The organism is Capnocytophaga sp. ARDL2, from assembly GCF_041530365.1.
GTDB lineage: Bacteria > Bacteroidota > Bacteroidia > Flavobacteriales > Flavobacteriaceae > Flavobacterium.
Genome location: NZ_CP168034.1, coordinates 57,672 through 288,357 on the forward strand (window position 1 = coordinate 57,672; position 230,686 = coordinate 288,357).

Below are 230,686 nucleotides of genomic sequence, written 5' to 3' on the forward strand. Positions count from 1 at the left end.
GACCATCCGATGGTTTTATTCAATCCCCAAGTACCAATACCTGTTGTAATAGTATATACCATACATCCTGCTCCCCAAAGGAAAGCTACCAATGCAATGGTAAAAACAGTCCACCATTGTTTATTAGCACGTCCTTCTACAGGTCTTGCAACATCTACAGTTACATCGTGATAACTTTTATCACCAAGAACTAAAGGTTTTCTAATGGGTGCTTCGTAATGTGACGACATAATCCTTTATATGTTTCTAATTAATATTAATTTCTTAAGAGTTTCTAACTTTTACTTGATAGATTACATTTGGTTGTGTACCAATGTGCTCTAATAAATGATATGCTCTTTCGTCTTCTTTCAATGCTACGATTGGATCTTCTTTCTCGTTTACATCTCCGAATACCATCGAACCACTCGAACAAGCTGCCGAACATGCACAAGCATCGTTAAATTCTCCTTTTGATACTTTTCTTCCTTCGCGTTTTGCTCTTAAAATTACCTCTTGTGTAGATTGGATACAGAACGAACATTTTTCCATAACCCCTCTTGAACGAACATTTACATCTGGATTCAACACCATTCTTCCTAAATCATCATTCATGTGGTAATCAAATGCCGAATTTTGAGAATATAAGAACCAGTTGAAACGACGGACTTTGTAAGGACAGTTGTTTGCACAGTAACGAGTACCCACACAACGGTTGTATGCCATATGGTTTTGTCCCTGACGCCCATGAGATGTAGCTGCTACCGGACATACCGTTTCACATGGTGCGTGGTTACAGTGCTGACACATTACAGGTTGGAATGCAACTTGTGGATTGTCTGCTGGATGCTCCAAGTTTTGGAACATATCGATGTTTTCCATCAATCCTTTTGCAGCGTTTTTCGTAGTTACATCTTCTGCAAACGTATCTTCTGACGAATAGTATCTATCGATACGCAACCAGTGCATATCTCTTGATCTTCTCACCTCTGATTTACCTACTACTGGCACATTGTTTTCAGCATGACAAGCAATTACACACGCTCCACATCCTGTACAAGAATTCAAGTCGATAGATAAATTAAAGTGATGCCCTACTGATCTATCAAATGATTCCCAAATATCTACTGTAGAAGCCTCTACCATTTGGTGGTCAATAGATACATGTGGTTTTGGATTCCACACTTTCGCATCTTGTGTATTGAAGATTTCTAATGTTGTATCTTTTACGATGTCTCCTCTACCCATCAAAGTATTGTGCAACTGTACACAAGCAAACTCGTGTTCACCACCTACAACTTCGATAGATACAGGTTGTACTCCTACTCCATCTTTGTACAATGAGTAAGCATTTACACCCACTTGCATTTCTTCTTTCAACGCAGATTTTCTACCGTATCCGAAAGAAATACCAAAAGTACCTTTAGCCTGTCCTGGTTGAATCAAAGCAGGAACATTTTCCAATACTTTATCTCCAACTTTTACATTTACCAAAGATCCGTTCAAACCACCGTTTGCAACATTCCAGTTTTTGATACCCAATTCTTCAGCATCTACACGAGAAACTGTGATGTAGTTGTCCCAAGACACACGAGTGATTGGATCTGGAAACTCTTGCAACCAAGGGTTGTTTGCTTGTTGCCCATCTCCCATACCTACTTTAGTATAGAATACCAACTCACTACCAGCAACTTTTGCAGTAGCCAATGATACAGCAGCAGATGAGAAATCAGGTGTACCTACTACAGAATTTTCAGCAACGAAAGTTCCGAAACCATTGTGAACCAATTTATTCCAAGAACCACCTACCAAAGATACTCCTGTAGCTTTGATATAATCATAGTATGATTCTGTTTTCCCTAACCATGCCAATACTCCTTCTTCAAATTGTTGAGTAGTAAACAATGGACGGATTGTAGGCTGAGTTACAGAGTAATGTCCTTTTTTGATTTGCACATCACCCCAAGCCTCTAAATAATGAGGAGCCGCCGCAGCAATTGTAGTCAATGAAGCTGTTTCGTCTTCTCTCAAAGTATAAGAAACCGAAGTTTTTACTTTTTTCAATCCCTCTGCAAAAGCAGCACCTTCATATAATGAATATACTGGATTTACTCCAGACATAATCAATACAGATACAGCACCGGCATTCATGTCTTTTACCAATTGTGTTACAGCTTTTCTGTCTCCACCTCTTACATATTTAGGTTTTGCAGGGTCGAAAGCATTTGAGTTCAATGCTCTGTTGATAGCAAACACCAACAATTGAGCATTTACATCATCGATACCAGAAACTAAAACTCCGGCACTTCCCGCAGATTTCAACTGTTGAGCAGCTTTTACGATTTCAGCATCCGCCTTTGTATTAGCTACAGCAACCGAAGCACCTGTGATGATGTTGTATATTTTTACCAAAGCCAATTTTTGTTCAGCTACAGTAAGAGGAATTCTCTTATCAGCATTTGCTCCAGACAAAGACATATTTGCCTCGATCTGAATGTGCTTTGACATTTTTCCGTTTTTAGGTACACGACCTTTAGCATATCCGCTGTCGTATCCACCACCTTGCCAGTCAGACAAGAAGTCTGCACCCACAGAAACGATAACATCCGCTTTTTGGAAATCATAATCCGCCAAAGCTCTTTCACCGTAAACTTGTTGGTAAGCATCCAATGCAGCATCAGAAGAAACTGCATCATAGATGATGTGTTTAACATTAGTATATACAGAAGACAATTCTCCAATCAACTTTTTAGTAGAGGGAGAAGCCGTAGTATTTGTCAATACCACGATTTGTCCAGTAGCTGCTTTCAAATCAGCAGCGATTTTATTATTTACTTCATCCCAAGACGCAGATTTCCCTTCAATCTTAGGTTGTTTTAGACGCAAACTATCATACAAAGACAATACAGATGCATGTACTCGAGCATTAGCCCCTGTAATAGTACCTTCCATATTGTTGTTTTCTACTTTAATAGGACGCCCTTCACGAGTTTTAATCAAGATATTAGTAAAGTCAAAACCATCTGCAATTGTAGTTGCATAATAGTCAGCCACCCCAGGAACAATTTCCTCTGGTTGTACTACATAAGGAATCGACTTAACTACAGGCCCTTCACAGGCAGCCAAAGTAGCAGCTGCAGTTGAAAAACCAACATATTTCAAAAAGTCTCTACGAGTTGTAGAAGACGAAGACATGGTTTTGTCGTCTCCAAGAAAATCTTCTGTAGGAATTTCTTCAACAAACTCATTGTTTCTTAGCCTCTCAACAATAGAACTGTTCTCGTTAAGCTCCTCAACACTTTTCCAGTATTTTTTGTTTGATGCCATTGTATATAAATATTAGCTTCTTAAATTATTATTAATAGTGACATTTACCACACTCTAATCCTCCTAATTGAGCAGCAGTCAATTTTTCAACTCCGTACTTTTTAGAAAGCTCTTCGTGAATTTTAGCGTAGTATTCGTTGTCGATTTTCACTTCAGTTTCACGGTGACATTCCACACACCATCCCATAGTAAGTGGTGAATGTTGTCTCATGATTTCCATAGTTTCCACTGATCCGTGACATGTTTGACAATCCAATCCTGCAACGTTTACGTGTTGAGAATGGTTGAAGTAAACAAAGTCAGGCAAGTTGTGAATACGCACCCATTTTACTGGTTTTTCTTCTCCAGTATAAGACTGAGTTGCTGGATCCCATCCGACTGCTTGATACAATTTTTGGATTTCTGCTGTATAGAACTCTTTTGAGTAATCTACATATAATGAGTCAGGGTGTCCTGTAAACTCACTGATGTTTTTATGACAGTTCATACAAACATTCAATGAAGGGATACCAGAAGTTTTTGACTCTCTTGCAGCAGAGTGACAGTACTTACAGTCGATTCCGTTTTCACCTGCGTGAATTTTGTGTGAGAAGTGGATAGGTTGGATTGGCTCATATCCTTGGTCGATACCGATTTGCATCATATAGCCAAATGCCATGTACGCTCCCATTAATAAGAACAACAATACAGATGAAATAACCAAGAATTGATTTTGTACGAATGCTTTCCACAATGGAAGAGATTTTTCTTGAGTAACTGTCAAGTTGTTTTTCTCTACCACTTTGTTCAAGATTGTTCTTACAAAGAACAACATTGCTACAAGCATTACCAATACGATAGCCAAAGCTCCTAACACAAGAACTTCTGACATACCACCTCCAGCATTGGCATTGTTTTGTCCAGCTACTGCAGCCGGTGCTTTTGCCTCTGCTTTTGGCTCTGAAGTGTAGGCGATGATATTGTCAATATCCTCTGCCGACAAGTTTGGAAACGCATTCATCGGTACTTTGTTCCACTCGTTGAAAACTTTTACCGCCTCAGCATCACCAGATTTGATCAAATCCGCACTGTTTTTGATCCATTTATGTAGCCAGTCTGTCGAGCGACGATCTGCTACACCACGCAATGCAGGTCCTGTTGAATTTGCATCCAACTTGTGACAAGCCGCACATTGCGAATTAAACAACTCCTTCCCTTTCGCAACATCTTGTGCAAAGGAAGCCGTAGTGAATGTTAGCAAAAATGCTAAACTCAAGAATACGATCCTTGAAAACCAGTTATGGTTACCCATTTTTTTCATAGTTAAAAAATCAATTATCAACTAATTTTGGCATACTCTTTATAGTACTATTAACATAGCGTTATAAATTTTAGCCGATTTATAAACTTCCGACAAAAATACAACATCTAAAGTTATCAATAAAACATTAAAATCGTTTGTTTTTTAATTTATAGATGTTCTAAATAGAATTACATCCCTATTTTAAAAAAAATATTACTATTTTTGATTAATATTTAATGTTTTACATATATTTAAAAATTTTTATGAAAGATTATTTAAAACTCGTACCCTTTGTATTTTTAACATTTTCGACGTTAACTTTTGCTCAAGAAACCTCAATTTCAAAACCTAATCAATTAGACCTATTGATCAGCAAAAAGTTTAAAACCAACAATTCGTTTTCGATTTACCCAAATTTTTCTATTCAAATTGCTAGTTCTGAAAAAGATGAAGCTGAAAAAAATTATAAAAACTTCTCTAAAGTCTATCCCAACGAAGAAGCGACGATTATCTACAATCAACCGCATTATAAGGTAGTAGTGGGTAATTTTCGTAACAAAATCGAGGCGGTGAGTTTTTTATACACTCTTAAAAAGGAGTATCCCAATGCTTTTGTAGTAAAGTTGAAGAAGTGATTGAAATAAAAAACTTTGCCAAAGTTTAAATCAACGATAAAACTTTAGCGAAGTTTTTTATAACTATTCGTTTTTAATTTTCTAATTTCTCAAATTGTTTGTCTAACAAATTTTGACTATAAATCACCAATCCTAAATTGTTTTTTGATTTATACTTTGACATCTCTTTTTGGGTTTTATCTGAAAGTTCAATAGAGGTATTTGCAAAATGTTTTTGGTTTTCGATTGTTCGAGTTTCTTTAACTTTTATTTTTTTTCAAAACATAGACATCGTTTACAATAGCAAATTCAGTTTCAACTTCTACAAAATCTAATAGTTCTTTTCTATATTTTGATGAAAATACCTTGTCTTTGTTGAGTACTACGAACAATAGTTTTTTCTGTTCATCCACTATAAAAACCAAATCATGTGTCAAGTGTTTTGAATTATACACTACATATTGATTGTCTATTTTTGCAACATTGGATTGGTTGATAAAGTCTATCAATTGTATAAATCCATTTTTGTCGTACAAATACAAATAACTCAAACCTTTTTGAAACGAAAGTCCTTTTTTAGGAGTTTTATATTTTTTCAACAACTCTTTATCCTCTGCAAAAGTAAATTGATAATTGTAATGAATATACAATGGTCTTTTTAATAAAAAGTAAGATGAAAACTGCTCATACATTTCGTTATTTTCAGTTTCCATAATGGTCTGATATGAATAGATCGATTTCTTTGCTGTTTTATCATAGAGCTTTTAAGAATTATGCAAAATATCTATCAATTCACGACGAGTAGCCGCCATATCGATTACGATTTCATCTAAAACTTCTTCTTGTGCAAAACCACAAACACTGGAAAACAATAGTGTAAAAAATAAAATAATTTTTGACATGTCACCATTTTTAAAGATAGTCTTTCTAATTGAGAATAACTTTTTAAATTTAGAACCTTAGTGTTACTATGTATCTATATGCTTAAAGAAATCCCCCCCTACTCCACAAACGACTGCAACGACACCAATTTGGCATAAGTACCGTTTTGTGCCAAAAGCGTATCGTGTGTGCCTTGTTCCACGATTTTTCCTTGTTGCATGACTACAATCCAATCGGCTTTTTGAATGGTTGATAAACGGTGGGCAATGACTATCGAAGTGCGTTTTTTCATCATGTGTTCTAATGCGTTTTGTACCAATCGTTCGCTTTCGGTATCTAAGGCAGATGTTGCCTCGTCCAAAATCATAATCGGTGGATTTTTCAAAATAGCTCGTGCAATAGAAATGCGTTGTTTCTGCCCGCCTGATAGCTTTCCTCCAGCATCTCCAATATTGGTGTGGATTCCTTCTGGTAAATCTTTTACAAATTCGAACGCATTGGCTACTTTCAAGGCTTCGATTACCTCATCATCTGTAGCGTTTTGTTTACCAATTTTTACATTGTCGGCTATCGAACCGTTGAACATAATACTGTCTTGCGTCACCAAACCCAACTGTTCTCGCACAGATTGGATAGTTAAATCTTTAATATTAACTCCATCAATCGAAATTACCCCTTTATTTACATCGTAAAAACGCATCAACAAATTGGCAATAGTACTTTTTCCAGAACCTGACTGACCTACCAAGGCAACGGTTTTTCCTTTTGGAATTTCCAAATTAAAATCCTTCAAAACTTCTCTTTCTCCATCATAAGAAAACGATACATTTTGTAAGGAAATTTTATCTGAAAATTCTTTCAAAACTTTCGATTGTGCCGTATCTCTGATTTCTACTTCTGTTTCGATAACTTCAAACACACGCTCTGCTGCTGCCAAACCATTTTTTACTTGATATGAAGCTTTTGAAATTTGTTTTGCTGGCGTCAATACATTATAAGCCATTGCAATATACCCAATAAACGCTCCTCCTGTCAGTGTTCCTTCTTGCAAAACCAACGAACCTCCGTAAATTAACAATACGGCTATGATGACAATTCCCAAAAATTCAGACATAGGAGAAGCTAAATTATTTTTCTTTCCAATTTTGTTGGAAAAATAATAAATTCTCTCTACCGATTGATTAAAAACTTGAGAAAAAAACGATTCTGCATTATATCCTTTTACGATTTTCAAACCTGACAATGATTCTTCTACAATCGAGATCAATCGTCCACTTTCTTGCTGAGCTTTTGTAGAATGTGCTTTGAGAGATTTTCCTATTTTGGAAATAATGGTTGCCGAAATAGGGATAAAAACGAACACAAACAAAGTCAGTTTCCAACTAATTAAAAACATAGCAATCAATGAAAAAACAATCGTCAAGGGTTCTTTTACAGCCAATTCCAATACGGCAAAAAATGAATTTTGTACTTCTCCCAAATCACCTAAAATTCTTGCCATTATATCCCCTTTTCTCTTTTCGGAATAATAAGAAACGGGCAATTCAATAATTTTTTTGTACATATTTTTTCGCAAATCCCTCAACACTCCATTTTTCAATTTCATCAAATGTTGTGTTCCCAAATAATTGAATAAATTTTTGAACAAAAACACAATCAAAATCAGTGAAATCGTCAAATATAAAGCGTATTGTTTTCCTCTCTCTTCGGCAAATGTATTGATGTAAAAATAAAGCAAATCGTTTAAATAATCCTTGATGCCCCAAATATTGGTATAAATGGGTTTTACTGGAACTTCTTTGCTTTCGCTAAACAATACATTCATCACAGGAATAATCATCACCATTCCCAATGTGCTAAACAGTGCATAGAGAATGTTAAATGAAACATTTCCAATGATATTCCCTTTGTAATTCAGAGCAAAAGGAAGTATTTTTCTTAGTAATTCTTTCATTTTTTGTTGTTCATTTTGTGACGCTACGCTCTTTTTTTTAGCCACGAATTTTCATGAATTATTTTTTTAAGGGTACACTAAAATCTTTGTAAAACAATTCGTGTATTTTGTCTCACAGTTTGGAACAACCCCTCGGGTTGTGGCTATCATACCACACTGTAGGTGTAAAAACTGTGTCTATCCGTGTAATCTGCGAGAGGATTATTCTATTGCAAATTCATCTCAGTGATGATGCGATTGATTTTTTCTTGTAAATACTCCTCCGTTCCTGCGATTTGATTTTTGGTATCTACAAAAGTATTGACACTGAAATAAAACTTGATTTTTGGTTCGGTACCGCTGGGTCTTGCACAGATTTTTGTTCCGTCTTCTAAATAGTAAATCAAAACATTGGATTTTGGCAAATGCAAAGTTTCCGTTTCGTTTGTAAACAAATTCGTAGCAATCGAACTCTGATAATCTTCTACAAAAACTACGCGTTCACCCGCAATTTCTTTCAAAGGATTTTCTCGCAAATCCGACATCATTTTAGCAATTTCTTCTGCTCCGTCTTTTCCTTTTTTAGTTATCGAAATCAGATGTTCTTTGTAATATCCGTAATCCAAATATAGATTGAGTAATTCGTCATACAAGGACGAACCTGCCGCTTTTGCCAAGGCAGCAATTTCGCAAATCAACAAAGTAGAAGCAACGGCATCTTTGTCGCGTACCGTATCACCTACCATGTATCCAAAACTTTCTTCTCCTCCACCAATAAACTGCTGATTTGGGAAGTCTTTGATGAATTTAGCAATCCATTTAAAGCCTGTCAATCCTACTTTGCATTCCACTTTGTACGCCTCTGCTAATACCAACATCATCGGTGTAGAAACGATGGTCGAACCAATGAAGTGTTTGCCCTCCTCGATTTTTCCTTGCTGATGCCATTGCTCCAACAAAAAGGCAGTCATTATCATCATTGATTGATTGCCGTTGAGCAATACCATTTTTCCGTTTAAATCACGCACGGCAACTCCTAAACGGTCGGCATCTGGATCGGTTCCAATCACAATATCTGCTTGGATTTCATCTGCCAATTCCAACGCCATTTTCAAGGCTTCGGGTTCTTCTGGATTGGGCGATTTTACCGTTGGGAAATCTCCATTGGGTTCCGCCTGTTCCTTCACAATATTTACATCGGTATAACCTGCCAATTCCAAAACCTGAGGAATGGCTTTTATCGAAGTACCATGCAGCGAAGTATAAACAATTTTCAAGTTTTGTTTTGCCGCAGACGGAATATTGAAACTCGCATTTTTCACCACCGATTTTGCAAATTTATTATCTATTTCCTCTCCGAGGATTTCTATCAAATCTTCGTTTGGCGTAAACAATATGTCTTTATAATCCAAACTGTCTATTACCTGAATCAATTCTTTATCTTGTGGTGGCACCAATTGACCTCCGTCTTGCCAATATACTTTGTATCCGTTGTATTCAGGCGGATTGTGAGAAGCTGTCAATACAATTCCTGCTTGACACCCCAAATGACGCACCGTAAACGACAACTGCGGCGTAGGACGCAAAGCTTCATACAAATATACCTTGATACCATTAGCCGAAAACACATCGGCTACTACCTTTGCCAGGGTATCGCTGTTGTGTCGACAGTCGTAAGCAATTGCAACTTTCAATTCCTCATTAGGGAAACATTGCTTCAAATATTGTGAAAGTCCTTGGGTGTTTTTTCCCAATGTATATTTATTGATGCGATTGGTACCTACGCCCATTACTCCACGCATTCCACCGGTACCAAATTCTAAGTTTTTATAAAAACAATCTTCCAATTCTTTTGGCGAATTGGTTAGTAATTCTTCTACTTGGTTTTGAGTGTTTTTGTCAAATGGTTCACTCATCCAAAGTTGTACTTTTTCTAAAATATTTTTGTCTATTTTCATATTATATTTTTTGTTTTTTTTTACCACTGAGAAACGGAGATTTTCTTTTTAGAAATCAGAGACGCTTCGCTTTTTAGAGAAAACATAGACACTTCGTTTTTTGAATTAACTCTCAGATTTATGTAAAAGACAACATCAGTCTTCTCAACGCAAACGAACTTCTCAGAAGTTCCAGACTTCTGAGAAGTTGGAAAACTGAGTATTAATTTTTTTATCACATAGATTTTCTTTTTTATAACCGAGAATCGGAGTTTTTTTCAGAAATCAGAGAACCCAAATTACTTGGGACAGTTTTTTAGAGGAAACATAGATTGTTATGTATAGAAAAACTATGTTTCTTTTGTGTTTTACCACCTGTCTCTAATTATTTCAGTTGGTTAGTAAAACTCACCAACTCGTTGTTTTCTTTGTTTAAGTTTTAATTTTAAACACTTCCAATTATTACGATTTTTTTACAAATGTAATATTTTCAACATTAATAAAATTATCGTGTACTGATTTTTTCTTAGTTTTATACAGAATTTAAAATTTCATCATTTTTTTTAAAAAAAACTTGCATTATATAAGTTTAATACCTAAGTTAGGGGCGTTAATTTTAAATTTTACTTATCATGAAAAAGGTATTCACATTTATCGTATTGGCTTTAAGTGTTGTTTCTTGTTCTAAAGAGTCAAATCCTGAAACTAACACTTATGTAGAAACCTCTGTAAAAAAGAACACGAATTCTTTTACAGATGGATATTATGGTCAAATGCATAATGATATTTTAGATATCTACTATGCAAATTACGACTATAGTAATGATGACATTGAATTAATGGAGAACGCAGTAGAAGAATATTTAACAACCTACTCTTCTTCTGTAAGTTTAACGGATTTAAAACAATCTAATCCCTCTTTATACAACTATAGTCAAAAGTTGTACAACACGAAAGGGAATGTTGAAAAAATCAAACTACTATTTCAAGAAATTCACAATGACGGTTTAAGTACAAAAGATGCTTTTGATTATTCAATACAATTAATACAAATTTTTGAAGATTATGAAGGAGATATAACAGCTTTTAATGTAAATCTTAACCTATTTAAAGAAAAAATAGTAAAAGATAAATCTCTTGAAATTAATCTTAAGGAAGATTTATTGAGAGCTGTTGAGATAGCAGAATATTCTCATATGTATTGGTACGAAATATTAAATATTAATTCATTAAATGAACAAAACGACTCTACTTATTCTACTATGAACAAAAGAAAAAGGATTGCTGTTATAGCAGGAGGAGATGTTGCTGGTGCCCTTACGGGAATTCAAAGTGGTTTGGTAAATTACGCATCTTTAGTATTTGGACCTTGGGGTGGTGCAGCAGCGTTGGCTGGAACTGCTGCAGTAGGGTCTTTAAATGCTGCAGGTATTTTAAGATAATTTTATGTTAGTAAATGTAGCCATAAAATTTCCTCATAATTGGTTTTCTTTACGAACAATAGATGTGTTGGTAGATGGTAAATTTCATTCCACCCTTTCTGCTATTGGCAACCACTCTTTTGAAATAAACCACGAGGCAAATGAAATCATTTTTCAATTAGGAAAGTTTTTTCCTTACCGAACAAAAGTATCTGTGATAGATAAGGATAAAAAAGAAAGTAATCTATTTGTTGTTTTACATCTCAATTATAGAGGATTGATTTTATCTCTATACGACAGTTTGAAACCCACTTTTTTACAAAGTAAGAAAACAACCCAAGATGAATACGAACATTTTATAGAAAACGGCTTTACTAAAGAAATTATCCATTTAAAAGATTCAAAGGCATCTGTACTAATGATACTTATTTCATTAGTAATTTTGATTTTCTCAATTGTGCAACAAGCCAATGATTTAGCTCCTTTTGCCTTTTTAATTGGTTTATCGTCTTTAATTACATCTTTGGTTTATTTTCGTGAAAAAGAAACAGAAAGAAATAGTTATAAAAGTAGAATGATTGCCAGTATATTATTATTTCTTTTAGCACTATTTTTCTTAGAAAACAGTTATCTGTTTTTGCATTGGATTGTTTTATCTTTTACAACTTTATTGACTTTACTGTTTATTCAAAACATCAATCATAGAAACTATTCAGTTTAATAAAAAAACACGACTTTCTTTTATCAGATAGTCGTGTTTTTGTTTCAGATATATTGTGATTTACAAGGGCGATTTCTTTAGCCCCTACGACATTAATTATTGATAATTAATTATTTACAATTTTATATCGCTCTTCATTATTTTTAGTTCGCAATATGATTTCTCCTAAAAATCCTGCTAAAAACAATTGGGTTCCTAAAATCATACTGGTCAATGCAATGTAAAACCACGGATTGTCAGTTACTAATATCGCTGGTTGATTGACCGATAATTTATACAATTTATACATTCCTATAAACAGGGCTGACAAAAATCCAACCATAAACATCAACACGCCCAAGGCTCCGAAAAAATGCATCGGTTGTTTGCCAAATTTCGACAAAAACCAGATCGTTATCAAATCTAAAAATCCGTTAATAAATCGGCTCATTCCAAATTTTGACACGCCGTATTTTCTGGCTTGATGTTGCACTACTTTTTCCCCTATTTTGTTGTATCCTGCGTTTTTTGCCAAAACGGGTATGTATCGGTGCATTTCTCCATTGACATCAATGTTTTTTACCACTTCTTTTCGGTAGGCTTTCAATCCGCAGTTGAAATCGTGCAGTTTTACTCCTGATGTCGCTCGAGCTGCCCAATTAAACAATTTCGACGGCAAATTTTTCATCACCACCGAATCGTAGCGTTTCTTTTTCCAACCCGATACCAAGTCGTATCCGCCGTTTACAACCATATCGTACAATTCTGGGATTTCGTCTGGACTATCTTGCAAATCGGCATCCATCGTAATCACGATTTCTCCCCGTACCTGTGCAAAACCTGCATGTAAGGCTTGAGATTTACCAAAATTTCTCTGAAAACGAATACTTTTTACACGCTCGTCTTGGGCTTGTAACTGTTTGATTATTTTCCACGAATCGTCGTTACTTCCGTCATCTACAAAGAGTATTTCGTACGAAAATCCATGCTCGTGCATCACTCGTGTAATCCACTGATACAATTCGGGTAGAGATTCCTGTTCGTTCAACAAAGGAATTAAAACACTGATATTCATTACTATTGTACAGTTTTTGGAGTTTCAAACTCGTTTTTATTCTTAAATATCAAAGCAATCAACAAACCAGCGATTGAACCTCTCAAAATACTTCCTGCAAAACTAAAAAGCAGACTTTTCAACGCGAAATTATCCGTTTCTTTTGCCAATTGCATTTGTCCTTCAATTTCTTCTTTTAGCATACCCAAAGCTGTGAGATTATTGTACAGTAAATCCAACATCAATTGATTATTAATTTCTTTATACTCAGGTCTTACAAAGTTAAACAGCACATAAATCATCGTTTGATTGGCTAAAAATCCAATGCAAATCATCAGTAAAAATGCAGAAAACCCCTCCTTGAAAGTTATGAGATTTTGCATGCGTTTTTTGGCAATCCACACACACAAAACACCCATTATCACAACTACCACCATGTTGAAAATACCAAACGAAGTTTTGGTAAACAAAGTAGGATCGTAGAAAAAAGCGACCACATCTACCAAAATGTAGTACAACGCTAGTACACATCCGAAAAATATTCCGGTGTTTTTGATATTTTGATTCATTGTATTTATCTAAAAAATTAACCACAAAAATAAGAAATTAAACCCTACCTTTTTACAGAAAAGAAAAAAAGCTGTTCGGATACTTTCGAACAGCTTTTTATTATCAACTAAAAACATATTAAAATTCTCTGTTAACGTCAAAGTTTTCAAGGTAGTACGCTACTCTTGCAACAAACTGACCTCCCAATGCTCCGTCCACTACTCTATGATCATAAGAGTGCGATAAGAACATTTTTTGGCGGATTCCGATAAAGTCTCCTTCTGGAGTTTCGATAACCGCAGGCACTTTACGTATAGCACCCAAAGCCAAGATTCCCACTTGAGGTTGGTTGATGATCGGCGTACCAAATACAGAACCAAAGGTACCTACGTTGGTTACTGTATAAGTTCCACCTTGTGTATCGTCTGGTTTCAATTTACCAGCTTTTGCTCTGTATGCCAAATCGTTTACCGCTTTTGCCATACCTAATAAGTTCAATTGATCAGCGTTTTTGATTACTGGTACAATCAAGTTACCATTTGGCAATGCAGCCGCCATACCCAAGTTGATATTTTTCTTTTTGATGATATAATCTCCATCAACAGAGATATTCATCATAGGAAAATCTTTCAATGCTTTTGCAACCGCCTCCATAAATATCGGAGTAAACGTCAATTTTTCACCATCGCGTTTTTCAAATGTTGCTTTTACTTTATTTCTCCATTTTACAATATTGGTTACATCTACTTCGATAAACGACTGAACGTGAGCCGAAGTCTGCACAGATTGTACCATGTGATGAGCAATCATCTTACGCATACGATCCATCTCGATGATTTCGTCTTGACCGTTTACCGAAACAGGAACTACTTTTGCAACAGGAGCCGCCGCTGGAACAGGAGTTGCCACTGGTTGAGCAGCAACAGTAGAAGGAGCCGCAGTAGGCTGAGCACCTCTATTTTTCACATAATCCAAAATATCGTTTTTCGTTACGCGACCCTCTTTACCAGTACCTTTGATAGACTCCAATTCAGCCAAAGAAACACCTTCTTCTTTAGCTATATTTTTCACCAATGGAGAGAAAAATTTATCAGAATCAGCAAAATTTGTTTCTGTAGTAACCTGTGCAACTTCTACTGTCTTTTGTACAGTTTCCGCAGCTTTTGCTACTTCAACAGTTGGAGCAGAAGTATCGTCTCCACCTTCCGTTTCGATGACAGCAATGGTTTGTCCCACTTGTACTACATCATCTTTTTGAAATAGGATTTCAACAATTTTACCAGCTACCTCAGACGGAACTTCACTATCCACTTTGTCCGTAGCTACCTCAACTACTGTTTCATCTTGTTCTACAGTATCTCCTACGTTTTTTACCCAATTGGTAATGGTCGCCTCTGCAACACTCTCCCCCATTTTAGGTAACTTTAATTCAAATTTTGCCATATTGTTTGTTCTATGAATTTTAAAAATAAAATACAAATTTACAACTTTTTTTACGCTTAAAAATTGTTTTATGAAAAAAGTTTAATTCTATGATAAAAATTTGCTCGTTTGTACGTTTTTCTTTGTTGAACTATTTTTTATTTTTGATGATATATGGGAAAATAAACGGCTATACTAACTAAAATTTTCCTTTTTTTAATTTAAAAGATTCATTGCTGCCAAACGTTTTTTATCTATTCTATTCAGCGAAACATTTTCCTTACAAATCAATCATTTATATAAGTTAAACGTTTTTTTGTTATTAATTAAACACATAGAAACAAAACCTGTGGAAATCTGGTTTTAACCATAGGCTTAATCGCTTTAAAATAATGTTTTTTATCATTCCAGAAAAATCTGTGTCAATCTGTGAAACCTGCGTGAGACTTAAACAAGTGTAGCGTCTCTCTTCCGATAGCTATCGGAACTTCGTTGTAAAAGAAAAAAGCAACACATTTTGAAACTCTATACTTTTTCCCTATCTTAGCAAAATGTTTATTTCATTATAAAAAACAATGGATATTAATTTCAATAAAAACGAAGACTATAACAAACTTTTAGTTGCTGATTTAAAACAAAAATTGGCAAAAGTAAAATTGGGCGGTGGTGAAAAACGCATCGCCAAACTTCACGCAGAAGGCAAAATGACTGCCAGAGAGCGTATCGATTACCTTTTAGACAAAGACGCAGAATCTATCGAAATCGGAGCTTTTGTAGGCGATGAAATGTACACAGAACACGGTGGTTGTCCATCAGGTGGTGTGGTAGTAAAAATCGGATACATCAAAGGAAAACAATGTATCGTAGTTGCTAACGACGCTACCGTAAAAGCAGGGGCTTGGTTTCCCATCACAGGAAAGAAAAACTTGAGAGCTCAAGAAATCGCTATGGAAAACCGATTGCCTATCATCTATTTAGTAGATTCGGCTGGAGTTTATTTGCCAATGCAAGACGAAATTTTCCCTGATAAAGAACACTTCGGTCGCATTTTCAGAAACAATGCCATCATGTCATCGATGGGAATTACGCAAATTGCTGCTGTAATGGGAAGTTGTGTGGCTGGCGGAGCATATTTGCCTATTATGAGCGATGAAGCCTTAATTGTGGACAAAACAGGCTCTATCTTCTTGGCAGGTTCGTATTTGGTAAAAGCGGCAATCGGTGAATCTATCGACAATGAAACTTTGGGTGGAGCGACGACACATACTGAAATTTCGGGTGTAACAGATTACAAAGCCAAAGACGACAAAGATTGCTTGGACAAAATCAAAAATATTGTAGATAAAATCGGAGCGTTTGACAAAGCTGGATTTAGCCGTGTAAAACCCGTAAAACCAGCACTTGACCCGAACGAGATCTACGGAATCTTACCAAAATCTCGTGCCGACCAATACGATATGATGGAAATCATCAAACGATTGGTGGACGATTCGGAATTTGAAGAATACAAAGCAGGATACGGACAAACAATCATCACAGGTTATGCTCGTATCGACGGTTGGGCAGTGGGAATCGTTGCCAACCAACGCAAAGTGGTAAAAACCGCTGGAGCAAAAACCAAACCAAGCGAAATGCAATTTGGTGGAGTGATTTACTCAGATTCAGCAGATAAAGCAACGAGATTTATTGCCAACTGTAACCAAAAGAAAATTCCATTAGTATTCTTGCAAGATGTAACTGGATTCATGGTAGGTTCGAAATCAGAACACGGAGGCATCATCAAAGACGGAGCAAAAATGGTAAATGCTGTTTCTAATTCGGTAGTACCTAAGTTTACAGTAGTGGTAGGAAATTCGTACGGAGCAGGAAACTATGCAATGTGTGGAAAGGCATATGACCCACGATTGATTTTTGCCTGGCCAAGTGCCGAATTGGCAGTAATGGGAGGAGCTCAAGCAGCAAAAGTATTGTTGCAAATCGAGGCATCGTCATTGAAAGCCAAAGGCGAAGAATTGACTCCAGAAAAAGACGCCGAATTGTTTGACAAAATCAAAGCGAGATACGACAAACAAATTTCACCTTACTATGCAGCCGCTCGTTTATGGACAGATGCCATCATCGACCCACTCGAAACACGCAAATGGATTTCTATGGGTATCGAAGCCGCAGACCACGCTCCTATCGAAAAACCATTCAATTTGGGAGTTATCCAAACCTAATATACCACAAAACCGCCTCAAAAGGGCGGTTTTGTTTTTTTTTGTAGTTTATAGCCAATGTTACCAACACAATCAAAATTACTTTGGCAAAGTTTATTGTACATTATATATTTTCTCACATATAGAAAGCTAATTAATTGAAGTTATATTTCATTTATTTGCTCCTATAAACTTCAATTTTTCACAATTAACATTTGACTTATATACCCAAAAAAAACACCCAAAAATTCCTATATTTTTTGTTTATTATCTCAACTTTTTTTCGTACATTCTGATAAGAAAATAACAACAAAAATGAGAAAAAAAAAACTACCACAAACAACGCAAATTCAATCGACAAAACTGTGATTAGCGAAACGACCGCAATCGAAAATGTAACTCCAAAAACTGTAGCCGAGGGCGATGTAATCGCTGGCAAAACCAAAGCCGAAACTCGTGCATTGAGCGACCAAATCCTCACAAGTAAAAGCAAAGCTCAAGCTGCGAAAGACTACCTAAACAATTTCCCTAAAAAAGAGAAAAAACTCATTTTAGAGCTTCTAAGACAGGAAATCATGGAAGAAAACTCTAAAATACTCCCTGACGAAGAATTGGTGGCAAAATGGCAAAATGGCGAGTATCCATACAAAAACTTAATGTCGCGTAAGAACTATGAAAAACAAAAGTACGATCTTCAAGTAGAATTGCTCAAATTGCAAGCGTGGGTAAAAGAAACTGGTGCTCGTGTGGTTATCCTTTTCGAAGGGCGTGATGCTGCGGGTAAAGGAGGAACTATCAAGCGTGTAATGGAACACCTAAACCCTCGTGGTGCGAGAGTGGTTGCCTTGGAAAAACCTACGCAAGAAGAATCGGGGCAATGGTATTTCCAACGCTATGTAAAGCATTTTACCTACCAAAGGCGAAATCGTACTCTTTGACCGCTCGTGGTACAACCGTGCAGGGGTAGAACGCGTAATGGGGTTCTGTACCGATGAGGAATACTTAGAATTTATGCGTCAAGCTCCTGAGTTTGAAAGAAATTTGGTTCGCAGTGGTATTATCTTGATTAAATTCTGGTTCTCTGTTAGCCAAGAAGAGCAAAAACGCCGCTTTAAAGACCGCGAAACACACCCATTAAAACAATGGAAACTATCGCCAATTGACAAGGCTTCGTTGGACAAATGGGACGACTATACACAGGCTAAGGAAAAAATGTTTTTCTACACCGATACATCAGACGCTCCGTGGACAGTGGTAAAATCAAACTGTAAAAAAGAGAGCTCGTCTAAATGCGATGCGTTATGTCTTGCACAAAGTACCTTATAAAAAGAAAAACCTCAACAAAATCGGAAAAGTAGATCCGCTGATTGTAGGTCGCTCAAATGTGATATACGAACAAGGAGAAACTTTTATGTATACCGATGCAAAATAAATGATAAAACCGCCTTTTGGGGCGGTTTTTTTTGTTTTTAATGCAAACGATTTATTCCATCAAAAAAATATGTATATTTGATTTACTAAAGTATGAAAAATTTACTATTTCTTTCATTGATAATATCGATGATATCTTGCAAAGAGCAAGAAAAAGTAGATTTATTTCAACTCGAGTTAAATGAAAAAGTTGAAAATATAATCAGCAAAGACGAGAATATCAAGAAATTCATCGGAACAGAGAGTATAGAACATCCTTTAGTTGTATTAGTAGAAGATACGGATGCTAACTGTTATTCCATTTCGGATATCTCGGTGGACAAAGTATTTCTATTGCTAAAATCGAGTAGTGTAAAGCACCAATTTGCCCAAAAATTGCTATTGGGATAATATGAATAGCTTGTTACAACTGGGCAATTCCGACTGCAACATGGAAGATTATCTGAAAGAATTAGGAGTTACCACGGAATAATTGCCTGAGCAAATATCCTATCCTGGGTCAATATCGTAAAAAGAAAGTTTTTCGATTTTGTTATCCTTGTTAAAATAGATGTAAATATATTCAGATGCACCACCACCGTGAATATAAAATTTATTACTCTCATCTGTAGCTTCTACCTCATACCGATCCCAATCACTGATTTGTTTGTTAAGCACAAATTTATAATTGTATTTCTTTGCGGGCTTTTTTTCAAACCACCCTTCGCCGTCGCAATGAACAATAAGGGCTATAGTTTTATTAATTTTCTCAACGGAAAGATTTTTGATAAAACCCGAGGTTTGCCCCATTCCTCGGAAGTACTGCTCGTAATAGAAAGTCCAATTTTCGGCAAAATATTTTTGCAAAGATTTCCCTTGTTGCAAGTCTTTGGTGAACTGTTTGGGAATTTGCAAACGATTATTAGGTTGTTGCTCTTCAATTGTAACCTTCGAACTTAGATTTCCTCTGAATGAATAAGAGGAAAATCCTACTATTGCTATTATAAAAAGTAATTTCATAAGCATTTAATTAAGAAAACCTTGCCAAAACTACAAAGTCTTGACAAGGTTATATTTTATCATAAAGGACTCACCAACTCCAAGAACCAAGCTTTAACCTCACCTTCAAGGTGCGGAGCAAGTTTATCTTGGCAAGTTTTGTGGTAGGCATTGAGCCAGTCTTTTTCTTCTTCGGTGAGTAGTTCTACAGCGATAACATCTTTGAAAAACGGACAAAGCGTTAAGGTTTCAAATCCGTAGAAAGTACCCGAAGTTGTGGTTTCCAATTCAGTTACAGCGACCAAATTTTCGTGACGGATTCCGTACTGATTTTCTACATAAAACCCAGGTTCGTTGGAGCAAACCATTCCTGCCAACAACTCCTGCGGATTCATGTCTTTGCGAATATTCTGAGGCCCTTCGTGTACATTCATAAAACTTCCCACACCGTGCCCTGTGCCGTGTGCGTAATCTTTACCATGCAACCACAACGGCATTCTCGCAATGGCATCCAATTGCACCCCACGAGTGCCTTTAGGGAATTTTACCAATGACAATTCAATCATTCCTTTCAACACCAAAGTACAATCTCTTTTAAATTCATCAGAAACTGTTCCCAAAGCCAAAGTTCTTGTAATATCGGTCGTTCCTTCCAAATACTGACCTCCAGAATCTATCAAAATACTACCGTCGTTGGTAACTTCTTTACTGCCGTTTTCAGGAGCTGAATAATGCACAATCGCACCGTTGCCTTTGTATCCGATGATACTTCCGAAACTTTCGCCTACGAAATTCTCTCCTGCCGCACGAAATCCTCTCAATTTCAATCCAATAGAATATTCCGTCATCGGTTCTTTGCCTACATTGTGTTTCAGCCAATATAAAAATTTCACCATCGCCACCCCATCGCGAACCATCACCTTGCGGAAACCTTCCAATTCGGTAGCGTTTTTCTGAGCTTTCATCAAATTGCCTGGAACGGCAGCTTTGATAAACGAATTATTTTTTTTCAAGGCAAAAAACACCGATTGGTTGCAATTTGGCGAAATCAACACTTTTTCTCCGTTGAATTTTCCTAAAAATGAGAAAAACTCTTCATAAGGCAAGGTTTTCACCTCAGCTTCGGCTAATTGCTTTTTAGCTTCCTCATTCAATTTTTCATCATCTACAAAAAGGATCGCTTCGTTTGGCGAAAGGGCGATATATCCTAAAAACACAGGGTTGCAATCCACATCGCTACCACGCAAATTCACCGTCCAAGCCACATCGTCTAAACTTGAAATGATATGCAACGACGCACCCATCTCTGACATTTTTTGTCGAATAGCCGACAATTTATCCGATACCGATTGCCCCGCCCATTTTAGTGGATGAGCAAATATTTCGTTTTTAGAAGGTGTTCCTCTATCTGTCCAAATGTTTTCCAACAAAGCAGCATCTACCAACTGAATATTTTTCGCTTTCAATTTACTTTCCAAAGCCTCCCAATTGGCATTAGAAGTTGCTAAGGCATTTACCGCAACTTTTCCGTTTTTAGGGGTTTGCGAAATAATCCAATCGATATAATTGGGAGTTTCCTCCACGTCATCTTTCATCAACTGAATTTCGCTTCCCTCCAACTCAATCGGAGCTTGTACAAAATAGCGACCATCTGTCCATAAAGCCGACTGCGTAGTTGTAACCACCGCAAAACCCGCCGAACCGGTAAAACCCGTCAACCACGAGCGTTCTTGCCATTCATCAGGAAGGTATTCGCTCATATGTGGGTCAGCCGAAAACACGACAAATGCGTGGATATTTTCTTGTTGCATCTTCTCGCGAAGTGCTTGTATTTTTTGATTTGTAGTCATTGTAAAACTATTTTATTTGAAATGTAAAGTTATCAAAAAAAATCCCATTCAACTAATAAGTTAAATGGGATTTCCATAAAATTAATTAAACTATTTCAATTCTTTCATCAATTCATCAGCTGGTCTTACTCCCATAATGTTTTTGATTACTTTACCATTTTGGTCGATAACCATCATAGTAGGATAAGCTCTTACACCAATTGCCAATGTAAATTCGTGAACTGAATTTCTTGAGTTTTTTCGAGCTTCTTGATAACCGGGGTTTTTGTAGGCTTTACCTTGAAAGCTAAACTCCTCATTTCCTTCAGCGTTAAATTTCACTGGATTGTAATTGTCGTTGATAAATTTTGCAAACGCCTCGTCAGAGAAAGTTTGTTTATCCAACATTTTACATGGTCCACACCATACAGTGTACGCATCTAAGAAAATAGGTTTTTTGTTTTTCTTTTGAGCGCTCAACGCTTCACTCATGCTCATCCATTTGATTTGAGCTTGTACATTGCTTACCATACCAAACAATGCAATCAATACTACTAATAAGATTCTTTTCATTTTATAAAAAATTAATTATACTATCAGCAATAACAAATAGTGTGCCTATTTTACACCGTGCATCAATTTTAAGATGAACTTGTTTAATAATATCAACAAAATTCCACAAATCATTACAAATCCTGCAATGTATGTAAACACTTGCCCTGCTCCTAATGTTTCAACACTTGAGGCTACAAATCCTCCGATAAAGTTTGCCGCTGAAGACGACAACATCCATACTGCCATCAAGATAGAAGCCAATTTTGGAGGCGAAAGTTTTGTAACTACAGACAATCCTACTGGTGACAAACACAATTCACCAATTGTATGCAACAAATAAGTCATGATCAACCACATCATCGCTGCTTTGTTTGCCTCGTCGTTGATATCCCCATTTGCCGCTCTTTCTGCTACAGCTCCCAACATAAACAAGAATCCAATTCCTAAGATGATCATACCAACTCCCATTTTTACTGGAGTACTCAATCTCTTACCTAATTTTGAATTCCAGAAAATAGCAAATAACGGTGCCAATGCCACAATAAACAATGGGTTTACTGATTGGAACCAAGATGCTGGTACTTCAAAGTTTCCAATTCTTCTATCGATATAAGAATCGGTATATAATGCTAATGAAGAACCTGCTTGCTCAAATCCAGCCCAAAAGAACACCGCAAACAAAAACAAGATAAAAATCACCGAAATTCTTTGTCCCTCTTGTTGTTTGTTCAATATTTCTCCAGTTTGTGGGTTTACTGAGTTCAAATTTTCTACCACTTCACCCACTTTAGAAGACCCCACTGGTTTTGCACCCAAATCTCCTAAGTATTTCTGTGCCATAGTGTTGAACATCAACTGTCCTAACAACATACCGATACCCGAAGCCAAGAATCCATATTTATATCCATACGACATGATTTGGTCACCCTCTTTTACAGCAAACAAATCGTCAGTCAAATATCCAATTACCAACGGAGCCAGAAACGCTCCCAAGTTGATTCCCATATAGAAAATAGAAAACGCCGAATCTCTACGGTCATCTCCATCCTCGTACAATCCTCCTACTAATGTAGAAATATTTGGTTTGAAAAATCCATTACCAATAATCAACAACAACAAACCGATATACAAACCAGTCATATTGTTCATTCCAAATAATACAAACTGACCCAACATCATAGTTATACCACCAATCGTAATCGCTTTACGCTTTCCGATGTATTGGTCAGCCAACCAACCTCCAATCAACGGAGTGAAATAAACCAAACCAGCAAATACACCAAACAGCATAGTTGCCTCTGATTTGTCCATTCCTAATCCCCCTTGAATATAGGTTTTTGTAAGATAATAAATTAAAATTGCACGCATTCCGTAGTACGAAAAACGCTCCCACATTTCTGTGAAGAATAAAAGGTATAACCCTTTAGGATGCCCTTTTTTAGTTGAATTTGCTACACTTTCCATTTTTATTATTTTATTCCATGCATTAATTTTTTAATCACTGGACTTACCAACATCACCAATACACCTGCCGCTGCTGGGATGAAAGTAAAGATTAAGAAAAACATTCCCAATCCGTGTTCCTCTTTGATTACTTCTACCTGACCTCCCAATGCGGCGGCAATTTTATTTGCAATTGCCAATGCCAAGTACCAAATACCAAACATAAAGGTAAGCATACGAGCTGGTACCAATTTAGATACATACGAAAGTCCCACTGGAGACATAAACAACTCTCCCAATGTGTGGAATAGATAAGTAATCACCAAGAAAATCATAGACATTTTCACAGCGTCGTTTTCTCTTGCACCTGAAAGTTCGTATCCTAAATACATTACAAAAAATCCTACAGAAACCAACAACAATCCAAATCCGTATTTGAATGCCGCTGGCGGATTGTATTTAGAATTCCAAATTTTTGATACTACCGAAGCCAATGAAATCACGAAGAATGAGTTCAAAATTGAGAACCAAGTAAATTTTATTTCAGAAGTTTCTTTTCCAAATTCTATATTGAGCATCCACAATGATACCGCCCAAATCAATAAGAAACATACAATCAAAACCACATTTGATAGTGCAATTTTTGACCAAGTTGTTTGTGCCAATTTTACCAATACATACGAAATAATCGCCAATGGCACTATGGTCAATCCTGCATTTACTACTTTAAAAATCAATGCTGCCGAACCGTCTAATGTACGCTCTGTATAATCTCTCGCAATCAACACCAACGAACTGGCTCCTTGCTCAAAACTCATAAAGAAAAACAACAAGAAAAAAGCCAACATTCCCACGGCAAACATACGATCTCTTACGATAGGTTCGTAACGCAAAATACGAGAAACCAACAAGTAAACAAACAATACCAACGCTACAATCACCGCAATATATTGTCCACGAAGTACCTCAGTATCCATAAATTGGAACATGTCCAACACGCCGTTTTTCGACAAAGGGTCGTTAAAGGCAAACGCCAAACCTATAACAGAAACAACTATTGTCAAAGCTATATCAAGCTGTGTAAAAGGATTTGGTTTCGTTTCCAACACCTCTTGCTCTTTCACCTGATTTGCATCCGATTTTTTGGTCAAAATCCCCAAGTTGCCCATCAAAGGCTTTGCAAACACAAACTGCAAAGTCCCCAACAACATAAAGATACCAGCCAATCCAAAGCCATAATGCCAGCCCACTTCTTCACCAATGTATCCACAAAGTAGCATCCCAAAAAACGCTCCCGAGTTTACCCCCATGTAGAAAATGGTATAGGCACCATCTTTTTTCTCAGGCAAATCCTTGTACATTTGCCCCAAAATCGAAGGCATATTCGGTTTAAAAAATCCTGTACCAATCACCAAACCAGCCAATCCCAGCATAAACATAATTTCGCTGTCGATAGCCATAGCCGCGTGTCCGAGCGTCATGATGATCGCACCGATGATAATCGCCATACGCGACCCAATGTATTTATCGGCGATAATACCACCAAAAATTGGCGTCAGATACAGCATCATCGCATAGGTACCGTACAAAGCACCCGCTTGCTGAGCATCCCATCCCCAACCACTACGAGCAGGGTCGTTTTCGAGTACTACAGCTGTCAAAAAAGGTATCAACAACACGCGCATACCGTAGAAAGAGAATCGTTCCCACATCTCTGTAAAAAACAAAACAAACAGTCCCGAACGCTGTCCCAATACCGTAGATTTGTAAAAATCAGATTGTTGTATATCCGTTTGCATTACTATAAAAGATTTTAATTTTTTAAAAAAATTCAGTTCGCAATATACAATTTTTTTAAATTGATTTAACTATTTTTTTCATAACACCTCATTTTTTCTTTTGAGCGTACCCCACTCCTCTTCATTTTCAACACATAATCACATAAATTTCAATGTATCAAGGAGTGGGTCGGGTGTTCGTCAGTCGCTTTTTACCTCTCCACTATCGTTTCGATGCAAAAGAGCTCCAACAATGCCTCTCCCCCTGACGCAAGTAGCTGCAAAATTGTTCATTCATAAGAATAGTAAAATATTTACCCAATCCGAAATACACACAGTTATTAATACCTCGTAAAAGTTATCACCACTACTTTAATAACTTTGACTATATTTTCTATACATAACAGCCAATGTTTTCTCTAAAAAGCGTAGCGTCTAATCATTTACATACAGTAATTTCTATGTTTCTATTGTGTCCTATGTGGTTTAAAGAAATCTCTGTTTCGCCTTTGAAAAAAACGATACGCTAAGTTTTCAACATCTCAGAAGTTAATAATCGATGCTCAAAAGCTTCTGAGAAGTTCGTTTGTGTATAAAAATAATTCGTGAAAATTTGTGTAATTCGCGGCTTATACCAACACCGTAGGTGTCAAATAAATCCGTATCTTTGCAGACCATTCAAACAAAAAACATGAAATTACACAAAAATTTAGTCTTTACCGTTATTGATTCGCTCGTAATGATATTTAACGACGGAGACTATGCAGATAAAGTAGTTGCAAAAGCTCTAAAAAAAGACAACCGCTGGGGTAGCAAAGACCGAAAATTTATCGCGGAAACGATTTATGAAATTGTGCGTTGGAAACGCCTTTATGCCGAAATTGCTGAGGTCAAAGAACCTTTTTCTAGAGAAGATTTGTGGCGTATCTTTGCGGTATGGGCTACTTTGAGAGGAATTTTGCTTCCCGACTGGAAACAATTTAAAAACACTCCTACGCGTCGTATAAAAGGGCGTTTTGACGAGCTAAGCAAAATCAGAAAATTCCGCGAATCTATCCCAGACTGGATCGACGAAGTGGGCGTGAAAGAACTCGGAGAAGAGATTTGGAACAAAGAAATTGCTGCTCAAAACCAACAAGCTCATGTGGTTTTGCGTGTAAATAATTTGAAAACCACAAAAAGTAAATTGAGAGCCGTTTTGATGGACGAAAACATCGAAACCTATTCTGACGAAAAATACCCAAATGCTTTGATTCTCAAAGAAAGAGCCAATGTATTTATAACAAAAGCCTTTAAGGAAGGGTGGTTTGAAGTACAAGACGCTTCTTCGCAAAAAGTAGCTCCATTGTTAGACATTCAACCTGGAATGCGAGTAGTTGACACCTGTGCAGGTGCGGGCGGAAAAACTTTACACATTGCAGACATCATGCAAAACAAAGGACAAATCATCGCAATGGATTTGTACGAAAGTAAACAAAAACAATTAAAAATCCGTGCCAAGAGAAACGGTGTTTTTAATATAGAATACCGCATCATCGACTCGACCAAAATCATCAAAAAACTACACGAAAAAGCCGACCGTGTATTGATCGACGCTCCTTGCTCTGGACTGGGTGTTTTGAAAAGAAACCCAGATAGCAAATGGAAATTACAACCCGAATTTTTGGATGAAATTCGCAAAACGCAAGAAGAAATATTAAATAGCTATTCCAAAATCGTAAAACCTGGAGGTAAATTGGTGTATGCCACTTGCTCGATTTTGCCATCGGAAAACGAAAAACAAATCGAAAAGTTTTTGAAAACCGATTTTGGAAAGAATTTCAAATTCATCAAAGACGAAAAAGTATTGGCTCACAAATCTGGATTTGATGGGTTTTATATGTGTTTGTTGGAGCGTCTTGAATAATTTTATAAATCAAACATATTGATTCTATCATTTTTGAAAAATCAATAATATTATTTACAGATAAAGACTCTATTTCAAACTTTAATGACATTGAGCTATTATTGATTTATGAAAAATATGATAAGCATGTATTAAATGTTAAAGTTTTTAATAAAATTAACAAGAAATTACAAGAAAATGAAATTAATAACAAAAAATCTTATTTTATAACAACAAATGACTTTAGTCCAATTTCAAATTATGTAATCAAAAAATATTTTAAGAATATTTATTCTTTTGTCAATAAACCTGTCTAAACTTTTTAAGAGTAAAAGTAAAAGTTTAGACAGGTTTAATAGGTGAAAGTTATCACATCAACAAATTTGAGAGTAATTCAAATCAGCATTACAAAAAATATTTTTCCAATCATCAATAGTTTGCCATTAGGATAGTTTTCACCTTTCTTAATGTCTAACTAATTACATATTATCAGATCACACATATGCAAACCACAAAAAAAGCCGCAGTAGGCTTTATATTTATCACATTACTCATAGACATCATTGGCATCGGAATCATCATTCCCGTTTTGCCCAAACTCTTGCAAGAATTGGGAAGTGTGGGTGTAAGCGAAGCTTCTAAAATAGGAGGCTGGTTGGCTTTTGCTTATGCCTTTACACAATTTGTTTTCGCTCCTTTAGTAGGTGGACTTTCCGATCGTTTTGGACGCAGACCCATTGTGCTGATTTCATTAGCTGCCTTTACCATAGACTATCTAATATTAGCATCAGCAAACTCTATTTTCTGGTTGTTTATCGGACGAATATTAGCTGGATTGACAGGTGCTAGTGTATCAACAGCGATGGCATATATCGCTGATGTGAGTACACCGAAAGACAGAGCAAAAAATTTCGGTTTGGTAGGTGCTGCATTTGGTTTGGGTTTTATCATCGGGCCACTCATCGGTGGAGTTTTAGGGGTATATGGTGCAAGAGTGCCATTTTATGCAGCAGCTTTTTTGTGCTTTGTCAATTTTATTTACGGATATTTCCTACTACCAGAATCTCTGCCCAAAGACAAACGCCGAACTTTGGAGTGGAAATCGATGAACCCAGTTGGGGCTCTACTTAGACTCAAGCGTTATCCAATTGTAATACCATTAGTTACCGCTATGTTTTTTATGTATTTTGCTTCGCATGCCATCAATGGTAACTGGAGTTTTTACACGATTTATCGCTACGATTGGGACGAACGCATGATTGGAATTTCCCTCGGATTTGTCGGCATACTCATCGGATTGGTTCAAGGAATATTGGTACGGTTTGTCAATCCAAAGTTGGGCAATTCCAAGAGTATTTTGATTGGATTTGCACTAAATGCAATAGGGCAATTTCTCATTGCCTTTGCATCGCAAGAATGGATGATATTTCTTTTCGTTATTCCTTATTGCTTAGGTGGAATCGCAGGACCTGCCGTACAATCTGAAATCACAGGACACATTCCTCCCAACGAACAAGGACAAATACAGAGTACTTTGGCAAGTGTAAACAGTGCCACAGCTACATTTGGACCTGTAGTAATGACTACACTCTTTTATTGGTTTACCAAAGAAGATACGAGATTTGATTTCCCTGGAGCACCATTTGTTTTAGCGACAATTTTGGTTTGTATCGCTTGGGGATATGCGTATAAAGGTTTGAAGCAAGTAAAGGAACTGTAGAACGACACATATTTTAACAAAAAAACGACACGAGTAAAAATACCGTATCGTTTTTCCCACATTAATTAATCACAAAATAAACATCACTTTTTAACAAACGAACTTCTGTTTATTACTTTATCATTTGAAAACAGCTCTATAAAGTACGTTCCGCTTTCAAGATGAATCACATCAATCGTACTTTGATAATTTCCTTCTAATATTTTTTTACCAGAAACATCAAATATTCTAAACTTTTCTACTTCCTCATCCATCCCATCTATTGAAATAAATTCAGACGTCGGATTTGGAAAGAGAACTAATCTATTTGAAACATTTTCTTTGTCTAAAGATAGAGATTGTATAGGTGTCCACGAAAGATTATCAATAGTTACTTGATAATTGTTACTAGTATTTACAGCTGTAATTTTTAGAGTTACACCATTAGTCATATCTATATTTTGAAATATTTCACTGGACATTTCATAATCATAGACCGTTGCCTCAACTCCAGAACCCAAGCCGAAAGGACCAATTTCATCAACGAGAGTATCATTTAAATAAACTTTGATTCTTCTCGCGCTTGCTCCTGAAAACGCTTTACGATACTGAAACGATAGTGCAGAAATTCCCGATGGATACGTTGCTTCCAAACTACTATTGGCATTTCTCAATATGACACTTCTACCTTCAATCGCATTGGACTCTAAATAGGCACATTGTACACAACTATAATTAATACCCTCCAATCCTACAAACTCAATATTCTTATAAGAACTATTCAATTCTGTGGAATTATCAAATGTTTCAACATAAACTTGTTGAGCTTTTCCATATAATCCAATAAAAAGAAAAGCTAAAATAACTGTATTTTTCATAGCTATTTTTATTAGAAAAAGCATTAACAAAAACTCTACAAATTAGCAATTAATGTATAATCTCCATATAACGCTTTCCGTTTTGACTTTTCAAATATAATTATATTTTTCAAAATAATAAAACATTATTTTTTACATTTATTTAATTTTTAAATATTATTTATTGTTTTAATACAATCATTAATCATTTCCTAATGATTTAAACAAATTCTTCAATATTCAAACAAACAATTAACACTCGAAAAATCGTTTAATTTTATGTTACAATAAAAATATAGAGGCTGTCCGAAACGACAACCTCTATTTCATTTTTATTACAAACAATAAATTACTTGTTTACAACTGCTTCTAATTCAGAACCTGCTTTAAATTTAACCACTTTTTTAGCAGCGATTTTGATGGTTTTTCCTGTTTGAGGATTTCTTCCTTCTCTTGCTGAACGCTCAGACAAAGACCAAGAACCAAATCCTACTAAAGACACTTTTCCTCCTTTTTCTAAAGTAGAAGTAACGCTTCCTAAAAATGATTCTAAAGCTAATTTCGCTTGTACTTTTGTAATTCCTGCTTCAGCAGCAATTGCATCAATAAGTTCAGTTTTATTCATAACTTTTTTATTTATTTAATATCTAAAAGACAAATTTATACAAAAAAAATTTATATGCAATTTTTTTCTAAAAAAACTTAGTATTTGCTTCAATTTTAAATCCATTTAGAAAAGATTTTATATCTGTAGCCTTTTTTCCTGGCATTTGCAACTGCAATATACTAATGTATCCATCTTTCACACACACTTTTAGAGATTGTTTATCATATACTAAATCTAACTGTTGATGTTTTGGTGTTGTGCCCTCAAATTTTGCTTCATAAATCTTTACTTGAAATTCCTTTCCTTCGTGCTGCATATTACTCCAAGCTGTTGGGTATGGCGACAATCCTCTAATATGATTATAGATTTCTTTTCCACTTTTACTCCAGTCGATTTGCGTATTTTCTTTAAACAATTTATACGCTGTCTTTTGAGGCACTATTTCTTGTTTTTGAACGCTGACACTGCCATGTGCAATTTGCTCTAAAGTTTCCACCACTGCCGTTTTCCCTAAATTCATCAAACGGTCATGGAGTGTCCCTACATTATCGTTTTCGTGTATTGCTTCTTTTTTGTGCAATATCATTGCTCCTGTATCTATCTGCTCATCTATAAAAAAAGTTGTTACTCCTGTTTCTGTTTCTCCATTAATTATTGCCCAATTAATAGGTGCTGCTCCTCTATATTCTGGCAACAACGATGCATGTAAGTTAAATGTTCCTTTTTCAGGCATTTGCCATACTTCTTTAGGCAACATCCTAAAGGCAACTACTACTTGTACATCTGCCTCAAGTGCTTTTAACTTTTCTAAAAATTCTGAAGACTTTAAATTGGTTGGTTGCAACACTTTTAAATTATGTTTTACAGCATATTTTTTTACAGCCGACTCAGAGAGCTTTTGACCTCTTCCTGCTGGTTTATCTGGTGCAGTTACTACACCTACTATTTTATGTTCAGTTTCCCTTATTGCATCCAATATTCCTACTGCAAAATCAGGTGTCCCCATAAACACGATACGCAACTTATCCATAAAATTATTTTACTATTATATAATTATTCTTTATTTCTATTTTATTATTCATCAATAATTGATCAAGAAAGGGCAAAAGATCTTCCCATTGAGCTTGATGTTTTTCCAATAATTGATTTATAGCTATTTTATCTCCAGAATCAAATTTCTTTAATTCTTTATCCCAATCTACTAAAATCGTTTTATTTTTTATACAAACCGAACATATTCCACAATCTATTGCTTCTTCTCCAAAATAATTTGCGATTTGCTTTGACTTACACTCGTCTTCGTCAAGTACCCATTTGAGCATTTGATCAAATTGAGTTTTTTTTAATTCATTGTGTTGTTTTATGTATTTCAATCTTGGATTGAGTGTATAATCATCTTGTCTTATTTCATTGAATATTATTTCTAAATCATTTCCCTGATTTGAAAATGTACACCAACCTTTTTCTTTCCATTTGTTCAAAACGCCCAAAATCATCTCTTCACTATACATCAATTGTTTAGAAATGTGTTTTACATTGATTTCTGTTTCCATTTGTGAAACTCCTCGATAATTTTGTATGATAAACAAAAACAATCTTTCTTCTATAGGATTATTTCTAAAAAACTGAATAGCATCGTCATTTTCTACTAAAAAATGTAAATATGAGCTGTACTGAAATTTTTTATCTAAGATAAAAATCCCTTGTCTGTCAAAAAACTGGAAAATCGATAATGTTTTTCCTTTATCTAAATTGTATTTTTCACAAAAAGCGGAAAAATTCATCAAAAATCTCAATCCATCTCCTTCGCCATAAGCAATTCTATAATATTGTACAAAGTGATGATATACTTTTTTGACATCTTCCTTTGAAATCAACGATCGCTCATACATCGTTTTAAAATGTTTCACAATTCGCTCATTACAAAAAACAATAGATTTCGATGGTTTTTGGTCTCTTCCAGCTCTACCCACTTCTTGATAATAACTCTCTATGTTTTCAGGCAATTGTATATGTATTACGGTACGTACATTAGGTTTGTCAATTCCCATTCCAAAAGCGTTTGTAGCTACCATAACTTGGACTTCCTCGTCTAACCAATTTTGCAAAGTATTTTTCTTTTCACGGTATGACATACCTCCATGAAAAAAACTTGCCTTTACTCCCAAATTATTCAAATGACTTGCCCACTCTACGGTTTGTTGACGATTTCTTACATAAACAATTGCAGGATTTTTCTGTAATGACAAAAGTTCTACCATTCGCTGCTCTATTGCTTCTGTATATTCGACTATATAAGACATTTCTGACCGTACAACTGATTTTTTAAAAACCACAGGATTTCTTAATTGCAATAACTTTTTAATGTCTTCTTGTACACGCAAATTAGCACTTGCTGTTAAAGCAATCATAGGAACTGAAGGGAAAATATCTCTAATTAAAAACAACTGTAGATATGAAGTTCTAAAATCATGTCCCCATTGAGAAACACAGTGTGCTTCGTCAACTGCTATACAATTTATAGGCAACTGTCTCAAACGTTCAAGAAACCAAGGTTGAATCAATTTTTCAGGTGAAACATAAATGATTTTATATTGTCCATACAAACAATTATCCAACAAACGATAATTTTCTTCTTTATTATAAATTCCTGCAAAACTAATAGCTGGAATATCTTTTTGAATCAATTGATTTACCTGATCTTCCATCAAAGCGATCAGTGGAGAAATAACCAAACCTATTCCTTCTTTCATCAACATTGGAATTTGGTAGCACAAACTCTTTCCTCCACCTGTCGGAAGCAAGACAAAGGTATCATTTTCTTGTACAACTGATTGGATTATTTCATCCTGCTGTTGTCTAAAAGATGAATAGCCAAATTTTTCTTTTAATATATCTAACGCTTTATTCAATGTGAATGATTTTGTTTTACAAATCTAAATGTTTTTTTTGGATGATTCAAAATAAAAAAGCTGTCTGACACGGGGCAAACAGCTTTTTGTTATTTTAGATATACAAACTAAATTAAACCAATTGGTTCAAAGCGTCAACATACGTTTGTTTCGGAGCAACACCAACTTGACGTCCTACTACCTCACCGTTTTGGAAGATCAATACCGTAGGAATATTTCTAACTCCGTATTGAGAAGCAAAATCTGAATTTGCATCTACATCTACTTTTCCTACTACTGCTTTCCCTTCAAATTCTTCTGACAATTCATTGATTGTTGGAGTAAGCATTTTACATGGACCACACCATTCTGCCCAAAAATCCACTAATACTGGTTTGTCTGATTTCAATACTACTTCTTCAAATGTAGCGTCTGTTATCTCTAATGCCATTTTTATTTATTTTTAATGATTTGTATCGCAAAGTTATCATTTTTTCTGAAGTATGCAAATCTATTATAATAACTTTTACTTATTAATGGATATTTTTTATTTATTGCTAAATATTTTAATAATTACAATATAAACAATGTTTTTTTTAAATCAATCATCTCGATAAAAAAAAACTGTCCGAAAATCTTCAGACAGTATTTAATATATTAGAAGTTAACTGAAGGACAGTTACACTTATAGTGAGAACCTTTACAAGCAAAATTAAATCCAAACGACAACTGGTGCATTCCTTTACCATAGTTTACTGCACCTAAAGAGTGTGTATAAACGTATCCCATTGTAAATTTACCTGTTTTAAATCCTACCAATGGAGACAATGAACTTTCATATTGTTGTCTTGTTTTATTGTTTTTGAAATGGTCTGCACCATCAAAACTGGTTCTATAAGACAAACCTGCGTACAACTGTCCATTATTGAACTTTTTGTACATTTTCATGTTTACATCGGCTAATTTCTCTTGCGTTACTTCTACATATTGCAACAACACTGAAGGTTCCCAACTGTATCCACTATCATTGTAATTGTTGAATCCTTTGAAATTTCCAAATACATATCCAGCTGATAACATATATCTTCTTTGATTTGTTGACTCTACATCTGAATATATTTCTTTATTTGTTGAAAACGCATTCTTTACTGTAAAATGTGTAAAGAAATCTAAAAAGTGATACGATGCACCTACATCAACCATAAAATTCATTGCATCTACTCTAGCACCTGGAGTAACTAAATCATCATGTGGCATTGCAACAAACTTTGTCTGATCTAATGTTGTTTGTGCAAATCCTGCATTCACACCAAAAGACAACATATTCAAATCATAATCACTACGAGAAAATGTGATGTGGTGAGCGTAAGTCAACTTTGCACCCAATTGAGAATGATATCCATTTTGGTCGTTAAACGTGGTCAAACCTACCCCCGATCTATCACCTAATCTTGTATCAACGGTTCCAGTAAATACTGTCGGAGCATTGCTATCTCCAATCCAGTTAAACCTAGATGCCGCTCTAATCTTTAGACAGTTTGAAGCTCCCGCCATAGACGGATGCAACAAATAGTAGTTGTCTGTCAAATAATCTGAATACACAGGTATTCCATCTTGAGCTTGAGTCGAGTGCATCATTAGTAATGATGCACCGATTATCATTAAAGGTTTTCTAAAAATATTCATATCTTATCTTATTAAACTAAAGTGTCCTGTTGCTTCTTTTTCTAATCCTGTTCGTTTATCTACGTAGATTACTTTGAACCAGTAATCAGTTGCTGGCATTGGTTGCCCATTGTATGTTCCGTCCCAACCTGGTCCTGATCCACTGATTTGTTTCAATAATTTTCCGTATCTGTCAAAGATATAGATTTTTGAATCTGGCTGATCTTTCAACGCCCTGATGTTCCATGTATCATTTTGCCCATCATTGTTTGGCGTAAAGAACAACGGATGACCCATCACTAATACCTCTTTCTCTAACGGACAGTAAACGCCGTTTTTCACTCTTATTCGCAGCATGTGTTCTCCTGGTATTACATTCATAAACACATTGCTCTCTTGCCATTCGCCTTCATCTAATTGATACTCTAATGTAACTCCATTTCCTGCATTGGCAATTACTTCCATGCTTATCAATTCGCTAAAGTCTTCCGTAAATCGGATTTCTTCTAAAGTAATTCTTGGACCTTCTGTTACAACTATCGTTCGTGTAGATGTACAGCCTGTTGGCAAGTATGTTACTATCAATGTGTAATCTCCTGGAGCTACCGCTATATAGCTACTTCCTGTTCCTACAACTACTCCATTCCCGTCCATCCATTGGAAAGTATAATCTCCTCCTTCTGGCAATCGTGTATCCATTGTGTATCCCTTGATCAACTCTGATGGGTTGTGGAAATCAAAACACACTACGCCATTTGGTATATTTGGCACCTCTGGACCTGGAATCGTTGTTACTGTAAATGTCACTGTTGCTCTACATTGCATTCCTGGAATTGTGTTGAATACTACTGCTGTGATTTCATCTCCATCTGTACCATTGTACGAGGTTGGGTCTGCAATCAAGTTGCCTTGTGCATCGAAATAACGTACTGACAATGGTGTTGATATCTGCGTTCCGATGATTTCAGCATTCAAACGTGTCAAATCCATAACGGTATTTCCATCGTTTTGTGCATCGTCTTCACAGAATGCAGTGCTTACCGGCATAAAGGCTTTCACCTCTTCTTCTACTCTCAATTCAAACGAACCTATTCCGAAACATCCTACCTCGTTGTGATATACTCGCACCCAAATCTCTTGTACTGTCTGTACGATATTGGTGTAGATATAAGGTACTGGGGCATTATCATTGATTGCGTTTTCTTCGCTCGTATAATATTTCACCATGTAATCTCCTGCTGGCAAGTTGCCCAATATCTCAGATTTTTTATCTTCTAAATTGAAAGTATGGTATCCGTTCGTGTTTTCGATACATACATACATTGGCGACAACTGTGGTACGTTTACCGTAGGTAGTACTACCAATTGCAACGGCACTACTACAAAACAAGAGTTACTTTCTATCGTTGGGTTGTTTGAAACTCGTACGTAAACAATTCCTGTTTGTGCAAGATACTGCGTTGGGTTCATAATCAACGAGTTTGGATCTGCCGTATAAGCTCCGTCTGAATTTGTATAGTATCTAAACGTCAAGTTGGCTATATCATTTGAAATCTCAAACTGTTTTGATGTCAAATCAAAGATACCTAACGGTGCATTGTCTGGCGATACACACGCTTTCAAAGGTGTTGGTGATTCATTTATCTCTGGCAATGGCAAGATGCGTACTTCCAATTCTGTATAGCTCACACATCCGTATTGGTTGGTTACTGCTATGTAAATCGTTTGATTCGCTGTACTTGTTACAAACGTTGTGGGGTCTGCGATTGCATTTACTTCGTTTGCTCTGTCTACTGCCGATGTATAGTAAGCAAATGTTACTCCGAATACTTGTACACCTCCTTGTATTTGAACTTCTCTAATGGTCAAATCCACTTGTTCTTGACCTACGTTTGGCAAGGTAGTTTCACACTTACTGATAGTCGTTGGTGTAGTCAATGCGAGTGGCATTCTTGTTTGGATGGTAAAACTACGCAAACGCAAACATTTTGACCCTACTCTATTTACTGTCACCCAAATCGTTTGTGGATTTTCTGTATTTTCATACTGTGTTGGATTTCCAATCCAGTTGATTCCCTGCTCAGCATTTGCCAATGAAGTATAATATTTAATCTCTAATTCTGATGGATCTACTGATGCGTTCGTTGCATAAATCAATGCGTTTTGAACTGTCAAATCAAAAATCGAAATTCCATCATTTGTTTCTCCAAAGGTATCACATACATTTACTTCTGGCAAGGTTACTGGCATTGCCGGTGCTGTTTCTAAATGGAATGTGATTGGATACACTGTAAAACATCCATATGCATTCGTTACTCTAATCCAAACCACTGGGGTGGTCGTTTGCAAGTTGTTGTATGCTTGCGGTACTGCAATTGGTTGGATGTTGTTGATGGCATTGTTTTGTGTTTCGAAATATGAAACTGCAAATCCTGTCCCTTGAACCAATGGCAAAATATGTTCTACCAAATCAATCGTTCCAAATCCGCCGGTTCCTCCGATGTTACAGATTGAGAATGGCTCTGTTGGCAATGTAATCTGTGGATTGGGCTCTACTCTGATATCCATAGTAGTTGTAGAGAAACATCCTGTAGATTGGTTTACTACTCTAATGTACAACGTTTGTACATTTGCTACTACGTTTTGATACGTCGTTGGCAATGGATTAACTCCTGTCAACGCATCGTTTGCTGTATAGTGGAAAGTAACTCCTAATCCTTGTTGCTCTCCGATAATCAACGGAATTCTCGACAATAAATCAAAGGTTTCAAATCCGTTTCCGTTTTCATCACACAATGTGTAAGATGGTACTACGGCTGGAACTACTGGCGTTCTGTTGATACGCAAATTCAAGATTCCTACTGAAGTACATCCTGTAGCATTATTTGCCACTCGTACATATATGGTACTTGCTGTAGCATTTGAAAAAGCAGTTGGATTTACAATAGAATTTGATCCTGTCAATGCCAACTCTTGTGTTGTGTGATAGGTTACTGTATATTGACCTGCATCTAATGATCCTAAGAATACAGAAGTCGCTTCTGTCAAATCAAACACCTCAATCAAATCATTATCTGTATCACATGCATATAATGAATGTGATAAAGCTCCTAATTCTGGTGTTGGTGTTACATTCAATTCCAATGGAACTACACTCGCACAGTTTGAGTTTTGATATCCAACTCTTACGTAAACCGTTTGATTGTTCAACACGATGTTTTCGTATGCTGTTGGTGTAGCAATCGCATTTTGGTTCAAATTCGCATCTGTCAATGTTTCGTGATACGTAACTTGAACTCCCTCTGGAATTGGATTACCTGCAATTTGAATTGCTGTCGCTTGCAAATTGAACACCGATCTACCGTCGTTTCCTTGATCACACAATGTCAATCCTGGAATTTCGATAGCCGTAGGCAATGCACGCAAGCTCAATTGCAACGGACGTACTACATAACATCCTGTTGTTGCATTTTGTACTCGAACGTAAATTGTTCCAGGTGTAGATGTATAACTCAAAGGCAATTGCAATTCTACATATCCCAATTCAGCATCCGCTTCATTTGCATAGTAAGAAACTGTCAACATTGGAGACAAAGTGATTTGATTGGTTGACAAATTCAAATCAAATGTTCCTGCTCCATTTCCATTATCACATGCAATCGCTACTGGCAATGTTGCTGGGATGTTTGGAAGTGGACTAATGTATAAATAGAATGATGTTACACCATATTCATTAAAATTGTCATTATTAGTAACTCTTACCCAAAGTCTTTCTCCATTTGTACCGTTGTAGTTTGACAATTGAGCATCTGGAATAGCATTGGTTTGGTTTATTGCATCATCTTCAGTAGAATGGAAGGTAACTGTAAAACCAGCATTGTTCCAATAAACATTTTGTTTATGAGGTTCTAAATCAAAAGGCAATGAGGTTACAGACCCCTGATTTGCCATACATTGATGTAAATCTGGCAAATAGTTCAATGCCAATTCACATGTATTTACAGAAACTGTAAACGACCTAACTTTATAACAAGGAGCATCTGTACGTTGAATTCTCACGTAAATTGTTTGCTCATTTGTCAAAGTATTATCATAAGCATACGTATATGGTATTTCATTTTCTGCATTTTCTGCATCTTGAGCAGACAAATAGAAAGAATACGCTACGTGTGGAATATCCATAGTTGCGTGAGCATCACGCAAATCAAAATAAGTAAAATCTCCTAACATCTTACATTGAGAAAGATTTTGAAGAGGCAAATCTATATTAATAGCATCAAATTGCTCAATTGTAATAGGGTCTGGATTGATAATACATCCACCAAATTGAGAAGTAATAATTACACCATAAACACCTGGTGCAGTTACTTCATACGAAGGTCCATTAGCACCAATGATATAATTTCCGTCTTTTGTCCATTGGAAGTGGAACAACGCAGGATCTAAAGCAGTATCTAACAAGTGAGTTTGCGCTTCACAGATAGCTGTACCATCAACTACCAATCTATCAGTACCCAATTGTACTTCTCCAAAGCTAAATGAACCTGCTTCTAAGAATACAGCAGAATCCAATAAAACATCTCCTCTATCCTGAATAACCAATTTGATTCGATAGGTCTGACCTGGAATTACTTCTGCACCCGCAGTCATCTTAACAGTTTCTCCATTAAAATTAATTGCAGATTGCTGACCTACATTAAAATTTCCGAAAAACTGTGGATTTACAGAAGGACACGTTTGACCTCCCATAATGTACTGACTATCTCTAATTGTAATTACCGAAATAGGGTCATTAGTACCTGGCACAATCGCCAAATTGGTAGTTTCTCCAGTTGCCACATTTGTCAAAAAGAAAGCAAAAGAATCAGAATAGGAACATTGATGATTTCCATATTCATTAGAAGCAAAGATAAAGTTGAATGAAAACTCATTTACTTGTGGCACGAAATCAAACTCTAAAATCGTAGCATTATAATAATTTGAAAAAGGTAAAATTCCATTTAAGTAGTTGGTCAACTGTACGTCATGAGGCCATGAATTTACCCCAAAACTTTGACCTAATGCCCCTTGAGGTCCTTGAGCTGCAGTTGCACGTCCCGTACTCAACACAACCCCTGATTCCATAGGAAAAGCAGGATTGGTATTGGTAAAATACCCTATACCATTATCAGAACCAAAGTTTGTTCCTGTAATAGCATTAATATTACTCACAGTAGCACACGGCCCACTGACTAACACATTTTCTACTAACTGTACGGGCGTATGCGAGGTAGAACTCACCGTAATAGGCTGAGAATAACCACACAAAGCCGACAAAGAAAATATTATTTTCAAAAATTTATTCATCAGTACTAACTTATTTTTATTATGATTTTACAAAAGTCGTTCGTGTTAATTTTTAATTAAAGCCCAAATATAACTATATGTTTTGATTTTCTTCACTATTTTTGAAAAAAAATATCAAAAATATGTTTCAATTAACAATTAAACCTACTCAAAATCCGACGATTTTAAAATTTGAATTCCCAGATTTTATTACCTACGGAGCCAATTATGAGTTCAAGAATATAGACGAAACCAAAAATTCGCCTTTGGCAAAAAAATTATTTTTCTTGCCTTTTGTAAAAACAGTTTATATATCTGGAAATTTCATTGCTATCGAACGATTCTCTATCGTTGAATGGGAAGAGGTTCAAGATGAAGTAAAAAAAGTAATCGAAGATTTTGTCGAAAATGGTGGTCAAATCATCATAGAAGAAGAAACGTCTGAACGCAAAAAAATCCCCATTTCGATTTATGGAGAAACCACTCCCAACCCAAGTGTTTTAAAATTTGTTGCCAATAAATTATTGACAAAAACAGCCATCGAATTTAAAAACATTGACGAAACTACTCCTTCACCATTAGCAAAAGAATTGTTTAAATTTCCTTCTGTAAAAGAAATATTTATCGATGAAAATTATGTTTCTATAACTAAATATGATTCGTATGATTGGAATGAAATTTCAACAGAAATCCGCTCGTTTATCAAACAATTTATTGAAAACGGCGGCACTGTAATTGACGAAAATCTCATTACAAAAACAGAAGAACACGAAAAAAATCAAGAGGAGTATTTCAATAACTTAGACGTAACTTCCCAACAGATTGTCAACATATTAGAAGAATACGTAAAACCTGCTGTACAATCTGACGGTGGAAATATCAGCTTTGAAAATTACAACGAAAAAACAAAAACTGTAACAGTTATTTTAAAAGGTGCTTGTAGCGGATGCCCTTCTTCTACTTTCACATTAAAAAACGGTATAGAAAATATGCTTCGCTCAATGCTAAAAAATGATGACATTATTGTTGAAGCACTAAATGGATAATGATTAATAATCTTACAATATGAAAAAAAGTATTTTAACAGTAGGTTTGATTGCTTTTTCACAATCAATTTCAGCTCAAATTTACACAGGTAGAGATTCTGACGTAATGCTTAACAGAGTAAACACTCAAGATAGAGAACCTATCGACGGCTCTGTATATTTTCACAACAACAACAATTTTGAAAGAGCACGTATAAACGGTGGTACAGAAACTTTCAACATACGCTATAACGCATTGAAAGACATTATGGAATATAGCGAAGTAAAGGACTCTTACATCGAGTTGTACAAAGACAAAAATACCAAAGTAGATTTTGTTTCAGGCGAAACTTTTGAACTAAAAACCTATCCTTTCAAAAAAAATGAAGAAACGGGGTATTTACAACTTTGGTCTAAAGGAACAACTCCTATTTACAAAAGAAGCAGAAAATATCTTCAAGCAGCTTCTGCTCAAACAGATAGTTATGGTGGAGTGAGAAAACAAGCGGAATACAAATCAGAAAAAGCAAATTACTTTATAGAAAAAGACGGAAAATTAATCCCTTTTGACAAGATAAAAGACATCATTGCATTGTTTCCTTCTAAAGAAAAAGAAGCAAAAACTTATTTAAAAAACAACAAAGTTTCGTTGGAAAGAAGAGACGAATTGGAAAAACTAATAAATTTCCTAAACAATTAAAAACAAAAAAAGAGGCTAAAGCCTCTTTTTTTTCTCAAAATCCTATTGATTATTTTACTACAAATGGTTGGTTGCTTACTTTTCCATCTTGTTTGATTTCGATACGGTAACATTCAAAGAAGAGATATCTAAAGTAGAAGAAACCTCTGTGTCGATAAGGGTTCTTCCTGTCATATCACAAACGCGAACTTGTTTATCAGATGCTGAGTTTGAAGTAATGTTTACGATAGAAGTCACTGGATTAGGGAAAATAGACAATCCTTCGATTTCGTTTACTTTTGACGACAATGTTCCTAGAGCCCAGTTGATGTTGTCGATAATAACGTTAGCATTATTAGATGTATTTGTTCTAAATTTTACTATAATCACTTGTCCTTCATAAGCTGAAAAAACTTCTGTCGGCACGTTGAAAGTGTAAACAGTCTCTTCTATTCCTTGATTAGATCCAAAAGCTGGAGTTTCTGCTACTTGCTCATCATTGAATAAAATTTGAACTACACGAGCAATCGCATTTGTACGAGCTTTTCTATATTGAAAAGAATATTGAGTCAATCCATTTGGATAAGTAGCTTGTAAAACTGTGTTTTTTTTCTGATAATTACACCTTTCCCATCAATTGCAAAATCTCCTTCTCTTGTACAATCATTGCAAGAATAATCAATTCCTGAAACACCTGTAAAAAAAAATAATCCCAGCCCTCCTAAATCTACAGTTGCTGGAAGGTTATCAAAAGTTTCAACTGTTTGAGCATTAGCTGTTGTAAAACCTGCAATAGCTAATAAAGCTACTAAGTATTTTTTTTCATCTTAATTATTTTCTTGTTAGTTATATCACTGACAAAACTATTCTTTATTTCTTTTGTATTTTCAACGGTTAATTTTTTAACATATCATGTAAAAGAAAATAACTATATTTCAATCAAAAACACTCAACAAAATAAGCACTTATTGATTTTATTGCTATTTTTATTAAAAAAATATTTAACAGAAAGACAACCATTAATTTTCAAACATAATTATCAATTACAAACAATTATCTCTGTAGTATTCGATTCACTTTATATCAGAAACTCCATTTCTCTACTGAAAAACAATTATTTATATGTAAAAAATCTTTTGTTTTTTTGTTCTTATTTTAATTTAGGAAATTGCTGTAATAATACGTACCTTTGCGAAAATTAATCTATTATGCTAAACAATAAACAACAGATCATAGACCGTTTTATCAGTTATGTAACGGTAGATACAGAATCAGATCCAACTTCAAACACGACACCTTCTACAGAAAAACAATGGATTTTGGCGAATCAATTAGTAGAAGAATTGAAAAAAATCGGATTGAGCAATGTTACGATTGACGAAAATTCGTATGTTATGGCTACTTTGCCAAGTAATGTAGATTACGAAGTTCCTACAATTGGGTTTATTTCTCACTTTGATACTTCTCCAGATTTTACAGGAGCTAATGTAAAACCTCAAATTGTAGAAAACTACGACGGTGGAGACATTGTATTAAACAAAGATTTAGACATCGTGTTATCGCCTTCTTATTTCAAAGATTTGTTGTTGTACAAAGGTCAAACATTGATTACTACAGACGGTACTACACTTTTGGGAGCAGATGACAAAGCAGGTATTTGCGAAATTGTTTCGGCAGTTGAATACCTAATCAATCATCCTGAAATCAAACACGGAGACATCAGAATAGGATTTACACCAGATGAAGAAATCGGTCGTGGAGCTCATAAATTTGATGTAAAAAAATTTAACGCTGACTGGGCTTATACGATGGACGGAAGTCAAGTAGGAGAATTGGAGTACGAAAACTTTAATGCGGCAGGAGTAAAATTGACTTTCAAAGGAAAAAGCGTTCACCCTGGATATGCTAAAAACAAAATGATTAACTCTATTTTGTTGGCAAATCAATTCATTGCTCAATTGCCTGCGAATGAAGTTCCAGAAAAAACAACAGGTTATGAAGGATTTTTTCATGTAAACAACATCGAGGGAAGCATTGAAAAAACGACGGTTCAATTGATTATCCGCGACCATGATATGGAAAAATACCAAGCAAGAAAAGCGTTTGTGCAATCATTGGCAGACAAACTAAATGCTGAATATGCTGAAAAATTTGGTGAAGACATCGTAATTTGCGAAATCAACGACCAATATTTTAACATGAAAGAAAAAGTAGAACCTGTGATGCACATCGTTGATATTGCGGAACAAGCCATAAAAGAATTGGGTATCACACCATTGATTAAGCCAATTCGCGGAGGAACTGATGGTTCGCAATTGTCGTACATGGGATTACCTTGTCCAAATATTTTTGCAGGTGGACACAACTTCCATGGAAAATACGAATATGTACCTGTAGAAAGCATCATGAAAGCAACTGAAGTAATCATAAAAATCGCTGAAATCACAGCTGATAAATACAAAAAATAATCAACAAAAAAAACGAGGTTTGAATGTAAACCTCGTTTTTTTATACGTTTTTATTTGCCAATTGCCCACAAGCGGCATCAATATCTCCTCCTCTACTTTTGCGAACGGTAATTAAAATACCTGCTTTTTCGAGTTCGCTTACATATTTTTGTTCTGCTTCTATATTTCTTTTGTCAAATTTACCTTCTCCTATAGAATTGTACTGTATCAAATTTACTTTTGATGGCACTTTTTTACAATATTTTATCAAAGCCTGAATATCCTCGTCTTTATCATTGATACCTTTCCAAACACAATATTCAAAAGTAATACGTGATTTGGTCTTTTTGTACCAATACAGTAAGGCATCCATGATATCTGTCAATGGAAATTTGGTCGAAAACGGCATTATATCATTACGAGTTTCTTCGATTGCAGAGTGCAATGAAAGAGCCAATTTTACTTTCAGGTTTTCGTCTGCCAACATTTTGATCATTTTCGGAATCCCCGAAGTCGAAATCGTGATGCGTTTCGACGACATCCCCAATCCTTCTGGTTGAGTAATCTTTCTCACGGCATCTACTACATTGTTGTAATTCATCATCGGTTCGCCCATCCCCATAAATACAATATTACTCAACGGTCTATCAAAATGCATCTTGCTTTGCTGGTCTATCAACACTACTTGATCAACAATTTCTGCCACTTCAAGATTACGCATACGCTTGAGTTTGGCTGTAGCACAAAATTCACAATTGAGTGAACAACCCACTTGCGACGAAATACAAGCTGTCGTACGAGTTTCCGTCGGAATCAATACAGACTCTACTACCAAGCCGTCATACAATTTCACTCCATTTTTTATCGTTCCATCGATACTCTTTTGCATCAAATCTACTTTTATAGGGTTGATGCTAAAATCTTGAAGTAATCGCTCACGCAATTTCAATGAAATATTAGTCATTTCATCTATTGATTTTTGCTGCTTTGACCACAACCATTCATACACTTGCTTGGCTCTAAAGGACTTTTCTCCTATAGAAACAAAATATTCGGTCAGTTGGCCCAAGGTCAATGTTCTGATATCTCTCATCGTTGTTGCGTAATTTTTTAGATTACAAAAATAGGATTTTTATAATAGATACTAATCAAAAAAGTGAAGTATCCCTACATCACTTTTAGTTCAAACGCTTTTTTGTCTTCGATATAACCCACCAGTACATCGTTGGGTGCTACTATTCCCACACCTGCGGGCGTACCTGTATAAATGATATCGCCTACTTTTAGGGTGTAAAATTGTGAAATATAACTAATGATTTCGTCTATGACAAAAATCATTTCGTTTGTATTGCCCTTTTGTACAATTTCGCCATTTTTTTCTAAGTGGAAATTCAAATTTTCTAAAGAAGTAAATTCACTTTTAGGAAAAAACGCTCCCACTACAGCCGAACCGTCAAATCCTTTAGAAATTTCCCAAGGCAATCCTTTAGATTTTAATTGACTTTGCAAATCCCTTGCGGTAAAGTCTATTCCCAAACCAATCTGCTCGTAATATTTATTAGCAAATTTGGGTGCAATGTACTTTCCTACTTTGTTTATTTTTACCAACAACTCTACCTCGTGTTCGATTTGATTGCTAAACTCTGGTATCACAAACGCCTGTTCTTTGTTGAGAATAGCGGTGTCTGGTTTCAGAAAAATCACGGGATTTTCTGGGCGTTCGTTGTTGAGTTCGTCTATATGTTGCGGATAATTTCTTCCGATGCAGATTATTTTCATGAATATAATTATTTTTGGTTTCACGCAGATTTTTAATATCCCCCTCTTTAGGCTTACTTTATTTTAGCAAATGACGCAGATATATTATTTGGATAGAACATTTTTTGATTTATCAAAAAAACATCTGTAGTAATTAGCTTTAAACCATAGATTTAACCGTTTTAAGAGCTGTTTTTTTATCATATTTTTAAAATCTGTGTAAATCAGCGTGAGAAAAAAGTCAAGATGATTTCGAAGAAAAGTGTAGCGTAAAAAATTAAAACTTATTTGCAAATTGTCTTAACTTGATTGCTGTTAAAACTTTTTTGGTATAAAGCGGAAAATCAGCATTTTGAATCCAAGCGTAATACCCCAAATCTTTTTCTAAAATTTCCTCTACCAACATTCCCTTGTATTTTCCGAAAGAGAAAATCTCTTTTCCTTCTTCATTCAATGCAATAAATCCAGCAAAATCCACCGATTTTTTTCTACTTGTATATTCCGAAAGCGAACGAATATCTGTTGGTAAATCATCGTAGCGTTCCAATTGCGACTTAAAAATTTCGTAAGTTGCTTCGGTATCTGCAGATGCAGAATGGGCGTTGTCTAATGTCTTCCCACAGTAAAATTTGTAGGCTGCACTCAATGTTCGTTCTTCTTTTTTGTGGAAAATCGTTTGAATATCTACCGCTACCCTATTTTTCATATCAAAATCGATTTCAGCTCTCAACAATTCTTCCACCAACAAAGGAATATCAAAGCGGTCTGAATTAAAACCTGCCAAATCTGAATCTTTAATCATATTGTAAATTTGCGGGGCCAATTCCTTAAACAATGGTTCGTTTGCTACTTTTTCATCAGTTATGCCGTGTACATCCGACGCTTGTTTTGGAATCGGGCGACCTGGATTTACCAGCCAAGTTTTGCTTTCTTTGTTTCCATTGGGATAGACTTTCAAAATCGAGATTTCTACAATTTTGTCTTTTGCTATGTCGATACCTGTTGTTTCCAAATCAAAAAAACAGATGGGCTTATGCAGTTGAATATTCATTAGTTTTCGTTTGTATTAGAGTTGTTTTTAGCTATTGATTCAAATTCGTTATCGGTTTCTACCGATTTGTATGCCTCGATGATTTGTTTTACCAATCGGTGTCTTACCACATCTTTATCGTCGAGGTACAAGATTTTTATTCCGTTAATATTTTTGAGTATTCTCAATGCCTCTTTCAGTCCCGAGCTAACTTTTCGTGGCAAATCCACCTGACCTGGATCGCCTGTGATGATAAATTTGGCATTTTTTCCCATACGCGTCAAAAACATTTTCATCTGAGCGTGTGTAGTATTTTGTGCTTCGTCCAATATCACAAAAGCGTTGTCCAAAGTACGCCCACGCATAAATGCCAACGGAGCGATTTGAATAATTCCCTTTTGGATATAATCGTCCAAAGTAGCCGGTGGAATCATATCACGCAAAGCATCGTACAAAGGTTGCATATACGGGTCGAGCTTTTCTTTCATATCTCCAGGCAAAAAACCGAGATTTTCACCTGCTTCTACAGCAGGACGCGTCAAAATAATGCGTTTTACCTGTTTTTCTTTCAAGGCTTTTACCGCCAATGCCACGCCCGTATAGGTTTTTCCTGTCCCCGCAGGCCCAATGACGAATAGCATATCGTTGTGAGCGATAGATTTTACAATCAAATGCTGATTGGGCGTCAAAGGCTTGATGAGTTTACCCCCCACACCATGCACCAACACATCGTTGAATGCCGCAGGTTGTTGAGGCATATCGTCCATAACCAAGCGTTCGATAATGTTTTCGTTGAGTGTATTGTATTTTAGGTAATATTTCATAATGCGTTCAAAACGAGATTCAAACACATCTAAAACCTCACTATCACCAAAGATTTTCATAAAATTGCCACGAGCGACAATTTTCACTTTTGGGAATAGTTTTTTCAATGCCATCAAATGCACTTCTCTACTGCCCCAAAAATCCTCTGGGGTAATATTTTCTAATTCGATTATTCTTTCGTTTTCAATCACGCAGTTTAAAAATATTTGTGTTAAATTTGTTCCCCAAAACTACTAAAAAAACTAATAGGAAAAGTAAAAAATGTCAATTATTACTCTCACAACAGATTTCGGACACAAGGATTATTTTGTTGCAGTACTAAAAGAAAAGATTTTCAATGCTTTTTCAGAGGCAAAAATTCTCGATATTACGCACAAAATAGACCTTTACAACCTTTCGGATACCGCCTACAATTTGTTGGGAGTATTGCAGCATTTTACCTTACCTGCTTTTCACTTTGTCTTTGTGGATTCGGAAATAGAATCGAGCAATGAATTTATTTTGGCTAAAAAAAACAATCAATGGATATTTGTAGCCAATAATGGATTGATTTCTCTACTTTCTGTTTATCATTCATTTGATGAAATTTATAAAATAGAAAAACCTACAGCTAAACAATCAACGGTAGATTGCTATTTGTCTTTTGTAGAACATATAAACAATGGTCAATTGCCTGAACAAACACCCATTGAAGAAATCAAACAATTGACCGAATTGAAAGTTTCATACAATAAAGAAAACAATCAACTCAGGGGAGTGGTCATTTATGAAGACAATTATGGAAATTTAGTAACCAATATCACGAAAGAATTGTTTGACAAGTACAGAGAAAATCGCAAGTTTACCTGCAAATTTTCCAACTATTCCTTTGATAGGATTCAGTCGCATTATGAAGATTTTAGGTTAAAAGAAAACGAAACCGTCAAGCAAAAAGAAGGAAGTGGGCTATTGCTTTTCAACGATCAAAACTTTTTGCAAATTTCCATTTACAAATCCAAAGAAAACGGTGGAGGTATCCCACGTAATTTGATGAATTTGTCGTATAGAGATACGGTTTTTATAGAGTTTGAAGAATAAAAAAAGGCTGCTCGATTGAGCAGCTTTTTTCAAATTATATTTTCACCGTCCATTCAAACGGATCATCAGCCAATTTATTTTGAATTTTTGTCAAAGCATCTTTCAACTGTAATGCATACGATTTTTCGTCATCCAAATGAGGCAATTCGTAGTACTTCCCACCGTATTCAAAACCTTCGATTTGGTTTACAACCGCTGCTGTACCCGCGCCGAAAATTTCTTTCAACTCACCTTTTTCAAAAGCTTCGATGATTTCTTGTACAAGTATATGGCGAACCTCAAATTTGTACCCTAAATGTTCACCCAATTTTATCAAAGATTTACGAGTAACACCATCTAAAATTCTTTCAGAAGTAGGGGCTGTAATCAAAGTATCATTGATTCTAAAAAACACATTCATTGTACCCGCTTCTTCCAATTTTGTATGCGTAGCCGAATCTGTCCAAATAACTTGGTTATATCCCGCTTGTTGAGCCAATTGCGTTGGATAAAACTGTGCTGAATAGTTTCCAGCTGCTTTTGCCGCTCCGATACCACCATTTGCAGCACGAGAAAAATGCTCGGCAATTTGTACTTTTACCTTTCCAGAATAATATGATTTTGCTGGAGATAGAATAATACAAAACAAAAATTCATTTGATGGACTAGCGACTACTCCACCCTCTGTAGCAATCATAAACGGACGTATGTACAACGAATTTCCCATACCTTTTCTCACCCATTCTCTTTCTACGTTGAGTAAAGTTTTTAGTCCGTCGATAAACAATTCTTTAGGTAGAGTAGGCATTGCCAATCGAGTAGCCGACTTATTGAAACGCTCATAATTTTCTTCAGGACGGAAAAGCCAAATATCATCATTTGAATCTTTATAAGCTTTCATCCCTTCGAAAATAGCTTGTCCATAATGAAAAACACGAGCAGAAGGCTCTAATTGAATCGGACTGTAAGGTAGTATTTCTGCTGTCTGCCATTGACCATCTTTGTAATTACAAATCAACATGTGGTCAGTAAATTTCGCCCCAAATTTAAGGTCTTCAAAGTCAAAAGTATCAATTTTAGACTTCTGACATTTATTTATTTTAATGTTACTAATGTCGTATTTCATTTTGATGTTTTGTGATTAATGGCAAAGTTACTAAAAATAACCCTCTTAATTTTTGATAGTGTAATAAGATTTTGTTAATCTCTAAAAAAAGAGTTGCATAATGAAATACAACTCTATCGTATATGAAACAATAAAATTAAAATCTCTTCTTTCAAACTTTCCCTCTTCTACAACGAATTTAAAAATCTCAACAGTGCTTCTCGTTCATTTTTAGAAAGTTTAGTAAAAGCCTCCTTACTTGATTGAGCTTCGCCGCCGTGCCACAAAATAGCTTCAGTGAGATTTCTGGCTCTTCCGTCGTGCAAAAATTGGGTATGTCCATTGACCAATTGTTGAAAACCTATTCCCCACAAAGGACGCGTTTTCCATTCGCGACCGTTTGCCAAAAAATCTGGTCTGTGATCTGCCAATCCTTCGCCCATATCGTGCAACAACATATCGGTATAAGGGTAAATCGTTTGATATGACAATGCTGCAACTGGACTATATCCTGTCATTTGCTTTGGAATATGGCATTTGGCACATTGCAATTGTTCAAATAATTTGGCTCCTCTTCTCACCTCTCTATCATCATAAAATCTCGAAGCAGGTACTGCCAAAGATTGAGCATAAAATGTTACAGCATTTAGCGTTTCATCATCTATTTCTGGGTCGTCACTTCGTCCGTCATTACCACTGCTCTGTCCTGCTCCTGTTTCTATTGGAAACAGCGGATTGGTAACTCCCATATCGTGTACAAACGCTCCTGCACACTGCTCTAAAAGTGTAGCGGTATTGGCTTTCCAGCCAAATCTTCCCAATTTTGTTTGTTGCGAAACGGCATCATACACCCAATTGGGTCTGCCTGAAATTCCATCTCCATCGGTATCGTGTTCGTCTGCATGCATTTGCTAAAATATGTTGTTCAGGTATGAGTTCCAACAATCCCAACCCAAACATTGGCGTACCTACCCTTGGCGAAATTAAAATATTTGAAGGCAGTGGTTTGTAAGGTTGCCTCAAATAGTAAGTAGGACGACGCATTTCTACGTTTGTACCATCTGCCAATGTTTCGTGAAAATATTCATACGACACATCAAAAACAGCCTCTGGTTGATAACCAAACAATGCGTGATTTTGTATTTGCAATCCAAAATCTGGCACAGGTACAGGTCCACCATTTGTAGCAACACCTGGTAAACTCACCCTAAGAAAAAATCCACTACGCACCGATAAATCGGTTGGTATTGCAGCTCTACCATCTCTAGGATGACACGAAATACAAGACGAATTGTTGAAAATAGGCCCTAATCCCTCATTTACATTATTAGGAGCAGATACAAAAACGGACTCAAAAATCAAATCTCCTTCGAGATGCAATGCCAATTCTTCCGGAGAAAGATTATTTGCAGGAAAGCTATACGCATTACTCGAATTGGTAATTACTGTGGTAGCTCCACCAGCCATCTTTCTTTCGTATAAATTAGGTAAATCATCAACTTGAGCATCGTCTTTACAGCTGTACAACGACAATGATAATAGAAGTAATGTGTAGATTTTTTTCATTTTATATCAAATTACCTACTTTAATTGATTAGTATTTTAATTGCCAAATAATTAATATCCGTCTAAAAAAGACTTTGACAAAGTTTTGGACTTTGTCAAAGCGATTTACTTCAAAAATATAATTACAATTAAGGCAATGAATTGATAAATGGTTTCAATTCGCTTTCCAAAATTTCTTGCAATTCGGTAACTTTTTCTTGTGCTTGTATCACCGCAGGACGATTGTTGCTTATAGCCTGAGTAAATGTACCTGGAATAGCCTCAATTGCTGCAATTGCTTCATTGATAGCTGTTTTGATTTTGGTATCCAATGTCGGATTGGTTACAATCAACAAATGTTCTAATCCCAATACATCTTTTTGTCCGTATTTTCCTAAATAAATGTTTTGGATACTACGCATATTATCGGCAAAATCTGCTTTTGAATTGTTGCTAAAACGAGACTCTTCCAACTCTGGCTTAGGCACTCCTCCTTCAGAATTTAATGGATCTTCGATTTTTCCTGCTCCTACTTCGTCTGCAATGGTAACCAATCCTTCAACGATTTCTTCCAAGGCTGCTTTTTGAGATGGGTACAAAACACTTCCTACACCTGCTGTGATAAAATGTTGAGCAAAATTTCCTCCTGATGCCTTCCATCCATCATACAATTTCTGAGTGTTTAATTGCAAATCTACCGCCGCTGCCAACAAATATTCTTTTTGTCTTGCAGTGATTTCATTGGCTTGTTTGTTGCCATTTTCACCCCAAATCAAAAACTCAATTAAGTGGAAACCTCTGGCTTCGTTGTTTGCTGCAATCAACGCTGCTGTAATGTTTTGATTGCTATTTATGATATCGTTCATCGCATTTACATCAACAGGCCAAGTATCCAATGCTGGGTCTAATCCTTCCGTATCAACAGGACCATACAAAAAACCTTCTGATTGCTCCCAAGGCTTTCTCGTATCTACCCACGCTTTACGCATCGCTTGTAAATTGGCATCCGAACTATTGGCGATAAATGCATCTACACTGTTTTTTAATGCAATTGCTTTTTGATTCAAGTCTTTGTAAGTTTCTGTAATCACATCAACCGACAAAGCTGTTAATACATCTTTATAACCTGGTGTAGTATTTTTTGAATCATCTACACTACTACATCCTACTGCAACTGCCGCTGCAATTACATACGCAAAAGTTTTCAACTGTTTCATAATGACATATATTTAATTAATTGAATTTGTTTTAAAACGAAAATCCGATTCCCATAGAAAAAGTATTTTCTCTTTGTTTATCACCGGTTTTCAAACTGGTAATTGGATCGATATGGTCTGACCCCAATTTTCTTGTTTGATAATGCACCTTATAAACGATATTTGGATGAATAAACCAATTCATACCAAAAGTATAAACTGTGCGTTCCCAACGAGATTTTTTCACAACATTTCCTTCGGTTTGATACATGGTGTCGTAATATTCATAACGAACAAAGGGATATAATTTTTGTTTGTGATTGGGCGAAAAAATCGATAGTACATCATATCCAATATCCGCCGAAATTCCCAAAGCATTTTTTCCTATGGGTGTTCGTTTTACTCCTAATTTGTTGGAAAGTAAAGCATTTTTACGACTGATGATATGTGAATTCTGCAAATCGCCATACAATCCCACAGCCGAAAATCTCAATGGACCTTCTTCATAAGTAATATGTGCTGTAAAAAGGGAAACATAGGCCGAATATTCCATATCATTTTTCGGACGATTGGCAGCGGCATCGTTTATATAAGCCGAAATACCCGCATACGAATATTTATTTTTTCCAAATTTGTAATCCAATCTTGCCGAGTAAGCAAAACTGTTTCCATTAACCATTTCAAATCGCTGTTGATGACCATTTTTTATCCAACCACGCGAACTAAAACCTGAGGAATCTAAACCATTGGTTACAGAAACCTCATATCGAAATGTATTTAAAAAAGTTCCATAAAATTGGATACCGTTTTCATACCAACCTAACGGCATGATTTCGTTTTCCATTTCCTGTCTGTGTGTAGTAAAATATTGTGTAGGTCGGTCGATGTCTTGAGCTAAATTGAGATGCAATTTCATTCTTCCAGCACGAATATTGAAATACGGTTGAATTGTAAAATCTATATGCACCTGTTCGAGTTTTACCTCTCCACCTGCTTCGACTTCTTGTTCGTATTCACCAAATTCTTCTTGGGTATCGAGTTCGATGGTACTTCCCGTTCCACCGTGTTCAAATTCAATTTCCGTTTTCAGTTTTATTTTATCCGTAAACGAATAACCTAAATACAAATTCAATCGCTCGGCATCAAACTTATCTTTGATATTCAAATCTGTATCAAATCTTCCGTAATTATAATAATTAACCCGTTGTGCATTTTAAATTATACTTGCTTTAATTTTATTTATTTCCTTTTTTAATACAAATTTGTTAATGTATTGAATTAAGGTTAAAGCAGTTATTTTACTGATAATTCGTGTTTTAAAACCGTTGAATGATTTAGCATAATTCCTTTTAATCATAAATTGATCACAAAGTTGAGAAAATAGAGTTTCGATTCTTTTTCTCTTCTTTTTGAATAAATAAAATTGAGGTTTGTAATCTTTTTGATTTATTCTTTTAGGTGTATCTAACTGAATAGTAGCAGTGTTAAACAAATCTAATTGATATTGTGACGATATATAACCTCTATCACCAATCAAAACGCAATTTTGAATTTGAGAACTAACATCTTTTAAATAATGAACATCGTGAACAGATGCTGGAGTCATATCTAAACTTTGTACAATACCTTCTATTGAACAGATTATGTGTAATTTATATCCAAAATAATGTAACTTCTGACTAGCACAAAAACCATAATCAGGATATGAAAAACTTTCGTCTCTACAAATTTTACTTCTCATTGCTCTAGCATTTTCACATATTTTCAAAGGCATACTATCAATTACAAAATAACTCTCCTCTCTATTAAAACACATTGCAAGTTTTTCCCTAATCTGATTTATATAATAAAAAAGATTTCGTTTTCTTTTGTTATAAACACTTCTTTCTATTTTGTTTTTCAAAGAATTAGGTATTTTTCTAAAGAGTTGTAATTCACTATCAATACTTAAATATTCTGCTGTTAAATTTAAACTCACCAATTCTAAATCACTCATTTTTGGCTTTCTCCTTTGATAAGGTAAAAGTTGATGAGGAAAAAAATCTTCTAAAACTTCTAAAATTCTTTCGTATATTTGCTCTAAGTTGTTCATTTTTTATTTGTTTTAGCGAACTAAATATACTGAATTTCAGTTAAATGAACAACTTTTTTTATTTTATTTCATAATGCACAACAGGTAATAATTAATCACTCCATATCCAGACAAAGAAAACCTTGACCATTGAATAGGATTTTTATCATTAGTTGATTGATTTTGCTCCGTTTGAGCATTTAAGTTGAAGCTAAATAATAAGACTGCTAAAATAATTTTGTTTCTCATAGAAATTCTTATTTATTCTTTTTCTATGTAAAATTACAATTTTATTTAGAATAACCATTTTTTATTCAGAAAAAATACAAACGAAATATCAGCTATCAAGTTTTTCTTTTATAGTATAAAATCTAAAAAACTCTTCGTCTATACAATAACTTTGATTTTTTACAATGAAATAAATGGTATTTTCATATCAAAAAAATAACCTTCCGCTTGAAATAAACTTTTGTTGTACCTTTGTTTTCTACCAATACATTTTCTACATGAAATCACCTATCGAAAATAAAATAGAAGTCTATTCGTCCAATACCGAAACCACTCTCGAATTGCCTTTTGTAGATGCGGGTATCAGTGCAGGCTTTCCCTCGCCTGCCTTGGATTTTATTGATTTAACGATTGACCTCAATAAGCATCTTATCAAAAATCCTTCGGCTACCTTTTACGGCAGAGTGAAAGGTGTATCGCTTATCAATGCGGGTATAGATGATGGCGATTTGCTTATCATTGACCGCAGTGTACAACCCTCGAACAACAAAATTGCCGTGTGCTTTATAGATGGTGAATTTACTGCCAAACGCATACAGATTTTCCAAAACGAGGTGTGGCTCATCCCCGAAAATGACAACTACCCTACCCTGAAAGTAACCGAAGACAACCAGTTTCTGGTATGGGGAATCGTAACCCATGTAATTAAATCTTTTTAAACTGATGTTTGCCCTTATAGATTGTAATAACTTTTATGCTTCATGCGAGCGTGTGTTCCGTCCGGAACTCAACGGCAGACCTGTTGTGGTGCTTTCTAACAACGACGGCTGCGTAATTGCCCGAAGCAACGAAGCTAAAGATTTGGGCATTCTCATGGGAGCTCCGGCTTTTGAATACCAAAAACTTTTTACGCAACACAGCGTGGAGGTTTTCTCGGCCAACTTTGCCCTGTATGGAGATATGAGCAATCGAGTAATGAGTATTTTGTCGGACTATTCGCCCGAAATGGAGATTTACAGCATTGACGAATGTTTTCTGAAACTCAAAGGCTTTGACCAATATTTCGATTTGCAAAAACACGGCGAAGACATGCGTAAAAAAGTACAGCAATGGACGGGAATCCCCATCAGCGTGGGCATAGCTCCTACCAAAGCACTGTCGAAATTAGCCAATCGAATTGCTAAAAAATTTCCCGATCGAACGGGCGGCGTGTATATCATCGACACGGAAGAAAAGCGTATTAAAGCGTTGAAATGGCTCAAGATAGAGGATGTATGGGGCATTGGTCGCAAACATTCCAAACGCCTCAAATCCATTGGCGTGTTTACCGCTTTCGACTTTACGCAACTCTCACAGGCTTGGGTACAAAAACATATGACCATTGTGGGCGTGCGACTTCAAAGGGATTTGCAAGGCAAAGCAACACTGAATTTAGAACAAACGCAACCCAAGAAAGACATAGCCGTAACGCGTAGTTTTGAAAAGAATTACACCACCTTTGAAGAGCTTAACGAACGTATAACAACCTTTGCCAACATGTGTGCCGAACGTTTGCGTAAACAAAAATCGTGTTGTAATACGCTGATGGTTTTTATACACACCAACGGAATTCGGAAAGAACTTCCTCAATATCACCGCAATATCGTAATCAAACTGCCTTTTCCTACCAACTCAAGTATCGAACTGGCTCAGTTCGCGAAAGCGGCATTGCAACGCATTTTCAAAGAAGGATATTTATATAAAAAAGCAGGTGTTATCGTGCAAGATTTCACCCCAGAGGAAATTACGCAAACCAATTTGTTTGACAGCCGTGACCCCCGTCACATTGCCATTATGAAGACTATGGACAATATCAATACTAAATTTGGACAACAAAAAATTCGTTTGGCATCGCAGGATTTGAAAAAAAATTGGAAAATGAAACAAGAAAAGCTATCGCCCAACTACACCACCAAACTCAGCGATGTCATTATAATAAAAGTGTAAGAACCATGTGTTTTCATTCTCAACAAAGCAAAACCGCCCAAGAGGTACAACACCGCTTTAAGGCAAAAACCACGCAACCTAGCTTGTTGCAACCCACTATTTACAACGGTTTTGAACATCCCAAAACACCCATCATTACGCATGTTTCGTCCGAGGAAATTCAGTTTTTCAATTGGGGATTGATTCTGTATTGGGCAAAGGACAGCAGTATTCAAAAATCAACGCTCAACGCCCGTGTAGAAACACTACACGAAAAACCAACCTTTATGGAAGCCATGTATAACCGTTGCTTGGTTATTTCTGATAGCTTTTTCAAATGGCAATGGTTAGACACTAAAGGCAAAGAAAAACAAAAATTCAAAATTACCCTACCTGAAGGCGAGCTTTTTGCCTTTGTTGGTATTTGGAGTAAATGGCAAAATCCACACTCAGGCGAAGCTACTTACAGTTACGCTATTTTGACCATGCAAGCCAATACCTTGATAAACAAAATCCACAATACCAAACAGCGTATGCCGATTATCATTGACGAAAATGCTAAAAAAAATGGCTCTACAATGGAAAACTATTTATTCAAAACGATCGTTTACAAACTTTTATGATATAAAAAAGAGTTGCACAATTAAATGCAACTCTTTCAAATCATAAAGAAAAATATTTATTAATATTAGTTTGATTCTGAATTATTTCCCCTCTTTCATATACTCCACAAACTGGTCAAATAAATATTTTGAATCGTTTGGTCCCGGTGATGATTCTGGGTGATATTGTACCGAAAATACTTGTTTGTCTTTCAAACGGATACCTGCTACGGTATTGTCGTTTAGGTGATAATGTGTAATTTCAACGGTTGGGTGATTTTCTACTTCCTCTCTTACTACAGCAAATCCGTGGTTTTGTGAAGTGATTTCTCCTTTTCCAGTAATGACATTCATAATTGGATGGTTGATACCTCTGTGTCCGTTAAACATTTTGTAGGTATTAATCCCTTGCGACAATGCTATGATTTGATGCCCTAAACAAATTCCAAAAACAGGTTTTCCTGCGTTAATAATTTGTTTTGCATTTTCGATTACATCTGTCAATGGTTGTGGGTCTCAGCCGATTAGACAAGAAATATCCGTCAGGATTGAATGAATTCAAGTCTTCTAAAGTGGCATTGTATGGAAATACTTTCACATAACAATCTCTGGCTGCCAAACAACGCAAAATATTGGTTTTAATTCCAAAATCTAATGCTGCTACACGGTAAGAAGCGTTTTCGTTTCCATAATAATAAGGTTCTTTAGTAGAAACGCTCGACGCCAACTCCAATCCTTTCATATCTGGCACTTTTGCCAAGATTTCTTTCAATTCTTCGATTGATTTTCCGTCTGTAGAAATTACAGCATTCATAGCACCGTTATCACGGATATAGCTTACCAAAGCACGAGTATCAACATCAGAAACAGCTATCAAATTTTTCTTTTCAAAATAGTCATAAAGTGATTCGTAAGCAGCAGGACGAGAAAATGTCTGACTAAAGTTTTTACAAACCAAACCTGCGATTTTAATTCCGTCTGAATCCACTTCGTCTTCATGTACCCCATAATTTCCAATATGGGCAGTAGTTGACAACATAATCTGACCAAAGTATGAAGGATCTGTAAAAATTTCTTGATAACCTGTAACGCCAGTATTGAAACAGATTTCACCTGTAGTAGTTCCTTTTATTCCGACAGATTTACCATAAAACACAGTACCGTCGCTTAGCAATACGATTGCTTTATCTTTAGAAATATATTTCATTTTCAAACACTCTTTTTCAAGATACAAAAATAACACAAATAAATGGAGTAACCATAAAAAAAGAGACAAACTTTTGTTTGCCTCTTTTTTATAATAGAATAGTGATTATTCGTTAGTCTCAGAAGATTCTTCAACAACTTCCTCTGCTTTTGGTTCAGCTTTTTTACGAGATCTACGAGTTGTAGATTTCTTAGCTTCTTTTTTCACATTGTACAATTCGTTGAAATCTACCAATTCAATCATTGCCATTTCAGCGTTATCTCCCAAACGGTTCCCCAATTTAATAATACGAGTATATCCACCTGGACGATCACCTACTTTTGGAGCAACTTCTCTGAACAACTCAGTTACAGCGTATTTGTTTTTCAAGTAAGAGAAAACAATACGACGGTTGTGAGTATCGTCAGTTTTAGATTTAGTTACCAAAGGCTCGATGTATTGTTTCAAAGCTTTAGCTTTAGCAACTGTAGTATTTATACGCTTGTGCTCGATAAGCGAACAAGCCATATTAGCCAACATAGCTTTTCTATGACCAGCTTTTCTACTTAAATGATTTACTTTTTTTCCGTGTCTCATTGCTAATACGAGTTTGGACTTTTACAAGTCTGTATTATTCTTTATCTAATTTATATTTTGACAAGTCCATTCCGAAAGTCAAACCTTTATTTTGAACTAGTTCTTCTAATTCTGTCAAAGATTTTTTACCGAAGTTTCTGAACTTCATCAAATCGTTTTTGTTAAAAGATACTAAGTCTCCTAATGTTTCAACTTCAGCAGCTTTCAAACAGTTCAATGCACGAACTGATAAGTCTAAATCCACCAAACGAGATTTCAACAATTGTCTCATATGAAGTGATTCTTCGTCATAAGAGTCTGTTTGAGCGATTTCGTCTGCTTCTAATGTAATTCTCTCATCTGAAAACAACATAAAGTGGTGAATTAAAGTTTTTGCTGCTTCTGTCAAAGCGTCTTTAGGATGAATAGATCCGTCTGTTACGATATCGAAAACTAATTTTTCGTAGTCTGTTTTTTGCTCTACACGATAGTTTTCTACCGCATACTTCACATTTTTTACAGGCGTGTAAATAGAATCTGTAAAAATTGTTCCGATTGGAGCATTTGGTTTTCTATTTTCTTCTGCTGGAACATATCCTCTACCCTTTTCGATAGTAAACTCAAGAGAAAGATTGATTTTATCTTCGCAATTTAAGATTACTAAGTCTGGATTTAATACTTGAAATCCTGAAATAAATTTTTGGAAATCACCCGCAGTTAATTGTTTTTTACCAGTAAATGAAACACTAACAGATTCGTTTTCCGCATCTTCGATTTGGCGTTTGAAACGCACTTGTTTTAGATTTAGGATGATTTCTGTTACATCTTCAACAACACCGGCAATAGTAGAAAACTCATGTTCAACGCCTTCGATACGAATAGAAGTGATTGCATACCCCTCTAAAGAAGAAAGTAATACTCTTCGTAATGCGTTACCGATTGTCAATCCATAACCTGGTTCTAACGGACGAAATTCGAATTTACCGTTAAAATCAGTAGAATCAATCATAATAACTTTATCGGGCTTTTGAAAATTAAATATTGCCATATTGATTTCGACTGAATGTCATTTATTATTTGTTGTACAACTCTACGATTAACTGTTCTTTGATATTTTCTGGAACTTGGATTCTCGCTGGAACAGATACGAAAGTACCTTCTAAAGTTTCAGTATTCCAAGTCAACCATTCGTAAACAGCACTAGAATTAGATAAAGATCTTTCGATAGCTTCTAGAGATTTAGATTTTTCACGAACTGCTACTTTATCTCCTGGTTTTAATTTGTATGAAGGGATGTTTACCACTTCACCATTTACAGTAATATGTCTGTGAGAAACGATTTGACGGGCTGCTCTACGAGAAGGAGCGATTCCTAAACGGTAAACAACATTGTCCAATCTTGATTCACACAATTGAATCAACACCTCACCAGTTACACCTTTAGCTGCAGATGCTTTTTCAAACAAGTTGCGGAATTGTCTTTCCAAAATACCATAAGTGTATTTTGCTTTTTGTTTTTCCATCAACTGAATAGCATACTCAGATTTTTTACCTCTTTTTTTAGCCAAACCGTGTTGACCTGGAGGATAGTTTCTTTTTTCGAAAGATCTATCGTCTCCGAAAATTGCTTCACCAAATTTACGAGCAATTTTAGTTTGTGGACCAGTATATCTTGCCATTATAAAAAATTAAAAAAGGTAGGGATTATGAATTCAGGTCTCATCCTACGATAATCTGTTCCTACCTTGGTTATACTTCAATTATTAAAATTAAACTCTTCTTCTTTTTGGAGGACGACATCCATTGTGAGGGATTGGAGTAACATCGATGATTTCAGTTACTTCGATTCCACCATTGTGGATAGAACGGATAGCAGATTCTCTTCCGTTTCCTGGTCCTTTAACGTAAACTTTTACTTTTTTAAGTCCAGCCTCCAAAGCCACTTTTGCACAATCCTCTGCTGCCATTTGAGCGGCGTATGGTGTGTTCTTTTTAGAACCACGGAATCCCATTTTACCAGCTGATGACCAAGAGATTACTTCACCTTTCTTGTTTGTCAAAGAAATGATGATATTGTTGAATGTTGCATTGATATGAGCTTCACCAGTAGACTCAACTATCACTTTACGTTTTTTGGTATTTGCTTTAGCCATACTACTTACTATTTACTTGCTTTTTTCTTATTAGCAACAGTTTTTCTTTTTCCTTTTCTTGTTCTAGAGTTATTTTTCGTTCTCTGACCTCTCAATGGAAGTCCCGCTCTGTGACGGATACCTCTCTGACATCCAATATCCATCAAACGCTTGATGTTTAATGAAATTTCAGAACGAAGCTCACCTTCGATTTTGTAGTTAGAGACAGCCTCACGTATAGCTCCGATTTCGTCATCGTTCCAATCAGAAACTTTTTTATCTTCGCTAACTTTTGCTGTTGCTAATACCTCTTTTGCTCTACTTTTTCCAACACCAAAGATGTAAGTCAAAGCAATAATTCCTCTTTTATTTTTAGGTATATCTACCCCTGCTATTCTTGCCATAATTATCCTTGTCTTTGTTTAAATCTAGGATTCTTTTTATTAATAACGTATAATCTACCTTTTCTACGCACGATAATGCACTCTGCACTTCGTTTTTTAATTGATGCTCTTACTTTCATTTTTACAGCTTTAATATCTATAAGTAATTCTTGCTTTAGACAAATCGTAAGGGCTCATTTCCAACTTCACTTTATCGCCTGGCAATAATTTGATGTAATGCATACGCATTTTTCCTGAAATGTGAGCGATTACTATATGTCCGTTTTCTAATTCTACTCGGAACATAGCATTTGACAATGCCTCAATAATAGTCCCATCTTGTTCTATTGCTGATTGTTTTGCCATAATTTATGATGCTAATGTTTTTCTTTTCTTTCCAGTGTTCATCATTCCATCATACTGTTTGCTCAACATGTATGAGTTGATCTGCTGAATCGTATCGATTGCAACGCTTACTAAGATTAGTAACGATGTTCCACCGTAAAACATTGCCCATCCTTGTTGTACTCCTAACAATGATACTGCCAATGCAGGTAAAATTGCGATGAAAGCTAAAAACAAAGATCCTGGGAATGTAATCAATGACATTACTCTATCCAAGAAGTTAGCTGTTTCCTCTCCAGGTTTGATACCTGGGATAAAACCACCACTTCTCTTTAAATCGTCTGCCATTCTATTGGTAGGAACTGTAATTGCGGTGTAAAAGTACGAAAAAATTATGATTAACAAAGCAAAAACTAAATTATACTGCCATCCAAATATATTTTGGAAGATTGTTGCAATACTTTTCGCTGTATCAGATGATGATAATCCTGCCAATGCTGGTGGAACGAACATAATTGCTTGTGCAAAGATGATTGGCATTACACCTGATGCATTTAACTTCAAAGGAATCCATTGTCTGTTTCCAGAAACCGCTGTTGCATCGTATTCTCCGCTTACGCTTCTTCTTGCATATTGTACTGGAATTTTTCTTACTGCCATAGTCAATAAGATACAAGCGATGATAATCAACAACCAAATCACTAATTCGATAGCAATCATCATTACTCCTCCGTTTCCAGTCTCCATACGAGAAAGAGATTCTTGAATAAATGCAACTGGCAATTGTGCGATAATTCCCACCATAATCAACAATGAGATACCATTACCAATTCCTTTGTCTGTGATTTTTTCACCTAACCACATTGCGAAAATAGTTCCTGTAGTTAGAATCAAAACAGATGAAAACAAGAATGCAAATGAACTTGATGGTAACAAAAACGCTTGTTCTGGTAATTGTCTGTACAAGTTATAGATATAACCTGGACCTTGAACAAGAGTAATTGCGATAGTCAACCATCTTGTAATTTGGTTCATTTTTTTTCGACCGCTTTCACCGTCATTTTGAAGTTTTTGCAAATATGGTACTGCAATCCCCATCAATTGAACTACGATAGACGCAGAGATGTATGGCATAATTCCTAATGCGAAAACAGATGCCTGTGAGAAAGCACCTCCGGTAAACACATTAATCAACCAACCAATACCCTGATCTGTTTGATCTGATAAAGCTTGCAATTCTTCAGCATTAATACCCGGTAAGGTTACTTGTGCACCAAAGCGATACACAAGTAACAATCCCAAAGTTATTAAGATTTTATTCTTAAGTTCTTTGATTTTCCAGATACTGTTCAATGTTTCAAAAAACTTCTTCATTCTTAAAAAATTTATAAAGTTACTACTTCACCACCTACAGCTTCGATTGCAGATTTTGCAGATCCTGTAAATTTGTGAGCAGATACTTTCAATTTAGCTTTCAATTCTCCTCTTCCAAGGATTTTTACCAAGCTATTTTTTGAAACTAATCCTTTATCTACTAAAACAGCTACATCAACTGAATCAGTCAAGATTCCTTTATCAACTAATCCTTGTAAAGTATCCAAGTTGATTCCTACATACTCTACTCTGTTGATATTTTTGAAACCAAATTTTGGAACTCTTCTTTGCAAAGGCATTTGTCCACCTTCGAAACCAATTTTCTTAGAGTAACCAGAACGAGATTTCGCTCCTTTGTGTCCACGAGTTGAAGTTCCACCTTTTCCTGAACCTTCTCCTCTACCTACTCTTTTATTTTGGTTATGTACAGATCCTACTGCTGGTTGTAAATTACTTAAATTCATATCCTAATAAATTAGTTAATTTCTTCTACAGAAACTAAATGTTGCACTTTTTTTACCATTCCTACAATTGCAGGTGTATTATCATGCTCAACTACTTGTCCTAATTTACGAAGACCCAAAGCAGCTAAAGTTCTTTTTTGGTCTTCTGGACAGTTGATTTTACTTCTTGTTTGTTTTACTCTAATTTTTGACATAACTCTAAAAATTAAGATTTGAATACTTTATCTAAAGAGATTCCTCTTTGTTTAGCTACTGTAACAGCGCTTCTCATATTCAACAATGCATCGAAAGTAGCTTTCACTACATTGTGAGGGTTTGAAGAACCTTGAGATTTAGATAATACATTGTGTACACCTACAGATTCAAGTACTGCACGAACATTTCCACCTGCGATAACTCCTGTACCGACAGCAGCAGGCATTAAAAATACTCTAGCACCACCGAATTTCCCTTTTTGTTCGTGAGGGATTGTAGATCCGTGTAAAGGAATACGAACTAAGTTTTTCTTAGCATCTTCAACAGCTTTTGCGATTGCTTCAGAAACATCTTTAGATTTACCTAAACCATGACCCACTACACCATTTTCGTCACCTACTACAACGATCGCAGAGAATCCGAATGCTCTACCACCTTTAGTAACTTTAGTAACTCTATTTACTGCAACCAAGCGGTCTTTCAAGTCAAGACCCGCTGGTTTTACAAATTCTACATTTTTATAATTTTGATACATAACTAATTACGAATTAAAATTTTAATCCAGCTTCTCTAGCTCCTTCGGCTAATGATTTTACTCTTCCGTGGTACAAATATCCACCTCTATCAAAAGAGATTGTATCGATACCTGCTTTTAAAGCCTTTTCTGCAATTAGTTTACCAACCGATGCAGCAGTTTCAATTTTGTTTCCTTTAGATATCCCAGCCTCTCTTGAAGAAGCAGCTACTAAAGTTGTTCCATTTACATCATCTATGATTTGAGCATAGATTTCTTTGTTACTTCTAAATACAGACAAACGAGGTCTTGCAGCAGTACCGCTTACTGTTTTTCTGATTCTGTATTTAATTCTTTGTCTTCTTTCAGATTTGTTTAATGACATGGCTTTAATTTTTAAGCTGATTTACCTGCTTTTCTTCTCAATTCTTCACCAACAAACTTGATTCCTTTTCCTTTGTAAGGTTCTGGTTTACGGAAAGAACGAATCTTAGCAGCTACCTGACCCAACAATTGTTTGTCGTATGAAGATAATTTAATGATTGGGTTTTTACCTTTTTCAGAAACTGTTTCAACTTTTACTTCTGGTACGATCTCCAATACGATATTGTGAGAGAAACCTAAAGCTAAGTCTAATTTTTGTCCTTGGTTTGAAGCACGGTATCCTACCCCTACCAATTCCAATTCCTTAGTGAAACCTTCTGAAACACCAACAACCATATTGTTGATTAAACTTCTGTATAAACCGTGTTTTGCTCTTTCGGTTTTTGAATTAGCAACTCTTTCTACGATTACATTTCCTTCTTCTACTTTGATAGATACTTCAGAATAATTTTGAGAAAGTTCTCCTAATTTTCCTTTTACTACAACTACATCAGGTTGTACATCTACTGTAACACCTGCTGGAATTGCGATTGGACTTTTTCCTATTCTTGACATTTCTGATCGTCTTTAATGATTAGTATACATAACAGATTACTTCACCACCAACATTTAGTTGTTTTGCTTTTTTTCCAGTCATCAATCCTTTTGATGTAGAAACGATAGCGATTCCTAATCCATTTAAAATTCTTGGAAGGTCTGCTGATGAAGCATATTTACGTAAACCTGGTTTACTAATTCTTTGGATATCTTTGATTACTGATTCTTTAGTCTCTTTGTCGTATTTAAGAGCGATTTTGATAGTACCTTGTACTGTTGAATCATCAAATTTGTAGCTCAAAATATATCCTTGATCGAATAAAATCTTTGTGATTTCTTTTTTGAAATTAGATGCAGGAATCTCAACAACTTTATGATTTGCACGAGATGCATTTCTAATTCTTGTTAAAAAATCTGCGATTGGATCTGTGTACATTTTTTATCCCTTTTAAGTTTATTACCAACTTGCTTTTTTAACTCCTGGTATCAATCCTTGATTTGCCATTTCACGGAATGTTACACGCGAAATTCCGAATTGACGCATATACCCTCTAGGTCTACCAGTTAATTTACAACGGTTATGTAAACGAACTGGAGAAGCGTTTTTAGGTAATTTTTGTAATGCTTCGTAGTCTCCTGCTTCTTTTAAAGCTTGACGCTTTGCTGCATATTTAGCTACCAATGCTTCTCTTTTCGCCTCACGGGCTTTCATTGATTCTTTAGCCATACTTTAGTTCTTTTTAAAAGGTATTCCTAATTCTGCCAACAATGATTTTGCTTCTTTATCTGTATTTGCAGATGTTACAAAAGTTATATCAAAACCAGCAATTTTGTTTACTTTATCGATATCAATTTCTGGGAAGATAATCTGCTCAACAACTCCAAGGTTATAGTTTCCTCTTCCGTCGAATCCTTCAGATTTTACTCCGTTGAAATCTCTTACTCGTGGTAAAGCTGAAGTAATCAAGCGGTCTAAGAATTCGTACATTCTTTCACCTCTCAAAGTTACTTTTGCTCCGATTGGCATTCCTTTTCTCAATTTGAAAGATGCCACATCCTTTTTAGAGATTGTAGCTACCGCTTTTTGACCTGTAATTTTTGTTAGTTCTTCTACAGCGTATTCTACTAACTTTTTATCAGAAACTGCAGCTCCTACTCCACGGCTTACAACAATTTTCTCAAGTTTTGGAACTTGCATTACATTTTTGTAACCGAATTCTTCTTTAAGAGCAGAGATTACTCTCTCTCTGTATTCTTGTTTAAGTCTTGGTATATAAGTCATGACTACAATACTTGATTTGATTTTTTAGAAACTCTAACTTTCTTGCCTCCTTCTACTTTGAAAGCTACTCTTGTAGTTTTGTTAGTTTTAGGATCGATCAAAGCGATGTTTGAAATATGAATTGGAGCTTCTTTTTTAACAATTCCTCCTTGAGGGTTTGCAGCACTTGGTTTCACATGTTTAGAAACCATGTTTACACCCTCTACAACTGCTTTATTTTTTTCTTTTAAAACGCGTAAAACTTTTCCTTCCTCACCTTTGTGGTCTCCGGCAATAACTCTTACACTGTCTCCTGATTTAATTTTTAACTTTATCATCATTTGAAAGAATTAAAGCACTTCTGGTGCTAATGATACAATTTTCATGAATTGTTTTTCACGAAGTTCTCTTGCAACAGGGCCAAAAACGCGAGTTCCTCTCATTTCGCCTGCAGCGTTTAACAATACACATGCATTATCATCGAAACGAATGTAAGAACCATCGGCTCTTCTCACTTCTTTTTTGGTACGCACAACTACAGCTGTAGATACAGCTCCTTTTTTTACGTTTCCATTTGGAGTTGCTTCTTTAATAGCAACTACAATTTTGTCTCCTACAGAGGCATAACGACGCTTCGTTCCTCCTAGTACACGGATAGTCAAAACTTCTTTTGCTCCCGTGTTGTCTGCTACTTTTAATCTAGATTCTTGTTGTACCATAATTATTTCGCTCTTTCAATGATTTCAACCAATCTCCAACATTTGTTTTTAGACAATGGACGAGTTTCCATTATTCTAACTGTATCACCAATGTTACAGTCGTTCAATTCGTCGTGTGCAACATATTTTTTTGTTTTCAACACGAACTTACCATACAATGGGTGTTTTACTCTTTTTGTTTCTGATACAACGATTGACTTTGTCATTTTGTTGCTAGTAACAACACCTATTCTTTCTTTTCTTAAATTTCTTTTTTCCATCTTTTCAACAGAATACGATTATTGTAGGTCTTTTTTGCTAATTTCTGTTTTTACTCTTGCGATATCTCTTCTAATTGTTCTCAACTGCAAAGGATTCGCAATAGGAGAAATAGCGTGTGCATTTTTCAACTCAGTGTACTGATTTGTCAACTCTCCAAGTTTCGCTTGTAACTCAGCTGAAGATAGATTATTTAGTTCTTGTTTTTTCATAATGATCTAAAATTAAGCTTCGAAATCTCTAGCTACGATAAACTTAGTTTTTACTGGGAGTTTTTGTGCTGCTAAACGCAACGCTTCTTTTGCTACTGACAAAGGCACTCCACCTACTTCAAACATAATTCTTCCTGGTTTTACAACTGCTGCCCAATATTCTACAGCACCTTTTCCTTTACCCATACGCACCTCTAGAGGCTTTTTAGTGATAGGTTTATCTGGGAAGATTTTAATCCATAATTGTCCCTCTCTTTTCATAAAACGAGTTGCTGCGATACGAGCAGCCTCGATTTGACGAGAAGTAATGAATGAGTAATCTAAAGATTTGATTCCAAACATTCCGTTTGAAAGTTCGTGTCCTCTTTGAGACACTCCTTTCATTTTACCTTTTTGCACCTTACGGTACTTCGTTCTTTTAGGCTGTAACATTTTTCTTCTTTAGTTATTAATTACTTTCTTTTGCGTTGGTTTGGTCTTCCATTTGGTTTTCCAGATCCTGCAGATTTAGATTTTTGTTTGTCCATACCTGCTAACGGAGAAAGATCTCTCTTACCATATACCTCACCTTTCATGATCCATACTTTAATTCCCATTCTACCGTAAGTAGTGTGAGCTTCTGCTAAAGCATAGTCGATATCAGCACGGAAAGTAGAAAGAGGAATACGACCTTCTTTGAAGTGTTCTGAACGAGCCATTTCTGCTCCGTTCAAACGACCTGAAATCATTACTTTCATACCTTCTGCATTCATTCTCATCGCTGATGCGATTGCCATTTTGATTGCTCTACGGTAAGAAATACGGTTTTCGATTTGACGAGCGATGCTTGTTGCAGCCAAATAAGCGTCTAACTCTGGTCGTTTGATTTCAAAGATGTTAATTTGTACCTCTTTGTTAGTAATTTTCTTAAGTTCCTCTTTCAACTTGTCTACCTCTTGACCTCCTTTACCAATAATGATACCTGGACGAGCCGTAGTGATAGTAACGGTTACAAGTTTCAAGGTTCTCTCGATAATGATTTTAGATACACTAGCTTTTGCTAAACGAGCATGGATATACTTTCTAATTTTTGCATCTTCAGCAAGTTTATCTCCATAATCATTTCCACCGTACCAGTTTGAGTCCCATCCTCTGATGATCCCAAGGCGATTTCCGATTGGATTAGTTTTTTGTCCCATACTGTTTATTAATTGCTTTGTGTGTTATTAAATGACCCTAATACAATTGTTACGTGATTAGAGCGTTTTCTGATTCTGTGTGCTCTACCTTGTGGGGCTGGACGCAATCTTTTTAGCATCATACCTCCATCTACACGAATTTCTTTTACGAATAACTCTGCTTCTTCTATATTTGAATCAGCGTTTTTTGCTTGCCAGTTAGCGATTGCAGACAACAACAATTTTTCTAATCTTATTGAAGCCTCTTTTGTGCTAAATTTTAATATATTAAGAGCGTTCTCAACTTTTTGACCTCTTACTAAATCCGCAACTAAACGCATTTTTCGAGGCGAAGTTGGGCAATTGTTTAGCTTAGCAAAAGCAACTTGCTTGTTTGCTTCTTTTCTTTGCTCGGCTCTTTCTCTTTTACGAACTCCCATAGCTTCTTATTATTTTTTACCTTTATTTTTTGCACCTGCGTGTCCACGGAATGAACGAGTTGGTGAAAATTCTCCTAATTTGTGTCCTACCATATTTTCAGTAACATACACTGGTACGAATTGACGACCGTTGTGTACTGCAATTGTTTGTCCTACGAAGTCTGGAGTAATCATTGATGCTCTAGACCATGTTTTCACAACTGCTTTGTTACCATTTTCTGCATTCTCTAAAACTTTTTTCTCAAGTTTGTAGTGAACATAAGGTCCTTTTTTTAATGAACGTGCCATACTGTCCTAATTATTTCTTTCTACGTTCTACAATATACTTATTACTTGCTTTCACACTAGAACGAGTTCTATAACCTTTAGCTGGAAGTCCTTTTCTTGATCTTGGGTGTCCTCCTGATGAACGACCTTCACCACCTCCCATTGGGTGATCTACTGGGTTCATTGCTACGGCTCTTGTTCTAGGTCTTCTTCCTAACCAACGAGATCTACCTGCTTTTCCAGATACGATCAATTGGTGGTCTGAGTTAGACACTGCTCCAATTGTTGCCATACATGTCAAAAGAATCAAACGAATCTCTCCTGAAGGCATTTTGATTGTTGCATATTTTCCATCTCTTGCTACTAATTGTGCGAATGTTCCTGCAGAACGAGCAATTACTGCTCCTTGTCCCGGTCTCAATTCGATACAAGAAATGATTGTACCTAATGGAATATTTGCCAACGGCATTGCATTTCCAACCTCTGGTGCTACATCCGGTCCTGAAACTACTTTTTGACCAACTTGTAATCCTGCTGGGGCTACGATGTAAGTTTTAGCTCCGTCTGCATAAGCTAATAATGAAATAAAAGCTGAACGGTTTGGATCGTACTCGATTGTTTTTACTGTCGCTGGAATTCCAGTTTTAGCTCTTTTGAAATCAATAATACGATACTGTCTTTTGTGACCACCACCGATGTAGCGCATGGTCATCTTACCTTGACTATTTCTACCTCCAGAGTTTTTTTTCGGTGCCAATAATGAACGCTCCGGCTTATCAGTTGTAATAGTGTCAAAGCTATTTACAACTCTAAAACGCTGACCTGGGGTAATAGGTTTTAATTTTCTAACTGACATTGTTATTAGATATTAGTATAAAAATCGATTGTATCTCCTTCTTTTAATGTAACAATTGCTTTTTTATAAGCAGATGTTTTTCCACTGATCACTCCACTTTTTGTGTATTTTGTAGTTCTATCAGCACGGTAGATCATAGTGTTTACATCTACCACAGAAACTCCATAAGCTTTTTCTACTGCTTTTTTAATTTCTACTTTGTTTGCTTTTTTATCAACTACAAATCCAAAGCGGTTGAATTGCTCACTTTCTTTAGTGATTTTTTCGGTAATGATTGGTTTGATAATCGTACTCATTTCCTACTATTTTGTTAAATTTTCTACTATTTTCTCTACAGACTTTTCTGCCAATACCAAAGCTCCTGCATTCAAAATACCGTAAGTATTTAAATCAGAACTTGTTACAACAGATGTTCTTTCCAAGTTGCGAGAAGACAAATATACATTATTATTTGATTCTGACAAAACAAATAACGACTTTTTATTCTCTAACCCTAAAGCATTCAATACTTTAATGAATCCTTTTGTACTTGGTGCTTCAAAATTGAAGTCTTCTACTACGATCAAATTGTTTTCTTGAGCTTTGAAAGACAAGGCTGATTTACGAGCCAATCTCTTCAAGTTTTTGTTCAATTTGAAAGAATAGTTGCGTGGTCTTGGTCCGAATACTGTACCTCCACCTTTAAACAATGGACTTTTTACAGACCCTGCACGAGCTGTACCTGTTCCTTTTTGTTTTTTGATTTTACGAGTAGAACCTGTTACTTCGTTACGCTCTTTAGATTTGTGCGTACCTTGGCGTTGGTTTGCTAAATATTGTTTTACATCCAAATAGATAGCGTGTTTGTTAGGCTCTATTGCGAAAACTGAATCAGAAAGTTGTACTGTTCTTCCAGTTTCTTTTCCGTTGATATCCAATACTTTTACTTCCATTACTTCTGTACGATTACATAAGAGTTTTTGTGTCCTGGTACAGCACCTTTAACCACTAACAAGTTTTTGTCTGCTACCACTTTCAATACTCTAAGATTTTGAACTGTTACTTTCTCTCCTCCGGTTCTTCCAGCCATACGCATTCCTTTGAATACTCTTGATGGATATGAAGATGCTCCGATAGATCCCGGTGCTCTCAAACGGTTGTGCTGACCATGAGTAACTTGGCCAACTCCACCAAACCCATGACGCTTTACAACCCCTTGGAAACCTTTCCCTTTTGAAGTACCTTGTACATCTACAAAGTCTCCTTCTGCAAATAAATCTACAGTGATTGTATCACCTAATTTGTACTCCTGCTCAAAACCTTGGAATTCAACAACTTTTCTTTTTACAGAAGTTCCTGCTTTTTTAAAGTGACCTATAGCCGCTTTTGTAGCATTCTTTTCTTTAGCGTCATCGAAACCAAGTTGATAAGCTTCATACCCGTCAACCTCATTGGTTCTGACTTGGGTAACGACACACGGACCTACTTCGATTACTGTACAAGGAATGTTTTTCCCGTTTTCATCGAAAATACTCGTCATGCCGATTTTTTTTCCAATTAACCCAGACATAATTTTAAATTAGTTATTATTATATATAAAAATTCAAGCATCGGCAAAGGTAATACCAATACTTGAATTACACAAGTTTTTCACATAATTTTTTTATTTTCAAAGTTTTTTGTGCTATATACAGGAGGCTTTTTCCTCACCTCATTGCCCAACAACATTCTCTTACAACACTTCTTTTTGTAAAGTTTCTTTAACGAAAGCATTTAGAGAAATTCCAATTTGAGCTGATTTATCAGCTACTTTTGTGTGTAGTTCTGGTGTAAGACGCACATTAAACAAACCACTGAATGATTTTCTCAACGGCAAATTGTGCTCTTTACAATGTTCTATATAATCTTCTTTCAACTCTGACACTATATTTCCTTCGTAAGTAATTAGAGTACCTTTGTCAAGACCCAATACTTTTCCATACAATGTATTGTCTTCGTGCACCACTTCTACAGTCCCTATAAAACCTTTATATTTTAGCATTTCCATTTTTAGTAATTAATTAAATTGTTTGCAATGAAATATGTTACAACATCTTTCAATGCTTTCTCTTTTATTATTGAACCTGAATGTGGTTTGTGTGCCATATATTGCATTCGTTTTTCTATATGATAAAACTTAACCCCTGAACCAGATGTTTTTCCTTTATTTGTTATTTGAAATCCAAAATGAGAAAATAAGGCTTCTAGTTCTTGAAAAGTAAAATCTTTAGACAAACTTTTTATCCTTTGAATTAATTTTTCTTTTCGACTCATAAGTATTGTAACTAAATTGTAGTCACATCTATACTGAAAAATTTCCTAACAATAAATCAATCTGCTCTATTCAATTCTTCTTGGTTTTTCGTTTCTCTATTCCTCAAATTAAACTGTTTTTCCAAAACTGTAAGCAACTCCTATTCTAAAAAACTTTTCGTCGTAATAGTATTTAAAAGTTTTCTAAGTATTTGGTAAAAACTTCTTCAACAATTCAATTTGTTCTTTTAAGGATTGGATTTGTTCATCTTTAGCCAAAATTGTTTGATGTAGTTGTTCGATGAGTACATCATTCTTTTTTACAATTTGAAAAGCATTTTCACACCAGTATTCTGATAATTATAAACAATTTGAGTGTTTTGCTCGTCTAAATTTTACACAGGTACGTTGAAGTATTCAGCATTTTTTTGAATAGTTGGCAGATCTAAAAATTTGAATGAATTTCATAATTTGAAATCGTTGATTGAGACAACCCTAAATCCAACGCCAAGTTTTCTTGAGACAATCCTCTTTTCTTTCTCAATTCAAAAACTTTTTCTCCAATCAACATAAGTAATAATTATTAATATTTTGGCAAAAATATTATTTTTTTTATTGACTACAAAAAACTTAGAAAGTAGTTTTGTGAAATTAATAACCAACAAAATATTTTATTATGATAGATTTAATATTCAAAATTCTTGGAGCGGCATAGGAGGCGATAGACCAGAACCTAATAGACCCTACACACAAGATAATGCATTCAATAAAGATTTCAACAATCGTAAAAAACAGATGCATAGTGATATAACTAAAAGAGAATATGGAACAGATGTTTATACAGGTAAAAAACACAAACCTGGAGACGCTTATGATTATGAACATATTGTTTCTAAAAAAGAAATTTTTGATTATTATAAGCATAAACACACTGATGCGGAACTAAATAGAATTACAAATACAAGAGGTAATGTTGAAATTACATCAAGTTCATTGAATCGTACAAAAGGGAAATATAGTGCTTATGATAAAAAGGATTTACTTATCAATAAATATGGTGCAAAAGAGCGTAATATTACGAAATACTCAAAATAATGCTTGGAAAAAGCATCTACGAAGAATCTAATAAAAATCCAGAGAGAGAAAAAAAGTTGTGGTCTTTATAAAAGCCATTATTCTACCTATAACAAAAAAAACAGTCTATTTCGGACTGTTTTTTATGCTTTTAAATTTGAATTGCTGGCAATAAATCATTATTTCCCTCAATTCTCTCATCTGTTGTACAAATTGAAATTATAAAAAAATTCCCTCTCTTTTTTTCAAAGAAAGGGAATTTTATTATGTATTGAATTACTTATTGTAATGCAGATTATCACACTTTGATTTCTACTTCTACTCCTGAAGGAAGCTCTAATTTCATTAAAGCATCAATCGTTTTTGAAGATGAAGAATATATGTCTAATAATCTTTTATATGAACTCAATTCGAATTGTTCTCTCGATTTTTTGTTTACATGCGGAGAACGCAATACTGTGAAAATTCTTTTGTGAGTAGGCAAAGGAATTGGCCCTGTTACCACTGCACCTGTACTTTTTACAGTTTTTACGATCTTGTCAGCTGATTTATCAACCAAGTTGTGATCGTAAGATTTCAATTTTATTCTAATTTTTTGACTCATGTTCTTACTGATTAAGCGTTACCTTTTGCTTTTTTGATTACCTCTTCTTGAATGTTCGAAGGTGTTTGTTCGTAGTGAGAAAACTCCATTGTAGATGTTGCTCTACCTGAAGACAATGTTCTCAAAGTTGTTACATATCCAAACATTTCTGAAAGTGGAACGATTGCTTTTACTACTTTAGATCCATTGCGGTCATCCATTGAGTTGATTTGTCCTCTACGACGGTTCAAATCTCCTACGATGTCCCCCATGTTTTCTTCTGGAGTAAGTACTTCCAATTTCATCATTGGCTCTAAAATTACAGCTCCTGCAGCTTTTGCTGATTCTTTGAATCCGAATTTTGCTGCCAACTCAAATGACAATGCATCTGAATCCACCGCGTGATAAGATCCGTCAACTAAAGTTACTTTCAACCCGTCAACTTCAAATCCTGCCAATGGCCCTTCTTTCATTGCTTCTTTGAATCCTTTTTCTACTGCTGGGATGTACTCTTTTGGTACATTTCCTCCTTTTACTTCGTTTACAAACTGTAATCCTACAAATGGTTTTCCATCTACATCGTCTGCTGGCCCAATTTCGAAAACGATGTCCCCAAATTTACCACGACCTCCTGATTGTTTCTTATAAACCTCACGGTGGTTTGCTTTACGAGTAAATGCCTCTTTGTACTCTACTTGTGGCTCTCCTTGGTTTACCTCCACCTTGAACTCGCGTTTCATACGGTCGATGATGATATCCAAGTGCAACTCTCCCATTCCTGAGATGATTGTTTGCCCTGAAGCTTGGTCTGTACGCACTGTAAATGTTGGATCTTCTTCTGCCAATTTTGCCAAAGCCATACCCATTTTATCTACATCTGCCTTTGTTTTTGGCTCGATTGCGATACCGATTACTGGATCTGGGAATATCATAGACTCCAATACGATTGGGTGTTTCTCATCACACAATGTATCACCTGTTTTGATATCTTTAAATCCTACTGCTGCTCCAATATCTCCTGCTTCGATTCTTTCGATTGGGTTTTGTTTGTTTGCGTGCATTTGGTAGATACGAGAGATACGCTCTTTGTTTCCTGAACGCGTGTTCAATACATAAGAACCTGCATCCAATCCTCCTGAGTATGCACGGAAGAATGCCAAACGACCTACATAAGGGTCTGTAGCAATCTTAAATGCCAATGCTGCAAACGGATCATTTACTGATGGTTTACGAGAGATTGGCTCCTCTGTGTTTGGATTAGTACCTTCGATCGCTTCTTTATCAGTCGGAGCTGGTAAGTAACGACATACAGCATCTAACATGAATTGTACTCCTTTGTTTTTGAACGAAGAACCACAAGTCATTGGGATAATGCTCATATCCAAAGTAGCTGCACGCAATGCAGCGTGGATTTCTTCTTCAGTAATAGAGTTTTCATCCTCCATGTATTTTTCTAACAAGTTTTCGTCGTAAGCAGCGATTTCCTCGATCAATTGTCCACGATATTGTTTTACATCGTCCATCATATCAGCAGGAATATCGATGATATCGAAAGTAGCTCCTGAGTTTTCCTCATGCCATACGATTGCTTGATTTTTTACCAAGTCCACTACTCCTTTGAAATCTGCCTCATCACCGATTGGCAATACGATAGGCACTGCGTTTGATTTCAACATGTCTCTTACTTGCTGACAAACATTCAAGAAGTTAGCCCCTTGACGATCCATCTTGTTTACAAATCCCATACGAGGAACTTTGTAGTTATCTGCCAATCTCCAGTTGGTTTCAGATTGTGGTTCTACCCCGTCAACTGCCGAGAACAAGAACACCAATCCGTCCAATACACGCAACGAACGGTTTACCTCTACGGTAAAGTCAACGTGTCCTGGAGTATCGATGATGTTGAAGTGATATTCTTTAGATTCAGGAAGTTTTTTTCCTTGGTCTGTTGGGAAGTTCCATGTACAAGTAGTAGCAGCTGAAGTAATAGTAATACCTCTTTCAGCCTCTTGCTCCATCCAGTCCATAGTAGAAGATCCCTCGTGAGTTTCTCCGATTTTGTGGTTTTTACCAGTATAGAAAAGGATACGCTCAGTTGTAGTCGTTTTTCCAGCATCGATGTGAGCTGCAATCCCGATATTTCTAGTGTATTTTAAATCTCTAGCCATTTGGTTTATTCTTTTAAAAATTAGAATCTAAAGTGAGAGAATGCTTTGTTTGCCTCTGCCATTTTGTGAGTATCCATTCTCTTTTTTACAGCTGCACCTTCTTCTTTAGCTGCTGCCAAGATTTCAGACGCCAATTTAGCTGCCATAGATTTCTCGTTTCTTTTTCTTGCATAAAGAATCATCCATTTGATAGCCATAGAAATTTTTCTATCTGGACGAATTTGCATAGGAATTTGGAATGTAGCACCACCTACACGACGCGAACGCACCTCTACATGTGGCATTACATTAGTTAAAGCATCTTTCCAAATTTCCAAAGATGTTTTTTCTTCATCTTGTTTTTTAGACTCTACGATATCCAATGCATCATAAAACACTTTGAATGCAATCGATTTTTTACCGTCCCACATCAAGTTGTTTACAAATCTTGTTACCAACTGATCGTTAAACTTTGGATCTGGTAAAAGAGGTCTTTTCTTTGCCTGTCTTTTTCTCATGTCTTTTTCTTAAAAAGTTTTTAAGTTATTACTTTTTCGCATCTTTAGGGCGTTTTGCACCGTATTTAGATCTTCTTTGCGTACGACCGTTTACTCCGGCAGTATCCAAAGCACCACGCACAATGTGGTATCTAACACCTGGCAAATCTTTTACCCTTCCACCTCTAACTAATACTATCGAGTGCTCTTGCAAATTGTGTCCTTCTCCTGGGATGTAAGCGTTTACTTCATTACCGTTTGTCAAACGCACACGAGCTACTTTACGCATCGCTGAGTTTGGCTTTTTAGGTGTAGTAGTATAAACACGCGTACAAACTCCTCTTCTTTGAGGACAAGAATCCAAAGCAACCGATTTACTCTTCTTAGTCAATTGGGTTCTTCCTTTTCTTACTAATTGTTGAATTGTTGGCATAATGTTTATTAAATTTATCTACATTCAATTATTTAACCCCTACCTATTTTTGGGGATGCAAATATATAAATTATTTACTTCAAAACAAATTTATTTTTATTTTTTCTTGAGCGTGAGGCTAAAAGGAGGTAGCAGGAGGCTGATTACACCTGCGGTGTTGAAAACCTCTCGCAGATATCGCAGATAAACACAGAGTTTTCACCTACTGTGTTTGAAATTACACGAATTATACTCTCTGCGTAACAAACCTATGTATCCTATGTTTCTATGTATTTAAAATAACTCCACAAAAAAATTCGCCAAAGTTCTACCGCTGTGGTTAGATCTTTGGCGAAGTTGATTTATTGTGCCTTAATGATTAAATCTACAAAAAACTACTCCCCATACTTTCCGCCCCAGCGTTGTTTCATAAATTCTTGTATTTGTTGTTCACGAGTGTTTTTTCCTGGTTCGTATAACGTAGTGCCTATCAGTTCGTCTGGTAAGTATTCTTGCTGAACAAAATTACCTGGAAAATCGTGGCTGTACAAATATTCTTGTCCGTATCCCATTTCTTTCATGAGTTTGGTTGGGGCGTTTCGCAAGTGCAATGGCACCGATAAATCTCCTGTTTGCTTTACTACCGATTGGGCTTTGCCTATCGCCATATAACTGGCGTTGCTCTTAGGCGAAGTTGCTAAATAAATCGCACACTGACTGAGCAATATTCTACTTTCGGGCATTCCAATTACCGACACTGCCTGAAACACATTGTTTGCCATAATCAATGCGGTGGGGTTTGCCAAACCGATGTCTTCCGATGCGGAAATTATCAATCGACGGGCGATGAATTTTACATCTTCTCCTCCTTCTATCATTCGTGCCAACCAATAAACGGCTCCGTTGGGATCACTTCCTCTAATGGATTTGATAAATGCCGAAATTATGTCATAATGTTGTTCGCCTGTTTTGTCGTAAAGCACCATGTTTTTCTGCACGATTCGCATTACTTTTTCATTGGTGATTTCTATGGTATCTTCGCCAACGGCATTGATCACCAATTCAAAGGTATTGAGTAATTTGCGTCCGTCGCCACCCGACAATCGAAATAGAGATTCATATTCTTTAATAGTGATTTTTCGTTTTTTCAAGTCTTCATCTACCTCCATCGCTCGGTGTAGCAAGGCTTTCAAATCATCAAGTCCAAAGGGGTCTAATGTATAAACCTGACAACGAGAAAGCAATGCAGGTATAACCTCAAAACTTGGATTTTCGGTTGTGGCACCGATGAGCGTAACCCATCCTCGTTCTACAGCACCCAATAGTGAATCTTGTTGCGACTTACTAAAACGATGAATCTCGTCGATAAACAAAATAGGTCGCTGTGCAAATAGATCTCCGTTGTTTTTTGCTTTGTCGATGACTTCACGCACTTCTTTTACCCCAGAATTGATGGCACTGAGGATATAAAATGGTCGTTTGCTTTCGTAGGCAATGATTTCAGCTAAAGTGGTTTTTCCTGTTCCGGGTGTTCCCCAAAATATCATTGAGGGTATCAAATCGTTTTTCAACATTTGAGTCAAAATACCTTTTTCTCCTACCAAATGTTGCTGACTGATGTAATCTTCTAATTTTTTCGGACGAACTCGTTCTGCTAATGGTGCTTTCATATCGCAAAGATACAAAGTTTGTAGAACTGAACAATGAACTTTGTAACTACTCGCATGAGCGGTGGGAACGGCATCCTTTTGTGGAGACAACTGCCGACACAAAAGATATAGCGGACGACGCGACGCTCTACCAAAGACTGACGAGGAACGAGGAAGTTGATGGTAGAGGGGCACGCCCAAAAAATAATAATTCACTCTTTTAAATATTTTTTCTATATTTGTGCAATGCTTTAGGGGTGTCTATTTTCTGATAGGCTGAGATTTTACCCTTTGAACCTGATCTAGTTCATACTAGCGTAGGGAAAAGTAGTCTGTTTTGAGTGGGATATTGTCTTCATTCCCAAATAAACATTCCTAAAGTGTAACTTAATTTTTTTAGGAATGGAACTCACAATCAATCACCAAAAAAAGTCTTTTGACCAACTGCCGCCGTCGTTGGAACAGTTGCTTATTGCCGAAAATTTGCTCAAAGATTTGGGTATCGCCGTGGCGGTAAATAATTCCGTTGTACCTCGTAATCTCTGGGCAACTACTCCCCTACAACCTAATGATAATATACTGATAATCACCGCTACGCAGGGAGGGTAATTAATTATTAATGGTTAATGAACAATTAATTCCGAATGTCTCGGGACTGGCAATGAACAATTGATAATTGATAGCATGTAAATTGATTTTACAGAACTTAAACTATTAGAAATTACACACATTTAGTCTATATTTTCTCTAAAAGCGAAGCGTCTATGTTATCTAAAAAGAAAATCTCTGATTCTCAATTGTAAAAATATCTATGTGGCTATGTGGTAAAAAATATTCCACAAATATTTTAGTATAATCTAATTAGTAATAAAAAAACAATAATAATGGAAAATAAACACGAGATTTCAACAACACCTTTTCCGTGTTCTAAGAAAGTGTATGTTGAGGGGAAAATTCATTCGATAAAAGTGGCGATGCGTGAAATTTCATTGCATCCAACAAAATTGACTAATGGCGGTGTTGAAGAAAATCCTCCAATTACGGTGTATGATACTTCGGGGCCTTATACCGATGAAAATTATGAAGTTGATGTGCGTAAAGGACTTCCTCGTTTGCGTGAACAGTGGATTCTCAATCGTGGAGATGTAGATGTTTTGGACGGAATTACTTCGGAATATGGTCAAAAAAGATTGAATGACGAAAAATTAGACCAGCTGCGTTTTCAGTACAATCACAAACCAAAATGTGCCAAAGAGGGAATGAATGTTACCCAATTGCATTATGCAAAAAAGGGTATCATTACGCCTGAAATGGAATACATTGCCATTCGTGAAAATCAACGCATTGAGCAGTTGGATCTAGCGACCAAAGGAATGGATTTTCAACATCAAGGGCATAGCTTTGGGGCAAATACGCCAAAATCGAAAATCACTCCTGAATTTGTGCGTAATGAGATTGCAGCTGGTCGTGCGATAATCCCCAACAATATCAACCACCCAGAGAGCGAACCGATGATTATTGGGCGAAATTTCTTGGTGAAAATCAATGCCAATATCGGAAATTCTGCCGTTACATCGAGCATCGAAGAAGAGGTAGAAAAGGCAGTTTGGGCTTGTCGCTGGGGTGCCGATACGATTATGGATTTGTCAACTGGAAAAAACATACACGAAACCCGCGAATGGATTATTCGCAATTCGCCTGTACCAATTGGAACTGTGCCGATTTATCAAGCATTGGAAAAGGTAAAAGGTGTGGTGGAAGACCTAACTTGGGAAATTTTCCGTGATACTTTGATTGAACAAGCCGAGCAAGGGGTGTCGTATTTTACCATTCACGCAGGGGTACTTTTGCGTTATATTCATTTGACAGCCAATCGTGTAACTGGAATTGTATCTCGTGGTGGATCGATTATGGCAAAATGGTGTTTGTTTCACCACAAAGAAAATTTCTTATACACGCATTTTGAGGAGATTTGCGAAATAATGAAAAAATACGATGTTGCCTTTTCGTTAGGCGACGGTTTGCGTCCAGGCTCGATTGCCGATGCAAATGATGCGGCTCAATTTGCGGAGTTGGAAACCTTGGGCGAATTGACAAAAATCGCTTGGAAACACGATGTGCAGGTGATGATTGAAGGACCAGGGCATGTTCCGATGCACATGATAAAAGAAAATATGGACAAGCAATTGAAGGAATGTCACGAAGCTCCTTTCTACACACTCGGACCTTTGACAACGGATATTGCACCCGGTTACGACCACATTACTTCGGCGATTGGAGCTGCGATGATTGGTTGGTTTGGCTGTGCGATGTTGTGCTATGTTACCCCAAAAGAACACCTCGGATTGCCTAACAAAAAAGATGTAAAAGACGGAGTAATCACCTACAAATTGGCTGCTCACGCTGCAGATTTAGCCAAAGGACACCCTGGAGCTCAATACCGTGACAATGTGTTGAGTAAAGCCCGTTTTGAATTCCGTTGGGAAGACCAGTTCAACCTGTCGATCGACCCAGACACCGCACGAGAATTTCACGACGAAACACTTCCTGCCGACGGAGCAAAAATGGCACATTTCTGCTCAATGTGTGGCGCAAAATTCTGTTCAATGAAAATCACCCAAGAAATCCGCGAAGCCAACGAAAAAGGTATGTTGGAAAAATCAAAGGAATTTGTAGAAAAAGGAAAGGAAATTTATATATAATCGGTTGAGTGCTTATTTTCTGCCATATCAATCTCAAAAAGACAAATTCAACGAAAGAGTTGATTTCAAGTAAATTATAGATACTTATTCGTTTGATAGAGAATTGAGATTTTTTGTTTTTGATTGTATTGAGCGTATAGAAGTTGCTATCCGTACACAATTTATTTATCAAATGGCAATGAAATATAATGATAGTCATTGGCACGACAATCAAAATTAATTTATAGCATCGTTTTACAACAAAAAAGGAATAAAAATAGATCCTTTTTCAGATTTTCAAGCTATAATTTCAAAAGCGAAGACAACACCAAAACCAGAAGTTTTATAAAGCATTGTATTGATAATTACGACAATCCGAGCAATCCTCCTGCGTGGATGTGTTTTGAGCTTTTGACAATTGGTGAATTATCAAATATTTACAAAGGATTGAAAAACAATGATGATAAAAAACTCATTACCCATTTTTTCGATGTTCATTATACTGTTCTTACCTCTTGACTTCACACGCTTACCTATGTTCGCAATATTTGTGTTCATCATAGCCGATTGTGGAACAAAGATTTGACAGTAGAATCCGAAAGATTGTTAAAACCAAAAGGTGCTTGGATGAACGACAGATTTAACAATAACAAAAGAACATTTTACTTCTTGTGTGTATTTAAGTATTTGTTGATTCATGTCAATCCAAATAACAGTTTTACAAAAAAGTTGATACGTTTGTTTAATAAATATCTCAATGTAGCTATAAAATATTTAGGTATTCCATCTGAAGGAAAAGGTAATCTAATCGATTGGACAAATGAACCGCTATGGCTATCTTAATAATTTGAAAAATGCTAATCATCATTTCTCCAGAAAATACAATCCCCTGCGAACCCCAAATAATCAATCAATTATTTGACGATGGTTTGGAGTTGTTGCATGTACGGAAATATCAATTTTCAGATGATGAAATGAGGTTTTATTTAGGGGAAATAAAGGCGAATTATTATTCAAAAATTGTTTTGCACTCACATTTTCATTTGGCTGAAAAATTTGGCATTCATCGTTTACACATCAGAGAAATAGACCGAAAAAACGAAAATTTTCCACAAGCTAAACATTGGCATTTGTCCACTTCTGTTCACAGTATAGACGATTTCAATCAATTGGAAGAACATTGGCAATACGCATTTTTGTCGCCTGTATTTCTGAGTATTTCCAAAAAAGGCTATGGAGAACATTCTGATGTGTTGGCTCAAATTTTCATGCGAACCAATTTTCACACAAAACTCCTCGCCTTGGGAGGAATAACCGCCGAAAATATCGAAAAAGTACTTCAACACGGAGCAGACGGTGCTGCATTGTTGGGAAGTATTTGGTTGAGTAAAGATCCGTTTGAGGAGTTTTTTAGGCTGAAATGTATCCTCAAAAGCATATAATAAATGGATTACATTTGTAAAAAAAGGAATACGAAATGAAAGAAATGACCACTTTATTGGAAAACATAGGTAAAATTTACAACAAGCACGAATGCAAGTCAATCGTGTGATAAATTCTGCTATGATACTAAGCTATTGATAAATAGGACGATTGATTGTTGAAGAAGAACAAAACGGAGAAAAACGAGCCGAATACGGTAAACAGCAATTACAACAGATTTCTGACTATCTCACAACACATTACGGAAAAGGTTTTGATATTACCAACATCCGTAGAATAAGATTATTTTATTTGCAGTTTCCAATTCGAGACACACTGTGTCTCGAATTGAGTTGGTCGTACTATAGATGCTTGTTACATATTGAAAATCAAGAAGCAATTAGTCAAAATTGGAGCGTAAGGACGTTGGATAGACAAATTAGCGTATTATACTATGAGCAACTTTTGGCTTTACAGGAGAAAAATTTAGTAATTGCCGAAGCTAAGGAAAAAACCGAAAAATTGGCAGATAACATTAAAAACTATCTAAGAGCCCCTTATATTTTGGATTTTTTAAATCTGTCTAACAAACCATACCATGAATCGAATGTAGAGGAAAGTCTTATCAATAATATTCAGCACCTTTTACTCGAATTGGGCAAAGGTTTTGCTTTTGTAGAACACCAACAACGCATTCGATTTGATGATGAAGATTTTTACATAAACTTGGTGTTTTACAACTTTAAATTGAAATATTTCTTGTTGATTGACATAAAGTTAGAGAAATTAAAACATCAAGATATTGGACAAATGGATACCAATGTTCGTTTGTACGACGAAATTCACAAAGGAACTGACGACAATCCTACAATTGGTTTGGTTTTATGTGCTGAAAAAAGCGATTCCGTTGCCAAATATTCTGTACTCGCCGATAGAAAACAATTGTTTGCAGCGAAGTATTTACCTTATCTCCCAACGAAGGAAGAACTTCAAAAGCTCATCAATATCAGTAAATTACATTTTAAGGATAATAAATAACTTTTGAGAGATAGTGTCTCTCGAATTATGAAAAAGAAAATTTTTCCAGATTCGAGACTCACTGAGTCTCGAATTCATTTTGATAAAAAATGCAGGAGTCTAATAAAATACTCAGCATAGCAGGATTTGATCCAAGCGGTGGTGCAGGAGTTTTAGCGGATGTAAAAACTGCTGAGCAACTCAAGGTGTATGCTATGGCAATCATCACGGCGAATACTTTGCAAACCGAAGATGCGTTTTTTGATTTACAGTGGCAACCTATTCAAACGGTTGAAAATAGCATTTCAACTTTAATGAACCGATACGATTTTTCGGTGGTAAAAATCGGTATTGTACCGAATGTCAATTATTTACACAAAATAGTTTCAAAAATCAAACAGTTGCAACCTCAATGTAAAATCGTTTGGGATACCGTGTTGAAAGCATCGGCTGGAGTGGATTTTTTCGCTACGGAAACTTTAGAATTATTACCCAAAACTTTAGAAATGATAGATTTAATCACCCCAAATTTTGAGGAATACCAAGTACTGAAAAACTATCTTTCGCCACGAAATACGGTGTTGATCAAAGGCGGACATCGCACCGAACAATTGGGAACGGACTCGTTGATTTTCAAGAATCAAATCATTGATTTTCCCCCCAATGTAGCGACTGTTTATCCCAAACACGGTTCGGGGTGTGTGCTGTCGTCGGCAATTACAGCTTATTTGGCACAAGAAAAATCGTTGGAAGAAAGTTGTCGTTTAGGCAAACAATATGTAGAAAAATTTTTGAATAGCAATGCTTCTTTATTAGGAAAACACAATGAAAATCAGTAAATTACAATATATTTCACAAGGTCTTACAGCCAAGGAACAAAAACGAAATATTCGCACAGCCTTAGACCAAGGCATAGATTGGGTGCAGCTACGATGGAAAAATGCTATGGATAAAGAAATCACAAATTTAGCTGAAACCATAAAAATCCACTGCGAAAACTATCAAGCGTCATTAATCATCAACGATTTTGTTTCTGTTGCCAAGGCTGTAGATGCTTGTGGGATTCACTTAGGATTGAACGACGAAAAAATCACTACTGCAAGAGCAATTTTGGGCAAAAATAAAATCATCGGCGGTACAGCCAACACTTTGGAAGATGTTATTCAACGCATCAACGAAGGCTGCGATTACATCGGCTTAGGTCCGTACCGTTTTACGACTACCAAAGAAAAACTCAGTCCTATTTTAGATTTGGAAGGTTACAAAAATATCTTTACTCAACTAAAAGAACAGCAGATTGAAATTCCGAAAATCATCGCCATTGGCGGAATAGAGTTTAATGATTTACAAGCGATTAAAGAAACAGAAATATACGGTGTAGCCCTTTCGGGATTGATTACAAAACAGCCAGAGTTGGTACAAACAATTAAAAACATATTACAATGACACACTTAAAAATAGCAGATAAAACATTCGCTTCCAGATTGTTTTTGGGAACAGGTAAATTTGGAAGTTTACAGGAAATGACCGAAGTGGTTCGAATATCGGATTCGGAATTGGTAACGGTGGCTCTCAAACGCGTGGATACCTCAAGGGAAAACGACGATTTGCTTTCGGCGTTGCAGTTGCCAAAAGTCAATTTACTACCCAACACTTCGGGGGCAAGAAACGCCAAAGAAGCGATTTTAGCGGCGGAATTGGCTCGTGAAGCCTTGCAAACCAATTGGGTAAAATTGGAAATTCACCCTGACCCTCGTTATTTGTTGCCCGACCCAATCGAAACGCTTAAAGCTACGGAAGAATTGGCAAAAAAAGGATTTGTGGTTATGCCCTACACCCACGCCGACCCTGTTTTGTGCAAACGCTTGGAAGACGCAGGTACAGCCGTTGTGATGCCGTTGGGAGCTCCGATTGGCAGTAACAAAGGCTTGAAAACCATTGATTTCTTGGAAATTATCATCGAGCAAAGTAAAGTTCCAGTAGTGGTAGATGCTGGTATTGGTGCTCCGTCTGATGCCACCAAAGCCATGGAATTAGGAGCTGATGCCGTATTGGTAAACACCGCTATTGCCGTGGCTCAGCAACCTATTTTGGTGGCTGAAGCCTTTAAAGAAGCCGTAATTTCTGGTAGAAAAGCCTACGAAGCTGGTTTGGGAGCGGTGCATTCTGGTGCCAATGCTTCAAGTCCGCTGACGGCGTTTTTGATGGAATAGCAGACCAAACACATAGAAACATAGAAAACATAGGATTTTACCATTAAATTCTATGTGAACTAATGAAAGCGAAGCGTCTAAATTTCACTCAAAGTAATCTATGTTACTATGCTATCTATGTGGTTTAATAAAAAAAAAATCAAAGTCTATAAGGTCGAATTCGACACCTTTATAGAAAAAAAACAACAAATCTTAAATCGGTTATGAGCAACGGATTTATAAACACTTTCAAACAATACAACTGGGAGCAGATAAAAGAACGCATTTACACGGCTACGACTCGTGAGGTGGAATATATTTTGGCGAAAAACAAACGCACGGTGGAGGATTTTATGTCGTTGCTTTCTCCTGCGGCGGCTCCGTATTTGGAGCAAATGGCTCAGATGTCTCAACGCATTACCCAAAAACGATTTGGAAAGACCATTCAGCTCTATGCTCCGATGTATTTGAGCAACGAATGTCACAATATTTGTAGCTATTGCGGATTTAGTTTAGACAACAAAATCCGACGTAAAACATTGTCCGACAGCGAAATCCTCATAGAAGCTATGGCACTAAAATCTATGGGCGTTCAGCATATTTTGCTGGTGAGTGGCGAAGCAAATCGTACGGTGGGTGTGGACTACTTCAAAAACGCTATCCAACTTTTACACCCGCATTTTACGCATATTTCTATCGAAGTACAACCGCTTTCCGAAGAAGAATATACCGAACTAAAAGCCTGTGGTGTGCATACTGTGTTGGTATATCAAGAGACTTACCATCAGGAGGCTTACAAAGTCTATCACCCCAAAGGTAAAAAATCCAATTTTAAGTTTAGATTAGACACGCCCGACCGGATTGGTAGAGCCCAAATTCACAAAATAGGCTTAGGCGTGTTACTTGGCTTGGAAGATTGGCGAGTGGACAGTTTTTTCAACGCCTTGCATATCGACTACCTTCAAAAAACCTATTGGCAAACCAAATATTCGGTTTCCTTTCCACGACTTCGCCCTGCGGAAGGCATCATAGAACCCAATTTCATTATGGAAGACCGCGATTTGTTGCAACTGATTTGTGCCTACCGAATTTGGAACGAAGATTTGGAAATCTCCATTTCAACCCGTGAAAATGAAAAATTCCGCAATCATATCATTTCTCTCGGAGCTACTACGATGAGTGCCGCATCCAAAACCAATCCTGGTGGCTATGCCGTAGACAAACAATCGCTCGAACAGTTTAAAACCAGTGACGAACGCTCTATGGAAGACATTAAAAAACTCATTCAACAAACAGGCTACGAACCCGTAATGAAAGATTGGGATGTTAGTTTTGGTTGATTATTTATGAAATGTATATCTTTGTTAAATATTATTATTTCTTAATAAGACATTCCTATAAAACAATAAAATGAAATATAAAAATATACGAGAAGAAGAGCTAAAAAATAAAATAGGACAAGATTGGTTCAAAAACTTTGATACTACCGAAATCATCGGAAACATAGACTTTACCGTTTTCCCTATCCAAAACGATCTTTTTGGACGCACTCCCCTACTTTGGGCAGAAGCTAAAACAGGCAATTACGACCTTACTACAATGTTCGTACAGTTGATTTTGACCATTGGTAAAGCCAGAACTTTTGACAAAACCTTGCCTCCTGCCTTTCTCGGAGCGTTTGATTTCAAGAAAATAGCCTTTGTACCCTACCTCAGTGTACAAGATATTTTCTATATGAATGATTTCAATTGGAATGTTATGCCAAGCAACCACGAAACCAAAGAGTTTCAACTCATCAAAGAGCGTATAGAAAGCACTTTAAAGGAAAAATCTCATATTTACGATTATGAAAAAGAAGAAAAAGAACTGCGTTTTTTCATCAAAAACAACATTGCCAAAGCACAAGACACCGCCAAAATAAAAATTGACAAAAACAATTTCATTCCCATATACTTACGTTGGTTAGAAATTGTAAAACCTATCATTGAGGTAAATTGGGACTTCCTCAAAAAAAATAACATTTTCGACAGCGATTTTTACCTCGCCGACCTTTTTGTAGACGACAACAACACCCAATGTATTTCTGACGACCAATCTATCAGAGACAATCTGTTTGTAATATACCAAAACCAAGGCTACAAAATAGCCAAGGAAAACCTCAAACAAATGTTTGATGCCACCATTGGCATACGCAACAAAGACACCTATCAGCAGTTTTGGAAACGCTACAAACGTCCACCTCTCAAAGAATACCAAGATTATATCATCGAACGCCGCGATTTGTTGGTACCGCAAGACATACGCGAACGCAAAGGAGCATTTTTTACCCCTCGAATATGGGTAGAACTCTCCCAAAAATACCTCACCGATTATTTGGGCGAAAACTGGCAAGACAACTATTACATTTGGGACTGTGCAGCAGGTACGGGCAACCTCTTGGCAGGATTGACCAACAAATACCACATCTACGCCTCTACCCTCGACCAAGCCGATGTAAATGTAATGCACGAACGCATAGAACACGGAGCCAACCTTTTGAAAAGCCATGTCTTTCAGTTTGATTTTCTGAATGACGAGTTTGTGCCTATTTCCCAAGGAGGAAAACTTCCCGACAGCCTTTTTGAAATCATCAACAACGAAGAAAAAAGAAAAAAGTTGGTAGTGTATATCAATCCACCGTATGCAGAGGTTGGTTCTAAGGGAGAAAGAGAAAATAAAACGGGAGTTTCAAAAACGAAAGTATTAGATAAATACAAGCCTTTAATGAAAAAAGGAAGTAATGAACTTTTTGCCCAATTTTTAATCCGAATTTACAAGGAAATCCCTAACAGCGTGATTGCAGAATTTTCAAAGTTGAAAATTCTGCAATCACCAAATTTCTCGGATTTCAGAAAAAACTTTCGAGCGAAGCTCGAAAAAATTTTTTTGGTTCCAGCAGATACTTTTGACAATGTAAAAGGTCAATTTCCGATTGGATTTAAAATTTGGGATACCAAAATTGATGAGGAATTTAATGCAATTGAGAGTGAAAGTTTCAGTACTAAAGGGTATTTAAAGCAAAAAAAGATTTATAACACAGAAACTCCTATTAGTAATTGGATCTTTGAAAAATTAGATGATAAAAACAAAATTGGACATTTAAGTTGTCGAGGTGGAAATGATTTTCAAGGTCAAAATTCTGTTAATATTAATTCTTACATTGTAAAAATATCTGATAGAAATAATAGAAGATATAGAAGTACGTTAAATATAGATTCGTCTAATTTAATAAAAACTTGTGTCTTCTTCGCTGTTCGTCATTGCATACCTGCGGATTGGCTCAATGATCGAGACCAGTTTTTATATCCAAATGACGGCTGGCAAACCGACACCGAATTTCAGAATGACTGTTTGGCATACACACTTTTTCACGGACAAAACCGCATTTCATCAAACGAAGGCGTCAATCATTGGATACCTTTTTCCGAAAGCGAAGTAAACGCCCCAGAAAAATTTGCGAGTAATTTTATGACCCATTTTATAAAAGGGAAAATCAGCCCCCTAACTTTCGAAGGGGAAAAAACTTCACTGTTTTCCGAAGAAAAAATAGCTCCCTCTCCTTGGGAGAGGGTTGGGGTGAGGCATTTCTCAGCAGAAGCCATCGCTGTTTTTGATGCTGGTCGTGAATTGTGGAGATATTATTTTCAAGTCATCGCTCCCCTCTCTTTGGGAGAGGGGTCGGGGGTGAGGCTCAATCCAAGTTTGTACGACATTCGTGAACATTTTCAAGGCAGAAACGAAAAAGGTAAAATGAACAACAAAAGCACCGATGAACGTTATACTACACTTATTGGAGAATTGAGAGAAAAACTAAAAATACTGGCTGACAAAATCAAACCAAAAATATATGAATATGGTTTTTTGAGAGAATAATCAATGTGAAAAATAAACTTGAAGAAAATTCAACAATCGAGGATTTCTCGGGAGTTCGTCAAGAAAGTGATTTTTAAACAAGAGGAAAAGTAAAAAAATTATTTTCTGTAAAATTTGCACCTACTGATTTTTTAATTGATAAAACATTTTATTGAAACCAAGAAAAAAAACTACTAACTACTAAAATCTAATCACTAACAACTAACATGCGTTACAGCCGACAAATATTTATAGAAGAAATTGGTGTTGAAGGGCAACGAAAAATTCAAAAAGCCAAAGTTTTGGTGGTGGGTGCTGGTGGATTGGGCAGTCCTGTAATACAATATTTAGCTGCGGCAGGTGTACAACATTTGGGCATTGCCGACTTTGATATTTTAGAAATCCACAACCTCAACCGACAGGTCATTCACACTGAAAAAAATGTAGGAAAACCTAAAGTGAATAGTGCTTTGGAGTTTGTAAATTCGTTGAATAGCGATATTCAATGTACTATTTTTCAAGAGAAAATCACAACAAAAAACGCTCAAGAATTACTTCAACCTTATGACATCATCGTTGATTGTTGTGATAATTTCAGCACACGATATTTACTCAACGATACTTGCATAGCTTTAGAAAAAACATTGGTATATGGCAGTATTTTGAGCTTTTGAAGGACAAGTAGCGGTTTTCAATTATAACGGAGGAAAAAACTTGCGTGATTTATTTCCCGAACCTCCCAAAAATCAACAACCCGACTGCGATAGATTGGGCGTTTTAGGTGCTTTGCCTGGTATTATTGGTAGTATGATGGCTATGCAAGTGCTTCAAATTATTTGCGAATTATCGCCCTTGCACAATCAATTGCTCATCGTCAATACCAGAGATTGGGAGTTTATGAAAATATCGTTTTAATTTAACCTTCTTTCAACACATTTTGTCATAGAAAATTTCTAATTTTACGATGAGATAGTTCACAAATAAATATAATCATGAAAGTAAAATCATACGCTGCTCATAGTGCAACCACTCCATTGGTTCCGCATACGATAGAAAGAAGAGAAGTACAACCTCAGGATGTATTAATTGAAATTTTGTATTGTGGTGTATGCCATAGCGACTTACACACGGCTCGTTCGGATTGGGGACGCACGGTTTATCCTGCTGTGCCTGGTCATGAGATTGTGGGAAAAGTTGTAAAAGTAGGCGATGAAGTAAGCAAACACAAAGTAGGCGATATTGTAGGAGTGGGTTGTTTGGTTGAGTCGTGCGAACATTGTGCTTCGTGCAATCAAGGTTTGGAGCAATACTGCGAAAAGGGATCTACAGGAACCTACAATTCTCGCAATTCGAAATACGGTGGTATCACTTACGGCGGTTATTCTCAGCATATCGTAGTAGAACAAAATTTTGTATTGAAAGTACCGACAAATTTGCCATTAGAAGCGGTTGCACCTTTGCTTTGTGCAGGTATTACGACTTGGTCGCCATTGAAACATTGGAACATTTCGGCTGGAATGAAAGTAGGAATCATCGGTATGGGTGGATTGGGACACATGGGAGTAAAATTTGCTAAAGCTATGGGGGCAAATGTGGTTGTTTTGACTACAAGCGAAAGCAAACGCCAAGATGCTTTAGATTTGGGTGCTGACGAAGTCTTGATTACTAAAGATGCCGAACAAATGGCGGCTCATCAATACAGTTTTGACTTTTTATTGAATACCATCCCTGTAGATCACGATGTAAACCCATATTTGATGTTGTTGAAATTGGACAAAACCATGTGTATGGTGGGTGCTATTGAACCTCTTACCAACGTACACGCGGGACTATTAATCAACAGACGAAGACATTTGGTAGGATCGCTGATCGGTGGCATCAAAGAAACCCAAGAAATGTTGTTTTTTTGTGGCGAACATCAAATTGTTTCAGATATAGAATTGATCAATATTCAGGACATCAACAAAGCATACGATCGCATGATAAAATCTGATGTAAAATATCGCTTTGTAATTGATATGAAGAGTTTGAATGTTTAATTCATATAAAAAAGGTAGCTCTGTGTGAACTACCTTGTGTTTTTTATACCAAACTTTCTTTGATTTGCGTAAATGCATTTACCAATAAGTCGTCGCTTGTGGCATACGACAAACGGATACAATTTGGATTTCCGAATGCGTCGCCCGTTACCGTGGCTACATTGGCGTGTTCTAACAAATACATAGAAAAATCTGTGGCATTGTTGATTTTCTTTCCTTTCAATTCTTTTCCGAAATATGAGGATACATCTGGAAAGGCGTAAAAGGCTCCTTCTGGTACATTTACTTTCCATCCTGGGATTTCTGAAATCAACTGCATTACCAAATCTCTACGCTTTTTAAACGCCTCTACCATATACTGAATTTTTTCTGGCGATGCTTCCAAGGCTGCAATTGTGGCTCTTTGTGCAATAGAGTTGGCTCCACTGGTTACTTGTCCTTGCAATTTTGTACAGGCTTTGGCGATGAATTCTGGTGCTCCGATGTAACCTATTCTCCATCCTGTCATGGCAAAGGCTTTGGCTACTCCGTTTACCGTAATTGTGCGGTCTTCCATTCCTGCCAACGAACCAATACTGCAATAATCTATGGTGTAGTTGATATGCTCGTAAATTTCGTCCGATACTACAAAAATCTGTGGAAAATCTTTCAACACGGCTACCAAATTTTCTAATTCGGCTTTGCTATACACTGACCCCGATGGATTACACGGCGAACTAAACCACATCATCTTGGTTTTTGGGGTAATCACTGCCCTCAACTGCTCGGCTGTGATTTTGAAATCTGTATCTACCGATGTTGGTACTTCTACGGGTACTCCGCCCGACAAGCGAATAATTTCTGCATAGCTAACCCAATAAGGTGCTGGTAAAATTACCTCATCGCCATCATTTAGCATTACTTGAGCTATGTTGTACAACGATTGTTTTGCTCCTGTAGATACCACAATATTTGACGGTTGATAGTTGAGATTGTTATCTCTTTTAAACTTATTGCAGATGGCTTTTTTCAAATCGTCGTATCCATCAACTGGCGGATAAGCACTGTAATTTTCATCGATTGCTTTTTTTGCGGCTTCTTTGATAAAATCTGGCGTGTTGAAGTCTGGCTCTCCCAAACTCAAACTGATAATATCGATTCCTTGAGCTTTTAATTCTCTGGCTTTGGCTGCCATTGCCAATGTTTGAGAAACTGATAAATTATTGATTCTTTCTGAAAGTGAATTTGTATTCATTGTTATATAAATTATACGGTGTCAAAGGTACAATTTTTTATATTTGTAAAAAAATGAAAAATGAATCCACAGATATCTTTTGACCAATTGCCCACTTACGAAAATATTTCGCATACAATGCTGAATCCCAAATACAAATACATCGCAAGGATGAATGCATTGATTGCTTTTATTCTCACCTTGGCAATTTCGATTGCTATTGTATTTTTGTTTGAAGAAACCTTGGCCTATATCATAGCGGTTTTATTGTTTTTATTGGGTAGTTATTTATCACTTTTGAATCTTTTTGGCTATCGATACAAATCGTATGCTTTTCGTAAACACGATGCTGTTTTTCAAAGTGGAATTTTTGTAACTCATATTGAAATCATTCCCTACATCAAACTTCAACACATTACCATTACACAAGGTTGGTATGCCAAAAAATTGGGATTGGCCACTATAAATTTATATTCTGCTTCGGCTGATAATGAAGTAACTATACCTGGACTTACTTTGGAAGAGGCAGAGCAATGGAAAGAATTTGTATTGAACCGTGTACAAACTATCGAAAACACCGATGATGAATTATAATTTTTCTATTCCTAATAAATTAGAAAACAAGGCTTTATTATTAGCTATTGGAAATTCGTTTTATAAAAATATTCGTATTTTGATAGCTGTAATTGTTATTTTTATCGGAAGAAAAACGACCAATAAAGAGGCAGATATTATTGGGCTAACAAGTGCCTTTTCTATTTTTGCTTTGATATTTATCGCTAATTTTTTATACCACTTTATCAAACACAAAACTTTTCGCTATCAAATAATTAACGACGAATTGGTGGTTACAAAAGGATGGTTGCAAAAGTCGAAAACTGTTGTAAAAAAATCAAAAATCATTGAGGTACATCTCAAACAAAATTTTATACACAAAATCGTAGGATTGTACCTTGTAATAATTGAGACAGCTGGAAGTGAACGCGTAGAAATTTCTATTGTTGGGGTGGATTATGAAAAGGCATTGGCTTTTAGAGAAGCGTTACTTGCAGAAGAAAATCTTTTCAATGAAGAAGTTGTTTTGGATAAAGAGATTCCCAAAATATCTAAACAAACCATTGTTTCTATTAGTTGGAATACACTATTGAAAATGGGATTGACAAGAAATCATTTGCAGTCAATAGGATTGATTGTTGCTTTTTCATATAATATTTTTGAGACTATAAAGGATTTATTTTTTACAGGTGAAAAATTGTCAGATTCGATTGATCAATTGCTAGAAGTTGATTATTCTGCTGTTATTTGGACAATAACTATTGTATTTCTGCTGTTGGGAATATTGATTTTTAACATTGTGCGTACATTTTTACAATATTATGGTTATAAAATCGAAAATATAAACAATAAAATGGTTGCTTCGTATGGATTGCTCAATTCTAATATTGTTTCTGTTCCAGCGGATAAGGTACAAATGTTTCGTATTCAACAAAATTACTTTCAAAAAATTATCCAACTATTTGAAATAGAAATTTTACAAATTGGCTCTACCAACAACAAAAAAAAGAAAAACTCAGGATTGATTGTTCCTGCAGTCAATACAACGGAAATGCAAAAGATTTTCGATTTTATTTACAATGATACATTAGATAAAGGCACCTATTTTTTCCGTCCTAATTATCGAAAGTTTATTGTAGAATCTACATTAACAGTAGGTGCTTTACTTTTAGTATTTACTCCTTTGTATTATTTTGATATATTGCCTTTTCTGTGGATATATGCATTGATTATCACGTTTCCTACTTTGTATTGCTATCTGTCTTTTAGGTTTGAAAAACTATACCTAAAAGATGACTTTGTAATATTGCAAAAAGGCGTTTGGGACAAAGATACTTTTTATCTGCATATATCTAAAATTCAAAGTATAAAGGTATCACAAAGTTTTTTTCAAAAGAGAACCAATTTTACAAGTACCACGCTTTATACAGCATCTAAAAGTCTCACTATTGGATATTATGATGCCGATTTGATAAAAAAATTAGCCAATGAAATTTTAGGAATAATTGAAGGTTTAGTACCACAAAAGGCGTAGCTTTTTTATTTTAAAAAATACAACTTTCAATTTGATTACATTTAGTAAAACAAATTGCAATTTGACCCTACATATTCACTATCTTTGCAAAAATTTTTTTTACAATGAATCGACCGAACAACAAAAATAAATTTTCAAAACCTGCATTTTCTAAAGATGCTAAGAGATTTTCAAAACCTGCTACTCCTAAAAAATCTGCACCAGCAAAGGCTAAAGACGATGGAGTGCGATTGAATAAATACATTTCAAATTCTGGAGTGTGTTCGCGTCGTGATGCAGATTTGTACATTTCTTCGGGAAATGTTACTGTAAATGGTAAAATTGTTACGGAATTGGGATTCAAGGTGCAACCCAACGACAAAGTATATTTTGACGGCGTGTTGCTAAACCCAGAAAAAAAAGTTTATGTATTGCTCAACAAACCCAAAGGTTTTTCTAGTACAGAAGACGATAGAGAAACCAACGCTTACCACTTGGTACGCAACGCTTCTACAGCCAAACTAAAACCTGTGGGGCGTATGGACAAAACCACTGTGGGATTGCTACTCTATACTAATGACAACGAAATCATTCAAAAGTTTACCAACGCAGCGCAACATTCACCTAAATTGTACCAAGTTTCATTGGACAAAAACCTGAAATTTGAAGATTTGGAAAAAATCGAAAAAGGCATGTATGTAAACGACCACCGTGTATGGGTAGATGAGATTTCGTACATCAACAATCAACCGAAAAGTGAAGTGGGTATTCAGTTGAAAACATCAAATATCAAAGTGGTTCGTGCCTTGTTTGAAAAATTGGGTTACGATGTCATCAAGCTCGACCGTGTAGCCTTTGCAGGATTGACCAAATGGGGATTGACTCGTGGACAATGGCGTTTCCTTACCGAACAAGAAATCATCAATTTGAAAAATTGTAGGTAAAAATTAAACGAAAAATAAATAATAAGCAATAAAATCAAGTATAAAAAACATATGCAACTTTCAGAACAAGAAATCATTAGAAGAGAAAAACTTACCAAATTGCAAGAGTTGGGCATCAACGCCTACCCTGCCGATTTATATCCAGTAGATCATACTTCAAGTCAAATAAAAGAAAACTTTGAAGAAGGTAAGAAAGTAATTGTTGCAGGAAGATTGATGAGCGTTCGCGACCAAGGTAAAGCGTGTTTTGCCGAATTGCAAGACTCTCAAGGTAGAATACAATTGTATCTCAATAGAGATGTAATCTGCCCAGAGGAAGATAAAACATTATACAATACCGTATTCAGAAAACTTATCGATTTGGGAGACATCATCGGTGTAGATGGAGAATTGTTTACTACCAATGTGGGTGCAAAATGTATCCGTGTACAAAAATTTTCGTTGCTTACCAAAACCCTACGTCCATTGCCATTGCCAAAAACAGACGACCAAGGCAATGTGTATGACGCATTTACCGATCCAGAACTTCGCTATCGTATGCGTTATGTAGATTTGATTGTAAATCCACAAAACAAAGATATTTTTATCAAGCGTACCAAGTTGTTCAATGCAATGCGTCAGTTTTTCAACGACGCAGGATATATGGAAGTAGAAACTCCTGTTTTACAAGCTATTCCAGGTGGAGCTGCGGCACGACCATTCATCACGCATCACAATGCGTTAGACATTCCGTTGTATATGCGTATTGCCAACGAATTGTACCTCAAAAGACTCATCGTTGGTGGATTTGACGGAGTGTATGAATTCTCGAAAAACTTCCGCAACGAAGGTATGGACAGAACCCACAATCCAGAATTTACGGCAATGGAAATCTATGTTGCCTACAAAGATTACAACTGGATGATGGACTTTACTGAGCGTTTGCTCGAGCATTGTGCCTTGGCAGTAAACGGCACTACCAAAGCAACTTTTGGTGAACACGAAATCGATTTCAAAGCACCGTATAAACGCGTTACGATGCGTCAGGCAATTATTGATTTCACAGGATTTGACATCGATGGAAAATCAGAAGACGAAATCCGCAAAGCAGCTCAAGATATGGGAATTGCTGTGGACAAAACAATGGGTAAAGGAAAATTAATTGACGAAATTTTCGGTGAAAAATGCGAAGGAAACTACATTCAGCCGACCTTTATCACAGATTATCCAAAAGCCATGTCGCCACTTACCAAAGCTCACCGCGACAACCCAGAACTTACCGAGCGTTTTGAACTCATGGTATGTGGAAAAGAAATTGCCAATGCCTACTCAGAGCTCAACGACCCTATCGACCAAAGAGAACGCTTTGAAGACCAATTGAAATTGTCTGAAAAAGGTGACGATGAGGCAATGTTTATCGACCAAGATTTCCTAAGAGCTTTGGAATTCGGAATGCCACCAACTTCGGGATTGGGAATCGGAATGGACAGATTGATTATGTTCCTTACCAACAATCCGTCGATTCAGGAAGTGTTGTTTTTCCCACAAATGAAACCAGAAAAACAAGCACCAGCAGTAGAATTGACCGATGAAGAAAAAATCATCTTGGCAATTATAGAAAAAAACAACCCAATTGCTCTTGCTTCGCTAAAAGAACGAGCAGCTCTAAGTGGTAAAAAATGGGACAAAGCCATGAAAGGATTGGCTGCCCACAAATTCACACAAGTATATTCTGAAGGTGAAGAGAAAATGGTAAAACTACTTGAAGAATAATTATCTAAAATACGCAAAAAACTCCCCTAAATCAGTTATTTAAGGGAGTTTTTATTTCTATCAATTTTTATTTCCCATTATAATTGGAATATGTTTTCTTCGATTAAAAATATTACCTTTGTATCTATGTTAAATTTCAACTAAACAATGAAAAAATTATTTATTATCACCTTTTTAAGCTGTATACAACTCATTACAGCTCAAACACTAAAAGGCATAGTCGTAAACGAACATAACGAATATATAGAATATGTAGATTTTGGAATTGTTGGAAAAGAAAAGAGTTTTACTTCCGACAGCAAAGGACTATTTTCGATAGATGTTTCTTCGTACAAACCTACAGATAGCTTGTATTTCACACATTTCAATTTTCATAGAAAGTCAATAGCAATAAAAGATTTTACAAAGACAATAACTTTGAAAGAAAACGCATTTGAATTGACTCCCATCGTAATTGATGTAAACAAATCAAAGTTGAAAACAATAAAGTCTAAAGGGATGAAAGTACCAGGTGCCACTGCAAGTTTTTCTTCGATTGGAGAAGCCTCTGATTTTTTTGGTATGGGAGATTTTGTTACTTTAAAACACGATTATGTAGCAAAAGAATTGCATACACAATACCTTTTCAACAATTTGAAACAAGTAGTTTTTCGGTTGAATTTTTACAAAGTAGAAAAAAACAACGCATTGACGCCACTAAACGAAAAACCAATCTACATAAATTTCGAACCAACCAAAAGAAAAAAAGATTTGGTAGAACAATTTTCTGTAAACTTACCTAAAGGTAAGATATGGATTGAGTTTGATATTGTAGAAGTAGCAGGTAATGAATCGGCTAAAATACATTTTCCTATCTCTCTTTCAGGTGGCTGGATACGCTATGACCGAAGGTTTGAAAAAATACCTATGGGAATGGGGCTTTCTTTTGAAATAAAGGGGTATAAGGCGGAGTAAGTATTTTCTTAATACTTTGTACTCAATTCTTAATTCGAAATTACTACTTTTGCAAAAATAATTTGAAATGCACTTTTTATCACAAGAATTGGAAGATTATGTAGCTTTTCACTCGGAAGACGAACCCAAATTGCTACAACAACTCAACAAAGAAACGCACCAAAAGATTTTGCAACCGCGTATGCTTAGCGGTCATTTTCAAGGGAGATTTCTGAGCCTGATTTCAAAGATGATTGCTCCTAAAACTATCTTAGAATTAGGTACTTTCACTGGCTATGCTACTTTGTGTTTGGCAGAAGGATTGACCAATCATGGCGAAATTCACACCATCGACATCAACGAGGAATTGGAGGATATTCAAACCAAATATTTTCAAAAATCTGATTACGCTGAGCAAATCAAACAGCATATCGGAAACGCTTTGGATATTGTGCCTCAACTCAACAAAAAGTTTGATTTGGTTTTTATCGATGCCGATAAAGAAAACTACATCAACTACTGGAATATGATTGTTCCTATGATGAACAAAGGTGGTGTAATCCTTTCAGACAATGTGCTTTGGAGTGGAAAAGTGCTGCAAGAAGTAAAGAAAAACGACAAATCTACTCAGGTGCTATTGGAATACAACCGCCTGTTAAAAGAAGATCCAAGAGTAGAAACTGTCTTGCTTCCAATCAGAGACGGATTGACGATGAGTAGAATTTTATAACCAACAACAATATTTTTACATAAATGATTACAAATCCAAAAAGATATACCATTACAGCGGCTTTGCCTTATACCAACGGACCTATCCACATTGGGCATTTGGCTGGAGTGTATGTTCCTGCCGATATTTATGCGAGATTTTTACGCCTAAAAGGAAAAGATGTTGCCTTTATTTGTGGTAGCGACGAGCATGGAGTGGCTATTTCTATGAAAGCCAAAAAAGAAGGAATTACTCCTCAACAAGTGATTGACAAATACAACAAAATCATCAATGATTCGTTTGCAGAATTTGGGATTTCGTTTGACAATTATTCGCGTACTTCGGCGGAGATTCACCACAAAACAGCTTCTGAATTTTTCAGAAAATTGTACGACGAAGGAAAGTTTATTGAACAAACCACCGAACAATTGTACGATGCAGAAGCCAATCAATTTTTGGCAGATCGCTTCGTAACAGGTACTTGTCCAAAATGTAGCAACGATGGTGCTTACGGAGACCAATGCGAAAAATGTGGTACTTCGCTCAATGCCACGGATTTAATCAATCCAAAATCGACAATTACAGGAAGTACACCTGTACTGAAATCAACTAAACACTGGTTTTTGCCTTTAGATCAATACGATGCGTTTTTGCGTGAATGGATTTTGGAAGGTCATAAAAACGACTGGAAACCCAATGTATATGGTCAGGTAAAATCTTGGCTCGACGACGGTTTAAAGCCTCGTGCTGTAACTCGCGATTTGGATTGGGGAATTGATGTGCCAGTAGAGGGGGGCGATGGAAAAAAATTATATGTGTGGTTCGACGCTCCAATTGGATACATTTCTTCAACCAAAGAATGGGCCACGAAAGTTGGTAAAGATTGGGAACCTTATTGGAAATCAGAGGACACGAAATTAGTGCATTTCATCGGCAAAGACAATATTGTATTCCACTGTGTGATTTTCCCTGCAATGTTGAAAGCAGAAGGAAGTTATATTTTGCCAGACAATGTACCATCAAATGAATTTTTAAATTTGGAAGGAAATAAACTTTCGACTTCAAAAAATTGGGCAGTTTGGTTGGATGAATATTTGGTAGATTTTCCAGAAAAACAAGATGTTTTGCGTTATGTTTTAACGGCAAATGCACCAGAAACCAAAGACAACGATTTTACTTGGAAAGATTATCAAGCCAGAAACAACAACGAATTGGTGGCTATTTTCGGAAATTTCATCAACCGAGTGGTGGTGCTTTCCAATAAATATTACGACGGAGTAATTCCAACGCCAAACGAATTTACCGAAGTTGATAAACAAGTGTTGGAGGAATTGAAAGGGTATCCAGCACAAATCGAAAATTCTATCGAAAGATACCGTTTTAGAGAAGCCTTGGGCGAAATGATGAATGTGGCTCGTTTGGGTAACAAATATTTGGCAGACGAAGAGCCTTGGAAAATCATCAAAACCGACCCAGAGCGTGTGAAAACTCAAATGTTTGTAGCCTTGCAAATTGCGGCAGCACTTTCTACTTTGGCAGAACCATTTTTGCCATTTACCGCTGCTAAATTGAAAAAAATGTTGGCAATCGATACGCCTATTTCTTGGGAAAGTATTGCAACAACCGAGCAATTGATTGCTCCTGCTCATAAAATAGGTACAGCGGAATTGTTGTTTGCAAAAATCGAAGATGAAGAAATCCAAAAACAAATCGACCGATTGGAAGCTAAAAAAATTGCCAATGCCGCCGAAGCAAAACAAGTAGAACCACAAAAAGAAATAGCTCAATTTGAAGATTTTGCAAAAATAGATTTACGTGTAGGTACAATTATCGAAGCCGAAAAAATGCCAAAAGCCAATAAATTATTGGTAATGAAAGTGGACACAGGTATCGATGTACGCACCATAGTTTCGGGTATTGCCGAGCATTTTACCCCAGAGGAAATCATCGGAAAACAAGTAACCGTATTGGTAAACTTAGCTCCAAGAAAATTGCGAGGAGTAGAAAGCGAAGGAATGCTTTTGCTCACCGAAACCAAAGAAGGAAAATTGGTTTTTGTAAACCCAGAAACAGAAGGCGTTTACAACGGGGCAATGATTGGATAAAGAAATTTTATTGAAGCTGCCAATGGCATTATTTACAAAATAATAGAAAATCGGTTGTCGTATTGATAACCGATTTTTTTATGATATTTTTGTTGTGAAATATTATGATTGCCTAATATTTTTCCTCTGTTAATCAGTTTTTCCGTATTTTTGACCCATGCGAAATGGGATTTTCATATTGTTTATGTTGCTAGTGAGCTGTATGTACGCTCAACATCATCCGCTGTTGCGTCAGGTTACGGTTTACAATGATTATCCTGAATTTGTGTTTGATTCGCTACCTATCAATCCCAAAGGGTGGGAATTGCGTCATCGTCAGTTGCCTTTTCCTCATGAAAAATTTACACTCGACCCTAAAAAATCTTCTATCTTTTTTACTGAAACAGGCGAAGATACCTTACAACTTTCGTATTATGCTCTGCCCGATTTTTTGACAACAAATTACAGTTTGTACGACAAAAATCGCGTAGTTGCCGATAGCGAAGGGGTGCGATTGACCCTTGCTCCCAAAAGGGATTTGTCTGCTTACAAACCTTTTGACGGACTGCAAACACAGGGTAATATTTCTCGTGCCATCACCATCGGAAATCAACAAAACTTGGTTACTACCTCTCGTTTGGATTTGCAAATTGTCGGAAAACTATCCGAAACGGTCAATCTTCGAGCATCTATTCAAGATGATAATTCACCTTTGCAAAACGGTGGCTATTCGCAAAAAATCGATGAATTTGACCAAATTTTTATCGAACTCTATGGTAGCGATTGGCGTGTGCGTGGGGGCGATTTGTTGGTAGAAAATCGAAAATCGTCTTTTCTAAATTTTCAGAAAAAAGTTCAAGGAATTTACGGTGGTGGCGATTTTTCGTGGGGCGATAACAACCGATTGAAAGTAGAAACAGCGGCTGCTTTGGTGCGTGGTCAGTATGCCAAAAGTGAGTTTGTGGGAATTGAGGGAAATCAAGGACCGTACAAATTGAAAGGTCAGCAAAATCAGTTGTATATTTTGGTGGTTTCGGGTTCGGAACGTGTGTTTGTCAATGGAAAACTGCTCGAACGAGGCGAAAACAAAGATTATGTCATCGATTATAATGCTGGAGAAATCCGTTTTACTTCGTTGTTTCCTATCATGGGCGAAATGCGTATTGTGGTGGAATATCAATATGCCGAACGCAGTTATACTCGATTTTTTGGTTATGGGAATACCGAATTTTCCAACGACAAATGGAGAGCTTATACCAGTGTTTTTACCGAAACCGACATCAAAAATCAACCGTTGCAACAACAACTTTCGCCTGAGCAAATAGCAGTTTTGCAAGAAGCAGGAAATGACCCTAACAAAATGTTTGCACTTTCGGCTGTTGTAGAACCATATTCAGAAAACAAAATTCTTTACCGAAAAATCGAACAAGGAACAGAGGTCTATTTTGAATATTCCAACAATCCAGAGGATCCTTTGTACCAGGTTTCTTTTAGTTTTGTGGGACAAAACCGTGGCGATTATATTTTGGAATCTTCGATGGCTGTGGGCAAAATTTATCGATATATTGCTCCTATCAATGGCGAAAAACAAGGAGATTACGCTCCGATGATTCAATTGACAGCTCCGGCTAAACATACCATTTTTGCAACAGGTGTAGGCTATCAATCATCAGAAAATAGCGAAATCAACCTCGAATGGGCAATCAGTAATCGAGATGCGAATTTATTTTCAACTATTGATGATTTTCAAAACAAAGGTCAGGCAATGCAACTGAAATTTCATCAATATTTCCCTTCGGCATGGCAATGGAAATTGAAAGTTCAATCGCAATATGTGCAAGAACGATTTTCGCCTATCGAACGATTAAACAATATTGAATTTCAAAGAGATTGGGATATTTTTGATGTAAAGGGAAATCGAATTTTATCGGAAATTGAACTTTCTGCCAATCCAAAAGAAAATCAATCGTTTTTGTACAAATTGGAACATTTACATTTTGAAAATACCTACAACGGATGGAGAAATTCTCTTCAATTTAATTGGCATACAACTCAATTTCAAAATACTGTTTCTGCTCAATGGATAGAAGCATCGACTACGGCGGATAAAACACAAATTATTCGAGCAAATTCCTTGCATCAATACCAAAAAAATCAATGGAAAACAGGAGTAAAATCGGAAGCCGAAGTGTATAAAATCGAAAACAAAACTGACCGAATTTTCAATCCTCGAAGTATACAATATTGGCAAGCTCAGGCGTTTGTAGCCAAGGGAGATTCTGCCAAAACACACATAGAGTTGGGGTATATTTTGCGAAAAAACGACAGTTTGTACGACTATCGTTTGCAACCGAGTACACAAGCTCAAAATTGGTACACTCGAGCGGTACCAATCAAAAACAAACAAACGCAATTGAGCTTGTTTGTCAACTATCGCACTACTCAACATTTGCATCACGATTTGCCCAACGAACATACGATAAACTCTCGTATTCAGTACCAAACGCGTTGGTTTAAAGAGGCATTGCAATGGCAAACGCTGTACGAAACTTCGTCAGGAAATGTGGCTTTACAGGAGTTTAGCTACATACAAGTCGAGCCAGGTTTGGGTACGCATCAATGGATAGATTATAACGAAAACGGCATTCAAGAATTGGAAGAGTTTGAACCAGCGGCTTTTCCCGACCTAGCAATTTATATCCGCATGATGTTGCCCAATCAAAATTATTTACCAACACATCAACGAAAAATTTCACAATCTATTTCGTTGCAATTTAGCAGATTTCAAAATGAAAAAGATTGGAAACGAATATTGAGTAAATTTTATCTGCAATCACATTTGATTGCCGAAAAACATTACAATAAAAATCAAGGAATAAAAACCTTACAACCTTTTCACAATGCGGAAGAAGGGTTGGTTTCTATGAATCAAAGTTTTAGAAATTCACTGTTTTTTAATCGAGGAAAACAACAACACACTACGGTTTATAGTTTTATAAACAATCGATTGGCAACTATAAATCCCTTTGGAAAAACGCAAACTGCCACGCAATCACATCAGTTGCAATATGCACATTTGCTCAAAAAAACTTATTTGTTGGAAAGTATCGCAGCCATAGAAATCACAGAAAACCAATCGGAAAATTATGGGGTAAAAAATTATCAGTTGCAAACACATTATTTTCAGCCCAAGGCAACTTATATTTCGGATAAAAACACGAGAATGAGCCTTTTTTACAAATGGAATGCGAGTAGCAATTCTATGGGCGAAGAACAATTGAACCAACATCAATTGGGAATGGAAGTGCAACATCAAACCGCTTCAAAATTTTCGTTGCAATTGCAATACACCTATTTTAGCAATCGTTTTGACGGACAATCACATTCGGCGGTTGCCTATCAAATGATGCAAGGATTACAACCGGGCAACAACAGCACTTGGCGTATGCTATTACAGAAAAACATCACCAAATACCTTGAGGCTAATATACAATACCACGGAAGAAAATCTCCCAATATTCCAGCAGTACACACAGGAAGTGTACAATTGCGAGCGTTTTTTTAGCGATATATTATGATCCTGATATTTTCAAAAATATTTCCCAAGACAGTTTGCATCTCTATGGTGAATTTGAAGGAACATTGACTCTAAAACCATTTGAAAATAAAACTAAAACCTTTAAAAATGGTAAGTTTAAAGTGCCTTTGTTTAGAGTAGAACCAGATTCAAAATGGTAAAACAACAAAAAACATCGCCTATTGGGCGATGTTTTTTTGGTTATTATAACATTCTTAATACTTTGTACTCAACACTCCCCTCTACCTCTTCACTACTTTATCAATCATTTGGTCTTGGGTGAGCATCCAACTGTAATATTCTTTGTCTGAAAACAATTGATTGATGTATTCGGCAGCAAGGTAAAACAGAATACGATCTTTGTGTTTATCAAGGTTGAAAGTCAGACCACTTTCTTTCAGATAAACTTTTAATTCATTGAAATACTTTGAATTTTTGTAAATTAATTCAGCTATTTCAAGATATTTTTTCTTTTCCAAATACGCTCGTTCTTTTTCAATTTGTTCGAAAACATAATAACTCACCAAAGAGGTTTTCATTAATAGCTGAATCGCATCTTCGCCGTGTTTGGTAAAAGATTCTACATAAATATCGGGTACAATTCCTCCTCCTCCATAGACAATTTTTCCTTTTTTGGTCTTGAATTTCAAACTGTCATCGATATAGCGTTTGTCTGTATCGTACAATTCTCCGTGTACAAAACGCTGAGAAAGTTCAGCCGAATATTTATTGTTGTATTCCTTATAAGGCTTTTGAATCGAACGCCCCGATGGTGTAAAATACCTCGCCACGGTAAGGCGTACTGCCGATCCATCACCCAAAGTCATTTCTCTCTGTACCAATCCCTTTCCATACGAGCGACGACCGATGATAGTTCCTCTGTCGTTGTCCTGAATAGCTCCTGCAATGATTTCGCTGGCAGAGGCTGTATTTTCATTGATGAGTATATACAATTTTCCTTGCGTAAACAAACCTTTGGAAGAGGCAATTGTGATTTTTGCATTTCCTTGTTTATTGATGGTTTTTACGATTGTATCGTTTTTATCGAGGAATTGATTGGCAATTTTTACCGCAGGTTCTACATAGCCTCCGGTATTATCGCGTAAATCCAATACCAACGAATTGATTTGTTCTTTGGTCAGTGCTTTTAACGATTGCTCAAATTCCGTATAGGTAGTTTCTGAAAAACGGTTGATCTTGATATACCCCAACGAATCATTGATTTTCAAGCCCGCATCCACACTTTTGATAGGCACTTCATCACGTTTGAGATGTACATCAAAAGTTTCTTTATTTTTCTTGCGGAATATTTTCATCGAAACTGACGAATTTCGCTGACCTTTAAGCAATGCCACAATTGAATCATTGGAAAACGAACCATCAGCAATGGAGTTACCATTTACTTGCAATATGCGATCACCTGCTTTCAGACCTGCTTTGGCAGAAGGACCACCTTCCAAAGGTTTTACAATTGCCAAAGTATCGTTGAGCATATAGTAATTGATCCCAATACCTACAAAACTTCCCTTCATCAAGTTTTGCGTATCTTCGATTTCGCTTTTGCTGATGTAGGTAGAATGAGGATCGAGTTGAGATAAAATATTATTGACTGTCAAATCGATAATCGAATCGGTATTGACATTGTCCACATATTCTTTTTCGATAAGTTTGAGTAGTTTTTCAATTTTAGTATTTCGTAAATTGGATTTTGCTTGAATTTTTGAGTAGTACTTAAATCCAAAAAATCCTATAAAAATCCCTAAAAAGAGTCCAACAAACAAAGTGGGAGCAAAGTAATTTCTATTCATAGGCAACATCAATCTAATTGTGAAATTTGCATTACCTCTACCCCTGCTTTTTGCAAAAAGTCGATACCAGCATTGTCTTTATAATTGTCCATATACACCACACGCACGATGCCTGCTTGTAAAATCAATTTGCTACAATCTTTGCAAGGAGAAGTCGTGATATAAAGCGTCGCATCCATACACGACTGAGTGGATTTGGACACTTTGAGTATGGCATTGGCTTCGGCGTGCAACACATACCATTTGGTTACGCCATTATCGTCTTCACAGCAGTTTTCAAAACCAGAGGGCGTACCGTTGTATCCATCAGAAATGATGGTACCATTTTTTACGATGATTGCACCTACTTTTCTGCGTGTACAATACGAGAGTTTTGCCCATTCAAGGGCAATGCGTAAATAGGCTTTGTCGTACCTGGCTATTTTTGTTTCATTCAGATGACTCATGTGAGCAGTTGCACTATAAAAATTCGGTGCTAAATTACGGATATATTGCGTTTTTCGTGATTTTTTTTGATATTTTTTTCAACAGATTTTTAAACTATTTTCAAAGAGGTGGAGTAGGTTAAATTTTTCACCACATGGTCCCGATAATTATCCGAACACACAAGAAACATAGAAATAACTTTGCGATTATTTTAGACGCTCCGTTTTTTATAGAAAACATAGAATAAACTTTGACAAAGTCTTATACAAAAAACAGAAATTCTATTCACAAAAATTTCACTATTTTCATTTTTTTTATTATTATTGCAATATCTAATTTATAATACATATTAACATGAAAAAATTCAAACTTTTCACATTAGCTGTATTATTAATAGGATTGTACAGCTGCAACGAGCAATCATAAACGATTGCCGAATCGACAACTACACAGGCGATGAAAAAAGCCAAGGCTTCTGAGCCTATTGAAGTGACTAATTTCAGAAACAAAATCAAAGAAATTGCAAAATCGCAACAAGACTATTCTGATGCTGAAAAATCAAAATAGCTATACGAGGTTGCAAAAGATTTGATTGATGTGTATGGAATGCCTTCCAACACCGATGTTCCTAAAGAAATTACTACCAACGAAGAGAAAGTAGCGTATTTAGGATTTGTAAAATTTACCGAACTTATTAAAAACAGATGATTATGAAAAAGTTAGTATGTACCTTAGGAATGGCATTGGTAACTTTTTCCAGTGCGAATGCTACTACATTTGTGATTGAAAACAAATGTCATACGTATGTAACTATTTATACTATAAAAATCACCAAACCAGATTATCCAAGTTTGCACTTTTACCCAGGACCAAACAATATACATCATTTTATAGTAAACGGTAATAGTATTTTTGAAATATCGGACAACGATTCATCTAATAAACAATTTCCTTTTCTAAACCAATATCCTTTTGCAGGGTATGTAAACAGTGACAATGGAGGACAAGTAAATTTACCATTACCCTTTGCAACACAGAATGATCGTTACAAATTTAATTATATGAAATTTGTACTAAAAGGAGCTTATGAAGACGGTATTGGTACTTATGGAACAAACGGAATTGATGGCGCAACAAAAACTGGCTATTTTTACGAACCAAATGGTGTTCAATACAATGTCACTTATACGAATCTTTTTGGTATGAGCTATTTTTTATTTGAATAACTAATTACTCAAATAGCTGTACAATAGGTACAGCTATTTGCCTCTAAACATCTATTATCATGAAATTATTTTTACAATTTATACTAATAGTTTACCCTGTTTTTACTTGTATATCGCAATCTCCAAACAATTTGCATTGGAGTGTAAAAAGCAATCAGAAAATACCTTTATCGTCTTTGCATTTAACAACATTAGCAAACGACAGTTTGTTTTTCAAAAACATTGGAAATTCAAATAGAGTGAATGTAGCAATATTTCCTGATGGTTCAGAAAACACATTCCTCGAAATAGGCAATCCTAATACCACAACTATTGATTTGATTCATCGCTCAGCAAACAACAATTGGTATATATTGGGTTATACTTCTGAAACATCAAATTTCACCACACCTGGTGCGTTCAGAACAGAATTTGATTATAATCAAAACCCTATCCATTCAACTAATAATTATATTGCTAAATTTTCTTCCACTGGTCAATTAATTTGGTGTACCTATATTGATTTTTCATTTGAACAAGAATCTGGAGTTGGTAAAACCATATTGACAACCGATAGTAACGACAATGTATATTTTGTATCACTTAAACCAAACGATGAAACCATAGAAAACTCCCCTTTTCAATCTACTGCAAATCCAGAAGACTATTTTTCTGAAAACAAAACTACAACCATCACAAAACTTGATAGCAACGGACAATATGTTTGGAGCACTTTTTTTGGAATTCATCATACCGTTATTTCCAATCTAATAACCACATCCGATGGATTGATTGTAACAGGTTTTTTTATAAACTTAGATCAAGAAAACGGCATACCTGTTAGTAACCCAACATATTTTAGCACCACTGGAGCATATAAAGAAAATCCAAATATTAATAATGCTGGGCTTTATCCTGCAAATACTTTTATAAATAAATTTAGTTTTGATGGTACAAGAATTTGGGGCACCTACTACGAAAAACAAATTCTATCTTCAGATGCTGATGACAATGGTATTTATTTACTTAGTTTTCCAGCACCTACAACAGACAATGCGTTTCTTTCTCAAGGAAATGGTGCGTATAGATTTGGAAAATTGAATAGCGAAGGGACAGAACTGTTGTGGAGAACCTACCTTTCAAACAACACTTTTGAAAGTGATTATGTACATATACACAACAAATTTTCTTTAACTCCAGATGGAAATATTTGGCTTATGGGCGAAACAGACAGTACAAACGGCATAGCAACTGACGATGCTTTTCAAACTGAAAAAGACGATACTTTTTCTTTCAATTTATCCAATAGTGATGGCTATCATTTGTTACTCTCAAATGATGGAAGCACGGTATTGTACGCAACCTACTATGGAAATGACGGAAAAGATATGCCTCAACGCATCGTCCCTTTTGAAAACGGATACTATTCAATAGACTATACATCAAACAATTCCAATCCCAACAATTTTATCACGATGGGAAGTCCGTTGGAAGAAGATGAAGACAATCCTGGTACTTACAAAGGAGTGGTCTATTCAAAATTTAGCAATACAGCTATGAGTATTCCTGAAAAAGTATTGAAAAAAGTACAAATACATCCCAATCCTTTTGAAGATACAATCCAAATCTCGGGAGAACTCAATGATTTCAACAGAGCCATTGTATATAATATGAAAGGTCAGATACTCATAGAAACGAATATTGATACAACAGATACACTTACAATTGATGGGTCAAAACTCCCATCGGGTGTATATTTGCTTACAATAGCCAATGAGCAACACAAACAAACCTATAGGATCGTGAAGAAGTAAAAAAGACAGAGCTTTTGGCTCTGTTTTTTTCCTTTTTTCTAAAAGTAAATAGCTAAAATGAAAGCACTTTGATTAGGTGTATTTCAGGAATTTAATGTAAATTTGAAGCAAACTTTTGAAATGAAAAAAATAATCGAAACCGAATTGGTGAGTTTGGCTCACAAAATACTACAAATGAAAGACAGAGAGGACACCAAATCTTTGTTGCAACTCTCTTCTAAAATATACGACAAATTGTTGTTATTGAATTTTTATGAAGAAAATCAATACCGAATCAGTAATAAATTTACCGAAGAAAGCATTGTGGCTCTGAGTGAAACTATCAGTCAAACGCCCCCTCCTCCTGTAATCAATGAATTGGAGGAAGTTAAGGAAGAGGAAATCTTAGAAGAAAACTACAATCCTAAAGAAACGAACACATCTTCTGAATCTGAAGAAAATAGCGAAAATATAGAAGAGATTGTTCAAGAAAACTCTTATTCTGCTAAATATATACCTGAAAAAATTGAAGTAATTTCTTTAGAAGAAGAAACCAAAATTGCTCCTATAGAGGAAAACAACATACAAACACCGAACGTTTCGCCTGAGAACAATTCATTTTCACCTTCAGAAAATCAATTGCATATAAATGAGCCTTTTTCAACTAAAGAAGAACTTCCTCAATTTACCCCTGAAGAACAAAAACAGTTGGAACAGTTCAATGTCGTAATAGAAGACAGTAATATTTTAGAAATAGAATCGGTTTTCAATCCTGATGCATTTTTTGAAGAAGCTACCTCTATTGATAAAAAAGAAGAATTTTCTACTCCTACTTCAAAGATTGAAAATACTGTTGAAAAAACAGAATTAGGTCGCTCTATTCATACGCCTATTCACAAAACAATCAATGATTCGTTCAACAAAAATATCGTCATCGGTCTAAACGACCGCATTGCTTTTGAAAAAAATCTATTCAACGGAAAGAGCGATGACCTCAACCGAGTGATTTCTCAACTCAACACTTTTGACACTTACCAAGAATCTATTGATTTTATTGAAGATTTGGTAAAACCAGATTTTAACTACTGGAAAGGGAAAGAAGAATACGAAGAACGATTGTTGGACTTGATAACTAAACGCTTTGTATAATTATGGCTAAACTATATATCGTCCCAACGCCCATCGGCAACCTCGAAGACATGACCTTTCGTGCTATTCGCGTGTTGAAAGAGGTAGATTTGATACTGGCAGAAGACACACGAACTAGTGGAAAGTTGCTCAAACATTTTGAAATTTTGACTCCAATGACGAGTCATCACAAATACAACGAACATCAAACCACCGAACAAGTGGTCAACAAAATACTCTCTGGGCAAAACATCGCTTTGATTTCTGATGCAGGTACGCCTGCTATCTCAGACCCAGGTTTTTTATTGACCCGAGCGTGTGTAGAAAATGGTGTGGATATTGAATGCCTGCCTGGTGCTACTGCTTTTGTTCCTGCCTTGGTAAACAGCGGATTGCCCAACGACAAATTTGTTTTTGAGGGTTTTCTCCCAGACAAAAAAGGAAGACAAACTCGATTTCTTGCACTTGCGGAAGAGATGCGAACTATGATTTTGTATGTATCGCCTCACAAAATCGAAAAAACGCTACAAGAAGTGGTTCAATATTTTGGTGCTGAACGTAGAGTTTCGCTCACTCGCGAAATCAGTAAACTACACGAAGAAACCCTGAGAGGTACAGCAGAACAAGTACTTAGTATTATAAAAAACAAACCTCCTAAAGGCGAAATGGTATTGGTCGTAGCAGGGAAAGAAAAAGAAAAGAAAAACACAGGTAAATAAAAAAAAAGAGGCTTTTCGCCTCTTTTTTTATTATCTATCTCCTAATACCAATGGATTTTCTGCACTGATAAGGTATTCATTTCTGTTTTTGTAAACATCCAATGCCAAATAAACTGCTTCTCTAAACGATGACGGATCGGCTTTCCCTTGTCCTGCAATATCGTAAGCAGTACCATGGTCGGGCGAAGTTCGCACTTTGTTGAGTCCTGCAGTAAAGTTGATGCCTTTTCCAAACGATAAAGTCTTGAACGGTACCAATCCTTGATCGTGATAGCATGCAATCACAGCATCAAACAATTGGTATTGATTGGTTCCAAAAAACGCATCTGCCGAATAAGGTCCATAAACCAAATATCCTTCTTCTGACAATTGTTTTATCGTAGGATTGATAATTTCTTGTTCTTCATTTCCAATCACTCCATTGTCTCCTGCGTGTGGATTCAGTCCCAAAATGGCAATTTTTGGTTTTGGTATATTAAAATCCTGAATCAACGACTGATTGATAGTCGCTACTTTATTTTTAATCAATTCGGGAGTTAAATGTTTCGAAACATCTTTCAACGGCACATGATCGGTCAACAAACCTACTTTTACCTGTTCACTAATCATAAACATCAACGAATTTCCTTCCAATTCTTGATTCAAATAATCAGTATGACCTGGAAACGAAAATTCTTCCGATTGAATATTATATTTGTTGATAGGTGCCGTCACCAAAGCATCGATTTTTCCTTCTTTCAATGCTTTAGTCGCTTCTACAAACGATTTGATGGCGTATTTTCCAACATTTTCGTCGAGCAATCCTGGTTCGAGATTTACCCCTTCGTTCCATACATTCAACACATTGACAGAACCGTATTCGATTTCGCTGAAATTGTCTATTGTATTGATATGTACTTGCACATTGACCATTCGTTTGATAAAAGCCAACAATTTTCCATTGGCAAAAATCACAGGCGTACACATTTCGAACATACGAGAGTCCTCAAAAGTCTTTAAAATCACTTCTGCTCCTATGCCATTCATATCTCCGATAGAGATACCCAACAATATATTTTGTCCTTTTTTATACATTTTGCTTTGCTTTCTATGATATTACAAAAGTAATATAAAAAGTCGAAGTATTATATTTCTTCCTAAAGTAAAATAAGAGCGTTATAGATTTTTTTACCACAGAGTTCCGATAGCTATCAGAACAGAGACACTACGCTTGCTTTAGCCTCACGCAAATTTCACAGATTGACACAGTTTTTTCTGAAATTATAAAAAAACAGCACTTAAAAACAATTAAACCTACGGTTTAAAGCAGATTACCACAGATTTTGTTTTGTGTAGATTGGTTTGAAACCAATTTTCAAAAGTTTCAAACGGATTTTCTCCTTTCGGACTTGACAAAACCGTTACAAACTCTTGCACATCGTCGAAATTAGACAAATACTGCACAAATTTCATTGTCAATCGTTGTCCTTCTTCTGTACTTAAAAAATCTTGTACTTGCTTATTAGACAATTCATACGGATTTTCTTCTGATGTTTGCTCCTGAGCAAAACCGCAAAAGCTGTACAGCAAAAATAAGGTTGATATTAGGTGTTTCATATTTTTGTTTTTTCCTATAATCCAAAAAGTTTGACAAAGGCTTAAAACTTTATCAAACTCTAATTCCTTTACAAAACTAACGAAAACAGTTGAGTAAAACAATAACTCACCATTCGTACAAGATGTTTTAAACATATAAGACACATAGTTTATTTTACCTTTGATAAAATCTATGCGGACTATGTTGCCTATTGTGTTTAGTATTGCAGCAGTCATTCTTAAAATATAAATATGTAATAAAATGATAAAATCTATTTTCTACAACAGAGAAACTACTACATCCTCTCCACAAACAAACTTCTCATAAATTGAAAATTTGTTTTATCTTTGAACGACAAAATCAACAATAAGAAAATATGTTTACAGGTATCATAGAGGAATTTGGAATTATACAATCTTTGGAGCAAGAGGGAAGCAATTTGCATTTGTGGATAGAGGCTCCGATGACTAGCCAACTAAAAATAGATCAGAGTGTTGCACACAACGGCATTTGCCTTACAGTAGTAGAAATTTCAGAAAACAAATACAAAGTAACCGCCATAAAAGAAACCATCGACAAAACGACTATTGGTTTGTGGAAAGAGGGCGATAAGGTAAATTTGGAACGCGGAATGAAACTCGACGCTCGTTTGGACGGACACATTGTACAAGGGCATGTAGATCAAACTGCTATTTGTTCCGATATAAAAAAGGCAGATGGTAGCACTTATTTTACTTTTTCGTATGACGAAAACTTGGGTAATGTAACCATAGAAAAAGGATCGATTACCGTTGATGGTACGAGTCTTACGGTGGTCAATTCGCAAAAAAACAGTTTTAGTGTAGCGATTATCCCTTATACGATGGAGCATACACAATTTCACAGATACCAAATCGGCGATCCTGTCAATTTAGAATTTGATGTGATTGGTAAATATGTCAAAAGATTGATAGGGAGTTATTAATATAAAAACCGTCCGAAGAGCTAAAACTTTTCGGACGGTTTTTATATTATGATTTCCAGATTTCGCTAATGAGTAGAGAGATTTGTTTCAGTCCTTCTACATCGATTTGTGTGAGTTCGTTTACTTTATCGCTGTCCACATCCAAGACAGCAACTACTTTCTCACGGTCATCAAAAATCGGCAAAACAATTTCAGCTACTGTGGCACTACTACAAGCGATATGCCCTTTGAACGCATGTACATCAGGTACAAGAAGCGGTAATTGTAGTTTCCATGCTGTACCACACACGCCCTTTCCAAACGCGATACGCGTACATGCAATCGTTCCTTGAAATGGCCCTAAAACCAATTCCTTGTTTTTTACGATATAAAAACCAACCCACCACCAATTAAACACTTCTTTCAATGCAGCGGTAATATTGGCAAGATTCGCTATCAGGTCGTTTTCTCCTTCTACTAAAGCTTTGAGTTGTGGTAACAATTCTGCATAAATAGCTTGTTTGCTTTCTCTTTGTGATATAATGATTGATGAGGACATTTTTTCGTTTTTTATTTAGTTTACAAAAGTAGTTATTTTCTAAAACATCACCTCCTTAAATTTACAATTTCCTCCCAATCTAACTTTATCAATTCCCAGTATTTATTTTTTAGATAACTCCAAATTTTATCAAATTTTCTTTCAGTGATGGTAAAAAAGATTCTTGAAAATCTTGAAATACAACTTTCACTTGATCTAGTCCATAAAAAGCTATTATTTCTTCGATTTCTTGTTCGTTTCCTCTTTCAAATATTCTTTGTAAAACAGCTCGTTTATTTAACTCCGAGTCTATCTGAGAAATATCAGTATCCCAAAACAATACTTTCCTAAATTTGGTATTGTTCTACTTTGTACTGCAACATTTTTTACATCAAAACCAGCTTGTAACATCATAAAATAATCATCATCAACACCTAATTTCTGACCCAATTTTATCGATAATTTCGGATTTACTCCTCTCCTACCATTGAGAACAGCACTTAATGTCTGTGCATGTTCATCTATTTCATAAGCCAATTCTTTGCTCTTTATTCCTCGTGATTTTATTTCTCTTTTGAGAATAACTCCTGGGTGGATTCCTTTTATTTTTGAATTTGTTGGCAACATAAAATGCGTCTTTTATTATTGTATTCAAAAACAAACAAATTTGTTTATTTTTTTAGCAAAAAAAAACACAAAAAACTTATTTTAAAAATCATCATCAATGCCTTATCTTTGCAAAAACTCCTAATTCATGAAAATAACAATAGGATTCCTTTCTGTTCTTTGCTTTCCCTTTGTGGCTACTGCTCAGGTAGATGAAGAAGAATACCATGCTACGGAAACACTCGACGAAATCATCATAGACACTACCGTTAATCGCGTGGATTTGAAAAGTACCGAAATGTCAGTAAATCAAATGACTGCCGAGGAAATCAAAAAAATCCCTGTGGTGCTGGGTGAAACCGATGTGCTAAAAACTTTGCTACTTCTACCTGGTGTTACCAACGCTGGCGAAGGAGCTTCTGGGTTTAATGTGCGTGGTGGTGGTTCTGACCAAAACTTGATTTTGCTTGACCAAGCGACCGTTTATGGTTCGTCGCATTTGTACGGTTTTTTTTCTGTGTTTAACAACGATGTGGTAAAAAACCTCAAACTCTACAAAGGCGGAATTCCTGCTACTTACGGTAGTCGTGCGTCTTCTGTACTAGAAATCAATCAGCGAAATGGTGATTTTCAAAATTTTAAAAGTACAGGTGGTATCGGATTGCTGACGAGTCGTCTCGCAATCGAAGGTCCTATCATCAAGGACAAAATGTCGTTCATAGCCGCAGGAAGGGGGTCGTATGCTCATTTGTTTTTGAAATTGACCGACCTAAAGAGTACGGCATTTTTTTATGATTTCAATGCAAAATGGAGTTATATCGTGCGTCCAAACAACGAATGGCACGCAAGTTTGTATTTTGGAAGAGATGTGTTTCGCTTCAACAAATTGTTTGACAATGACTTTGGAAACACCGTAATTTCCCTGCATCAAAAACACAAATTGCATTCAGACATCACTGGAAAAGCCTATCTAAATTTTACAGATTATCAATACAATCTCAAATTGCCTTTTGTGGGATTTGATTGGAGTTCGGGTATCAAAACTTATGATGTAAAATACCTTTTACAACATTATTTTTCTCCTGAAATCACTTTGAAATACGGAGTGCAATCGCAATTTTATCGTTTCAATCCAGGGCATTTTCGTCCGTTGAAAAACGATTCTTCGTTCAATGAATTTCAAATCGCTCCGAAATATGCGTGGGAAAATGCCTATTTCATCGATGCTAATCACGAAATCAACAACAAACTGACCTTTTCGTATGGTATGCGTCATTCGTTTTTTCATCAATTAGGATACGAAACCATCAACTTGTATCAGGACCATCAACCTGTACTTTACAATCACGATTTGAATTATTACGAAAAGGCAAAACCTATTGGTACAAAACACTATCAATCGGGAGAAACCATTGCTTCTTTTCACAATTTCGAACCCAGATTCGCTGTTTCTTACCTCACCGGCGAAGACCATTCGGTAAAGGCAAGTTATAGCAAAACTACGCAATACATTCACTTGATTTCCAATACAGCAGCAGCTACCCCGTTGGACATTTGGACACCGAGTGGCAAGTACATACAACCGCAAATAGTACATCAGTATGCTGCAGGATTTTTCCAAAATTTTGCAGACGACACTTACAGTTTGGAAATTGAATCGTATTTCAAACACGGAAAAAACCGTTTGGACTATATAGACGGAGCCGAATTAATCGGAAATCCAGCCATTGAGCAAGTGCTTTTGCACGGAAAAACAAAATCGTATGGTATAGAGTTTTTATTCCGAAAAAACAAAGGTAATTTCACAGGTTGGGTGGCTTATACTTGGGCAAAATCATTACAACAAACTGCTGGTCGCACTCCTCAAGAAATGGGTATCAACCACGGAAAATGGTATAGAACACCACACGACCGCACCCACGATTTGACGGTGGTTGCCATGTATCAAATCAGTCCTAAATGGCATATTGGAGGAAATTTTACCTTACAATCTGGACGACCTGTAACCTATCCTGTGGGGAAATATCAATTTATGGATATGACCATCAACGATTACAACCACCGCAACAATTACAGTTTGCCGAGTTTTCATCATTTAGACTTGTCGTTTACCTACACGCCACACAATCCCAACAAAAAATGGCAACGAGAATGGGTGTTTAGTGTGTATAATGTGTACAATCGCAAAAATGCAGCGTCGATAAATTTTAGACAAAATGAAAACAATATGCAACAAACCGAAGCTGTGAAATTGTCTGTTTTTGGAATTGTTCCAAGTGTGAGTTATAATTTTAAGTTTTAGGAAGTTAATTTGGAAATTTCATTTTCATTGTAATACAACAAAATATTTACATATATTTGCAGACAATTTATTAATTTTATAACCAAATAAAACAAAAAATTATTTTTGCAGGAATGTTATTCTTGTCTTTAGTTACTATTTCTTGTGACAGTGAACAGCTTGACAATGTAGCTACAACAACTGAAAATTCAGTTACAAGTAAAAAAAGGGAGTTTAATTATACAAATGATGAAATATTAAAAATTTCTTCAATATTATTGTCTGATGAAACTCTTGATGATTTTGCTAATAAAAATAACTTGATTATCAACGAATTAGTAGGAGTGTAAAAAACAAAAAGAACGGTTGGTTTTTCACTAATGGGAGTGATTCTTATAAACCACAAGGTTATCCAACAGATTTTTCAATTTATAGTATGATAAGCATCGCACCTAATTAATATCAAAAAGATTATTAACTAATAAAATTGAAATCAAATGAAAAAATATTTTTATTCATAGTTACCTCATTATTACTCTTTTCGTGTGAAAAATGAGATTATCATTTCTAATAGTCCGTCAATCGTGAACTTAAAAGTTTTCAAAGACGGTGTTGATATAAGTTATCAAACGGATGATTATAAAGACAATGTTTTAACAGAGTCATTGAAAATTGAAATAATTCCAGAAATAGGAGAACCTTTTTCAATCACTCCTAATTCTTCTTATAAAATTTTTGATGTAATGCAATTGCCTTTGATGGGAAATGTTGGATATGACTGTAACGAACCTAATTGTAGAAAACATTTTAGTGATACTGAACCTGAAGTTTTCACAATGATTGTAAAAAATAACGACCAAGAGTTGTTCAACAAAAAGCTAAAAATCCAATATAAAAAAGGGAATCTTTTTCCAGATATTGTAGAAGTTTCTGTGTGGAATTTTTCGACTGAAGAATGGGAAAAATATCGTTCAAGCAAATTGCCTATTTTAGATGATAACGGTAATTCTACAGGCTACGAATTACAGATTCCTTTGTGGGAAGATAATTATTAAAAACAAAAAGACTGTGTGTAAGTTGTTTACCACAGTCTTTTTTTTCGTTCTAAAAATAATATTGTGTTACTTTCTAATCGCCAATGTCATTTTTTTATAATTTTGTTCCTATGATACTATACAACAAGGTGGATTTTATGAAAACTACAAAAAACGATATAAAGAAAATTTGGCTTACAGAAGACGCTATTTTCATAGAAACACACAAAGGCGAAATCAAAAACCAACCGTTTGAATGGTTTGCAGGATTGCGTGATGCTTCTCAAAAAGAAAGAGAAAATTATCGTTTGTCTGTTTTAGGTATCCATTGGGAAGCATTGGATATAGATTTGAGTTTTGACGGTTTTTTCCATTATACAAAACAAGATGACAATGAAATCGCTCGTTTTTTTAAAGAATTTCCTGAGATAAGTATGGGGAAATTTGCTAAGAGAATAAGCATTAGTCCTGCAATGCTAAGACATTATGCTTGTGGAACGAAAAAACCTTCTGTTCAAAGGAAAAAAGAAATTCAAAAGGCTATTGATTCTATTACGGAAAGACTTTCTGCTTTTCATCTTACAGCTTGATAAAATTTTTTTTTGATTTATAAAAAAATAAAATCTGCGGCAATCTGATTTAAACCGTAGGTTTAATTGATTTTTAAATGCTATTTTATTAAAGCTCATTTCGAAAAAAAATCTGCGTGAGGCAAAATATACGAATTGTTTCACAAAGATTTTAGTATAGACTAAAAAAATCATCGTAAAACCTATTCATATAAAAAAACATGAAAAAAATCATACCCTTTTTAGGATTAGTATCACTATGTTCTTCTTGTGAGGAAGTAGTGGATTTAGATTTGAAAGATTATGAAAAGAAACTCGTAATCGATGCCAATATTTTTGTTGGTGAAGAAAATCACAATGCGGTAAAACTTTATTATTCCGCTCCGTTTTACAGCAATTCGTACGAATTTATCAATACGGCAACTGTGGTGATTTCATCAGAAGATGGAAGCGAAACCTATGATTTTCCATACCAAGGTCATGGAAAATACACCCATGACACATTTACTCCAACGATGGGAAAAAATTATCAACTGTCGGTTACGGTAAATGGCGAAACCTATACGGCTACTTCACAATATTGGACTTTGGAAGATAATATTCAAGTTACCATTACGCCCAATCAAGGAATTATGGAAGAAGATTATGAAATCAAATTTTCTTATCAAGATGATGTCGTTACCGAGGATTATTATTTTCACGAACTCAATTTTGATTATTCGGTGGTAGATGACCAATTCAGCAATGGACAAATGATGAACAAATATTTTTTTATTGCTCCAGAAGACACCGATACTTGGGTAAAATTTGCCGCAACAAAGATTTCAAAAAATTATTACGACTATTTGAATAAATTATTTCAAAGCAGTGCCAATTTAGGCAATCCGTTTGCATCGCCAATTGGTCGCATCAATGGAAATATCAGGGCTTTAAATCCTACCACAGAAGCCCCTTTGGGATATTTTCATATAGCAAAAAGAAAAATAGAGGATTTTCGTATTTCGGATAGGCTGTAATATTATTTTGAATTGTTTTATTTATTCATTGAGATTATCTCGACTTTTAAATTTTGGTTTTATTACACGCTGATTTGAAAATATTTTTATAATTTTAAAATTCAATGATTTTACGCAGATATTTTTTTGATAAATCAAAAAAACAAAATCTGTGGTAATCTGCTTTAAACCGCAGGTTTAATCATTTTTAATTGTTGTTTTTTATTTCAAAAAATCTGTAAAATCTGCGTGAGAAACTTACCTTTTTAAAGGTACACTGCGTTATAAATCCTCACATCATTCACCATTCACTAACCACCAACTATGGCAAAAATAAAAACCGCATTTTTTTGTTCCTCATGTGGAACGCAATTTCCCAAATGGCAAGGACAGTGCTACTCTTGTAAACAGTGGAATACCATTGTAGAAGAAGTTGTACAAAAAGAAGAAAAAGTAGCCTGGCAAACCAAGAGTTCGTCCGGCACAAAACGAGCATCAAAACCTCTTTTAATCAACGAAATAGACAGCACACAAGAAATCCGTCTCAATACCCTCGACCACGAACTCAATCGTGTGTTGGGTGGTGGTATCGTACCGGGTTCTATGATACTTTTGGGCGGCGAACCTGGCATTGGAAAAAGTACGCTGTTGTTGCAACTTTCACTGAAATTGCCTTACAAAGTATTGTACGTATCGGGAGAGGAAAGTCAAAAGCAGATAAAAATACGTGCCGAACGTATCGCCCCCAACAACAATTCGTGTTACATACTCACAGAAACCAATACACAGAATATCTTTAGACAAATCGAAGCCATCGAACCCGATGTGGTCATCATCGACTCGATTCAGACTTTGCATACCGATTATATCGAAGCCTCGGCGGGGAGTATTTCGCAAATCAAAGAAACCACAGCCGAATTGATAAAATTTGCCAAAGAAACCTCAACCCCTGTGATATTGATTGGTCATATTACCAAAGACGGACACATTGCAGGTTAAAGATTTTGGAACATATGGTCGATACAGTGTTGCAATTCGAAGGCGACAGAAACCATGTATATCGCATATTACGAGCGTTGAAAAACCGTTTTGGTTCGACTGCCGAATTGGGAATTTACGAAATGATGGGAGCGGGATTACGAGAAGTTTCCAATCCATCGGAAATCTTGCTTTCGCATAGAGAAGAAGAACTTTCTGGAACCGCCATTGCCTCGACTTTGGAAGGTATGCGACCGCTGATGGTAGAAATACAGGCCTTGGTAAGTACCGCAGTCTATGGTACACCTCAGCGAAGTGCCACGGGTTACTACCTCAAACGCTTGAATATGATTTTGGCTGTTTTGGAAAAACGAGCAGGTTTCCGTTTGGGTATGAAAGATGTATTTCTCAACATCACAGGAGGAATTTCGGTTGATGACCCTGCCATAGATTTGGCGGTAGTCATTGCTATTTTGTCATCAAATGAAGACATAGCAGTACCCAAAGATTTTTGTTTTGCAGGAGAAGTAGGGTTGTCGGGAGAAATACGACCTGTAAACCGAGTAGATCAACGCATACAAGAAGCTGAAAAATTAGGCTTTTCGACCATCTATGTTTCCAAATACAACAAGATTTCCTACCAATCCAAAGGAATCAAAATCATTTTGGTATCACGAATAGAAGAAATCGTATCGGAGGTGTTTGGGTAGGGTGTGTTTTTACTACTTAAAAGTTAATAACAAACATTCTATGAAAACAAAAAGAGAAAAATTAGAACAAAAATACAAGGTATTCAGTTCAAAAGGCGGTTATCTAAATGAACAACAAGAATTGATAAAAAGTTTTATTTCTAAAAATCAACCGATTAAAATAAGTGATTTAGCCAAGTTTTTTCCAGATATTTCTTTAAGCACTTTAAAGAAAGATTTACAATATATGCGAAGCGAAAAAAACCTTACAATGATAGGACAAGGAAAAGGAAGTGTATATATCATCAATGAAGATTAACTTCTCGAACAAAGCCTATTGGCAATTTATAGATAAGTAAAAACCGTGAGATTTTTCAATAATCTCGCATTTTTTTTTATATTTGAAAAAAACTACTTATGAAAAAATTGTTTCTTTTAGCGATAATTCTTTTTAGCTCTTGCATTTACGCTCAAGAAAACAAACGATATGTCTATGCTGAAATTATAGCTATTGAACGACTTTTAGAACCAAAAGTTAGCGTTTCTATCAATTATGGACAGGAGATTTCTTATTGGACTTACGATAAAATTCAAAACGAAAAAGGCAAAACCAAATCTTTCAATTCTGTGATTGATGCGGTCAATTATATGGCGTATTACGGTTGGGAATTGCACCAAACCTATGTGGTAAAACTTAGCGAAGACAGACATCAAACTCGTTGGATTATGAAAAAAGCCTATTCGTCCGACGAAGATTATCAAACGGATATAAAATCAACTTTTCGCAACCAAAATAAATAAAATCAAATTTGTATTGAGGTGCTTATCTGCATACTGGGACAGTAGTTTGAAATACACAAAAAATCAAAAACACATAGGTTTTTGTACTCACAGCAATCTATGTTTTCTCTAAAAAGCGGAGCGTCTAATTATTTTGATAAAACTATTTCTATGTTTCTATTGTGTCCTATGTGGTTTATTTAACCTACTCCGCCCTATACCTTCCTATGAGGAATGGGAATAAACGGAGCCTCTCTGTACATTCCGTGGTAAAAAACTACGCAACTATGAGGAAAAAAAATGTCCAACTAATATTTTAGTTAAACCATTAAAAAAAAAATTATGACAAAAAACCTTATTTCAGTGGCAGCGATTGTATGTGCAATCTCTGCAAACGCTCAAAAACCTGTATTTACTCAGGCAAAAATAGAATCGGCTCGTGTATATACCAACGGTGCCGAACTCAAACACAAGGCTTCGGCTCAAATCCAAGCAGGAACTTCGGAAATCGTAATTACCAATGTGGCAAATTACCTCAACGAAAGCACGGTGCAAATCAGTGTACCTAAGCATGTTACGGTAATGTCGGTACAGTATTCCAATTCGTATGTAGAAGAATACGACAACAACAGCGATTCGCCTTTGGTAAAACCAGTAAAAGAGGCTTTGGAAAGCAAAGAAAAAGAATTAAAATCCCTTCAAAATCAATTGACTGCCGAAAGAAAATCGGTTGAATTGCTCGACAAAAACCAATCGATGAGTCAGGCTCAAAACTTTTCGGTGGCAGAATTGAGTAAATTATTAGAATATTACAAAACCAAACGCTCTGAATTGAGCAACAACATTCATGCATTGGAAAGAAAAGAAGTGGCTTTGAAAGAAGAAATCAAATCGTTGAAAGGAAAATTGTCTTTTAGCAATACCACTTCGGAAAAAATTTCACAAGGAAAACTTATCCTCAATGTGATGAGCAACCAAGCGGGTAATATTCCAATAAATATTTCGTATTTGACGACACAAGCTCGTTGGCAACCATCGTACGAATTGCGTATCGACCAAATCAACAGCCCTATCCAGGCGGTGTACAAAGCTCAGGTACAACAATCTACAGGATTGGATTGGAAAAATGTAAACCTATCACTGACCAGCGGTGCAGCCAATCAAAATACTTATGCTCCGCAATTGCATCCGTGGTTTGTTTCGTATAATCAACCATATACAGAAGGAATAGTTATCGATTCGTATAGAACATTAGCAAAATCTGCAAATACATCTTATGTAGAAACGGCGAGTTATAAAGCAGTGGAACCTGCGTATGCTGACGATTATGAAGAAAGTTTAGGTTCTACTACCATCGACGATTTCGTAGCAACAGACGAAAGCCAACTCAACCTAACTTACAACATCGATATTCCTTACACAATTTTGTCCAACAACAAAGCACACAGTGTTTCTTTGAAAAACCAAAACATACCTGCGGAATATCAATACATTTCGATTCCTAAATACGATAGCTCGGTGTATTTGGTTGCCAAAGTAAAGGATTATGCAAAATACGATTTACTTTCGGGCGAGGCTACCGTGATTTTTGAAAACGCTTATGTAGGAAAGACTTACATCAACCCTACTTCGGAAGAGGAAGGACTAACCTTGAGTCTTGGAAAAGACAACAACATCATGATATCTCGCAAAAAAGTAAACGACAAATCGGGTACAAAAATGCTTTCATCACGCAAACAACAAGATTTTGTGTATGAAATCAGTGTGAGAAACAACAAAAAATCGAATATCGACATCGAAATTCAAGACCAATATCCATTGAGTTCGGACAAAGACATCGAAATAATCCTAAACGACAAAGACGGTGCAACTGTAAACACCGAAACAGGAAAACTCACTTGGAATTTGAAAGTAAAACCAAACGAAACCAAAAAAGTTCGTATGAGTTATCAGTTGAAATACGCAAAAGACAAACAAATCAATATATAAAAAAGAAAGCTGTCCTTTTCGGACAGCTTTTGTTTTTCATAAAAAAACTACTCTAAAAGAGTAGTCTTTCTAAATTAAATAATCATGTTTAAAAAAATCTAATTACTTTACGATAAGTTTTCTGGTAGCACTACCATTTTCATCCTTAATTTTCACAATATAAACTCCCGCTTGAAAAGAATTTAAATACAATTCTTTCTCTCTAGACAAAAAACTTGCATTCAATACTTTTTTTCCTAACATATCAAAGATTTCTACTTCCTTCAATGTATTTGATTCTGTTTGAATAGTAATTTTTTGAGTAGTCGTGGGATTTGGATAAATCGAAATTTGATCATTCAAATCCTGTCCCATTTTTTTCTCTTGAGCATTTCCCCCAAAAATTATAAATGGAAAGAAAAACAAACTATATAGTATTTTTATTTTCATAGACTCTCTCTTTTTATGGATTTGTAAATTTATTGAAAAAATATCAAATCCAATACCTAAAAAATTATTTTTTTAAAAATTAATAATGATTTTTATGAAATTTAATTTTTTTTATGAAAACAAATTCCACTTTGTACCAATGGATTTATGTATCTTTACTTTGAAAACCATTTGATCAGACTATAGTGACAAATCATCTTGACATACAAATAAAATCTCTGCCAGACAATCCTGGTGTCTATCAATACTATGACAAAAACGACAAAATTTTGTACATCGGAAAAGCGAAAAATATTAAAAAACGTGTCAGTAGCTATTTCAATCGTGTGCATAACACCGCTCGTATCAATGTATTGGTAAAAAACATCGCCTATATCAAGCACATCGTAGTAGAAACCGAAACCGACGCCTTGCTACTTGAAAACAGTTTAATCAAAACGCATCAACCTCGATACAACGTCTTGCTCAAAGACGATAAAACTTATCCATGGATTTGTATCAAAAAAGAGGTCTTTCCTCGTGTTTTCACTACGCGATTGGTAGTAAAAGACGGTTCAGAATATTTTGGACCTTATACCAACAAACGTGTATTAGATATTTTAATGCAATTGATACAAAGTTTGTATCCGTTGAGAAATTGTCGCTTGGATTTATCGCAGACGGCTATAAAAACAAAGAATTATCGTGTTTGTCTCGAATACCACATTGGCAATTGTGCAGGACCTTGTGAAGAATATGAATCTGAGTCTGAGTACAATAAAAAAATTCAAATGGTTCGAACGCTTTTAAAAGGAGATTTGAAAGCCATTGTAAAAGAGTATAAAGAACAAATGAATGGTTTGGTCTCGGAATTGAAATTTGAAGAAGCTCAGCAAGTAAAAGAAAAAATCGAACTGCTTGAGAAGTACCAAGCCAAATCTACCATTGTTAGTCCTACGATTTCAAATACCGAAGTCTATAGCATCTTATCCGACCACGAACGTGCGTATGTAAATATGCTACAAATAAAAAACGGAGCTATTATGCGTTCGCACACACTCGAACTCAAAAAAGTTTTGGACGAAACAGACGAAGAATTATTGCAATTGGCAATCGTAGAATTGAGAAATCGCTTTCAAATACTTTCGAGAGAAATCATTGTGCCTTTTCCATTAGATTTAGGAGAAATAAAAACGATTGTGCCTAAATTGGGTGAGAAAAAACAACTTTTAGATTTGTCATTGAAAAACGCAACCTATTTCAAGCTCGACCAACTAAAACAAATAAAAATCCTTGACCCAGAACGTCATACCAATCGTTTGATGCAACAAATGAAATCGGATTTACGACTTTCAAAAGAACCCCGACACATCGAATGTTTTGACAACTCTAACATTCAAGGTACCAATCCCGTGTCAGCATGTGTTGTATTTAAAGACGGAAAGCCAAGCAAGAAAGACTATCGACATTTCAAAATAAAAACTGTCGAAGGGCCTAATGATTTTGCTTCGATGGAAGAAGTCGTGTATCGTAGATATTCACATTTATTGGAAGAAAACCTTCCCTTACCCGATTTAATAGTCATCGACGGTGGAAAAGGACAATTGGGTTCAGCACTCAATAGCTTGGAAAAATTGGGCTTGAGAGGAAAAATCGCTATCATAGGAATTGCGAAAAGATTAGAAGAAATTTTCTACCCTGGCGACAGCTACCCGATGTATCTCGACAAAAAATCAGAAACGCTTAAGACGATTCAACATCTGAGAAACGAAGCCCATCGATTTGGAATTACCTTTCACAGAAACCAACGAAGCAAAAACGCCATTGCTCCTACTCTGACTAAAATCTCTGGAATTGGCGATAAAACAATGGAAAAATTGATGAGAGAATTCAAATCGATCAAACGATTGAAAGAAACACCATTAGAAGAAATAGAAAAAGTAATCGGTAAAGCAAAAGCAAAATTGGTCGTAGATTATTTTCAAACTATAGAAAAGAAATCTTAATTTTTTTGCATTGGTGTATAATCCGATAATTTAATGTAAATTTGCATTGAAAATTTCTCAACAATAGAAATCAAACACAATGAAATTAGAACGCAAAGAAATATTGGCAGCCTTGGAAACTATTTCGGTAGCTGGAGAAGGCAAAAATATGGTGGAAAGCGGTGTAGTACAAAATGTTTTGACCTTTGGAGATGAGGTAGTTGTGGACGTTGTATTGCAAAATCCAGCTTTACACATTAGAAAAAGAGCCGAAGTGGATATTATGAAAGTAATCCACGAAAAAATATACGAAAAAGCCAAAGTAAAGGTAAATGTAAAAGTAGAAACTCCTGAAAAACCTCAAGAAATCAAAGGAAAAGCCATCCCTGGCATTCGCAATATTATTGCGGTTTCTTCGGGTAAAGGTGGCGTTGGAAAATCTACAGTAACGGCAAACTTGGCAGTAACTTTGGCAAATATGGGCTTCCGTGTAGGAGTTTTAGACGCTGATATTTACGGGCCATCTATACCAATCATGTTTGATGTAGAGCGTTCAAAACCAATTTCTGTAACAGTGGATGGGAAATCGAAAATGAAACCGATTACGAGTTACGGAGTAGAATTGCTTTCTATCGGATTTTTTACCTCGCCAGACCAAGCAATCATTTGGAGAGGCCCCATGGCAGCCAAAGCATTAAATCAGATGATTTTTGATGCAGATTGGGGCGAATTAGACTTTTTATTGTTAGACTTACCACCAGGAACAGGAGACATTCACCTTTCGTTGGTGCAATCATTGCCAATCACAGGAGCGGTAGTCGTGAGTACACCACAAGCCGTAGCCTTGGCAGATGCAAAAAAAGGAGTGGCAATGTACACTTCAGAATCGATCAATGTACCTGTATTGGGAATTATCGAAAACATGGCGTATTTTACCCCAGCCGAATTGCCAAACAACAAATATTATATCTTTGGCGAGGGTGGTGCGAAAAACCTTGCAGAAGATTTGCAAGTGCCCTTATTGGGAGAAGTGCCAATCGTACAAAGCATTAGAGAAGCAGGAGATTACGGACGACCAGCGGCATTACAAGAAAACACAGCCGTTGCAGAAGCGTTTATCAATATTGCAAGAAACACAGTCGAGCAAGTGGTAAAGAGAAACGAAAGTTTGCCACCAACGGAAGTAGTAAAAATCACTACGATGGCGGGATGTTCACCAAAGAAATAAAAAAATTAATACTTAAAATAAAAGAAAATGAGTTCAGAAACTATCAGACAAAATGTTGAAAAGGCATTAGAAGAAATCCGTCCATTCTTGCAAGCAGACGGTGGAGATATTACATTAATCGAAATTGAAGACGACAAAATCGTAAAAGTACAATTGAAGGGGTCTTGCCATACTTGCAGCATCAACCAAATGACTCTAAAAGCAGGTGTTGAAACTACCGTAAAAAAACACGCTCCAGAAATCGAAACGGTAATCGCTATCTAATTTATACAACATTAAAAACCTATCAGATTATTCGTTAAACTGGTAGGTTTATTTTTTCAATTATTTTGAATCTTTAAAAATTGATTATTTGACTAAAAAAGTTTATCTTTGGAGAAATTTCATAAACTATGAAAACAATAAAAACAAACCCTAAACAATCAAACATTTTTGAAAATGTTGTAAATCGTTTTGAAGAAAAAAGAGCCTTCTATACCTGAATGGCACAAATCAATATTTGATGAAGATTTAGCTTCATTGGAAAATGATTTGATTAAAAACGATAATCAAAACAATGTTTCTTGGAAAGAATTAAAAAGGGAAATCAAATTATTGCTTTAAATATTATTTACATCAATAAATATGTTTTAGTGATTTATCTACTACATAGATTTATACTCGCACAGACTAGTTTTCTCTAAAAGCGAAGCGTCTCTGACACCTAAAAAACTCAGGTTCTCAGTTGTAAAAAAAAACTATGTGTCTATGTGGTAAAATAATTATTCTACAAAGATTTCAACACAAACAAAAACACATTCTAATCACAAACTACAAATTCATGACAATTCGTGTAATTTGTGGCTAAAAAAAAACATTTATATCACAAACCACTTATTTATGAAAATTTGTAAAATTCGTGGCAAATAAAAACACATTATGATACAAACAGACATACTTATTATCGGTGCTGGCCCTACGGGACTGTTTGCGGTATTCGAAGCAGGATTGCTCAAACTAAAATGTCATTTAATTGACGGATTACCTCAACCAGGAGGACAATTGACCGAACTTTACCCTAAAAAACCTATTTTCGACATTCCAGGCTATCCTTCTGTGGGAGCTGCCGAATTGATTGATAACCTCATGGAGCAAATCAAACAATTTGAACCTGGGTTTACACTCAACGAGATTGCTGAAACCATCGAAAAACAAGAAGATGGCTCGTTTATCGTTACCACTAACAAGGGTACGCAACACCACGCAAAAGCGGTAGCTATCGCAGGTGGATTAGGAAGTTTTGAACCACGCAAACCTGTAATCGACGGATTGGCGTTTTACGAAGACAAAGGAGTGGAATATTTCGTAAAAAATCCAGAACAATTCCGCGATAAAAATGTGGTAATTGCAGGAGGTGGAGACTCGGCATTGGATTGGAGTATCTTTTTGACCGATGTAGCCAAATCTGTAACTTTAGTTCACCGTAGAAACGAATTTAGAGGTGCTTTAGATTCTGTAGAAAAAGTACAAAAACTAAAACAAGAAGGAAAAATCAACTTGATTACTCCTGCCGAAATTACCGAAATACACGGAGATGAGAAAGTAGAAGCTTTGACGGTTTCGTTTCCAGAAACACAGGCTACAAAATGTATAGAAGCCGATTATTTCATTCCACTGTTTGGATTGACACCAAAACTAGGACCTATTGCCAACTGGGGCTTGGAAATCGAGAAAAACGCCATCAAAGTAAATAATGCGTTGGACTATCAAACCAATATCGAGGGAATTTACGCCATTGGAGACATCAACACCTACCCAGGTAAATTAAAGTTGATTTTGTGCGGATTCCACGAAGCTACCTTGATGTGTCAGTCGGTGTACAATCATTTGAATCCTGGTAAAAAATATGTGTTGAAATACACAACCGTTTCAGGTGTAGATGGCTTTGACGGTACAAGAAAAGAGGCTGAAAAAGCTGTGGTAAAATCAATTGAATAATAATTCTAACTCAAAAAACAAACCACCCTTAAAGAGGGTGGTTTGCTTTTTTTAAATTCTAACCAGAAACCGATTTGAACCTTTGAAACACACCCTTTTCATACTTGCAAAAAGACAAAAAAAACAATAAAAACAGTACGCTTTTTTCTAAAAAACATTCTTTATCTCTTCTATTATCATTGCATAGCCACACAAAAAAAGCAATCATAAAAAACTCTCTACCCTATATTTTCTTTTATTTCTCTTGACTGCAAAAAATATTTTTCTAATTTTTTTAGAATCCACATTATTTTTTTTTTTACAAATCTAAAAAAAAAGTATGATTGTTCTAATTCTATTAGTATATTTGCATGCATTTACTTTAAATAACAAAAACAAGATAATAATTTAATTTTTCAACATGACAAAAAAAGTACTTTTCAAAAAAGCTGTTTTAGCTTCTCTAGTTTTATGCACATCATCGGGACTTGTTTACGCACAAAACACGGTAAACATTCCAGATAATAATTTCAAAAACGCCTTATTGAATCTCACGCCCGCAGTAGACACAAACGAAGACGGACAAATACAACTTACAGAAGCACAAAGCTATACCGAAGCTATTGATGTTTCTGACGCTAACATCGTAACTATTGAAGGAATAGAAGCCTTTACAAGTATAACAGATTTTAATTGTGCAGAAAATGAAATCACAACAATAGATTTATCAGCACTCCCGCAATTAAAAAAATTGGATTGTTCTGAAAATTTGATCAACTCTCTTATACTTCCTACCAATAGTAGCTTGGAAGTTTTGATATGTTCAGACAATAAATTAGTAAATCTGAATGTATCGGGTGCTCCTAATTTAAAAGAACTACACGCAAATTACAACGAGCTCATTTCTTTATCACTAAACCAAAATCCTCTTTTGGAAAAAATTTTTTGTGAGAAAAACAAGCTTTCTGCTTTGGATCTAAGCCAAAATCCTCAAGTAAAATACCTACAATGCTCGAAAAACCAAGAGCTCAACATCTTGAATATAAAAAACCAAAACAATGCAAACATGGTATATGCCAAGCTAAATCTAAATCCAAATTTGGAATGTATTGAAGTAGACAATGCTACAGAAGGGTATCTTTACAACACTTCTAAATGGATAAAAGATCCTCATGCAAATTTTCAAAACACTTGTCCTCTTTCTGTAAAATCTATAGAAGCTCTTTCTGTAAAGGTATTTCCTAACCCTACAAAAGAAGTTTTAAATATCACCACAAAATCTACACACAAAGCAAAATTATATTCTACCGAAGGAAAACTTCTGTTGGAAAAAATACTCTTGAAAGGAGAAAACAAAATAGAAATAAACTTTCTTCCTAAAGGTATTTATTTCCTAACCATAGACAATAGTGCTACAAAAATAATAAAAGAGTAAAACCTTGTAAAATAAGAATTTAGTATCTTTAGAATTGTGTATCACAGCACATCAAAACTACAAAAAGGAGACTGTTTGAAAAATATACAGTCTCCTTTTTTTTACAAACAAGCTAATAAAAAGAGGCTTACATTTTTTTGCAAGCCTCTTTTTATTTTTCTTAAAATATTATTTTTTTAATAAATCTCTAATCTCCGCCAATAACTCTTCTTGTGTAGGCCCCGCAGGTTTTTCTTCTACTACAGGTTGTTCTTGTTTTTTCAAACTATTCAATACTTTTACTACCAAAAAGATACAGAATGCGATGATGATAAATTGAATAATCACATTGATAAAGCTTCCGTATTTAATTGCTACTTCAGCAACTCCTTCTGCTTCATTAGCTTCAGTCAATACATACTTCAATTCTGTAAAATCTACACCATCTGTGATGTAACCAATTGGAGGCATGATGATATCATCTACCAAAGATGTAACAATTTTACCAAATGCACCCCCGATAACTACACCGACAGCCAAATCTACAACGCTACCACGCATTGCGAACTCTTTAAATTCTTTAATAAAACTCATAACAAAAATTTTTTTCGCAAAAATAGTGTTTTTTGTTAATGAACAATTTTTTTTTTTAGTTTTTTTAAAAAAAATAATTTCTATAACTCACCATTCATTCAAAGAAAAATAGATTTTTTATACTACGATTTTGTAAAAACAAAAAAAACACTCTGAAGCCTCAGAGTGTTTTAACTATTTCTTATTTCAAAAATGAATGTGCTGTAGTATCTTGATTATCATCATTTTTGTCAGCAAAAATTTTCAATTGTTTCATCCAATAGTAAAATGCTGCACAACTGATCAAGATAAAAATCCAGTTCAACAAATTGGCAACCCACCAATTGCTCAACTCTAAACTTGCCAACCAATCCATTGGCTTCATCAATACATCTACGAATAAAAATTCGATTCCTTTAAAGAACGATTTCCACATAATATTTTTTTATTTAGTATTTTTAACTTTATTAGTAGTAAATTTGAAGCAAAAATAATAAAAAAATCAACACGCCAAGTGTTTCCTTGTTAAATATTATGTTGAAAGAGCTATTTTCTAAGAGTCGCCCTATTGGATATGTTGTAATTAGCGTTGGATTGCTGGTTGCCTACTCCATTTTTCTTTTTGCTGATAGCGGCTGGTTGCAAAACCCTTCGGAGATTGTTACCAAATCTCTTTTATTTATTACTATGGTTGCCACTGTACTTTTGGTTCAGTTTACATCCATAAAAAACCAACTAAATTCCAATAGTTTATACTCCTTTTTCTTTTATTCGTGTTTTATATTACTATTTCCGAGTTATCTCGAAAACAGCAACATCATCATGAGTAATTTTTTCGTATTGCTCGGAGTCAATCGTCTTTTTGCTATGTTTTCATTGGAAAATATCAAACAAAAAATCTTTGATGCGGGAATGTTTTTTGTCTGTGCCTCACTTTTTGACCCTTGGGCTATACTGTATTTTTTACTAATTTATTTTAGCATATTACAATACGGTTCGTCTGATTATCGCAATTGGCTTATCCCTTTTGTGTCGGTTGGTGTGAGTTGCGTACTCATTTATTCCTTTTTTTTGATAGAAAACGGTTCGTTTTTGTCGTTTTTTGAAGATAAATTCATGACTTCTTTCAATTTTCAATATTTTGAAAACGACTACCAACGATTGGCATTGTCTATCTTTGCATCGGCGAGTTGTTTATTTTTTATCAATCAAGTGCGAATATTGAAAGATTTGCCTATGCACCTGACCTCTCATTACAAGAAATTATTGTTTTGTTTTATCATTGGAGTATTGGTGTACATCGTGCAATCTCCAAAGGTAAACGCCTCTTTGTCATACACCTTTTTCCCCCTTTCTATCGCCGCTGGAAATTTGGTTTTATACCTACAAACCAAATGGATGAAAGAAGTAGTATTGTGGGCAACATTGGCAATTGGGACTATATTTTTCCTATTAAATCTATAATTTATGGAATTGAATTTTATCACAAGAAATTATATACAAAACGACTGGGCATTGCTGATTTTTATTACAGCAATTGGTATCATCGCTTACAATCGAAGAGTTTTTGCTGTACAATTTGACGAATTTTCAAAATTGTTGTATTCCAACAAATACATCATGCTCTATAGAGAATCGTCAGAGCTAAAAACATGGTTTACAATCTCAATGACTTTTGTTCAGTTTGTAACCATTTCATTTTTATTGCATACTTTGTGGAGTTCGTACATAGGATATGGCATGCAAGATTTTATGCAATATTTACAAATGCTCAACGCAATCATTTTTATCGTTTTGTCAAAATATTTAATAGAGAAAATGGTTGCAGTGTGTTTTGAATTAGAACATTTTATCGAGCAATTCAACCTGGTAAAAGTGAGCTATCGAAACTATTTGAGTATGATACTTTTGCCTTTTGCCATGATACTTTTTTACAATCAAACGATAGACGAACGTGTTTTGTATTCAATCATAGCTCTTATGCTATTGATAAACATAGGATTGTATGCATATATAATTAAAACCTATCAAAAACAAATCGGTGGTTATTTGTATTATTTTATTTTGTACCTTTGCACCTTTGAAATAGCACCGTATTTTATTCTCTATAAATGGTATGTAAATATGGGCATATAAAAGTAGTCGAAATACAATGAAAGTGAGAACAATTTTGGTGTCACAACCAGAACCCAAAGTAGAAAATTCGCCCTATTTTGAAATTCAACAAAAACACAAAGTCAAAATAGATTTTAGACCTTTTATACATGTAGAAGGTGTTCCGGCTAAAGAGGTTCGTCAGCAAAAAATAGACTTAAACAACTATACAGCCATCATCCTTACGAGCAAAAATGCAGTGGATCACTACTTTAGATTAGCAGAAGAAATGCGTTACAAAGTACCTGAAACCATGAAATATTTTTGTCAATCGGAGGCTATTGCTTACTATTTGCAAAAATATGTGGTGTACCGCAAACGTAAAATTTATTTTGGAGTTAAAGAATTTGCAGATTTGACACCGCATATCAAAAAGTTTAAAGACGAGAAGTTTTTACTTCCAGCTTCGGACAAACTCAATGATGATGTGCCTCAAACACTCGATTCTTTGGGCGTAAATTGGAGTCAAGGCATTTTTTTCCGAACAGCAATGAGCGACCTTTCAGATTTGAGGGATGTAAAATACGACATTCTTTGTTTCTTTAGTCCTACGGGAATTAATTCGCTTTTCAAAAATTTCCCTGATTTCGTACAAGGAAATACACGCATCGCCGTATTTGGCTCTACTACCAAAAAAGAAGCCGAAGACAACGGATTGAGAATCGACATTATGGCTCCAGCTCCAGAAGCTCCTTCTATGACAATGGCTCTAGACAAATACATTCAACAAGCCAATAAATAAAACATAATTGGTCATTCAGACATTGAAAAAATTTACCGAAATTTGTATGTTTTTTCCTTGTGTTGAATGACTTTTTTATTGTATGAAAAAGTTAAAAAACCTTCAAAATATAAAAGTTATTGCCTTTGACGCTGATGACACACTTTTCATCAACGAACCTCATTTTAACCAAGCGGAAAAAATCTTCAAACACATCATGTCGCCTTATATCGACACCGACCAAACAGCAGATTTAATCCTACAACATCAAGTAAAAAATCTTTCACTTTATGGTTTTGGGGTAAAAAGTTATGTACTTTCGATGATAGAGGCTGCTTACACACTTTCGGATTATAAAATTTCGGCAAGAGAAATCGAACAAATCATCCAAGTAGGAAAAGATTTGCTTCAAAAACCTGTTTCGTTGATGCCGGAAATCGAATGCGTATTGCAATTTTTAGCACCCAATTACCGATTGATCGTCGCGACCAAAGGCGATTTGAAAGACCAACATAGAAAATTGCACGATTCGGGTTTGGGTATTTACTTTCACCATATCGAAGTGATGATAAAAAAAAATGAGGAAGATTACAACAAACTTTTAAAGAGATTGGGCGTACAAGCAGAAGAATTTATCATGATAGGAAATTCACTAAAATCAGATATTTTACCTGTATTAAACATTGGTAGTCAAGCTATTTATGTACCTTTTACATCAACTTGGGTGTACGAACAGATCGATTTTAAACCTACACACGACCATTTTTTTGAAATTGAAAAAATTGCAGATTTACCTCTGTTGTTCAACTAAATTTTGATTCTATGTTTCCCATAGCTTTTCATCCCTCATACATACATCCTGTACCCGAAAACCATCGTTTTCCTATGGAAAAATACCGCCTTTTGCCTGAGTATTTACTCAAAGAAGGGATAGTAGCTCACGACTGGTTTTTCGAGCCTACACTGGCGACGGTTGAAGAATTGATTTTGGTACACGATGCTCAATATGTAGAGGATTTTATCAATTTGCGATTGGATGCTAGTGCGACCAGAAAAACAGGTTTTGTTCACAACAAAGAATTAGTAGAAAGGGAATTGTATTTGGTAAAAGGAGCGATTGAAGGGGCAAGAAAAGCTATAAAATCAAAGGTTGCCTTTAATATTGCAGGGGGAACTCATCACGCTTACCAAGCTCATGGCGAAGGATTTTGTATGCTCAATGACCAAGCAGTTGCAGCGGGCGTATTGTTGAAAGAGCAATTGGCAAAAAACATTTTATTCATCGACCTTGATGTACACCAAGGCAATGGTACAGCAGATATTTTTCAAAACGAAGAGCGTGTTTTTACTTTTTCGATGCATGGGAAAAACAATTATCCGTTCAAAAAAGAACAATCTTCGTTGGATATCGCATTGGAAGATAATATTTCAGATGTGGAATATCTACAATTATTAAACACACATTTACAACAAATTATGAATACTTTTCAACCTGATTTTATTTTTTATCAATCGGGAGTAGATATTTTAGAAAGTGATAAATTGGGAAAAATGGGGTGCAGTTTAGACGGATGCAAACAAAGAGATTTAGTCGTGTTTTCCATTGCAAAACAGCATGATATTCCCGTACAATGTAGTATGGGAGGAGGTTATTCGCCCGATGTTTCAACGATTGTACAAGCACACGCCAATACTTTTTTGAGTGCCGTGGAGGTGTTTTTATAAATACAAATCAATCAATCCAGGTGCGGTATTGAATAAAATTTCTTGATTTTCACGATCTACTTTTACGATAAATTCGTCGATGAGAGGTACGAGGATGGTTGCCTCGTTATAAGAGATTTCAAACAAAGCTTGTACACCGTTGTCTGTAACTTTTTCGATGATTCCAAACGCACCTTTTTCTTGGTCAATTGCTTTGAAACCAACAACTTCGTGGTAATAAAATTTATTTCCTTCCAATTTTGGAAGCATGTTTAGCGGAAGATATACTTCGCGTCCTATGAGTTCGTCTGCGTCTTCTTCAGAGGCAATATCTTCAAAAAGCACACGTAAGAAACGCTCTACTTTAAGAGAAGACAGATTATTTACTGTTTAAAATTTCTTACGAATCAGAACATATGAAAGCAACTATTCTATTTACAAAGCAAGTTATGAAATATTTCACATTTTAAAATACATAGCTATCTCCTGTTTCGAAAAATTTTAAACAAACTGACGAGTGTATTTTCTAAACCACACCCTTTATTATCATGATAACCCATCATATACAACAATAAACACAATACATTATTTTATTCCAGCATAAAATTTAAAAATCTTTTTTTTATTTTTTTACGCTTAAAATATGTTAAAATCTACCACGCTTATTTATAAAATTATTATATTTAAAAAGTTTTAACAATCTAAATCATTTTTATTATGTGTAAAAGAAGTATTTTAAGCTTATTGTTAATTAGCCTCTTTTCGTGTCAAAACGAGTTTTCTACAGATACTAAAAATTATGATTCAGAAAACTCGAAAATTGCAAGTAGTAAAATCATTACTATTGCCAGGCCAAAAATTCAGCTGTTAATTTTTTGAACAAAAAATAAAATTAAACTGCGAAAGTAAGTAAAAAGATGTAATATACACATACTAAATGGTTTAGTTTTTTATCAGAGAAATGTTGGAAAGCAAGGCATAGGGTAATTTGACGGGTAAAAACAAAGTTAGGTTTCTAAATCGTTACCTAATGGTGGTTTTAAATATTTTAAGTAAAAGACTATATTTCAGTGTTTTGCACTTGTTTTCATAGCGTATGGTAACTCAATAGAAATTAATTTTGTAATTTAAAAAGTTGAGTTATGCAAGTAAAAAAATCAACCTTCAAAGTGCTTTTCTATCTGAAAAAGAATGCTCCTAAGAAAAACGGAAAAGTGGCCATTATGGGTAGGATTACCATTGATGGTAAAATTGCCCAATTTAGTACTAAACTCGAAATTTTTCCCGATAAATGGGACTTGAAATTCGGCAAAGTCTTAGGTAAGAGTGAAGAAGCTCTTTTATTAAATCGCAAATTGGAAGAACTGAAAACTCGTTTGGTCAATCAATATGACCATTTGATGAAAACAGAAGGCTTTGCCACTGCCGAAAAGCTTAAAAACAGCTTTTTAGGCATTGGAACAATGGACGATTCGCTTTTAAAAGTTTTTGAAAATTTCAACGTTGATTTTGAAAAAATGGTTCAAAAAGGAGTAAGAGGCAAACAGACATTAGCGAAATATCAAAATGTATATACACATCTTTCAGATTTTATTGGTTATAAATACCATCGAAAAGATATGGCCTTTCGGGAGCTTACAGCGGATTTCATTAAAGATTTTGATTTTTATCTTCGTGTTGATAAAGGATTAACACATAATACGATATGGGTATATATGATGCCTTTGTGTAAGATGATTGACATCGCTTTGGAAAAAGATTTGATTCACAAGAACCCATTCCGAGAATACGAAATTACAATGCAGGAAAAAGACCGAGGTTATTTGCTAAAAGAAGAAATTGAGCAGTTATTGAGCTGTACTTTTAAGAGTAAAACCCGTGAATTGGTGCGTGATTTGTTCGTGTTTAGCTGTTTTACAGGACTTTCGTATATTGACATCAAACAGCTTAAAAAGAACCAAATTCAAACCTTTTTTGATGGCAATCGTTGGATTCTTTCCCGTAGGCAAAAAACGAGCAATCCTTCCAATGTTCGCATACTTCCCATCGCTCAAAAAATCATTGATAAATACGAATCCATCAGTAGAGGTGAGTTTGTATTTCCTGTCCCAAGTAATACCTCTTGCAATCTTCATTTAAGAGAAATTAGCTTAGAGGCGGGTATTGATAAAACAAAGCCATTGAGCTTTCATTGGGCAAGGCATACTTTTGGCACCTTATTTCTTACAGAAGGTGTTCCTTTGGAAAGTGTTAGTAAAATGATGGGACACAAGAATTTGAAAACCACACAGATTTATGCTAAAATCACCAATGAAAAAATCAGTAAGGATATGGAAAAAATCGCTTGTAAATTCAATGATTTTGGTGAGCGATTAGTCGCTTCATTATAACGTAGTTGATTGTCTATCAAAGATATTCGATTTTAGTATTTACCGATACAGGGATTGTTTACAATTTTTGTATCGGTTTTTTTATTGGCTTTTATTCGGCAGAGGAAGGCTACTTCATTTCATTTTAGTTAGTAATGGTGTGTGCGTTTGTTTATGGTATTTTCTCCTGTTTTATTTATGGGGTAAGAAGCCGATATGGGTGTTCGTTTTCGAGAGCAAAGGTATTTCTGTGTTTGTAACGCTTCTACAAGGTCAAGCCTTTGGTTTTCAAAAAAATCTCCACACCCGTTTTCAACAGGGGTTGTATTTTTTTGAAAAACCTTGTAGCCGCTAAACACAGACCTTTTAGGCTCTCGAAACGACAACCGCATATTCCGGCTCTTTATACGAATAAAAAAATGTCGAAAATGATAAAAATGAACGCACTACTTACTACTTGTTTTAATGAAACGACTTCGCTCTTCCTCTCATTGCCGAATTAAAAATTTTAGTTAAGATGAGCAAGTATGCTTATGTTTTTTGTGCTTTCTCTTTTATATTTAGAAACTTACCTATTTGTATGCTTACTTATACACGCACGTACCTACATATTTACATACATATATGCACAAACAAGTAAGTGTGTAAGTATTTACGTTTGCAGATAATCACATAGGTATTATCGTATTTGTTTACGTACGTATGTACATATGTAAGTACGTTGGTACGTAGCTACGTAGCTACATACATATGTATGTGCGTACAAAGAAACATACACAATTACACACGTATTTACATAAGGAAGTCTTTGGCATTATAGGGCATTCAATGGCAAGGAATGATATATCTGCTAAATGATTGAAATTCGGTTGTTTTGCACAAAAACAAAAGACAATGATTTTGGAAGGTCTTTCTTTCTTTTTCAAAGCTAATTTTAATGCGACCGATAGGGAGTATTTTCTGTTCACCCGAACAGAGCAAGTTGTGTTTTGAGATGCTCAAAATATTTTCCGCATCTCAAAACCACTTGCCCTTGCAGGGAGCTGAAAACCTCTCCAAAGTCGTGGTTTTTTAACTTAACAACCGATTTTATAAATAACACTATGGACACAAAAAATATTCAACATAAGCAATATAACGGACGACACAAAAGCTCAATCCAACCACACATCGGTATGTGTTTCGACTAAATGATGAAGATAATGCTAAATTTCTATCCCTGTTTGAACAATCGGGAATGAAAATCAAAGCTCATTTTATCACTTCGGTATTATTTTCCAAAGAAATCAAAAGTGTAAAATTCGATAAATCAGTATTGGATTTTTATATCAAACTCACCGAACTCTATGGGCAATTTCGGGCGGTGGGAGTGAATTACAATCAGATAGTAAAGATTTTGTATCGCAATTTTTCCGAAAAGAAAGCCGCTGCCTATCTGTTCAAACTTGAAAAACAAACGGCTCAAATGGTAGCTATCTGTAAAGAAATTATGGCTATTTCACAACAATTAGAACAACATATCACTGAAAAAATAATGACGTGTAAGACATCAAACTTCATTTTATATATTTGATTTACAATTTATTAAAAAGTACATTATGAAAATAGATAAAAAATTTATCGATTTATTTTTTTAGACAAGTATAAATTATTATTTTTGCTAATCTAAACACAATAACAAACTAATAATATTAAAAAACTAAAAACCAATAAACTAACTAATTTAATTGTAAGTAAAATGAAAATCAATCACACACTTCCAGAGCTTCCATATGATAAAAACGCTCTAAACCCGATTATTACCGAGGAAACTTTTGACTATCACTACGACAAGCATCACGCTACCTATGTAAATAACCTTGCTGGATTGGTAAAAGATACCGAATGGGCGGAAAAAGACATCGTGGATATCATCCGAAAAAGCCACGCACAAAACAATGTAGCTATTTTCAACAATGCGGCTCAGCATTGGAATCATTCCTTTTTTTGGAATTGCCTGTCGCCCGATGGCGGAAAAAATCCTACGGGGAAAATCGCCGAACTCATTAACCGCGATTTCGGAAATTTTGAAAATTTTAAAGAACAATTCTCTACCACTGCCGTAAAATTATTCGGTGCAGGTTGGGCGTGGCTGGCTCAAAATCAAGAAGGAAAACTAGAAATTCTCCCAATGAAAGATGCCTACACTCCACTTACCGAAAACAAAACGCCTATTCTCACCATTGATGTATGGGAACACGCTTACTATATCGATTACCGAAATGCAAGACCCAAATTCGTGGAAGGTTTCTGGGAATTGGTCAATTGGAATTTTGCTAACCAAAATCTAAAATAATATGAGTGATACTTGTGTAAATCATATCGAAAATTATTGGAAATTTTTGACAGAAGAAGCTAATAAATTTTTCGATGAAGGAAATTACGAACTTGCTTTAGATGGCTACCTAAACGCCTTATATAGAGCAGAAGTATTGAATAGCAATTTGCCAGATTGTGTGCGATTAAAAGTGCCTTTCATACAAGTATATACCATTTCGTGTTACAATTTGGCAAATTGTTATCAAGAAGTTAAGGATTTGAACAGAGCCGAAGAGATATTGCAAAAAGCAATATATTTTCTTTTGCATTTCTATCAGAAGGATTATCAAAAGGAAATCATTGAAAAAGAATTAAGAAAATCTATTCTCAATTACCTTAGTTTTACTCAAAAAAGTAATGTTAGAACATCAAAGACAGATGCTTTCTTAACTTATTTAAAAAATCAAATAACAAAAAATAATTTACAAAATATAAAAACATTTGATTATGTGCAATTCAATTAAAAAACTGATTCAGAGAGAACAATTACAACTCATTCAAAAAGGAATACTAAGTATTGGGGACAAATTACCTGAATTTACTAAAAAAGCCGTTATTTCTACAAAACAAGGCATAGAAATTTCTGAAATTACAAATAACTATGCAACGGAGCAAGGAAAGTGGATGGTGCTTTTTTGGTGGCCCAAAGATTTTACTTTCGTCTGCCCAACAGAAATTGTAGAATTCAACAAAAACAACGAAAAATTCGCAGAGAGAAATGCTTTGCTGATTGGTGCTTCAACTGATACTGAATATGTACATTTAGGGTGGAGACAAAATCATCCCCAATTAGCAGACCTTTCTATCCCAATGCTTGCTGATACTTCCAAATCTTTATCCGAAGAAATGGGAATTTTAAACTGCGAAGAAAAAGTTGCTTATCGAGCTACTTTTATCATTGACCCACAAGGAATTATACAATGGGTGAGCGTTTATCCTATGAATGTAGGAAGAAATGTAGAGGAAGTACTTCGTGTATTAGATGCTCTCCAAACGGAAGAATTAACTGCCTGTGGATGGAAGGCAGGAGAACAAACACTCTCTCAACAATTAAAAAACCAATAAAATGACCGATATTTACCTTTGTACAGAACTCAAACGATATACTCACAATTCACCATCTGAAAAAGGCACAATGATCCGATTTATTCGTAACGAAAAAGATTTGCAAAAGATTGATATTCAAGAAAATTTAAAATCAGAAATTCGTCAATCATTCGACAAGAAAGAGAATAAACATTGGTGTCTTTGGCAAGAAGAAAAAAGTTTGCTGGTAGCCGTTTCTAAAGATGAATTAGAAGATTTAAGGCAAATAGGTGCGAATGTTATAGGCTCATTACAGCGTTCCGCTGCCTCTCCCTCTACAGAAGTGGTATTCGAAAATCTAGAAATGTTTTCCGAAAAAGAAAAATACGCTCTCTTGGAAGGTATGTTGCTTAGCAGTTATCATTTTGATAAATATCTATCCCAAAAAAGGGAAGGCAAAATCACGCTATTTATTTCAGAAACCGCAGTTTCAGAACAGCAATACAAGGAACTTAATATACTTCTCGAAGCCATTTCCCTCACCAAAAACGCAGTGAATGAACCTGCTAATTATATGGACGCACTCAAATTTTCAGAATGGGCACAAGGAGCAGGTGAAAAATTCGGTTTTGAAACGGAAATTCTTCATAAAAAGCAAATCGAAACCCTGAAAATGGGCGGTTTGCTTGGGGTAAATAAAGGTTCGGAAATACCACCCACTTTTAATATTATGCACTACAAACCGAAAAATGCAATAAATGATCAGCCGTTAGTTTTGGTGGGCAAAGGCGTAATGTTCGATACGGGCGGTTACTCACTCAAAGTGGGTGGCGTAATGAGTACAATGAAATGCGATATGGCAGGTGGTGCAGCCGTTCTAGGAGCGATGTGTGCCATTGCAGGCAATCAATTACCTTATTATGTCATCGGTATTGTACCCGCTACGGATAATAAAATCAGCTCCAATGCCTTAGTGGTAGATGATGTGATTACCATAATGGACGGCACAACGGTAGAAGTGCAAAATACCGATGCCGAAGGACGGCTTGTACTCGCCGATGCTCTGTGCTATGCGAAAAAATTCAACCCCGAATTGGTGATTGATATGGCTACGCTCACAGGAGCTTCGGCAGCAATAACGGGAAGTTTTGGTATTGCAGGACTTTCCAACCACCAAGAAAGTATCGATGCTCTAAAATCCATTGGCGAAGAGGTTTATGAACGCATTGTACAGCTCCCTCTTTGGAAAGAATATGCCGAACTCATAAAATCTGATATTGCCGACCTTAAAAACATTGGTGGACCAATTGGCGGAGTCAGTACAGCAGCCAAATTCTTGGAACATTTTACCGATTACCCTTGGGTACATCTCGACATCGCAGGAGCAGCTTTTCTCAAAGACAAAAAAGGCTATAAACAAAGCGGAGCAACCGCCGTTCCTGTAAGATTAATATATGAATTTGTAAAAAGTAAATGCTAATGAAAATCAAAAATTTATTCATCGTATTATTAGGTATAGGAGGTACATTGTTGTACTCTTGTAAAAATGAAAAATCATCTTTTGAACCCGTTGAAAATTCAGCAAAAGTAGAATGGACAGCATATAAAACTACCGACAAATTACCTGTAAAAGGAACTTTTGAATCGGTGGATTTAATTAATCTTTCTGAGGGAAAATCCGTTGAAAATTTCTTAAACAATGCCGAGTTTTCTATTAATGCCTTAAAGTTGTCAACAGGAGATCCTTCCAGAGATGAAAAAATTAAAAATTTTTTCTTCGGATTGATGAATGAAGCAGGAAAAATATCGGGAAAATTCATTTTTGAAAATCATCAATGGGTTATAAAGCTAAGAATGAATGGAATTAGTGTAAATAATATTCCAGCAGAAATTCAATTCAAAGATAATTTATTGAAGGTCAAATCTTCCATCGATTTAAAAGAATTTAAAGCTTTGAAAGCCTTAGAAGTGCTTAACTCAGTTTGTTTCGATTTGCATAAAGGTGCTGATGGAATAAGTAAAGTATGGGAAAATATTGATATACAGGCATCTGTAAAATTAAAGGAAGCTAAAAAATGATTACCGAACCTCTTTTAATAGAAAACAAAGACCGCTTTGTCATTTTTCCTATACAGCACAACGATATTTGGCAATTCTACAAAAACGCCGAAGCTAGTTTTTGGACGGCAGAAGAAGTGGATTTGTCGCCCGACCTCCACGATTGGCAAAACAAACTCAATGATAACGAACGATTTTTCATCTCGCGGGTGTTGGCGTTTTTTGCCGCCAGCGATGGCATCGTCAATGAAAACCTTGCCATCAACTTCCTCCAAGAGGTGCAATATCCTGAGGCACGATGTTTCTACGGATTTCAAATTATGATTGAAAACATCCATTCCGAAATGTACTCGCTCCTCATCGATACTTATGTAAAAGACCCTACCGAAAAAGACTATTTGCTTCGTGCCATCGAAACCATTCCGTGCGTTACCAAAAAAGCAAAATGGGCGTTGCGATGGATTACCAAAGGAAGTTTTGCCGAGCGACTCATCGCCTTTGCTGCCGTGGAAGGCATCTTCTTTTCAGGAAGTTTTTGCTCTATTTTCTGGCTCAAAAAACGCGGTTTGATGCCAGGGCTCACCTTTTCCAACGAACTCATCAGTCGGGACGAAGGTTTGCACTGCGATTTTGCTTGCTTACTCTATGCCAATCACCTACAAAACAAACTTTCGGAAGAAACCGTAAAAGAAATCATCGTAGATGCCGTTGCCATTGAAAAAGAATTTGTTACCGATGCACTCCCTGTGAAACTCATTGGGATGAATGCCGAACTAATGTGCCAATACATTGAGTTTGTTGCCGATAGATTGCTCGTTGCCTTGGGTTGTAATAAAGTATGGAACGCCACCAATCCCTTTGATTTTATGGAGCTTATTTCCCTGCAAGGAAAAACCAATTTCTTTGAACGGCGTGTGGGTGAATATCAAAAAACAGGCGTAGCACAAAGCAGTAGCGAACAAAACGCTTTTTCACTCGATGAAGATTTTTAAGTAATTGTTAATTAACAATTAATCATTAACCATTAAAAAATGAAACTCCCCATTTTTGCTTACGGAAACAATGTGCTGAAGACTAAGGCAGAAGCTGTAACACCCGATTTTCTCAATTTGAACGAACTCATCGACAATATGTGGGAAACGATGGAAAAAGCCAATGGCTGTGGATTGGCAGCACCACAAGTGGGTAAATCTTTGCGGTTGTTCGTTGCCGATTCAAAGGTGCTTTACGATGTGATGAACGAGGACGAACGAGCCGAACTTTTTGAACCCAACGATACAGGTATTCGGCGGGTGTTTATCAATCCGCAAATAAAAAATCTTTCCGAAGAACAATGGGAAGAAGTGGAAGGCTGTTTGAGTTTGCCCTTTTTATCAGGAAAAGTAGCCCGTTCGTGGTCGGTGGAATTGAGCTATCAAAACGAACAATTTGAAACCATCACCCAAACTTTTAGCGGAATGACCGCACGCGTGATTCTCCACGAATACGACCACTTGGAAGGCATTCTCTACATTGACCGAGTGAAACCCTTGGCGAAAAAACTGATGCAATCCAAACTCCAAAAACTATTGAAAGGAAATCTAGTTCCTGCTTATGCTATGAAATTCAAATAAAAAAAAGAAATGTTTGTAATAAAGAGAAACGGAAAAAAAGAAGCCGTTCATTTTGATAAAATTACGGCTCGTATTCATAAACTCATCTACGGCTTATCGATTTCGGAAAAAGATGTAATTGAAATTGCTAAAAAAGTCATTCAAGGGATTTACGACAATGTTACCACTACCGAACTGGACAACCTTGCGGCAGAAACCGCCGCCGCACAAACTACCATTCACCCTGATTTTTCGGTCTTGGCGGCACGCATCGCCGTGAGCAATTTGCACAAAAACACTCTCAAATCGTTTTCAAAAACCGCTCAATTGCTCTACGAATACACCGACCCCATAACCCAAACCCACGCACCTCTCATCTCCGAAGAAATTTATAAAATCATTCGTAAAAACGCCGATGAACTCGACAGCAGTGTCATCTACGACCGCGATTATAATTTTGATTACTTCGGATTTAAAACCTTAGAGCGTTCCTACCTCATTCGCACCAATGGAAAGGTAACCGAACGCCCACAGCATCTCTTTATGCGTGTGGCGTTGGGCATTCACAAAGAGGATATTCAGGCAGCCATCGAAACTTACAACTTAATGAGCGAAAAATGGTTTATACACGCCACGCCAACGCTCTTCAACGCGGGTACGCCCAAACCGCAAATGTCGTCGTGCTTCCTACTCAGTATGACCGAAGACAGCATCGCGGGGATTTTCGACACCCTTAAACGCTGTGCTTTGATTTCGCAATCGGCGGGTGGTATTGGCGTAAGCATTCATAACATTCGTTCTACAGGGAGCTACATCAAAGGTACAGGCGGAATTTCCAACGGCATTATTCCGATGCTTCGCGTGTTCAATGACACCGCTCGGTATGTAGATCAAGGCGGCGGCAAACGCAAAGGTGCTATTGCCGTCTATATCGAACCGTGGCACTCGGATATTTTTGATTTTATTGATATTCGTAAAAATCACGGTAAGGAGGAGATGCGCGCAAGGGATTTATTTCCTGCCCTTTGGATTCCTGACCTCTTTATGCAACGCGTAGAAGCCGACCAAATGTGGTCGCTCTTTGACCCCAACGAAGCACAAGGGCTGTACGAGGTGTATGGCGAAAAATTCAACGAACTTTATACCACTTACGAAAACGAAGGAAAATTTCGCAAGCAAATCAAGGCACGCGAACTCTGGACAGCCATTCTCGAAGCTCAAATCGAAACCGGTACACCTTATATGTGCTACAAAGATGCCGTGAATGAAAAATCAAACCAAAAGAACATTGGTACGATACGAAGCTTCCAACCTCTGCACCGAAATAATGGAATACACCAATGCTGATGAGGTGGCGGTGTGCAATTTGGCTTCCTTGGCTTTGCCTCGCTATGTTTCGGACAAGGGCTTTGATTTTCAAAAACTCTATGAAGTAACCAAAATCGTTACGCGAAATCTCAACAAAATCATTGACGGAAATTATTATCCCATTCCCGAAACCAAAACTTCTAATGACCGCCACCGTCCGATAGGTTTAGGTGTGCAAGGATTGGCAGATGTGTTTTTACTTCTTCGTTTGCCCTTTGAAAGCCCAGAAGCACGAAAGCTCAATAAGGATATTTTTGAGACCATTTATTTTGCTTCGATGGAAGCCTCGATGGAATTGGCAAAGGAGCAAGGAGCGTACAGTTCGTTTGCGGGTTCGCCTCTTTCGGAAGGAAAATTTCAGTTTGATTTATGGCAAGTAGCCCCTTCTGACCGCTGGGATTGGGAAAAACTTCGCAACGAAGTGATGACCCACGGCATACGCAATTCGCTCCTTTTAGCACCGATGCCCACCGCCTCTACTTCGCAGATTTTGGGCAACAATGAGTGCTTTGAGCCTTACACCAGTAATATTTATAACCGCCGTGTGCTTTCGGGTGAATTTGTGGTGGTCAATAAATTCTTACTCAAAGACCTCATCGAATTGGGCTTGTGGAACCCCACGATGAAAAACAAGCTCATCGCCGAAAATGGCTCGGTGCAAAACATTCCTGAAATACCGACCGAACTGAAAGAATTGTACAAAACCGTTTGGGAAATCAAACAAAAAACCGTTATTGATATGGCGGCAGACCGCGGGGCTTTTATCTGTCAGTCGCAGTCGCTCAACCTCTTTATGGCAGAGCCGAATTTTGCAAAGCTCACCTCAATGCACTTCCACGCGTGGAAAAGCGGACTGAAAACGGGTATGTACTACCTCCGTACCAAAGCCGCCGTAGATGCTATCAAATTTACCGTAGACACTCAGATGCTTTCAGGACAATCACAAGTAGCCTGCTCACTAGACAACCCAGAGGAATGCCTAGCGTGTGGGAGCTAATCAATGAAAAATCATCATCTAAAAATCAAAATACCATGACAAAATTATTTTTAGTCCGACACGGACAATCGCAATGGAATTTAGAAAACCGCTTCACTGGTTGGAAAAATGTAGACCTCACCGAGCAGGGCAAACAAGAGGCAAAAAATGCAGGTTTGGTCTTGAAATCCGAAAAAATAGACGTGGCTTTTACCTCCCAATTGATACGGGCTCAGCACACTTTGGAAATCATTCTCAACCAATTGCCCAACAAAGAGGGCATCTCTGTAACGAGCCATCAGGCACTCAACGAGCGAGCTTATGGCGACCTCGAGGGGCTGAACAAGGCAGAAACGGCAGAGAAGTACGGCAAGGAGCAGGTGCATCTTTGGCGGCGTTCGTTTGATGTACCACCATCCAACGGCGAGAGTCTCAAGGATACTTACCACCGCGTGATTCCGTATTTTGAAACGGCAATCAAACCGCTTTTGCAACAAGGGAAAAATGTCTTAATCGCCGCTCACGGCAATAGCTTGCGCGCCTTGATTATGTATTTGGAAAATCTTTCGCCCGAAGAGATTATCAAACGAGAGATTGCCACAGGAGAGCCTATCGTTTATGGATTTGATAAAAAATTCAACGCTATCAAAATCGGGAAGACCATCGGCAACCACCTGTAAAGCTATTTCGATAGAGAGGAATCTATTTCGGTTAGAAAGAAATAATGTTCGGTGAATTAGAAATTTATTTTAGTTAGAAAGAAATGAATTTCGGTCAATCAAAAATGGTATTTGGTCAATCAGAAATGATATTTGGTCAGCCAAAAATGAATTTCGGTCAGCCGAATATGATTTTTTTATCTAAAAGGATGATTTTTTGATAAAGAAAAAATGATATTTTGATACAAAAAAATGGATTATCAACTTTGATAGTTCATTTCTACAGGTTGATGATTCATTTCTGACACTTGATAAATCGTTTCTGAAGGTTGATGATTCATTTCTAACATTTGATAAATCATTTCTGCAAACTAATAATTAAAAAATATAGAAAGATGACAGAAGCACAACAAGCCATCATCAGCATTGCCCAAGGCTTGGACGAAGCTAATGCAGTGGTCAAGCCTTCATTTGAAGCTCAGTTTGAAGCACTGGTTGAATATATAGATGATTTGATTCAAAGGGATTTTAACAAGCTCATCAGTATTCTTTATCGGGTAGATGTTTCTGAAGAGAAGCTCAAAAAAGCCTTACAAGAGAACAAGCATACGCCTACCTGTCAGGTAATCGCTACGATGCTTTTGGAACGTGAACTCGAAAAACGAAAGCGGAGAACTTTGTATAAGCAACCGCCTCAATAGTAACGATTCCTAAAAAGAATTAATTCAACAACAAGAGTAAGGGCAGATTTATTTCATTAAAAGGTGAGCTGTATGTATATTTTTTTCATTTCGATTTTTTGATAAAGAACTAGAATGTGTTGTTTTCACTTTAATAATCACATTTACATTTGGAATTGAAAATAACTAATTGAGTGTCTTTTCGATCTTATAATGGAAACTAGAAGTCAATACTCAAAACGTGATAAGAGACTTGGATACAGTAGCTAAAATACTTATTTTGAGCATAACAACAAGTTAAAGCAATTACGGGATGGAAAAATAAACATCAGTAAAATGATAGATATTTTTAACAGGATTTTTAAAGTTTGATTCGAAACATAGTCATCACACTTTTCACAGGACGAAAATACGTTCCAAACCCGGAACATCGTTCTTGGATGAGCTTAAAAAGTCATTGGAAGAATATATGGATAAAGAATGATTTTATAAGTAGATTTTTATTGATAATGCTTGAGTGGGACTACCTCTTCCTATTGACCTTTTGAAGCAGGTGCGGTTGCAGGCAGTGATTTAAAATCACTGCCTGCAACCGCACCTGCTTCATAGGGCAAAGGTAAGTTTTTTTGCCAGTTTGTAAATAGTTCGTACCTTTGTGCCATTGAGTTACAGCGCAAAACAAGTAAAATCAGTAAAAATGGTTCCATTACCAAATCATTACCTTATACACTTCAGAAAATAATTAACTGCTTGATAATAAGAATTTTGAAAAATTAGTTGCATTTTTTTCAAAAAAATTAAAGCAAACAAATGGCTTACCCAACCTTTCTATTAATCTAATAGAAGATGTACAAACCATTGAAAACAACAATGGCACTCCGATTATGTATGCTATAAATTTAGCAAATAACAATGGTTTTGTAGTCTTGTCTGCTTCAATTGTTGAAAAACCCATTTTGGCATATAATCAACAAGGAAGATTTGATTTTGCAAACTGGAATGAGGTAAATGGTGGTTCTTCAAACCCATCAATAAATTATATTTACAATCAACACATGATTAATAACATAAATCCAAAATAATTATGAAAAAATTAGTTTATTTATTTTTTAGTTTAATTGCATTTATAAGCTGCAATAAAAACGACGACAATCAGATAGGAGAAGTTTTTAATGCAAACTTTATTTATCTAAAATTCTCTGACGCACAAGGAAATGATTTGTTTCAAACCAATGTGTATAAACAAGATAAACTTAGTGTTTTTGTAACAGATGAGAACTGGAACGATTTATATTACACAAGTGGTCATCGCAATGGTCAAAAAATGGAAAATGTAGAAGGATATGCAAAAGTTAGAAGTATAGACTATGTAGATAATCGTACTATTTTAGGTTTATTATTAGTTTATGAACACGAGGTTGAAAACAACCTCGTTACATCATATTACAAATTGCAATACGATGATAATATGTTTGATTACATCAAAGTCGTTGCTGAAAAAGGAGAAAGATTCTTTTATATTAGAAAAGTATATTATAATGAAGTGGAATACACTTTAGAAGAAGATAGCACTCCTATTATAAACATTATCAAATAATTTCTAAATCAAATACACAAAGAAAAACTGCCTTTGATTTATTTCTTAGGCAGTTTTTTATTTCAAAATATTGTGTGAGTTCAAAAAAAATCACAAATACAAATCAATCAATCCAGGTGGGGTATTGAATAAAATTTCTTGATTTTCACGATCTACTTTTACGATAAATTCGTCGATAAGAGGTACGAGGATAGTCGCCTCGTTATAAGATATTTCAAACAAGGCTTGTACACCGTTGTCAGAAATTTTTTCGATGGTTCCAAACGCACCTTTTTCTTGGTCAATTGCTTTGAAACCAACTACTTCGTGGTAGTAAAATTTATTTCCTTCCAATTTTGGAAGCATATTTAGCGGAAGATATACTTCGCGTCCTATGAGTTCGTCTGCGTCTTCTTCAGAGGCAATATCTTCAAAAAGCACACGTAAGAAACGCTCTTTGTGGATGCAAGATTTTTCAACAAAAAAAGGAACCAAATGCCCATTGATTTCAACGAACATTGATTCCAATTCTGTATAAGATTCCGGCTCATCTGTATCTAAATAGACAAGAACTTCGCCTTTGAAACTAAATTTCTTAGCAATTTTTCCTAAATAAAAACAGTCTTTTTTACGCATTCCAAATTGCTTTACAATGTTAATAATTAAGCTTCAGTTTCTTCAGTGTTTTCTTCTACTTCTGGAGTATTTTCTTCAGCAGTAGCCTCTTCCGCAGCAGCTTTTGCTTGTTGAGCCGCAGCGATACGCTTAGCGTTTACTTCTTTTTCAGCCTCTAAAGCTTTTGCTTTTGCAGCTGCTTTGTTGTCAGCCAATCCAGACGCTTTTGCGTTGATTTTGTTTTGTTTTTCTTCCAACCAAGCAGCAAATTTTGCATCAGCTTGCTCTTGAGTCAAAGCACCTTTACGTACACCTCCGTTTAAGTGATGTTTCAACAAAGCACCTTTGTAAGACAAGATCGCACGAGCTGTATCTGTCGGTTGAGCTCCTTGGAATAACCATTTTGCAGCAGCATCAACATTCAAGTCGATAGTTGCAGGGTTTGTGTTTGGGTTGTAAGTTCCCAATTTTTCCAAAAATTTACCATCTCTTTTTGCGCGAGCATCTGCCGCTACTACCCAGTAAAAAGGCTTTCCTTTTTTACCGTGTCTTTGTAATCTAATTTTTACAGACATATCTAAATGTATTTATGAAGGTACCCGACCTTCGTTTGGTTATTTAATCGTGCAAAGGTAATCATTTTTTTTATTCCACAAACTTTATTTTTCAGTTTATGAAATATTTACTTGTTTTTTCTTATTGACAAGCAATCTTCTCTACTCTATTGGCATGACGCCCTCCTTCAAACGGAGTGTTTACAAAGGCTTCTACCATTTCTATCGCTTGCGGAATAGCTGTAAATCTCGCGGGAATAGACAACACATTGGCGTCGTTGTGCTGACGAGCCAATTCTGCAATCTCTTTGTTCCAACACAAAGCACAACGAATATCTTGGTGTTTGTTTGCAGTCATTGCGATTCCGTTTCCAGAACCACAAATCACGATTCCTAAATTTACCTCTTTATTGGCAACTGCGGTTGCTACTTTGTGTCCAAAATCTGGATAATCTACAGAATCTGATGTGTCTGTACCAAAGTTGATTACTTCAATTCCCTTTGAAGTCAAATATTCTACAATGGCTGTTTTGTACTGTGGACCTGCGTGGTCATTTCCTATGGCTATTTTCATTTTTTTGTTGATTAATGTTAAACTCCCTCCTACTTCCTATAAAACAGATTATGGTCGATATATTCCCAAACTGTGGGTGAAAGCATAGGTTTGATATTTTTTTGTAATTTGATTTGCTCTCTGATAAAAGTTGATGACAACTCAATAATCGGGGCGTTGATTTTATGAATATTGGGATGATTTTTCAACTCTTGTGGGATTTCTCCTTCGGAAATTCGTGGATATACATACAGTTGATGGTTTTCCAATATCACTTGATAATTTTTCCACTTTTGAAAGGTTTTTAAATTGTCTTCTCCCATAATCAACGAAAAATTGTATTTGGGATATTTTTCTTTCAAATGTACCAAAGTATGCACCGTATAATTGGGTTGCGGCAATTTAAACTCTATATCCGATGGCACTATGTGATCGTAGTCTTGCGTTGCCAAATGTATCATGTGTAAACGGTGATAATCCTCGAGTAAATTCGATTTTTTCTTATGAGGATTGTGTGGCGTTACCACCATCCACAATTGGTCAATATCCGAATTTTCTACCAAATGATTGGCGATGATCAAATGCCCGATATGTACGGGATTGAATGTCCCAAAATATAATCCTATGTTCATGAAACTTTGTTTAAGCACTTCGTGCGTTTATGAGCTTCGCTCATTTAATAGTTCTGACGATCATTCACCATTCGCTAATTAACAAATTGCTGTACCAACTGATACGCTTCTTTTTTGGCGGTTTCTAAATCGTTGTTTTCCAGGATTACATCAAACTCTTTGGCACGAGAGATTTCTCTTTCGGCTTTTGCCAAACGCATTGCAATTTTCTCATCTGATTCGGTTTGTCTGTGTCGCAATCTCTTTTCCAATTCTTCTACCGATGGTGGGTTTACGAAGATTGCCAAAGTCTGCTCTGGATACTGCGATTTTACATTCAATCCTCCTACTACATCTATGTCAAAAATAACGGTTTTTCCCTCGCTCCAAATGCGTTCCAATTCGGTTTTCAATGTTCCGTAAAAATTGTCTTTATACACCTCTTCGTATTCTACAAAGGCGTTTTCATTTATTTTTTGTTGAAATTCTTCGGCTGTGATAAAATAGTAATCTTTTCCATGTACCTCTCCTTCTCTTTTATAACGCGAAGTTGCCGAAATTGAAAAATCCAATTTCAATTCTTCTTGTTGCAACAAATGTTTTACGATGGTTGTTTTTCCCGAACCTGATGGTGCCGAAAACACAATGAGTTTTCCTGATTTCATAGTTATAATATATTGAGTACTTGTTCTTTGATTTTTTCCAATTCGTCTTTCATTTTCACAACGCACTTTTGCATTTCCGAATGATTGGATTTTGACCCTAATGTATTAATTTCTCTTCCGATTTCTTGTGCAATAAAGCCCAATTTTCTACCACTGTGTTCGGCACTATTCATCGTTTCTTCAAAGTAATCCAAATGATTGGTCAAGCGTACTTTTTCTTCGTTGATATCCAATTTTTCCAAATAATACACCACCTCTTGTGCAAAACGACTTTCATCGACAGTTACTGCCAGTTCTTTCAAATTTTGTGAAATGCGTTCTTTTACCGTTTCGATGCGTTGTCCTTCATATTGCAAACTTTCGGCTAATTGCTCACGAATGGTTTGTATGCGTTGGGTAAAGTCCAATTTTAATTTTTCTCCCTCCTGACGGCGAAATTCTTTCAGATTTTTAACTGCAATTTCCAAATGCTTTTTCACAGCTGCCCATTCTTCTTCATCGATTTCTGCTCGTTCTACTTTCAAGGCATCGGGCATACGCACTGCCATTTTCATCAATTCCGTAAAATCAACTTTTTCCTGCGGAATTATCTCCATCATCTGAGCGATATATCCTTTGATAATCGGTGCATTGAGCGTATTTTGAGTTTCCTCGCCTGTGATGTCGATAAAGATATTGCATTCTACCTTTCCTCTTTCCAAATGAGAAGCTATGAGATTGCGAGCTTCTAATTCTTTTTCTTTGTACAATTGAGGCATACGCACACTCAAATCCAAGTTTTTAGAATTGAGTGATTTGATTTCGATCGTTATTTTTTTCAATGGCATTTGGACAAAAGATTTTCCAAATCCCGTCATTGAATGAATCATAATTTTACTATCTGTTTATCGTACAAATGTACGGATTTTTATCAGAGGATTTTGATAATTGTCTTTTCATTTTATAAAAAAAACTGACCTATGCGATCAGTTTTTGATATTATTGTAAGTTCTCTACACCACTTCCCATTTCGTCGTGAATATATTGATTGTTTTGACAATGTTGACTCAGCTCTTCTGCAATAAATGTTTGCACTTGTTTTTTAAATGAAAGAGGGTACAACAAATGTACATTAGCTCCTGCATCGAGAGTAAAACACAACGGAACTTGTGCTTTATTTCTGTAGTTCCATATTTTTTCGATAATTTGTAATGTATTGGGTTTCATTAGGATAAAATAAGGCATAGATGTCATCATCATCGCATGCAATGTCAATGCCTCACTTTCTACCAATTGAATAAAAGCGGAAATATCTCCCAATTGTAAAATCTCTTTTAATTGTGCTATATTGTTGTGTGCCTGTGTAAAACGCTCATTGGCAAAGGGATGATTGTACATCAAATTGTGTCCTACTGTACTTGACACTTGTTTTTCGCCCTTATCGACCAACAAAATAGTGTCTTGATAGTTTTGAAAGGTTTCGTGGATTGTATAAGGAAACTCTACACCAAAGTGGTCGTTGCTCTTTTCTATACTTGTCGTTTCTCCCCAAACTACCACTTCTCCTTTGATACTTCTACACGCACTACCCGAACCCAAACGAGCCAACTCTGATGTTTTATTCGTAAAATATTCTTCTGATTGTGATGGATTTAATTGTTTTTCAAAAGCAATAATGTTTGCCGACAAAGCTGCCATACCCGAAGCCGAAGATGCAATACCCGAACTATGAGGAAAAGTATTCATCGTATCAATTTCAAAATGATAATCCATGATAAATGGGCACAAATCGGCAATATTTTCAAAATATTTTTGAATTTTTGGTCGAAAACTTTCTTTTTCTTTACCTTCAAACAACAAATCAAAGCTGATTCCTTTTTCCTCTTTTGAAAAAACTTTTAATGTAGTAATGGTTTTACAATTTTTCAAAGTAAAACTCAATGAAGGATTGGCTGGAATTTGTTTGTCTTTTTTTCCCCAATATTTTACCAAAGCAATATTGCTCGGAGCGGAAAATGTACTTGTATATATAGGTTGATTTTTCATTTATTTTTATTTGCTCTTGTGAGCGATTTTTATTTTTTACAAAAGTATAAAAAGATTTATTTTTATTTACTCCAAAACCCTTTCAGATATCGTTTGAGCCGTGATAAACCCCGTAGTCCATGCGTTTTGAAAATTAAATCCGCCTGTGATGGCATCGATATTCAATATTTCGCCTGCGAAAAACAAATTGGGAAACAATTTACTTTCCATGGTTTTGAAATTGATTTCTTTGAGTTCAATGCCACCTGCGGTTACAAATTCTTCCTTGAAAGTACTTTTTCCTTTCACTTCAAAAGTTGAATTGGTGAGTAATTCTGCCAATTTTACCAATTGTTTTTTGGTTGCATCTGCCCAAATCGTGGACGATGAAATTCCTGAAGATTGTACCAATTGTTGCCACAAACGATTCGTCAATTGATACTGTGTATATTTGGCAATTTGCTTTTTGGCGTTTTGTTGCTTGTACTCCATCAGTTCGTCTAAAATTTCGTTGAAAGAATAATCCGCCGTCCAATTGATTTGCAAGGTGAAATGGTAATTCAACTGATGCAATTCTCTCGCTCCCCATGCAGAAAGTTTCAAAATGGCAGGACCACTAAACCCCCAATGGGTAATGAGCAACGCACCCAAACTCTTTAGATTGGCTTCTTTTATTTTGAGTGAAACATTTTCCACCGAAATTCCCATCAATTGATTGTATTCTGCATTTTTTACATTGAAGGTAAACAACGATGGCACTGGCGAAACGATTTGATGTCCCATTTTTTGACAAATATCCCAAATCTTAGGATTACTTCCTGTAGCCATTACCAAATAATCGGCTCGAAAAGCATCTTTATTGGTCGAAATCAACCATTGAGCCTCCTGCTTTTCAATCGATTGAACCGATGTTTGCGTAATGATTTTCACACCGTATTTGCGGGCTTCGTTTACAAAACAATCGATAATCGTTTGTGAGCTATCCGTAATCGGAAACATGCGGTTGTCGTCTTCGATTTTCAGTTTCACTCCTCTATCGGCAAACCATTGCATCGTATCGCCACTGCAAAAGATATGAAACGGACTTTTCAACTCATTGCCCCCACGGGGATAAAATTTCGCCAACTCGTTGGGAATGAAACATGCATGGGTAACATTGCAGCGACCTCCTCCAGAAATTTTCACTTTTCCCAATACTTCAGCACCTCGCTCAAGTATGCCAATACGCAATTCTGGGCGACGACCTGCCAATTCTACAGCAGTAAAAAATCCCGAGGCCCACCGCCTACAATTACAACATCAAATGCGTGTATCATGAAGTTTTTATGTTAATTTTCTTAAATTCTTTGCTTTTTTTGTAAAAAAGATACAATTTTACAGCATTAGTGTTTTTGTAAAATAAATTGTTTCACAAAGACTTTACTGCAATTTATTTTACAAAGGTAATTGTTTCATTTAAAATAATCGATTATGAAAAAAATCTTTTTATTCGCCTTAGGAACTTTATTATTTGCAAGTTGTAAAACTACTCAGCATACTCCAAATACTGTAGAAAATAGTTCGCAAAAAGGGAAACCCTCAACTGCTCCAGAAGAGAAATTGTATTATGTAGAACAAGTTAAAAACGATTTTCGCTCGGTAACCGAAGAGCAAAAAAACAAGTTTTTGACTGATTACAAAGCTACAGAACCTCAGTATTCTATCTTGTTTTTTACGCAAGGGTTCAACGGTGAAGAAGTACGAGTAGAAAATAGCAACGGTATCCATTTCAAAGGAGGTGTTACCACCAATCAACAAACGGGATTGGCAAAAAATATGCGTATTCTCAACACCGAAAATCACTCGATTTTTGATGTAGCAACTCGCAAAACAATTTTCATCAATGCAGAATTGGCTTCTCAACACAAATTTATCTATGTGATGAAAGATGCAAATAACAAAGAAACACCTTATAAAATTACATACAGCGATTTGTTGAGACCTGAAAAATAACAATAAAAAAGGGAGATTTGATTTTAAATCTCCCTTTTTTATTTATCATTATTCTTTCACATTCAATGCGATAGATAATTCTTGCAATTGTGCTTCATCAATCGTTGCAGGTGCATCAATCATCACATCTCTACCCGAGTTGTTTTTAGGGAATGCGATGAAATCACGAATGGTTTCTTGTCCACCCAAAATCGCTACCAAACGATCCAACCCAAATGCCAATCCTCCGTGTGGCGGTGCTCCGTATTGGAAAGCGTTCATCAAGAAGCCAAACTGCTCTTGTGCTTGTTCTGGCGTAAATCCTAAATGCTTAAACATCAACGCCTGAGTTTCTTTGTCGTGAATACGAATCGACCCTCCACCGATTTCGTTTCCGTTCAACACCAAGTCGTAGGCATTGGCACGAACCTTTCCTGGATCTGTGTCCAACAAGTGCATGTCTTCTTTCTTTGGCGAAGTAAACGGATGGTGCATCGCGTGGTATCTTTCGATTTCTTCGTCCCACTCCAACAATGGAAAATCCACCACCCAAAGTGGTGCAAATTCGTCTGGTTTACGCAATCCCAATCGGTTACCCAGCTCCATACGCAACGCCGACAATTGAGTTCTTGTTTTATTGGCCGGTCCTGATAATATCAAAATCAAATCGCCTTCTTTGGCTTCGGTTGCAGCTGCCCATTTTACAAAATCTTCTTGGTCGTAAAATTTATCAACCGAAGATTTGTACTGACCATTTGCCTCACATTTTACATATACCATACCCGAAGCTCCTACTTGAGGGCGTTTTACCCAATCAATCAAGCCGTCGATTTCTTTTCTTGTAAAACTTGCAGCACCTGGCACGGCAATTCCCACTACCAATTCTGCGTTGTTGAACACTGCAAACTCTTTGTGCTGTGCCACTGCGTTCAACTCTCCAAACTTCATTCCAAAACGAATGTCTGGTTTGTCATTTCCATAAGTACGCATTGCCTCGTCAAAAGTCATACGAGGGAATTTTTCGATTTCGATTCCGTGAATATTTTTCAATAAATGTCTTGTCAATCCTTCAAAAACATTCAAAATATCTTCTTGCTCGATAAACGACATTTCGCAGTCGATTTGAGTAAATTCAGGCTGACGATCTGCTCGTAAATCCTCATCACGGAAACATTTCACAATTTGGAAATAGCGATCCATACCACCTACCATCAACAATTGTTTGAAAGTCTGTGGCGATTGTGGTAAAGCATAAAACTGCCCTGGATTCATACGGCTTGGCACAACAAAATCTCTCGCTCCTTCTGGCGTTGACTTAATCAAATAAGGCGTTTCTACCTCACAAAAATCCAAGTTTGACAAGTAATTTCTTACCTCTTGTGTAACCTTATGACGGAAAAGCAAACTGTTTTTCACAGGATTTCTACGAATATCCAAATAGCGGTATTTCATACGAATATCTTCTCCTCCATCGGTTTCGTCTTCAATGGTAAACGGTGGCAATTGTGCTGCATTCAAAACGGTCAATTCTTTTACCAATACCTCGATTTCACCCGTTGGAAGGTTCGGATTTTTCGATTCTCTTTCGATGACCGTACCTTTCACCTGGATTACAAATTCTCTACCCAACGATTTTGCAGTTTCCATCACCTGTGCGTCTGTGCGTTCTGCATCAAAAATCAACTGAGTGATACCGTAGCGGTCTCTCAAATCCACCCAAATCATAAAACCTTTATCACGAGATTTTTGCACCCAACCTGCAAGGGTTACTTCTTTATTTACATCGGCCTGTCTCAACTGACCGCAAGTATGACTTCTGTACATTTTTTTGGAATTTTAGAATGCAAAGATAGGGAATATGAATAGAAATAATAAATAGTGAAAAGTAAATAGTAAATATTAAATGGAGAAAAGAATTTAGTACATTTAAAATAGATTGAATATTTTTCAAACAAAAAAACATATAATTATTTAATAATTAAATATTTAACAAAAAAACATTGTCAAAATAAAATTCTTTAGATAAAATATTTAAGTAAAAGAAAAACATTTTTCCCTAAAACTCATTCATTTACAAAAAGAGATTTTACTTTTGGGTTAAAAATTTTGAGTATATCCCATGTTAAAAATTGATTTTTAATAGAAAAATTCACAATTAATCGGCAAAAGATTGTATTTCCACTAAAAAAATTTCTTTTTTTATACTATCTTTGTGAAAATTGTGTTTTCATGGAGCGAAAATTAAAAGAAGAAGGTAAATATAAATACATAGAAATAGGTGAAGGTACTCCTATCGTGGTTTTACACGGATTGATGGGAGGATTGAGTAATTTTGACGGAGTGGCAGAGTTTTTTCCAAAGAAAAATTACCAAGTAGTCATTCCAGAACTTCCGATTTACACATTAAACATTCTCAAAACCAATGTAAAGGCGTTTGCCAAATTTGTTTATGACTTTATAAAACACAAAGACTATAAAGAAGTGATTCTATTGGGAAATTCTCTCGGTGGGCACATTGCTTTGTATCTAACAAAAATGCATCCTGAGGTTGTAAAAGGATTGGTTATCACAGGTAGCTCAGGACTTTACGAAAACGCAATGGGTGATTCGTATCCGCGTCGTGGCGATTATGAATTTATCAAAAAGAAAGCCCAAGATGTATTTTACGACCCAGAAATGGCTACTAAAGAAATCGTAGATGATGTATTCAACACGGTAAACGATCGCATGAAACTCATCAAAACTTTGACCATTGCAAAAAGTGCCATTCGACACAACATGTCGAAAGATTTATCCAATATGCACACACCCACTTGTATCATTTGGGGAAAAAACGACGGCGTAACCCCACCAGATGTAGCCGAAGAATTTGACCGATTGTTGCCAAATAGCGACCTATATTGGATAGACAAATGCGGACACGCTGCCATGATGGAACACCCTGATACTTTTAACGAACTCATGTACAACTGGTTAGTTGCTAAAAATATAAAATAATGAAAATCAATACAGCAGAATTTGTAATCAGCAACTCGGAGGTAAAAAAATGCCCCAATAGTCCGTTGCCAGAGTACGCATTTATCGGTAGATCTAATGTTGGAAAGTCTTCGCTGATCAACATGCTGACTAATAATAAAAATTTGGCAAAAACCTCGAGTAAACCAGGTAAAACACAGTTAATTAACCATTTTTTAATCAATAAAAATTGGCATTTGGTAGATTTACCAGGCTATGGATATGCAAAAGTTTCTAAATCGATAAAAAATTCGTTTCAAAAATTTATCACCAATTATTTTGAAAACAGAGAACAACTGACCTGTGCCTTTGTATTGGTGGACATCCGACACGAAGCCCAAAAAATCGACATAGACTTTATCAATTATTTAGGAGAAGCAGGTGTGCCTTTTGGCATTGTTTTTACCAAAGCAGACAAAATTGGAAAGACAATTATTCAAAAAAATGTGGCCGCTTACAAAAAGAAATTACTCGAAGTAGGCTGGGAAGAAACACCGCCCATGTTTGTAACCTCATCAGAAAATCAAACAGGAAAAGAAGAACTTTTAAATTACATAGACGAAATCAACCAAATGGTTTTCAAAGGACAATAATTCTTTTATTTCAAATGTTTAGCTATCCAAAAAACGAAAAACTCAAAAAGAAAAAACATATCGATTTATTATTCGAGCAGGGGAAAACCGTAAGTAATTATCCCCTGCGTTTGGTTTATGTCCCTTTGGAAAACGAAGAAAACGCCATTCAATTTGGGGTTTCGGTTTCAAAACGCTATTTCAAAAAAGCCGTCGATCGCAATTATTACAAAAGAGTATTGCGTGAATGTTATCGCCTGAACCAACATATTCTAAAAGAAAACATCTTCCAACCTTATGCGATAATGTTTTTTTATCAGACAAAAGAACATATGCCCTACAAAGAAATTTTTGAAAAAACAAAAGTGCTTTTTCAGAAGTTTATAGAAACTATCAGCGTTCAGCAAATTGAAACAAGTTAACTACAAAAAACATCCTACAAAATGAAAAACACAGCAAAAAAGATAGCTTGGATACTATGGAAAGGATGGTTTTATTTGTTGGTATTGGTTGTAATTGTGATACTTTCTCCATTGTTGATCCTTTCATTATCAACAGAAAAAACCTACTCTTTTTTCTTTAAACTTGCCAAAATATGGGCTTATATAGTATATTATGGCACTGGATTTAGCATCAGATACAAAACCCCAATCGTACCGTTACAAGAAAAAAATTATCTCTTTGTAGCCAATCACAATTCGATGATGGACATTATGCTGATGTTGATTTTGGTAAACAAACCCTTTGTGTTTGTAGGAAAACAAGAGTTGGCAAACATTCCTATATTTGGGTATTTTTATAAAAAATCTTGTATTTTAGTTGACAGAAAAAGTGCGGCGAGCAGACAACAAACCATGAAATCTGCTGCTGAAAAACTATCCAAAGGATTGAGTGTTTGCATTTTTCCGGAAGGAGGAGTATCTGATGACAAAACCCTACTTTTAGATAGTTTTAAAGACGGAGCATTTAGATTGGCAATCGAATTTCAACTTCCAATACAACCCTATTGTTTTGTAGGACTCAGAGGAGGATTTCCCTTTGATTTTTTTGGAGGAAAACCTAAAACCATTGATGTTTTTCAACTCCAATTATATCCAACCAAAGGACTTACCTCTAAGGACAAAGAAGAATTAAAAATCAATGTTCGCAATGAAATTTACGAAACACTTTTACAATATCCTTTTGAAGAAATATAAAAAGGCTATCCCAAACGGACAGCCTTTTTTTGATTATCGCTCATAAACACAACAGTGGTGTAGATTTTCATAATTTTCGTCAGAACTTTTCACTTCCACCTCGTTGTATTTTGTATCATGCCCAGCCTTTGCAACCGCATTCTGTATAGCCAAAGGATTGGTTTTGTTTTCGTCAATTGTAAGATGTAACATTTGATGATGTTGATGCCATTCAGCATTTTTCACTCCTTTTACTTTAAAAGCGGCTTTCTCAATACGCTTCTTACACATATCACAATTTCCTTTAACTTCGATATCCACTTTTGCATTTTTGTTTTTTTTCTCTTGAGCTTGCATTAATGACACGCTAAAAAGCATTGTCATAAGAATTAGGATTTTTTTCATCTTTTTATTATTTTGAGGTTCTAATTTCTAATACTTCTTCGTTAGTAGCCGGATTCGTAGTAATTATAGAAGTATCAACATCAAAAACATCAATTTTCAACGCCTCTTCTTTAGAAACTATTTTTCCGTTTACTGTAATTTTTTTAATTTTAGGATTATTGATATTTCTTTCAAAATCTCTTCGCAACTGATTAGAAAAAATGTTTTCTCTTTTCAAACGCTCTTCTTCTTCCAATCGAGCTTTCTCCTCCGCTTCTAATCTTGCTTTTTCTTCTGCTTCACGTTTCGCTTGAGCTTCCGCCTCTTTACGGGCTTTTTCTTCTGCTTCACGACGAGCTTTTTCCTCCGCTTCACGTTTTGCTTTAGCTTCCGCCTCTTTACGGGCTTTTTCTTCTGCTTCACGACGAGCTTTTTCCTCTGCTTCACGTTTTGCTTTAGCTTCCGCCTCTTTACGGGCTTTTTCTTCTGCTTCACGACGGCTTTTTCCTCCGCTTCTAATCTTGCCTTCTCTTCTGCTTCACGTTTTGCTTTAGCTTCCGCCTCTTTGCGGGCTTTTTCTTCTGCTTCACGTTTTGCACGTTCCTCTGCTTCACGTTTCGCTTTAGCTTCCGCCTCTTTACGGGCTTTCTCCTCCGCTTCTAATCTTGCCTTCTCTTCTGCTTCACGTTTTGCTTTAGCTTCCGCCTCTTTGCGGGCTTTTTCTTCTGCTTCACGTTTTGCACGTTCCTCTGCTTCACGTTTCGCTTTAGCTTCCGCCTCTTTACGGGCTTTCTCCTCCGCTTCTAATCTTGCCTTCTCTTCTGCTTCACGTTTCGCTTGAGCTTCCGCCTCTTTACGGGCTTTTTCCTCCGCTTCTAATCTTGCCTTCTCTTCTGCTTCACGTTTTGCACGTTCCTCGGCTTCTTTTTTCGCTTTAGCTTCCGCCTCTTTGCGGGCTTTTTCTTCTGCTTCTAATCTTGCCTTTTCTTCTGCTTCACGTTTCGCTTTAGCTTCCGCCTCTTTACGGGCTTTTTCCTCCGCTTCTAATCTTGCCTTCTCTTCTGCTTCACGTTTTGCTTTAGCTTCCGCCTCTTTACGGGCTTTTTCTTCTGCTTCTAATCTTGCCTTTTCTTCTGCTTCACGTTTCGCTTTAGCTTCCGCCTCTTTACGGGCTTTCTCCTCCGCTTCTAATCTTGCCTTTTCTTCTGCTTCACGTTTCGCTTGAGCTTCCGCCTCTTTACGGGCTTTTTCCTCTGCTTCTAATCTTGCCTTTTCTTCTGCTTCACGTTTCGCACGTTCTTCAGCTTCTTTTTCAATTTGTCTTTGAGCAGCAATTCTCTCTACTTTTTGTAAAATAGCCTCATCCAACTTGTCCGCATTAGGATTTGAATATTTATTATATAAAGGAATCAACCGAACTACGATTGCACCATTTGCCCCACGTTCTCCAAATACACTAATTGCATCTTGCTCTTCAAGTTCAATTAGTGATTCTATTTGATTAGGTTTTAACTTTACATATTCCGAATATTTTACAATATATCCGTTGATTACGATAAGTGGAGTATCTACTACTTTATTATATTCGATAGTATTATCATTTGCATATCCATTTGGTACAAATACACCCAACATCAAGAAATGAAAAAAACTTCTGATTTTCATCTTAAAAAATTTAATACAAACTCACATCAAAAAAAATGCCTAAACTATATTTTTATCATAAAAAAAAGCTACCCTATTGGGGTAGCCTCTTTTTTACTTACATTTTGGTTAAATTAATTACCTTTAGAAGCCTCGTTCTCATCAACTACTACTTCTTCAGTTGTAGTTTCAACAGTAGTTTCTTCTGTAGTTGTAGTTTCAACTACTTGCCCTGCTGGAGTTTCAGTAGTTTCAACAGTTTGCTCAACTGTAGTTTCTTCTGTAGTTTCTTTTTTAGTTTCTCCACAAGCTACCAATGAAGCTGAAGCAACTAATACTAATGATAATACTAATTTTTTCATTGTTTTTAAATATAAGTTAATTATTAATTGGGAACAAAGGTATAACTTTTTTCATACATCAAAAGATTTTTTTTATTTTTTTTTTCAAAAATCATCTTTTGTAATACTTTCTTTTTTAGTGTTATTTCTTTCCTTTCCCTTTCGGATATACGATTTTCATTTCGTCTATCAAGTGTTTTGCACCGGCATATTTATCGATTACAAACAATATATAACGAGCGTCCACCATGATATTTCTACAAATCGCAGGGTCGTAATAAATATCACTCATTGTACCTTCCCATACACGATCAAAGTTCAATCCGATTAAGTTTCCGTGGGCATCAAATACTGGTGAACCCGAATTTCCTCCTGTGGTATGGTTGGTTCCGATGAAGTTTACTGGTAATTTTCCATTGACATCTGCATACTCTCCAAAATCTTTGTTATTGTACAATTCAATCAACTTTTCTGGTACATCAAATTCATAATCTCCTGGTACATATTTTTCCATCACTCCTTCCAAATAAGTTACATAGTTGTACGAAACCGCATCCGAAGGATTGTATCCATTCACCTTACCATAAGTTACACGCAAAGTAGAATTGGCATCTGGGAAAATTCTCGCTTCTGGGAATAATTCCAACTGTGCTTTCATATACTCTCTTTGCAATGCACCTATTTTCAATTGCAATTCGTCATAATTTGGAGCGATTTTCTCAAAATAATTTTTCGCCAATAGTTTTGCAATCATATATCCTGTGTCTTTGTTTAACTTTGAAATGGCATCTCCTCCTGTTCCTGAAAGCATTTTTTCAACTCCTTCGAATGAAGTCAATGCTGTTTTTGCGTAAATTTCATAAGTCAAATCGGCATAGTTTACATTATGGATATTCGACGGTGTCAATTCTTTCGGAGCTTTTGTACCGTACAAAGTAATCAATTGCTCGAAAACATCCTTGTCTACATTTTTGTTGTAATCTTTGTACAAACCTTTCAATTGGTTGAGCAACTGCGTTCTTCTTTCCACAAAACTCTGCTCTCCACCTTTTGCATAAGCATTTTCCAATTGATACAATCTAAAACCAATGCTCAACAATTCGTTGTTTCTCAACACAATTTCTTGGAAATAATCTCTCGCCAAAGCAAAAGGAGCGATTTGCTCGTACAACACTTTAAACTCTGCCAACAAATGTCCATATTCTTTTTCTTTTTTATTGGCAATTACTCGGTCTGTAAAATCCTTTTCAAAAGCTCTTTTCACTTCCAAAGCATTAGATTTTTGCAAACCTTGACTTTCGCCAATCCATTTTTTCCAATAATTTGCCGTAGAAGCGTATTTCGATGCATATTGAATTTTTATCGCGTGATCAGCTCTCATATACGCATCAGTAGCTTTCAAGGCTTTGTCACGAATTTCGATTTTAGCAGGATTCAAATCGTTCAAAATCTGCTCAATTGCATACGAAGGCAAATATTCCTGTGTACGACCTGGATATCCAAACACCATTGTAAAATCGTCTTGCTCTACCCCACTCAACGAAATTGGGAAGTAGTGTTTTGGTGCATAAGGCACATTGTCTGCCGAATATTTCGCTGGGCGATTGTTTTTATCGGCATAAATACGAAACAACATAAAATCCCCCGTATGTCTTGGCCACACCCAGTTGTCTGTATCCGAACCAAATTTTCCGATAGACGACGGCGGCGTTCCCACCAAACGCACATCCTCAAAAGTTTCCGTTACAAACAACATGTACTGATTACCTTCAAAAAAAGTACGAATCATTACACTTTGCCACTCTTCTCTTGCAAAAGATTTTTGCAAATCGTTGATATTCGATTGGATTTTTGCCTTTTTAGTAGCCTCTTCAGTAAGAGATTCGGTGTCTTTCAACACATCGGTTGTAACATCGTGGATACTCACAATAAAAGTAACATACAAATCCTCGTTTGGCAATTCTTCTTCTAAAGATTTCGCCCAAAAACCGTGCGTTAAATAGTCGTTTTCTACCGTAGAGTGCGACTGAATTTGTCCGTATCCACAGTGATGGTTAGTCAACAAAAGACCTTTAGGAGAAATCACCTCCGAAGTACAACCACCGTTGAACTGAGGCACAGCGTCTTTCATACTCGATTTATTCACATCGTAAATATCCGAAACTGACATTTTCATTCCTAAGCTTTTCATTTCGCTTTCGTTCATACCTTTCAAAAGCGACGGTACCCACATACCTCCCTGCTGAGCAAATATAGGCATTGCAGCAAAAAGGAGTAATGATTTGATAATTTTTTTCATAATGAAACTAAGTTGTATTAAATCAATATCTTTTCAAGATTTCGCCAAAAATAACAATAAATGCAAAAATAAGGAATTTAAGCAGAAAATAAGCTAAAAATACAGATATAGCATTTAGATTTTTTGAAAAAAAATTCGAAAAAAAAACAAACAAATTATCTTCTATCTATCTGATTCCCCTCCAAATCAAATAGCACACACGGATATTGCAACCCTTTTTTGTCTCCAAAATTGGTGTAATGAAAATCTAAGACATTTTCGCCTTGCATAAGATAAAGCAATACAGTATTACCTGCAAGAAGATACCAAACGGTATTTTCTCCTGCTTCTTTGTTGTTTAGTTCTATAAAAATTGCTTGTTGGGCAAAATCTTTTTCAAATCTATAATTACAGCCGCAATACAAACACTTGGAAACATCTATGGCTTCATCATTTGCAAATGAAGGTTTGGGGATTGTGTTTTCGTATTTTTTAATGCTTTCCAAAAAATTATCATGTCTTTTCCATTGTTCAGGATTTTTATTAAAACCATCTATTTGATAATCATTTGTCGGCTTGTTGTTGAAATAATAAATATCTAATTTCACCGATTGATTTCGGTTTAAATAATTCAGAAGTCATCTTGACTTTTTTCTCACGCAGATTTCACAGATAAGCACAGATTTTGTTTTTTTGATAAATCAAAAAAATATCAGCGAAAATCAAATTAACAGAAAAAATTATAAAAATCTGTCTTCATCTGCGTAAAATAAAACCAAAATTTAAAAAGTCGAGATAACTTCATTAGATAAAATGAGTTTCTTCGAATAAAACTTTAACAATTTTGAAAAAATATAAAACTTTGCAATCACCCCACGTGAGCGGTGGGAGCGGCATCCTTTTGTGGAGGCGAATGCCGACACAAAAGATACAGCGGACGACGCGACCCAAGCCAATAACTGACGAGGTACGAGGAAGGTATTTTGCGAAGGGGCACGCCTATATCTTTGATTTAAAAAGCAAAAAAAGGCTCTCCGATATGGAAAGCCTTTTTTGTATGGTAGATTATCCCAAGAAAGGGTATCTGTAGTCTGTGTCTGGCACAAAGTTTTCTTTAATGGTACGAGGTGAAACCCAACGCAACAGGTTGATCATCGAACCTGCTTTGTCGTTTGTTCCTGAACCTCTTGCTCCTCCAAATGGTTGCTGACCTACTACAGCTCCTGTTGGTTTGTCGTTGATGTAGAAGTTTCCTGCTGCATTTTCCAACGATTTTGTAGCTGTTTCGATGGCGTAACGGCATCCTGAGAAAATCGCTCCTGTCAAAGCGTATTCCGATGTAGAATCTACCAATTGCAAACTCTCTTCCCATTTTGCGTCTTCATATACATACACGGTAAGTACCGGTCCAAACAACTCACGCTCCATAGTATCGTATTTTGGATTGGTTGTTTTGATTATCGTTGGCTCGATAAACCATCCTTTTGATTTGTCGTAGCCACCTCCTACGATGATTTCTGCTTCGCTTGACGCTTTGGCATCGTCAATTGCTTTTGCCAATTTGTCGAATGATGATTCTGAAATTACCGATGAAACGAAGTTAGACAAATCTTCTGGTGATCCCATTTTGAACGATTTTACATCTTCTACTACGAAGTTTTTCACTTCTTCCCATAACGAAGCTGGGATATAAGCACGAGATGCTGCCGAACATTTTTGTCCTTGGTACTCAAATGCTCCTCTTGACAAAGCGGTTGCTACTTCTTTTGCATTGGCAGATGGGTGAGCCCATACAAAGTCTTTTCCTCCTGTTTCTCCTACGATGCGAGGGTAAGTTTTGTATTTGTTGATGTTTTGTCCGATTGTTTTCCAGAAATCGTTGAATACGCCTGTAGAACCTGTAAAGTGAATTCCTGCAAAGTCTGCTGAATCTAAAATTGTATCTGTTACCATTGCCGAATCTCCATATACCACATTGATTACTCCGTCTGGCAATCCTGCTTTTTTGAAGATTTCTACGATTACATTTGCCGAATAGATTTGCGTAGCTGCTGGTTTCCAAACTACTACATTCCCCATCATGGCTACACACGAAGGTAAATTACCTGAGATAGCTGTAAAGTTGAACGGAGTAATGGCATATACAAATCCTTCCAAAGGTCTTTGTTCTACGCGGTTCCAAATTCCTTTTGCTGAAATAGGTTGTTGTTTGTAGATTTCGGTCATGTACTGCACATTGAAACGCAAAAAGTCAATCAATTCACACGCTGAGTCTATTTCTGCTTGGTGTACCGTTTTTGCTTGAGCAATCATCGTAGCTGCGTTGATTTTTGCACGGTAAGGACCTGCTATCAATTCAGCGGCTTTCAAGAAGATAGACGCTCTGTGTTCCCACGACATTTGCGACCATTTTTTACGAGCTTCCAAAGCCGAAGCAATTGCTTTTTCTACCAATGCTTTGTCGGCAGTGTGGTACACACCCAAGTGGTGTTGGTGGTCAAATGGGGGGAATAAGTTTTTGGTATTACCTGTTCTGATTTCTTCGCCTCCGATATACAAAGGAATATCTACAGTAGTAGTATATAGTTCTTTAAACGCTTTCAAAACCTCTTCACGCTCTGGAGTACCTGGAGCATAAGATTTTACTGGCTCGTTTACAGCCACTGGTACATTGAAAAATCCTGTTGCCATATTTTATTTTCTATATTTGATTAAAAAAATATCCTCACAAAGATAAGGATATTTTTTGGAATTTTACTTTTTGAATTCTATAATTCGCAAACCAGTTGTTGGATACAAATCTTCAAATATAACTGGCTCACCATTCAACCACAATTGATTATAATAAGTAGCACTTTCAAATTTTATAAAATGCGCTTTCAACTCATACTGAATCCCATCACCAAAATCGATATAAGTATAAGCTGGATTACTTTTTTGAAAAGAAGGCATATTCAAAAACAATCTTATTAAATACCTATCAACTATATGCCCTTTAGGTTCTATTATATAAAAACTATTTGATTGACTCTGTAGTTTCTTATTACCTTTTCCATCTAAATAATAAACTTTTATATTACTTACATCAAGTGCATTTGCATTTTGAGGATTTAACAAATCTTCTCCTAAATCATTAATTACACTTATTTCTACATCCGCATCAATGAATACACTATTTGATTCGTCTGTTTTACAGCTAAAAATAAATAACATTATAAAAACTATACAACTTCTCATCACCTTTAAACATTATTTTCTAACATTATAAATCATACTATTTTTATATGTAAAATCATCTCTATTAACTCTAAAAGTAGAAAACCATCCATTATATTTACCATTCCACCCCCAATTCATTCTATAAAGACAACTCCTTTTAGTCATTTCAACATAACCATGTAAATTTACAACTCTTTCAATTGTAACTTCATTTTCTCTATATCCATCGCAAACCTATGCATATCCATTTCTATAAACAGGAAAAATTAACCATACATATTGTTTTTCTCCTCTAGTTAAAATTACTGGATGATTACTAATTATTTCATTTTTCAATATAGTTGGGAAAAACCTCCTAAAGTAGCAGGTCTATAATTAAATTTATTTTTTAACGCATTAGATATTTTAGAATAATAAGTGGAAGAAGCTCCACATCCCCAATCCATATCAACTGAAACAACTGCTTCAAATAATAAAAATGATGCTTCATTTGTACCATAAGCATTTAGCATTTCCTTCCAATTATAATGAACTGGATGTTGATAATATTTGATAAGTTGCCCCATTGCAACTGCTACACAACCTGCAAGAGTCCTACCATTTGAAGTGCTAGCACATTCATAATAAGGAGCATAATTATTATAATCTATTTTTTGTCCCCATTTTGTTTCAGTCAAAAGTCCCTTACTAAAAATCTCTTCGACTGAAACTACTATCACATTATTGTTATATGTTGTATTAGAAGTATTATTATTAATTGGGTTTAAATAATTTTCAATTTTAGAAATTTCCCATTGTAAACTAAAATCATATGTACTCACTTCTTTATTTCTTAGTTCATCAATATATTCATCTGTAGATTTCATCCAATCAACTAATCCTTCAGGATAGAAGTCTTCTTTTACACTAAAATATTCATTCTTTGAAAACGCTAAAACAGGTAAAGTTCTTTTATCTGCAGAAAATAATATAAAACCACCATTAATATAATTTACAATATAAAAAGATGGTTTATTTAAAACACTACCTATTGGTATTATTTCTTTAACTTCTCTTGAACCATTATCTGTAAAAAAACTATCCTTTTTCCTTTTAAAAATTTCAGTTGCAATATACTTTATTTCATCTTCATTTACAAAAAACTATCTCTTTCTTTATGTTTAACAGATTTTTTTTCGTCAGATTTTAATTCCATAACAGCATCATTGTTACAAGAAACAAAGGTAAAAGCAGCACTTAAAATTAATAATATTTTTCTCATCTTTTATGATTTATAAATTATTATGTAAATTTAACATATTTTCAAAATATTAACAAAAAAATATCACCATAAAAAAAGTTGCCTTGATAAAGACAACTTTTTAGATAAACATTTTTTTTGATTTTACCCTATTTGAAAAATCTTCAACAACGCATTTACAATATATTGAATACCGATTGCCAATACTAAAAATCCGATGATTCTCGAAATAGCTACTATCCCCGACACTCCTAACAACTTTGACAAGTAATTTGAACTTTTCAAGGTTAAATACACAGTAACGCATACACTCAACACGGCTAATACAATAAATACCTTGTCCATTATCAATGGATAGTCTTGGTACATGGCGATCAACAACGACATTGATCCTGGACCAGCCATCATTGGGATTGCTAAAGGTGTCAATGCTATGTCGCTGCGGTGTTGTGCATCATTAGCTACTTTTTTGTTTACTCCTCGTTTTTTGCTAAATGTTCCTGAAAGCAATCCAAATCCTGAGGAACAAATTACGATACCTCCGGCTATTCTCAATACATCAATGTCTATTCCAAAAAAGTTGAGTATGTACTGCCCTATTAAAAAGGAAACCGTCAATATTATAAACACATTGATAGCTACCCACATAGCCGTGCGTTCTTTCCATTCTTTACTATCCTCTTGTGTTAATGCTAAAAAAATAGGTACTGATCCCAATGGATTGATCAACGAAAACAAAGCAGTAAAAGCAATTAAAAACACATCCATTTTTTTAATTTTAAAATTATTTATGCAATAATAAACATTTCTCGCAAAAAGTAGATTAACTCAATGTTATTTTATCATTTTTTGATAAAAATCCCAAATCAAAATACCTCCACTTACAGAAACATTTAAGGAATGTTTACTACCCAATTGAGGGATTTCAATGACTACATCACTGGTATTTACAACAGATTGCGAAACTCCTTTTACTTCGTTTCCAAATACCAAGGCATATTTCTTACCTTTTTCTACTTCAAAATCGTTGAGCATCACCGAACCTTCTACTTGTTCTACCGAAACGACTGTAATTTTTTCCTCTTTGAGTTTTGTAATCAATTCGTCGATTTCTTTTACATATTCCCAATCAACGGTTTCAGTAGCACCCAATGCCGTTTTGTGAATTTCCTTATTTGGAGGAGTTGCCGTGATGCCGCATAAATAGATTTTTTCAATCAAAAAAGCATCAGCAGTACGGAAAAAAGCTCCAATGTTGTGCATACTTCGTATATTGTCCAATACGATGATCATCGGAGTTTTTTCGGCTTCTTTAAATTCTTGAACCGATTTTCTGTTTAGTTCGTCTAATATGAGTTTTTTCATTTTTGTTATTTTATGCAAATTTACTTTAGTTTTTTTTCTTTAGTAGAATAAAAAGAGTTTGATTTATCTAAAAAATATTAGGTAAATAGAAAGTACAATAAAAACGCAGTCGGAAAAAACTGCGTTTTATATTTTACGAACTAACCCTCACATCCTTTATTTCCAATTGTTTTCTGGTTTCGCCATTCCAGTGATTTTCGGAAATGGAATATACAATATCGATAGGGATGCCTTTTTCGATAGATTCGTACCATTGGTGTCCGCCAAAGAAAATTGCTTCGACCAATCCGTTGTTGGTTTCAGTTTTTTCAAACAATTGAACATAAAATTTCAAATGGGTTTTATCACTTCCTAATAATTTTGGAAACACTGCTTTTATGTTTTTTGTCAAAAAGACTGGAGTCATATTTTCTGGGCCACAAGGCTCCATACGATTGAGCAAATTCAACAATCGTTGGTTGTTTAATTCCGAAAAATTTACTTCGACATCAATGAGAATTTGAGGTTCTTTGCATTCTTCAGGTAGCGTTTTGCTCACGAAATTTTCAAACGCATCTTTGAATTTCTGATAATTTTCAGGAGCCAAAGTCATACCTGCGGCGTATTTATGTCCACCAAACTGAATCAAATGTTCCTTACAAGCATCTAAGGCTTTGTAAATATCGTATCCCTTTATCGAACGAGCCGAAGCAGCCAATACCTCGCCACTTTTTGTAAAAACAATGGTAGGTCGGTAATAGGTTTCAATCAATCGAGAAGCTACAATTCCAATCACGCCTTTGTGCCAGTTTTCGTTATAAACCACGGTAGTCGCTCGGTTGTATTCGTTCAATTCGTCGATTTGTTCCAAGGCTTCTTGGGTAATATTTTTATCTAAATCTCTTCGCTGACTGTTGAAATTTTCAATCAAATAATGCTTTTCAACTACCTCATTTTCGTTTTGAGATGTGAGCAATTGCACAGCGGATATTCCTTGTTCGATACGACCTGCCGCATTGATTTTTGGAGCAATTTTAAAGACCACATCCGCAATGGTAAATTTCCCCTCAGTTTTGATAAAATGCTTCAAACCCAAACGAGGAAAGTTATTCAGTACTTCCAATCCTTTCATTGCCAAAATGCGATTTTCGCCTGTAATAGGCACAATATCAGCTGCAATTGAAGTTGCTAATAAATCCAAACTTTGCCATAAATCCTCAACTTTGCCACTTCTTTTTTCATGCAAGGCTTGTATCAATTTAAACCCAACACCACAGCCCGACAATTCTTTGTAGGGGTAATTACAATCTTTTTGCTTAGGATCGAGTACAGCAATCGCATCTGGGATTTCATCTCCAGGCAAGTGGTGGTCGCAAATGATAAAATCAACACCTTTTTCTTTGGCATACTGTACTTTATCAACTGAGCGAATTCCACAATCGAGGGCGATAATCAAAGAAAAATCATTGTCTGCTGCAAAGTCAATACCCTGTGTAGAAATACCATAACCCTCTTTGTATCGGTCGGGAATATAGGTTGCTACATTGGGATAAATCGTTGAAAGATAAGTATAAACCAAAGAAACAGCTGTGGTTCCGTCCACATCATAATCGCCATATACGAGGATATTTTCGTTTTGTTGCATGGCATATTCGATACGTTTCACGGCATTTCGCATATCCTTCATCAAATATGGGTCGTGCAAATCTTGGAGCGTAGGTTTAAAAAACAAATGACAATCTTCTAAAGTTTGCACTCCTCGCTGAGCCAAAAGCGTAGCGATTAGCTTGGGCAGGTTGCAGGTTTGTTGCAAATAAGCAACGGTTGTATCAGCGGGTTTGTTTTTTAAAATCCATTTCATAGTTTTTTCTTTTTCAACCACATAGGAAATACCATTTGTACTTTAATATACGACAATATAATTCCTCTGTTTGTCATGCTGTAAAGTATCTCAACACAGATTAATTTCTTTTTTTACCACTCAGAATCAGAGTTTTTTTTTCTATAAATTAGAGACTGATGCGTTAAACAAATTACCCACACTGCTTGTTCTGTAAAACATCTCAAATTCACTTGTCAAACAAAATAGAGGCTCTTACAGAGTGACAAATTTTGTGTGTAATCTTCCTAATGACTGTTTTTTTTCTTAATGATTTTCACAAAATTAAAAAAATCTGTGTATATCTGAGAAATATTCGAGAAAACGATTAGACACAAAAAAACCACCTTTTTATAAGGTGGTTGATATTATGCTACAGTTTCAGTTTTGTCAACTAAAACTTGACCTCTGTAGTACAATTTTCCTTCGTGCCAGTAAGCTCTGTGCATTATGTGAGCTTCACCAGTTACCGCACATTTAGTGATTGCAGGAGCAACAGCTTTGTAGTGCGTTCTTCTCTTATCTCTTCTTGTTTTCGAGGTTTTTCTCTTAGGATGTGCCATTTTTCGTTATTATTTATCTGTTAATAATTTTTTTAATTCTTCCCACCTTGGGTCGATTTCTGTATTGTTTTCGTTTATTTCTTCTGTGTCGTCGTCAAAATCATCAAATTCGTCTTCTTCTCCGGATAAAAAATCAAATTCATCTTCGTCGAAATCGTCTTCTTCTTGATAGTCTGGATGAACGCGTTTTTGTGGAACCGACAATACAATACTTTCGTAAATATATTGTGCAATATTGAATTGATATTCACCGTGCGGCAAAATGAGCAATTCTTCGTTTTCGTTGTTGAATTCTTCTCCAAATTTCACGATAAAATCGAGAAAACCTTCAATTGGCAAATCAAAATATTCGCCCGAAACATCACAAGGTACATACACCGTTCCACTGTGAGTAAGATGTACTTCCATCAAAGTTTCCTTTTTTACAAGGACTACTTTTACCTCTACCGAAATACCCTCATACTCTTGATAATCAAATAGCTCGAAAAAATCATTTTCAATGAGGTATTCGTATTCGTGGGTTCCAATCTTCAGTCCAGAAAACTGAACGTTAAACTCTTTTTCTTTTCTCATACCTACTAATTCTATTTGAGTGGGCAAAATTATACATTTGTTTTTTTATTTCAAAATATTTTTGTGGATAATTTTTCTGTTTTTGTGAAAAACTTTTTTCAACTTACTGATTTATTGCGTCAATCTCGAAAATCTTCGGTTACTTTCCGGAAAATCAATACCATAGGCAAACAATACCATACATCCATAAAGAATGGAATATAGGACTAAATTTCCGTCAAAACGCCCTGAGGGAAAAGACGGTGATTCTACACAGGTCAAAAAGATTCCCAACAAAATGGAAGCCATTGCCAAGCATTGATAGACACGCATTCCCATAAAATAGGGTGTTTGTGGTTCGCCTCGCAAAGATTCTTCTACAAATCGGAAACTTCCGTTCAAAATCAAATACATTCCTGCGACAAACGACATAGGCATAGCCAAACTTACCAATCGAAAGAGAAAGAAAAATGTGAGAAAATTGGTGGCTATGGAATAAAACTGCGTTGGATATAGATTTTTTCCTGTCCAACCTGCCAGTTTGTGAACCCTCGATTTGGGATGGTGAAAACAGATTCCTTTCACTTGGTCGGTGGGTTTTCCGTGACAACACCCTTGAACCAAACAACGAAATCGTCCAAAAAACTGTATGGAACTCGCCGCCAATGCAGAAACACCTATCAACGTCCACAAATCAAGTTCGGTAAATATGGAGACACCAACAATCGTCAAACCAACTCCAATGACACTGCCGTAATAACCATACGGTCGTAACAAAGCCGGTGATCCCTCAACAAATTGAGCCCATAATCCTGCTCCGACAAATCCCGAAATTCCGATGAGATACACCACAAATAAATAATCGGGTAAAAAATATCCAATAATCAAAAATCCAGATACGCCACCCATCGCTGCATAAAATCCGTGGTTGATGATGCGAATTTTCCCTATTCGCCATTCTTTCCAAGAATTGGAAATGTTTTCGCAGAATTTCAACAGATTAGTATATAGTTTATTTCGATTATCTACTAAAATGAATGTAATTATTCCAAAAACCACATCCAAAATCGTATGATTGTAAGTGGTTAAACAACTGATTACAATCAACCATGCAATAATAGTTCCTAAAATTTTCAGCTTAGGAAATCGCAAACCGAAATATTTTGCAAAAATCAATGCCCAAAACACATGAAACGAGGGCAAGGCAGCTGTTTGACCGTCTACTTCTCTTCCTACAATTATCCAATAAGTAAAAATTGATTGATTTTCAATAGTTTCATAAGGCACAACAAACGGAAAAACCAAATAGGTATAAAATCCGATGCACATTCCCACTATGGCATCAAACACAAAAGTTCGTATTTGCTGTTTAGTTTGGAGAAAAAAGGGCAATAGAATCACCAAAGGATAAAGCAACACATAAAATAGAACGCTAAAATCAAGAAAGGGAATCCAATCGTCAAAAAATAGTTTGGTAGATATAGCATCTATTGGGGTTTTGAAATAAATAAAACTCTCATAGAGCAACAACCAAGGCAAAAACACCCATACAAAAATTAATACTTTGTCTTTTAAGGATGCTTTTTCGATTGTATTTCCTGGAAAATCGAAAAAGGTTTGATGCTTTTGGCTGTCGAAATTCTTTGCAATCAATTCGTTTTCAAAACCTTGCACATACGACAAAATCAACAAAATCAACACAGGCGTTATCAACCAAAATCCCGATGCCGACTGAAAATATAGACTCAATCCCGCTGAAAGCAACACGGCTCCCACATAAATTGGGTGATGAAAAAAGTAATACCACCCTTTTCTTACATAAAATTTTGGTGGAAAAGCGTTCATCGGCAAGCCTTTGCCCTGAAACCATAAATTGCTCATACCTCCGAGTATCATCAATAATCCCAATGCAGACAAAATTATGTCTATCCAAGGAAGATTAGGCACAGGCAAATAGACCATTGTTTCGGTTTGATTTGCCCAAAAAACGAGTAAAGCAGGTAAAATAATACAAAAAATAGCTCCGAATACGATTTTTTGAAAAGCGATTTTTATTTTTCCCATAACACAGTTTCATAAAGAGAGAATCCAGATTCTGATTGATTATCAATAGTAAAAACCGATTTACTTTTGAATTTCATCTCTCTGGATTGTAAAAATTTTTTACTAAAAAACAATTTTAAAAACGGATATTTATCAGCAATCGAAAGCAATTTTTCATTTTTAATAGAAATAGGATTTTCAAATGTCAGTTGAGCATTTTTATCATAAAAAACGATGCCTTTATCCGAAATTTCAACATTTTCCACCAAATTTCCGTTCCAATATACTTTTTTCAACGGATGAGTTCCTTGCCATTCTATCCAAACAATCGTATGATTTTCCGACAAAAAGCGTCCCCATTTCAAAGTGGAAATCGGCAATTTCCAAGGCGAAAAATTCATCATAAGGAGTTCACTGTATCCCAATCCTTCAAATGATTTTTCGTTGATTGAAACTTGAAATCGAGCTTTTGGTACACGACAATCCCAATGTAATTTCCCAATCGCATAGTCCAATAAAACTTCCGAAAAACCCTCGTCAATTTGTTGCCATTTTCCAAAAATTTTCAATTTTTCATTTTGGAAAGAGCTGTTGCCTTGTCCAATCTCAGACCTCAACAAAACACTTTTTTCGACAAACTCACCATTTTCCGAAAGCATATAAGACGAATAGGGAATCGAAAATCCAAAAATTTTCAATCGGGCTTCATATAAAATAAAACTATTCCCCTGATTGTGAATTCCGTCAAAGTAATATTTTTTAATAGAAATCATTTTTTATACGATAAGTAGAACAAAAATAAAAAAAACAAGCCAATTATCTAAAACTGACTTGTTTTCCTTTTTAAAAACTTTTAAAATTCTAGTATTATAAACACTTATTTTTTAATGATATTTTTCGAACTACCACCGATTCTCAAAATGTAATTTCCTTTTTCCAATGATGAAACATCTATTTGAGTAGATTGCTTGTTGTCAATTGCTCCAGACGTTACCAATCTTCCTACAATGTCATAAATCGCATAATCTTTTTGAATTGGCTCATTGAAGGTGATTGTCAACACATTTTCTACTGGGTTTGGATATATGTTAAACGTCACTTTTTCGTAGTCTTTTACAGATAATGGATTCGGTGTAAAACGATAAACAGTGTTGGCTACAACAGGTGTAGTCAGACCATTTGGATCATCTACAGCTTCATTAATCTCAGCATAAGTAGGTGCTGATGCTGTTCCGAAAAGATGTCCTGCAGCACCCTCTTCCATTTCATCATTAAACACCCCAAAAATCGGCACCCAAAAATGTGTTTCTGAATTAAATAAATTGGTTGGTTGTACCAACACGTTTCCATAGCGATATTCTATCGATCCATCTGATTCGTAATACCATACTTGACTGTTGATGTATTGATTACTTGGTTGAGGAGTGTCTGTTTGCATAGAAAAAACACCAATATTGCTAAACTGTACTTTCCAAATACGATTTCCTTGTGTTCCGTCTACTCTATAAGCAATCGGTGATTGTGTTTGTGTTGATCCCCCTCCTCTATCATAACCCGTAATAAAATTTGGAACTATTATTCCTTCAGACGTATTGTTTTCAAACGTCAACATTCCTTCGGTAAAATAAAAAGTATTGAAACTTTGCCCAAATAGATTGATGGTAAATGGAGTTGCAATTGGCCCTATTTCATCTACTGTATTCCAATTTTGACCATTGTTTATAGAAATTGCTCCTGTCAATTCTTGATATGGTTCTGTTGTTTGAGAAAATGTATAAGCATTTTGTTGTGCTATGGCACTAAATGAAGCTATCATTCCGAAAGCTAAAGAAACTATTTTTTTCATAATTTACTTTTATTAATTCTTTACAAAGTTACATTATTACAGCAAAAAACAAGCCAATTATCTAAAACTGACTTGTTTTCCTTTTTAAAAACTTTTAAAATTCTAGTATTATAAACACTTATTTTTTAATGATATTTTTCGAACTACCGCCAATTCTCAAAATGTAATTTCCTTTTTCCAATGATGAAACATCTATTTGAGCAATTTGTTCATTGTTAATTATTCCAAACGTTACCAATTTTCCTACTATATCATAGATTGCATACTCTTTTTGAATTGGCTCATTGAAGGTGATTGTCAACACATTTTCTACTGGGTTTGGATATATGTTAAACGTCACTTTTTCGTAGTCTTTTACTGAAAGTGAAATTGGTTCAAATCGAAATACGGTGTTTGCTGGAATCACATTCGAAACTCCTGTTGTATTAAAATTAAAACCTACCCCTTCGCTGTAATTAAAGCCTGAGGTTGTATTTCCATAAATTGAAGATTTACGAGTACCCGCAGACAAAAGTGGTATCCATGAGCTCATCAACTCTTGTATCTCACCATCAACTATGTTGGTATTTCCATAACGATATTCAATACTTTCATCAGCCTCATAAAACCAAATCTGATAGTTGATAAACTTCGTCAAACTATTGTCTGCTTCAATACCTGCATTTTTTAATTCCAATTTCAATATTCTAGCTCCTTCATTTCCATCAATCTTGTAAGAAATCGAAGATAACGAATAGCTTGTATCAGCACTCAAGTCTCTATAAAAACCACCCGAAACTGGATCTGTTAACACAATAGCATCATTAGTGCTACGAAATTCAAAATAATCATCACTAAATCGAAATGAATTACAGCTTTCTCCTAAAACTTTCACAGGGAAAGGCAAAGATACTAACGGAAAATGGTTCGATACCCAATGAGTCCCTTGATTAATCGAGATAGCCTCTGTCAATTCCTGATAAGGTTCTGTTGCCGTTGAAAAATTGTAATAATTTGTCTGTGCATTTGATTGAAGTAAGGTTAATAATGCCCCCATTAAGAATACTTTTTTCTTCATGTTCTAATTTATTTATTTAAGAAATCAAACAATTCGTTTTAAAAGAAATAATTTTATTTTCTTTAAAAATAATTTATTAAAAATCAAATTCCTGAATCGTTGTAGTTGTTGTATTGTTGTTTGGACTACTCGATTGTACTGGTGGTGACAACGAATCTCGTTTTGCATTTGACGAGCCTCCTTCTTCTCCGATGTACGAGCGTCGATATTTACTACAATCGGTTTCTATTTGTGAAAATGACGGTTGCTCAAAATCGTCGGTTGACACATATAGTGATTTGTCTGCATAACATTTTTTCATAAATATACCCCAGATTGGCAATGCCATTGTAGCTCCCTGACCGTACAAAGTAGATTTGAAATGAGCTCCGCGGTCTTCGTTTCCTACCCATACTCCGGCTGCAAGATTTGGCACCATACCGATAAACCAACCGTCAGAGTTGTTTTGCGTTGTTCCTGTTTTTCCTGCAATCGGATTTTTGAATCCATACGGATAGCCCGTTACTCTGTTGTATCCAGCCCCACCGCTTCCTGTGTATCTCAATCGTCCTCCCGAACCATATTCTGTAACCCCTTCAAGCAATTTGATAACGGCATACGCCACATCTTTGTTCATTACTTCTCGAGATTCCATTTTAGATTCATAAAGTACCACTCCGTTTCTATCTGTGATTTTTGAAATGATTCTCGGTTTTACATACACTCCTTGGTTGGCAAAGGTAGAATAGGCCGCCACCATATCGCTTACGGTAATTTCTACTGCCCCCAATGCAATCGCTGGCGATGCTGGTATGTCTGATTTGATTCCGAGGTTTCTACACAAATCGATTACTGATTTTGGCCCTACTTTTTCCATCAATCTTGCAGAAACAGAATTGAGTGACTGTGCCAGAGCGTTTTTCATCGATACCGAACCATAGTATTTCCCTCCTGAGTTTTTCGGAGACCAATCCTGTGCAATTCCATACGTTCCTCTACGCATTGTATAAGGCCCATCATACACATAGTCGCAAGGTGTCATCTGCAATTGTTCGATAGCTGTAGCATACACAAATGGTTTGAATGTAGATCCTACCTGTCTCGCTCCTTGTGCTACGTGGTCGTATTGAAAATGCTTGTAATCAATACCTCCAACCCACGCTTTTACATTTCCAGACATTGGCTCCATAGCCATCATACCCGTCTGTAAAAAGTGTTTGTAATACAAAATCGAGTCTTTTGGTGTCATGATGGTATCGCGATCTCCCTTCCAGGTAAACACAGTCATCTTTGTTTTCACATCAAAAGATTTGATAATTTCATCTTCAGATTTTCCTTGCTCTGCCATTTGTCTCCAACGTTCTGAGCTTCTCATTGCACGCTTGATGATAGCATTGCGTTCTTGAGTATTCAATTGAATAAAAGGAGCGTTTTTATTTCCCTTTTGCTGAATAAAAAACTCTTTTTGCAAGTTGCTCAAGTGCATTACAACTGCCTCTTCGGCATATTGTTGCATACGCGAATCAATGGTTGTGTAGATACGCAATCCATCTCTATAAATATCGTATGTACCACCGTCTTTTTTGGGATTTTCTTTCACCCATTTTCTCATATAATCACGCAAATACTCTCTAAAATATGTACCTGTTCCTTTGGTATGCGTTTCTGGAGTATAGTTGATAACCATAGGTTTACCTTGCAAAGTGATTTTTTCAGCCTCTGAAATATATCCATTTTTTGCCATTTGTCCCAAAACGATATTTCTACGATTGGTCGAACGCTCTGGATGAAATCTTGGATTGTATCTCGATGGTGCTTGTAACATCCCCACCAAAGTAGCCGCCTCTTCTATTGTAAGATTTTTTGGTTCTTTACCAAAATAAATATTCGAAGCCGAACGAATACCATACGCATTACTCACAAAGTCCACTGTATTTAAATAATGGGCAATGATTTCTTGCTTGGTATATTGTCTTTCCAATTTTACGGCAATAATCCATTCCTTGATTTTTTGTACCAGGCGAAACAGTTTATTAGTCGAACCCGAACTACCATGAAAAAGGTTTTTTGCCAACTGCTGAGAAATGGTACTTGCTCCTCCTCTCGAACCCCCTTTGAAAACGGCTCTCATAGTACCTTTTCCATCAATCCCCGAGTGAGAATAAAAACGTTCGTCCTCTGTTGCGACCAAAGCATCTACCAAGTGTTGAGGCAAATCTTCGTATTTTACAGGAACGCGATTTTCGAGGTAAAATTTCCCAATAGTTTTTCCATCGCTAGAAATAATTTCGGTAGCGGTACTCGAACTCGGATTTTCCAATTCGTCAAAAGTAGGCATAGAGCCAAACACTCCAAAGTTTGCCAATAGAAAAATGAAAACAGTAAACCCTATTCCTCCTGCAAAAACATTCCAAAAGAGGCGTTGATAACCTTTGAAAGATTGCTTTGCATTTTTCTTATTTGTCTTCTTTACTTCCATGATTATATCGCTTTCTCAATACGCAATCCTACATCAGATACCCCAGGTAATTTTTCATCTCCTTTTTCTGATTTTGCATTTCGCATTGCGTGTTCTATTTCTATTTTATACAATCCTTTATTTGAAAAATTGTAGTTGGATTTAAACCACAATTGACTTTCTTTCAAATCTGTAAGTCCATTACCCAATAGCTCACCAGAGGGGGTCGCCATAGGGTATTGCAAGGTGTCCACCCATGATTTTCCATTGGGACTATGCATTTTTACAATCAGATAAATGTTGCTATACGGATATTGATAGTCTGCACGTAGATTGATAAACAGATTGTATTTCTGCAAACTATCTTCGGCTGTAAATTCAAAAATTTTTACATCTTTTCTATCCCACTCATTTCCGGTAGAAAGGTAGGTATCCATCACAGCGGTATCTTTGCAAGAAAAAAACATCAATACCATTGCCAGCATCCAAAATTTATTGTGGTTTTGCTTCATGATTTGAAGATGAATTGTTGTTTCGGTTTTTTCCTTTATAATTTGGATTTCTTTTCTTTTTATGCACTGCTCTTCTGTCGTCTTCCCCTGTTTTTTGCACTTCATTTGATTTTTGAGTTGGACGTTCAGTAGACTTTTGCATCGGTCGATCACCTGTCTTATTTACAGGTTTTTCATTTGTCTTGCTCGATGATCTATCAGCAAATTTATTTGAAACTTTTTGATTTGTTCTTGCCGTTTTCCCCTCTTCGTTTCTCGGTTGTGTTTTACCGTTCTTATTTCTATTTCCACCTTTTTTCGCAGGGCGTTTCTTTCTCTTTTCATTGTCAAAACGAGAAAGGTTGTCCTCGTCAAATGTAATTGTTTTTTCATTTGACTGTTGATTTTCTGAAACAAAATCTTCAATATTTTCGATTTTTTCCCCTGTCTGATTGGCTGTAATTATATCTTTTACTTTTTCTACACTGATTTTGTACCAATTAGCAGAATTTTCTGGATAAGCAAACCACATCACTCTTTTGAAAATATCAATTTTCTGACAGTGCATGATACCTTTTTCGGTTTGCAATTTAGTGTCCATATCTGGCAAATCTTTCAATGCGTCGAGATAAGTGTCCAATTCATAATTGAGACAGCATTTCAATTTTCCACATTGTCCTGCTAATTTTTGAGGATTTAAAGACAATTGTTGATATCTCGCTGCCGATGTATTTACACTTCGAAAATCGGTAAGCCATGTAGAACAGCACAATTCTCTACCGCACGAACCAATCCCTCCCAATCGAGTAGCCTCTTGTCTAAAACCAATTTGCTTCATCTCGATACGGATACTAAATTCCTTTGCGTAATCTTTGATCAACTGACGGAAATCTACACGGTCATTGGCAGTATAATAAAAAGTAGCTTTGGAAGCATCTCCTTGAAACTCCACATCCGAAATTTTCATTTCCAAACGGTGAAAAATTGCCAATTCACGAGCTCTCACACGCACTGCTTCTTCCTTGCTTCTTGCCTCTTGCCATACATCGATATCTTTTTGATTGGCTTTGCGATAGATACGTAAAGCTACATTATCGTAGTCCGTTTTTTTCTTTTTCATCTGTACACGTACCAACTCACCTGTGAGGGTGATGATACCAATATCATGACCTGGCAAAGCCTCAGTAGCTACCACATCGCCAATTTGTAATGCCAGTTTTTCTGTATTTTTATAAAAGTCTTTTCTACCGTTTTTAAACCTTACTTCTACTACATCAAACGCCTCAAAACCTGGAGGATAATGCATATTTGACAACCAGTCAAACACATTGAGTTTGTTGCAACTATCCGTTCCACAAGAGCCGTTACTTCCACAGCCTTTTGGAATTGACGATGATGTATCTGTTGAACAATTTGTACAAGCCATATTTATACTGAGAAAATGTTTTTGAAAGAATATAAAAACAAAACAACTAACTGAAAACCAACGTGTTTATTTTATATTTTTACTATTTTTCAATGGTAAAAAATGATTCTTTCATACATTCTATTGTATTAGTTAGTATTATTTCAATTGGTAAAGATAGTAAGAAAGTGTGAAATAATTGATTTTAAAAGTGAATATTTTTTTTCATAGGATAAATATCTAAATAATTTAGTTGACACCTTGTACTTTTTTATTATTTTTGTATTTGTTTACTAAAGTAAAATTAAAAAATGGCTAAATTCGGAGAAATCATCAATACCCCAACGCCTGTGTTGATTCAGTTTACAATGGATTATAATACAGAATGCGAACAAATGAGTGACCTTTTGTATCAAGTAGCTCAAGAAATGGGTAGCAAATTGACCATTGTAAAAATCGACATTCACAAAAACAAAGAACTTTGTGAAGCATTGAGAGTAAAAACCGCTCCTACATCGATGGTTTACAAAAATGGCTCAATGACTTGGAAACACGAAGGTGTTGTGGACAAACAATCTTTGTTGATGGTCGCTAAGGCTTATAATTAATCTATTTTGAAATATATTTTTTCCATACTATCCATTATTATCCTATTGTTTTCCAATATGGGAATGCAGCTCAACTTGCACTATTGTGGTGGCGAGTTGGACAATGTTTCTATGGATTTTGTTGAAAAAAACGTCGAAAATCATTCAGATGATTGTTGCTACGATATCGAATACGACGACTCGTGTTGTGTAGATGAAATACTCAAACAATCTACCGACTACACCATTGTATATCAACTAAATATACAAATCCCTTATTTTATAGAACAATCCTTTTCCGATTGGAAACCTGCTCTTTTTATGGAATCTCAATTGCAGATTCCCAACACTTATTTTGCTTACAGTATCTGGAGCAATGCTCCACCTCTGTATAAATTGTATCATCAATATTTGCTTTACGCTTAATTTTTCTCTCGCAGATTACACAGATTTTCACAGAAAAAAAATATTTTTTTGCCAGATAGAGACATAGTTTTTTTACCATTATAAAACAGAAACACTTCGCTTTAGGAGTTCAGCCTGTTGAATGATTTCATATTCTACAGGAAAAACATAGACTGTTGTGAGTAAGAAAACTATTTGTTCGTGATAAAATCACTTTTTTATTCTTTACACAAAGAAAAAAGCTGTTCGAAAAGTAAGATTTCTGTCATTCTGACGAAGGAAGAATCTTTTTATCTTGTTGATTTTGAGTTTTTTTTCCTTTCGTAAAAATGACAAATTATTTAAAAAATTGACTTTTTGGACAGCCTCGTTGAAATACTCGTGTAGTTTTGCAACAAACAAAAAAATCTACTCCGTCCGTTAGGCGATAAAACAAAAAATCAAACGTAATAATTTTAATAAAAAAGAATGAACACATATACAAAGCAACTATTGACATTAGCACTTACTGCTTCATCGGCAGTATATGCACAAGAAAAAAACAATTTTACGGGTCGCGTACTCGACGCATTCAATCAACCTGTTGCTAGAGCAATCATCAGCTATTCTGAATATGATATTGATACAGAAACTGATGAGTCAGGTAACTTTTCTATCGAATTTATCAAAAACCAAGAATTGAGCATCTATTCCGAAGGGTATGAAACTTATGTTTTTCAAATCGAAAATCCTTCGTTTGCTGTTTATAAATTGACTCCAACAGAGGATTTAGCTACTATTTTTATCAATAAAGAAAGAAAATCCACTCACAGGAGCAGCAAAGACGCTCACAATACGCACACGATGACTTCAAAAGAGTTGTTGAAAGCTGCTTGTTGTAATCTAGCGGAATCTTTTGAAACCAACCCTTCGATTGATGTGAACTTCTCTGATGCGGTTTCTGGCAATAAACAAATCCGTATGTTGGGGCTTACAAGTCCGTACATTCTGATTGCTGAGGAAAACATTCCTGCGGTGCGTGGTGCTTCTCAAGCCTATGGTTTGTCTTTTATACCTGGCACATGGGTAGAAAGTATTCAGGTAACCAAGGGGGCAGGGAGTGTAACCAATGGTTTCGAGTCTATTTCTGGACAAATTAATTACGAATTATTAAAACCGTCCAATGATGACCCTTTTTTTCTAAATCTTTATGGTTCTACCGACAGTCGTTATGAATTAAATGCTCATATCAATGAAAGGTTTTCTCCCAAATGGAGTACTTCTCTTTTTACTCACGGAAATATGCGTGTAAAGAAAAACGATATGAACAAAGACGGTTTTCTTGACAATCCATTAGGTTCGCAAGTAAATATTATGAACCGTTGGCAATATACCAATAACGATAAAGGATTCGTTGGTTTTCTTTCTGTTCGAGGACTTATTGACGAAAAACAAACAGGAGATCTAAGCTACGACCCAAAAAATCCTGCGGGACTTTGGGGTGCAGAAATCAATACCAAAAAGTTTGATACCTCATCAAAAATTGGATATGTTTTTCCAGATATGCCGTTTCAATCAATCGGATGGCAAAATTCATTTAGTTTTCATCAGCAAAATTCGTATTTCGGAAACAATTTGTTTGACATAACCCATCGTTCGGTGTATTCAAATTTGGTATTTCAGTCGATTATCCAAAACACTAAAAACAAGTTTTCAACAGGACTTTCGTTTATGTATGACGATTATTCAGAAAATTTGTTCAATTATTCCAACCACAATTTCGACCGTACCGACCGCTCGATTGGTGGATATTTTGAATATACTTACGACAATTTAGATAATTTTTCATTAATAGCAGGTTTACGAGCAGATTATTCCAACCAATTGGACTTTTTTGTAACGCCTCGTTTGCATGCAAGATACAATCCTTGGAAAGATGCTACTATCAAAGCATCGGCAGGAAGAGGAAAGCGAATTGCTAATATCATAGCCGAAAACCAGCATTTATTGGCAAGTAGTCGTACGGTACACATTCATTCTTCTGAAAACAAACCGTATGGATTAAACCCTGAAATTGCATGGAACTACGGAGCTAGTTTTTCTCAAAAATTTTACATCTCAGACAAAGAAGGACAGCTAGTAATAGACTACTATAAAACAAATTTTATAAACCAAGTTGTAGTAGATCTCGACCAATCGGCAAGAAACATTCACTTCTATAATTTAAACGGAAAATCGTATGCCAATTCATTGCAAATCGAGTGGAATCAAAACATCATTCCTCACCTAAATTTACGCACAGCATACAAACACTTTGAAGTAAAAACAAACTATAAAACAGGCTTGATGCAAAAACCATTACAAGCACAACAGCGCTTTTTTGCCAATTTGGAATATCAAACCCATGAAACCGAAACAGGAGGAAGTTGGAAATTTGATATTACCTACAATCGCACAGGCAGACAGCGATTGCCATACACTGGTGATAATTCTGTAGCCAATCAATTGGGGGCGTATGCAGACGCGTTTACAACAATAAATGCACAAATAACGAAGATATTCAACAACCGATTTGAGGTGTATCTTGGAGTAGAAAACCTAACCGACACACACCAGCACCGTGTATTGCTAGGAGCAGACAATCCATTTGGAAACGAATTTGATAGCTCCATTGTTTATAAACCAATCTTTGGTCGTATGTTTTACACAGGACTGAGATTTAGAGTGAAATAAGGAAAGAGGCGAAAGCCTCTTTTGTTATTTTTCCCATTCTAACAATTTCTTTTTCACATCCGTTCCCCACAGAAAACCACCCAATTTTCCAGAAGATTGTATTACGCGATGACAGGGAATGATAATACTTACAGGATTGCTACCTATGGCAGTACCTACAGCTCTGAAAGCTTTGGAACCATTGATGCCAGCAGCGATTTTGCCGTAAGTCGAGACCTGCCCAAAAGGAATTTTCAATAGACTTTCCCATACTTTTAGTTGAAAATCTGTACCTTTTATGTGAAGTTGTATTGACTCAATCGCTTTTGATTTTATTTGAAAAATCTCCAATGCTTTTTGTTGAAATTCATCTGTTTTTAGGATAAAAGTTGCCTTTGAAAAAAGTTTTTTCAATTCATCAAACGCTTGATTATTTTCGTTTTCAATTCCCAAAAAACACACACCTTTATCGGTTGAAGCAATTAAAATTTGTCCGAACTCACTTTTGGTATAGTGGTAATAAATCGTTACAATTTTATACTCATCAACGGTCATAGGGATTATTTGTACAAATAAGTTGTGGATTATTAGATCTGTTGTTTTCATCCTTCAAAAAGAGATTTTGAATGTAAAGATAAAAAGTTTGTCTAAAATGAGTTTTATTGACCGCAAATATGCGACGAATAAAGGATTTAATCAACACATGTTGCAAAAATTTACTTCAAAGCCACATACTAAAAAATTTAGGTTGCCTCACGGCAACCTAAATATACACCTAAATTACAAAAATTCTTTCCTGTTAAATATTATTGTTTTATAATACTCATTTGGTCTACTACCGAGCCATTGGCAATCAGTGAAACGGTATAGATACCTGCTGGATAAGAACTCATGTCTATCGTAATATTATTTTGATTGATATCTAAAATATAATTATTAGCTACATTACTTCCATATACTCCGGTAATTGATAAATATGCATTCGTTGCATTGTTTATCTTGTATGAAATATTAGCATGTGTAGCTAAAGGATTTGGATAAACTGTAACGATATGGTCTGATTTCAAAGAAACCTCTACATCTTTGTAATCTTTGTATCCATCTATTGTTGCAATAATCTCTAATTTGTACGTTTTAGCTATATCTACAGAAGTTTCAAAGTTTGCTCCTTCGTGTACCAAGTTCCCCTCGCTATCGTACCAATTATAAATAGCAGTTTCGTTGATATCCTCAGCAGATAAAACAACTGTTTCGTTTTTGTTTACTTCTTTATCATCTGCTTGTGCGTAAAACAAATCTCTCGGACTACGAGAAATATTGAATGTTTCTCCACCCACTATTTTATCGTTTTCATCCGTTTGTTTTACTAGAAGTGTATAAGATTCTTGACTTACTGCTTGTGTAAGGAAGTGAATATTTACTGCTATAGCCCCCACTTTATTTGGAGCAAATTGAAGATTTTTGAGCTTTGCATTTTCAGACATTAGCACTATGGTTTTAGGTTTTCTACCTAAGCGAACGTCTTCACTTTGGAACCCACCATTTTTCCATGCATTAAAAACAACATCACTCAATTCTATGTGTACTTCTGCTTCGTCTGATAGGTATTTGTCGTTTGTTTTTATGCTTTTGAATACAAGATTGAATGTTCTTGAAATATTGAAGTGATTACCTACAGCAATCGCACCACCATAAAGGAAATTTGAAAACTGGCTAACAGTTACATTTTTCTGAGCAATGTTGTTATTATTTCTCACATTAGTAGCCAAATCTGTAGTTTCTGTAGTGTACATAGGATCGTTATCAGCTTCTATACGAGCCAATAAGCAGAAATGCCAACGATCGTTTTGATTATTCGTCTCTGGAATATAAACATAAGGATTTGGCACTACCCATGGAACGGTAAGGATTGTTTCTTCGTTTGGTTGTAAAATAGGGATGTAAATAGAATCTAACGGACTACCCATTAGTGCATTTAGGTTGGTATTTCCTTCTTGATAGATACCACCATGCCAAGGGTTAGGGTAAGACAGTGCCGTTGACGCCTTTGCCCAATAGATTTTTAGTTTTTCATATCCGGTAGAAGCAACACCTCCATTGTTTTTTACACGAACTTTGATAAAGTTTGGAAGATTGTTTGATTTGTAGATGGGATTCTGATGTTCATTGCTACTATCATTGTAGTTTCTTATCCAAATGTCAGGGCTTTCCCAAAAGTATTGCACATCATTGGGTTCAGCACCTGTATCGGTTGAGTTGTCTTTGATTACAAGGTCAGATGGACAATTTAATGATTCTCCATTAGTATATAGGAGATTGGTATTATTCGGATCTAACCAATCCTTCAGTCTTCTTGAGGATGAATTTCCTGAACTCCATGAAACACTAAATTTTCCATAATCACCATTATCCTGAGAAGGATTTACACAATTAATATGATTACCACCGTATAGCTGTCCTATAATTCTTTTATTGTTATTTAAAAGAGGAGAGCCTGATGAGCCACCTTCTGTAACACTATGCCCATTCTGTGTTTGAGACCAGTATATTCTATGGAAATTGTTATTGTTAACACTTTGAGGTATAATGTTATATGTAGAAATTTTTTTGACATCTCCTGCGGGGTGATGGATACCAACCCCTCCAACAGTAGGGTTTTGTCTATCCCAACCTAAATAATAAATCTTACAAGTTTTATCAGCAGGATCTTCGTCTAATTCCAGCAAAGCAAAATCGGTTAAATTATTGTTAGCTAAAACTTTGGCACCTGATGTATGTATATAGTTTGATATAGAATTAGTGTTTTGGCATGTAGGAGACTCATAATTCCACCAAAAAGTCCAATAATCTAGAATATTATTACTTTGAGCATCATATTTAACATTATTAGCCCATCCTCCTAAACAATGATCTGCTGTTAAAAATAACTTTCTATTGTTTCCTAAACTTTTTATTAAAGCACCTGTACAGTATCTATGCCCATTTACAATAATCATTGCAATTGCATTTTTTTCTTGTTGCCAATTATTTCCTTCTGGACAGTTGATATTAACTTGACAGTCTCCCGATGAATTGAAATGTTCGCTATAAAGTTGCTCTATATATCGGTAACCTTGTACAATATATTTTATTGATAAATTTGGAGTTAATGTTCCTTTAGGTTTATAATACTCAAGATAAATAGATTTACCATAAATAATATCAGACGCATTTCCTCTACGAGAAAATTGTAGCCCTTTATTATTCGAAAAATTCATTAAACTAACTTTAGATCTATCTTCATTGTATATATATAGTTCTCCCCCATCAGGAATCCAAAAATTATCAAATAGGAGATTTATAGACAAAATATTCTCACCTGTTATTTTTAAAATCCATATTTTATCACCATTATTTAAATCAATCCATTTACCATTATTTTCTATGGATAAATTAACTTCTTGTTTGTATCCAAATCTCGGGGGGAAATTATGAACTTTATCTAATTCATCTTCTTCATTAATTTTTACCATATCTAAAGCAGATAATTTATAAGTAGGTACCCCCTTTTGAATATCAAACAATTGAAATTTATTTGACGGAATATTATTAATTTGTTGTGCATATGTGGCTAAACAAACAAGACTAAAGATTAAAGATAACACCTTTTTCATAGTTGTATCACATTAAATACTAAACAATGGTCTGAAGTAAACAATTTTAATTGGTTATTTGAAATTTCATAGGAAGATGTGTTTTCTATTGAATTTTGAAAAAAATAAGAGTCACTTTCTGAAGGATCTAAAACCTCAGAAATTCTATTAATTTCAAAATTTATAGAATTATTATTTTTAGAGTAAACACCTTCAAATGTATTTGCCATTGTTTTACCTTTAAAAGAAGAAGGCGAAATAAAATGAATTTGATAGAGATCACTTTCTTCTTCTTCACCGCTTGAGTTTTTAGGAAATCTACTCTGATTGTTCTCTAAATTTACAATAGTGTTTAATCTCCAATTTCCATTTAAAACTTCATTTTCAAGGACTTCTTCACTACCACACGCTATCATTCCGATAGTTGCGATAAAAAACAGTAAGATTTTTTTCATCTGTTTAGTAATTTTAAGTTAAACAATTTAGTAAACAAACATGAGTAAAATATTGTAATTTGGTGTGTTTGAAGTTAGTTACATTCCTTTCTCATAAGCATTTTTTTTTAATATGTTAGGTAAAATTATAAAAAAGTATATTATAAACAAAATATTTTATTAAAATTTCTACTTAAAAAACTGTCTGTGTATTGATTTTCATATCTCAAATTTTTAAAGTTCAATGTATTTCGTCAATTGTAATAAATCTGTAACTAATATCCCTAGTAGGACAAGCAGGTACTCTGATTTTTTCAAAATGATAAGAGATTTGTATAGTATTATTTAAAATTTGATACTCTTCTGGTAAATTTGTCACAGCAAAACTTTTTAATGTATGGTCTTCGGTTTCAGCATCTATTAATTCAATCACAGGAAAATCTGAACAATAATGTAAAGCAATTATTTTTACATTTGCAGTAAATGTCTCAAACGCTACAGTCTGTTCTTCAACAGAAGAGTTGTTATCACTACCACACGCTATCATTCCGATAGTTGCGATAAAAAACAGTAAGATTTTTTTCATCTGTTTAGTAATTTTAAGTTAAACTATTTAGTAAACAAACATGAGTAAAATATTGTAATTTGGTGTGTTTGAAGTTAGTTACATTCCTTTCTCATAAGCATTTTTTTTTAATATGTTAGGTAAAATTATAAAAAAGTATATTATAAACAAAATATTTTATTAAAATTTCTACTTAAAAAACTGTCTTGTATTTCTTATTTCACATACTTACATACAATGGCTTTGTTGGTTTTAGGATTTTTTATTACTGTATAAGGTCTTACATTTATATTTAAACCTCCTCCTTCATTCTGTTGTTCTGACTTTACTTTTATTTCAATTCTATTGCTAAATTCTACAACAGAAACAGTTTTTAATTTATATGTCGTATGAGGTTTTTCCGTGTCAATAACATAAATAAGGTCTTCGGTTTCAAAATCAACAGGAGTTATAGTGATTCCTGACCGTGTGTTTTCGAAATTAGCCATTTGTTCTAAATCCTCCTGGGATTTAATGTGAAACGATTGTAACTTTTCCGAAGGTCCATATACATTATAGTAATCCTCATAAGAAGAAAACTCTATATTTTACTCGTTGTCATCATCACTACGACACGCTATCATCCCGATAACTGCGATAAAAAACAGTAAGATTTTTTTCATCTGTTTAGTAATTATTAGTATTGTTGTAAAATCACAACAAATATGTTTAACTCTCACTCCACTTCCCAGTACCCTATTTCGCCCAAATCAATGTATTCCATTTGATGTTTGTCTAAAAATGTTTTCCACTGCTCTACTTTCCAAGTTGGATTATTACTCGAAATAATGATTTTCTTGGGTTGAAGGTTGTTTTTTAGCAACTCTTCCAAATGAATTTTTGGTTGTTGATGCAATAGGATATAATCTACTTTTGTGTTTTTTGGAATCACTGAAAGACTGTCAATAATGAGATATTTATCCTGATAATCAACATAGTTTTTTATTGGAAAGTAGTCAACAGTTTTATTTTTCCAATAAGGATAATGAGGAATATTTTTTCCTGTATAAAACGAAACAATCGATTTTTGGGTTGAATATACGATTTCCAACTGTTGTGCTCTATTTAAGATATAAGTAGTACTGCGTTCGTTTAACCTGTAATAAACCGAAAGAAACCCAAATAAAACGATCAACAAAAGCGAACTATAAAAATATATTTCCTCCCTATATTTCACATACGAAATCACTAAAAACAATCCGATGAATAATGCAATCAATTCCCATATTTCAATATAAATATCTTTGGACAATCCCCATTCATCTTTTGTCAAAAATTGCAAAAATTGATGATTGACATCAATCAAAATTCGTGTAATTTTTCCCATATATTCTGGTATAATTCCTCCGAAAAAATTGAATGGTATCTGTACAATAGAAACTATCAAAACCAACATAGATATCGGCACTATCACAATATTCCCTATGAGAAACAACCATGAAAATTGATGAAAATAATACATGCTCAACGGTGCTACTCCCAATTGTACAACCAACGAAATTCCAATCAATCCATAAAAATAATTCAGCACTACATTTTTACTATAAAAATATTGTTTAACCATAGGATAGACATACAAAATAGACAGCAGAGCGAGATAACTCAACTGAAAGCCTATATTGTACAAATAATCGGTAGAAAACCACAAAATCAAAAAAGCAGATGTAAAAAGCACATTCATACTTTGGGCTTGTCGCTGCCACAACATCGCCCACAAATAGAGCAAACACATCAACACCGCTCGAACGACCGAACCACTCAGCCCCGAAAGAAAGGCAAATAGCAACAACAAAACGGAACTAATAACAAACAAAATTTTGCGATTACGTGTAACCCAACCGACCGTACGATAAATCAATCCAAAAACGACCAAAACATGCAAACCAGAAACCGCCAAAACGTGCATTACTCCTGCGTTTTTGTATTGATCGGCAAGTAAGGTAGAAAGGTGTTTCCGCTGACCAAACAGCAAACTCTGAATCAATCGTTTTTGTTCGTCGTGTTGTAAAAACGGACTAAAACTTTCTACAATTTGGTTTCGCAAACAAGAGACGGTACTATGCCATGATTTTTGGACACCGATTTTGGTTGGAGCTTTGGAAAGATACGCTTGGGCAAATACATCTTGCTTATGCAAATAAAATGCATAATCAAAACCATAGGGTTCTCGTGCTTTGGGAAGTGTATTCCAACGAAAAAAACTCATACACACATCGCCATCTTCTAAAGTCGGTTCGTCTTTAGGGATATTCAATAAAAAACCGTGAGATAGTTGATGCTGTTCTTTCAATAAATGTGCGTAATATCTATGATACCGAGCGGTTGGTTTAATAACTTCTGTGATTACAAATTGAGACTGAACAGGGTATTCTTTATGTGAGATTACTTGAGGTTTTTCGTTTTCACGATGAACCAATCCCAATCCGAAAAAAGTCACTAAAACACTAACAAGGGTAAAAAAAGCCTTGAGTGAATACAATTTGTAAGATGACGAGCGAGTGTAAATCCAAAGAGAAAACAAGATGAGAGGTGCTAATAAAGAACCGTAAAAAGGAAAGGGAATTGAAATAAATTCCGAACACACCACTCCTGCAATATAGGCAAGAGTCAATAAATAGATTGGATGTTTGACAATCTTTCTCATAAGCCTAAATTTTGCTTATGACTAAGGTATAAAAAAATCCCATTACTTTGGTTTGTAATGGGATTTTTATTTGAAAAAATTATTTTACCAAACTTGCTTTTAAGTATTCTCTGTTCATACGAGCGATGTTTTCCAAAGAAATTCCTTTCGGACATTCTACTTCACATGCTCCGGTATTTGTACAGTTACCAAAACCTTCGTTGTCCATAGCTTCTACCATATTCAATACACGCTCTACCGCTTCTACTTGACCTTGTGGCAACAAAGCAAATTGGGAAACTTTTGCAGATACGAACAACATAGCTGATGAGTTTTTACAAGTAGCTACACACGCACCACATCCGATACAAGTAGCTGCATCAAACGCCTTGTCTGCGTTTTCTTTACGGATAGGCAAGTTGTTTGCGTCTTGTGTATTTCCAGAAGTGTTTACCGAGATAAATCCTCCTGCGTGTTGGATACGGTCGAAAGACGAACGATCTACTACCAAGTCTTTGATTACAGGGAAAGCCTTTGCACGAAATGGCTCGATATAAATCGTGTCTCCGTCTTTAAACTTACGCATGTGCAACTGACAAGTAGTGATCCCTCTGTCTGGTCCGTGAGCTTCGCCGTTGATAAACAACGAACACATACCACAGATACCTTCACGACAGTCGTGGTCAAATGCAACTGGGTCGTCTCCTTTTTCGATTAATTCATTGTTTAATACATCGAGCATTTCCAAGAACGACATATCTGGTTCGATTCCGCTGATTTTGTAATCAACCATCTGACCTTTATCTTTTGCGTTTTTTTGACGCCAAATTTTTAATGTAAGATTCATGTTTTTTCTAGTTTTAGCTAAAAGTCATTGATTTTTTATCCTTCTAATGACTTTATAAAAGCGTTCAACAATTTACCAATTATCATTCCTATATTTCATTCAAAACAAGTGAGTTTCGATAGCTATCGAAAAGAACGAAGTGAAGAATCTATTTAAAAAAAAGATTCCTCCTTCTTCGGAATGACAAAATGGCACTATTTATAACTACGAGTTACCATTTTGATGTTTTCGTACTCAAGAGCTTCTTTGTGAAGAATCGATTCACGAGGATTTCCTGTGTATTCCCAAGCTGCTACATACGAGAAGTTTTCGTCGTCGCGTTTTGCTTCTCCTTCTTCAGTTTGGTGTTCTTCGCGGAAGTGTCCACCACATGATTCTTCACGGTGCAATGCATCTTTTGCAAACAATTCTCCTAATTCTAAGAAGTCTGCCAAACGCAATGCTTTTTCCAACTCTTGGTTGAAAGATTCTGCTACTCCAGATACTTTCACATCTTTGTAGAATTCGGCTCTCAATGCAGCGATTTCGTCCATGGCCTCAGTAAGACCTTTTGCGTTTCTCGCCATACCCACTTTGTTCCACATGATTTTCCCTAATTTTTTGTGGAAGTAATCTACAGAATGCGTACCCTTGTTGTTCATCAAGTGGTCGATCATTTTGCGTACATTGTTTTCAGCTTCTTCAAACTCTGGTAAATCTGTAGAAATCGCTCCTGTACGGATGTCATCTGCCAAATAATCACCAATAGTGTATGGCAATACGAAATATCCATCAGCCAAACCTTGCATCAACGCCGAAGCTCCCAAACGGTTAGCTCCGTGGTCTGAGAAGTTGGCCTCTCCAATACAGTAACATCCCTCTACGGTAGTCATCAAGTTGTAATCTACCCATACACCACCCATTGTATAGTGTACCGCCGGATAAATCATCATTGGTGTAACATACGGATCTTCGTCAACGATTTTCTCATACATTTGGAAAAGGTTTCCGTATTTATTTTCTACGATTTTCTTACCTAAATCGTACACCAATTTTTTATCGTTTTCGTTTAGGTGTAAAATTCTCGCTTGTTCTTTACCGTATCTTTCGATAGCCGAAGCAAAATCCAAATATACAGCCTCACCTGTAGCATTTACACCAAAACCAGCATCACATCTTTCTTTTGCTGCACGAGACGCCACATCACGAGGCACCAAGTTTCCAAACGAAGGATAACGACGCTCTAAGTAATAATCTCTATCTTCTTCTGCAATTTGTGTTGGTTTCAATCTACCCTCACGGATTGCTTGAGCATCTTCCAATTTTTTAGGCACCCAAATACGACCGTCGTTTCTCAAAGATTCTGACATCAAAGTCAATTTTGATTGATGGTCTCCCGTAACAGGGATACAAGTTGGGTGAATTTGTGTATAACATGGGTTGGCAAAGTATGCACCTCTTTTGTGAGCTTTCCAAGCTGCAGTTACATTCGATCCCATCGCATTTGTAGAAAGGAAGAATACATTTCCGTATCCACCCGATGCGATGACTACTGCGTGAGCAGAGTGTCTTTCAATTTCACCAGTTACCAAGTTACGAGCGATGATACCACGAGCTTTACCGTTTACGATTACTAAATCAAGCATTTCGTGACGGTTGTACATTTTGATTTTTCCACGCCCAATTTGACGGTTCATTGCAGAGTAAGCTCCCAACAACAACTGTTGTCCTGTTTGACCTTTTGCGTAGAAAGTACGAGATACTTGCGTACCACCAAACGAACGATTGTCAAGCAAACCACCATATTCTCTTGCCAATGGCACCCCTTGAGCCACACATTGGTCGATAATGTTTACAGAAACTTCAGCCAAGCGGTGAACATTTGCCTCACGAGCTCTATAATCCCCTCCTTTTACTGTATCGTAAAACAAACGGTAGATAGAGTCGCCATCACCTTGGTAGTTTTTTGCGGCGTTGATACCCCCTTGAGCTGCAATAGAGTGTGCTCTACGAGGAGAATCTTGGTAGCAGAAAGCCTTTACATTATAGCCCAACTCTGCCAAAGTAGCAGCAGCCGAACCACCAGCCAATCCTGTACCTACGATGATTACATCGATATTTCTCTTATTGGCAGGGTTTACCAATTTGATATGATTTTTATAATCAGTCCATTTTGAATGAATAGGACCTTGTGGTATTTTATTATCTAAACTCATGATACTGTCTTCTTTAGATTATTTTACAAAATGGATATATACAGGAATAATTGCAAACAACAAAGGTACGATGATTGCGAAAGCAGTACCTGCACATTTGATGATTCCGTTGTATTTCGTATGGTTCAATCCCAAAGATTGGAAGGCACTTTTAAATCCGTGCAACAAGTGAAAACTCAACACAGCCATAGAAAGCACATACAAAATAGTAGCAATCAATCCCATGTTGTTTACAGGATTTTTGAAAAAATCTACTGTGATTTTGTACAAATCTTTGTACCCTTCAGCAAATTTCAAATCAGAATTTGGAATGTAAAATTCTTTCCCATTTTTCAATTCCAAACCTCCCATTTCTACTTGTTGTTTTTCAATAAAACTTCCAGAAGTAGTGTTGTACATTTCTACATCCCCCATAGGAGTAGCCAATACTTGCGTTTGCAAAGGCATTTCAGAAAAATGCATTTTTGCCCAGAAATTTGTCATGTGTGTAACGATAAACACCAACAACAAAGTCCCTAAAACCGCCATGTTTCTCGATTGCCAAGTACTGTTTGCAGCAGCATTGTTTTTAGCATAACCAACAGGGCGAGCTTTTTTGTTTTGGATGGTCAATAAAATACCATCAACTGCGTGGAATAAAATAGAAAAATAAGTCAAATAAGACAATACTTTTACCGCAGGATTCGTAGTCATGAAATGAGCGTACTGATTGAACTGCAAGTCTGAAGCGTAAATCAATTGTAGGTTTCCTACCAAGTGACCTATCAAAAACACGCATAAAAATAAACCTGTAAGCGCCATCCAGTATTTCTTACCGATAGACGACTTTAATAGTGCAGATTTTGCCATAGTGAAATGTTAATAGTTTCTTTAAAAATCATACAAAATTAAATGTTATTACTACTATTTTCAACATACATATTCGATTTATAAGCAATTTATATTTATTTTAAACTAAAAGAACAAACCTACACAATTTATTCATTTATTTATCAACAACTTACAACAATAAATAAAAAAATTTTATTTAAAAAAGGTGGAGATTTTTATTTTTCTCTTGCATCTTTCAATTTATTAAAATATTTTAAAAAGTATGATATTACGTTAAAATTGAAACTATGGTTAAAACACAAAAACGAGATGTATTTCAGTAGCATACACCTCGTTTTTTTATTTCTTTGCTTTTATTCTCTTTATCATTGCCTCATCCCATTGATAAGGGTCTGAAATACTTTTCAACTGATTGTTTTCTACAATCGTTGTAAAATACGTCTGATAGATTTTTACTTTTTTACTCAATGAAATATGTTTGGTCTTTTCTGATTCGACGATTTCTATCATATCGTCTTTTGATATTTTTTTATTTTCAGTATTAAATATGTACGTTGCCAAATCAAAAGGATGTTCAACGCGTACACAACCCGAACTCAACGTTCTATTGTCATTGGCAAACAACGAACGATTGTTGGTATCATGCAAGTACACCATATGATTGTTGGGAAAATTAAACTTTATCGTTCCCAGTGCATTGCTTTTACCTGGTTCTTGTACATATCTATAAGATTTGTACCTTTCTGGATTCCAATCTTCTGGCTCTACTTCATTTCCCTTTGAATCTAAGATTTTTATTCTTCTATTTGCAAAATAGCTTCGATTATTGGTAGCTGCTGGCAAGACATCATTTTTTAAAATCGTCGGCGGTACTGTCCAAGTGGGATTGAGTACTATACTGTTGAATGCCGAATTCAACACAGGAGTTTTTCTATCTGTTTTTCCAATGATGGTACGATGAGTATATAAAACTTCTCCTTTTTCTATCCATCTCAGTTTCATTTCAGGAATATTTACCCAAACATAATATTCGCCCAAATCATCGGGTATCCAACGAGCTCTTTCCATATTTAGCAATAACTTGTCCAATGGATTTTTTGATTGCTCCCATTGTGATTGCAATTCTTGGTAAAATTTATTTTTAGGTATTTGCGAAAGTAACGCTTCTTTGACTGAATGATTTTTTAATGCATCAAAGGGCAATTGATAATCTATAGTTCGCTTTTTATCAATTTCCCAATCTGAAATGATTTTTTTAGGATGTACACGACCGTGATTTAGATAAAATGTTGCTTTTAAAAATATAGTAGTAAAATCAAAATCAGCGGCGACTCTCTGTGAGGGTATGTATTGTTGATATTTTTGATGATGACCGATTAATTTGTCATACAAAAAATCTGAACGTTTAAACCCATGTTTTTCAATATCATTAGTCAAAAAATCGAGTAATTCTTCTCTATTTTGAAAAGAATTCCAAAAAGTATGTTGACCAAAAGTATCGTAAAACTTTTTGGTTGCACCTGCCGTTTGAAGTATTTGACAAGGTACAAAATAAACAATTTCTGGATGTTTTACCTCATCAGCCGACGGGCGAAAACAATTTACCCCTATCAATAGAAAACATATCAAGGGGTATAATTTTTTATTCATCTTTTGTAATAAATTTAAACATAATTCGATGTGAACCAATATGAGGAATCAACACTTCTTGTATTTTGAGCGAAAAACCTAGTTTTACGTAAAATTTGACAGCAAAATCTCTTGCAAAACACCATATAAACGCTGCTTTATTTGCTGTTACTTTACGTAAGCTCGTTTCTACCAATTCCCTTCCGATTCCTTTTCCTTGGTGCGATTTTACAATTGCCAAACCTGTCAATCGATAGACATCGTTTACCTTATAATTGTTTGTATCTTTTTTGTGATACGACACTACGCCTATCAATTTTCCGTCTTCAAAAGCTCCAAAATGCTTGGTTTCCTTTTCATAATCGCCTTCAAACACACTCTCCTCTCGGGGCATATCATTTCTCAACACGAGATGCCTCAAATCGATGGTTTCATCTGCTGAAATTTCTTTTATTTCTATCATGTTTCCTTCTTTAAATTTATTGAATAGTAGCAGCACATAAAACTGCTTTCCAAGCCTGATCTACTTGCCCTTTCTTGATACATTCTTTCGCAAACATACAAATTTCTTTTGTGTTTTTGTCATTTAACCATTGCTGAATCGTATCATTTGACAATTTGTAGTCTTCTACTTCTTCTTGTGTTGGAATTATTTCAATGTTTCCTAAAATCCCCAACTCATTTCCTGTAAAAAATCCTTGTGCAACTACCGACTGAGGCAAGGCATCTACCCCCACCCCCAACGTTACCAATGGTTTTTCTACTTCAAACATTCCGTCAATCGCTCGAGTGTACCAGTTACCTCCCATACGAGCTACTAAATCGATTTTTTTGGTATCAATTACTCCGTTTTCGTCTAAAATATCTTCGTTGATATGAAACTTTACTACTTCACAAATCACCAAATTTCCTGCTCCTCCTTGATCGCCCAATGCTACTACATCTTTCACGATACATTCCAATTGCACAGGGCTTTCTTTTACTCGCATTGGTCGAATGTTTTCTGAGGCAACTTTTGTAAATCCTGCTTTTACAAACTCATCTACTCCGTCTCCATATTCTGTAGATGACAAAGAGGTTTGCTGTACAATATCATAATTTACCACATTGATTACCACTTCTTTGATTTCTTTTACATTTTCTAAAGTATGCTTTGTGGTACTGTTTCTCACTCTACGTGCTGGAGAGAAAATCAACACAGGTGGATTGGAACTAAAAATATTAAAAAAGCTAAACGGTGATAAATTGTGATTGCCATTTGCATCGATTGTACTTGCTAATGCGATGGGTCTTGGCCCTATGGCAGATTGCAAATAGTTTTGCACTTGCATTGGGTTTAATTCTTTTGGGTCAAATGTCTTCATATTATATATCAAATAAATTTTGTTGTTCGTATCCTTCGTCTATCAATAAGTTTTCTTGTTTGGACGCATTTACTGCAAGAAAATCACAGCGTTCGTTCAACGGATGATTGTTGTGTCCCTTGATCCACTGAAATTGAACCTTATGTTTGCGATACACCTGTAAAAAGCGCTGCCATAAATCGGGATTTTTCACTCCTTTAAATCCTTTTTTTTGCCAACCTACAATCCAATGCTGATTGATGGCATCTACTACATACTTAGAATCAGAAACTACCAAAACATCACAATTCTCTATTTTCAAAGCTTCCAAACCTACAATTACCGCCAATAATTCCATGCGATTGTTGGTCGTGTATCGATAGCCCTGTGCGATTTCCTTTTGACGCTGGGTTCCTACCTGTTGTAAAACCACACCAAATCCACCCGGACCTGGATTGCCGCGTGACGAACCGTCTGTATGTATGATGATTTGGGGCATGGGGTATCTTTTAACTGTAAATTGTATTGTTGTAGATTGTATAATGTTCTTCTTTTTTGTATTTGAACGATTTATTATAGAATTTAGTTTATCATTCCAAATAATTATTTTTTTAGTATAATATTAAATTGTTGTAAAAAAACATTATACATTTTTTCAATTTACATTATACAAAATTTAATCTCCCACCCTCACCGTTTCATTCAATTCCCAATTAGCTCTTGCGTCCCAAATGACTGGGAGATTGACGATGGTTTCGGATTGGCGTTTTTCTAAATAATTTCCTGAATCCCACTTGCCATTGACGTTGGCATCGATGATTACTCGAGCTTGGTATTTTCCTGGTTCTAATCGTTGGAAAACCAATTGCTTGTTTTCGGGAACGATTTGTTTTTGTACGACTTTGTTTTTATCGTTGAGCAATTCAAATATCAAAGGGACTTCTTCAGTATGCTCGACTGTTACTGTAAGATTGGCATAATCTGCATACGAAGTTGTCTTTCCTTCCCAACGCAACGAATCGTTTGACTTTTGAAACAAATCGGTTACTGCTCCAGGATAAAGTTGCAATTTGTAAGAAGTATTTTCTTTTTTGTCAAAAATCAAATACAAAATGTTCTTCAATTTATCTTGAACAATATCGAAAATTGTTTCGTTTTCTTTATCGTCTGTCAGTTGGATTTTTTCCTTGTCAAATTGCACAATGGGTGTGGTACTGCTTATTTGCAAACTATCCCTAAAATGCAATACACTTCCTGTTCTGAAAGAAACATTTAGCGTATCGATAGTCTTTACATTTCGAGGTTTTAGCACATATTCTTTTGTATAATCGCCATTGGTAAACGAAAATTTCAACGAATCTTTCGCTATTTCTGGCATAAATACATGCAACGAATCTTTATCTGCTACTTTGTAAAAAGCCGACGGTATTTTCTTTTCAAAATCAGAAACCTCAATGGTAATATTTTTATATTCTCCCTCAAACGGCACCAACCATTTGTTTTTTGACAACATCGACGGACGAGAAATGTTGTTTTGTGGTTGCTCTTTGAAAAGCGTTAGTACAAAAATAGAATCTGTTGGTACGCTAATCGAATGAGACAAAAATGCTATTTTTTCCAATTTGGGTTGAAAAGTATAGTTGTTATTATCGTCTGTCAGTGCAAAAAGCACATATTCACCTGCTTTGATATTTTCTAAAGTTGCCGAAGTTTGTCCTTTGGCTGCGTGAGCTACATAATACGGCTTTTTCTTGAAAATCAACGAATCTTTAAAATTTTCGGCTTCGTACAACATCACTTTTACCCCCTGATTGAGCGTAGGTTCGAAAGCATCTCGCAATTGTACATTTACTTGCAAAGAATCGATAAATTTGCCTGTAGAAAACACATATTTAAACGCTTCAAAAGCATTGCCTTCATTGTTGTCCACGATGCTATTTCCAAAGTTAAAAGAATAGGTGGTATTGGATTTCAGACTGTCTTTCAACTTGATCGTTACCGTTTTATTTGCCAATCCCATAGGGGAAAGTTCGGGCATTTGCTCCATTGGAGGCGAAATAATCAATTGTTGATTGACATTGTTTAGTTTTACATATTCATCAAACGACAATTTGATTGTTTTTTCGTTGAATTGAGTTGAAAAATTTTCAGGAATAGCTTTCAATAATACGGGTGGCAGGGTGTCTTGAGGTCCACCTGTGATATAACCGCGTTTTGCACAGCTGAAAAATAGGCTGATGCAAATAATAACAAGGAATAAAAGTTGTCTGAGGTTTTTCATAGTTTAAATTTAATTAGCCACGAATTTCACGAATTTTCAAAATTATATAATTTGAGTTAATTCGTGTAATTAGTGGCTAACATACAAACACCAAAGGTGTATTATTTCATTTTCTGTAACCAATTTCTCATAGAAACCTCATCGTTGATAATGTTTCTCAAATCTGAAATCGCTACTCTTTCTTGTTGCATCGTATCTCTGTGGCGGATGGTTACCGTTTTGTCTTCCAAAGTTTGGTGATCTACCGTGATACAGAATGGAGTACCCAATGCATCTTGACGACGGTAACGACGACCTACAGCATCTTTTTCGTCATAAGCCACATTGAAATCCCATTTCAAATCTTCGATGATTTCTCTGGCTACTTCTGGCAATCCGTCTTTTTTTACCAATGGCAATACCGCTGCTTTGGTTGGTGCCAAAACCGATGGCAATTTCAAAACGGTGCGTGTAGAACCGTCTTCCAAAGTCTCTTCTTGCAAGGCTTTTGAAAATACTGCCAAAAACATACGATCCAATCCTACCGAAGTTTCAACAACATACGGCACATAAGAGGAATTGGTTTCGTTGTCAAAGAATTGTAATTTTTTACCCGAATGTTGCTCGTGTGCTTTCAAATCGAAATCGGTACGCGAGTGGATTCCTTCCAATTCTTTGAATCCGAATGGGAAGTTGAACTCAATATCGGCTGCTGCATTGGCATAGTGAGCCAATTTTTCGTGGTCGTGGAAACGGTAGTTTTCTCTACCCATTCCCAAAGAAAGATGCCATTTTAGACGCGTTTCTTTCCAGTAGTCGTACCACTTCATTTCTTCGCCTGGTTTTACAAAAAATTGCATTTCCATTTGTTCAAACTCACGCATACGGAAGATAAATTGTCTTGCAACAATCTCATTTCTAAACGCTTTTCCTGTTTGAGCAATTCCAAACGGTATTTTCATTCTTCCTGTTTTTTGTACATTTAGGAAGTTTACAAAAATTCCTTGAGCGGTTTCAGGACGCAAATACAAATCCATCGCTGTATCGGCAGACGCTCCGAGTTTTGTAGCAAACATAAGGTTGAACTGACGCACATCTGTCCAGTTTTTAGAACCTGTTTCTGGGTCGGCAATGCCCAACTCTTCGATGAGTAATTTTACATCGGCAAGGTCGCCACTGTCCAAACCTTTTGCCATACGTTCGAGGATTTCTTTCTTTTTTGAAAGATATTCCACCACACGAGGATTGGTCGACACAAATTGCTCTTCGTCAAAGGCTTCTCCAAAACGATTTCTCGCTTTTTCGATTTCCTTTTGAGCTTTTTGATACAATTTTTCGCAATAATCCTCAATCAACACATCGGCTCTGTATCGTTTTTTAGAATCTTTGTTGTCAATCAATGGGTCGTTGAACGCATCGATATGCCCCGATGCTTTCCAAGTGGTGGGATGCATAAAAATTGCAGCGTCTATACCCACAATGTTTTCGTGCATTTGCACCATTGATTTCCACCAATATTCACGAATGTTTTTCTTTAGCTCTACTCCGTTTTGAGCGTAGTCATATACGGCACTGAGTCCGTCGTAAATTTCGCTTGATGGGAAAATATATCCATACTCTTTTGCATGCGAAATTACATTTTTAAAAATATCTTCTTGTTTTGCCATGGTGCAAAATTAGTAAAAGTTTTATTGTTATATAGTGAAATAGTTTTTCCTAATATTATTGAAACAACTCGCTATTTGGGTTCATTTCCATTTGTTTTTGCAGCTCTTCCATCACAGGTCTTACGGTATCTTCTGGCAAATCGTCTATGCGAATGTACATAAGACCATCAATAGCATTGTTAAACAACGGATCGACATTAAACCCTATCACACGAGCGTTTTGCTTGATGTATTTTTTTATCAAAACTGGCAATCGCAATCCTCCTGGTTCTACCTCTTCGATGAGCTTGTCAAATTTATTCAAATCTGCCTCGGCTACATTAAACACAAAGTCTTTGTCTGCATCTTTGAGTTTTACTTTGTATTCTTTTTTCGCTTTTACAAATTGTGCCACAAATGGGTCGTAAAAATGCGATTTCATAAACTCAATCATCAACGATTTACTAAAATCGGTAAACTGATTGCTGATACTCACTCCGCCAATCAAATATTTGTGTTCTGGATACCTCAGCGTCGTGTGTACGATTCCTTTCCAAAGCAAGAACAAAGGCATCAGCTTTTGCTGGTATTCGCCTACGATAAAGGCACGCCCCATCTCGATAGAATGTTCGAGCATAGTATAGACCTCTGGGTCGAATGTAAACAACTCAGTGAGGTAAAACCCTTGTATTCCATGTTTTGGATAAATTCGTTTACCCAATCCCATACGATAGGCACCGGCGATACATTTGGCATCGTCGTCCCAAAGAAACATATGATGATAATGTTCATCATATTTGTCCAAGTCGATAGAATTGTTGGTACCCTCGCCCACAGCACGGAAAGTAATTTCTCTCAATCGACCGATTTCTTTCATGATATGAGGAATTTGAGAAGACTCTGCCAAAAACACCTCGTAATTTTTACTTTGTAAGAGGCGTTCATTGCCTTTTCGCAACTGCTCGATTTCCTGCAAAATCAGATTTTCATGCACAGGACTTTCGATTTCTGCTGGTGGTCGTTGAGACAATTTCAACGAAGGGATTTTGATATAAGTTTTTTTGTCGTCCGCGGTAGTATTTGCCAAAAGATAGGTTTTTTGACGCAAAAAATTGCCGAAATCTTCGATAGATTCGATTTCTTTTTGTTCTTTTACCGAAATAGGCTTACCGATACGCACACGGATTACTCTTCCTTTTTGGCTAAACAATTCCGAAGGTAGTTTTGCCGTTTGAAGCGTAGGGCTCAACTTTGCCAATGCGTAAAACAATTTGCTATTTTGAGCATGAAAATAAATCGGAACCACAGGCACTTCTGCTTTCTTAATCACCTTAATAGCACCTTCTTCCCACGGTTTGTCCACGATTTTACCGTCTTCTTCGCAGTTAGACACCTCACCCGCAGGGAAAATTCCCAAGGGAAAACCGTCTTTCAGATGTTGCAGAGTTTGTTTGATACCCAACACACTCGATTTTGCATCTTTGTGATTTTCAAAAGGATTTACAGGCATAATATAAGGTCTCAACGGCTCGATTCTATGCAAGAGAAAATTGGCGATAATTTTGTAATTTGGATTGATTTCTCGCATCAATTTTAGCAATAAAATCCCGTCGATTCCACCCAAAGGATGGTTGGAAATGGTAATATACGCACCATTGGAAGGCAATCTTTTCAATTCCTCCAAATCGATTTCAAATTCTACTTTAAATTCGTTTAAAATTGCATCCAGAAACTCCAAATCACTCAGATGTTTGTTTCTATCATACACTTTATTCACTTTAGAAATCTGCAAAGCCTGCATCATACACCAACTGGTGAATGTACCAACAAAACCTAACTTGTCTATTTTCAACGCTTTAGAAATTTCTTTTGCCGAAACCAATCCCATGTTTAATTTTTTTGCAAAAGCAAATATAATAAAAATAGCGTTTTATAAGATTGTTTTAAATAAACTTTCAAATAAAAGCAATCTACAATTATCTATTGTGCATTTTAAATTATACTTGCTTTAATTTTATTTATTTCCTTTTTTAATACAAATTTGTTAATGTATTGAATTAAGGTTAAAGCAGTTATTTTACTGATAATTCGTGTTTTAAAACCGCTAAACGATTTTGAATAATTTCTTCTACAGAACAGATAATGTGTAATTTATACCCAAAATAATGGATTTATATGATAAAAAAATTCTATTTTCTTTTGTTGTAAACACTCCTTTCTATTTTGTTTCTCAAAGAATTAGGTGGTTTTCTAAACAGCTACATTTCACTATCAATACTTAAATATTCAGCCGTTAAATTCAAACTCACAAGTTCTAAATCACTCATTTTTGGCTTTCGCCTTTGATGAGGGAAAACCTGATGAGGAAAAAACTTTTTTAAAACTTCTAAAATTCTTTCGTATATTTAACTTCGTTGAATCTTCGATTTATCCTAAGATGTTCATTTTTGATTTGTTTTAGCGAACTAAATATACTAATTTTCAGCTAAATAAACAACTTTTTTATTTATTTCATAATGCACAACGGATTATTTCTATGTTTCTACTGTGTGTTATGTGGTAAAAAACTCTTACCTTAGATTAAAAACACAAATTGTTTCTTAATTATATTGGTAAAACCATAAAAAATTAATGTAAATTTGCCTTTCATAGAAATTTTCCTTTAAAATGTTAGACAGTCACCCTTCACAAAAAACATCAATAGAACAAATAGGCAGTGTATCACTTGCACAACAGATTCAAAATAGTTTTCCGGTGCAAAACAAATCTACCTTAGTAGCTCAAGGAGATGATGCATCGATTCTCGATTATAAAACAAAAAAAACAGTTACTTCTGGATTGCTTTGGGTAGAAGGTGTACATTTTGATTTGTCGTACGCACCTTTGAAACACTTGGGCTACAAAACCGTTGTAGCGAGTATCTCAAACATCAGTGCTATGCACGCCGTTCCTGCTCAAATTTCTATTCAATTGGCTCTTTCTAACCGCTTTTCTTTAGAGGCTATCGAAGAGTTTTACGAAGGAGTACGTTTGGCAAGTTCGTTTTACAAAATAGACTTAATTTACAACCAATTGACATCAAGTCAAAAGGGATTGATTATTTCTTCAAGCGTTTTTGGAGAGGTAAAAAAAGATGCGTTTGTAGGGAGAAATACTGCCAAAGAAAATCAATTACTCGTGCTTTCTGGCGACATCGGTGCTGCCTATATGGGGCTACAAGTTTTGGAACGTGAGAAGCAAGTGTATTTGGTCAATCCGAACAATCAACCCGATTTAGACAATTATAATTACATCATCGAACGTCAGTTGAAACCAGAGGCTCGTACTGACATCAAAGATATTTTAGACAAATTAGAGGTAAAACCTACCGCAATGACGTTGGTCAACGATGGTTTGGCAGCAGCGATTATGCATCTGAGTATGCGATCGTCTGTTGGTTGTACGCTGTACGAAGAAAAACTGCCTATCGACCCACAAGTTTATAATGTATGCGAGGAATTTAATCTCAACACTACTACCATTGCCATCAACGGTGGCGAAGATTACGAATTGCTATTTACCATCGCAATGGAAGACTACGACAAAATAAAGGGAAATCCCAACCTATCAGTAATCGGACATACAGTTGCTGTCTCAGAAGGCAATCATTTAATAACAAGAGATGCTACAAAAATCCCTCTAAAAGCAAGAGGATTTTAATACAAACAAAAAAACGGTTGATTTATTGAAAATCAACCGTTTTTTTTAATCCATAGCATTGTTTTTCATCTAAAAAAAAACAACTACTATTTTTTATTTTTTAAATTTTCCAACATAGCCTGTGTCATACTGTCCAAATCGTATTCGTGTTGCCACCCCCAGTCTGCTCTTGCTACGCTATCATCGATGCTACTCGGCCAAGAATTGGCAATATCTTGTCTAAAATCGGGTGCATAGTCTATGATAAAATCCGGAATGTACTTTTGAATGCTCTGAGCAATTTCTGCCGGTGTAAACGACATCGCACTCAAGTTGTACGACGAACGCACTTTGATAGATTCTTTTGGTGCTTGCATAATTCCAATCGTCGCTTTGATAGCATCGTCCATATACATCATTGGCAACTCTGTAGCCTCGTTCAAGAAGCAAGTATAAGCACCATTTTCCAATGCTTTATAGTAGATATCCACAGCATAATCTGTAGTACCACCACCTGGCAATGTTTTCCAAGAAATCAACCCTGGGTAACGAATCGAACGAACGTCCACTCCAAACTTGTTGAAGTAATACTCACACCAACGCTCTCCCGCTTGTTTTGAAATTCCATACACCGTTGATGGTTCCATTACCGTATATTGAGGCGTTCCTTGTTTTGGAGTTGTAGGTCCAAAAACGGCAATACTTGATGGCCAAAAGATTTTTTTGATTACGCCCTCTTTGGCTAAATTCAATACGTGAAACAAAGAATTCATGTTTAATTCCCATCCCAAAGACGGATTTTTTTCTGCTGTAGCCGAAAGCAATGCAGCCATCAAATACACCTCTTCGATTTGGAATTTTTTTACCACATTAGAAACTTGATCAAAGTTCATCGCATCAATAACCTCAAAAGGACCTGACTGAAAAACCTCGTGTTCGCTCTTTTTAATATCAGAAGCAACCACATTGTCTGTACCGTAAATTTCTCTCAATTTTTGTGTCAATTCTGTACCAATTTGACCACAAGCTCCAATTATTAAAATTCTTGTATTCATCGTATCTTTAAATTTGACTGCGAAGGTATAAAATTGTACGCATTTTACTACTATCAAACCCAACAAAACTGTTTTTTACCCTTTATTTTTTATCATATTTTTTGATTTGCTACCATTTGTTTATGGATTTTTTATATTTCTTACTATTAAAACATAATAAAGTTACAATACCTATCATTTTTTTGCAAAAAGTGATTTTACACAAGCCTTACGATTTTTATAAAAAGAGCTGTCCATTAAATTTAGGACAACTAGTTTCTTTATTATTCTACACGTTTATAGCACCTTCCATTTTCATATAAAATATATTAAATGCGATAATCTTTACTGTAAACTAATTGTGAAGTTTGATTGGTAAATGAGTTTTTTCCATTGATTAAAATAGAATTCTCAAATTGCATATTATTAATAGATACTATCAAAATCAGCTAAATATAAATTTTTCACTTCAAAATTATCAATATCATTATTTTGAGTATTGTTAATCTTAGATAAATATAATCTGATTAAACCCTCTTATGATTTTACAAACAAAACATTTACATTAAAATTTTCAAACATTAAACGCATTGAATAATCATAAAAGATAATTTCATCACATCTTGTTAATCTATAATAACCCGTTGTGCATTTTAAATTATACTTGCTTTAATTTTATTTATTTCCTTTTTTAATACAAATTTGTTAATGTATTGAATTAAGGTTAAAGCAGTTATTTTACTGATAATTCGTGTTTTAAAACCGTTGAATGATTTAGCATAATTCCTTTTAATCATAAATTGATCACAAAGTTGAGAAAATAGAGTTTCGATTCTTTTTCTCTTCTTTTTGAATAAATAAAATTGAGGTTTGTAATCTTTTTGATTTATTCTTTTAGGTGTATCTAACTGAATAGTAGCAGTGTTAAACAAATCTAATTGATATTGTGACGATATATAACCTCTATCACCAATCAAAACGCAATTTTGAATTTGAGAACTAACATCTTTTAAATAATGAACATCGTGAACAGATGCTGGAGTCATATCTAAACTTTGTACAATACCTTCTATTGAACAGATTATGTGTAATTTATATCCAAAATAATGTAACTTCTGACTAGCACAAAAACCATAATCAGGATATGAAAAACTTTCGTCTCTACAAATTTTACTTCTCATTGCTCTAGCATTTTCACATATTTTCAAAGGCATACTATCAATTACAAAATAACTCTCCTCTCTATTAAAACACATTGCAAGTTTTTCCCTAATCTGATTTATATAATAAAAAAGATTTCGTTTTCTTTTGTTATAAACACTTCTTTCTATTTTGTTTTTCAAAGAATTAGGTATTTTTCTAAAGAGTTGTAATTCACTATCAATACTTAAATATTCTGCTGTTAAATTTAAACTCACCAATTCTAAATCACTCATTTTTGGCTTTCTCCTTTGATAAGGTAAAAGTTGATGAGGAAAAAAATCTTCTAAAACTTCTAAAATTCTTTCGTATATTTGCTCTAAGTTGTTCATTTTTTATTTGTTTTAGCGAACTAAATATACTGAATTTCAGTTAAATGAACAACTTTTTTTATTTTATTTCATAATGCACAACAGGTTATAATAATCTTTAGACTTTTTAATATCTAATATATTGCCACTTAAAATTTCATTATTGTGATTTTCGCATTTTACAGATGGAATATCAATGAATCTAAAATATTGTAAATCTTCATTACTAAAATCAATAACTCTTGTATCACCATTATTACAAATACACGAGAATAAAATCAAAGAACTAAAAAATACTAATATATTTCTCATAATTAAAACCAATTATTAAACAGCTCTTCTAAATAAATACGTGTAGGGTTAATGCCAGAAGTTTCTCTCGGCAAGTGTTTTTTCAACGTTTTGTTGATTTTCAAAATAAGATTCATCTTTGGAACATCCAAAAAGAATAGTAATTGAAAAAAGAAACTGTAATATTAAGCTTTTTTTCATTATAAAAAATTATTATTAAGCGACAAAGGTAGTCTAATATTAATGTAAAAAAACACTTTGTGAAATGTTTAGCACAATAAAAAAATAAAACTTAAAAAGTTAGATTTAACTTTATAAACCAGCTTTTTAATTTATTAAATAATATTATTCTCTTTACCCTCTATAACACAACCTCAAGATAGAACATTTTTAAATAAACAACATATAAATCAAGCTATCTCCTTTTTATTATCGCTTAATTTTTTATTTTTTTAATGATTTTTAGATTTTTTTGATGTGAATTTAAATAAATTTAACAACCTTAAATATGAAAAAAGCAATAAAAACCTTCGGATTTAGTATTCTAATTTTCGGAATACTTTTTTACTTAAAATACTGCTGAATAGAACATTACGACGGCGACACACGTACCATTGTAGAGGGGAGAGCAACGAAAAACCAACAACCGATTGCTCATGCCAGAGTAGAAATAGTATATAAACATTCCTCAAATAGTACCACCGTCAAAGATATTTACGACGAAATCTACGGTTTGGAACATTATCCTGTTTCAAAAGCAAAACCGACCAAAATGGAACATTCAAAATGGGATTTCCGCTCAATGAAAAAGATGTCGAATATTACATCGCCATTTATCATCTAAACAAAACCAAATACGTCGGACCTTACAAAGCAGGCGAAATTGTAAATTATCATATAAACATAGGAACTATAAATTTTTAATCACATGAAAAAAAAGATTACACTATTCCTATTGTTTTCGTCTTTTTGTGGGTTTTCACAAGAAAAAAAATTTTGGGATTACATAGGTTTTAGAGGCGTTTCGTTTGGATTGGGTGCTACCAATCTCGCTGGAAACAACATGATGGGTACAGCACACAAACCAGGAAGAAGTGGTTATTTGAAAATAGGCTTTTTGTCTATCGAAAATTTTACATTAGGAATACAGGCAACGACTTCTTATATGGAAGTAAAAACGGAGAGTTTTATGGAAATTTTTATAGTACGAGAAATTTCACAGAGAGTTATTACCTTTCGTACGCTTTCAAATTTGACGAAGGTAATCAGATTATAGAGCCCACTGTAGAATGGAACAAAAATCATATAAAATCTACAGGGCCGTATTCTCGTATGAAAAACCAATCTAATGAAACGACTTTAGGGGCAGATTATCATATGAGATTTGACCATAATTTTTACGGCACTTTGGGAGTGAGGTATCATTTTTCAAAGGAAAACATCGAAACACGCCCCAACTTTTCAGATTTTATCAATCGTCATAATTATATTTCTATGAAAATAGGTGTGAGCTTTATGAAATTTTGATTGTCTTTGGAGAAAAAAAAATTAAACGCGAGAGGTACATTATTTACTAAAATCACAAAAAAAACGACTTTTTTACCTAAAAATCGCTCAAATGTTGTAAAAAAGTCGTAATTTTCGCCCCTAAAATATTTTGTTCAAAAATACATACATAATAAATTATGAATAAAATCACCGCGGCAATTACTGGTGTAGGAAAATATCTTCCTGATTATGTGCTAAACAACAAAGAGTTGGAAGCATTAGTTGACACAAATGACGAATGGATTACCACTCGCACAGGTATCAAAGAACGCAGGATTTTGAAAGAACCCAACGCTGGTACTTCGTATATGGCTATCAGAGCAGCTCAAGATGTGTTGGCAAAAACCAATACAGACCCAAAAGACATCGACCTAATCATCATGTCCACAGCTACTCCCGATATGCCTGTAGCCTCTACAGGAGTATATGTAGCATCTCAAATCGGAGCTACCAATGCCTTTGCTTTCGACCTTCAAGCGGCTTGTTCGAGCTTTCTTTTCGGAATGTCTTCGGCAGCTTCGTACATCGAATCGGGGCGTTATAAAAAAGTACTTTTGATAGGTGCAGACAAAATGTCTTCAATCATCAGCTATAAAGACCGTGCGACTTGCATTATCTTTGGAGACGGTGCAGGGGCAGTACTTTTCGAACCAAACAACGAAGGTTTGGGATACCAAGACGCAATTTTGAAAAGCGATGGAATTGGTAGAGAGTTCTTGAAAATCGAAGCTGGAGGTTCTATCTTACCAGCCAACGAAGAAACGGTAGCCAACGGACAGCATTTTGTATTCCAAGATGGAAAAACAGTGTTTAAATACGCAGTATCGGGTATGGCAGATGTTTCAGAACAATTGTTGAAGAAAAACAATCTGACCAACGAAGATGTAAACTGGTTGGTACCTCATCAAGCCAATAAACGAATCATTGATGCAACGGCTCAACGAATCAATTTGGCAGAGGAAAAAGTAATGATCAACATCGAAAAATACGGAAATACCACATCGGCAACTTTGCCCTTGTTGCTCAACGATTACGAAAAACAATTGAAAAAAGGAGACAATTTGGTATTTGCAGCTTTCGGAGGAGGATTTACTTGGGGAGCTATTTATCTAAAATGGGCTTATAATTCATAAATTAAAAAGCGTACACCCACGCTAATAACTATAACAATAAAACGCATTAGAAATGGACATTAAAGAAATTCAAAATTTAATCAAATTCGTAGCAAAATCAGGTGCTACGGAAGTAAAATTGGAAATGGATGATTTCAAAATCACTATCAAAACTACAGCCGAGGCTGCAACAATAGAGAACGGTGGATTTGTACAACACATTCCAGTAGCTGTACCTCAAGCTCCTGTGGCTCCAGCTCCAGTAGCTGAAACTCCAGCAGCTCCTGTGGCTCCAGCGGCAAGCGAGGACGACTCTAAATACATTACAGTAAAATCTCCAATCATTGGTACTTTCTACCGTAAACCTGCTCCAGACAAAGCTCCGTTTGTAGAGGTAGGTTCTACGATCAAAACAGGAGATGTATTGTGTGTAATCGAGGCAATGAAATTGTTCAACGAAATCGAATCTGAGATTTCTGGTAAAATCGTAAAAGTATTGGTGGACGACGCTTCTCCAGTAGAGTTTGACCAACCTTTGTTTTTAGTTGAACCAGCTTAGTGAGATTTCTCAAAAAAGTTTAATTGACATTGGCAATATTGTGAAAAGATAAAATTTACAAATAACTATCTATGTTATCTATGTAAAGCATAGCGTCTTTAATTACTCACAAAGAAACATCTATGTTACCTATGTTTCTATGTGTTTAAAAAATAAAAATCAATGTCGTTTAATTCATTAAAAAAAACATGTTTAATAAAATCCTTATAGCAAACAGAGGCGAAATTGCATTGAGAATTATCAGAACTTGTCGTGAGATGGGAATCAAAACCGTAGCGGTTTATTCTACAGCCGACAGAGATAGTTTGCATGTGCGTTTTGCAGACGAGGCGGTGTGTATTGGTCCTGCACCAAGTGCACAATCGTATTTGAAAATGTCGCACATCATTGCGGCAGCAGAAGTAACCAATGCCGATGCAATCCACCCTGGATATGGTTTCTTGTCTGAAAATGCAAAATTCTCGGCTCTTTGTGAAAAACACGGAATAAAATTCATCGGTGCTTCTCCAGAAATGATCGAACGCATGGGAGACAAGGCTACTGCAAAAGAAACAATGAAAAAAGCAGGTGTGCCTACAGTACCAGGTTCTGACGGATTACTCGAATCTTTGGAACACGCCAAAAAAGTGGCTGCGGAAATTGGGTACCCTGTGATGATGAAAGCTACTGCCGGTGGTGGTGGTCGTGGTATGCGTGAAATCTGGAAAGAAGAAGACCTTGACAAAGCTTGGGAATCTGCTCGTCAGGAAGCAGCAGCTGCCTTTGGAAACGACGGTATGTATATGGAAAAACTCATCGTAGATCCTCGCCATATCGAAATCCAAGTAGTTGGAGATTCGTACGGAAAGGCGTGCCACTTGTCTGAAAGAGACTGTTCTATCCAGCGTCGTCACCAAAAATTGACAGAAGAAACTCCTTCGCCTTTCATGACTGACGAATTGAGAGAAAAAATGGGTGAAGCTGCGGTAAAAGCGGCTGAATACATCAAATATGAAGGTGCAGGTACTATCGAGTTTTTGGTGGACAGAGACCGCAATTTCTACTTTATGGAGATGAATACGCGTATCCAAGTAGAGCATCCAATTACAGAGCAAGTAATTGATTACGATTTGATTAGAGAACAAATATTGGTAGCAGCAGGTATTCCAATTTCTGGAAAAAACTATACGCCACAATTGCACTCTATCGAATGTCGTATCAACGCCGAAGATCCATTCAACGATTTCCGTCCGTCGCCAGGTAGAATTACTACTTTGCACGCACCAGGAGGACACGGAGTACGCCTCGATACGCATGTGTATTCGGGCTATGTGATTCCGCCAAACTACGACTCTATGATTGCCAAGTTGATTACTACGGCTCAAACCAGAGAAGAAGCCATCAACAAAATGAAACGCGCATTAGACGAGTTTGTAATCGAAGGAATTAAAACGACGATTCCGTTCCACAGACAATTGATGGACAATCCAGATTATATTGCAGGAAACTATACCACTGCATTTATGGAAACTTTCGAATTGCAAAAACCAGAATAAAACAACAAAACCGCACCAATTTGGAGCGGTTTGTTTGTTTTTAAAGTAAATTTAACGCTCATTAAGAAAACTATTTATTTAGAAAAGTAAATAGTATATCAAAATAATAAAACAAACCCGTTGTGCATTTTAAATTATACTTGCTTTAATTTTATTTATTTCCTTTTTTAATACAAATTTGTTAATGTATCGAATTAAGGTTAAAGCAGTTATTTTACTGATAATTCGTGTTTTAAAACCGCTGAATGATTTTGCATAATTCCTTTTAATCATAAATTGATTACATAATTGCGAAATCGAAGATTCGACGAAGTCAAAATAATGTTTCGATTCTTTTCCTCTTTTTCTTGAATAAGTAAAGTTTTTCCCTAATCTGATTTATATGATAAAAAAGATTTCGTTTTCTTTTGTTGTAAACACTCCTTTTATGTTGGTTTTTAAAGAATTAGGTAGTTTTATAAACAGTTGCATTTCACTATCAATACTTAAATATTCAAAAGTTAAATTCAAACTCACAAGTTCTAAATCACTCATTTTTGGCTTTCTCCTTTGATAAGGGAAAAACTGATGAGGGAAAAACTTTTTTAAAACTTCTAAAATTTTTTCGTATATTTAACTTTATTGAATCTTCGATTTGTCCTAAGTTGTTCATTTTTGATTTGTTTTATCGAATCAAATATGCTGATTTTCAGTTAAATGAATAACTTTTTTTTATTTCATAATGCACAACGGGTTAATTATTATCATAATGATACTATTCAAACTACATTACAGCCAAATGAAAAAATTCATGTTGTTGAGTATTATTTTCATATATTTCAAGAATACAACCATTTAATGAAATACTTCAAGATAACTTATTTAGATAATAACAAAGGATATATCTGTGGAAATTACGAACATCCGGAAATAGACAATTCAAAATGTTTTACCCATAGATATAGCCCTATTACATCACCTCTAACATCTGATTTTCTTCAAGAAGGTGATAATTATTATTTCAAAATCACCAACGAAGATTACGAAAACACTCATGATTTGAGTGAATAAAAAAAGAGGCGAGTACCTCTTTTTTTATTCATTTTTCAGATCAAAAATTTGTAATCGTAAGCATACTCCCCGATTGAGAAACATGATAAGGTTTTAATCCGTAAGTACTATTGATTCCATTGTCTATCGGCTGTCCGTTGATCAACAAATACTCTCGCTGACAGTGTGTGCATTCGGCAACTTGTCCATTGAGTACCAAGACAGATTGATTGTTGATGACGTGATTGCTACACGTAGCCTCATAGGCTGCAAATCCTACACCTGTGTTATGTACAATCACTCCATTATAGCCTTGTGAGGTCTCAATTATCGACTGGTTGGCATAATTCAATGGTGCATAAGAGGGTAAATTGAGATTAACCAACAGATGTACCGTCATTTCAGGTAAATACGGATTGAAATAAGAAATCCTTTCGTTTTCACACGAAAACGAAAAGATCGTCAACAATAAGGCAAAAAACATTTTTTTCATACGAGTATTGTTTGAAAAACAAATATAATTAATTACCTTTGCATCAGAAAATAATATTCAAAATATAAATTGTCAAACAGGAAGAAATCCTCCGCTTGGGGATTTTTTTGTATTTTAATAAAACAATGAGTAAAGTATCCTATTATACAGCAGAAGGTCTTAAAAAATTAAGAGACGAAATCGAACATTTAAAAAGTGTAGAACGCCCTAAAGCATCTCAAGCAATTGCTGACGCGAGAGACAAAGGAGATTTATCAGAAAACGCAGAATACGACGCTGCAAAAGAGGCTCAAGGACTTTTGGAATTGAAAATCGCTAAGTTGGAAGAAGTGTTGGCAAACGCTCGTTTGATCGACGAATCTCAATTAGACGTTTCGAAAGTATTGGTGTTGTCAACGGTAAAAATCAAAAACACTACCAACAATATGATCATCACCTATACTTTGGTAGCCGAAAGCGAAGCGGATTTAAAATCTGGAAAAATCTCTGTAACCTCTCCTATCGGAAAAGGATTGCTTGGAAAATCTGTGGGAGAAATCGCAGAAATCAAAGTTCCGAATGGTACATTGAAATTTGAAATTTTAGAAATCACAAGAGACTAATCACATGGCTAGTATTTTTACGAAAATAATCAACGGAGAAATCCCTTGCTATAAAGTAGCCGAGGACGAAAAACATTTGGCTTTTCTCGATATCAATCCCAACGCAAAGGGACATACTTTGTGCATTCCAAAACAAGAAATCGACAAGATTTTTGATATGGACAAAGAAAGTTATTTAGAATTGATGGCGTTTTCGTATAAAGTGGCTCAAGCATTAGAAAAAGTGATTCCGTGCAAGCGTATCGGAATGTCTGTCATCGGCTTGGAAGTACCTCATACTCACGTTCACTTGATTCCGTTGCAAGAAATGAACGACATTCGTTTTGAAAAGAAAACGCAACTGACTGCAGAAGAATTTAAAGAAACTGCAGAAAAAATAGCTTCGCTTTTATAATAAAACACAAAAGGTTTTCTCATATTCAGAAAACCTTTTTTATATCAAAATACCACGTTTAATCACTCTCATTTTCCTCTTCCTTTCATCCTGAGCGATATCGAAGTGTAGAAAAGGGAAGTATCCGAGTATATGGAGAAGAGTATATAAGAAAGAGGAGATAGATTTTCTATCGCAAAAAAAAAATTATCTAAAAACACTAATTTTCAAAACTTAAAAAAAATCAGTTAAAAAACTCCGCCTAAGTTATAACCGTTGTGGAAAAAACTTTAGCGAAGTTGAAAATCTTTTTTAGTTTTCAATCAACTCAAACATTTTAATTGGATCTTGACGATTATCCCAAAAACCCACAATCTCTATATTATTTTTTATTAAATACCACAAAGAGAAATGCCAAAGTACAATCATTATTCTATACTTATAGATTTTACCCTCTTTTTTGTATTGCTTTTCTTCATTTATTAGAGGATTTATTGACAGTATTTCTTATGCCTCTTCTACGGCATCAATGATTTTTACAGAATAAGTGGTTGTTTGATTTTTAATCCCAATGCCTCTATAGCCTTTACAGCCATTTCGTATTGTGCTGTTGAAATATTACCTTCTAATTGTATTGTTGTTATCAAAGTTTTTCATTTTTTTTATATAAAGATACATATAATCTTCTCAACGCATCACTTACTCCCTATACTTAGACGCTCGATAAATTTTCAATTCTTCCCACGAATATTTTTCTCCTGCAATGGCACGAATTTCTGTAAGCGTACTTTCCGTAGTGGTTTTACTAAATATTTTCTCCAATTCTTTCAATTTTGATTTGGCTATTACTTCGTGAATTTCGATTTTTCCTTCTACAATCAATTGTGCCAAATGCTGATAAATCGTTTTTTCGGACAATTTTCGTTCGTTGGCTATAAAACTCACCGACGGTTTTTTTACCCAAAGCAAAAAGGTTTTGTCTGTGGTAGAATTTTTTGAAATCGTTTTTGGTGCATTTTCCTTTACTTCTTCTTCAAACTGCAATGCCTGTTCTCTGATGAGTAGCTCGATTTTTACCGACAAATTGGTTCGGTAAACATTGATGTCTGAATCGATTTCTTTTTTGTCTAATTCTTTGTCAAAAATAAACTGTCGCACGATTTTTCTCGCTTTGATGAGTTGCAATGCCATTTGCAAATGTTCGTATTCAAAGGGTATCAATTCTTCGTGAAACAGCAACATTCCCTTTTGTGTTTTGGATTGTTGATAGACAAATAAAGTATCAAACGCCAATTCGTCCAACAAAGGATGAAAATAGTGGCATGCCTTGTCAAATCGTTCCCAAAAATGTTGCATTCTAAAAGGCTCTTCACAAAACAAAGCGTATAGTTCCGACAAAAATCCATTGCCTATTTTGGTCAATTTTTGCAAAGATGCCAACTGGATTTCTGCCCATTTTTTATACACATTTCTACTCGATTTTTCGGTGTTGTACAGCCAACCGTTTAACCAATTTATAAAATTATTGGTGTTTTTTTGCCAACTAAAAGTATCAAGCAACAGTTGCCATATATATTCTTTTTTTGCCTGAAACAAAGCATCTGTAGTCGCAAAATGATTGTTTTTTGTTGCAGAAAACGATACGAGGTTTTGATCTACCTCCATAGGTCGTACTTGCACACTGCGAGTAAGAATCAGTCCATCAAGGCTTTTCAAACGCGACAATGCCACATACGCCTGTCCCGATTGAAACACATCGTTGATGTCGAGTATGGCTTTTTCAAAGGTCAACCCTTGCGATTTGTGTACAGTAATTGCCCAAGCCAATTTTAGTGGATATTGTGTAAAAGTACCCAATACCTCCTCCTCTATCTCTTTGGTATCCTGATTCATCGTATAGCGGATGTTTTCCCATACATATTTTTCAACTTGTATGGTTTTCTTTTCCTCTGGAAAAAACACCCTGATTTCCTCCGAATTTATATGCGTAATTACGCCAATTTTCCCATTGAAATAGCGTTTTTCTGGGGTCAAATCGTTTTTTACAAACATGACCTGAGCTCCTTTTTTCAGCACCAATTCCTCTTCCAATGGGTAGAGTTTTTTAGGAAAATCATCTACAATTTCTGGGGTAAACACAAATTCTTTTTCATCAATCGATTGCAAGGCGTCCCAATTGATTTCGTCAGCTTTATAATTATGAGTAGTGAGCGTAATTCGTCCTTTTTTGTCTTTTTCTGTCAGCGGAAATTTTACATATTTTTCCAGATTGACTACATCATCTTCCGTAACCATTTGATTTCTAAATCGATTGAGAATATCCAAAAACACAGGATCGCTCTGACGATAAATTTTGTCCAACTCTATGTACAAGGGTAAATGTTGCTCCAATACTTTGGAATTGAAAAAGTAAATCCCTTTGTAATAATTTTTCAACACATCCCATTCTTCCGATTTTACCACTGGGGGCAACTGCCACAAATCGCCAATAAACAGTACTTGTACACCGCCAAAAGGTCGTTTGTCTTTGCGTACAAATTGCAAAATCACATCTATCGAATCGAGTACATCGGCACGGAGCATACTCACCTCGTCTATGATGAGCAATTGCAACGATTTGAAGAGATTTTGTTTGGTTTTATTCATTCGCAAATGACGACGAATGGTAATGGGATTTTCAAACACTATTCCGTGTTCGTTGGCGTCAATAAAGTCTTCCTTAGGCACAAAGGCACTGAAAGGCAACTGAAAAAACGAGTGAATAGTAACACCACCTGCATTGAGAGCGGCAATCCCCGTAGGAGCTACAACGATGGTGTTTTTGTAGGTGGTTTCGAGTATTTTTTTTAGCAAAGTAGTTTTACCTGTACCCGCTTTTCCGGTCAGGAATATGTTTCGTTGGGTGTATTGTATGTATTGTAAAACTAATTCTGCTTTTGTACTCATATACCAAAAGTACAATATTTTTTTGAAAATTGAAAAAGGAAAGTTTTTTAACACATCGTTTATTTTACCCTTAGTAAAATCTATATAGTCCTTATTTCCTATTGTGTTTAAAATAAAATAATATGCAAAAAATTATGAACTCTAAAAAACTATTTACCATTTGCTGTTTATTTAAATAAAAAAGTAAACTCTACAGCTAAACGTTTTTAAGAAAATTTTCGTTTTTTTTGTAGCTTTACAATTATTAATCAATAATATAAGAAAAATTAAAAAAATAATTTAAACATTATTTACATTTTCAAAGATAGATGTATGTAAAAAAGACGACGAATTGACAACCGTTTATGTAAAAGTACAATAATATATAGAAGACAAGTTTAAGAAGTACTACAAAAAAAGCCTTCGCACATTGCAAAGGCTTTTTTTTATTTCAGCAATAAAAAAACCTCGACATCTGTCGAGGTTTAGTACCCGGAGTGGGAATCGAACCCACACTCCTAGGAACACGAGTTTGAGTCGTGCGCGTCTACCAATTCCGCCATCCGGGCGTTGTTCTGAGTGTTTGTTGTTTCAAACTTTCGAGTGCAAATATACAACCCTTTTTCAAACTTGCAAACATTTCTGCAAGTTTTTTTTTATTTTTTTTCAATTATTTTTTACAACTACTGAATATCTGACAATTACAAACTAAATATTTTTCCAGGCAATGCATGAATATCTCCATTCAACTCCATCATCATCAATAAATGATTGAGTTTTGACATCGGAAAAGTGGTTTTTCTCGACAATTCGTCGATGTGATGAGTGTCTTCTTGGAGCAATTCTACGATTTTTCTTTCGTCTTCTGTAAACTTTGACAAATCTAATGTCTTTTTTTCTACTTCTTTTTTCTTTGCTACCGTTTGTTTGTCCCAGTTCAAATCTGAAATCACATCTTTTACCGAAAGCACCAGCTGAGCTCGTTGGGTTTGTATCAACCACATAGCTCCTTCGTTGAGTGCATCTCCTATTCTTCCTGGTACGGCATATACCTCTCTCGAATAACCCACTGCATACAACGCCGTACTCAATGCACCACCTTTTGTTGCACTTTGCACGACAATAACGCCATCTGACAATCCTGCAATGATGCGATTTCGACGAATAAACAACTCTGGAACACTTTTCATCCAGGTAGGATATTCTGTGAGTATCACTCCATTGTTTTGTATCAAATAATCTACATATTTGATATGTTGCTTAGGATAAATAGTCGAAAAACTAGTTCCCATTACTGCCACCGTAGGACAATCATTTTCTACGGCATACAAATGTGCCTGTATGTCTATCCCAAAAGCAAAACCGCTGACAATCGTAGGGCGATGGTCTTTCAACTGTAATACAAATTCTTTGGTGACGTTTAGCCCATAAGCACTTGCTTTGCGAGTACCCACGATACCTATGCATGAATTTTCTACCAATTCGATGTTTCCTTTGTAAAATAATACAATTGGAGCGTCTTCGCACAACTTCAATTTTGATGGATAGTTTTCATTTTTTATTCCTACATACAAAATTGATTGTTCTTGCATAAACTGCATTTCTTTAAAAATAACCGTTTCGTCTTCTTCGGACAAATGTGTAATTTTTTTTATTAAGGAAACCTGATTGCCAAAAAATTCTTTTATTTTTTCACATGCATCACTCTCGAAAATTTGCTCAACCGAATCAAAATGATTCAACAGCAATCTCGCCGACCTCACCCCTATCCCTTTGATTTTTAACAATCTTAAATATGAAAACAATTCTTTATTCATAGTCAAAAGATTTTGATTACTCAAATATAAACATTTTTCAACATAAATCCCTGACTAAAATTGTTGATAACATTTGTTAATATTTTTTTTCATAAGATATTGTTTTATTAATTTTGCAGTATGAAAATAGGACAATACATATCAGAATTACTATACAGACATCAATGTGTGATTGTGCCAAATTTGGGTGCCTTTATCACTGAGAAAACGTCTGCAAAAATAAACGACCTTACCGGTATTATCATTCCGCCTAAGAAAAACATTATTTTCAATTCACTGCTTACTCAAAACGATGGTCTTTTGGTCAATCATATAGCGATTGCCCTTTCGATTTCTTTTGAAGAAGCTTTGACTTTGGTTGAAAACGAAATCAAAAACTGGCATCAATCACTCAACGAACGTCAAACGATTTACCTAAAAAACATAGGTGAATTGACTTTGAACGAAGCTCAAAAAATTTCTTTCGAACCTATAGGAGCTACCAATTATTTGACTTCGTCTTTTGGATTGTCGCCTATCATTGCAAAACCTATTTCGCAAGTTCAAAATACGACACCATCTCGTGTTCCAAAACCAAGTTTGGAAAAATCAAAATCGTTTAAAATGCCTAAATGGATGGGCTATGCAGCCGCATCTGTTATAGGATTGACCGTTTTAGGCTCTGTATGGAAATATCATATGGATTACAGCGAATATTTGACCCAATCATTGGAAATAGAAAAAGAAGTTCAAAAAGGTGTTGAAAAAGAAATACAACAAGCTACTTTTTATATTGAAGTTCCGAAAATCATCGAAAAAACTCAAGAAAAGATAGAAGAAATCACTGTTCAAAAAAACGAAAAAGCCTACCATGTAGTTGCAGGTGCTTTTAGAACAGAAGCTCGATCGTCTATTTTGGTCGATGAATTAAAAAATAAAGGCTATGAAAACGCTCGCTTTATACAAAAAGAAGGTTCGGCTATGAAAAACGTTATTTACAATAGTTTTTTGACTTACCAAGAGGCTCAAGTATTTTTGCAAGAAGTGATTAAAAACGAAAATCCAAATGCATGGATATTAGTTGTGAACTAATCTAATGCTATTTTTCTTATATTTTCTCATTAAAAGGAGAGGTTGCCCATTTTGGACAACCTCTCTTTTTTTATAATTTATTTAAATCCTGTGCGTTTACCACAGCTACCGCCGTCATATTGACTATTTCTTCTACAGTAGCTCCCATTTGTACCACATGTACTGCATGATTCAAGCCCATAATCATCGGACCAATAGATGTAACCCCATTGAGTTCTTTCAACATTTTATAGGTAACATTGGCAGTATCCAGATTAGGGAAAATCAAGGTGTTTACCTTTTTATTTACCAATTTAGAAAAAGGAAATTTCTCTTTCAACAATTCTTGATTCAAGGCAAAGTCCACTTGAATTTCTCCATCTACTACAATATCTGGAAAGTTTTGATGTAAATATTTTACAGCATTCGCCACTTTTCTTGGAGATTCTTGTTTTGCAGAACCGTAATTTGCATACGAAATCATTGCCATAACAGGTTGCATTCCAAACATTTTTACTGTTTTATGTGTCATCAATGCGATTTTTGCCAACTCATCTGCCGTTGGATTTGGGTTGATAGAAGTATCTGACAAAAAGATAGTTCCTCGTTTAGTAAGCATCAAATTGGTTGCCGCTACTTTGTCCACCCCTTGCATACGAGGAAATAGTTCCAACACAGGTTTCAGCGAGCTTGCATAACTTTTTGAATATCCTGACAACATAGCATCTGCTTCGCCTTCTAAAACCAACATCGACGCAAAATATATACGATCTCTCATCAACTTTTGAGCGTCGAGTAAGGTTACACCTCTTCGCTGTCTGTTTTGCCAATATTTCAAGGCAAATTCATCTCTTCGTTGAGCTTCTTCTTTGGTTTTAGGGTCGATTATAGTTACTTCGGCATCAAAACCTATTTCTTGTTTCAATTCTAAAATAATTTCTTTATTTCCTAACAAAATAGGTTGCGCAATACCTTCGTCAAAAGCGATTTGTGCTGCTTTCAATACATTCAATTGATCTGCATCGGTATAAACCACTTTTTTCGGGTTGGTTTTGGCTCTATTCATCAATAGGCGAACCAATTTGTTGTCGTTACCCATTCGCTCTTGCAAACTTTCTTTGTATTTGTCCCAATCGGTAATAGGGTCTGTAGCAACTCCCGATTCCATAGCTGCTTTAGCAACTGCGGGTGGTACTTCGGAAATCAATCGTGGGTCGAATGGTTTAGGTAAAATATAATCTCTACCAAAAACCAATTTTCTTTCTCCATAAGCAATGTTTACCTGTTCTGGCACGCTTTCTTTTGCCAATTGAGCCAAGGCATACACAGCAGCCAATTTCATTTCCTCGTTGATTTTGGTAGCTTTTACATCCAATGCTCCCCTAAAGATAAATGGGAATCCCAACACATTGTTTACTTGGTTTGGAAAGTCTGAGCGTCCTGTCGCCATAATGATATCCTTACGAGTGTTTATCGCTAATTGATAGTCGATCTCTGGAGTAGGATTTGCCATTGCAAAAACGATAGGATTTTCGTTCATCGTCAATAACATTTCTGGCGTAACGACATTTCCTTTTGACAATCCGATAAAGACATCAGAACCTTTCATTGCTTGTTCGAGTGTATGAAAATCTTTATCAGTTGCAAATTCTGCTTTTTGTTCCGTAAGATTTGGACTGTCTTTGCGGATAACTCCTTTGCTATCACACATTACGATATTTTTTGGATCGGCACCTAATGATAAATACAAACGCGTACACGAAATAGCCGCAGCTCCTGCTCCGTTTACCACGATTTTTACTTCACGAATATCTTTCCCAGCCAGTTCCAAAGCATTAAGAAGTCCTGCTGCCGAAATGATGGCTGTACCGTGCTGATCGTCATGCATTACAGG

At 35.6% G+C, this 230,686-nt stretch carries 231 protein-coding genes, 1 tRNA gene, 8 pseudogenes and 1 riboswitch (2 of these 241 only partly in view); of the genes and pseudogenes, 98 read left to right on the top strand and 142 right to left on the bottom strand.

Features of this window, described 5'->3' with window-relative positions; all coding sequences use genetic code 11:
* The 3 genes in view from nrfD to AB4865_RS00335 are tightly spaced (at most 34 nt apart) and all read right to left on the bottom strand, a layout consistent with a single transcriptional unit that may run on beyond the window.
* Window positions 1-230, bottom strand: partial view of an NrfD/PsrC family molybdoenzyme membrane anchor subunit gene (gene nrfD, locus AB4865_RS00325; RefSeq protein ID WP_372473748.1) — the beginning only. The gene continues 1,174 nt to the left of window position 1, outside the view; the window shows 230 of its 1,404 coding nt (coding positions 1-230); its start codon is at window positions 228-230; its stop codon lies off the left edge, out of view.
* 34 nt (window positions 231-264) lie between these two features.
* Entirely contained in the window at window positions 265-3,306 is a 3,042-nt protein-coding gene (locus AB4865_RS00330; RefSeq protein WP_372473749.1) for a TAT-variant-translocated molybdopterin oxidoreductase, read from the bottom strand.
* 31 nt (window positions 3,307-3,337) lie between these two features.
* Window positions 3,338-4,606, bottom strand: a complete 1,269-nt coding sequence (locus AB4865_RS00335) for a c-type cytochrome (RefSeq protein ID WP_372473750.1) — start codon at window positions 4,604-4,606, stop codon at window positions 3,338-3,340.
* Window positions 4,607-4,851: 245 nt separating this feature from the next.
* Here AB4865_RS00335 and AB4865_RS00340 point away from each other — a divergent pair, with 245 nt between their 5' ends.
* Window positions 4,852-5,223 carry an SPOR domain-containing protein gene (locus AB4865_RS00340; RefSeq protein WP_372473751.1) on the top strand — a complete coding sequence of 124 codons (372 nt, stop codon included), beginning with the start codon at window positions 4,852-4,854 and terminating at the stop codon, window positions 5,221-5,223.
* Window positions 5,224-5,462: 239 nt separating this feature from the next.
* On the opposite strand, the gene AB4865_RS00345 is transcribed toward AB4865_RS00340, so the two are convergent.
* The 4 genes from AB4865_RS00345 to AB4865_RS00360 all read right to left on the bottom strand — a co-directional run bounded on the left by AB4865_RS00345 (window position 5,463) and on the right by AB4865_RS00360 (window position 9,975).
* The gene (locus AB4865_RS00345; RefSeq protein ID WP_372473752.1) at window positions 5,463-5,915 is read right to left on the bottom strand and encodes a hypothetical protein; all 453 of its coding nucleotides are present in this window, start codon (window positions 5,913-5,915) and stop codon (window positions 5,463-5,465) included.
* Window positions 5,916-5,966: 51 nt separating this feature from the next.
* Window positions 5,967-6,104, bottom strand: a complete 138-nt coding sequence (locus AB4865_RS00350; protein ID WP_372473753.1) for a hypothetical protein — start codon at window positions 6,102-6,104, stop codon at window positions 5,967-5,969.
* Window positions 6,105-6,202: 98 nt separating this feature from the next.
* Window positions 6,203-8,038, bottom strand: coding sequence for an ABC transporter ATP-binding protein (locus tag AB4865_RS00355; protein WP_372473754.1), 1,836 nt, complete (start codon window positions 8,036-8,038; stop codon window positions 6,203-6,205).
* Between the two features lie 206 nt (window positions 8,039-8,244).
* Window positions 8,245-9,975, bottom strand: coding sequence for a phospho-sugar mutase (locus AB4865_RS00360; protein WP_372473755.1), 1,731 nt, complete (start codon window positions 9,973-9,975; stop codon window positions 8,245-8,247).
* 611 nt (window positions 9,976-10,586) lie between these two features.
* Here AB4865_RS00360 and AB4865_RS00365 point away from each other — a divergent pair.
* The gene (locus tag AB4865_RS00365; protein WP_372473756.1) at window positions 10,587-11,396 is read left to right on the top strand and encodes a hypothetical protein; all 810 of its coding nucleotides are present in this window, start codon (window positions 10,587-10,589) and stop codon (window positions 11,394-11,396) included.
* A 4-nt stretch (window positions 11,397-11,400) separates the two neighbouring features.
* A complete protein-coding gene (locus AB4865_RS00370) occupies window positions 11,401-12,096 on the top strand; it encodes a hypothetical protein (RefSeq protein WP_372473757.1) in 696 nt (231 codons plus the stop codon).
* A gap of 106 nt (window positions 12,097-12,202) precedes the next feature.
* Here the strand turns inward: AB4865_RS00370 and AB4865_RS00375 are convergent, their stop codons facing one another.
* The 3 genes from AB4865_RS00375 to AB4865_RS00385 all read right to left on the bottom strand — a co-directional run bounded on the left by AB4865_RS00375 (window position 12,203) and on the right by AB4865_RS00385 (window position 15,121).
* Window positions 12,203-13,150 carry a glycosyltransferase family 2 protein gene (locus AB4865_RS00375; RefSeq protein ID WP_372473758.1) on the bottom strand — a complete coding sequence of 316 codons (948 nt, stop codon included), beginning with the start codon at window positions 13,148-13,150 and terminating at the stop codon, window positions 12,203-12,205.
* Between the two features lie 2 nt (window positions 13,151-13,152).
* Window positions 13,153-13,698, bottom strand: a complete 546-nt coding sequence (locus AB4865_RS00380) for a DUF4199 domain-containing protein (RefSeq protein WP_372473759.1) — start codon at window positions 13,696-13,698, stop codon at window positions 13,153-13,155.
* Window positions 13,699-13,816: 118 nt separating this feature from the next.
* The gene (locus AB4865_RS00385; protein WP_372473760.1) at window positions 13,817-15,121 is read right to left on the bottom strand and encodes a dihydrolipoamide acetyltransferase family protein; all 1,305 of its coding nucleotides are present in this window, start codon (window positions 15,119-15,121) and stop codon (window positions 13,817-13,819) included.
* A 554-nt stretch (window positions 15,122-15,675) separates the two neighbouring features.
* Here AB4865_RS00385 and AB4865_RS00390 point away from each other — a divergent pair.
* From AB4865_RS00390 to AB4865_RS00410, 5 genes are all read left to right on the top strand, one after another.
* Window positions 15,676-17,319, top strand: a complete 1,644-nt coding sequence (locus AB4865_RS00390; protein ID WP_372473761.1) for an acyl-CoA carboxylase subunit beta — start codon at window positions 15,676-15,678, stop codon at window positions 17,317-17,319.
* Between the two features lie 344 nt (window positions 17,320-17,663).
* A complete protein-coding gene (locus tag AB4865_RS00395) occupies window positions 17,664-18,236 on the top strand; it encodes a hypothetical protein (RefSeq protein WP_372473762.1) in 573 nt (190 codons plus the stop codon).
* Window positions 18,223-18,624, top strand: coding sequence for a hypothetical protein (locus AB4865_RS00400; protein ID WP_372474921.1), 402 nt, complete (start codon window positions 18,223-18,225; stop codon window positions 18,622-18,624). The genes AB4865_RS00395 and AB4865_RS00400 overlap by 14 nt, the downstream gene beginning before the upstream one ends.
* A complete protein-coding gene (locus AB4865_RS00405) occupies window positions 18,605-18,730 on the top strand; it encodes a hypothetical protein (protein ID WP_372473763.1) in 126 nt (41 codons plus the stop codon). The genes AB4865_RS00400 and AB4865_RS00405 overlap by 20 nt, the downstream gene beginning before the upstream one ends.
* Window positions 18,731-18,822: 92 nt before the next feature.
* Window positions 18,823-19,119, top strand: coding sequence for a hypothetical protein (locus AB4865_RS00410; protein ID WP_372473764.1), 297 nt, complete (start codon window positions 18,823-18,825; stop codon window positions 19,117-19,119).
* A gap of 99 nt (window positions 19,120-19,218) precedes the next feature.
* On the opposite strand, the gene AB4865_RS00415 is transcribed toward AB4865_RS00410, so the two are convergent.
* From AB4865_RS00415 to AB4865_RS00435, 5 genes are all read right to left on the bottom strand, one after another.
* Complete coding sequence (locus tag AB4865_RS00415; protein ID WP_372473765.1) at window positions 19,219-19,728, bottom strand: hypothetical protein; 510 nt, start codon at window positions 19,726-19,728, stop codon at window positions 19,219-19,221.
* 59 nt (window positions 19,729-19,787) lie between these two features.
* Entirely contained in the window at window positions 19,788-21,557 is a 1,770-nt protein-coding gene (locus AB4865_RS00420; RefSeq protein WP_372473766.1) for an aminopeptidase P family protein, read from the bottom strand.
* Between the two features lie 90 nt (window positions 21,558-21,647).
* The gene (locus AB4865_RS00425; protein WP_372473767.1) at window positions 21,648-22,109 is read right to left on the bottom strand and encodes a thioredoxin family protein; all 462 of its coding nucleotides are present in this window, start codon (window positions 22,107-22,109) and stop codon (window positions 21,648-21,650) included.
* Window positions 22,110-22,154: 45 nt separating this feature from the next.
* Entirely contained in the window at window positions 22,155-23,555 is a 1,401-nt protein-coding gene (locus tag AB4865_RS00430) for a peptide MFS transporter (RefSeq protein ID WP_372473768.1), read from the bottom strand.
* Window positions 23,556-23,560: 5 nt separating this feature from the next.
* Window positions 23,561-25,333 (bottom strand): peptide MFS transporter, encoded by a 1,773-nt coding sequence (locus AB4865_RS00435; RefSeq protein ID WP_372473769.1) that lies wholly within the window; start codon window positions 25,331-25,333, stop codon window positions 23,561-23,563.
* A gap of 670 nt (window positions 25,334-26,003) precedes the next feature.
* Here AB4865_RS00435 and AB4865_RS00440 point away from each other — a divergent pair.
* Together AB4865_RS00440 and AB4865_RS00445 are read left to right on the top strand one after the other, a co-directional pair.
* Complete coding sequence (locus AB4865_RS00440; RefSeq protein WP_372473770.1) at window positions 26,004-27,218, top strand: RsmB/NOP family class I SAM-dependent RNA methyltransferase; 1,215 nt, start codon at window positions 26,004-26,006, stop codon at window positions 27,216-27,218.
* 481 nt (window positions 27,219-27,699) lie between these two features.
* Window positions 27,700-28,917 carry a TCR/Tet family MFS transporter gene (locus AB4865_RS00445; protein ID WP_372473771.1) on the top strand — a complete coding sequence of 406 codons (1,218 nt, stop codon included), beginning with the start codon at window positions 27,700-27,702 and terminating at the stop codon, window positions 28,915-28,917.
* Window positions 28,918-29,000: 83 nt separating this feature from the next.
* Here the strand turns inward: AB4865_RS00445 and AB4865_RS00450 are convergent, their stop codons facing one another.
* The 7 genes from AB4865_RS00450 to AB4865_RS00480 form a co-directional block, all read right to left on the bottom strand.
* The gene (locus tag AB4865_RS00450) at window positions 29,001-29,774 is read right to left on the bottom strand and encodes a T9SS type A sorting domain-containing protein (protein WP_372473773.1); all 774 of its coding nucleotides are present in this window, start codon (window positions 29,772-29,774) and stop codon (window positions 29,001-29,003) included.
* 328 nt (window positions 29,775-30,102) lie between these two features.
* On the bottom strand, window positions 30,103-30,378 hold the full coding sequence (locus tag AB4865_RS00455) for an HU family DNA-binding protein (RefSeq protein ID WP_372473774.1): 276 nt from the start codon (window positions 30,376-30,378) through the stop codon (window positions 30,103-30,105).
* Between the two features lie 67 nt (window positions 30,379-30,445).
* Entirely contained in the window at window positions 30,446-31,390 is a 945-nt protein-coding gene (fmt, locus tag AB4865_RS00460) for a methionyl-tRNA formyltransferase (RefSeq protein WP_372473775.1), read from the bottom strand.
* A 4-nt stretch (window positions 31,391-31,394) separates the two neighbouring features.
* Window positions 31,395-33,272, bottom strand: a complete 1,878-nt coding sequence (locus AB4865_RS00465; RefSeq protein ID WP_372473776.1) for an ATP-dependent DNA helicase RecQ — start codon at window positions 33,270-33,272, stop codon at window positions 31,395-31,397.
* A gap of 112 nt (window positions 33,273-33,384) precedes the next feature.
* Window positions 33,385-33,702, bottom strand: coding sequence for a thioredoxin (gene trxA, locus AB4865_RS00470; protein WP_372473778.1), 318 nt, complete (start codon window positions 33,700-33,702; stop codon window positions 33,385-33,387).
* 206 nt (window positions 33,703-33,908) lie between these two features.
* A complete protein-coding gene (locus AB4865_RS00475) occupies window positions 33,909-34,937 on the bottom strand; it encodes a type IX secretion system membrane protein PorP/SprF (RefSeq protein WP_372473779.1) in 1,029 nt (342 codons plus the stop codon).
* Between the two features lie 3 nt (window positions 34,938-34,940).
* A complete protein-coding gene (locus tag AB4865_RS00480) occupies window positions 34,941-40,250 on the bottom strand; it encodes a choice-of-anchor L domain-containing protein (RefSeq protein WP_372473780.1) in 5,310 nt (1,769 codons plus the stop codon).
* A gap of 134 nt (window positions 40,251-40,384) precedes the next feature.
* Between AB4865_RS00480 and AB4865_RS00485 the strand changes: the two genes are divergently transcribed.
* On the top strand, window positions 40,385-41,287 hold the full coding sequence (locus tag AB4865_RS00485; RefSeq protein WP_372473781.1) for a NifU family protein: 903 nt from the start codon (window positions 40,385-40,387) through the stop codon (window positions 41,285-41,287).
* A gap of 19 nt (window positions 41,288-41,306) precedes the next feature.
* Entirely contained in the window at window positions 41,307-41,966 is a 660-nt protein-coding gene (locus AB4865_RS00490) for a hypothetical protein (protein ID WP_372473782.1), read from the top strand.
* Window positions 41,967-42,041: 75 nt separating this feature from the next.
* On the opposite strand, the gene AB4865_RS00495 is transcribed toward AB4865_RS00490, so the two are convergent.
* Window positions 42,042-42,518: a T9SS type A sorting domain-containing protein gene (locus AB4865_RS00495; protein WP_372473783.1), complete on the bottom strand. Its 477-nt coding sequence runs from the start codon at window positions 42,516-42,518 to the stop codon at window positions 42,042-42,044.
* A 635-nt stretch (window positions 42,519-43,153) separates the two neighbouring features.
* Between AB4865_RS00495 and pepT the strand changes: the two genes are divergently transcribed.
* The gene (pepT, locus tag AB4865_RS00500) at window positions 43,154-44,413 is read left to right on the top strand and encodes a peptidase T (protein ID WP_372473784.1); all 1,260 of its coding nucleotides are present in this window, start codon (window positions 43,154-43,156) and stop codon (window positions 44,411-44,413) included.
* A 40-nt stretch (window positions 44,414-44,453) separates the two neighbouring features.
* On the opposite strand, the gene rlmN is transcribed toward pepT, so the two are convergent.
* The 4 genes from rlmN to AB4865_RS00520 form a co-directional block, all read right to left on the bottom strand.
* Window positions 44,454-45,485 (bottom strand): 23S rRNA (adenine(2503)-C(2))-methyltransferase RlmN, encoded by a 1,032-nt coding sequence (rlmN, locus tag AB4865_RS00505; RefSeq protein ID WP_372473785.1) that lies wholly within the window; start codon window positions 45,483-45,485, stop codon window positions 44,454-44,456.
* Between the two features lie 74 nt (window positions 45,486-45,559).
* Complete coding sequence (locus tag AB4865_RS00510; RefSeq protein ID WP_372473786.1) at window positions 45,560-46,171, bottom strand: fumarylacetoacetate hydrolase family protein; 612 nt, start codon at window positions 46,169-46,171, stop codon at window positions 45,560-45,562.
* Between the two features lie 256 nt (window positions 46,172-46,427).
* Window positions 46,428-47,201 (bottom strand): exonuclease domain-containing protein, encoded by a 774-nt coding sequence (locus AB4865_RS00515; RefSeq protein WP_372473787.1) that lies wholly within the window; start codon window positions 47,199-47,201, stop codon window positions 46,428-46,430.
* Window positions 47,201-48,196, bottom strand: a complete 996-nt coding sequence (locus tag AB4865_RS00520) for a PhoH family protein (RefSeq protein WP_372473788.1) — start codon at window positions 48,194-48,196, stop codon at window positions 47,201-47,203. Before AB4865_RS00520 ends, AB4865_RS00515 begins: the two co-directional genes overlap by 1 nt.
* Window positions 48,197-48,266: 70 nt before the next feature.
* On the opposite strand from AB4865_RS00520, the gene AB4865_RS00525 reads away from it, so the two are divergent.
* The gene (locus AB4865_RS00525) at window positions 48,267-49,082 is read left to right on the top strand and encodes an S-adenosyl-l-methionine hydroxide adenosyltransferase family protein (RefSeq protein ID WP_372473789.1); all 816 of its coding nucleotides are present in this window, start codon (window positions 48,267-48,269) and stop codon (window positions 49,080-49,082) included.
* Between the two features lie 34 nt (window positions 49,083-49,116).
* Here AB4865_RS00525 and AB4865_RS00530 read toward each other — a convergent pair whose 3' ends face one another.
* The 7 genes from AB4865_RS00530 to AB4865_RS00560 form a co-directional block, all read right to left on the bottom strand.
* A complete protein-coding gene (locus tag AB4865_RS00530; RefSeq protein ID WP_372473790.1) occupies window positions 49,117-50,187 on the bottom strand; it encodes a branched-chain amino acid aminotransferase in 1,071 nt (356 codons plus the stop codon).
* A gap of 167 nt (window positions 50,188-50,354) precedes the next feature.
* Window positions 50,355-51,074 carry a di-heme oxidoredictase family protein gene (locus AB4865_RS00535; RefSeq protein WP_372473791.1) on the bottom strand — a complete coding sequence of 240 codons (720 nt, stop codon included), beginning with the start codon at window positions 51,072-51,074 and terminating at the stop codon, window positions 50,355-50,357.
* The gene (locus AB4865_RS00540; RefSeq protein ID WP_372473792.1) at window positions 51,010-51,732 is read right to left on the bottom strand and encodes a di-heme oxidoredictase family protein; all 723 of its coding nucleotides are present in this window, start codon (window positions 51,730-51,732) and stop codon (window positions 51,010-51,012) included. Before AB4865_RS00540 ends, AB4865_RS00535 begins: the two co-directional genes overlap by 65 nt.
* A gap of 128 nt (window positions 51,733-51,860) precedes the next feature.
* Window positions 51,861-52,928 (bottom strand): imelysin family protein, encoded by a 1,068-nt coding sequence (locus AB4865_RS00545; RefSeq protein ID WP_372473793.1) that lies wholly within the window; start codon window positions 52,926-52,928, stop codon window positions 51,861-51,863.
* A gap of 31 nt (window positions 52,929-52,959) precedes the next feature.
* Window positions 52,960-54,072, bottom strand: coding sequence for an autotransporter outer membrane beta-barrel domain-containing protein (locus AB4865_RS00550; RefSeq protein WP_372473794.1), 1,113 nt, complete (start codon window positions 54,070-54,072; stop codon window positions 52,960-52,962).
* 48 nt (window positions 54,073-54,120) lie between these two features.
* Window positions 54,121-54,999, bottom strand: a complete 879-nt coding sequence (locus tag AB4865_RS00555; protein WP_372472445.1) for an IS982 family transposase — start codon at window positions 54,997-54,999, stop codon at window positions 54,121-54,123.
* A gap of 63 nt (window positions 55,000-55,062) precedes the next feature.
* A complete protein-coding gene (locus tag AB4865_RS00560) occupies window positions 55,063-55,227 on the bottom strand; it encodes a hypothetical protein (RefSeq protein WP_372473795.1) in 165 nt (54 codons plus the stop codon).
* 257 nt (window positions 55,228-55,484) lie between these two features.
* Between AB4865_RS00560 and AB4865_RS00565 the strand changes: the two genes are divergently transcribed.
* The 3 genes from AB4865_RS00565 to AB4865_RS00575 are packed head-to-tail and all read left to right on the top strand — an operon-like array spanning window position 55,485 to window position 57,794.
* On the top strand, window positions 55,485-55,925 hold the full coding sequence (locus AB4865_RS00565) for a LexA family protein (RefSeq protein WP_372473796.1): 441 nt from the start codon (window positions 55,485-55,487) through the stop codon (window positions 55,923-55,925).
* A 4-nt stretch (window positions 55,926-55,929) separates the two neighbouring features.
* Window positions 55,930-57,192 (top strand): Y-family DNA polymerase, encoded by a 1,263-nt coding sequence (locus tag AB4865_RS00570; RefSeq protein WP_372473797.1) that lies wholly within the window; start codon window positions 55,930-55,932, stop codon window positions 57,190-57,192.
* Window positions 57,193-57,197: 5 nt separating this feature from the next.
* Window positions 57,198-57,794, top strand: coding sequence for an SOS response-associated peptidase (locus AB4865_RS00575; RefSeq protein WP_372473798.1), 597 nt, complete (start codon window positions 57,198-57,200; stop codon window positions 57,792-57,794).
* An 81-nt stretch (window positions 57,795-57,875) separates the two neighbouring features.
* On the opposite strand, the pseudogene carA reads toward AB4865_RS00575, so the two are convergent.
* From carA to AB4865_RS00735, 32 genes and pseudogenes are all read right to left on the bottom strand, one after another.
* Window positions 57,876-58,980: pseudogene (gene carA, locus AB4865_RS00580) on the bottom strand (glutamine-hydrolyzing carbamoyl-phosphate synthase small subunit).
* Between the two features lie 105 nt (window positions 58,981-59,085).
* Window positions 59,086-59,556 carry a 50S ribosomal protein L17 gene (gene rplQ, locus AB4865_RS00585; RefSeq protein ID WP_372473799.1) on the bottom strand — a complete coding sequence of 157 codons (471 nt, stop codon included), beginning with the start codon at window positions 59,554-59,556 and terminating at the stop codon, window positions 59,086-59,088.
* Between the two features lie 34 nt (window positions 59,557-59,590).
* A complete protein-coding gene (locus AB4865_RS00590) occupies window positions 59,591-60,583 on the bottom strand; it encodes a DNA-directed RNA polymerase subunit alpha (RefSeq protein ID WP_372473800.1) in 993 nt (330 codons plus the stop codon).
* Window positions 60,584-60,608: 25 nt separating this feature from the next.
* Window positions 60,609-61,214 carry a 30S ribosomal protein S4 gene (gene rpsD / locus AB4865_RS00595; protein WP_372473801.1) on the bottom strand — a complete coding sequence of 202 codons (606 nt, stop codon included), beginning with the start codon at window positions 61,212-61,214 and terminating at the stop codon, window positions 60,609-60,611.
* 90 nt (window positions 61,215-61,304) lie between these two features.
* Window positions 61,305-61,688, bottom strand: coding sequence for a 30S ribosomal protein S11 (gene rpsK, locus AB4865_RS00600; protein WP_372473802.1), 384 nt, complete (start codon window positions 61,686-61,688; stop codon window positions 61,305-61,307).
* Window positions 61,689-61,696: 8 nt separating this feature from the next.
* Complete coding sequence (gene rpsM, locus AB4865_RS00605) at window positions 61,697-62,071, bottom strand: 30S ribosomal protein S13 (RefSeq protein WP_372473803.1); 375 nt, start codon at window positions 62,069-62,071, stop codon at window positions 61,697-61,699.
* A 2-nt stretch (window positions 62,072-62,073) separates the two neighbouring features.
* Window positions 62,074-62,190 (bottom strand): type B 50S ribosomal protein L36, encoded by a 117-nt coding sequence (ykgO, locus tag AB4865_RS00610; RefSeq protein ID WP_014166264.1) that lies wholly within the window; start codon window positions 62,188-62,190, stop codon window positions 62,074-62,076.
* Between the two features lie 10 nt (window positions 62,191-62,200).
* The gene (gene infA / locus AB4865_RS00615; protein WP_008254466.1) at window positions 62,201-62,416 is read right to left on the bottom strand and encodes a translation initiation factor IF-1; all 216 of its coding nucleotides are present in this window, start codon (window positions 62,414-62,416) and stop codon (window positions 62,201-62,203) included.
* A 3-nt stretch (window positions 62,417-62,419) separates the two neighbouring features.
* A complete protein-coding gene (gene secY, locus AB4865_RS00620; protein ID WP_372473804.1) occupies window positions 62,420-63,769 on the bottom strand; it encodes a preprotein translocase subunit SecY in 1,350 nt (449 codons plus the stop codon).
* Window positions 63,770-63,780: 11 nt separating this feature from the next.
* The gene (rplO, locus tag AB4865_RS00625; RefSeq protein ID WP_372473806.1) at window positions 63,781-64,233 is read right to left on the bottom strand and encodes a 50S ribosomal protein L15; all 453 of its coding nucleotides are present in this window, start codon (window positions 64,231-64,233) and stop codon (window positions 63,781-63,783) included.
* A gap of 11 nt (window positions 64,234-64,244) precedes the next feature.
* Complete coding sequence (gene rpmD, locus AB4865_RS00630) at window positions 64,245-64,427, bottom strand: 50S ribosomal protein L30 (protein WP_372473807.1); 183 nt, start codon at window positions 64,425-64,427, stop codon at window positions 64,245-64,247.
* A gap of 11 nt (window positions 64,428-64,438) precedes the next feature.
* Window positions 64,439-64,963, bottom strand: a complete 525-nt coding sequence (rpsE, locus tag AB4865_RS00635; RefSeq protein ID WP_372473808.1) for a 30S ribosomal protein S5 — start codon at window positions 64,961-64,963, stop codon at window positions 64,439-64,441.
* A 13-nt stretch (window positions 64,964-64,976) separates the two neighbouring features.
* The gene (gene rplR, locus AB4865_RS00640; protein ID WP_372473810.1) at window positions 64,977-65,327 is read right to left on the bottom strand and encodes a 50S ribosomal protein L18; all 351 of its coding nucleotides are present in this window, start codon (window positions 65,325-65,327) and stop codon (window positions 64,977-64,979) included.
* An 11-nt stretch (window positions 65,328-65,338) separates the two neighbouring features.
* Window positions 65,339-65,881 (bottom strand): 50S ribosomal protein L6, encoded by a 543-nt coding sequence (gene rplF / locus AB4865_RS00645; protein ID WP_372473811.1) that lies wholly within the window; start codon window positions 65,879-65,881, stop codon window positions 65,339-65,341.
* Between the two features lie 19 nt (window positions 65,882-65,900).
* A complete protein-coding gene (rpsH, locus tag AB4865_RS00650; RefSeq protein WP_372473812.1) occupies window positions 65,901-66,299 on the bottom strand; it encodes a 30S ribosomal protein S8 in 399 nt (132 codons plus the stop codon).
* A 21-nt stretch (window positions 66,300-66,320) separates the two neighbouring features.
* Entirely contained in the window at window positions 66,321-66,590 is a 270-nt protein-coding gene (gene rpsN / locus AB4865_RS00655) for a 30S ribosomal protein S14 (RefSeq protein ID WP_372473813.1), read from the bottom strand.
* 3 nt (window positions 66,591-66,593) lie between these two features.
* Window positions 66,594-67,145 (bottom strand): 50S ribosomal protein L5, encoded by a 552-nt coding sequence (rplE, locus tag AB4865_RS00660; protein ID WP_372473814.1) that lies wholly within the window; start codon window positions 67,143-67,145, stop codon window positions 66,594-66,596.
* A 2-nt stretch (window positions 67,146-67,147) separates the two neighbouring features.
* On the bottom strand, window positions 67,148-67,462 hold the full coding sequence (rplX, locus tag AB4865_RS00665) for a 50S ribosomal protein L24 (protein WP_372474922.1): 315 nt from the start codon (window positions 67,460-67,462) through the stop codon (window positions 67,148-67,150).
* 12 nt (window positions 67,463-67,474) lie between these two features.
* Window positions 67,475-67,843 (bottom strand): 50S ribosomal protein L14, encoded by a 369-nt coding sequence (gene rplN / locus AB4865_RS00670; protein ID WP_372473815.1) that lies wholly within the window; start codon window positions 67,841-67,843, stop codon window positions 67,475-67,477.
* Between the two features lie 2 nt (window positions 67,844-67,845).
* Complete coding sequence (gene rpsQ / locus AB4865_RS00675; protein WP_129756499.1) at window positions 67,846-68,103, bottom strand: 30S ribosomal protein S17; 258 nt, start codon at window positions 68,101-68,103, stop codon at window positions 67,846-67,848.
* 18 nt (window positions 68,104-68,121) lie between these two features.
* Window positions 68,122-68,313: a 50S ribosomal protein L29 gene (gene rpmC / locus AB4865_RS00680; protein ID WP_372473816.1), complete on the bottom strand. Its 192-nt coding sequence runs from the start codon at window positions 68,311-68,313 to the stop codon at window positions 68,122-68,124.
* Between the two features lie 12 nt (window positions 68,314-68,325).
* A complete protein-coding gene (gene rplP / locus AB4865_RS00685) occupies window positions 68,326-68,745 on the bottom strand; it encodes a 50S ribosomal protein L16 (protein WP_072781252.1) in 420 nt (139 codons plus the stop codon).
* Between the two features lie 20 nt (window positions 68,746-68,765).
* Window positions 68,766-69,491 (bottom strand): 30S ribosomal protein S3, encoded by a 726-nt coding sequence (gene rpsC / locus AB4865_RS00690; protein ID WP_372473817.1) that lies wholly within the window; start codon window positions 69,489-69,491, stop codon window positions 68,766-68,768.
* An 8-nt stretch (window positions 69,492-69,499) separates the two neighbouring features.
* Window positions 69,500-69,910: a 50S ribosomal protein L22 gene (gene rplV, locus AB4865_RS00695; protein ID WP_372473818.1), complete on the bottom strand. Its 411-nt coding sequence runs from the start codon at window positions 69,908-69,910 to the stop codon at window positions 69,500-69,502.
* Window positions 69,911-69,919: 9 nt separating this feature from the next.
* Window positions 69,920-70,198 carry a 30S ribosomal protein S19 gene (rpsS, locus tag AB4865_RS00700; protein WP_290362101.1) on the bottom strand — a complete coding sequence of 93 codons (279 nt, stop codon included), beginning with the start codon at window positions 70,196-70,198 and terminating at the stop codon, window positions 69,920-69,922.
* Window positions 70,199-70,208: 10 nt separating this feature from the next.
* Window positions 70,209-71,033, bottom strand: a complete 825-nt coding sequence (rplB, locus tag AB4865_RS00705; RefSeq protein WP_372473819.1) for a 50S ribosomal protein L2 — start codon at window positions 71,031-71,033, stop codon at window positions 70,209-70,211.
* Between the two features lie 5 nt (window positions 71,034-71,038).
* Window positions 71,039-71,329 (bottom strand): 50S ribosomal protein L23, encoded by a 291-nt coding sequence (gene rplW / locus AB4865_RS00710; protein WP_372473820.1) that lies wholly within the window; start codon window positions 71,327-71,329, stop codon window positions 71,039-71,041.
* Between the two features lie 6 nt (window positions 71,330-71,335).
* Window positions 71,336-71,965, bottom strand: coding sequence for a 50S ribosomal protein L4 (gene rplD, locus AB4865_RS00715; RefSeq protein WP_372473821.1), 630 nt, complete (start codon window positions 71,963-71,965; stop codon window positions 71,336-71,338).
* Entirely contained in the window at window positions 71,965-72,582 is a 618-nt protein-coding gene (gene rplC / locus AB4865_RS00720) for a 50S ribosomal protein L3 (protein ID WP_372473823.1), read from the bottom strand. Before rplC ends, rplD begins: the two co-directional genes overlap by 1 nt.
* A gap of 162 nt (window positions 72,583-72,744) precedes the next feature.
* A complete protein-coding gene (locus tag AB4865_RS00725; protein ID WP_372473824.1) occupies window positions 72,745-73,059 on the bottom strand; it encodes a type II toxin-antitoxin system HicB family antitoxin in 315 nt (104 codons plus the stop codon).
* Window positions 73,060-73,061: 2 nt separating this feature from the next.
* Window positions 73,062-73,325: a type II toxin-antitoxin system HicA family toxin gene (locus AB4865_RS00730; RefSeq protein ID WP_372473825.1), complete on the bottom strand. Its 264-nt coding sequence runs from the start codon at window positions 73,323-73,325 to the stop codon at window positions 73,062-73,064.
* A 424-nt stretch (window positions 73,326-73,749) separates the two neighbouring features.
* Entirely contained in the window at window positions 73,750-73,875 is a 126-nt protein-coding gene (locus tag AB4865_RS00735; RefSeq protein WP_372473826.1) for a helix-turn-helix domain-containing protein, read from the bottom strand.
* 20 nt (window positions 73,876-73,895) lie between these two features.
* On the opposite strand from AB4865_RS00735, the gene AB4865_RS00740 reads away from it, so the two are divergent.
* Window positions 73,896-74,399 (top strand): hypothetical protein, encoded by a 504-nt coding sequence (locus AB4865_RS00740; protein WP_372473827.1) that lies wholly within the window; start codon window positions 73,896-73,898, stop codon window positions 74,397-74,399.
* Between the two features lie 277 nt (window positions 74,400-74,676).
* Here AB4865_RS00740 and rpsJ read toward each other — a convergent pair whose 3' ends face one another.
* From rpsJ to AB4865_RS00765, 5 genes are all read right to left on the bottom strand, one after another.
* Window positions 74,677-74,982, bottom strand: coding sequence for a 30S ribosomal protein S10 (rpsJ, locus tag AB4865_RS00745; protein WP_372473828.1), 306 nt, complete (start codon window positions 74,980-74,982; stop codon window positions 74,677-74,679).
* 11 nt (window positions 74,983-74,993) lie between these two features.
* Entirely contained in the window at window positions 74,994-77,129 is a 2,136-nt protein-coding gene (fusA, locus tag AB4865_RS00750; protein WP_372473829.1) for an elongation factor G, read from the bottom strand.
* 20 nt (window positions 77,130-77,149) lie between these two features.
* A complete protein-coding gene (gene rpsG / locus AB4865_RS00755) occupies window positions 77,150-77,626 on the bottom strand; it encodes a 30S ribosomal protein S7 (RefSeq protein WP_372473830.1) in 477 nt (158 codons plus the stop codon).
* Window positions 77,627-77,654: 28 nt separating this feature from the next.
* Window positions 77,655-78,038 (bottom strand): 30S ribosomal protein S12, encoded by a 384-nt coding sequence (gene rpsL, locus AB4865_RS00760; protein WP_091100281.1) that lies wholly within the window; start codon window positions 78,036-78,038, stop codon window positions 77,655-77,657.
* Between the two features lie 374 nt (window positions 78,039-78,412).
* Entirely contained in the window at window positions 78,413-79,687 is a 1,275-nt protein-coding gene (locus AB4865_RS00765; RefSeq protein ID WP_372474923.1) for a replication-associated recombination protein A, read from the bottom strand.
* 222 nt (window positions 79,688-79,909) lie between these two features.
* Window positions 79,910-80,007, top strand: a riboswitch (TPP riboswitch).
* 61 nt (window positions 80,008-80,068) lie between these two features.
* Between AB4865_RS00765 and thiS the strand changes: the two genes are divergently transcribed.
* The 14 genes and pseudogenes from thiS (at window position 80,069) to AB4865_RS00835 (ending at window position 92,908) form a co-directional block, all read left to right on the top strand.
* A complete protein-coding gene (gene thiS, locus AB4865_RS00770) occupies window positions 80,069-80,275 on the top strand; it encodes a sulfur carrier protein ThiS (protein WP_372473831.1) in 207 nt (68 codons plus the stop codon).
* 275 nt (window positions 80,276-80,550) lie between these two features.
* Window positions 80,551-82,368: a phosphomethylpyrimidine synthase ThiC gene (gene thiC, locus AB4865_RS00775; protein ID WP_372473832.1), complete on the top strand. Its 1,818-nt coding sequence runs from the start codon at window positions 80,551-80,553 to the stop codon at window positions 82,366-82,368.
* Window positions 82,369-82,471: 103 nt separating this feature from the next.
* Window positions 82,472-82,588 (top strand): Abi family protein, encoded by a 117-nt coding sequence (locus AB4865_RS00780; protein WP_372473833.1) that lies wholly within the window; start codon window positions 82,472-82,474, stop codon window positions 82,586-82,588.
* On the top strand, window positions 82,567-82,866 hold the full coding sequence (locus AB4865_RS00785) for an Abi family protein (RefSeq protein ID WP_372473834.1): 300 nt from the start codon (window positions 82,567-82,569) through the stop codon (window positions 82,864-82,866). Before AB4865_RS00780 ends, AB4865_RS00785 begins: the two co-directional genes overlap by 22 nt.
* A 63-nt stretch (window positions 82,867-82,929) precedes the next feature.
* Complete coding sequence (locus tag AB4865_RS00790; RefSeq protein ID WP_372473835.1) at window positions 82,930-83,190, top strand: hypothetical protein; 261 nt, start codon at window positions 82,930-82,932, stop codon at window positions 83,188-83,190.
* 11 nt (window positions 83,191-83,201) lie between these two features.
* A complete protein-coding gene (locus tag AB4865_RS00795; protein WP_372473836.1) occupies window positions 83,202-83,789 on the top strand; it encodes a thiamine phosphate synthase in 588 nt (195 codons plus the stop codon).
* A gap of 151 nt (window positions 83,790-83,940) precedes the next feature.
* Window positions 83,941-84,807: a PDDEXK nuclease domain-containing protein gene (locus AB4865_RS00800; RefSeq protein WP_372473837.1), complete on the top strand. Its 867-nt coding sequence runs from the start codon at window positions 83,941-83,943 to the stop codon at window positions 84,805-84,807.
* Between the two features lie 89 nt (window positions 84,808-84,896).
* Entirely contained in the window at window positions 84,897-85,625 is a 729-nt protein-coding gene (locus AB4865_RS00805; protein ID WP_372473838.1) for a hydroxymethylpyrimidine/phosphomethylpyrimidine kinase, read from the top strand.
* Window positions 85,612-86,232 carry a thiamine phosphate synthase gene (locus AB4865_RS00810; protein WP_372473839.1) on the top strand — a complete coding sequence of 207 codons (621 nt, stop codon included), beginning with the start codon at window positions 85,612-85,614 and terminating at the stop codon, window positions 86,230-86,232. Before AB4865_RS00805 ends, AB4865_RS00810 begins: the two co-directional genes overlap by 14 nt.
* Window positions 86,229-86,999, top strand: a complete 771-nt coding sequence (locus AB4865_RS00815) for a thiazole synthase (protein ID WP_372473840.1) — start codon at window positions 86,229-86,231, stop codon at window positions 86,997-86,999. Before AB4865_RS00810 ends, AB4865_RS00815 begins: the two co-directional genes overlap by 4 nt.
* 203 nt (window positions 87,000-87,202) lie before the next feature.
* Window positions 87,203-88,318, top strand: a complete 1,116-nt coding sequence (gene thiH, locus AB4865_RS00820; protein ID WP_372473841.1) for a 2-iminoacetate synthase ThiH — start codon at window positions 87,203-87,205, stop codon at window positions 88,316-88,318.
* Window positions 88,319-88,388: 70 nt separating this feature from the next.
* The gene (locus AB4865_RS00825) at window positions 88,389-90,890 is read left to right on the top strand and encodes a hypothetical protein (protein WP_372473842.1); all 2,502 of its coding nucleotides are present in this window, start codon (window positions 88,389-88,391) and stop codon (window positions 90,888-90,890) included.
* A gap of 206 nt (window positions 90,891-91,096) precedes the next feature.
* A pseudogene (locus tag AB4865_RS00830) lies at window positions 91,097-91,784 on the top strand (ThiF family adenylyltransferase).
* Window positions 91,785-91,858: 74 nt separating this feature from the next.
* Window positions 91,859-92,908 carry an NAD(P)-dependent alcohol dehydrogenase gene (locus AB4865_RS00835; protein WP_372474865.1) on the top strand — a complete coding sequence of 350 codons (1,050 nt, stop codon included), beginning with the start codon at window positions 91,859-91,861 and terminating at the stop codon, window positions 92,906-92,908.
* 43 nt (window positions 92,909-92,951) lie between these two features.
* Here the strand turns inward: AB4865_RS00835 and AB4865_RS00840 are convergent, their stop codons facing one another.
* A complete protein-coding gene (locus AB4865_RS00840; RefSeq protein ID WP_372473844.1) occupies window positions 92,952-94,142 on the bottom strand; it encodes a pyridoxal phosphate-dependent aminotransferase in 1,191 nt (396 codons plus the stop codon).
* 60 nt (window positions 94,143-94,202) lie between these two features.
* Here AB4865_RS00840 and AB4865_RS00845 point away from each other — a divergent pair, with 60 nt between their 5' ends.
* From AB4865_RS00845 to AB4865_RS00880, 8 genes are all read left to right on the top strand, one after another.
* Window positions 94,203-94,715 carry a PH domain-containing protein gene (locus AB4865_RS00845; RefSeq protein ID WP_372473845.1) on the top strand — a complete coding sequence of 171 codons (513 nt, stop codon included), beginning with the start codon at window positions 94,203-94,205 and terminating at the stop codon, window positions 94,713-94,715.
* Window positions 94,705-96,210, top strand: a complete 1,506-nt coding sequence (locus AB4865_RS00850) for a PH domain-containing protein (protein ID WP_372473846.1) — start codon at window positions 94,705-94,707, stop codon at window positions 96,208-96,210. The genes AB4865_RS00845 and AB4865_RS00850 overlap by 11 nt, the downstream gene beginning before the upstream one ends.
* Before the next feature lie 104 nt (window positions 96,211-96,314).
* A complete protein-coding gene (locus AB4865_RS00855) occupies window positions 96,315-97,133 on the top strand; it encodes a pseudouridine synthase (RefSeq protein ID WP_372473847.1) in 819 nt (272 codons plus the stop codon).
* Window positions 97,134-97,184: 51 nt separating this feature from the next.
* On the top strand, window positions 97,185-98,885 hold the full coding sequence (gene lysS / locus AB4865_RS00860) for a lysine--tRNA ligase (RefSeq protein ID WP_372473848.1): 1,701 nt from the start codon (window positions 97,185-97,187) through the stop codon (window positions 98,883-98,885).
* A gap of 147 nt (window positions 98,886-99,032) precedes the next feature.
* Complete coding sequence (locus AB4865_RS00865; protein WP_372473849.1) at window positions 99,033-99,839, top strand: carboxypeptidase-like regulatory domain-containing protein; 807 nt, start codon at window positions 99,033-99,035, stop codon at window positions 99,837-99,839.
* A gap of 67 nt (window positions 99,840-99,906) precedes the next feature.
* On the top strand, window positions 99,907-100,548 hold the full coding sequence (locus AB4865_RS00870) for an O-methyltransferase (protein WP_372473850.1): 642 nt from the start codon (window positions 99,907-99,909) through the stop codon (window positions 100,546-100,548).
* A 23-nt stretch (window positions 100,549-100,571) separates the two neighbouring features.
* Window positions 100,572-102,632 (top strand): methionine--tRNA ligase, encoded by a 2,061-nt coding sequence (metG, locus tag AB4865_RS00875; protein WP_372473851.1) that lies wholly within the window; start codon window positions 100,572-100,574, stop codon window positions 102,630-102,632.
* Window positions 102,633-102,834: 202 nt separating this feature from the next.
* Complete coding sequence (locus AB4865_RS00880) at window positions 102,835-106,176, top strand: hypothetical protein (protein ID WP_372473852.1); 3,342 nt, start codon at window positions 102,835-102,837, stop codon at window positions 106,174-106,176.
* A 254-nt stretch (window positions 106,177-106,430) separates the two neighbouring features.
* Here AB4865_RS00880 and AB4865_RS00885 read toward each other — a convergent pair whose 3' ends face one another.
* Together AB4865_RS00885 and AB4865_RS00890 are read right to left on the bottom strand one after the other, a co-directional pair.
* Window positions 106,431-107,996, bottom strand: a complete 1,566-nt coding sequence (locus AB4865_RS00885; RefSeq protein WP_372473853.1) for a S41 family peptidase — start codon at window positions 107,994-107,996, stop codon at window positions 106,431-106,433.
* 8 nt (window positions 107,997-108,004) lie between these two features.
* Window positions 108,005-108,442 carry a cytidine/deoxycytidylate deaminase family protein gene (locus AB4865_RS00890; RefSeq protein WP_372473854.1) on the bottom strand — a complete coding sequence of 146 codons (438 nt, stop codon included), beginning with the start codon at window positions 108,440-108,442 and terminating at the stop codon, window positions 108,005-108,007.
* Between the two features lie 690 nt (window positions 108,443-109,132).
* On the opposite strand from AB4865_RS00890, the gene AB4865_RS00895 reads away from it, so the two are divergent.
* From AB4865_RS00895 to rsmI, 4 genes are all read left to right on the top strand, one after another.
* Window positions 109,133-109,648: a hypothetical protein gene (locus tag AB4865_RS00895; protein ID WP_372473855.1), complete on the top strand. Its 516-nt coding sequence runs from the start codon at window positions 109,133-109,135 to the stop codon at window positions 109,646-109,648.
* Window positions 109,649-109,707: 59 nt separating this feature from the next.
* Window positions 109,708-111,441, top strand: a complete 1,734-nt coding sequence (locus tag AB4865_RS00900; RefSeq protein WP_372473856.1) for a T9SS type A sorting domain-containing protein — start codon at window positions 109,708-109,710, stop codon at window positions 111,439-111,441.
* A 120-nt stretch (window positions 111,442-111,561) separates the two neighbouring features.
* A complete protein-coding gene (locus AB4865_RS00905) occupies window positions 111,562-112,569 on the top strand; it encodes a hypothetical protein (protein ID WP_372473857.1) in 1,008 nt (335 codons plus the stop codon).
* Window positions 112,570-112,571: 2 nt separating this feature from the next.
* The gene (gene rsmI, locus AB4865_RS00910) at window positions 112,572-113,267 is read left to right on the top strand and encodes a 16S rRNA (cytidine(1402)-2'-O)-methyltransferase (protein ID WP_372473858.1); all 696 of its coding nucleotides are present in this window, start codon (window positions 112,572-112,574) and stop codon (window positions 113,265-113,267) included.
* A gap of 30 nt (window positions 113,268-113,297) precedes the next feature.
* Here rsmI and pdxA read toward each other — a convergent pair whose 3' ends face one another.
* Window positions 113,298-114,341 (bottom strand): 4-hydroxythreonine-4-phosphate dehydrogenase PdxA, encoded by a 1,044-nt coding sequence (gene pdxA, locus AB4865_RS00915; protein WP_372473859.1) that lies wholly within the window; start codon window positions 114,339-114,341, stop codon window positions 113,298-113,300.
* Between the two features lie 219 nt (window positions 114,342-114,560).
* On the bottom strand, window positions 114,561-114,863 hold the full coding sequence (locus AB4865_RS00920) for a hypothetical protein (protein ID WP_372473860.1): 303 nt from the start codon (window positions 114,861-114,863) through the stop codon (window positions 114,561-114,563).
* 356 nt (window positions 114,864-115,219) lie between these two features.
* Between AB4865_RS00920 and AB4865_RS00925 the strand changes: the two genes are divergently transcribed.
* The gene (locus AB4865_RS00925) at window positions 115,220-115,807 is read left to right on the top strand and encodes a riboflavin synthase (protein ID WP_372473861.1); all 588 of its coding nucleotides are present in this window, start codon (window positions 115,220-115,222) and stop codon (window positions 115,805-115,807) included.
* Between the two features lie 46 nt (window positions 115,808-115,853).
* Here AB4865_RS00925 and AB4865_RS00930 read toward each other — a convergent pair whose 3' ends face one another.
* From AB4865_RS00930 to AB4865_RS00940, 3 genes are all read right to left on the bottom strand, one after another.
* A complete protein-coding gene (locus AB4865_RS00930) occupies window positions 115,854-116,345 on the bottom strand; it encodes a GAF domain-containing protein (protein WP_372473862.1) in 492 nt (163 codons plus the stop codon).
* A 109-nt stretch (window positions 116,346-116,454) separates the two neighbouring features.
* Window positions 116,455-116,664, bottom strand: a complete 210-nt coding sequence (locus AB4865_RS00935; RefSeq protein ID WP_372473864.1) for a hypothetical protein — start codon at window positions 116,662-116,664, stop codon at window positions 116,455-116,457.
* A complete protein-coding gene (locus AB4865_RS00940) occupies window positions 116,634-116,951 on the bottom strand; it encodes a transcriptional regulator (protein WP_372473865.1) in 318 nt (105 codons plus the stop codon). Before AB4865_RS00940 ends, AB4865_RS00935 begins: the two co-directional genes overlap by 31 nt.
* A gap of 127 nt (window positions 116,952-117,078) precedes the next feature.
* Between AB4865_RS00940 and AB4865_RS00945 the strand changes: the two genes are divergently transcribed.
* The 9 genes and pseudogenes from AB4865_RS00945 (at window position 117,079) to AB4865_RS00985 (ending at window position 126,245) form a co-directional block, all read left to right on the top strand.
* The gene (locus AB4865_RS00945; protein WP_372473866.1) at window positions 117,079-119,232 is read left to right on the top strand and encodes a TonB-dependent receptor plug domain-containing protein; all 2,154 of its coding nucleotides are present in this window, start codon (window positions 117,079-117,081) and stop codon (window positions 119,230-119,232) included.
* A gap of 113 nt (window positions 119,233-119,345) precedes the next feature.
* Window positions 119,346-119,561 carry a hypothetical protein gene (locus AB4865_RS00950; RefSeq protein WP_372473867.1) on the top strand — a complete coding sequence of 72 codons (216 nt, stop codon included), beginning with the start codon at window positions 119,346-119,348 and terminating at the stop codon, window positions 119,559-119,561.
* A gap of 195 nt (window positions 119,562-119,756) precedes the next feature.
* Window positions 119,757-120,266, top strand: a complete 510-nt coding sequence (locus tag AB4865_RS00955; RefSeq protein ID WP_372473868.1) for a hypothetical protein — start codon at window positions 119,757-119,759, stop codon at window positions 120,264-120,266.
* 137 nt (window positions 120,267-120,403) lie between these two features.
* On the top strand, window positions 120,404-120,835 hold the full coding sequence (locus AB4865_RS00960; protein WP_372473869.1) for a DUF2442 domain-containing protein: 432 nt from the start codon (window positions 120,404-120,406) through the stop codon (window positions 120,833-120,835).
* A gap of 200 nt (window positions 120,836-121,035) precedes the next feature.
* Window positions 121,036-121,830 (top strand): DUF4249 family protein, encoded by a 795-nt coding sequence (locus tag AB4865_RS00965; protein ID WP_372473870.1) that lies wholly within the window; start codon window positions 121,036-121,038, stop codon window positions 121,828-121,830.
* Window positions 121,831-122,133: 303 nt separating this feature from the next.
* Window positions 122,134-123,497, top strand: a pseudogene (radA, locus tag AB4865_RS00970) (DNA repair protein RadA).
* 40 nt (window positions 123,498-123,537) lie between these two features.
* Window positions 123,538-123,795, top strand: coding sequence for a hypothetical protein (locus AB4865_RS00975; RefSeq protein ID WP_372473871.1), 258 nt, complete (start codon window positions 123,538-123,540; stop codon window positions 123,793-123,795).
* A gap of 98 nt (window positions 123,796-123,893) precedes the next feature.
* Entirely contained in the window at window positions 123,894-124,277 is a 384-nt protein-coding gene (locus tag AB4865_RS00980) for a hypothetical protein (protein WP_372473872.1), read from the top strand.
* A 321-nt stretch (window positions 124,278-124,598) separates the two neighbouring features.
* Window positions 124,599-126,245 carry a mucoidy inhibitor MuiA family protein gene (locus AB4865_RS00985; protein WP_372473873.1) on the top strand — a complete coding sequence of 549 codons (1,647 nt, stop codon included), beginning with the start codon at window positions 124,599-124,601 and terminating at the stop codon, window positions 126,243-126,245.
* Between the two features lie 102 nt (window positions 126,246-126,347).
* On the opposite strand, the gene AB4865_RS00990 is transcribed toward AB4865_RS00985, so the two are convergent.
* Window positions 126,348-126,674: a T9SS type A sorting domain-containing protein gene (locus AB4865_RS00990; RefSeq protein WP_372473875.1), complete on the bottom strand. Its 327-nt coding sequence runs from the start codon at window positions 126,672-126,674 to the stop codon at window positions 126,348-126,350.
* Between the two features lie 185 nt (window positions 126,675-126,859).
* On the opposite strand from AB4865_RS00990, the gene uvrC reads away from it, so the two are divergent.
* The 6 genes from uvrC to AB4865_RS01020 all read left to right on the top strand — a co-directional run bounded on the left by uvrC (window position 126,860) and on the right by AB4865_RS01020 (window position 133,257).
* Complete coding sequence (gene uvrC, locus AB4865_RS00995; RefSeq protein WP_372473877.1) at window positions 126,860-128,659, top strand: excinuclease ABC subunit UvrC; 1,800 nt, start codon at window positions 126,860-126,862, stop codon at window positions 128,657-128,659.
* Between the two features lie 79 nt (window positions 128,660-128,738).
* Window positions 128,739-129,866, top strand: coding sequence for a P-loop NTPase (locus AB4865_RS01000; RefSeq protein ID WP_372473878.1), 1,128 nt, complete (start codon window positions 128,739-128,741; stop codon window positions 129,864-129,866).
* A gap of 27 nt (window positions 129,867-129,893) precedes the next feature.
* Window positions 129,894-130,130, top strand: a complete 237-nt coding sequence (locus AB4865_RS01005; RefSeq protein ID WP_372473879.1) for a NifU family protein — start codon at window positions 129,894-129,896, stop codon at window positions 130,128-130,130.
* Window positions 130,131-130,319: 189 nt separating this feature from the next.
* Window positions 130,320-130,469, top strand: a complete 150-nt coding sequence (locus AB4865_RS01010; RefSeq protein ID WP_372473880.1) for a hypothetical protein — start codon at window positions 130,320-130,322, stop codon at window positions 130,467-130,469.
* Window positions 130,470-130,784: 315 nt separating this feature from the next.
* On the top strand, window positions 130,785-131,843 hold the full coding sequence (locus tag AB4865_RS01015; RefSeq protein ID WP_372473881.1) for an NAD(P)/FAD-dependent oxidoreductase: 1,059 nt from the start codon (window positions 130,785-130,787) through the stop codon (window positions 131,841-131,843).
* 400 nt (window positions 131,844-132,243) lie between these two features.
* Window positions 132,244-133,257 carry a T9SS type A sorting domain-containing protein gene (locus AB4865_RS01020; protein WP_372473882.1) on the top strand — a complete coding sequence of 338 codons (1,014 nt, stop codon included), beginning with the start codon at window positions 132,244-132,246 and terminating at the stop codon, window positions 133,255-133,257.
* Between the two features lie 168 nt (window positions 133,258-133,425).
* Here the strand turns inward: AB4865_RS01020 and mscL are convergent, their stop codons facing one another.
* Window positions 133,426-133,830: a large-conductance mechanosensitive channel protein MscL gene (mscL, locus tag AB4865_RS01025; RefSeq protein ID WP_372473883.1), complete on the bottom strand. Its 405-nt coding sequence runs from the start codon at window positions 133,828-133,830 to the stop codon at window positions 133,426-133,428.
* A 181-nt stretch (window positions 133,831-134,011) separates the two neighbouring features.
* Window positions 134,012-134,245: a uracil phosphoribosyltransferase gene (locus tag AB4865_RS01030; RefSeq protein WP_372473884.1), complete on the bottom strand. Its 234-nt coding sequence runs from the start codon at window positions 134,243-134,245 to the stop codon at window positions 134,012-134,014.
* 98 nt (window positions 134,246-134,343) lie between these two features.
* Here AB4865_RS01030 and AB4865_RS01035 point away from each other — a divergent pair, with 98 nt between their 5' ends.
* The 5 genes from AB4865_RS01035 (at window position 134,344) to AB4865_RS01055 (ending at window position 138,409) form a co-directional block, all read left to right on the top strand.
* Complete coding sequence (locus tag AB4865_RS01035) at window positions 134,344-135,273, top strand: DUF6427 family protein (RefSeq protein ID WP_372473885.1); 930 nt, start codon at window positions 134,344-134,346, stop codon at window positions 135,271-135,273.
* Between the two features lie 3 nt (window positions 135,274-135,276).
* A complete protein-coding gene (locus tag AB4865_RS01040; protein WP_372473886.1) occupies window positions 135,277-135,945 on the top strand; it encodes a DUF4271 domain-containing protein in 669 nt (222 codons plus the stop codon).
* A 16-nt stretch (window positions 135,946-135,961) separates the two neighbouring features.
* Window positions 135,962-136,705 carry a uroporphyrinogen-III synthase gene (locus AB4865_RS01045; protein WP_372473887.1) on the top strand — a complete coding sequence of 248 codons (744 nt, stop codon included), beginning with the start codon at window positions 135,962-135,964 and terminating at the stop codon, window positions 136,703-136,705.
* Between the two features lie 82 nt (window positions 136,706-136,787).
* On the top strand, window positions 136,788-137,495 hold the full coding sequence (locus AB4865_RS01050) for an HAD family hydrolase (protein WP_372473888.1): 708 nt from the start codon (window positions 136,788-136,790) through the stop codon (window positions 137,493-137,495).
* 11 nt (window positions 137,496-137,506) lie between these two features.
* Window positions 137,507-138,409, top strand: a complete 903-nt coding sequence (locus tag AB4865_RS01055; protein WP_372473889.1) for a histone deacetylase — start codon at window positions 137,507-137,509, stop codon at window positions 138,407-138,409.
* On the opposite strand, the gene rimM (AB4865_RS01060) is transcribed toward AB4865_RS01055, so the two are convergent.
* Window positions 138,404-138,766 (bottom strand): ribosome maturation factor RimM, encoded by a 363-nt coding sequence (gene rimM / locus AB4865_RS01060; protein ID WP_372474866.1) that lies wholly within the window; start codon window positions 138,764-138,766, stop codon window positions 138,404-138,406. The genes AB4865_RS01055 and rimM (AB4865_RS01060) overlap by 6 nt on opposite strands.
* Before the next feature lie 764 nt (window positions 138,767-139,530).
* Between rimM (AB4865_RS01060) and AB4865_RS01065 the strand changes: the two genes are divergently transcribed.
* The 13 genes and pseudogenes from AB4865_RS01065 to AB4865_RS01125 all read left to right on the top strand — a co-directional run bounded on the left by AB4865_RS01065 (window position 139,531) and on the right by AB4865_RS01125 (window position 151,958).
* The gene (locus AB4865_RS01065; RefSeq protein ID WP_372473890.1) at window positions 139,531-140,778 is read left to right on the top strand and encodes a site-specific integrase; all 1,248 of its coding nucleotides are present in this window, start codon (window positions 139,531-139,533) and stop codon (window positions 140,776-140,778) included.
* Between the two features lie 1,156 nt (window positions 140,779-141,934).
* On the top strand, window positions 141,935-142,330 hold the full coding sequence (gene mobA, locus AB4865_RS01070) for a conjugal transfer protein MobA (protein ID WP_372473891.1): 396 nt from the start codon (window positions 141,935-141,937) through the stop codon (window positions 142,328-142,330).
* Window positions 142,331-142,495: 165 nt separating this feature from the next.
* Window positions 142,496-143,092, top strand: coding sequence for a superoxide dismutase (locus AB4865_RS01075; protein ID WP_372473893.1), 597 nt, complete (start codon window positions 142,496-142,498; stop codon window positions 143,090-143,092).
* 1 nt (window position 143,093) lies between these two features.
* Window positions 143,094-143,579 (top strand): tetratricopeptide repeat protein, encoded by a 486-nt coding sequence (locus tag AB4865_RS01080; protein ID WP_372473894.1) that lies wholly within the window; start codon window positions 143,094-143,096, stop codon window positions 143,577-143,579.
* A complete protein-coding gene (locus tag AB4865_RS01085; RefSeq protein WP_372473895.1) occupies window positions 143,563-144,180 on the top strand; it encodes a peroxiredoxin in 618 nt (205 codons plus the stop codon). The genes AB4865_RS01080 and AB4865_RS01085 overlap by 17 nt, the downstream gene beginning before the upstream one ends.
* A 1-nt stretch (window position 144,181) precedes the next feature.
* A complete protein-coding gene (locus AB4865_RS01090; protein WP_372473896.1) occupies window positions 144,182-145,621 on the top strand; it encodes a M17 family metallopeptidase in 1,440 nt (479 codons plus the stop codon).
* Window positions 145,621-146,220: a hypothetical protein gene (locus AB4865_RS01095; RefSeq protein ID WP_372473897.1), complete on the top strand. Its 600-nt coding sequence runs from the start codon at window positions 145,621-145,623 to the stop codon at window positions 146,218-146,220. The genes AB4865_RS01090 and AB4865_RS01095 overlap by 1 nt, the downstream gene beginning before the upstream one ends.
* Window positions 146,217-147,191: a ribonucleoside-diphosphate reductase small subunit gene (locus tag AB4865_RS01100; protein WP_372473898.1), complete on the top strand. Its 975-nt coding sequence runs from the start codon at window positions 146,217-146,219 to the stop codon at window positions 147,189-147,191. The genes AB4865_RS01095 and AB4865_RS01100 overlap by 4 nt, the downstream gene beginning before the upstream one ends.
* Before the next feature lie 39 nt (window positions 147,192-147,230).
* Complete coding sequence (def, locus tag AB4865_RS01105; protein ID WP_372473899.1) at window positions 147,231-147,812, top strand: peptide deformylase; 582 nt, start codon at window positions 147,231-147,233, stop codon at window positions 147,810-147,812.
* 9 nt (window positions 147,813-147,821) lie between these two features.
* A pseudogene (locus tag AB4865_RS01110) lies at window positions 147,822-150,156 on the top strand (ribonucleoside-diphosphate reductase subunit alpha).
* 35 nt (window positions 150,157-150,191) lie between these two features.
* Window positions 150,192-150,815: a 2,3-diphosphoglycerate-dependent phosphoglycerate mutase gene (locus AB4865_RS01115; protein ID WP_372473900.1), complete on the top strand. Its 624-nt coding sequence runs from the start codon at window positions 150,192-150,194 to the stop codon at window positions 150,813-150,815.
* 374 nt (window positions 150,816-151,189) lie between these two features.
* Entirely contained in the window at window positions 151,190-151,495 is a 306-nt protein-coding gene (locus AB4865_RS01120; RefSeq protein WP_372473901.1) for a hypothetical protein, read from the top strand.
* Window positions 151,496-151,817: 322 nt separating this feature from the next.
* Window positions 151,818-151,958: an RteC domain-containing protein gene (locus AB4865_RS01125; RefSeq protein ID WP_372474867.1), complete on the top strand. Its 141-nt coding sequence runs from the start codon at window positions 151,818-151,820 to the stop codon at window positions 151,956-151,958.
* Window positions 151,959-152,007: 49 nt separating this feature from the next.
* Here the strand turns inward: AB4865_RS01125 and AB4865_RS01130 are convergent, their stop codons facing one another.
* Window positions 152,008-152,181 (bottom strand): hypothetical protein, encoded by a 174-nt coding sequence (locus AB4865_RS01130; protein ID WP_372473902.1) that lies wholly within the window; start codon window positions 152,179-152,181, stop codon window positions 152,008-152,010.
* 132 nt (window positions 152,182-152,313) lie between these two features.
* Here AB4865_RS01130 and AB4865_RS01135 point away from each other — a divergent pair, with 132 nt between their 5' ends.
* Together AB4865_RS01135 and AB4865_RS01140 are read left to right on the top strand one after the other, a co-directional pair.
* A complete protein-coding gene (locus AB4865_RS01135; RefSeq protein ID WP_372474868.1) occupies window positions 152,314-152,556 on the top strand; it encodes a Spi family protease inhibitor in 243 nt (80 codons plus the stop codon).
* Window positions 152,557-152,558: 2 nt separating this feature from the next.
* The gene (locus AB4865_RS01140; protein ID WP_372473903.1) at window positions 152,559-153,071 is read left to right on the top strand and encodes a hypothetical protein; all 513 of its coding nucleotides are present in this window, start codon (window positions 152,559-152,561) and stop codon (window positions 153,069-153,071) included.
* 90 nt (window positions 153,072-153,161) lie between these two features.
* Here the strand turns inward: AB4865_RS01140 and rimM (AB4865_RS01145) are convergent, their stop codons facing one another.
* The 8 genes from rimM (AB4865_RS01145) to AB4865_RS01180 all read right to left on the bottom strand — a co-directional run bounded on the left by rimM (AB4865_RS01145) (window position 153,162) and on the right by AB4865_RS01180 (window position 159,303).
* Entirely contained in the window at window positions 153,162-153,686 is a 525-nt protein-coding gene (rimM, locus tag AB4865_RS01145; protein ID WP_372473905.1) for a ribosome maturation factor RimM, read from the bottom strand.
* Window positions 153,687-153,712: 26 nt separating this feature from the next.
* On the bottom strand, window positions 153,713-154,240 hold the full coding sequence (locus AB4865_RS01150) for a 30S ribosomal protein S16 (RefSeq protein ID WP_372473906.1): 528 nt from the start codon (window positions 154,238-154,240) through the stop codon (window positions 153,713-153,715).
* Window positions 154,241-154,361: 121 nt separating this feature from the next.
* The gene (gene rpiB / locus AB4865_RS01155; RefSeq protein WP_372473907.1) at window positions 154,362-154,793 is read right to left on the bottom strand and encodes a ribose 5-phosphate isomerase B; all 432 of its coding nucleotides are present in this window, start codon (window positions 154,791-154,793) and stop codon (window positions 154,362-154,364) included.
* Window positions 154,794-154,822: 29 nt separating this feature from the next.
* Window positions 154,823-155,404: a nicotinate (nicotinamide) nucleotide adenylyltransferase gene (nadD, locus tag AB4865_RS01160; RefSeq protein WP_372473908.1), complete on the bottom strand. Its 582-nt coding sequence runs from the start codon at window positions 155,402-155,404 to the stop codon at window positions 154,823-154,825.
* A gap of 74 nt (window positions 155,405-155,478) precedes the next feature.
* Window positions 155,479-156,048 (bottom strand): guanylate kinase, encoded by a 570-nt coding sequence (gene gmk, locus AB4865_RS01165; protein WP_372473909.1) that lies wholly within the window; start codon window positions 156,046-156,048, stop codon window positions 155,479-155,481.
* Between the two features lie 2 nt (window positions 156,049-156,050).
* The gene (locus AB4865_RS01170; protein WP_372473910.1) at window positions 156,051-156,917 is read right to left on the bottom strand and encodes a YicC/YloC family endoribonuclease; all 867 of its coding nucleotides are present in this window, start codon (window positions 156,915-156,917) and stop codon (window positions 156,051-156,053) included.
* A gap of 109 nt (window positions 156,918-157,026) precedes the next feature.
* Window positions 157,027-158,073 carry a diphosphomevalonate/mevalonate 3,5-bisphosphate decarboxylase family protein gene (locus AB4865_RS01175; RefSeq protein WP_372473911.1) on the bottom strand — a complete coding sequence of 349 codons (1,047 nt, stop codon included), beginning with the start codon at window positions 158,071-158,073 and terminating at the stop codon, window positions 157,027-157,029.
* A 66-nt stretch (window positions 158,074-158,139) separates the two neighbouring features.
* Entirely contained in the window at window positions 158,140-159,303 is a 1,164-nt protein-coding gene (locus AB4865_RS01180; protein WP_372473912.1) for an NAD(P)/FAD-dependent oxidoreductase, read from the bottom strand.
* A gap of 219 nt (window positions 159,304-159,522) precedes the next feature.
* On the opposite strand from AB4865_RS01180, the gene AB4865_RS01185 reads away from it, so the two are divergent.
* Window positions 159,523-160,044 (top strand): hypothetical protein, encoded by a 522-nt coding sequence (locus AB4865_RS01185; protein ID WP_372473913.1) that lies wholly within the window; start codon window positions 159,523-159,525, stop codon window positions 160,042-160,044.
* A gap of 48 nt (window positions 160,045-160,092) precedes the next feature.
* On the opposite strand, the gene aspS is transcribed toward AB4865_RS01185, so the two are convergent.
* Window positions 160,093-161,847, bottom strand: coding sequence for an aspartate--tRNA ligase (gene aspS, locus AB4865_RS01190; protein WP_372473914.1), 1,755 nt, complete (start codon window positions 161,845-161,847; stop codon window positions 160,093-160,095).
* 405 nt (window positions 161,848-162,252) lie between these two features.
* On the opposite strand from aspS, the gene AB4865_RS01195 reads away from it, so the two are divergent.
* From AB4865_RS01195 to AB4865_RS01210, 4 genes are read left to right on the top strand one after another with little or no spacing between them, the layout of a single operon-like run.
* Entirely contained in the window at window positions 162,253-163,020 is a 768-nt protein-coding gene (locus AB4865_RS01195; protein WP_372473915.1) for an alpha/beta fold hydrolase, read from the top strand.
* The gene (gene yihA / locus AB4865_RS01200; RefSeq protein ID WP_372473916.1) at window positions 163,020-163,631 is read left to right on the top strand and encodes a ribosome biogenesis GTP-binding protein YihA/YsxC; all 612 of its coding nucleotides are present in this window, start codon (window positions 163,020-163,022) and stop codon (window positions 163,629-163,631) included. The genes AB4865_RS01195 and yihA overlap by 1 nt, the downstream gene beginning before the upstream one ends.
* A gap of 14 nt (window positions 163,632-163,645) precedes the next feature.
* Window positions 163,646-164,032 (top strand): ribonuclease P protein component, encoded by a 387-nt coding sequence (rnpA, locus tag AB4865_RS01205; protein ID WP_372473917.1) that lies wholly within the window; start codon window positions 163,646-163,648, stop codon window positions 164,030-164,032.
* 21 nt (window positions 164,033-164,053) lie between these two features.
* A complete protein-coding gene (locus AB4865_RS01210; RefSeq protein ID WP_372473918.1) occupies window positions 164,054-164,806 on the top strand; it encodes a lysophospholipid acyltransferase family protein in 753 nt (250 codons plus the stop codon).
* A gap of 33 nt (window positions 164,807-164,839) precedes the next feature.
* Here the strand turns inward: AB4865_RS01210 and AB4865_RS01215 are convergent, their stop codons facing one another.
* The 23 genes and pseudogenes from AB4865_RS01215 to AB4865_RS01325 form a co-directional block, all read right to left on the bottom strand.
* The gene (locus AB4865_RS01215) at window positions 164,840-165,190 is read right to left on the bottom strand and encodes a heavy-metal-associated domain-containing protein (protein WP_372473919.1); all 351 of its coding nucleotides are present in this window, start codon (window positions 165,188-165,190) and stop codon (window positions 164,840-164,842) included.
* 7 nt (window positions 165,191-165,197) lie between these two features.
* A complete protein-coding gene (locus AB4865_RS01220) occupies window positions 165,198-165,425 on the bottom strand; it encodes a hypothetical protein (RefSeq protein ID WP_372473920.1) in 228 nt (75 codons plus the stop codon).
* 20 nt (window positions 165,426-165,445) lie between these two features.
* Window positions 165,446-166,834: a hypothetical protein gene (locus tag AB4865_RS01225; protein ID WP_372473921.1), complete on the bottom strand. Its 1,389-nt coding sequence runs from the start codon at window positions 166,832-166,834 to the stop codon at window positions 165,446-165,448.
* 113 nt (window positions 166,835-166,947) lie between these two features.
* Entirely contained in the window at window positions 166,948-167,175 is a 228-nt protein-coding gene (locus AB4865_RS01230; protein ID WP_372473922.1) for a hypothetical protein, read from the bottom strand.
* 121 nt (window positions 167,176-167,296) lie between these two features.
* Window positions 167,297-169,453 (bottom strand): S46 family peptidase, encoded by a 2,157-nt coding sequence (locus AB4865_RS01235; protein WP_372473923.1) that lies wholly within the window; start codon window positions 169,451-169,453, stop codon window positions 167,297-167,299.
* Between the two features lie 155 nt (window positions 169,454-169,608).
* Window positions 169,609-170,040: a hypothetical protein gene (locus AB4865_RS01240; RefSeq protein ID WP_372473924.1), complete on the bottom strand. Its 432-nt coding sequence runs from the start codon at window positions 170,038-170,040 to the stop codon at window positions 169,609-169,611.
* 457 nt (window positions 170,041-170,497) lie between these two features.
* The gene (gene pruA, locus AB4865_RS01245; protein ID WP_372473925.1) at window positions 170,498-172,123 is read right to left on the bottom strand and encodes an L-glutamate gamma-semialdehyde dehydrogenase; all 1,626 of its coding nucleotides are present in this window, start codon (window positions 172,121-172,123) and stop codon (window positions 170,498-170,500) included.
* Between the two features lie 63 nt (window positions 172,124-172,186).
* On the bottom strand, window positions 172,187-172,669 hold the full coding sequence (locus tag AB4865_RS01250) for a hypothetical protein (RefSeq protein ID WP_372473926.1): 483 nt from the start codon (window positions 172,667-172,669) through the stop codon (window positions 172,187-172,189).
* Window positions 172,670-172,681: 12 nt separating this feature from the next.
* Window positions 172,682-172,876, bottom strand: a pseudogene (locus tag AB4865_RS01255) (hypothetical protein); the annotation flags it as partial.
* Between the two features lie 107 nt (window positions 172,877-172,983).
* Entirely contained in the window at window positions 172,984-173,772 is a 789-nt protein-coding gene (locus tag AB4865_RS01260; protein WP_372474869.1) for a C10 family peptidase, read from the bottom strand.
* 11 nt (window positions 173,773-173,783) lie between these two features.
* Window positions 173,784-173,912 carry a hypothetical protein gene (locus AB4865_RS01265; protein ID WP_372473928.1) on the bottom strand — a complete coding sequence of 43 codons (129 nt, stop codon included), beginning with the start codon at window positions 173,910-173,912 and terminating at the stop codon, window positions 173,784-173,786.
* Between the two features lie 123 nt (window positions 173,913-174,035).
* On the bottom strand, window positions 174,036-174,659 hold the full coding sequence (locus tag AB4865_RS01270) for a MarC family protein (protein ID WP_372473930.1): 624 nt from the start codon (window positions 174,657-174,659) through the stop codon (window positions 174,036-174,038).
* 66 nt (window positions 174,660-174,725) lie between these two features.
* Window positions 174,726-175,256 (bottom strand): RNA methyltransferase, encoded by a 531-nt coding sequence (locus tag AB4865_RS01275; RefSeq protein ID WP_372473932.1) that lies wholly within the window; start codon window positions 175,254-175,256, stop codon window positions 174,726-174,728.
* A 133-nt stretch (window positions 175,257-175,389) separates the two neighbouring features.
* Entirely contained in the window at window positions 175,390-177,096 is a 1,707-nt protein-coding gene (recJ, locus tag AB4865_RS01280; RefSeq protein WP_372473933.1) for a single-stranded-DNA-specific exonuclease RecJ, read from the bottom strand.
* A gap of 386 nt (window positions 177,097-177,482) precedes the next feature.
* Window positions 177,483-177,677 (bottom strand): 50S ribosomal protein L32, encoded by a 195-nt coding sequence (gene rpmF, locus AB4865_RS01285; RefSeq protein WP_372473934.1) that lies wholly within the window; start codon window positions 177,675-177,677, stop codon window positions 177,483-177,485.
* Window positions 177,678-177,686: 9 nt separating this feature from the next.
* A complete protein-coding gene (locus AB4865_RS01290) occupies window positions 177,687-178,250 on the bottom strand; it encodes a DUF177 domain-containing protein (RefSeq protein ID WP_372473935.1) in 564 nt (187 codons plus the stop codon).
* 111 nt (window positions 178,251-178,361) lie between these two features.
* Window positions 178,362-180,293, bottom strand: coding sequence for a prolipoprotein diacylglyceryl transferase family protein (locus AB4865_RS01295; protein ID WP_372473936.1), 1,932 nt, complete (start codon window positions 180,291-180,293; stop codon window positions 178,362-178,364).
* A complete protein-coding gene (locus AB4865_RS01300; protein WP_372473937.1) occupies window positions 180,281-181,045 on the bottom strand; it encodes a hypothetical protein in 765 nt (254 codons plus the stop codon). Before AB4865_RS01300 ends, AB4865_RS01295 begins: the two co-directional genes overlap by 13 nt.
* Window positions 181,046-181,149: 104 nt before the next feature.
* Window positions 181,150-182,118 (bottom strand): T9SS type A sorting domain-containing protein, encoded by a 969-nt coding sequence (locus AB4865_RS01305; protein ID WP_372473938.1) that lies wholly within the window; start codon window positions 182,116-182,118, stop codon window positions 181,150-181,152.
* A gap of 118 nt (window positions 182,119-182,236) precedes the next feature.
* Complete coding sequence (locus tag AB4865_RS01310; protein ID WP_372473939.1) at window positions 182,237-183,175, bottom strand: T9SS type A sorting domain-containing protein; 939 nt, start codon at window positions 183,173-183,175, stop codon at window positions 182,237-182,239.
* A gap of 76 nt (window positions 183,176-183,251) precedes the next feature.
* Complete coding sequence (locus tag AB4865_RS01315) at window positions 183,252-185,633, bottom strand: penicillin-binding protein 1A (RefSeq protein WP_372473940.1); 2,382 nt, start codon at window positions 185,631-185,633, stop codon at window positions 183,252-183,254.
* Between the two features lie 2 nt (window positions 185,634-185,635).
* Window positions 185,636-186,124, bottom strand: coding sequence for a gliding motility lipoprotein GldH (locus tag AB4865_RS01320; RefSeq protein WP_372473941.1), 489 nt, complete (start codon window positions 186,122-186,124; stop codon window positions 185,636-185,638).
* Complete coding sequence (locus AB4865_RS01325) at window positions 186,105-187,529, bottom strand: stage 0 sporulation family protein (protein ID WP_372473942.1); 1,425 nt, start codon at window positions 187,527-187,529, stop codon at window positions 186,105-186,107. The genes AB4865_RS01320 and AB4865_RS01325 overlap by 20 nt, the downstream gene beginning before the upstream one ends.
* A gap of 290 nt (window positions 187,530-187,819) precedes the next feature.
* On the opposite strand from AB4865_RS01325, the gene AB4865_RS01330 reads away from it, so the two are divergent.
* The 3 genes from AB4865_RS01330 (at window position 187,820) to AB4865_RS01340 (ending at window position 191,212) form a co-directional block, all read left to right on the top strand.
* On the top strand, window positions 187,820-188,116 hold the full coding sequence (locus AB4865_RS01330) for a thioredoxin family protein (protein WP_372473943.1): 297 nt from the start codon (window positions 187,820-187,822) through the stop codon (window positions 188,114-188,116).
* A 6-nt stretch (window positions 188,117-188,122) separates the two neighbouring features.
* The gene (locus AB4865_RS01335; RefSeq protein ID WP_372473944.1) at window positions 188,123-188,521 is read left to right on the top strand and encodes a hypothetical protein; all 399 of its coding nucleotides are present in this window, start codon (window positions 188,123-188,125) and stop codon (window positions 188,519-188,521) included.
* 447 nt (window positions 188,522-188,968) lie between these two features.
* Window positions 188,969-191,212, top strand: coding sequence for a TonB-dependent receptor domain-containing protein (locus AB4865_RS01340; RefSeq protein ID WP_372473945.1), 2,244 nt, complete (start codon window positions 188,969-188,971; stop codon window positions 191,210-191,212).
* Window positions 191,213-191,236: 24 nt separating this feature from the next.
* On the opposite strand, the gene AB4865_RS01345 is transcribed toward AB4865_RS01340, so the two are convergent.
* The 18 genes and pseudogenes from AB4865_RS01345 to AB4865_RS01430 form a co-directional block, all read right to left on the bottom strand.
* Window positions 191,237-191,797, bottom strand: coding sequence for a methylated-DNA--[protein]-cysteine S-methyltransferase (locus AB4865_RS01345; protein WP_372473946.1), 561 nt, complete (start codon window positions 191,795-191,797; stop codon window positions 191,237-191,239).
* A gap of 200 nt (window positions 191,798-191,997) precedes the next feature.
* A complete protein-coding gene (locus AB4865_RS01350) occupies window positions 191,998-194,844 on the bottom strand; it encodes a T9SS type A sorting domain-containing protein (protein ID WP_372473947.1) in 2,847 nt (948 codons plus the stop codon).
* The gene (locus tag AB4865_RS01355) at window positions 194,841-195,278 is read right to left on the bottom strand and encodes a hypothetical protein (protein WP_372473949.1); all 438 of its coding nucleotides are present in this window, start codon (window positions 195,276-195,278) and stop codon (window positions 194,841-194,843) included. The genes AB4865_RS01350 and AB4865_RS01355 overlap by 4 nt, the downstream gene beginning before the upstream one ends.
* 220 nt (window positions 195,279-195,498) lie before the next feature.
* Window positions 195,499-195,843 carry a hypothetical protein gene (locus tag AB4865_RS01360; protein WP_372473950.1) on the bottom strand — a complete coding sequence of 115 codons (345 nt, stop codon included), beginning with the start codon at window positions 195,841-195,843 and terminating at the stop codon, window positions 195,499-195,501.
* A 194-nt stretch (window positions 195,844-196,037) separates the two neighbouring features.
* On the bottom strand, window positions 196,038-196,310 hold the full coding sequence (locus AB4865_RS01365; RefSeq protein WP_372473951.1) for a hypothetical protein: 273 nt from the start codon (window positions 196,308-196,310) through the stop codon (window positions 196,038-196,040).
* Between the two features lie 227 nt (window positions 196,311-196,537).
* Window positions 196,538-198,505 carry a ComEC/Rec2 family competence protein gene (locus tag AB4865_RS01370; protein WP_372473952.1) on the bottom strand — a complete coding sequence of 656 codons (1,968 nt, stop codon included), beginning with the start codon at window positions 198,503-198,505 and terminating at the stop codon, window positions 196,538-196,540.
* 79 nt (window positions 198,506-198,584) lie between these two features.
* Window positions 198,585-199,331: a succinate dehydrogenase/fumarate reductase iron-sulfur subunit gene (locus tag AB4865_RS01375; RefSeq protein WP_372473953.1), complete on the bottom strand. Its 747-nt coding sequence runs from the start codon at window positions 199,329-199,331 to the stop codon at window positions 198,585-198,587.
* A 194-nt stretch (window positions 199,332-199,525) separates the two neighbouring features.
* Window positions 199,526-201,526: a fumarate reductase/succinate dehydrogenase flavoprotein subunit gene (locus AB4865_RS01380; RefSeq protein ID WP_372473954.1), complete on the bottom strand. Its 2,001-nt coding sequence runs from the start codon at window positions 201,524-201,526 to the stop codon at window positions 199,526-199,528.
* 18 nt (window positions 201,527-201,544) lie between these two features.
* Window positions 201,545-202,375, bottom strand: coding sequence for a succinate dehydrogenase cytochrome b subunit (locus tag AB4865_RS01385; protein ID WP_372473955.1), 831 nt, complete (start codon window positions 202,373-202,375; stop codon window positions 201,545-201,547).
* Window positions 202,376-202,696: 321 nt separating this feature from the next.
* A complete protein-coding gene (locus AB4865_RS01390) occupies window positions 202,697-204,007 on the bottom strand; it encodes a L,D-transpeptidase family protein (protein WP_372473956.1) in 1,311 nt (436 codons plus the stop codon).
* Window positions 204,000-204,449, bottom strand: coding sequence for a GNAT family N-acetyltransferase (locus tag AB4865_RS01395; RefSeq protein WP_372473957.1), 450 nt, complete (start codon window positions 204,447-204,449; stop codon window positions 204,000-204,002). Before AB4865_RS01395 ends, AB4865_RS01390 begins: the two co-directional genes overlap by 8 nt.
* Before the next feature lie 16 nt (window positions 204,450-204,465).
* Complete coding sequence (locus tag AB4865_RS01400) at window positions 204,466-205,350, bottom strand: flavin reductase family protein (RefSeq protein ID WP_372473958.1); 885 nt, start codon at window positions 205,348-205,350, stop codon at window positions 204,466-204,468.
* Between the two features lies 1 nt (window position 205,351).
* The gene (gene rnhA, locus AB4865_RS01405; protein WP_372473959.1) at window positions 205,352-205,828 is read right to left on the bottom strand and encodes a ribonuclease HI; all 477 of its coding nucleotides are present in this window, start codon (window positions 205,826-205,828) and stop codon (window positions 205,352-205,354) included.
* Between the two features lie 177 nt (window positions 205,829-206,005).
* Window positions 206,006-207,610, bottom strand: a complete 1,605-nt coding sequence (locus AB4865_RS01410) for an Ig-like domain-containing protein (protein WP_372473960.1) — start codon at window positions 207,608-207,610, stop codon at window positions 206,006-206,008.
* A 101-nt stretch (window positions 207,611-207,711) separates the two neighbouring features.
* A complete protein-coding gene (locus tag AB4865_RS01415) occupies window positions 207,712-209,256 on the bottom strand; it encodes a glycine--tRNA ligase (protein WP_372473961.1) in 1,545 nt (514 codons plus the stop codon).
* Between the two features lie 55 nt (window positions 209,257-209,311).
* Entirely contained in the window at window positions 209,312-211,123 is a 1,812-nt protein-coding gene (locus AB4865_RS01420) for a GNAT family N-acyltransferase (protein ID WP_372473962.1), read from the bottom strand.
* 104 nt (window positions 211,124-211,227) lie between these two features.
* Window positions 211,228-211,365 (bottom strand): annotated as a pseudogene (locus AB4865_RS01425) (IS982 family transposase); the annotation flags it as partial.
* Window positions 211,366-211,427: 62 nt separating this feature from the next.
* Window positions 211,428-211,640 (bottom strand): annotated as a pseudogene (locus tag AB4865_RS01430) (IS982 family transposase); the annotation flags it as partial.
* A 262-nt stretch (window positions 211,641-211,902) separates the two neighbouring features.
* Between AB4865_RS01430 and thiL the strand changes: the two are divergent.
* Complete coding sequence (gene thiL, locus AB4865_RS01435) at window positions 211,903-212,934, top strand: thiamine-phosphate kinase (RefSeq protein ID WP_372473963.1); 1,032 nt, start codon at window positions 211,903-211,905, stop codon at window positions 212,932-212,934.
* An 86-nt stretch (window positions 212,935-213,020) separates the two neighbouring features.
* Here the strand turns inward: thiL and AB4865_RS01440 are convergent, their stop codons facing one another.
* On the bottom strand, window positions 213,021-213,968 hold the full coding sequence (locus AB4865_RS01440; protein WP_372473964.1) for an L-threonine 3-dehydrogenase: 948 nt from the start codon (window positions 213,966-213,968) through the stop codon (window positions 213,021-213,023).
* A gap of 632 nt (window positions 213,969-214,600) precedes the next feature.
* The gene (locus tag AB4865_RS01445; protein ID WP_372472445.1) at window positions 214,601-215,479 is read right to left on the bottom strand and encodes an IS982 family transposase; all 879 of its coding nucleotides are present in this window, start codon (window positions 215,477-215,479) and stop codon (window positions 214,601-214,603) included.
* A gap of 1,198 nt (window positions 215,480-216,677) precedes the next feature.
* Here AB4865_RS01445 and AB4865_RS01450 point away from each other — a divergent pair.
* From AB4865_RS01450 to accC, 5 genes are all read left to right on the top strand, one after another.
* A complete protein-coding gene (locus AB4865_RS01450; RefSeq protein ID WP_372473965.1) occupies window positions 216,678-217,025 on the top strand; it encodes a hypothetical protein in 348 nt (115 codons plus the stop codon).
* Between the two features lie 56 nt (window positions 217,026-217,081).
* Entirely contained in the window at window positions 217,082-217,276 is a 195-nt protein-coding gene (locus AB4865_RS01455) for a hypothetical protein (RefSeq protein WP_372473966.1), read from the top strand.
* Between the two features lie 158 nt (window positions 217,277-217,434).
* A complete protein-coding gene (locus AB4865_RS01460; protein WP_372473967.1) occupies window positions 217,435-218,430 on the top strand; it encodes a beta-ketoacyl-ACP synthase III in 996 nt (331 codons plus the stop codon).
* A gap of 52 nt (window positions 218,431-218,482) precedes the next feature.
* Window positions 218,483-218,968, top strand: coding sequence for an acetyl-CoA carboxylase biotin carboxyl carrier protein (gene accB / locus AB4865_RS01465; RefSeq protein ID WP_372473968.1), 486 nt, complete (start codon window positions 218,483-218,485; stop codon window positions 218,966-218,968).
* A gap of 188 nt (window positions 218,969-219,156) precedes the next feature.
* Window positions 219,157-220,503, top strand: a complete 1,347-nt coding sequence (gene accC / locus AB4865_RS01470) for an acetyl-CoA carboxylase biotin carboxylase subunit (protein WP_372473969.1) — start codon at window positions 219,157-219,159, stop codon at window positions 220,501-220,503.
* 129 nt (window positions 220,504-220,632) lie between these two features.
* Here the strand turns inward: accC and AB4865_RS01475 are convergent.
* Window positions 220,633-221,115, bottom strand: a pseudogene (locus AB4865_RS01475) (hypothetical protein).
* Between the two features lie 225 nt (window positions 221,116-221,340).
* On the opposite strand from AB4865_RS01475, the gene AB4865_RS01480 reads away from it, so the two are divergent.
* Window positions 221,341-221,553 (top strand): hypothetical protein, encoded by a 213-nt coding sequence (locus AB4865_RS01480; RefSeq protein WP_372473970.1) that lies wholly within the window; start codon window positions 221,341-221,343, stop codon window positions 221,551-221,553.
* 40 nt (window positions 221,554-221,593) lie between these two features.
* Here the strand turns inward: AB4865_RS01480 and AB4865_RS01485 are convergent, their stop codons facing one another.
* Window positions 221,594-222,025 (bottom strand): hypothetical protein, encoded by a 432-nt coding sequence (locus AB4865_RS01485; protein ID WP_372473971.1) that lies wholly within the window; start codon window positions 222,023-222,025, stop codon window positions 221,594-221,596.
* 125 nt (window positions 222,026-222,150) lie between these two features.
* On the opposite strand from AB4865_RS01485, the gene greA reads away from it, so the two are divergent.
* Both greA and AB4865_RS01495 read left to right on the top strand, forming a co-directional pair.
* Window positions 222,151-222,627 (top strand): transcription elongation factor GreA, encoded by a 477-nt coding sequence (gene greA, locus AB4865_RS01490; RefSeq protein ID WP_372473972.1) that lies wholly within the window; start codon window positions 222,151-222,153, stop codon window positions 222,625-222,627.
* Between the two features lie 4 nt (window positions 222,628-222,631).
* Window positions 222,632-223,021 (top strand): HIT family protein, encoded by a 390-nt coding sequence (locus AB4865_RS01495; RefSeq protein ID WP_372473973.1) that lies wholly within the window; start codon window positions 222,632-222,634, stop codon window positions 223,019-223,021.
* A 678-nt stretch (window positions 223,022-223,699) separates the two neighbouring features.
* Here the strand turns inward: AB4865_RS01495 and AB4865_RS01500 are convergent.
* From AB4865_RS01500 to dprA, 3 genes are all read right to left on the bottom strand, one after another.
* Window positions 223,700-225,946, bottom strand: a complete 2,247-nt coding sequence (locus AB4865_RS01500) for a helix-turn-helix domain-containing protein (protein ID WP_372473974.1) — start codon at window positions 225,944-225,946, stop codon at window positions 223,700-223,702.
* A gap of 468 nt (window positions 225,947-226,414) precedes the next feature.
* Window positions 226,415-226,494 (bottom strand) — tRNA-Leu (locus tag AB4865_RS01505).
* Window positions 226,495-226,626: 132 nt separating this feature from the next.
* Entirely contained in the window at window positions 226,627-227,742 is a 1,116-nt protein-coding gene (dprA, locus tag AB4865_RS01510; RefSeq protein ID WP_372473975.1) for a DNA-processing protein DprA, read from the bottom strand.
* Between the two features lie 120 nt (window positions 227,743-227,862).
* On the opposite strand from dprA, the gene AB4865_RS01515 reads away from it, so the two are divergent.
* A complete protein-coding gene (locus AB4865_RS01515) occupies window positions 227,863-228,813 on the top strand; it encodes an SPOR domain-containing protein (RefSeq protein ID WP_372473976.1) in 951 nt (316 codons plus the stop codon).
* Window positions 228,814-228,883: 70 nt separating this feature from the next.
* On the opposite strand, the gene AB4865_RS01520 is transcribed toward AB4865_RS01515, so the two are convergent.
* On the bottom strand, window positions 228,884-230,686 hold the 3' portion of the coding sequence (locus AB4865_RS01520; RefSeq protein WP_372473977.1) for an NADP-dependent malic enzyme. The gene runs 471 nt beyond the window's last position; 1,803 of the gene's 2,274 nt are visible here — the last part of the coding sequence; its start codon lies beyond the right edge, outside the window — the gene reads right to left on this strand; the stop codon is at window positions 228,884-228,886.

Excerpts from the sequence above, each read along its gene's own strand:
- AB4865_RS01290 (WP_372473935.1), bottom strand. The coding sequence starts at position 178,250 with ATGAGAAAAGAAAAAGAGTTTAACGTTCAGTTTTCTGGACTGAAGATT.
- AB4865_RS01170 (WP_372473910.1), bottom strand. The coding sequence starts at position 156,917 with ATGATTCATTCAATGACGGGATTTGGAAAATCTTTTGTCCAAATGCCA.
- yihA (WP_372473916.1), top strand. The coding sequence starts at position 163,020 with ATGAAAATCAATACAGCAGAATTTGTAATCAGCAACTCGGAGGTAAAA.
- AB4865_RS01345 (WP_372473946.1), bottom strand. The coding sequence starts at position 191,797 with ATGAAAACAACAGATCTAATAATCCACAACTTATTTGTACAAATAATC.
- AB4865_RS00985 (WP_372473873.1), top strand. The coding sequence starts at position 124,599 with ATGACAAAAAACCTTATTTCAGTGGCAGCGATTGTATGTGCAATCTCT.
- AB4865_RS00425 (WP_372473767.1), bottom strand. The coding sequence starts at position 22,109 with ATGAAAAGAATCTTATTAGTAGTATTGATTGCATTGTTTGGTATGGTA.
- AB4865_RS00355 (WP_372473754.1), bottom strand. The coding sequence starts at position 8,038 with ATGAAAGAATTACTAAGAAAAATACTTCCTTTTGCTCTGAATTACAAA.
- AB4865_RS00435 (WP_372473769.1), bottom strand. The coding sequence starts at position 25,333 with ATGCAAACGGATATACAACAATCTGATTTTTACAAATCTACGGTATTG.
- AB4865_RS01360 (WP_372473950.1), bottom strand. The coding sequence starts at position 195,843 with ATGAAAAAAATCTTACTGTTTTTTATCGCAACTATCGGAATGATAGCG.
- AB4865_RS00415 (WP_372473765.1), bottom strand. The coding sequence starts at position 19,728 with ATGAAATTACTTTTTATAATAGCAATAGTAGGATTTTCCTCTTATTCA.
- AB4865_RS01370 (WP_372473952.1), bottom strand. The coding sequence starts at position 198,505 with ATGAGAAAGATTGTCAAACATCCAATCTATTTATTGACTCTTGCCTAT.
- AB4865_RS00945 (WP_372473866.1), top strand. The coding sequence starts at position 117,079 with ATGAAAATAACAATAGGATTCCTTTCTGTTCTTTGCTTTCCCTTTGTG.
- AB4865_RS01230 (WP_372473922.1), bottom strand. The coding sequence starts at position 167,175 with ATGAAAAAATTAGTATTATCATTAGTATTAGTTGCTTCAGCTTCATTG.
- AB4865_RS01305 (WP_372473938.1), bottom strand. The coding sequence starts at position 182,118 with ATGAAAAAAATAGTTTCTTTAGCTTTCGGAATGATAGCTTCATTTAGT.
- AB4865_RS00920 (WP_372473860.1), bottom strand. The coding sequence starts at position 114,863 with ATGAAACACCTAATATCAACCTTATTTTTGCTGTACAGCTTTTGCGGT.
- rplE (WP_372473814.1), bottom strand. The coding sequence starts at position 67,145 with ATGACTTATATACCAAGACTTAAACAAGAATACAGAGAGAGAGTAATC.
- AB4865_RS01150 (WP_372473906.1), bottom strand. The coding sequence starts at position 154,240 with ATGTCTGTAAAAATTAGATTACAAAGACACGGTAAAAAAGGAAAGCCT.
- AB4865_RS01250 (WP_372473926.1), bottom strand. The coding sequence starts at position 172,669 with ATGAGAAGTTGTATAGTTTTTATAATGTTATTTATTTTTAGCTGTAAA.
- AB4865_RS01120 (WP_372473901.1), top strand. The coding sequence starts at position 151,190 with ATGACAGAAGCACAACAAGCCATCATCAGCATTGCCCAAGGCTTGGAC.
- AB4865_RS01300 (WP_372473937.1), bottom strand. The coding sequence starts at position 181,045 with ATGATTTCTATTAAAAAATATTACTTTGACGGAATTCACAATCAGGGG.
- AB4865_RS00940 (WP_372473865.1), bottom strand. The coding sequence starts at position 116,951 with ATGTTGCCAACAAATTCAAAAATAAAAGGAATCCACCCAGGAGTTATT.
- AB4865_RS00330 (WP_372473749.1), bottom strand. The coding sequence starts at position 3,306 with ATGGCATCAAACAAAAAATACTGGAAAAGTGTTGAGGAGCTTAACGAG.
- accB (WP_372473968.1), top strand. The coding sequence starts at position 218,483 with ATGGACATTAAAGAAATTCAAAATTTAATCAAATTCGTAGCAAAATCA.
- AB4865_RS00385 (WP_372473760.1), bottom strand. The coding sequence starts at position 15,121 with ATGGCAAAATTTGAATTAAAGTTACCTAAAATGGGGGAGAGTGTTGCA.
- AB4865_RS00510 (WP_372473786.1), bottom strand. The coding sequence starts at position 46,171 with ATGAAAATAATCTGCATCGGAAGAAATTATCCGCAACATATAGACGAA.
- rplD (WP_372473821.1), bottom strand. The coding sequence starts at position 71,965 with ATGGAAGTAAAAGTATTGGATATCAACGGAAAAGAAACTGGAAGAACA.
- AB4865_RS00795 (WP_372473836.1), top strand. The coding sequence starts at position 83,202 with ATGCTAATCATCATTTCTCCAGAAAATACAATCCCCTGCGAACCCCAA.
- AB4865_RS01130 (WP_372473902.1), bottom strand. The coding sequence starts at position 152,181 with ATGGAACCATTTTTACTGATTTTACTTGTTTTGCGCTGTAACTCAATG.
- AB4865_RS00455 (WP_372473774.1), bottom strand. The coding sequence starts at position 30,378 with ATGAATAAAACTGAACTTATTGATGCAATTGCTGCTGAAGCAGGAATT.
- AB4865_RS00545 (WP_372473793.1), bottom strand. The coding sequence starts at position 52,928 with ATGAAACAGTTGAAAACTTTTGCGTATGTAATTGCAGCGGCAGTTGCA.
- AB4865_RS00925 (WP_372473861.1), top strand. The coding sequence starts at position 115,220 with ATGTTTACAGGTATCATAGAGGAATTTGGAATTATACAATCTTTGGAG.
- AB4865_RS01055 (WP_372473889.1), top strand. The coding sequence starts at position 137,507 with ATGTTTCCCATAGCTTTTCATCCCTCATACATACATCCTGTACCCGAA.
- nadD (WP_372473908.1), bottom strand. The coding sequence starts at position 155,404 with ATGAACATAGGATTATATTTTGGGACATTCAATCCCGTACATATCGGG.
- rlmN (WP_372473785.1), bottom strand. The coding sequence starts at position 45,485 with ATGAGAGATATCAGAACATTGACCTTGGGCCAACTGACCGAATATTTT.
- AB4865_RS01235 (WP_372473923.1), bottom strand. The coding sequence starts at position 169,453 with ATGAAAAAAATTATCAAATCATTACTCCTTTTTGCTGCAATGCCTATA.
- AB4865_RS01295 (WP_372473936.1), bottom strand. The coding sequence starts at position 180,293 with ATGGGAAAAATAAAAATCGCTTTTCAAAAAATCGTATTCGGAGCTATT.
- AB4865_RS00725 (WP_372473824.1), bottom strand. The coding sequence starts at position 73,059 with ATGGAAATGCTAAAATATAAAGGTTTTATAGGGACTGTAGAAGTGGTG.
- AB4865_RS00825 (WP_372473842.1), top strand. The coding sequence starts at position 88,389 with ATGAAATATAAAAATATACGAGAAGAAGAGCTAAAAAATAAAATAGGA.
- AB4865_RS01210 (WP_372473918.1), top strand. The coding sequence starts at position 164,054 with ATGAAAAACACAGCAAAAAAGATAGCTTGGATACTATGGAAAGGATGG.
- pdxA (WP_372473859.1), bottom strand. The coding sequence starts at position 114,341 with ATGTATAAAAAAGGACAAAATATATTGTTGGGTATCTCTATCGGAGAT.
- AB4865_RS01175 (WP_372473911.1), bottom strand. The coding sequence starts at position 158,073 with ATGAAAAATCAACCTATATATACAAGTACATTTTCCGCTCCGAGCAAT.
- AB4865_RS01090 (WP_372473896.1), top strand. The coding sequence starts at position 144,182 with ATGACCGATATTTACCTTTGTACAGAACTCAAACGATATACTCACAAT.
- AB4865_RS01080 (WP_372473894.1), top strand. The coding sequence starts at position 143,094 with ATGAGTGATACTTGTGTAAATCATATCGAAAATTATTGGAAATTTTTG.
- thiS (WP_372473831.1), top strand. The coding sequence starts at position 80,069 with ATGGAACTCACAATCAATCACCAAAAAAAGTCTTTTGACCAACTGCCG.
- rpsD (WP_372473801.1), bottom strand. The coding sequence starts at position 61,214 with ATGGCAAGATATACTGGTCCACAAACTAAAATTGCTCGTAAATTTGGT.
- AB4865_RS00895 (WP_372473855.1), top strand. The coding sequence starts at position 109,133 with ATGAAAAAGTTAGTATGTACCTTAGGAATGGCATTGGTAACTTTTTCC.
- AB4865_RS00540 (WP_372473792.1), bottom strand. The coding sequence starts at position 51,732 with ATGAAAAAAATCTACACATTACTTCTATTATCATTGTCGTTGTACAGC.
- AB4865_RS01015 (WP_372473881.1), top strand. The coding sequence starts at position 130,785 with ATGATACAAACAGACATACTTATTATCGGTGCTGGCCCTACGGGACTG.
- AB4865_RS01095 (WP_372473897.1), top strand. The coding sequence starts at position 145,621 with ATGAAAATCAAAAATTTATTCATCGTATTATTAGGTATAGGAGGTACA.
- trxA (WP_372473778.1), bottom strand. The coding sequence starts at position 33,702 with ATGGCATTAGAGATAACAGACGCTACATTTGAAGAAGTAGTATTGAAA.
- AB4865_RS01100 (WP_372473898.1), top strand. The coding sequence starts at position 146,217 with ATGATTACCGAACCTCTTTTAATAGAAAACAAAGACCGCTTTGTCATT.
- rpsQ (WP_129756499.1), bottom strand. The coding sequence starts at position 68,103 with ATGGAAAAAAGAAATTTAAGAAAAGAAAGAATAGGTGTTGTTACTAGC.
- AB4865_RS00960 (WP_372473869.1), top strand. The coding sequence starts at position 120,404 with ATGAAAACTACAAAAAACGATATAAAGAAAATTTGGCTTACAGAAGAC.
- rplC (WP_372473823.1), bottom strand. The coding sequence starts at position 72,582 with ATGTCTGGGTTAATTGGAAAAAAAATCGGCATGACGAGTATTTTCGAT.
- AB4865_RS00360 (WP_372473755.1), bottom strand. The coding sequence starts at position 9,975 with ATGAAAATAGACAAAAATATTTTAGAAAAAGTACAACTTTGGATGAGT.
- rpsH (WP_372473812.1), bottom strand. The coding sequence starts at position 66,299 with ATGTACACAGATCCAATCGCAGATTTTTTAACAAGAATTAGAAATGCA.
- AB4865_RS00855 (WP_372473847.1), top strand. The coding sequence starts at position 96,315 with ATGAATCGACCGAACAACAAAAATAAATTTTCAAAACCTGCATTTTCT.
- rpsG (WP_372473830.1), bottom strand. The coding sequence starts at position 77,626 with ATGAGAAAAAGACAGGCAAAGAAAAGACCTCTTTTACCAGATCCAAAG.
- AB4865_RS00430 (WP_372473768.1), bottom strand. The coding sequence starts at position 23,555 with ATGGAAAGTGTAGCAAATTCAACTAAAAAAGGGCATCCTAAAGGGTTA.
- AB4865_RS00735 (WP_372473826.1), bottom strand. The coding sequence starts at position 73,875 with ATGTTGATTGGAGAAAAAGTTTTTGAATTGAGAAAGAAAAGAGGATTG.
- recJ (WP_372473933.1), bottom strand. The coding sequence starts at position 177,096 with ATGAAATGGATTTTAAAAAACAAACCCGCTGATACAACCGTTGCTTAT.
- AB4865_RS01275 (WP_372473932.1), bottom strand. The coding sequence starts at position 175,256 with ATGAAAAAACTCATATTAGACGAACTAAACAGAAAATCGGTTCAAGAA.
- AB4865_RS00485 (WP_372473781.1), top strand. The coding sequence starts at position 40,385 with ATGTTTCAATTAACAATTAAACCTACTCAAAATCCGACGATTTTAAAA.
- AB4865_RS01380 (WP_372473954.1), bottom strand. The coding sequence starts at position 201,526 with ATGAGTTTAGATAATAAAATACCACAAGGTCCTATTCATTCAAAATGG.
- AB4865_RS00375 (WP_372473758.1), bottom strand. The coding sequence starts at position 13,150 with ATGAATATCAGTGTTTTAATTCCTTTGTTGAACGAACAGGAATCTCTA.
- AB4865_RS01310 (WP_372473939.1), bottom strand. The coding sequence starts at position 183,175 with ATGAAGAAAAAAGTATTCTTAATGGGGGCATTATTAACCTTACTTCAA.
- AB4865_RS01330 (WP_372473943.1), top strand. The coding sequence starts at position 187,820 with ATGGCTAAATTCGGAGAAATCATCAATACCCCAACGCCTGTGTTGATT.
- AB4865_RS00865 (WP_372473849.1), top strand. The coding sequence starts at position 99,033 with ATGAAAAAATTATTTATTATCACCTTTTTAAGCTGTATACAACTCATT.
- AB4865_RS00810 (WP_372473839.1), top strand. The coding sequence starts at position 85,612 with ATGAAAATCAGTAAATTACAATATATTTCACAAGGTCTTACAGCCAAG.
- AB4865_RS01455 (WP_372473966.1), top strand. The coding sequence starts at position 217,082 with ATGAAAAACCAATCTAATGAAACGACTTTAGGGGCAGATTATCATATG.
- rpsS (WP_290362101.1), bottom strand. The coding sequence starts at position 70,198 with ATGGCACGTTCATTAAAAAAAGGACCTTATGTTCACTACAAACTTGAG.
- rplX (WP_372474922.1), bottom strand. The coding sequence starts at position 67,462 with ATGATAAAGTTAAAAATTAAATCAGGAGACAGTGTAAGAGTTATTGCC.
- AB4865_RS00410 (WP_372473764.1), top strand. The coding sequence starts at position 18,823 with ATGAAAAATTTACTATTTCTTTCATTGATAATATCGATGATATCTTGC.
- AB4865_RS01440 (WP_372473964.1), bottom strand. The coding sequence starts at position 213,968 with ATGAATACAAGAATTTTAATAATTGGAGCTTGTGGTCAAATTGGTACA.
- AB4865_RS01400 (WP_372473958.1), bottom strand. The coding sequence starts at position 205,350 with ATGAAGACATTTGACCCAAAAGAATTAAACCCAATGCAAGTGCAAAAC.
- AB4865_RS01115 (WP_372473900.1), top strand. The coding sequence starts at position 150,192 with ATGACAAAATTATTTTTAGTCCGACACGGACAATCGCAATGGAATTTA.
- AB4865_RS01215 (WP_372473919.1), bottom strand. The coding sequence starts at position 165,190 with ATGAAAAAAATCCTAATTCTTATGACAATGCTTTTTAGCGTGTCATTA.
- AB4865_RS00565 (WP_372473796.1), top strand. The coding sequence starts at position 55,485 with ATGAAATCACCTATCGAAAATAAAATAGAAGTCTATTCGTCCAATACC.
- AB4865_RS00515 (WP_372473787.1), bottom strand. The coding sequence starts at position 47,201 with ATGAATATTCAACTGCATAAGCCCATCTGTTTTTTTGATTTGGAAACA.
- AB4865_RS01390 (WP_372473956.1), bottom strand. The coding sequence starts at position 204,007 with ATGAATAAAAAATTATACCCCTTGATATGTTTTCTATTGATAGGGGTA.
- AB4865_RS00840 (WP_372473844.1), bottom strand. The coding sequence starts at position 94,142 with ATGAATACAAATTCACTTTCAGAAAGAATCAATAATTTATCAGTTTCT.
- AB4865_RS01395 (WP_372473957.1), bottom strand. The coding sequence starts at position 204,449 with ATGATAGAAATAAAAGAAATTTCAGCAGATGAAACCATCGATTTGAGG.
- rimM (WP_372473905.1), bottom strand. The coding sequence starts at position 153,686 with ATGCGTAAAAAAGACTGTTTTTATTTAGGAAAAATTGCTAAGAAATTT.
- AB4865_RS01075 (WP_372473893.1), top strand. The coding sequence starts at position 142,496 with ATGAAAATCAATCACACACTTCCAGAGCTTCCATATGATAAAAACGCT.
- AB4865_RS01480 (WP_372473970.1), top strand. The coding sequence starts at position 221,341 with ATGAAATACTTCAAGATAACTTATTTAGATAATAACAAAGGATATATC.
- AB4865_RS00950 (WP_372473867.1), top strand. The coding sequence starts at position 119,346 with ATGTTATTCTTGTCTTTAGTTACTATTTCTTGTGACAGTGAACAGCTT.
- AB4865_RS01445 (WP_372472445.1), bottom strand. The coding sequence starts at position 215,479 with ATGAACAACTTAGAGCAAATATACGAAAGAATTTTAGAAGTTTTAGAA.
- metG (WP_372473851.1), top strand. The coding sequence starts at position 100,572 with ATGATTACAAATCCAAAAAGATATACCATTACAGCGGCTTTGCCTTAT.
- AB4865_RS01030 (WP_372473884.1), bottom strand. The coding sequence starts at position 134,245 with ATGTGGAAATCGTTCTTTAAAGGAATCGAATTTTTATTCGTAGATGTA.
- AB4865_RS00870 (WP_372473850.1), top strand. The coding sequence starts at position 99,907 with ATGCACTTTTTATCACAAGAATTGGAAGATTATGTAGCTTTTCACTCG.
- AB4865_RS00890 (WP_372473854.1), bottom strand. The coding sequence starts at position 108,442 with ATGAGTCATCTGAATGAAACAAAAATAGCCAGGTACGACAAAGCCTAT.
- AB4865_RS01340 (WP_372473945.1), top strand. The coding sequence starts at position 188,969 with ATGAACACATATACAAAGCAACTATTGACATTAGCACTTACTGCTTCA.
- AB4865_RS00850 (WP_372473846.1), top strand. The coding sequence starts at position 94,705 with ATGAATTATAATTTTTCTATTCCTAATAAATTAGAAAACAAGGCTTTA.
- fmt (WP_372473775.1), bottom strand. The coding sequence starts at position 31,390 with ATGGATAAGTTGCGTATCGTGTTTATGGGGACACCTGATTTTGCAGTA.
- pruA (WP_372473925.1), bottom strand. The coding sequence starts at position 172,123 with ATGGCAACAGGATTTTTCAATGTACCAGTGGCTGTAAACGAGCCAGTA.
- AB4865_RS00380 (WP_372473759.1), bottom strand. The coding sequence starts at position 13,698 with ATGAATCAAAATATCAAAAACACCGGAATATTTTTCGGATGTGTACTA.
- AB4865_RS01140 (WP_372473903.1), top strand. The coding sequence starts at position 152,559 with ATGAAAAAATTAGTTTATTTATTTTTTAGTTTAATTGCATTTATAAGC.
- rpmD (WP_372473807.1), bottom strand. The coding sequence starts at position 64,427 with ATGTCAAAAATTAGAGTAAAACAAACAAGAAGTAAAATCAACTGTCCA.
- infA (WP_008254466.1), bottom strand. The coding sequence starts at position 62,416 with ATGGCAAAACAATCAGCAATAGAACAAGATGGGACTATTATTGAGGCA.
- AB4865_RS01000 (WP_372473878.1), top strand. The coding sequence starts at position 128,739 with ATGAAATTAGAACGCAAAGAAATATTGGCAGCCTTGGAAACTATTTCG.
- AB4865_RS01195 (WP_372473915.1), top strand. The coding sequence starts at position 162,253 with ATGGAGCGAAAATTAAAAGAAGAAGGTAAATATAAATACATAGAAATA.
- AB4865_RS00885 (WP_372473853.1), bottom strand. The coding sequence starts at position 107,996 with ATGAATAGAAATTACTTTGCTCCCACTTTGTTTGTTGGACTCTTTTTA.
- rplW (WP_372473820.1), bottom strand. The coding sequence starts at position 71,329 with ATGAGTACGATTATCAAACCAATCATTACCGAAAAAATCACTAAAGAA.
- AB4865_RS01050 (WP_372473888.1), top strand. The coding sequence starts at position 136,788 with ATGAAAAAGTTAAAAAACCTTCAAAATATAAAAGTTATTGCCTTTGAC.
- AB4865_RS01365 (WP_372473951.1), bottom strand. The coding sequence starts at position 196,310 with ATGGCTAATTTCGAAAACACACGGTCAGGAATCACTATAACTCCTGTT.
- rplP (WP_072781252.1), bottom strand. The coding sequence starts at position 68,745 with ATGTTACAGCCTAAAAGAACGAAGTACCGTAAGGTGCAAAAAGGTAAA.
- AB4865_RS01315 (WP_372473940.1), bottom strand. The coding sequence starts at position 185,633 with ATGGAAGTAAAGAAGACAAATAAGAAAAATGCAAAGCAATCTTTCAAA.
- AB4865_RS00450 (WP_372473773.1), bottom strand. The coding sequence starts at position 29,774 with ATGAAAAATACAGTTATTTTAGCTTTTCTTTTTATTGGATTATATGGA.
- AB4865_RS01495 (WP_372473973.1), top strand. The coding sequence starts at position 222,632 with ATGGCTAGTATTTTTACGAAAATAATCAACGGAGAAATCCCTTGCTAT.
- def (WP_372473899.1), top strand. The coding sequence starts at position 147,231 with ATGAAACTCCCCATTTTTGCTTACGGAAACAATGTGCTGAAGACTAAG.
- AB4865_RS01460 (WP_372473967.1), top strand. The coding sequence starts at position 217,435 with ATGAATAAAATCACCGCGGCAATTACTGGTGTAGGAAAATATCTTCCT.
- AB4865_RS00765 (WP_372474923.1), bottom strand. The coding sequence starts at position 79,687 with ATGAAAGCACCATTAGCAGAACGAGTTCGTCCGAAAAAATTAGAAGAT.
- AB4865_RS00370 (WP_372473757.1), top strand. The coding sequence starts at position 11,401 with ATGTTAGTAAATGTAGCCATAAAATTTCCTCATAATTGGTTTTCTTTA.
- AB4865_RS00980 (WP_372473872.1), top strand. The coding sequence starts at position 123,894 with ATGAAAAAATTGTTTCTTTTAGCGATAATTCTTTTTAGCTCTTGCATT.
- AB4865_RS01065 (WP_372473890.1), top strand. The coding sequence starts at position 139,531 with ATGCAAGTAAAAAAATCAACCTTCAAAGTGCTTTTCTATCTGAAAAAG.
- AB4865_RS01355 (WP_372473949.1), bottom strand. The coding sequence starts at position 195,278 with ATGAAAAAAATCTTACTGTTTTTTATCGCAACTATCGGAATGATAGCG.
- AB4865_RS00815 (WP_372473840.1), top strand. The coding sequence starts at position 86,229 with ATGACACACTTAAAAATAGCAGATAAAACATTCGCTTCCAGATTGTTT.
- AB4865_RS00365 (WP_372473756.1), top strand. The coding sequence starts at position 10,587 with ATGAAAAAGGTATTCACATTTATCGTATTGGCTTTAAGTGTTGTTTCT.
- AB4865_RS00340 (WP_372473751.1), top strand. The coding sequence starts at position 4,852 with ATGAAAGATTATTTAAAACTCGTACCCTTTGTATTTTTAACATTTTCG.
- aspS (WP_372473914.1), bottom strand. The coding sequence starts at position 161,847 with ATGTACAGAAGTCATACTTGCGGTCAGTTGAGACAGGCCGATGTAAAT.
- AB4865_RS01040 (WP_372473886.1), top strand. The coding sequence starts at position 135,277 with ATGGAATTGAATTTTATCACAAGAAATTATATACAAAACGACTGGGCA.
- rpiB (WP_372473907.1), bottom strand. The coding sequence starts at position 154,793 with ATGAAAATAGCCATAGGAAATGACCACGCAGGTCCACAGTACAAAACA.
- AB4865_RS01325 (WP_372473942.1), bottom strand. The coding sequence starts at position 187,529 with ATGGCTTGTACAAATTGTTCAACAGATACATCATCGTCAATTCCAAAA.
- dprA (WP_372473975.1), bottom strand. The coding sequence starts at position 227,742 with ATGAATAAAGAATTGTTTTCATATTTAAGATTGTTAAAAATCAAAGGG.
- rpsL (WP_091100281.1), bottom strand. The coding sequence starts at position 78,038 with ATGCCAACAATTCAACAATTAGTAAGAAAAGGAAGAACCCAATTGACT.
- AB4865_RS00975 (WP_372473871.1), top strand. The coding sequence starts at position 123,538 with ATGAAAACAAAAAGAGAAAAATTAGAACAAAAATACAAGGTATTCAGT.
- rplF (WP_372473811.1), bottom strand. The coding sequence starts at position 65,881 with ATGTCAAGAATAGGAAAAAGTCCAATCGCAATTCCAGCAGGTGTTACA.
- AB4865_RS00335 (WP_372473750.1), bottom strand. The coding sequence starts at position 4,606 with ATGAAAAAAATGGGTAACCATAACTGGTTTTCAAGGATCGTATTCTTG.
- AB4865_RS01450 (WP_372473965.1), top strand. The coding sequence starts at position 216,678 with ATGAAAAAAAAGATTACACTATTCCTATTGTTTTCGTCTTTTTGTGGG.
- AB4865_RS01415 (WP_372473961.1), bottom strand. The coding sequence starts at position 209,256 with ATGGCAAAACAAGAAGATATTTTTAAAAATGTAATTTCGCATGCAAAA.
- AB4865_RS01410 (WP_372473960.1), bottom strand. The coding sequence starts at position 207,610 with ATGAAAAACCTCAGACAACTTTTATTCCTTGTTATTATTTGCATCAGC.
- AB4865_RS00530 (WP_372473790.1), bottom strand. The coding sequence starts at position 50,187 with ATGAAATACGACATTAGTAACATTAAAATAAATAAATGTCAGAAGTCT.
- AB4865_RS00930 (WP_372473862.1), bottom strand. The coding sequence starts at position 116,345 with ATGTCCTCATCAATCATTATATCACAAAGAGAAAGCAAACAAGCTATT.
- AB4865_RS00560 (WP_372473795.1), bottom strand. The coding sequence starts at position 55,227 with ATGAGAAACAAAATTATTTTAGCAGTCTTATTATTTAGCTTCAACTTA.
- AB4865_RS00475 (WP_372473779.1), bottom strand. The coding sequence starts at position 34,937 with ATGAATATTTTTAGAAAACCTTTAATGATAATCGGTGCATCATTACTA.
- AB4865_RS00845 (WP_372473845.1), top strand. The coding sequence starts at position 94,203 with ATGAATCCACAGATATCTTTTGACCAATTGCCCACTTACGAAAATATT.
- AB4865_RS00730 (WP_372473825.1), bottom strand. The coding sequence starts at position 73,325 with ATGAGTCGAAAAGAAAAATTAATTCAAAGGATAAAAAGTTTGTCTAAA.
- AB4865_RS01385 (WP_372473955.1), bottom strand. The coding sequence starts at position 202,375 with ATGGCAAAATCTGCACTATTAAAGTCGTCTATCGGTAAGAAATACTGG.
- AB4865_RS01500 (WP_372473974.1), bottom strand. The coding sequence starts at position 225,946 with ATGAGTACAAAAGCAGAATTAGTTTTACAATACATACAATACACCCAA.
- AB4865_RS00575 (WP_372473798.1), top strand. The coding sequence starts at position 57,198 with ATGTGTTTTCATTCTCAACAAAGCAAAACCGCCCAAGAGGTACAACAC.
- rpsE (WP_372473808.1), bottom strand. The coding sequence starts at position 64,963 with ATGTATCAAAATTATAAAAATGTAGAATTTGTAAAACCAGCGGGTCTT.
- greA (WP_372473972.1), top strand. The coding sequence starts at position 222,151 with ATGAGTAAAGTATCCTATTATACAGCAGAAGGTCTTAAAAAATTAAGA.
- rpsC (WP_372473817.1), bottom strand. The coding sequence starts at position 69,491 with ATGGGACAAAAAACTAATCCAATCGGAAATCGCCTTGGGATCATCAGA.
- rplV (WP_372473818.1), bottom strand. The coding sequence starts at position 69,910 with ATGGGAGTTCGTAAAAGAGAAAGAGCCGAGCAAAGAAAAGAAGCAAAC.
- rpmF (WP_372473934.1), bottom strand. The coding sequence starts at position 177,677 with ATGGCACATCCTAAGAGAAAAACCTCGAAAACAAGAAGAGATAAGAGA.
- rplR (WP_372473810.1), bottom strand. The coding sequence starts at position 65,327 with ATGTCATTAAACAAATCTGAAAGAAGACAAAGAATTAAATACAGAATC.
- AB4865_RS00390 (WP_372473761.1), top strand. The coding sequence starts at position 15,676 with ATGGATATTAATTTCAATAAAAACGAAGACTATAACAAACTTTTAGTT.
- mscL (WP_372473883.1), bottom strand. The coding sequence starts at position 133,830 with ATGAGTTTTATTAAAGAATTTAAAGAGTTCGCAATGCGTGGTAGCGTT.
- rplQ (WP_372473799.1), bottom strand. The coding sequence starts at position 59,556 with ATGAGACACGGAAAAAAAGTAAATCATTTAAGTAGAAAAGCTGGTCAT.
- thiC (WP_372473832.1), top strand. The coding sequence starts at position 80,551 with ATGGAAAATAAACACGAGATTTCAACAACACCTTTTCCGTGTTCTAAG.
- AB4865_RS00345 (WP_372473752.1), bottom strand. The coding sequence starts at position 5,915 with ATGGAAACTGAAAATAACGAAATGTATGAGCAGTTTTCATCTTACTTT.
- AB4865_RS01375 (WP_372473953.1), bottom strand. The coding sequence starts at position 199,331 with ATGAATCTTACATTAAAAATTTGGCGTCAAAAAAACGCAAAAGATAAA.
- AB4865_RS01225 (WP_372473921.1), bottom strand. The coding sequence starts at position 166,834 with ATGAAAATCAGAAGTTTTTTTCATTTCTTGATGTTGGGTGTATTTGTA.
- AB4865_RS01350 (WP_372473947.1), bottom strand. The coding sequence starts at position 194,844 with ATGAAAAAGGTGTTATCTTTAATCTTTAGTCTTGTTTGTTTAGCCACA.
- AB4865_RS00350 (WP_372473753.1), bottom strand. The coding sequence starts at position 6,104 with ATGTCAAAAATTATTTTATTTTTTACACTATTGTTTTCCAGTGTTTGT.
- AB4865_RS01265 (WP_372473928.1), bottom strand. The coding sequence starts at position 173,912 with ATGAGAAAAATATTATTAATTTTAAGTGCTGCTTTTACCTTTGTTTCT.
- AB4865_RS01035 (WP_372473885.1), top strand. The coding sequence starts at position 134,344 with ATGTTGAAAGAGCTATTTTCTAAGAGTCGCCCTATTGGATATGTTGTA.
- lysS (WP_372473848.1), top strand. The coding sequence starts at position 97,185 with ATGCAACTTTCAGAACAAGAAATCATTAGAAGAGAAAAACTTACCAAA.
- rplB (WP_372473819.1), bottom strand. The coding sequence starts at position 71,033 with ATGTCAGTTAGAAAATTAAAACCTATTACCCCAGGTCAGCGTTTTAGA.
- rpsN (WP_372473813.1), bottom strand. The coding sequence starts at position 66,590 with ATGGCTAAAGAATCAATGAAAGCCCGTGAGGCGAAAAGAGAAGCATTG.
- rpsK (WP_372473802.1), bottom strand. The coding sequence starts at position 61,688 with ATGGCTAAAGCAAATACCAAAAAACGTAAAGTGATAGTTGAGTCTACT.
- AB4865_RS00525 (WP_372473789.1), top strand. The coding sequence starts at position 48,267 with ATGTCAATTATTACTCTCACAACAGATTTCGGACACAAGGATTATTTT.
- rpmC (WP_372473816.1), bottom strand. The coding sequence starts at position 68,313 with ATGAAAAAACAAGAACTAAATAATCTATCTTCAGCTGAGTTACAAGCG.
- AB4865_RS01085 (WP_372473895.1), top strand. The coding sequence starts at position 143,563 with ATGTGCAATTCAATTAAAAAACTGATTCAGAGAGAACAATTACAACTC.
- AB4865_RS00880 (WP_372473852.1), top strand. The coding sequence starts at position 102,835 with ATGTACGCTCAACATCATCCGCTGTTGCGTCAGGTTACGGTTTACAAT.
- secY (WP_372473804.1), bottom strand. The coding sequence starts at position 63,769 with ATGAAGAAGTTTTTTGAAACATTGAACAGTATCTGGAAAATCAAAGAA.
- AB4865_RS01005 (WP_372473879.1), top strand. The coding sequence starts at position 129,894 with ATGAGTTCAGAAACTATCAGACAAAATGTTGAAAAGGCATTAGAAGAA.
- AB4865_RS01515 (WP_372473976.1), top strand. The coding sequence starts at position 227,863 with ATGAAAATAGGACAATACATATCAGAATTACTATACAGACATCAATGT.
- AB4865_RS01020 (WP_372473882.1), top strand. The coding sequence starts at position 132,244 with ATGACAAAAAAAGTACTTTTCAAAAAAGCTGTTTTAGCTTCTCTAGTT.
- AB4865_RS00990 (WP_372473875.1), bottom strand. The coding sequence starts at position 126,674 with ATGAAAATAAAAATACTATATAGTTTGTTTTTCTTTCCATTTATAATT.
- AB4865_RS00420 (WP_372473766.1), bottom strand. The coding sequence starts at position 21,557 with ATGACTACAAATCAAAAAATACAAGCACTTCGCGAGAAGATGCAACAA.
- AB4865_RS00905 (WP_372473857.1), top strand. The coding sequence starts at position 111,562 with ATGAAAAAAATAATCGAAACCGAATTGGTGAGTTTGGCTCACAAAATA.
- AB4865_RS00555 (WP_372472445.1), bottom strand. The coding sequence starts at position 54,999 with ATGAACAACTTAGAGCAAATATACGAAAGAATTTTAGAAGTTTTAGAA.
- rnhA (WP_372473959.1), bottom strand. The coding sequence starts at position 205,828 with ATGCCCCAAATCATCATACATACAGACGGTTCGTCACGCGGCAATCCA.
- rnpA (WP_372473917.1), top strand. The coding sequence starts at position 163,646 with ATGTTTAGCTATCCAAAAAACGAAAAACTCAAAAAGAAAAAACATATC.
- AB4865_RS01185 (WP_372473913.1), top strand. The coding sequence starts at position 159,523 with ATGAAAAAAATCTTTTTATTCGCCTTAGGAACTTTATTATTTGCAAGT.
- AB4865_RS00900 (WP_372473856.1), top strand. The coding sequence starts at position 109,708 with ATGAAATTATTTTTACAATTTATACTAATAGTTTACCCTGTTTTTACT.
- AB4865_RS01485 (WP_372473971.1), bottom strand. The coding sequence starts at position 222,025 with ATGAAAAAAATGTTTTTTGCCTTATTGTTGACGATCTTTTCGTTTTCG.
- AB4865_RS01045 (WP_372473887.1), top strand. The coding sequence starts at position 135,962 with ATGAAAGTGAGAACAATTTTGGTGTCACAACCAGAACCCAAAGTAGAA.
- gmk (WP_372473909.1), bottom strand. The coding sequence starts at position 156,048 with ATGAAATCAGGAAAACTCATTGTGTTTTCGGCACCATCAGGTTCGGGA.
- AB4865_RS01320 (WP_372473941.1), bottom strand. The coding sequence starts at position 186,124 with ATGAAGCAAAACCACAATAAATTTTGGATGCTGGCAATGGTATTGATG.
- AB4865_RS00440 (WP_372473770.1), top strand. The coding sequence starts at position 26,004 with ATGAAATTACACAAAAATTTAGTCTTTACCGTTATTGATTCGCTCGTA.
- AB4865_RS00805 (WP_372473838.1), top strand. The coding sequence starts at position 84,897 with ATGCAGGAGTCTAATAAAATACTCAGCATAGCAGGATTTGATCCAAGC.
- AB4865_RS01420 (WP_372473962.1), bottom strand. The coding sequence starts at position 211,123 with ATGGGATTGGTTTCGGCAAAAGAAATTTCTAAAGCGTTGAAAATAGAC.
- rsmI (WP_372473858.1), top strand. The coding sequence starts at position 112,572 with ATGGCTAAACTATATATCGTCCCAACGCCCATCGGCAACCTCGAAGAC.
- AB4865_RS00965 (WP_372473870.1), top strand. The coding sequence starts at position 121,036 with ATGAAAAAAATCATACCCTTTTTAGGATTAGTATCACTATGTTCTTCT.
- rpsM (WP_372473803.1), bottom strand. The coding sequence starts at position 62,071 with ATGGCAAGAATAGCAGGGGTAGATATACCTAAAAATAAAAGAGGAATT.
- AB4865_RS00590 (WP_372473800.1), bottom strand. The coding sequence starts at position 60,583 with ATGGCAATATTTAATTTTCAAAAGCCCGATAAAGTTATTATGATTGAT.
- AB4865_RS00570 (WP_372473797.1), top strand. The coding sequence starts at position 55,930 with ATGTTTGCCCTTATAGATTGTAATAACTTTTATGCTTCATGCGAGCGT.
- pepT (WP_372473784.1), top strand. The coding sequence starts at position 43,154 with ATGCTAAACAATAAACAACAGATCATAGACCGTTTTATCAGTTATGTA.
- AB4865_RS01270 (WP_372473930.1), bottom strand. The coding sequence starts at position 174,659 with ATGGATGTGTTTTTAATTGCTTTTACTGCTTTGTTTTCGTTGATCAAT.
- ykgO (WP_014166264.1), bottom strand. The coding sequence starts at position 62,190 with ATGAAAGTAAGAGCATCAATTAAAAAACGAAGTGCAGAGTGCATTATC.
- AB4865_RS00445 (WP_372473771.1), top strand. The coding sequence starts at position 27,700 with ATGCAAACCACAAAAAAAGCCGCAGTAGGCTTTATATTTATCACATTA.
- AB4865_RS00535 (WP_372473791.1), bottom strand. The coding sequence starts at position 51,074 with ATGCATGCAGACGAACACGATACCGATGGAGATGGAATTTCAGGCAGA.
- rplN (WP_372473815.1), bottom strand. The coding sequence starts at position 67,843 with ATGGTACAACAAGAATCTAGATTAAAAGTAGCAGACAACACGGGAGCA.
- AB4865_RS00490 (WP_372473782.1), top strand. The coding sequence starts at position 41,307 with ATGAAAAAAAGTATTTTAACAGTAGGTTTGATTGCTTTTTCACAATCA.
- thiH (WP_372473841.1), top strand. The coding sequence starts at position 87,203 with ATGAGCAACGGATTTATAAACACTTTCAAACAATACAACTGGGAGCAG.
- rplO (WP_372473806.1), bottom strand. The coding sequence starts at position 64,233 with ATGAATTTAAGTAATTTACAACCAGCAGTAGGATCTGTACATAACCAA.
- rpsJ (WP_372473828.1), bottom strand. The coding sequence starts at position 74,982 with ATGAGTCAAAAAATTAGAATAAAATTGAAATCTTACGATCACAACTTG.
- accC (WP_372473969.1), top strand. The coding sequence starts at position 219,157 with ATGTTTAATAAAATCCTTATAGCAAACAGAGGCGAAATTGCATTGAGA.
- fusA (WP_372473829.1), bottom strand. The coding sequence starts at position 77,129 with ATGGCTAGAGATTTAAAATACACTAGAAATATCGGGATTGCAGCTCAC.
- thiL (WP_372473963.1), top strand. The coding sequence starts at position 211,903 with ATGTTAGACAGTCACCCTTCACAAAAAACATCAATAGAACAAATAGGC.